This window comes from uncultured Acinetobacter sp. (assembly GCF_947626835.1).
Classification (GTDB): Bacteria; Pseudomonadota; Gammaproteobacteria; order Pseudomonadales; family Moraxellaceae; genus Acinetobacter.
In genome coordinates, this window is sequence record NZ_CANQTS010000003.1 from 1 (window position 1) to 182,091 (window position 182,091).

At 40.8% G+C, this 182,091-nt stretch carries 170 protein-coding genes, 7 tRNA genes, 2 pseudogenes and 1 riboswitch; of the genes and pseudogenes, 108 read left to right on the top strand and 71 right to left on the bottom strand.

The annotated features are described in order from the left end of the window. Window positions 1–111 precede the first annotated feature (111 nt). Complete coding sequence (locus Q0Z55_RS02505; protein ID WP_297423795.1) at window positions 112–603, top strand: CHAP domain-containing protein; 492 nt, start codon at window positions 112–114, stop codon at window positions 601–603. On the opposite strand, the gene Q0Z55_RS02510 is transcribed toward Q0Z55_RS02505, so the two are convergent. From Q0Z55_RS02510 to lgt, 3 genes are all read right to left on the bottom strand, one after another. Continuing rightward, the gene (locus Q0Z55_RS02510; protein WP_297423797.1) at window positions 600–971 is read right to left on the bottom strand and encodes a hypothetical protein; all 372 of its coding nucleotides are present in this window, start codon (window positions 969–971) and stop codon (window positions 600–602) included. The genes Q0Z55_RS02505 and Q0Z55_RS02510 overlap by 4 nt on opposite strands. Further along, window positions 971–1,336, bottom strand: a complete 366-nt coding sequence (locus Q0Z55_RS02515) for a hypothetical protein (protein ID WP_297423799.1) — start codon at window positions 1,334–1,336, stop codon at window positions 971–973. Before Q0Z55_RS02515 ends, Q0Z55_RS02510 begins: the two co-directional genes overlap by 1 nt. Before the next feature lie 84 nt (window positions 1,337–1,420). Beyond that, entirely contained in the window at window positions 1,421–2,233 is an 813-nt protein-coding gene (lgt, locus tag Q0Z55_RS02520) for a prolipoprotein diacylglyceryl transferase (protein WP_297423800.1), read from the bottom strand. A gap of 90 nt (window positions 2,234–2,323) precedes the next feature. Between lgt and Q0Z55_RS02525 the strand changes: the two genes are divergently transcribed. Continuing rightward, window positions 2,324–3,085 (top strand): NRDE family protein, encoded by a 762-nt coding sequence (locus tag Q0Z55_RS02525; RefSeq protein WP_297423802.1) that lies wholly within the window; start codon window positions 2,324–2,326, stop codon window positions 3,083–3,085. A gap of 46 nt (window positions 3,086–3,131) precedes the next feature. On the opposite strand, the gene Q0Z55_RS02530 is transcribed toward Q0Z55_RS02525, so the two are convergent. From Q0Z55_RS02530 to Q0Z55_RS02575, 10 genes and pseudogenes are all read right to left on the bottom strand, one after another. After that, window positions 3,132–5,330, bottom strand: a complete 2,199-nt coding sequence (locus Q0Z55_RS02530) for a PhoX family phosphatase (RefSeq protein WP_297423804.1) — start codon at window positions 5,328–5,330, stop codon at window positions 3,132–3,134. A gap of 152 nt (window positions 5,331–5,482) precedes the next feature. After that, a complete protein-coding gene (gene tatC, locus Q0Z55_RS02535) occupies window positions 5,483–6,235 on the bottom strand; it encodes a twin-arginine translocase subunit TatC (protein ID WP_297423807.1) in 753 nt (250 codons plus the stop codon). 137 nt (window positions 6,236–6,372) lie between these two features. Beyond that, window positions 6,373–6,636, bottom strand: a pseudogene (tatB, locus tag Q0Z55_RS02540) (Sec-independent protein translocase protein TatB); the annotation flags it as partial. A gap of 15 nt (window positions 6,637–6,651) precedes the next feature. Further along, window positions 6,652–6,870 (bottom strand): Sec-independent protein translocase subunit TatA, encoded by a 219-nt coding sequence (locus Q0Z55_RS02545; protein ID WP_297423811.1) that lies wholly within the window; start codon window positions 6,868–6,870, stop codon window positions 6,652–6,654. Between the two features lie 178 nt (window positions 6,871–7,048). Next, window positions 7,049–7,672, bottom strand: coding sequence for an RdgB/HAM1 family non-canonical purine NTP pyrophosphatase (rdgB, locus tag Q0Z55_RS02550; protein WP_297423813.1), 624 nt, complete (start codon window positions 7,670–7,672; stop codon window positions 7,049–7,051). 84 nt (window positions 7,673–7,756) lie between these two features. Then, window positions 7,757–8,344, bottom strand: coding sequence for a tetratricopeptide repeat protein (locus Q0Z55_RS02555; protein ID WP_297423815.1), 588 nt, complete (start codon window positions 8,342–8,344; stop codon window positions 7,757–7,759). Next, window positions 8,341–8,934 carry a methionine biosynthesis protein MetW gene (metW, locus tag Q0Z55_RS02560; RefSeq protein ID WP_122899985.1) on the bottom strand — a complete coding sequence of 198 codons (594 nt, stop codon included), beginning with the start codon at window positions 8,932–8,934 and terminating at the stop codon, window positions 8,341–8,343. Before metW ends, Q0Z55_RS02555 begins: the two co-directional genes overlap by 4 nt. Next, the gene (locus tag Q0Z55_RS02565; RefSeq protein WP_297423817.1) at window positions 8,934–10,091 is read right to left on the bottom strand and encodes a homoserine O-acetyltransferase; all 1,158 of its coding nucleotides are present in this window, start codon (window positions 10,089–10,091) and stop codon (window positions 8,934–8,936) included. The genes metW and Q0Z55_RS02565 overlap by 1 nt, the downstream gene beginning before the upstream one ends. Window positions 10,092–10,180: 89 nt before the next feature. After that, the gene (gene leuA, locus Q0Z55_RS02570; protein ID WP_297423819.1) at window positions 10,181–11,878 is read right to left on the bottom strand and encodes a 2-isopropylmalate synthase; all 1,698 of its coding nucleotides are present in this window, start codon (window positions 11,876–11,878) and stop codon (window positions 10,181–10,183) included. A gap of 499 nt (window positions 11,879–12,377) precedes the next feature. Beyond that, a complete protein-coding gene (locus tag Q0Z55_RS02575; protein ID WP_297423821.1) occupies window positions 12,378–14,582 on the bottom strand; it encodes a TonB-dependent receptor in 2,205 nt (734 codons plus the stop codon). Window positions 14,583–15,103: 521 nt separating this feature from the next. On the opposite strand from Q0Z55_RS02575, the gene tig reads away from it, so the two are divergent. From tig to clpX, 3 genes are all read left to right on the top strand, one after another. Further along, on the top strand, window positions 15,104–16,435 hold the full coding sequence (gene tig / locus Q0Z55_RS02580) for a trigger factor (protein WP_297423822.1): 1,332 nt from the start codon (window positions 15,104–15,106) through the stop codon (window positions 16,433–16,435). 186 nt (window positions 16,436–16,621) lie between these two features. Next, window positions 16,622–17,227 (top strand): ATP-dependent Clp endopeptidase proteolytic subunit ClpP, encoded by a 606-nt coding sequence (gene clpP / locus Q0Z55_RS02585; protein ID WP_297423824.1) that lies wholly within the window; start codon window positions 16,622–16,624, stop codon window positions 17,225–17,227. A 29-nt stretch (window positions 17,228–17,256) separates the two neighbouring features. After that, window positions 17,257–18,564 carry an ATP-dependent protease ATP-binding subunit ClpX gene (gene clpX, locus Q0Z55_RS02590; RefSeq protein ID WP_297423827.1) on the top strand — a complete coding sequence of 436 codons (1,308 nt, stop codon included), beginning with the start codon at window positions 17,257–17,259 and terminating at the stop codon, window positions 18,562–18,564. Window positions 18,565–18,608: 44 nt separating this feature from the next. Here clpX and Q0Z55_RS02595 read toward each other — a convergent pair whose 3' ends face one another. Together Q0Z55_RS02595 and Q0Z55_RS02600 are read right to left on the bottom strand one after the other, a co-directional pair. Next, window positions 18,609–19,124: a DUF2059 domain-containing protein gene (locus Q0Z55_RS02595; protein WP_297423829.1), complete on the bottom strand. Its 516-nt coding sequence runs from the start codon at window positions 19,122–19,124 to the stop codon at window positions 18,609–18,611. Between the two features lie 62 nt (window positions 19,125–19,186). Further along, window positions 19,187–20,713 carry a fumarate hydratase gene (locus Q0Z55_RS02600; RefSeq protein WP_297423831.1) on the bottom strand — a complete coding sequence of 509 codons (1,527 nt, stop codon included), beginning with the start codon at window positions 20,711–20,713 and terminating at the stop codon, window positions 19,187–19,189. A gap of 529 nt (window positions 20,714–21,242) precedes the next feature. On the opposite strand from Q0Z55_RS02600, the gene Q0Z55_RS02605 reads away from it, so the two are divergent. Beyond that, on the top strand, window positions 21,243–21,422 hold the full coding sequence (locus Q0Z55_RS02605; protein WP_297423833.1) for a hypothetical protein: 180 nt from the start codon (window positions 21,243–21,245) through the stop codon (window positions 21,420–21,422). A 58-nt stretch (window positions 21,423–21,480) separates the two neighbouring features. Here Q0Z55_RS02605 and pta read toward each other — a convergent pair whose 3' ends face one another. The 5 genes from pta to nagZ all read right to left on the bottom strand — a co-directional run bounded on the left by pta (window position 21,481) and on the right by nagZ (window position 28,041). After that, window positions 21,481–23,622, bottom strand: a complete 2,142-nt coding sequence (pta, locus tag Q0Z55_RS02610; RefSeq protein ID WP_297423835.1) for a phosphate acetyltransferase — start codon at window positions 23,620–23,622, stop codon at window positions 21,481–21,483. A 45-nt stretch (window positions 23,623–23,667) separates the two neighbouring features. Next, window positions 23,668–24,876: an acetate kinase gene (locus Q0Z55_RS02615; RefSeq protein ID WP_297423837.1), complete on the bottom strand. Its 1,209-nt coding sequence runs from the start codon at window positions 24,874–24,876 to the stop codon at window positions 23,668–23,670. 277 nt (window positions 24,877–25,153) lie between these two features. Next, window positions 25,154–25,555 carry a hypothetical protein gene (locus Q0Z55_RS02620; RefSeq protein ID WP_297423839.1) on the bottom strand — a complete coding sequence of 134 codons (402 nt, stop codon included), beginning with the start codon at window positions 25,553–25,555 and terminating at the stop codon, window positions 25,154–25,156. A 60-nt stretch (window positions 25,556–25,615) separates the two neighbouring features. After that, on the bottom strand, window positions 25,616–26,881 hold the full coding sequence (locus tag Q0Z55_RS02625; protein WP_297423841.1) for a glutamate-5-semialdehyde dehydrogenase: 1,266 nt from the start codon (window positions 26,879–26,881) through the stop codon (window positions 25,616–25,618). 143 nt (window positions 26,882–27,024) lie between these two features. Next, the gene (gene nagZ, locus Q0Z55_RS02630) at window positions 27,025–28,041 is read right to left on the bottom strand and encodes a beta-N-acetylhexosaminidase (protein WP_297423843.1); all 1,017 of its coding nucleotides are present in this window, start codon (window positions 28,039–28,041) and stop codon (window positions 27,025–27,027) included. A gap of 177 nt (window positions 28,042–28,218) precedes the next feature. Between nagZ and Q0Z55_RS02635 the strand changes: the two genes are divergently transcribed. The 14 genes from Q0Z55_RS02635 (at window position 28,219) to Q0Z55_RS02700 (ending at window position 46,838) form a co-directional block, all read left to right on the top strand. Then, window positions 28,219–30,411 carry a carboxy terminal-processing peptidase gene (locus Q0Z55_RS02635; RefSeq protein WP_297423845.1) on the top strand — a complete coding sequence of 731 codons (2,193 nt, stop codon included), beginning with the start codon at window positions 28,219–28,221 and terminating at the stop codon, window positions 30,409–30,411. Between the two features lie 291 nt (window positions 30,412–30,702). Further along, window positions 30,703–32,775, top strand: coding sequence for an EAL domain-containing protein (locus Q0Z55_RS02640; protein WP_297424136.1), 2,073 nt, complete (start codon window positions 30,703–30,705; stop codon window positions 32,773–32,775). Window positions 32,776–33,193: 418 nt separating this feature from the next. Continuing rightward, entirely contained in the window at window positions 33,194–33,688 is a 495-nt protein-coding gene (locus Q0Z55_RS02645) for a GspH/FimT family pseudopilin (RefSeq protein WP_297423847.1), read from the top strand. Continuing rightward, entirely contained in the window at window positions 33,685–34,209 is a 525-nt protein-coding gene (gene pilV / locus Q0Z55_RS02650; RefSeq protein ID WP_297423849.1) for a type IV pilus modification protein PilV, read from the top strand. The genes Q0Z55_RS02645 and pilV overlap by 4 nt, the downstream gene beginning before the upstream one ends. Then, entirely contained in the window at window positions 34,209–35,198 is a 990-nt protein-coding gene (locus Q0Z55_RS02655; protein WP_297423851.1) for a PilW family protein, read from the top strand. Before pilV ends, Q0Z55_RS02655 begins: the two co-directional genes overlap by 1 nt. Then, window positions 35,195–35,998 (top strand): PilX N-terminal domain-containing pilus assembly protein, encoded by an 804-nt coding sequence (locus tag Q0Z55_RS02660; RefSeq protein ID WP_297423853.1) that lies wholly within the window; start codon window positions 35,195–35,197, stop codon window positions 35,996–35,998. The genes Q0Z55_RS02655 and Q0Z55_RS02660 overlap by 4 nt, the downstream gene beginning before the upstream one ends. A gap of 20 nt (window positions 35,999–36,018) precedes the next feature. Beyond that, the gene (locus Q0Z55_RS02665) at window positions 36,019–40,203 is read left to right on the top strand and encodes a PilC/PilY family type IV pilus protein (protein WP_297423855.1); all 4,185 of its coding nucleotides are present in this window, start codon (window positions 36,019–36,021) and stop codon (window positions 40,201–40,203) included. 4 nt (window positions 40,204–40,207) lie between these two features. After that, window positions 40,208–40,693: a type IV pilin protein gene (locus Q0Z55_RS02670; protein ID WP_297423857.1), complete on the top strand. Its 486-nt coding sequence runs from the start codon at window positions 40,208–40,210 to the stop codon at window positions 40,691–40,693. A 2-nt stretch (window positions 40,694–40,695) separates the two neighbouring features. Continuing rightward, window positions 40,696–41,184: a type IV pilin protein gene (locus Q0Z55_RS02675; protein ID WP_297423859.1), complete on the top strand. Its 489-nt coding sequence runs from the start codon at window positions 40,696–40,698 to the stop codon at window positions 41,182–41,184. 145 nt (window positions 41,185–41,329) lie between these two features. Continuing rightward, window positions 41,330–42,922: a peptide chain release factor 3 gene (locus tag Q0Z55_RS02680; protein WP_297423860.1), complete on the top strand. Its 1,593-nt coding sequence runs from the start codon at window positions 41,330–41,332 to the stop codon at window positions 42,920–42,922. 207 nt (window positions 42,923–43,129) lie between these two features. Then, window positions 43,130–44,038 carry an RsiV family protein gene (locus Q0Z55_RS02685; protein ID WP_297423862.1) on the top strand — a complete coding sequence of 303 codons (909 nt, stop codon included), beginning with the start codon at window positions 43,130–43,132 and terminating at the stop codon, window positions 44,036–44,038. 7 nt (window positions 44,039–44,045) lie between these two features. Beyond that, window positions 44,046–44,864: a TatD family hydrolase gene (locus tag Q0Z55_RS02690; RefSeq protein WP_297424139.1), complete on the top strand. Its 819-nt coding sequence runs from the start codon at window positions 44,046–44,048 to the stop codon at window positions 44,862–44,864. Between the two features lie 56 nt (window positions 44,865–44,920). Continuing rightward, window positions 44,921–45,691, top strand: coding sequence for a tRNA threonylcarbamoyladenosine dehydratase (locus Q0Z55_RS02695; RefSeq protein ID WP_297423864.1), 771 nt, complete (start codon window positions 44,921–44,923; stop codon window positions 45,689–45,691). A gap of 394 nt (window positions 45,692–46,085) precedes the next feature. Then, a complete protein-coding gene (locus tag Q0Z55_RS02700; RefSeq protein ID WP_297423867.1) occupies window positions 46,086–46,838 on the top strand; it encodes a GNAT family N-acetyltransferase in 753 nt (250 codons plus the stop codon). 27 nt (window positions 46,839–46,865) lie between these two features. Here Q0Z55_RS02700 and dusA read toward each other — a convergent pair whose 3' ends face one another. Further along, on the bottom strand, window positions 46,866–47,891 hold the full coding sequence (gene dusA / locus Q0Z55_RS02705) for a tRNA dihydrouridine(20/20a) synthase DusA (RefSeq protein WP_297423869.1): 1,026 nt from the start codon (window positions 47,889–47,891) through the stop codon (window positions 46,866–46,868). Window positions 47,892–48,010: 119 nt separating this feature from the next. On the opposite strand from dusA, the gene Q0Z55_RS02710 reads away from it, so the two are divergent. From Q0Z55_RS02710 to Q0Z55_RS02720, 3 genes are all read left to right on the top strand, one after another. Next, the gene (locus Q0Z55_RS02710; protein WP_297423871.1) at window positions 48,011–49,195 is read left to right on the top strand and encodes a site-specific integrase; all 1,185 of its coding nucleotides are present in this window, start codon (window positions 48,011–48,013) and stop codon (window positions 49,193–49,195) included. Between the two features lie 256 nt (window positions 49,196–49,451). Beyond that, a complete protein-coding gene (locus tag Q0Z55_RS02715; protein WP_297423873.1) occupies window positions 49,452–49,775 on the top strand; it encodes a hypothetical protein in 324 nt (107 codons plus the stop codon). Window positions 49,776–49,801: 26 nt separating this feature from the next. Beyond that, window positions 49,802–49,951, top strand: coding sequence for a hypothetical protein (locus Q0Z55_RS02720; protein ID WP_297423875.1), 150 nt, complete (start codon window positions 49,802–49,804; stop codon window positions 49,949–49,951). A 106-nt stretch (window positions 49,952–50,057) separates the two neighbouring features. Here Q0Z55_RS02720 and Q0Z55_RS02725 read toward each other — a convergent pair whose 3' ends face one another. From Q0Z55_RS02725 to Q0Z55_RS02765, 9 genes are all read right to left on the bottom strand, one after another. Further along, the gene (locus Q0Z55_RS02725; protein ID WP_297423877.1) at window positions 50,058–50,375 is read right to left on the bottom strand and encodes a hypothetical protein; all 318 of its coding nucleotides are present in this window, start codon (window positions 50,373–50,375) and stop codon (window positions 50,058–50,060) included. Between the two features lie 57 nt (window positions 50,376–50,432). Beyond that, the gene (locus tag Q0Z55_RS02730; RefSeq protein ID WP_297423879.1) at window positions 50,433–50,861 is read right to left on the bottom strand and encodes a hypothetical protein; all 429 of its coding nucleotides are present in this window, start codon (window positions 50,859–50,861) and stop codon (window positions 50,433–50,435) included. Continuing rightward, on the bottom strand, window positions 50,858–51,301 hold the full coding sequence (locus tag Q0Z55_RS02735; protein ID WP_297423881.1) for a hypothetical protein: 444 nt from the start codon (window positions 51,299–51,301) through the stop codon (window positions 50,858–50,860). Before Q0Z55_RS02735 ends, Q0Z55_RS02730 begins: the two co-directional genes overlap by 4 nt. Continuing rightward, window positions 51,291–51,548 carry a pyocin activator PrtN family protein gene (locus Q0Z55_RS02740; protein WP_120375892.1) on the bottom strand — a complete coding sequence of 86 codons (258 nt, stop codon included), beginning with the start codon at window positions 51,546–51,548 and terminating at the stop codon, window positions 51,291–51,293. The genes Q0Z55_RS02735 and Q0Z55_RS02740 overlap by 11 nt, the downstream gene beginning before the upstream one ends. A gap of 35 nt (window positions 51,549–51,583) precedes the next feature. Further along, window positions 51,584–51,775: a hypothetical protein gene (locus Q0Z55_RS02745; RefSeq protein ID WP_297423883.1), complete on the bottom strand. Its 192-nt coding sequence runs from the start codon at window positions 51,773–51,775 to the stop codon at window positions 51,584–51,586. Then, window positions 51,759–51,911 carry a hypothetical protein gene (locus tag Q0Z55_RS02750; RefSeq protein ID WP_171406525.1) on the bottom strand — a complete coding sequence of 51 codons (153 nt, stop codon included), beginning with the start codon at window positions 51,909–51,911 and terminating at the stop codon, window positions 51,759–51,761. Before Q0Z55_RS02750 ends, Q0Z55_RS02745 begins: the two co-directional genes overlap by 17 nt. Beyond that, on the bottom strand, window positions 51,908–52,135 hold the full coding sequence (locus tag Q0Z55_RS02755; RefSeq protein WP_297423885.1) for a hypothetical protein: 228 nt from the start codon (window positions 52,133–52,135) through the stop codon (window positions 51,908–51,910). Before Q0Z55_RS02755 ends, Q0Z55_RS02750 begins: the two co-directional genes overlap by 4 nt. Further along, window positions 52,132–52,347 (bottom strand): hypothetical protein, encoded by a 216-nt coding sequence (locus tag Q0Z55_RS02760; protein ID WP_297423887.1) that lies wholly within the window; start codon window positions 52,345–52,347, stop codon window positions 52,132–52,134. Before Q0Z55_RS02760 ends, Q0Z55_RS02755 begins: the two co-directional genes overlap by 4 nt. A gap of 320 nt (window positions 52,348–52,667) precedes the next feature. Beyond that, window positions 52,668–53,396 (bottom strand): hypothetical protein, encoded by a 729-nt coding sequence (locus tag Q0Z55_RS02765; RefSeq protein WP_297423889.1) that lies wholly within the window; start codon window positions 53,394–53,396, stop codon window positions 52,668–52,670. A 212-nt stretch (window positions 53,397–53,608) separates the two neighbouring features. On the opposite strand from Q0Z55_RS02765, the gene Q0Z55_RS02770 reads away from it, so the two are divergent. The 33 genes from Q0Z55_RS02770 (at window position 53,609) to Q0Z55_RS02930 (ending at window position 81,738) form a co-directional block, all read left to right on the top strand. Further along, window positions 53,609–53,833 (top strand): hypothetical protein, encoded by a 225-nt coding sequence (locus Q0Z55_RS02770; protein ID WP_180031473.1) that lies wholly within the window; start codon window positions 53,609–53,611, stop codon window positions 53,831–53,833. Between the two features lie 46 nt (window positions 53,834–53,879). After that, a complete protein-coding gene (locus tag Q0Z55_RS02775) occupies window positions 53,880–54,365 on the top strand; it encodes a phage regulatory CII family protein (protein WP_075167508.1) in 486 nt (161 codons plus the stop codon). Continuing rightward, window positions 54,365–55,294 carry a primase-helicase zinc-binding domain-containing protein gene (locus Q0Z55_RS02780; protein WP_297423896.1) on the top strand — a complete coding sequence of 310 codons (930 nt, stop codon included), beginning with the start codon at window positions 54,365–54,367 and terminating at the stop codon, window positions 55,292–55,294. The genes Q0Z55_RS02775 and Q0Z55_RS02780 overlap by 1 nt, the downstream gene beginning before the upstream one ends. Next, complete coding sequence (locus tag Q0Z55_RS02785) at window positions 55,291–57,039, top strand: primase-helicase family protein (RefSeq protein ID WP_297423898.1); 1,749 nt, start codon at window positions 55,291–55,293, stop codon at window positions 57,037–57,039. The genes Q0Z55_RS02780 and Q0Z55_RS02785 overlap by 4 nt, the downstream gene beginning before the upstream one ends. 353 nt (window positions 57,040–57,392) lie before the next feature. Beyond that, the gene (locus tag Q0Z55_RS02790) at window positions 57,393–57,851 is read left to right on the top strand and encodes a hypothetical protein (protein ID WP_297423900.1); all 459 of its coding nucleotides are present in this window, start codon (window positions 57,393–57,395) and stop codon (window positions 57,849–57,851) included. Window positions 57,852–58,048: 197 nt separating this feature from the next. Then, entirely contained in the window at window positions 58,049–58,225 is a 177-nt protein-coding gene (locus Q0Z55_RS02795; protein WP_297423902.1) for a hypothetical protein, read from the top strand. Further along, a complete protein-coding gene (locus Q0Z55_RS02800) occupies window positions 58,200–58,802 on the top strand; it encodes an HNH endonuclease signature motif containing protein (RefSeq protein WP_297423904.1) in 603 nt (200 codons plus the stop codon). The genes Q0Z55_RS02795 and Q0Z55_RS02800 overlap by 26 nt, the downstream gene beginning before the upstream one ends. A 210-nt stretch (window positions 58,803–59,012) precedes the next feature. Beyond that, on the top strand, window positions 59,013–59,171 hold the full coding sequence (locus tag Q0Z55_RS02805; RefSeq protein ID WP_297423906.1) for a hypothetical protein: 159 nt from the start codon (window positions 59,013–59,015) through the stop codon (window positions 59,169–59,171). Between the two features lie 115 nt (window positions 59,172–59,286). Then, complete coding sequence (locus Q0Z55_RS02810; protein ID WP_075167502.1) at window positions 59,287–59,766, top strand: P27 family phage terminase small subunit; 480 nt, start codon at window positions 59,287–59,289, stop codon at window positions 59,764–59,766. Next, window positions 59,763–61,523: a terminase TerL endonuclease subunit gene (locus Q0Z55_RS02815; protein ID WP_297423909.1), complete on the top strand. Its 1,761-nt coding sequence runs from the start codon at window positions 59,763–59,765 to the stop codon at window positions 61,521–61,523. The genes Q0Z55_RS02810 and Q0Z55_RS02815 overlap by 4 nt, the downstream gene beginning before the upstream one ends. Continuing rightward, a complete protein-coding gene (locus Q0Z55_RS02820) occupies window positions 61,520–62,773 on the top strand; it encodes a phage portal protein (protein WP_297423911.1) in 1,254 nt (417 codons plus the stop codon). Before Q0Z55_RS02815 ends, Q0Z55_RS02820 begins: the two co-directional genes overlap by 4 nt. Then, a complete protein-coding gene (locus Q0Z55_RS02825) occupies window positions 62,763–63,512 on the top strand; it encodes an HK97 family phage prohead protease (protein ID WP_297423914.1) in 750 nt (249 codons plus the stop codon). The genes Q0Z55_RS02820 and Q0Z55_RS02825 overlap by 11 nt, the downstream gene beginning before the upstream one ends. Window positions 63,513–63,575: 63 nt before the next feature. Then, complete coding sequence (locus Q0Z55_RS02830; RefSeq protein WP_297423916.1) at window positions 63,576–64,895, top strand: phage major capsid protein; 1,320 nt, start codon at window positions 63,576–63,578, stop codon at window positions 64,893–64,895. A 70-nt stretch (window positions 64,896–64,965) separates the two neighbouring features. Continuing rightward, window positions 64,966–65,262: a head-tail connector protein gene (locus tag Q0Z55_RS02835; protein WP_297423918.1), complete on the top strand. Its 297-nt coding sequence runs from the start codon at window positions 64,966–64,968 to the stop codon at window positions 65,260–65,262. Between the two features lies 1 nt (window position 65,263). Further along, window positions 65,264–65,494: a hypothetical protein gene (locus tag Q0Z55_RS02840; RefSeq protein ID WP_297423920.1), complete on the top strand. Its 231-nt coding sequence runs from the start codon at window positions 65,264–65,266 to the stop codon at window positions 65,492–65,494. Window positions 65,495–65,496: 2 nt separating this feature from the next. After that, window positions 65,497–65,823 carry a head-tail adaptor protein gene (locus Q0Z55_RS02845; RefSeq protein ID WP_297423921.1) on the top strand — a complete coding sequence of 109 codons (327 nt, stop codon included), beginning with the start codon at window positions 65,497–65,499 and terminating at the stop codon, window positions 65,821–65,823. Then, complete coding sequence (locus Q0Z55_RS02850; protein ID WP_297423922.1) at window positions 65,820–66,323, top strand: HK97-gp10 family putative phage morphogenesis protein; 504 nt, start codon at window positions 65,820–65,822, stop codon at window positions 66,321–66,323. Before Q0Z55_RS02845 ends, Q0Z55_RS02850 begins: the two co-directional genes overlap by 4 nt. Continuing rightward, on the top strand, window positions 66,310–66,675 hold the full coding sequence (locus Q0Z55_RS02855) for a hypothetical protein (protein ID WP_297423924.1): 366 nt from the start codon (window positions 66,310–66,312) through the stop codon (window positions 66,673–66,675). Before Q0Z55_RS02850 ends, Q0Z55_RS02855 begins: the two co-directional genes overlap by 14 nt. Before the next feature lie 8 nt (window positions 66,676–66,683). Next, on the top strand, window positions 66,684–67,163 hold the full coding sequence (locus Q0Z55_RS02860; protein WP_297423926.1) for a hypothetical protein: 480 nt from the start codon (window positions 66,684–66,686) through the stop codon (window positions 67,161–67,163). A 76-nt stretch (window positions 67,164–67,239) separates the two neighbouring features. Next, complete coding sequence (locus Q0Z55_RS02865) at window positions 67,240–67,623, top strand: hypothetical protein (RefSeq protein WP_212387323.1); 384 nt, start codon at window positions 67,240–67,242, stop codon at window positions 67,621–67,623. A gap of 50 nt (window positions 67,624–67,673) precedes the next feature. Beyond that, complete coding sequence (locus Q0Z55_RS02870) at window positions 67,674–67,934, top strand: hypothetical protein (RefSeq protein ID WP_297423930.1); 261 nt, start codon at window positions 67,674–67,676, stop codon at window positions 67,932–67,934. Then, window positions 67,915–68,109 carry a hypothetical protein gene (locus Q0Z55_RS02875; protein WP_297423932.1) on the top strand — a complete coding sequence of 65 codons (195 nt, stop codon included), beginning with the start codon at window positions 67,915–67,917 and terminating at the stop codon, window positions 68,107–68,109. The genes Q0Z55_RS02870 and Q0Z55_RS02875 overlap by 20 nt, the downstream gene beginning before the upstream one ends. Window positions 68,110–68,150: 41 nt before the next feature. Further along, the gene (locus Q0Z55_RS02880) at window positions 68,151–68,804 is read left to right on the top strand and encodes a type VI secretion system-associated protein TagO (protein ID WP_297423934.1); all 654 of its coding nucleotides are present in this window, start codon (window positions 68,151–68,153) and stop codon (window positions 68,802–68,804) included. Window positions 68,805–68,859: 55 nt separating this feature from the next. Further along, entirely contained in the window at window positions 68,860–71,286 is a 2,427-nt protein-coding gene (locus Q0Z55_RS02885; RefSeq protein WP_297423936.1) for a phage tail tape measure protein, read from the top strand. Window positions 71,287–71,289: 3 nt separating this feature from the next. Continuing rightward, the gene (locus Q0Z55_RS02890) at window positions 71,290–71,919 is read left to right on the top strand and encodes a DUF2460 domain-containing protein (protein WP_297423937.1); all 630 of its coding nucleotides are present in this window, start codon (window positions 71,290–71,292) and stop codon (window positions 71,917–71,919) included. Beyond that, window positions 71,916–72,773 (top strand): DUF2163 domain-containing protein, encoded by an 858-nt coding sequence (locus tag Q0Z55_RS02895; RefSeq protein ID WP_297423938.1) that lies wholly within the window; start codon window positions 71,916–71,918, stop codon window positions 72,771–72,773. Before Q0Z55_RS02890 ends, Q0Z55_RS02895 begins: the two co-directional genes overlap by 4 nt. Before the next feature lie 58 nt (window positions 72,774–72,831). Further along, window positions 72,832–75,651 (top strand): hypothetical protein, encoded by a 2,820-nt coding sequence (locus Q0Z55_RS02900; protein ID WP_297423940.1) that lies wholly within the window; start codon window positions 72,832–72,834, stop codon window positions 75,649–75,651. A 261-nt stretch (window positions 75,652–75,912) separates the two neighbouring features. Further along, window positions 75,913–76,335 (top strand): NlpC/P60 family protein, encoded by a 423-nt coding sequence (locus tag Q0Z55_RS02905; protein ID WP_297423942.1) that lies wholly within the window; start codon window positions 75,913–75,915, stop codon window positions 76,333–76,335. Next, entirely contained in the window at window positions 76,335–78,863 is a 2,529-nt protein-coding gene (locus Q0Z55_RS02910; RefSeq protein ID WP_297423943.1) for a phage tail protein, read from the top strand. Before Q0Z55_RS02905 ends, Q0Z55_RS02910 begins: the two co-directional genes overlap by 1 nt. Window positions 78,864–78,926: 63 nt before the next feature. Then, entirely contained in the window at window positions 78,927–79,241 is a 315-nt protein-coding gene (locus tag Q0Z55_RS02915) for a hypothetical protein (protein ID WP_120367390.1), read from the top strand. Continuing rightward, a complete protein-coding gene (locus tag Q0Z55_RS02920) occupies window positions 79,238–79,984 on the top strand; it encodes an N-acetylmuramoyl-L-alanine amidase (RefSeq protein WP_297423949.1) in 747 nt (248 codons plus the stop codon). The genes Q0Z55_RS02915 and Q0Z55_RS02920 overlap by 4 nt, the downstream gene beginning before the upstream one ends. Window positions 79,985–79,987: 3 nt before the next feature. Next, a complete protein-coding gene (locus Q0Z55_RS02925; protein ID WP_297423951.1) occupies window positions 79,988–80,251 on the top strand; it encodes a hypothetical protein in 264 nt (87 codons plus the stop codon). A 338-nt stretch (window positions 80,252–80,589) separates the two neighbouring features. Then, complete coding sequence (locus Q0Z55_RS02930; protein ID WP_297423953.1) at window positions 80,590–81,738, top strand: tyrosine-type recombinase/integrase; 1,149 nt, start codon at window positions 80,590–80,592, stop codon at window positions 81,736–81,738. On the opposite strand, the gene Q0Z55_RS02935 is transcribed toward Q0Z55_RS02930, so the two are convergent. Continuing rightward, on the bottom strand, window positions 81,722–81,997 hold the full coding sequence (locus Q0Z55_RS02935) for a pyocin activator PrtN family protein (RefSeq protein WP_297423955.1): 276 nt from the start codon (window positions 81,995–81,997) through the stop codon (window positions 81,722–81,724). The genes Q0Z55_RS02930 and Q0Z55_RS02935 overlap by 17 nt on opposite strands. 127 nt (window positions 81,998–82,124) lie before the next feature. Here Q0Z55_RS02935 and Q0Z55_RS02940 point away from each other — a divergent pair, with 127 nt between their 5' ends. Then, window positions 82,125–83,006: a hypothetical protein gene (locus Q0Z55_RS02940; RefSeq protein ID WP_297423957.1), complete on the top strand. Its 882-nt coding sequence runs from the start codon at window positions 82,125–82,127 to the stop codon at window positions 83,004–83,006. On the opposite strand, the gene Q0Z55_RS02945 is transcribed toward Q0Z55_RS02940, so the two are convergent. Then, window positions 83,007–83,972, bottom strand: a complete 966-nt coding sequence (locus Q0Z55_RS02945) for an amino acid ABC transporter substrate-binding protein (RefSeq protein WP_297423959.1) — start codon at window positions 83,970–83,972, stop codon at window positions 83,007–83,009. Window positions 83,973–84,137: 165 nt separating this feature from the next. On the opposite strand from Q0Z55_RS02945, the gene Q0Z55_RS02950 reads away from it, so the two are divergent. Both Q0Z55_RS02950 and Q0Z55_RS02955 read left to right on the top strand, forming a co-directional pair. Next, window positions 84,138–85,829 (top strand): hypothetical protein, encoded by a 1,692-nt coding sequence (locus tag Q0Z55_RS02950; protein ID WP_297423961.1) that lies wholly within the window; start codon window positions 84,138–84,140, stop codon window positions 85,827–85,829. A 385-nt stretch (window positions 85,830–86,214) separates the two neighbouring features. Further along, window positions 86,215–87,174, top strand: coding sequence for an inovirus-type Gp2 protein (locus Q0Z55_RS02955; protein WP_297423963.1), 960 nt, complete (start codon window positions 86,215–86,217; stop codon window positions 87,172–87,174). 175 nt (window positions 87,175–87,349) lie between these two features. Here Q0Z55_RS02955 and Q0Z55_RS02960 read toward each other — a convergent pair whose 3' ends face one another. After that, window positions 87,350–88,273, bottom strand: coding sequence for a hypothetical protein (locus Q0Z55_RS02960; RefSeq protein ID WP_297423965.1), 924 nt, complete (start codon window positions 88,271–88,273; stop codon window positions 87,350–87,352). A 9-nt stretch (window positions 88,274–88,282) separates the two neighbouring features. Beyond that, window positions 88,283–89,002 (bottom strand): DUF3944 domain-containing protein, encoded by a 720-nt coding sequence (locus tag Q0Z55_RS02965; RefSeq protein WP_297423967.1) that lies wholly within the window; start codon window positions 89,000–89,002, stop codon window positions 88,283–88,285. A gap of 208 nt (window positions 89,003–89,210) precedes the next feature. Between Q0Z55_RS02965 and Q0Z55_RS02970 the strand changes: the two genes are divergently transcribed. The 6 genes from Q0Z55_RS02970 to Q0Z55_RS02995 all read left to right on the top strand — a co-directional run bounded on the left by Q0Z55_RS02970 (window position 89,211) and on the right by Q0Z55_RS02995 (window position 94,207). Beyond that, a complete protein-coding gene (locus tag Q0Z55_RS02970; RefSeq protein WP_297423968.1) occupies window positions 89,211–89,852 on the top strand; it encodes a tetratricopeptide repeat protein in 642 nt (213 codons plus the stop codon). 72 nt (window positions 89,853–89,924) lie between these two features. Then, on the top strand, window positions 89,925–90,413 hold the full coding sequence (locus Q0Z55_RS02975; protein ID WP_000508160.1) for a hypothetical protein: 489 nt from the start codon (window positions 89,925–89,927) through the stop codon (window positions 90,411–90,413). 133 nt (window positions 90,414–90,546) lie between these two features. Further along, window positions 90,547–90,834, top strand: coding sequence for a hypothetical protein (locus tag Q0Z55_RS02980; protein WP_297423972.1), 288 nt, complete (start codon window positions 90,547–90,549; stop codon window positions 90,832–90,834). 44 nt (window positions 90,835–90,878) lie between these two features. Further along, the gene (locus Q0Z55_RS02985) at window positions 90,879–91,922 is read left to right on the top strand and encodes a DUF932 domain-containing protein (protein ID WP_297423973.1); all 1,044 of its coding nucleotides are present in this window, start codon (window positions 90,879–90,881) and stop codon (window positions 91,920–91,922) included. A gap of 165 nt (window positions 91,923–92,087) precedes the next feature. Continuing rightward, window positions 92,088–93,128 (top strand): lambda-exonuclease family protein, encoded by a 1,041-nt coding sequence (locus tag Q0Z55_RS02990; RefSeq protein WP_297423975.1) that lies wholly within the window; start codon window positions 92,088–92,090, stop codon window positions 93,126–93,128. 182 nt (window positions 93,129–93,310) lie between these two features. Beyond that, the gene (locus Q0Z55_RS02995; RefSeq protein WP_297423977.1) at window positions 93,311–94,207 is read left to right on the top strand and encodes a hydrolase or metal-binding protein; all 897 of its coding nucleotides are present in this window, start codon (window positions 93,311–93,313) and stop codon (window positions 94,205–94,207) included. A gap of 98 nt (window positions 94,208–94,305) precedes the next feature. On the opposite strand, the gene Q0Z55_RS03000 is transcribed toward Q0Z55_RS02995, so the two are convergent. Together Q0Z55_RS03000 and Q0Z55_RS03005 are read right to left on the bottom strand one after the other, a co-directional pair. Beyond that, a complete protein-coding gene (locus Q0Z55_RS03000) occupies window positions 94,306–94,902 on the bottom strand; it encodes a putative adenosine monophosphate-protein transferase Fic (RefSeq protein ID WP_297423978.1) in 597 nt (198 codons plus the stop codon). A 12-nt stretch (window positions 94,903–94,914) separates the two neighbouring features. After that, window positions 94,915–95,082 carry a YhfG family protein gene (locus Q0Z55_RS03005; protein WP_297423981.1) on the bottom strand — a complete coding sequence of 56 codons (168 nt, stop codon included), beginning with the start codon at window positions 95,080–95,082 and terminating at the stop codon, window positions 94,915–94,917. 574 nt (window positions 95,083–95,656) lie between these two features. Between Q0Z55_RS03005 and Q0Z55_RS03010 the strand changes: the two genes are divergently transcribed. Both Q0Z55_RS03010 and Q0Z55_RS03015 read left to right on the top strand, forming a co-directional pair. Then, window positions 95,657–98,275, top strand: coding sequence for a hypothetical protein (locus Q0Z55_RS03010; RefSeq protein ID WP_297423983.1), 2,619 nt, complete (start codon window positions 95,657–95,659; stop codon window positions 98,273–98,275). A 25-nt stretch (window positions 98,276–98,300) separates the two neighbouring features. Next, a complete protein-coding gene (locus Q0Z55_RS03015) occupies window positions 98,301–100,508 on the top strand; it encodes a hypothetical protein (protein ID WP_297423985.1) in 2,208 nt (735 codons plus the stop codon). A 102-nt stretch (window positions 100,509–100,610) separates the two neighbouring features. Here Q0Z55_RS03015 and Q0Z55_RS03020 read toward each other — a convergent pair whose 3' ends face one another. The 6 genes and pseudogenes from Q0Z55_RS03020 to Q0Z55_RS03045 form a co-directional block, all read right to left on the bottom strand. Further along, window positions 100,611–101,360 (bottom strand): hypothetical protein, encoded by a 750-nt coding sequence (locus Q0Z55_RS03020; RefSeq protein ID WP_297423987.1) that lies wholly within the window; start codon window positions 101,358–101,360, stop codon window positions 100,611–100,613. A gap of 10 nt (window positions 101,361–101,370) precedes the next feature. Then, window positions 101,371–103,521, bottom strand: coding sequence for a hypothetical protein (locus Q0Z55_RS03025; protein ID WP_297423989.1), 2,151 nt, complete (start codon window positions 103,519–103,521; stop codon window positions 101,371–101,373). Between the two features lie 81 nt (window positions 103,522–103,602). Next, entirely contained in the window at window positions 103,603–103,875 is a 273-nt protein-coding gene (locus Q0Z55_RS03030; protein ID WP_297424146.1) for a zinc-finger-containing protein, read from the bottom strand. A gap of 4 nt (window positions 103,876–103,879) precedes the next feature. Continuing rightward, window positions 103,880–104,053 (bottom strand): annotated as a pseudogene (locus Q0Z55_RS03035) (transposase); the annotation flags it as partial. Between the two features lie 382 nt (window positions 104,054–104,435). Beyond that, entirely contained in the window at window positions 104,436–105,623 is a 1,188-nt protein-coding gene (locus Q0Z55_RS03040; RefSeq protein ID WP_297423991.1) for an MFS transporter, read from the bottom strand. Beyond that, window positions 105,620–106,543, bottom strand: a complete 924-nt coding sequence (locus Q0Z55_RS03045) for a DMT family transporter (RefSeq protein ID WP_297423993.1) — start codon at window positions 106,541–106,543, stop codon at window positions 105,620–105,622. Before Q0Z55_RS03045 ends, Q0Z55_RS03040 begins: the two co-directional genes overlap by 4 nt. A 761-nt stretch (window positions 106,544–107,304) precedes the next feature. Between Q0Z55_RS03045 and Q0Z55_RS03050 the strand changes: the two genes are divergently transcribed. The 3 genes from Q0Z55_RS03050 to Q0Z55_RS03060 are packed head-to-tail and all read left to right on the top strand — an operon-like array spanning window position 107,305 to window position 110,214. After that, window positions 107,305–108,432, top strand: a complete 1,128-nt coding sequence (locus Q0Z55_RS03050; RefSeq protein ID WP_297423995.1) for a Re/Si-specific NAD(P)(+) transhydrogenase subunit alpha — start codon at window positions 107,305–107,307, stop codon at window positions 108,430–108,432. A gap of 12 nt (window positions 108,433–108,444) precedes the next feature. Beyond that, complete coding sequence (locus Q0Z55_RS03055) at window positions 108,445–108,768, top strand: proton-translocating transhydrogenase family protein (RefSeq protein WP_297423998.1); 324 nt, start codon at window positions 108,445–108,447, stop codon at window positions 108,766–108,768. 3 nt (window positions 108,769–108,771) lie between these two features. Continuing rightward, window positions 108,772–110,214, top strand: a complete 1,443-nt coding sequence (locus Q0Z55_RS03060) for an NAD(P)(+) transhydrogenase (Re/Si-specific) subunit beta (protein WP_297424000.1) — start codon at window positions 108,772–108,774, stop codon at window positions 110,212–110,214. An 81-nt stretch (window positions 110,215–110,295) separates the two neighbouring features. On the opposite strand, the gene rsfS is transcribed toward Q0Z55_RS03060, so the two are convergent. The 5 genes from rsfS to Q0Z55_RS03085 form a co-directional block, all read right to left on the bottom strand. Further along, window positions 110,296–110,709, bottom strand: a complete 414-nt coding sequence (rsfS, locus tag Q0Z55_RS03065; RefSeq protein WP_297424002.1) for a ribosome silencing factor — start codon at window positions 110,707–110,709, stop codon at window positions 110,296–110,298. 85 nt (window positions 110,710–110,794) lie between these two features. Then, a complete protein-coding gene (locus Q0Z55_RS03070; protein ID WP_297424004.1) occupies window positions 110,795–111,577 on the bottom strand; it encodes a TIM barrel protein in 783 nt (260 codons plus the stop codon). Continuing rightward, entirely contained in the window at window positions 111,578–112,453 is an 876-nt protein-coding gene (locus tag Q0Z55_RS03075; RefSeq protein WP_297424007.1) for an NAD(P)-dependent oxidoreductase, read from the bottom strand. It abuts the gene before it with no gap. Window positions 112,454–112,461: 8 nt separating this feature from the next. After that, the gene (locus Q0Z55_RS03080) at window positions 112,462–113,250 is read right to left on the bottom strand and encodes a crotonase/enoyl-CoA hydratase family protein (protein ID WP_297424009.1); all 789 of its coding nucleotides are present in this window, start codon (window positions 113,248–113,250) and stop codon (window positions 112,462–112,464) included. A gap of 53 nt (window positions 113,251–113,303) precedes the next feature. After that, window positions 113,304–116,114 (bottom strand): ATP-binding protein, encoded by a 2,811-nt coding sequence (locus Q0Z55_RS03085; protein WP_297424011.1) that lies wholly within the window; start codon window positions 116,112–116,114, stop codon window positions 113,304–113,306. 151 nt (window positions 116,115–116,265) lie between these two features. Here Q0Z55_RS03085 and cysM point away from each other — a divergent pair, with 151 nt between their 5' ends. Genes cysM through Q0Z55_RS03110 form a run of 5 tightly spaced genes read left to right on the top strand, consistent with a single transcriptional unit; the run spans window position 116,266 to window position 122,431 of the window. Continuing rightward, window positions 116,266–117,180 carry a cysteine synthase CysM gene (cysM, locus tag Q0Z55_RS03090; RefSeq protein ID WP_297424013.1) on the top strand — a complete coding sequence of 305 codons (915 nt, stop codon included), beginning with the start codon at window positions 116,266–116,268 and terminating at the stop codon, window positions 117,178–117,180. A 22-nt stretch (window positions 117,181–117,202) separates the two neighbouring features. Next, window positions 117,203–118,024: a 3'-5' exonuclease gene (locus Q0Z55_RS03095; protein WP_297424015.1), complete on the top strand. Its 822-nt coding sequence runs from the start codon at window positions 117,203–117,205 to the stop codon at window positions 118,022–118,024. A 6-nt stretch (window positions 118,025–118,030) separates the two neighbouring features. Next, window positions 118,031–119,416: a 23S rRNA (uracil(1939)-C(5))-methyltransferase RlmD gene (gene rlmD / locus Q0Z55_RS03100; protein WP_297424018.1), complete on the top strand. Its 1,386-nt coding sequence runs from the start codon at window positions 118,031–118,033 to the stop codon at window positions 119,414–119,416. Window positions 119,417–119,461: 45 nt separating this feature from the next. Further along, window positions 119,462–121,768, top strand: a complete 2,307-nt coding sequence (locus tag Q0Z55_RS03105) for a bifunctional (p)ppGpp synthetase/guanosine-3',5'-bis(diphosphate) 3'-pyrophosphohydrolase (protein WP_297424020.1) — start codon at window positions 119,462–119,464, stop codon at window positions 121,766–121,768. Window positions 121,769–121,822: 54 nt separating this feature from the next. Continuing rightward, window positions 121,823–122,431, top strand: coding sequence for a 4'-phosphopantetheinyl transferase superfamily protein (locus Q0Z55_RS03110; protein ID WP_297424024.1), 609 nt, complete (start codon window positions 121,823–121,825; stop codon window positions 122,429–122,431). A 38-nt stretch (window positions 122,432–122,469) separates the two neighbouring features. Here the strand turns inward: Q0Z55_RS03110 and secF are convergent, their stop codons facing one another. The 8 genes from secF to queA all read right to left on the bottom strand — a co-directional run bounded on the left by secF (window position 122,470) and on the right by queA (window position 130,599). Continuing rightward, a complete protein-coding gene (gene secF / locus Q0Z55_RS03115; protein ID WP_297424026.1) occupies window positions 122,470–123,444 on the bottom strand; it encodes a protein translocase subunit SecF in 975 nt (324 codons plus the stop codon). An 11-nt stretch (window positions 123,445–123,455) separates the two neighbouring features. Next, a complete protein-coding gene (gene secD, locus Q0Z55_RS03120) occupies window positions 123,456–125,357 on the bottom strand; it encodes a protein translocase subunit SecD (RefSeq protein ID WP_297424028.1) in 1,902 nt (633 codons plus the stop codon). 53 nt (window positions 125,358–125,410) lie between these two features. Beyond that, the gene (yajC, locus tag Q0Z55_RS03125; RefSeq protein WP_297424030.1) at window positions 125,411–125,740 is read right to left on the bottom strand and encodes a preprotein translocase subunit YajC; all 330 of its coding nucleotides are present in this window, start codon (window positions 125,738–125,740) and stop codon (window positions 125,411–125,413) included. An 83-nt stretch (window positions 125,741–125,823) separates the two neighbouring features. Next, window positions 125,824–126,954 carry a tRNA guanosine(34) transglycosylase Tgt gene (tgt, locus tag Q0Z55_RS03130; protein ID WP_297424032.1) on the bottom strand — a complete coding sequence of 377 codons (1,131 nt, stop codon included), beginning with the start codon at window positions 126,952–126,954 and terminating at the stop codon, window positions 125,824–125,826. 120 nt (window positions 126,955–127,074) lie between these two features. Beyond that, on the bottom strand, window positions 127,075–127,896 hold the full coding sequence (locus Q0Z55_RS03135; RefSeq protein WP_297424034.1) for a DUF4303 domain-containing protein: 822 nt from the start codon (window positions 127,894–127,896) through the stop codon (window positions 127,075–127,077). A 45-nt stretch (window positions 127,897–127,941) separates the two neighbouring features. Continuing rightward, on the bottom strand, window positions 127,942–128,508 hold the full coding sequence (locus tag Q0Z55_RS03140; protein WP_297424036.1) for a LemA family protein: 567 nt from the start codon (window positions 128,506–128,508) through the stop codon (window positions 127,942–127,944). A gap of 9 nt (window positions 128,509–128,517) precedes the next feature. Further along, complete coding sequence (locus Q0Z55_RS03145) at window positions 128,518–129,552, bottom strand: hypothetical protein (protein WP_297424038.1); 1,035 nt, start codon at window positions 129,550–129,552, stop codon at window positions 128,518–128,520. Window positions 129,553–129,561: 9 nt separating this feature from the next. Beyond that, window positions 129,562–130,599 carry a tRNA preQ1(34) S-adenosylmethionine ribosyltransferase-isomerase QueA gene (gene queA, locus Q0Z55_RS03150; RefSeq protein WP_297424040.1) on the bottom strand — a complete coding sequence of 346 codons (1,038 nt, stop codon included), beginning with the start codon at window positions 130,597–130,599 and terminating at the stop codon, window positions 129,562–129,564. Between the two features lie 172 nt (window positions 130,600–130,771). Here queA and Q0Z55_RS03155 point away from each other — a divergent pair. The 9 genes from Q0Z55_RS03155 (at window position 130,772) to Q0Z55_RS03195 (ending at window position 141,121) form a co-directional block, all read left to right on the top strand. After that, window positions 130,772–130,858, top strand: a tRNA-Leu gene (locus Q0Z55_RS03155). Window positions 130,859–131,114: 256 nt separating this feature from the next. Then, on the top strand, window positions 131,115–132,374 hold the full coding sequence (locus Q0Z55_RS03160; protein ID WP_297424042.1) for a HAMP domain-containing sensor histidine kinase: 1,260 nt from the start codon (window positions 131,115–131,117) through the stop codon (window positions 132,372–132,374). Window positions 132,375–132,446: 72 nt separating this feature from the next. Further along, window positions 132,447–135,209 (top strand): bifunctional [glutamate--ammonia ligase]-adenylyl-L-tyrosine phosphorylase/[glutamate--ammonia-ligase] adenylyltransferase, encoded by a 2,763-nt coding sequence (gene glnE / locus Q0Z55_RS03165; protein WP_297424044.1) that lies wholly within the window; start codon window positions 132,447–132,449, stop codon window positions 135,207–135,209. A gap of 18 nt (window positions 135,210–135,227) precedes the next feature. Continuing rightward, on the top strand, window positions 135,228–136,154 hold the full coding sequence (locus Q0Z55_RS03170) for a branched-chain amino acid transaminase (RefSeq protein ID WP_297424046.1): 927 nt from the start codon (window positions 135,228–135,230) through the stop codon (window positions 136,152–136,154). A gap of 70 nt (window positions 136,155–136,224) precedes the next feature. After that, window positions 136,225–137,115: an ELM1/GtrOC1 family putative glycosyltransferase gene (locus Q0Z55_RS03175; protein WP_297424047.1), complete on the top strand. Its 891-nt coding sequence runs from the start codon at window positions 136,225–136,227 to the stop codon at window positions 137,113–137,115. 15 nt (window positions 137,116–137,130) lie between these two features. After that, window positions 137,131–137,940, top strand: coding sequence for a polysaccharide deacetylase family protein (locus Q0Z55_RS03180; protein ID WP_297424050.1), 810 nt, complete (start codon window positions 137,131–137,133; stop codon window positions 137,938–137,940). A gap of 3 nt (window positions 137,941–137,943) precedes the next feature. Beyond that, a complete protein-coding gene (locus tag Q0Z55_RS03185; protein ID WP_297424052.1) occupies window positions 137,944–138,939 on the top strand; it encodes a glycosyltransferase in 996 nt (331 codons plus the stop codon). Next, window positions 138,939–139,964, top strand: coding sequence for an ELM1/GtrOC1 family putative glycosyltransferase (locus Q0Z55_RS03190; RefSeq protein ID WP_297424054.1), 1,026 nt, complete (start codon window positions 138,939–138,941; stop codon window positions 139,962–139,964). Before Q0Z55_RS03185 ends, Q0Z55_RS03190 begins: the two co-directional genes overlap by 1 nt. 92 nt (window positions 139,965–140,056) lie before the next feature. Continuing rightward, a complete protein-coding gene (locus tag Q0Z55_RS03195; RefSeq protein ID WP_297424056.1) occupies window positions 140,057–141,121 on the top strand; it encodes a glycosyltransferase family 4 protein in 1,065 nt (354 codons plus the stop codon). Here Q0Z55_RS03195 and Q0Z55_RS03200 read toward each other — a convergent pair. From Q0Z55_RS03200 to Q0Z55_RS03220, 5 genes are all read right to left on the bottom strand, one after another. Then, window positions 141,107–142,198 (bottom strand): glycosyltransferase, encoded by a 1,092-nt coding sequence (locus Q0Z55_RS03200; RefSeq protein ID WP_297424059.1) that lies wholly within the window; start codon window positions 142,196–142,198, stop codon window positions 141,107–141,109. The genes Q0Z55_RS03195 and Q0Z55_RS03200 overlap by 15 nt on opposite strands. 77 nt (window positions 142,199–142,275) lie before the next feature. Then, window positions 142,276–143,139 carry a lysophospholipid acyltransferase family protein gene (locus tag Q0Z55_RS03205; RefSeq protein WP_297424061.1) on the bottom strand — a complete coding sequence of 288 codons (864 nt, stop codon included), beginning with the start codon at window positions 143,137–143,139 and terminating at the stop codon, window positions 142,276–142,278. A gap of 63 nt (window positions 143,140–143,202) precedes the next feature. Beyond that, on the bottom strand, window positions 143,203–143,427 hold the full coding sequence (locus Q0Z55_RS03210) for a hypothetical protein (protein WP_297424064.1): 225 nt from the start codon (window positions 143,425–143,427) through the stop codon (window positions 143,203–143,205). A gap of 115 nt (window positions 143,428–143,542) precedes the next feature. Next, window positions 143,543–145,324 carry an aspartate--tRNA ligase gene (gene aspS, locus Q0Z55_RS03215; RefSeq protein ID WP_297424066.1) on the bottom strand — a complete coding sequence of 594 codons (1,782 nt, stop codon included), beginning with the start codon at window positions 145,322–145,324 and terminating at the stop codon, window positions 143,543–143,545. Window positions 145,325–145,479: 155 nt separating this feature from the next. After that, on the bottom strand, window positions 145,480–146,244 hold the full coding sequence (locus Q0Z55_RS03220) for a DUF4184 family protein (RefSeq protein WP_297424069.1): 765 nt from the start codon (window positions 146,242–146,244) through the stop codon (window positions 145,480–145,482). Window positions 146,245–146,382: 138 nt separating this feature from the next. On the opposite strand from Q0Z55_RS03220, the gene znuD reads away from it, so the two are divergent. Further along, window positions 146,383–148,503, top strand: coding sequence for a zinc piracy TonB-dependent receptor ZnuD (gene znuD / locus Q0Z55_RS03225; protein ID WP_297424071.1), 2,121 nt, complete (start codon window positions 146,383–146,385; stop codon window positions 148,501–148,503). A 76-nt stretch (window positions 148,504–148,579) separates the two neighbouring features. Beyond that, window positions 148,580–150,046 (top strand): phospholipase D family protein, encoded by a 1,467-nt coding sequence (locus Q0Z55_RS03230; protein WP_297424073.1) that lies wholly within the window; start codon window positions 148,580–148,582, stop codon window positions 150,044–150,046. Window positions 150,047–150,085: 39 nt separating this feature from the next. Here the strand turns inward: Q0Z55_RS03230 and Q0Z55_RS03235 are convergent, their stop codons facing one another. After that, window positions 150,086–150,541, bottom strand: coding sequence for a hypothetical protein (locus Q0Z55_RS03235; protein ID WP_297424075.1), 456 nt, complete (start codon window positions 150,539–150,541; stop codon window positions 150,086–150,088). A gap of 102 nt (window positions 150,542–150,643) precedes the next feature. On the opposite strand from Q0Z55_RS03235, the gene Q0Z55_RS03240 reads away from it, so the two are divergent. Beyond that, on the top strand, window positions 150,644–151,018 hold the full coding sequence (locus Q0Z55_RS03240; protein ID WP_297424077.1) for an RcnB family protein: 375 nt from the start codon (window positions 150,644–150,646) through the stop codon (window positions 151,016–151,018). Here the strand turns inward: Q0Z55_RS03240 and Q0Z55_RS03245 are convergent. The 4 genes from Q0Z55_RS03245 to Q0Z55_RS03260 form a co-directional block, all read right to left on the bottom strand. Further along, the gene (locus tag Q0Z55_RS03245; RefSeq protein ID WP_297424078.1) at window positions 151,015–151,500 is read right to left on the bottom strand and encodes a phosphate-starvation-inducible PsiE family protein; all 486 of its coding nucleotides are present in this window, start codon (window positions 151,498–151,500) and stop codon (window positions 151,015–151,017) included. The genes Q0Z55_RS03240 and Q0Z55_RS03245 overlap by 4 nt on opposite strands. A 93-nt stretch (window positions 151,501–151,593) precedes the next feature. Next, window positions 151,594–153,375, bottom strand: a complete 1,782-nt coding sequence (locus Q0Z55_RS03250) for an acyl-CoA dehydrogenase C-terminal domain-containing protein (RefSeq protein WP_297424080.1) — start codon at window positions 153,373–153,375, stop codon at window positions 151,594–151,596. A gap of 102 nt (window positions 153,376–153,477) precedes the next feature. Continuing rightward, window positions 153,478–155,262 (bottom strand): acyl-CoA dehydrogenase C-terminal domain-containing protein, encoded by a 1,785-nt coding sequence (locus Q0Z55_RS03255; RefSeq protein ID WP_297424082.1) that lies wholly within the window; start codon window positions 155,260–155,262, stop codon window positions 153,478–153,480. Window positions 155,263–155,529: 267 nt separating this feature from the next. Then, entirely contained in the window at window positions 155,530–156,036 is a 507-nt protein-coding gene (locus Q0Z55_RS03260; protein WP_297424084.1) for a hypothetical protein, read from the bottom strand. A 129-nt stretch (window positions 156,037–156,165) separates the two neighbouring features. Between Q0Z55_RS03260 and baeS the strand changes: the two genes are divergently transcribed. Both baeS and Q0Z55_RS03270 read left to right on the top strand, forming a co-directional pair. After that, window positions 156,166–157,797, top strand: a complete 1,632-nt coding sequence (gene baeS, locus Q0Z55_RS03265; protein WP_297424086.1) for a sensor histidine kinase efflux regulator BaeS — start codon at window positions 156,166–156,168, stop codon at window positions 157,795–157,797. Between the two features lie 5 nt (window positions 157,798–157,802). Next, window positions 157,803–158,489 carry a response regulator gene (locus Q0Z55_RS03270; protein ID WP_297424088.1) on the top strand — a complete coding sequence of 229 codons (687 nt, stop codon included), beginning with the start codon at window positions 157,803–157,805 and terminating at the stop codon, window positions 158,487–158,489. A 57-nt stretch (window positions 158,490–158,546) separates the two neighbouring features. Here Q0Z55_RS03270 and Q0Z55_RS03275 read toward each other — a convergent pair whose 3' ends face one another. Together Q0Z55_RS03275 and Q0Z55_RS03280 are read right to left on the bottom strand one after the other, a co-directional pair. Continuing rightward, window positions 158,547–159,992, bottom strand: coding sequence for a protein adenylyltransferase SelO family protein (locus tag Q0Z55_RS03275; protein ID WP_297424090.1), 1,446 nt, complete (start codon window positions 159,990–159,992; stop codon window positions 158,547–158,549). 69 nt (window positions 159,993–160,061) lie between these two features. After that, on the bottom strand, window positions 160,062–161,225 hold the full coding sequence (locus tag Q0Z55_RS03280) for an acyl-CoA desaturase (protein WP_297424092.1): 1,164 nt from the start codon (window positions 161,223–161,225) through the stop codon (window positions 160,062–160,064). A 176-nt stretch (window positions 161,226–161,401) separates the two neighbouring features. Here Q0Z55_RS03280 and Q0Z55_RS03285 point away from each other — a divergent pair, with 176 nt between their 5' ends. Then, the gene (locus tag Q0Z55_RS03285) at window positions 161,402–161,899 is read left to right on the top strand and encodes an META domain-containing protein (protein ID WP_297424094.1); all 498 of its coding nucleotides are present in this window, start codon (window positions 161,402–161,404) and stop codon (window positions 161,897–161,899) included. A 29-nt stretch (window positions 161,900–161,928) separates the two neighbouring features. Here Q0Z55_RS03285 and Q0Z55_RS03290 read toward each other — a convergent pair whose 3' ends face one another. The 3 genes from Q0Z55_RS03290 to Q0Z55_RS03300 form a co-directional block, all read right to left on the bottom strand. Then, entirely contained in the window at window positions 161,929–162,642 is a 714-nt protein-coding gene (locus Q0Z55_RS03290) for a glycerophosphodiester phosphodiesterase (protein ID WP_297424096.1), read from the bottom strand. Window positions 162,643–162,769: 127 nt separating this feature from the next. Continuing rightward, window positions 162,770–163,354, bottom strand: a complete 585-nt coding sequence (locus tag Q0Z55_RS03295) for a cob(I)yrinic acid a,c-diamide adenosyltransferase (RefSeq protein ID WP_297424099.1) — start codon at window positions 163,352–163,354, stop codon at window positions 162,770–162,772. A gap of 95 nt (window positions 163,355–163,449) precedes the next feature. Next, window positions 163,450–165,270, bottom strand: coding sequence for a TonB-dependent receptor (locus Q0Z55_RS03300; protein ID WP_297424102.1), 1,821 nt, complete (start codon window positions 165,268–165,270; stop codon window positions 163,450–163,452). Between the two features lie 38 nt (window positions 165,271–165,308). Next, window positions 165,309–165,518, bottom strand: a riboswitch (cobalamin riboswitch). A 145-nt stretch (window positions 165,519–165,663) separates the two neighbouring features. Here Q0Z55_RS03300 and Q0Z55_RS03305 point away from each other — a divergent pair. The 4 genes from Q0Z55_RS03305 (at window position 165,664) to Q0Z55_RS03320 (ending at window position 169,329) form a co-directional block, all read left to right on the top strand. Then, complete coding sequence (locus Q0Z55_RS03305) at window positions 165,664–166,305, top strand: phosphoribosylanthranilate isomerase (RefSeq protein ID WP_297424104.1); 642 nt, start codon at window positions 165,664–165,666, stop codon at window positions 166,303–166,305. Further along, window positions 166,289–167,518, top strand: a complete 1,230-nt coding sequence (trpB, locus tag Q0Z55_RS03310; protein ID WP_297424107.1) for a tryptophan synthase subunit beta — start codon at window positions 166,289–166,291, stop codon at window positions 167,516–167,518. Before Q0Z55_RS03305 ends, trpB begins: the two co-directional genes overlap by 17 nt. 178 nt (window positions 167,519–167,696) lie before the next feature. Then, on the top strand, window positions 167,697–168,209 hold the full coding sequence (locus Q0Z55_RS03315; protein WP_297424110.1) for a DUF1543 domain-containing protein: 513 nt from the start codon (window positions 167,697–167,699) through the stop codon (window positions 168,207–168,209). Between the two features lie 133 nt (window positions 168,210–168,342). Continuing rightward, window positions 168,343–169,329: a DUF2804 domain-containing protein gene (locus Q0Z55_RS03320; protein ID WP_297424113.1), complete on the top strand. Its 987-nt coding sequence runs from the start codon at window positions 168,343–168,345 to the stop codon at window positions 169,327–169,329. A 31-nt stretch (window positions 169,330–169,360) separates the two neighbouring features. Here the strand turns inward: Q0Z55_RS03320 and Q0Z55_RS03325 are convergent, their stop codons facing one another. Continuing rightward, window positions 169,361–170,692 carry a Na+/H+ antiporter NhaC family protein gene (locus tag Q0Z55_RS03325; protein WP_297424116.1) on the bottom strand — a complete coding sequence of 444 codons (1,332 nt, stop codon included), beginning with the start codon at window positions 170,690–170,692 and terminating at the stop codon, window positions 169,361–169,363. A 365-nt stretch (window positions 170,693–171,057) separates the two neighbouring features. On the opposite strand from Q0Z55_RS03325, the gene trpA reads away from it, so the two are divergent. From trpA to Q0Z55_RS03395, 14 genes are all read left to right on the top strand, one after another. Then, on the top strand, window positions 171,058–171,861 hold the full coding sequence (gene trpA, locus Q0Z55_RS03330) for a tryptophan synthase subunit alpha (RefSeq protein WP_297424119.1): 804 nt from the start codon (window positions 171,058–171,060) through the stop codon (window positions 171,859–171,861). Next, a complete protein-coding gene (gene accD, locus Q0Z55_RS03335) occupies window positions 171,858–172,754 on the top strand; it encodes an acetyl-CoA carboxylase, carboxyltransferase subunit beta (protein ID WP_297424122.1) in 897 nt (298 codons plus the stop codon). The genes trpA and accD overlap by 4 nt, the downstream gene beginning before the upstream one ends. After that, window positions 172,751–174,037 (top strand): bifunctional tetrahydrofolate synthase/dihydrofolate synthase, encoded by a 1,287-nt coding sequence (folC, locus tag Q0Z55_RS03340; RefSeq protein WP_297424124.1) that lies wholly within the window; start codon window positions 172,751–172,753, stop codon window positions 174,035–174,037. Before accD ends, folC begins: the two co-directional genes overlap by 4 nt. After that, the gene (locus tag Q0Z55_RS03345; protein WP_297424148.1) at window positions 174,034–174,996 is read left to right on the top strand and encodes an SPOR domain-containing protein; all 963 of its coding nucleotides are present in this window, start codon (window positions 174,034–174,036) and stop codon (window positions 174,994–174,996) included. Before folC ends, Q0Z55_RS03345 begins: the two co-directional genes overlap by 4 nt. 199 nt (window positions 174,997–175,195) lie before the next feature. Continuing rightward, window positions 175,196–177,904 (top strand): preprotein translocase subunit SecA, encoded by a 2,709-nt coding sequence (gene secA / locus Q0Z55_RS03350; RefSeq protein ID WP_297424127.1) that lies wholly within the window; start codon window positions 175,196–175,198, stop codon window positions 177,902–177,904. Between the two features lie 119 nt (window positions 177,905–178,023). After that, window positions 178,024–178,359 carry a hypothetical protein gene (locus tag Q0Z55_RS03355; RefSeq protein WP_297424129.1) on the top strand — a complete coding sequence of 112 codons (336 nt, stop codon included), beginning with the start codon at window positions 178,024–178,026 and terminating at the stop codon, window positions 178,357–178,359. Window positions 178,360–178,503: 144 nt separating this feature from the next. Next, window positions 178,504–179,724, top strand: a complete 1,221-nt coding sequence (gene argJ / locus Q0Z55_RS03360) for a bifunctional glutamate N-acetyltransferase/amino-acid acetyltransferase ArgJ (protein ID WP_297424132.1) — start codon at window positions 178,504–178,506, stop codon at window positions 179,722–179,724. Between the two features lie 142 nt (window positions 179,725–179,866). Continuing rightward, on the top strand, window positions 179,867–180,934 hold the full coding sequence (gene nadA, locus Q0Z55_RS03365; protein WP_297424135.1) for a quinolinate synthase NadA: 1,068 nt from the start codon (window positions 179,867–179,869) through the stop codon (window positions 180,932–180,934). Window positions 180,935–181,098: 164 nt separating this feature from the next. Beyond that, a tRNA-Pro gene (locus tag Q0Z55_RS03370) sits at window positions 181,099–181,175 on the top strand. Between the two features lie 35 nt (window positions 181,176–181,210). Next, window positions 181,211–181,287: transfer RNA gene (locus tag Q0Z55_RS03375), tRNA-Arg, on the top strand. 41 nt (window positions 181,288–181,328) lie between these two features. After that, window positions 181,329–181,404 (top strand) — tRNA-His (locus Q0Z55_RS03380). A 9-nt stretch (window positions 181,405–181,413) separates the two neighbouring features. Next, window positions 181,414–181,490 (top strand) — tRNA-Pro (locus Q0Z55_RS03385). Between the two features lie 77 nt (window positions 181,491–181,567). Further along, window positions 181,568–181,643, top strand: a tRNA-His gene (locus Q0Z55_RS03390). A 19-nt stretch (window positions 181,644–181,662) separates the two neighbouring features. Then, window positions 181,663–181,739, top strand: a tRNA-Pro gene (locus Q0Z55_RS03395). The last annotated feature ends 352 nt before the right edge of the window (window positions 181,740–182,091 follow it).

Below are 182,091 nucleotides of genomic sequence, written 5' to 3' on the forward strand. Positions count from 1 at the left end.
TAATTATTAACCTTTTCTTACATTTTAAACAGTGAAAAAAACGATTAATATGTTTAGTATGCCGTCTTCTTGAAATATGCAGTTGGGTCTGCTGAGGATGGTGTAAAAATTATGCTTGATGTTCAAAGCGTGAATGTGAGTGCTGTGACTGCCCCCGTTCAAGCCAATGTGTTAGGTCGTGCGCAAGCGACGCAAAAGCCGCCTAAACCTGAAAAAAACAGCATGAAATTTAATGCACAGCGCATTGATGTCAATAAAATGACCCAATATTTGCAAGGTATTACCCGTCAAACCACCATGCGTAAGTGTGCGCGTAGCGTCCGTTTAGCACTGCAAGCGGCTGGGGCTCGTTTTCAAAGTCATCCTGTTGCAGCGGCAGATTGGGGTTCAACCTTAACCCAAATTGGTTATCGCAAAATTAATTTAGCCTTTGATCGACCACAGAAAGGCGATATTTATATTATTGATCGGACTGCAAGCAATCGTTATGGGCATATTGCGGCATATTCAGGTCAAGCATGGGTATCGGATTTTAAACAGCGTAGTCATGCAGTATATAAAAATCAAAATGTTAAATATGAATACTATCGCTTGGCGTTTTAATTAAAACGTGGTGCGCGGTTACTGTAAATTGACACAATAAATAAACCGAGCACACTAAAGCCAATCGCTTGTAACATCAAAGCCCATACATGCTGCGCAGGTAGTAACAACATTAAGCCCAACCAATAGATGATGGGCAGCAGAAAAAACAGCACATCAAAGATGCTGTTATAATGCTGTTGGCTTTGTAATTTGAGCTTAATGACGCGTAATACATGCACAAGTGCACCTAAGCCTAAACTCAGCAGACTCAATGCCAAACTCAGCTCTGCCACTTTGGCACACGCATAAATCATTAAACAAACCGCTACACATAGGGCGAGTTTAACTTGTCGATTACAGCGTGCTGAATACCAAAAATCTAACATTATTGATCCTGAGCTTTGAGCAAAGAAAAAGGTGAAAATAAGCAAATGGCCAATGCCATAAAACCAATGCCTTGAGCGCCTAAGATTAAGATATCGCCATGTTTAAGCTGCATAAAAATAATCGCGATGATTAAAGCAATAGGAATCCAATGTAACACGCGCGTAAATATACTTTGAGTTGGAGCAAAATGTAGTTTGCAGTAACGACATATTAAAAAAATAATGCCTGTCCCTAAACACATCAAAATGGCCATTAAACTTAAAGGATTCAGCCAATACAAAACCGCTGTCACGAATACCAATATTCCAAACAAGCTAAATTTACGAGAAACAGGCACATTCGGGTCAAACCAAAACTCAAGCATCGGCACAAAGCTAAATAAAACAGGAGGCTTAATGTAGCAAATTGGCATAAAAAAAGGTGAAGCGATTGCTCCACCTTGCAGGCTTTAATTGAGTTTTTTAGGACCCCAATCATAAACACTTTTCTTGTAGGCGTACCACAGCATCCATGCGCCCACCAAAATCATTGGTAGACTTAAGAACTGTCCTTTACTCATCCATGCAATGAACAATTGGCTGTTGTCGGGTTCACGGAAGAATTCCATCACAAAGCGCGCCACACCATAACCCATTAAGAACACCGCCGACACCGCCATGCGTGGACGAGGCTTAGCGCTAAACCACCACAGCAGAATAAATAACAATAAACCTTCAGCAAATGCTTGATACAGTTGCGATGGATGGCGCACCAATTGTAAAGGATCGGTTGGGAAAACCATCCCTAGCGCAAAATCAGGATTGGTGACGGCACGACCATATAATTCGCCACCAATAAAGTTACCTATACGCCCAAACATCAGACCTGTGGGTACGCAAGGGGCAATAAAATCTAAAGTTTGGAACCATGACATGTGGTATTTCCTACACCACAGCAGCATGGCCAATACAACACCTAAGAAACCACCGTGGAAGCTCATACCACCGGTCCACACTTGGAATAACCATAATGGATCTGCCAAGAATTGTTCAAAGCCGTAAAAGAACACGTATCCAACACGACCGCCAATCACCACACCTAAAGCGCCATAGAAAATCAGGTCAGAAACCATATCTGCCGTCCAACCTTGACGTTGTTTAGCACGATAGGTGGCCAAACCCCACGCAAATAAAAACGCCAATAAATACATTAGTCCATACCAATGCACTTGCAGTGGCCCAATTGCAATCGCAACGGGGTCAATATTTGGATAGGTCAGCATGCAAATTCCTTGATCTTGTTTTGCATAGATTCTAGCTGAAAGTCATGAAAAATGTTGTACATTCAATGTGTAAAGATCGGGGAGTACAACATGTGTATTGTGGCTTTGGCATGGCAGGTGATTGATGGCATGCCCTTATGCTTAATTTCCAATCGGGATGAATATTATCAGCGCCCAACTCAAGCACTCAAAGCTTGGGAAAATAGCAATATCATTGCTGGACAAGATCTTGAACAGGGTGGCACATGGATGGGTGTGACCAAAACCGGACGTTGGGCGGTGATTACCAATTATCGTGATGGACAAGATCAACAAATCTATCCAACTTCACGCGGGCATTTGGTCAGTGATTTTTTACAGTCAGATTTAACCCCAATTCGCTTTGCAAAATTCTTAGAAACCAAGCAACGTAATTATGCTGGTTTTAATATCTTTATGGGTGATCAAACGCAAGCAGTCTATATGAGTAATCGCGGTGAAGCTCCACAAGTACTGGCACATGGGGTATATGTAGTGTCCAATGCTTTAATGCATGAGCCTTGGGAAAAAACTCGGCATTTACGCAAACGCTTCACCCAAGAACTATTGCCTTTATTGCAGCAAGACCTGCAAGTTGATATTGAAGATGCGGTATGGAATATTTTGCAAGATCAACGTCAAGTAGCTGTGGATTTACTGCCCAATACCGGAATTTCTCAAGAAATGGAACAACTACTGTCTTCAACTTTTATTGAAAGTGCACACTATGGCACGCGTTGTTGTAATTTTTTAAGCTTAAAGAAGCACACTTGGCATTGGCTTGAGAAAGATCAAACTGGAAAAATTGTACGTATACAGCAAGCGTTGGCATAAAAAAATCCCTCAAGTTGAGGGATTTTTTTAGGTGTATTTAAGCAGTTTACTTGGTGGTTTGCTCAAGTCCTTCACCTGCAATGACACCGCCATCTTTACGGGTAATCACTACAGTGGCTGAGCGTGGACGTGTACCACGACCGCCACTTAAATTAAGCGCTGCTGGGTGGTTGCTTGGCCACGTACCACCTGGGTGTTGTACGTTAACAAAAATTGCTTTGTAATCTGGAGTCATGGTTACACCAGTAATCTCGCAACCGCTTGGACCCGTTAAGAAACGGCGCAATTTTGAGTCATCCAGACTTGCGCCAGTAGGGGTAAGCTGTGAGCGATCACCTGATTTTGCTTGTTTAGTTTGACCATCACCCACCTGACCAGGCAGTGCGGCTAACATCATACAATTGGTTTCGTTGGTATAAGCGCCGTCATCGGTTTGAATCCAAAGCACACCACGTGGATCAAACCACATACCATCTGGGCTTGAGAAGTCATTTGCATCGGTTAAACCTGATAAGTTTACGTTCTCAAGCGAGTCGGCTTCAGCACCAAATAAGAAAATGTCCCAGACAAAGTTTAATGCGGTGGTGGTGTCACCATTTTCACGTAAACGAATAATATGACCGTTGATATTGCCGCTGAGTGAGGTTGAACTACTGTCATTGTCGAAGTAGTTACGTGGATTAGCTGCGTCAGTGTCATAGCTACGACCACGGCTACCATTGTTGGTTAAGGTTACATACACTTCACCATTTTTTGGATTGACTGCGACCCATTCAGGGCGATCCATTTTGGTTGCACCAACAGCATCACCTGCTAAACGTGTATTAACCAGTACATCTGCTTGATCAGCAAAGCGATATTTATCGTAATTGGCAATTAATGGGTTGTTGATTGAAAGTTCAATCCATTCACCAGTTGCACTTTGTGTTGCTTCATTGAAATCAAATTTTGCCACATACAACTTACCGTTGTTCATGTATTTGTCGCCAGCCGCATAGCCGCCGTTGACATCTTTAGGATTCCATTTGCTGTCTGAAACAAATTTGTAGATGTATTCGCCTGTTGAGTCATCACCCATATAGAACGCAAGGTTTTGACCGCTAATAGCACGGCTTGCACGGCAGTCTTCATGGGCAAAACGACCAAGCGCGGTACGTTTTACAGGACGTTCAGAGCTTGCAAATGGATCAATTTCAACGATCCAACCAAAAGTATTGGTTGAGTTACGGAAATCTTCTTCTGCAGTTAAATCAATTTCTTTACGGGTTAACCAACGGTCATATTGGTATTCTGAGTCTGCAACGCGATTTTCCACTGTATGCCATGCATAGCCGCTCTTAGCAGGAATTTTATAACGACTTAAAGACAGCAATTCTTGTTCATTACGTCCCGTGTCTTCACGTGAGAAGTATTGGTTAAAGTTTTCTTCTGTGGTGAGGTAAGTGCCCCAAGGAGTATAACCATTACCGCAGTTATTAATAGTTCCTAAAGAGAAGCTGCCATCTGGACTTGTGGCTGTTTTAACTAAATCGCTACCCTTAACTGGACCGGCAAAATTAATAGGGGTTGCAGCAGTAATACGGCGGTTAAATGGTGAATTGCGATTAATTTCTACCACTTGGGTGGTTGGATTTTTCACAATATGTACAATCGATACGCCGTGTGCATTGATCTCACGGATAACATCGTCTTCGCCACGGATTGCCTGACCGACGGTGTTATTTTGTGGGTGTATTAAACGTGCGTTATTAATATATTCATGGTTCATGACCAATAAACCTTCAGTCGATTCATTGGCATCATAACGGCTATTTTTCATGCCAAAGAAGGTCATGCCATCATGACATTCACCTGAACGTTTGGTAAATGATGCACCCGATGGAACATTGTTGTCATCCCATTCTGATAAGTTAGGTGCAATTGGGTCGCCCATGGCATACAGTACCCGTGCTTCATAACCTTCAGGTACGCTAAATGCATTTAAAGTATTCTTATCGACAGCTTTAAACTGTAATGATGATGGCAGTTTGCTTTCATCAAACACAGAATCATCAACAATTGATGCTGAATCATTGTCATCACTACAGCCTGTTAATGTGGTTGCTAAAGTAATGGCAACAGCACCGCCTGCAGTTTTGGTAATGAGTTCGCGGCGACTGATGGTTTTATTAAACAGATCTAAAAATTCAGCATTTCCTGAAGTGTTGCTGTCATAATCATCATTAAAAGGCATTTGTTCAGACATATTATTTTCCTAGCGATTTAGTGCGTCGGTATTTGAATGGTTGAGCAACACCTTAAAGCGACAATATGACAAAATCTTGAAGGCTTTGTTGCAATCTGATGAAATAAAAAAAGAGCAGATGAAACTGCTCTTGATTTTGATAAAATTTTGTTTTAATTATGTTTTTCTAGTAATTTTCCTGCGAATAATCCCAGCTCAAATAACATCCACATGGGGATCGCAAGCATAATCATTGAAAGCGCATCAGGTGGGGTAACAAACATGGCCACAAAGAAACAGCCCACGATAATAAAACGTCGTTTTTCCACCAATTGTTCGGTGGTCACGACACCAATTAAAATAAGTACCAACGTAATAATAGGAATTTCAAAGGTTAAACCAAACACTAAAAACAGCTTTAAACAGAAACTCAAATAGCTATTGATATCGGTCATGGGTGCAACTGTTTCAGGCGCTACACTCATAAAAAAATGCAATATTGATGGCAGTGCTACAAAGTAGGCAAAGGCAATACCGCTATAAAACAGCACAATACTGCCAATCAGTAAAGGCAGCGCTAAGCGTTTCTCTTTGGCATAGAGTGCTGGGCGCACAAAATCCCATAGCTGGTAAATGATAAATGGCATAGCAAGCATCAGTGCTACAAAGAAATTGAGCTTAAATGGCGCCATAAAAGTCGCCGTCACATCGGTGGCAATCATGGATGATGTGGTGGGCATTTGCGCACGTAATGGCTCAGACATGAGCTGATAGGTTTCATTGGCAAAGGGCAATAAGCAAAAAAACAATACCAACAACAGACCCACAATTTTAAATAAATGCCGGCGTAGCACAATTAAGTGCTTGGTAATCGGCATCTCTTGCAGTTGTTCGGCATCATCAAGCGGCTGTGAGTGTGTGTTCATATGGCCACCTTATAGACACGATGATCTGGCTTTTTACTTTTTAGCGGTGCACTAAGCATAGGTTTTTCACAAGGTACATAAGCTGTAGCCTGTGACTGTTGTGCTAGCATGGGTACTTCAGGCTCAATCAGAGTGATCTTTTGTTGTTCAAGCGTTTGCATTTGGAGCTGCATTTTCGCTTCAAGTTCCTGAATTTTTTTCATCTCTTGTTGCATTTGTTCACGCAACTCAGATAAACGTAACTCACGATCAATATCGTTTTGTACATTACTGATTAAACGTTTAACTTTGGCGTAACTCTTAGCGGCAAAGCGAGCTGCTTGAGGTAACTTTTCTGGCCCAAGCACCAATAATGCAATGATGCCGAATAGCAGCAACTCCGCCATTCCAATATTGAGCATGACAAGACATCCAAATTAATTTTTATGAGTAGAATTTAAATTTTGGGCGCTATGTTCTAAGGTGCGTGGTTCGCTGAGTTGAGCTTGGGTGCTCTCATCGTCACGAATTGATTTTTTAAAATCTTTGACTGCACCACCAACATCTTTACCTAAGTTTTTAAGTTTTGATGTGCCAAACAATAACAACACCACAATCGCAAAAATGAGGACATGCCAAATTGATAAACCAGCCATCTTTTTTCTCTTCGTTTGTAATGCTGCTTATATCAACAGTTCTATATGACAAGGCAGTGACGTTTATATTGCAATTTTAAGACAGGTTATGGGTAGGTAACTTTTTATCTATGCCAAATGCTGAAAAAAAACAAGCTTAAAAAAAATTAGGCCACACCTAATAGCGCAGCCTAAAGGATTAGCCTAGTGAAGCACGTAATAGTTGCATGGCTTGACCACGATGGCTGATCTTATTTTTGTCTATTTTAGACAATTCAGCACTTGAGCAGCCAAGCTCAGGCAACCAAAAGAGCGGATCATAACCAAAGCCATTTTCACCACGAGCCTGTTCTAAAATTTCGCCGTGCCAAATGCCTTGGAAAATTTTAGGCAATGGATCATCAGCATGTTCAACCAAAGCCAAGACACACACAAACATGCCTTTAATGGGCTGATGGTGTTGGCGCAGGGGTACAAGATCGGCTAAAAGCTTAGCATTATTAGCTGCATCATCGCCGTGTTCGCCGGCATAACGTGCTGAGTAAATCCCCGGTGCACCGCCTAAGATTGGCACACATAGTCCTGAGTCATCAGCAATAGCTGGTTTGCCTGAAATACGTGCGGCATGACGTGCTTTAATAATGGCATTTTCAACAAAACTTAAACCATCTTCAATGGCATCTTCAATATTAAGCTGACCTTGTGGTAGTACCTCTACAGGCAAGTTGAGTTCATTGAACATATTTTTAAACTCAGCAATTTTGCCTTTATTGTTACTGGCTAAAACTAAACTGCCTTGTGACAGCCATGCATTGTTAGACATAAAGTTACTCGTAGAATTTAGATTTTCTCCTAGTGTAACTGATTTTATCTCAGCAATAAAAAAGCACCCGAAGGTGCTTGTGTTTTATAAACCCTGAATCCATTGATCAGCACGATCACGTGCTTGACGAATTTGCTCTTGGGTTAAATTGGCAGCAAGTGCTGTCTTTTTACCTTCAGAGAGGCTAATCACTTTGTTATCAAGCATGCCATCACGGGTAGAGAGTTCATACCACTGATAAGCCCCAACAAAGTTACGTTTTTTCTCATCTAACAAGGCCAAATTAAAACTGGCGCGGTTATCGCCACGACTTGCTGCTTTTTCTAAATATTGACGACCTAAAGCTTCATTTTTTGAAGTGCCTTGACCATCAATCAACATACGTCCAACATTGAGCTGTGCTGATGCCAAACCTTGATCAGCAGCAAGTTTATACCAGCTAAAAGCTTGTTTAACGTCCTGCTTTACATCTTTGCCATATTCGTACTTCGTGCCCAAATAAAACTGTGCACCGGCTTGGCCTGCTTTAGCAGCTTGGCTTAAGCTTTGAATATCCATGACAGAATAACGTGCAGCTTGATTGGAAATTGAGTTGCTTGGTGATACATAATCGGCATGCGTATGCAGACTAAATAATCCGAAAAACAAACCACTAATTAATATTTTTTTCATAGAGCGCTCACCCGATAAATTGCGACTTCACCAAACAAGTTCGGGATATGTTTACTCAGTAAACTGCCTTGTTGATCCCCATTTACGGCGAGTCGATTGATAATTCGAATATTATTTTCTTCACATAATGCTTCAAAGTCACGGAAGGTGCATAAGTGAATGTTAGGTGTGTTATACCACATGTATGGCAGTGCATCAGAAACCGGCATTTTCCCTTTTAACGCCAAGAAAGAACGGGTCTTCCAATGGGCAAAGTTAGGAAAGGTAATAATTGCCTGTTTACCTACACGTACCATGTCACGTAATAAAACATCTGGTGCATCAACTGCTTGCAAAGCCTGTGCCATGACCACGTAATCAAAAGATTGATCTGCAAAACGACTTAAACCAAGGTTTAAATCCTGCTGAATAATATTTAACCCACGACTAATGGCAATTGCAATCTTTTCTTGATCAATTTCGAGACCATAAGCGCGAATATTATGTTTTTTGCTCATATGTTCGAGCAATTCACCTTCACCACAGCCTAAATCTAAAACGCGTGAGCCTGGTTTAATCCACTTTTCGGCAAGTTGTTGATCAATACGCATTACACGCTCTCCTTGGTTGCTTGAAGATGTTCTTTGCCACCTAAAAACGCCCGTAATGATTTAACGTACAAAGGAATTGGGAACAAGAATGAATCATGACCTTGTTCGGCATCAATATCTAAATAGCTCACCGGTTTGTTGTTACAAATTAACGCATCAACAATTTCTTGCGAACGGGCAGGGGTAAAACGCCAATCGGTGGTAAACGAGACCAACAAAAACTGACATTTTGGTTCAGCCATGGCTTTGACTAAAGATTGCTCATATTCACGCGCAGGATCAAAGTAATCTAAGGCTTTGGTCATAATTAAATAGGTGTTGGCATCAAAATTACGGCTAAATTGCTCGCCTTGATAGCGTAAATAACTTTCGACTTGAAATTCCACATCAAAACCATACATAAATTTGCCCGACTTTAAGTCACGACCAAATTTTTGTTTCATGGCTTCTTCAGACAAATAGGTAATATGACCGACCATACGTGCTAAAATTAAGCCGCGTTTTGGGTAACTATCATTTTCTAAATAGCGCCCATCATAAAAGTCAGGGTCAGACAAAATCGACTGACGTGCCACTTCGTTAAAGGCAATATTTTGTGCCGATAGTTTTGGCGCACTGGCAATAATCACGCATTTTTGCAGACGATCTGGGTAATCCACGCTCCATTGTAGCGCCTGCATGCCACCTAAAGAGCCGCCAATAATCGCGTACCACTGAGCAATACCTAAGCGGTCAGAAAGCATGGCTTGAGTTTTCACCCAATCACGTACTGTGACCAATGGAAAATCAGGGCCATAAGGGCGATTGTCATTTTCAGGGTTAGGTGAAATAGGCCCAGTTGAGCCATGACAGCCACCAATATTATTAAGCGCCACCACAAAGAATTTATTGGTATCAATGGCTTTATTGGGCCCAATACAAGCATCCCACCAGCCCGGCTTTTTGTCATCTTCGTGATGATAACCCGCTGCATGGTGATGCCCAGATAAGGCATGACAGATCAAAATAGCATTCGATTGATCGGCATTGAGTGTGCCATAGGTTTCGACCATTAAATCAAAACGCGGCAATACTCGACCACATTCAAGCTCTAACGGCTCGTCAAAAGAGAACTTTTGTGGAATCACAAGACCCACGGAGTCAGCTGGGAAAGACACGGGAATAATTCGCCTTAAATCTTTGGAGTAAACATAGAAAAGGATACCACTGAGGGTATCCTTATACAAAGTGCTTTGTTGTTGCGCTTTTAAACAGCAGCTGCAATCACTTGGTCAGTGCTTAACACACCTTGTTCAATCAAGCGATTGGTACAAGCAATGATCGCTTCAATTGAAGAGGTTACAATGTTGTCATGTACACCTGCACCAAAGGCAGATTTACCTGTACCTTGTACTTGTAATTCCACCAATGCTAAAGCTTTGGCATCTGCACCAGCACTAATACTGCGCTCTTCGTAGTTTAAAACATCAATTGGCAATTGAAGAGCATTTAAAATCGCAGAGATTGGACCATTGCCTTCGCCGCGAATTTGCTGGGCTTGACCATTGACCTCAATATCAAGCTCAATCACTTGTTTGCCATTTTCATCATGCAAACGGTAGTTTTTAGCTGAATAATGCGCATCTTTAGTCGCCACATACGTCTTTTGAAACAAGTTCCAAATCTGCTGCGCGCTGACTTCAATGCCTTCGTCATCAGCAACTTGTTGCACCACTTGTGAAAATTCAATTTGCAAACGACGTGGCAAGGTTACGTTGTAATTGGCTTCTAACAAGTATGCAATACCGCCTTTACCCGATTGAGAGTTGACACGAATCACCGCATCATAGTCACGCCCTAAATCTTTTGGGTCGATTGGCAAATAAGGCATATCCCAAATTTCTTCATTCTTTTGTAACTCAAAGCCTTTTTTAATAGCATCTTGGTGTGAGCCAGAAAATGCAGTAAAGACCAAATCACCGGCATACGGATGACGAGGGTGTACAGGTAAACCAGTACATTCCTCAACGGTGGCAATAATTTCATTGATGTTTGAGAAATCAAGATTTGGTGCAACACCTTGGGTGTACATGTTCAAGGCAATCGCAGCAACATCCACGTTACCGGTACGCTCACCATTACCAAACACACAACCTTCAACACGGTCAGCACCTGCCATAATGGCAAGTTCAGACGCTGCAATACCACAGCCACGGTCATTATGACAATGGACCGAAATAATCACGCCGTCACGACGTTGTAAATTACGGTGCATCCATTCAACTTGGTCGGCATATACGTTTGGTGTTGAAACTTCAACTGTTGCAGGTAAGTTCAAAATTACTTTATTGGTTGGAGAAGCTTCCCAAATTTCAGTCACCGCATCACACACGTCTTTCGCCACTTCTAATTCAGTTGCAGAGAAACATTCAGGTGAATATTGGAATACAAACTCAGTTTCAGGTTGTTTTGCTGCATATTCTTTGACTTTGGTGGCAGCATTAATGGCTAAATTTTTTGCACCAGCAATATCTACATTCAATACTTTTTGACGGAAGGTCGGTGAGTTTGAGTTATAAATATGCACAATGGCACGTTTAGCACCTTGTAATGCTTCAAAAGTGCGTTGGATCAAATGATCACGCGCTTGTACCAACACTTCAATATACACATCATCTGGAATATGACCTTCTTCAATTAATTTACGGGTGAAGTCAAAGTCAATTTGTGAAGCAGATGGAAAACCAATCTCAATATGTTTAAAGCCGATTTTCACCAACATTTGGAACATTTTAAATTTCTTTTCAATGTCCATTGGCTCAAAGATCGCTTGGTTACCGTCGCGTAGGTCGGTGCTCATCCAAATTGGCGCTTTTGTAATTTCGTTATTTGGCCATTGACGGTCAGGTAGATCAACACGTTGATACATGCGACGGTATTTTTTACTTGGATCAGCCAACATCATGAGATAACTCCTCGTACAAGTGCCATTACGTTGCTTAAAATGTAATGAGCTTTAGTATATAGATTGTGTCTATTGGTGTTTTTACAAGCGCAAGGCTTAAAGTGCAAAATAAAATACTGAGTTGATTTTACTGGGTCACTTGCCTCTTTTATGCCTTATAAATCTATAACTTAAAGTTTAATCGAGTTAAACCGAAAAGTTTTTGCTTTTTCTATGGATTTTAGTCTTATCTTAAAAAAGATTTTCTTATATAGCATTTAAAATGGAAAATATTTTCAATATTGGGTTTAAATGATCATATATTTTCTTAAAAATCACTAAGTTTTATCTATATTTTTTACTACGATGTTTGTATAGCGAAAATTAAAACTCATAGTCTAACAGCAACACTTAAGCTTGATATCTGCAAACAGTAGGGCAAATCAATAAAACCTTGCAGAAATTCATCTGCAAGGTTTTAACTAAAAGACGTCTTTGTCCGGTTAAGTCAAACGTTTATTTAAAAATTAAACGTGGTACTTAATTGAACACGACGACCTTCTTGTGTGTTGCTATAGTTGTTAAAGTATTTGTTACGTGCAGATACTGGTAGGTAGTTGTACTTATTAAAGTCTTTATCAAAGACATTATATAAAGCTAGACCAAACTCCCATTGATCATTTAGTGAATAATTAGAGCCGATATGGAATAAACCATAGGCTTTGTAATCACCTAAAGCATCTTGAATGATTTTTTTGTCGCCTGTTAATGGGGATTCACCTAAATAACGGCTTTTTTCAGAACGATATTCACCACGTGCCCATAAGCTTGCATTGTCTGCAACTTTCCAGTTGATCGATGCATTGGCCATATGTTCAGGCGTATCATTGAGTTGTAAACCGCGACTGGTGCCTTTGGTAATTTCAGATTGAGTCCATGTATAGTTGGCAGCAAGTTTAACAGCATCTGTGACTTGCCATTGGGTGCCAAATTCAACGCCATACAATTCCACTTCTTCAGCATTGATATTGCGGCTGACTGTCCAAGCATCACCAGATTGAATCGCCCAGTTGGTGCCACGATCAATAATGTAATTATTACACTGGGTATCGCTTAAACTTGGTGCATTACTGGTTGAAGCGCCACAAGAAAATTCATCTGGACCACCAATAATTTTGTCATCAATTGTGCTGTAGAAGCCAGTTAAGTTGGCTTTAAAACCATTAAGAGCATCAAAATAAAATCCAAGCTCTAGGTTTTCGCTGGTTTCAGGTTTTAAGTTTGGATTACCAAAACTTGGGCTTGCACCTTGACCACCCACGTTATACAAGCCATCTACAAGCTGTTCTAGACGCGGTGCTTTATAACCTTCTGCATAACCACCTTTTACAGTCCATTGGTCATTGGCATTCCAAACAAGGTAGGCACGTGGTGTGAAGAAATCACCAAAAGTACTATGGTCGTCATAACGCGCACCTAAAGTCAGGGCTAAATTTGGCAAGATCGACCAAGTGTCTTCCACAAAAAGACCATATTGTTCAAACGAAACATCTTTGTTGGTGCGTAGACCATCTGTAATGGTTGCATCCCAATATTGACCACCGACTACCAGTTTATGGTCATCAATGGCTTGAGTGGTAAATTTGCTGTCTACAACCAGATCTTCGCTCTCTAATAGACGAGGTACATAATCTTTTGTGAGGCTACCATTTTCCAAAGGAAGCATACGTGCTGGCAGTAAACGGCCTATGGTTTCGGTGGTATTGTGGGTGACACTTGAATCGACTTGACCATAAGTATTTTTCCACTCATGTACTAAAGCCCATTTTTCACGTGTGTATTCTTGTGACTCATCATAGCCACCTGCGGCGCCTAAAGTACCAAGTTGACTTTTACTGTTGTCATACCATTGTTCTGTTTGTTCATATTCTACCGAAAGTGCATGTGCATCTGTTGGGGTATAGGTTAAGCGTGCACCCACTGTATTTAAATCTGATTTAGTTGGATTATTACCTTGTGTTAGTTCAACTTCCGCACCAGCGTTATTTTGGTAGCTGATACTGGATTGATCACGCTCGTTATAACGACCACGTAATTGAATGCCTAAGGTATCTTGAATCAAAGGTCCTGAAACATACGCATCTACTGTGCGTTGATTGCCAAAGTCTGATGACTTAGGAAGAATGCTGGCATCTAATGTGACAGAGCCAGTCCATTCATTTGAGACTTTTTTGGTAATAATGTTGACCACACCACCCATGGCATCTGAACCATATAAGGTAGAAGCAGGTCCTTTAATCACTTCAATACGCTCAATGGCAGAAATAGGCGGAATAAAGTTATTGTTCGATTCGCCAAAGCCATTTGGGGTGATACTACCCACAGAATTTTGGCGACGTCCGTCAATTAGCACCAAGGTATAGTCTGAATCCATACCGCGCATACGAATATTTAAGCCACCTGTTTTACCTGCTGTAGGACTGATATCAATCCCTTCAACATCAACTAAGGCATCCGCCACTGAGTTAATGCGTTTATTTTTTAAATCTTCTTGTGTAATGACTGTGATTGAAGCAGGGGCATTTTTAATATCTTGTTCAAAACCTGCCGCCGAGACCACAATCGTAGACAGTTGATGTGGGGTGTCTGTGGTATTGGCAAAAGCAGTACCTGAAGCAATTGCTAACACGGCAAAACTAAGTGGTTTTAATGTAAATTGACGCATAGTGAAATTCCAAATATGGACAGCCTAACAGCAGTGCTTGGAATAATAATGATTAAAGTTCTCAATTACAATCTGTGCATGCAGCTAAAAAGAAATACGTCTAGGTAAATGGAGTTTATTTAATTGATTTACATATTTTTTTCGAGTAAGAAAACCTTGCTATGATTGCCAAGCGTTGAGCTTAATACACAAGTATAGTGACTGGAATGTGCTTGTTGAGTACGTATCTTGCACTGGCATAAACAGCACAAGCTGTGTACAGCTTACTGAACTGACCTACATAGCATCATGGTATGCGTGTGAATTAGTAAAAATATAAATAGCAGTTGTAAGCTTAACTAGGTGTTCAATGCACTTGATAAAAATCTCAAGATTAAGTAACAGTCTTGACTTGAAGATAGATAAATCACCCCAATTAAAAAGAAAAATTGCCCCTGAACAATGCGGTTTTGTATATATTGAATTGTTGTCATATAATATGGCACTTTTTTAAAACCTTTCACTAAAATATCGAGGAAGCCATGCAAGTAACTTCTGAAGCGGTTTCGGGCGTTGCCCGTCGTTTAAATGTATCTGTACCGACGAGCCGTATTAACGAGCAATTTGAAGCTCGCTTGAAACGCACTGCCAAAACTGTAAAGATCAACGGCTTCCGTCAAGGTAAAGTGCCTGTAAACGTTGTACGTCGTGAATATGGCGCGGGTATCTACCAAGAAGTCGTAAATGACATTATCCGTGACACCGTGTTTGAAGCAATTCAGCAAGAAAAAATCAATGCTGTAGGTATGCCAAACATTGAAAAAACTGAAATGAAAGACGACGCGCTTGTATACGAAGCAACAGTTGAAGTTTACCCAGAAGTTGAGGTGAAGTTCGAAGGTTTAGCAGTTGAGCGTAAAGCTGCGACTGTAAACGACAAAGACGTTGATCAAATGATCGAAAACCTACAAAAGCAACGCGCAGGTTGGGCAGACACTAAAGGCATGGCGAAAAAAGACATGCAAGTGACGTTTGACTTTGAAGGTTCAATCGACGGCGAAAAATTTGAAGGCGGTTCTGCCGAAGACTTCAAACTTGTTTTAGGTTCAGGTCGTATGATCCCTGGCTTCGAAGACGGCATCGTTGGTATGAAGAAAGGCGAAGAGAAAGTGATTGACGTTACTTTCCCTGAAGACTACCAAGCTGCAAACCTTGCAGGCAAAACTGCACAGTTTAAAATTACTGTGAAACAAGTTGAAAAACAAAAGCTTCCAGAAATTGATGCAGAATTCTTAAAAGTATTTGGCGTATCTGAAGAAGAAGGCGTTGAAAAACTTAAAGCTGACGTGCGTAAAAACATGGAGCGCGAAGTAACAAACGGTCTTCGTAACCAAGTGAAAGGTGCAACTTTTGATGCACTTGTTGCGGCTAACGAAATCGAAGTTCCAGAAGCAATGTTAACGCAAGAAATTGAGCGTCAACGTCAACAAATGATCCAACAGTTCACACAACAGTTTGGTGCTCAAGGCGCGAAAGCATTTGATTCAAGCATGCTTCCTGATGACCTTTTCAAAGAGCAAGCTGAAAAATCAGTGAAACTTGGCGTATTAGTCAGCAAAGTATTGGCTGATGCGAAAATTGAAGTTGATCCTGCTCGTGTAGAAGCTTACATCGCTGACATGGCATCTTCTTACGAAGATCCAACTGAAGTGATTGAATACTTCAACAACGACAAACAACAACGCGCGCAAATCGAAGCTGTTGTTTTAGAAGATCAAGTTGTAGATTACATTTTAGCTGCGGCTCAAGTGACTGAAACAACTGTAAGCTATGAAGACTTGTTAAAAGAGCAGCAAGCTCGTCAACAAGGCTAATAGCCAGATCAAGAAAAAAGGCGCTGATAGCGCCTTTTTTTTTATATTTCGAGGCTTTGTGTTCTTCACAAAACTTATGCAAAAAACCGCAATGATTTATTTGTGAATCTTTTGCAATTTAATGAATTATCCCTCATATTGTGACTATGAGTGCAGTCACAAAAAATTTTAGGAATAATTAAACTTATGTACGTTCCAACTATTGATAACGCCTTAGTCCCAATGGTGGTAGAACAGTCATCGCGTGGTGAACGTTCTTTTGATATTTATTCACGTTTATTGCGTGAGCGTGTCATTTTTATGACCGGTGAAGTTGAAGACAATATGGCGAACTTAATTGTGGCGCAAATGTTGTTTTTAGAAGCTGAAAACCCAGACAAAGATATTCATTTATATATCAACTCTCCGGGCGGTTCAGTGACCGCAGGTATGGCGATTTACGATACCATGCAATTTATCAAGCCTGATGTGGTGACCTATTGTATGGGTCAAGCTGCATCTATGGGTGCATTTTTACTCAATGCTGGTGCCAAGGGTAAGCGTTATTGCTTAGAAAATGCCCGTGTCATGATCCATCAACCATTGGGTGGTTTCCGTGGTCAGGCATCTGATATTGAAATTCATGCCCGTGAAATTTTATTTATTAAAGAACGCTTAAACCGTCTAATGGCGGAACACAGCGGTCAAGATTATGAAAAAGTTGCACGCGACACCGATCGTGATAACTTTATGACAGCTGAGCAAGCCAAAGAATACGGCTTAGTGGACGCAGTATTATCTAAACGTCCTTAAGTTTTTCCCTTTTAGATATTGGAGTGAATATGTCCGAACATCCTCAAGGACAAAAGCATTGTTCATTTTGCGGTAAAACGCAGTCTGAAGTCGGGAAACTGATTGCAGGCGAGGACGCATACATCTGTAATGAATGTGTCGACGTATGCCTAGACCTCGTACAAACCAGCCAACAAGTGGATGCTGGGGATTGGGCGGCAAAACCGTTACCAAAACCACATGAAATTCGTGCGGCGCTTGATCAATATGTGATTGGGCAAGATGTAGCCAAGAAAACTTTATCTGTTGCGGTATACAACCATTACAAGCGTTTAAAAGTGACCCATAATGGTCAAAAACGTCAAGATGGGGTAGAAATTGCCAAAAGTAATATCTTGCTTGTGGGACCTACCGGTTCAGGTAAAACCTTACTTGCACAAACTTTAGCACGTTTGCTTGATGTACCCTTTGCCATGGCAGATGCGACCACTTTAACCGAAGCCGGTTATGTGGGTGAAGATGTTGAAAACATTGTACAAAAGCTGTTGCAAAAAGCCGATTATGATGTAGAAAAAGCTGAAAAAGGCATTATCTACATTGATGAAATCGACAAAATTACCCGTAAATCAGAAAATCCATCGATTACTCGCGATGTCTCTGGTGAGGGCGTACAGCAAGCCTTGTTAAAAATGATTGAAGGCACAGTGGCTTCAATTCCACCACAAGGTGGGCGTAAACATCCACAACAAGAGTTTATTCAGGTGGATACCTCAAACATCTTGTTTATTTGTGGTGGTGCGTTCTCAGGTCTTGAGAAAATTGTACAGCAGCGTCAAGAAAAAGGTGGCATTGGCTTTACTGCAGAAGTGCGTAAAAAAGATGAAACCAAAAAGCTATCTGATTTGTTCCGTCAAGTTGAAGCAACTGACTTGGTGAAATTTGGTCTTATTCCAGAGTTCATTGGTCGTTTGCCAGTCATTGCAACCTTAGATGAATTAGATTTAGATGCTTTATTGCAAATTTTGACTGAGCCTAAAAATGCGTTGACCCGTCAATACGAATATTTATTCGAGATGGAAGATGTCGATTTAGTCTTTGATGAAGATGCGTTACGTGCAGTGGCGAAAAAAGCCTTAGAGCGTAATACAGGTGCTCGTGGTTTACGTTCTATTTTAGAAAACGTACTGCTTGAAACCATGTATGACTTACCAAGCCAAGAAGGTGTAGGTACAGTGGTGGTGACGGCGGCTGTCATTAATGAAGGTGCGAAACCTGAGTTTAAAGCAGAGCGTCAAGCCAAAGCAGATGTTGTTGAAGAAGCAAAAACTGATCTTAAATTGGTCAATAAAACAGCTTAATTCAACAATTAAAAAAACGTGCCATTTGGCACGTTTTTTTTGGGCTATTTTTTCTCAAGTTGCTTTAGCTGTTGTTCAATTGGTGCAAAGTCTTGTCCAGCTTGCTTGAGTAATTCAGCTAAACGCTGATTAGTGATTTGACTCATACGTAGTGCCAATGCAGGACTTTTCTTTAAAATAGATTGTCCAACTTCACTTTCATAAAACTTAATTTGGGCTTGAATTTCTTGAGCGCTAAAGGTGTCTTGATAAGCTTGAATATACAATGGTTTTAAAGTTGACCATGACATACTGTGAAGACTGGTTTGATACATTTGTTCGGCAAGTTGGCGAGCTACAGCTTGTTCTTGTGAGTTAAGCTGTGATTTTTGCAAACGATATTGAATGGCAATCTCTGCTTGTTGTTGTAACTGAGGTTTAAGCTGTAGCAAGGTTTGTGCCGCTAATGATTCTACTTGTGTCACGGTAAATAGTTTTTCAACTTGTTGTGGCGTTGCAGATGCAGCAAAAGTGACATGGCTGCTCAACAGCAGGGCAAAGGTTAGAATAATTTTCTTCATATGCATCATATTTAAATAAAAAAGCACCCTCACTATAGGGTACTTTTTATTATTTTGGCAAATTATTGCGCAGCAGCATCAACTACCGGAATTTTCCCAATTTTAGCTTGCCAAATTTTTGGTGCAGTTGCGTGTACAGAGGTACCGTTTACATCAACTGCAACCGATACAGGCATGTCTTTTACAACAAACTTGTAGATTGCTTCCATACCTAAGTCTTCAAATGCAACCACTTCAGCTTCACGGATGGCTTTAGAAACAAGGTAAGCAGCACCACCAACAGCCATTAAATAGGTTGTTTTGGTGTCTTTGATTGCTTCGATTGCAGTAGGACCACGTTCAGCTTTACCAATCATGCCGTAAAGACCAGTCGCTTCTAATACTTGACGAGTGAATTTGTCCATACGTGTTGCAGTGGTAGGACCAGCAGGACCTACAACTTCATCACCAACTGGATCAACAGGGCCTACGTAGTAGATGAACTTACCTTTAAGATCTACAGGAAGCTCTTCACCGTTATTTAACATGTCAACCATACGTTTGTGAGCCGCGTCACGACCTGTATAGATGGTACCGTTAAGTAGTAATGTGTCGCCTGGTTGCCAAGAGTTCATTTCTTCTTGCGTGATGTTGTCTAAGTCAACACGTTTAGAAGATGATGAATCCCAAGTCACTTCAGGATAGTCTTCAAGTTTAGGTGCCATGATGTTAGCAACACCTGAACCATCAAGCGTGAAATGTGCATGACGCGTTGCCGCACAGTTTGGAATCATACCCACTGGTTTGCCCGCAGCGTGACATGGATAGTCTTTGATTTTAATATCAAGAACTGTGGTTAAACCGCCAAGACCTTGAGCACCAATCCCTAAAGCATTTACTTTTTCGAAGATTTCGATACGAAGCTCTTCCATTTTGCTTTGTGGACCACGACGAAGTAACTCGTCCATGTTGATCTCTTCCATCAATGCTTCTTTGGCAAGCATCATGGCTTTTTCAGCAGTACCACCAATACCAATACCCAACATACCCGGTGGACACCAGCCTGCACCCATAGTAGGAACAGTTTTTAATACCCAATCCACGATTGAGTCAGATGGGTTAAGCATTGCAAGTTTAGATTTGTTTTCTGAACCGCCACCTTTGGCTGCTACAGTGATATCTACTTTGTTACCCGGAACAAGTTTGTGGTAGATCACAGCAGGGGTGTTATCTTTGGTGTTTTTACGACCAAATGCAGGGTCAGCAAGTACAGAGGCACGTAATACGTTTGAGTTCTCTAAGTAACCTTGACGTACACCTTCGTTAATCGCATCGTCTAGGCTCATGGTTAAATCAAATTTAACATCCATACCCACTTCAACGAATACGTTGACGATACCAGTATCTTGGCAGATTGGGCGGTGGCCTTCTGCACACATACGAGAGTTAATTAAGATTTGTGCAATTGCATCTTTAGCAGCTTTGTTTTCTTCGCGGTCATACGCACGGCTCATCGCTTGGATGAAGTCTTGTGGATGGTAGTAAGAAATAAACTGAAGCGCATCTTTAACCGATGTGATCAAGTCATCTTGCTTGATAATAGTTGTCATATCAAATATCTCTTGAGCGGGCTGTTAGCTAGCGGACTAAATTATAAGACAAAAACTTCAAGCTGTGGGTATTTTGGCAAGGCTTTGGGCGAAAGTTTAATGACAGGATTAAAAAACTTAAATTTGATGAAAATTTAAACCAAAAAGCACGCTCTTTTGTCATATTTAAGTCACTTTTTTGTCATAAAACTTCAAAAAAATAATCATATTTTTAATAAGTTTTTGTTTTTAATCATGAATTTTTTTTAAGTGTTAATTTTTGATTGTCATATAACTGTCATAAAACTTTCAGATAATAGCGCCATCAAATCAATGGTTGAATTCTCGATGATTACTAGTGCGCTTATGGTTGTTGGTTTTAGTGTTTATATCGCTGCAACTTGGATGTACGGTCAAAAAGAAGATTAAGCCCCCGCTTTATCTTCTTTTTTTATAATAAAAATTATTTTGTTTTATCGCCTTTCTTTTTATATTGCTTACATTTTACGCTATGCTGATCTTAAGCAAACTCGCTTGATTGGGTGATGTGATGCGTAAATATCTCGCTTTGACCTTAGTGCTTTTTGCATGGGCTGTGCATGCTCAACAAAAACCACCGCCTCATGAATCTGAACCACAAATTCCTGTTGAAACGATACGACAACCGCAGCCACCTGTGCCGCTTGAGCCTTGTGCGCCTTTAGAACACTGTATGCCGCCCAGCCATTAAAAAAACCACCCTATACGTATATAGGATGGTTGCGCGGAGAACAGGGGGAAGGTGTTGATTAAACCGCAGCGACTGCTTCTATCGGCGCTGCTTGTTGCTCAGCTTGAATTGCAGTTAAGGCAATGGTAAACACAATGTCATCGACCAAAGCACCACGTGATAAGTCATTCACAGGTTTATTTAAACCTTGTAGCATTGGACCCACACTCACTACATTCGCTGAGCGCTGTACTGCTTTATAAGTGGTGTTACCGGTATTTAAATCTGGGAAGATAAATACATTGGCACGACCTGCAACGTCTGAATTTGGTGCTTTAGAACGACCTACGCTTTCAACTGATGCGGCATCATATTGCAGTGGACCATCAATCAATAAATCAGGACGACGTTCTTGGGCAATACGCGTGGCTTCTGCCACTTTTTCAACATCTGCACCTGTACCTGAAGTACCGGTTGAATACGAAATCATGGCAATACGTGGCTCAATACCAAAAGCTTTGGCAGAGTCAGCCGATTGAATGGCAATTTCAGCCAATTGTTCAGCATTTGGTGCAGGGTTAATCGCACAGTCACCATACACATACACTTCATCAGGCAACAGCATAAAGAACACTGACGACACAAGTGAATACTCAGGCGCAGTTTTAATCAGCTGGAACGCAGGGCGTACGGTATTGGCCGTGGTATGCACTGCACCTGACACCAAACCATCGACATGATCAAGTGCAAGCATCATGGTGCCTAACACTACGGTATCTTGTAACTGTTCATTGGCTTGAATAGCATCTAATTTGCCTTTACGTAATGCCACCATTGGCTCAACGTAATCTGCACGGATGCTATCTGGGTCAATGATTTCTAAGCCTGCAGGTAATTCGACCCCACGCGCTTTGGCCACTTCAGCAACATGTTCAGGTTTTGCCAATAACACACATTGGGCAATGCCGCGTGATTGACAAATAGCAGCCGCTTCAATGGTACGTGGCTCATCACCTTCAGGCAGTACAATACGTTTTTTGGCATGAATTGATTTTTGTACCAATTCGTGACGGAACGCAGAAGGGGACAAACGTGGCTTATGCGTATTGCTGACCAATTGATTGATCCACTCTGGATCTAAATGGCTGCCGACAAAATGCGTGACTTGTTCAGCGCGCGTGGTGTCATCTTGTGGAATTTCGTTGCAGAAATTCTGAATCTTTTGCAGCGTGTCATAGGCCGTTAAGCCAGTGTGCAAAATAGGTAAACCTGATTTATGGCTTTGACAGAAGTTTAAGACATCATTGCTTGGTGCTTGTTGTTCTGTTAACACAATACCTGCAAGCGCTGTACCATTTTGATTGCTCAATTGGCTTGCCAGTAACACATCGACACGGTCAGCAGCAGTGATGATCAATTCACCTGCCACGAATTTATTAAGTTCATTGCCAACGTTGCCAGCCACTAAACTGCTATGTAAAACGCGACGTTGGTTTTCACCTGAGTTAAGCCAAGTGGCTTGAATATGTTGAGCAAGGTCAGATAAACGTGGCACGCTTAGGGTGCTGCTAAATGGCACTAAGCCAATAATCGGTAGATTTTTGCCACCCAAGTGCGCATGGCTCTTTTGTAAAGCTTGAGTAAATTGCGCAGTTTCATTGACCAAACGTAGGCTTGCATCTAAGGTCACAGGAATTTGTGCATCACTTAACCCTTTAGTACGCATAAACAACACGCCTGCAGCACGCTCTAGCGCGTAGTGACGTAATTGACTTTGTACTTGCTCAGCTGCCGTTTTAGCATGATTGAGGTCAGCATTAGACACAATCACCACTTTAGCATCTAAGGCTTGTGCCAGTTGCGCATTAAGCTGTGCGGCAAAAGCATCACGGCCATTAGGGACTAAACCTTCAGCAATAATGATGTCGTGTTTTTTAGAAATTTCACGATGCAGGCTCACCGCATCTTCAAGCAATTCATCGGTTTGACCTAAAGCCAAACGTGAAGTGAGCGTCGAATAAGCAATTGGCTCTACCGTTTGGCTTTGGCTAATATGGCGATAAAGCGCTGTGCTACTGTCATTTTGCGCAGTTGCATCTTGAGAAAAGGCTTTTAAAAAACCTGCTTTAATGCCTTGGCATTCTAAAGCATAAACTAAACCTAAGCAGGCTGAGGTGAGACCTACACCTTCGGCAGTTGGAACAAGAAGAATTGTTTTCATGGTTATATCATCAATCTTTGCAGTTGTGATGAGATACAGTAGGGCTTAAGCCACTACTGCATCTTGTTCAGTCTTTTTTGTTGTGTAGATTCCATTCACAACATTTTCAGTTTCTTGGGCAATGCGACCTTCTTCATCGGTTGGAACGACCCAAATTTGTGGGCCTGTACCTGCATCAATGCGACCTTCGGTACCGCGTTTTAAGTTGTTGTTGGCATCAACGCTTAAGTTAAAGCCAAAGTGTGGTAAGTAACCTAAAGTTTTTTCACGGATGTACGCCGAGTTTTCGCCAATACCACCTGTGAAGAATAAACCGTCTAAACGTGGTAAACCACAGCTTAAAGCAGCTAAAGATTTTGCTAAACGGTAACAGAATACTTCAATGGCGAGTGTTGCATCTTCATTGCCTTGTTCTGAAGCTTCAATCAAGGTACGCATGTCGTTGGATAAGTTTGACAAACCAAGTAAACCTGATTGGCTGTTGAGCATTTTGTCAATTTTGTAGATGTCCCAACCTAAGTTAGCTTCTAAGAAACGATGTAAGCTAGGATCTACATCACCACTACGGGTACCCATCACTAAACCTTCAAGCGGGGTTAAGCCCATTGAAGTATCTACAGATTCACCATTCCAAATGGCACAGGTTGAGCTACCGTTACCTAAATGCGCTGTTAACCAACCACCTTGCTTAAAGCTGCCTGCAAGCTCTGAACCACGCTCAGAAACATACGCATGGCTGGTACCGTGGAAACCATAACGACGTACGTTATGTTCGGTGTATAAGAATTTTGGCACAGCATAGCGATAGGCATGGGCAGGCATGGTTTGGTGGAATGCGGTATCAAATACAGCCACTTGTGGTAAATCTGGGAACAAACGTTTCGTTGCTTCAATCCCCACTAAGTGCGCAGGGTTATGTAAAGGTGCAAGCGGTGTTGCTTGACGGATTACATCAACGATTTCATCAGTAATGAGTTCTGCTTGAGTGAGAGTGCCACCGTGTACAATACGGTGACCGATCGCATCTGGCTTGTGATTAGCAAGACGCGATAAACCCACTTCTAATGCTTCTTTGTGATCTGCATTTGGGATTTTAATGTCAACAGGTTGGTTGCCTAAGGTCACGCCTTTAATACGTGCTTCAGGTGTACCTAAATTTTCAGCAAGGCCATGGATTCGGAAATTTTGCTCTTTTAATAATAAAGCAAATTTAATTGAAGAAGATCCGCAATTGATAATAAGAACGTTGGACATGGCGTATTCCTTGACTGGCGATTTTAGTATTAGCTTGTTGTCATCCCAATGATCAAAAAATGCTGATTTCTTGATCGTGTGAGTATTTGTATCACGGCTGTTTTTATACTCATAGATAGACTTTAGGTGATTAGACTTAAGGATGATCGACGCATGGCTCAATCATAATTATTATTTATTGGTTAAAAGTTTTCATTTTTTGAAAAAATGTAAAGCGATGCTATTCATATTAATTGGTTTTGTTTTTAAGCAAAATTATAAAAAATAAGCTTAGTATTTAATGTTTAGACGCTTCATTGCGTTTAATCAGTACATAAGCCAACAGTGCCACCATAAAAAATACCAACATCATCCATGCTAAACCTTGCAAGGTTTCTACCATGGTACGATAAATTTCCAGTACCCAGCGCTGTTGAGTCAGTTGAATAATTATGGGTTGATCGCTTTGGCTATCGTAATGAATTGGGCTGATGTACTTTTCTATATCATAAATCCGAATGCCTGAAGATGTCCCCACCACTAAGCCTGCAAAAAAGGTGTATTTGCCCCAAGCGGTATGAATGGGCTCTTGAATAATGCGTGCCAAAATCGCGTAAATGGATGATGAAAACAAATGCATCACCACATAAGAGATGCCCAGCGCCAAAGCAAAAGTGACCAAGATTAAACTGTAAAACATAAGCATCTCCTACATATAAGTCATAAAAAAAGCCTGCATAGCGCAGGCTTTTTTAAAGTCTTATTGGCGAATTTGACCGTCACCAAAGACTACCCACTTTTGTGAGGTTAATCCCTCTAAACCGACAGGACCACGGGCATGGATTTTATCGGTTGAAATGCCAATTTCAGCACCTAAGCCATATTCAAAACCATCGGCAAAGCGTGTTGAGGCATTAATCATCACCGAGCTTGAATCGACACGGGCTAAGAATTGACGTGCAGTGCTAAAGTTTTCCGTGATAATTGAATCAGTGTGATGTGAGCCATATTTATTGATGTGATCAATCGCTTCATCAACACCTGAAACCACTTTAACGGCCAAAATTGGACCAAGGTATTCTTCGTACCAATCTTCTTCTGTCGCAGCAACAATGCTGTCACCTAAAATGCGACGTGTTTCGGCACAGCCACGGAGTTCAACTTGCTTTTGGGTATACAGTTCAGCCACGCTTGGTAAAAAAACGTCAGCCACTTTGGCATCGACCAACAAAGTTTCCATAGCATTACACACACCATAACGATGTGTTTTGGCATTTAAGGCAATAGGTAGTGCTTTTTGTAGGTCGGCTTGTGCTTCAACAAAAACATGGCAGTTGCCATCTAAATGTTTAATGACTGGAATACGGGCATCGTTGGTGATACGTTCAATTAAGCCTTTACCACCACGCGGTACAATCACGTCCACATATTCATTCATGGTGATTAATTGACCCACCGCAGCACGGTCTGTAGTGTTAATCACTTGCACAGCATGTTCAGGTAAACCGGCGGCTTTTAAACCATGTTGCACAGCTTTGGCAATCGCTTGATTGGATTCAAGTGCTTCTGAACCACCACGTAAAATAATCGCGTTACTTGATTTTAACGCCAATGAAGCTGCTTCTAAAGTCACGTTAGGACGCGATTCATAAATCATGCCCACAACTCCTAAAGGTACGCGCATTTTACCGAGCTGAATGCCTGATGGACGATAGGCTAAATCGGTGATTTCACCAATCGGGTCTTTTAAACCAATGACATCTTTTAAACCCTGCAACATGCCATCAAAGCGTGCGGGGGTAAGTTCTAAACGATCAAGTAAAGCACTATCTAAGTTATTGTTATGCGCTTTGGTCATGTCAATTTGGTTGGCTGCTAAAATGGCAGCTTGGTCATTTTGAAGCGCCGTGTAAATTGCGGATAACGCAGCGTTTTTGCTTTGGGTAGACGCACTCGCTAACATGCGTGATGCTTGGCGTGCTTGTTGTCCTACCGTTTGCATATAATGTTCAATAGAATCTTGCATAGCGGTTTGATCAGTTAAAAAATACGCTTTGATAGTAGCAGGTCTAGGGATTGAGATTGAAGTATTTGTTAAAAAATTATTGCAACACATCCAGTTAAAATCACCCCAAGCATAGCCATGCTATGCTGGGATTAAAGCTTGGCTTAGGATTGTTTAAATGCACTGATACGATCGCGCACTTCACGCCAAGTTTGACCTAAATCAAGTTCCTCACCAATCTCAAGGCTTGGAATCTGGCCACGCATACGTTCTAAACGTGTTTGATTAGACAGTGGTACATCTTGAATGGCAGCTAAAGCCAGCAATTGCGCTGCACGATCATTACAGACCAAGCCCATATCACAGCCGGCTTTTAAAGCCGCTAGAATACGGGCATCGGCACCACCTGCCACGCATGCCGCTTGCATGCTTAAATCATCTGAGAACAATACACCATCAAACTTCAGTTGTTCACGTAATATGCGTTGTAACCAAAACTCAGAAAAACCCGCCGGATTTGGATCAACTTGTGGGTAAATCACATGCGCTGGCATTAAAGCATCAAGTTGGTCTTTTAATTGCACAAAGGTCTGCATATCGTGTGCTTCAATCTCGGCTAAACTACGCAGATCAATCGCTGCTGCCACATGCGAGTCGGCTTTAACTGAGCCATGACCGGGAAAATGTTTGCCTGTGCTTGCCATGCCGGCACGCTGCATGCCACTTAAAAATGCACGTGCTAGGGCAATAATGTCTTGTGGATTTTTGGCAAAACCACGATCCCCAATCACATCACTGATGTCGTTAATATCCAAAACTGGGGCAAAACTAAAATCAATCCCAACGGCTAAAACTTCAGTGGCCATGAGCCATCCACATTCTTCGCACAGGCTCAAGGCACGTTCAGGCTCAGTTTGGTACAGTTCACCAAAACGTCCCATAGCAGGCAACAAAGTAAAGCCTTGTCTTAGACGTTGGACACGACCGCCTTCTTGATCGACCGCAATTAAAATATCGGCACGAATTTGACGCATATGATCGGTTAAGGCACGAACTTGGGCGGGCGATTGAATATTACGACCAAACAAAATCACGCCACCCACCTGTGGATGTTGTAACAGTTGAATATCTTCTGGATTTAAAGTGGTGCCTGCAATATCAAGCATCAAAGCGCCGATCATAGCGATGTCCGTGTTAGAATTTTCAAGGAAAGAGAGCTGCATTGTGCAATGATTTGCTACAGTTTGTCAGCAGACATTATGATAAAACTACACGATAAACTCAGATTGAACAAAGTAGCATGAGTTGCAGCCAACTGCGATCTTGCCGGATTCAAAAGAAGGAAAAATTTAGACATTATGAAACTTCAAACCATCGCGTGTGCCGTTGCTGTTGCAACGGGTGGATTCTTCTTTACTCATGTGGTGAGTGAAGCAATTGCAGCCAATGATGCAACCACGGTCGCTCAGGCTGCAGGTCAACTTCAGCCGACTCAAGAACAAGCCTTAGTGACGCGTCAATTGGCAACCTTGGTGGATCGTCAACATTATTTAAATCAGCGTTTAGACAGCCAAATGTCAAAACGTATCTTAGATTTTTATATTGATAGTTTAGATGCTGACCATTCTTTATTCTTAAGTTCAGAAGTTGAAAAATACCAAAAACAATATGGCGCAACTTTAGGTATGGCGTTAAAAGCAGGTGATTTAAGCGCAGCTTATGCTATTCATGCGCTGTATCGTGAGCGCTTAACTGAGTTTTATCAGTTTATGCTCGCTGAGCTGAAAAAACCGCAAAACTTAAAGCAGAAAAACGTCTTTATTGATACCGACCGTGAAAAAGCACCGTTCTTTGAAACCAAAGCACAGCAACAAGATTACTGGCGCAAAATGTTGGTGTCACAGTTAATTAATCTCACCTTAAGCCGTGAAGAAGAACAGGCCAAACAAAAAGCCTTAAAAGAAAATCCAAGTTTAGCCAATGGGCAAGATTTATCAGGCCCTGAAGATTTAACGCCTGAGCAGACCTTAACCAAGCGTTATACCCGTCAGTTAGAGCGGATGAGCCGTCTAAAAAGCGATGATGTGCTAGACAAAGCCTTAAATGCCATGACTTTGAGCTATGATCCCCATAGTAGCTATTTCCCACCACTGGATGCGATTGAACTCAATCGTCAAAGCTCATTGCAATTAGAGGGCATTGGTGTATCCATTCGCCCGGATCGTAGCAACGAAGATTACACCAAGATTGAAACCATTGTTGAGGGTGGCCCTGCCAGTAAATCAGGTCAGGTCAAATCGGGTGATCGTATCATTGGTGTTGGTCAAGATGGCGAGAAAATCGTGGATGTGATTGGCTGGCCAAGTAAAGAAGTGGTGGGTTTAATTCGTGGTAAACGTGGCACCAAAGTCCATTTACGCTTACTTGGGCCCGGCGCATCTTTAAGTCAAGCGCGTGTGGTGACTTTAACCCGTGATGTGATTCAAGAAGAAGATGCCGGTGTACGTAGTCGTACCGTGAACATCAGTCGTGATGGCAAGCAACACACTTTAGGGGTGATTGAGATTCCATCGTTTTATTTAAACTATCGTGCGCGCCGTGCCGGTGATCAATATCGTTCAGTTTCAGAAGACACCAACAATGCCTTAAAAGCCTTAGCTGCACAAAAGGTTGACGGTATTATTGTGGATTTACGTAATAATCCGGGTGGTTCATTGGAAGAAGTGGCACGTATGTTGGGTCAGGTGATTCAATCAGGACCTGTGGTGCAAATTCGTGATGGTAACGGCAATGTCAGTGTGTTTGAGGACAATGACGGTGGTGCCCAAACCTATGCCGGTCCATTGGCAGTGATGATTAACTTAGCATCGGCATCCGCCAGTGAGATTTATTCAGCAGCCATTCAAGATTACGAGCGTGGGATTGTGATTGGTAGCCCAACCACGGGTAAAGGCACAGCACAAGTGCAACTTGATAGCTTAGCTTATGGTCAAGCGACCTTAACCCAACGTAAGTTCTATCGCATTACCGGTGGCAGTACCCAAAATAAAGGTGTGATTCCTGATATTCAATTGGTGGATATTTACAGTGAAGAATTTGGCGAACGTAAAGCGAAAAACGCCCTTGAATGGGACACCATTAGCACAGCACCATTTAAACGTGAAGGTTCGGTTCGTCCTTATGTGGCACAGTTGGCCAAGAGTTCACAAGTACGCGTTAGCCTAGATCCACAATTTAAGTATTTAGAACAACGTAAAGCCTTGGTGAAAAAAGCGGAAGAGAAAAAACGTGTCGTGCTTGATGTGGACCAACGCCGTGCTGAATTACTAGAGCTTGAGCAAAAAACCTTGGCGGCTGAAAATGCCCGCCGTGTAGCCACAGGTCAAACCCCGTATGCCAACTGGGAAACTTATCAAGCGTCAATAGATGCCTTAGCCGAACAGCGTGCCAAAATGAAAGCTGCCCAACGTCCGCCATTGCCTGAAGAAGAAGCTTTTGTGCTTGAAGCAGCACAGGTGTTGTTAGATTACACCAAGTTGCAGAAAAAATAGGCAATCAATTGCTGCTTTGTGTTATTTATGTAGCTTAAAAAAGTCGACTTTGGTCGGCTTTTTTATAAAATATGCTAAAGAGTTTGGATAAATTAAGTAAATATGTCTTTAAAAAGTACAAATAGTTTAAACTAACAAGCTGGTTGCTACTTGACCTCACTGTTGAAGTGTTAGATTCTTGACACACTTATTTGTCTAACAAAAAATTTGTAGTATGGACTACATCTGGGGAAAATTTTTTGTGCAGAATTTCACTGCAGACTAGACGAATCAAGCTTATGGAAGTCAATGATGGTACATCTCCATTATGAGCTAAGTCTGGTTGCAGGATCAGTGGCTGTGGCACTATTTGTGTGCTATCTCGCCATCTCGATCGAACAGCTATTATTTAAAGGCTTACGCAAAGAGTTAGAAAAAATTGTTTTGCTTGGAAGTGGGGCAACATTAGGTGCTGCAATTTGGTGTATGCACTTCATGGGGATGCTTGCCTGCGATTTTCCTGCGCCTTATTCTTTTGATTATCCGCTCACCATACTGTCTTATTTTATTGCTTTTGTCGCATCGACTTTTGCCATCTGGTTAAATAACCGCCCAAGTTTATCTTTTGTACGTCTAGTCTTGGGCTCATTCCTGATGGGCTTGGCCATTACCGGTATGCACTATACGGGTATGATGGGCTTAATCGTTGAAGGCTATAAGCCGCGTTATAATGTTCTTTTGGTGTTGTGCTCCATTTTTATTGCAGTGAGTGGAACAGGGCTGACCTTTTGGTTGTCATTTAAATATAAAAACAATATTAAGCGTAAATTGCTCTTTAAAGCTGCAATTGCACTGATGATGGCACTATCGATTATTGGTATGCATTATACCGGTATGGCAGCAGTGCGTTGGGATATAGGGGATCATGCTTTATTTGAAGGATTAATTGCCTCAGAGCAGGGTATCTTGATCTTTAGCGTAATCTTTGTAACCAGTTTAATTTTAATGGCTGCTTTTGTGGTGGCAATTATGGATCAACGTTTAGAAGAGCGTAGCCGCCAACTGTTTAAACTCAACCAGGAGTTAGCCAATCAAGCCTTACAAGATAGTTTGACTAAATTACCAAATCGTTCTTTTTTAACGGAATATGCTGATACGCTGTTTAGTCATCATGAATATCATCACGATAAGTTGGCCTTTATTTACATTGATCTTGATCAGTTTAAGACTGTGAATGATGGTTTTGGCCATCATGTCGGAGATCAGCTTTTAGTTCAGCTCACTGCAAGAATCTACCGTAAACTCTCAAACAATGAAAAGCTACTGCGGATTGGTGGCGATGAGTTTTTATTGATTATTGAGCGTGCCAGCTTAGAACACACAGTGGATTTGGCTGAGCAGATTTTATTAACCATTCAAGAGCGTTTCTTGATTGCTTGGAAAGAGATTCATATTTCTGCCAGTATGGGAATTGCCATGTATCCTGAGCATGGGCAAAACTTACAAGACTTACTGATGAACGCCGATGCTGCCATGCTGACCTCCAAGTTTCAGGGGCGTAACACCTATTCCATTTACAATTACTGTGTACACCAAGAAGAAATCAAAAGTCAAAGTCGCTTGGTCAATGAATTGTATAAAGCGGTTGAAGAGCAACAATTTGTACTGTTTTATCAGCCCAAGTTCACCTGTAGTGATTATCAAGTGTGTGGGGTTGAAGCGTTAATTCGTTGGCAGCATCCACAATTAGGCTTACTTGGTCCTAACTTATTTATCCGTGGTGCTGAACAAACGGGTTTAATCATTCAAATGGGGTATTGGGTCATTGAAGAAGCACTCAAGCAGATTCAAATATGGGAACAATCAGGACGACACTATTTCCCTATTGCAGTGAATTTATCAGCCATTCAATTTGAGCATAAAAACTTATTTAGTACTTTAGAACAGCTTTTTGAAAAGTATCCAATCAATCCTGCACATTTAATGTTAGAAGTCACTGAATCCACAGCCATGCATCATATTGATACGACCATTGAAACCTTCTGCAGGCTGCGTAGTATGGGCATTCAATTGTCTATTGATGATTTTGGTACAGGTCATTCCAGCTTTTTGTATTTAAAAAACTTGCCTGTGAATGAGCTTAAAATTGATCGTGCCTTTATTTTAGATCTAAAAGCCAATTCTAAAGAAGAAATGATTTTAGAAAGTATTATTCGCTTAGCGGTCCAACTTGGCTTGATTGTGACTGTAGAAGGGGTTGAGCACCAAGAGCAAGCTGATATTTTAAGACGTTTAGGTTCACAGCAGTTACAAGGTTATCTGTTGGGTATGCCAATGCCAATTGAAGAATTAGAACATATGTCATTGCCGAAATTACACGTTTAAAGCAGCGCAGATGATGTTGACAATATTTTTTTAAGGATAAATTGGCAAATTATGCCAGTCTCATTCTCACTGTGATTAAACATTTTTACTCTAATTGATTAAGATTTATACGCATTGGTTAAAGCTATATCTTTAGATATTTTTTCTATTAAAGTCGACTAAAATACTTTGGATTATCATAAATAAAAACAAACATTTAAAATAAATCAAACTAGATTTATCGGGTTTTTTCATCTGCCTCCTTATACCATTTATCGGCAAAATAGGGTGATTTTATTTTGTGCAGATAGCAATATCTTTTAAATATGTGAAGCAGTGCGTCAATCTGTTAAAAATGGCGAGTATTGCCACTGTAAGAGTTGTGATAATCTTGCGCTGAAAACTCACTCCCAGCAGCAGTACTTTGAGGTAGGCACCATTGAGCAAAGCGATTTTTACAACACAGAACATGCGTGGTTTTACACTGATTGAATTAATGGTAACGCTAAGTATTTTAGCAATCATTACCTTAATTGCGACACCATCGTTAGCAAGTGCTTTAGAAAATCAAAAACTCAAACAAGCGGCTATTGATGTAAAGGTGGCATTGCAAGATTTACGTAGTCAATCGGTATTAACCAACAGTGAACGTGCTTTATGTATTGCAACACCTGCTGAATCGGTTGATGAGTGTGGTAAAAGCCTCAAGAATTATGCACAACTCAATGACAATCAAAAACAACAACGCATTGATGCTTTGCAACTTGATAAAAAAGTTTATGTAAAGCAGGGAAGTTCTACCGAATTTGTATTTACTTCACAAGGGTATACCACGCAACAAACCTTGACCTTATGTGCAGGGGAGCGCTCTTATGCAATTACGGTTTATATGCCAGGTCATGTTGATGTAAGCCAAGCTGGAGCATGTACATGAGTTTACATACACAACGTGGGGTTGGTTTAATTGAAGTATTGGTTGCCATGTTGATTTTATCGGTGGCCATTTTGGGTTTTGTTGCGTTACAAGTGCGTGCCACCGTGGCTACAGAAGAAGCCTTAAAGCGCTCTGATGCGTTAATTTTACTCAATGGTTTGGCTGAAAAAATTCGTTTAAATAGTAGCGGTAACTACCGTGTAAGCATTCCTAGCGCATTACCAGCTTGTGCCACCACACAAGATTGTAATGTCGATCAACAAGCACAATTAGATTTATATCAACAGCAGCAAGTGGCAAATAGTAAGAGCATTCAAATAGGGGTGGATTTTTGCCCCAATACCTCAGCGCAGCAACAGCGTTTATGTTTAATGGCCGCTTGGAATGAAACGAAGCCTGTGATTGCTGGGCGTAGTGTTGAGCATCGTTGCTTAAATGATAATGGTTCAGACAATACGGTGGCAGCAGATGCAGGTCGTTATGCCAATGATCCAGACTGTTTAGTATTGGAGGCATACTAATGATCAAGCAACAAGGTTTCACGCTGATTGAACTCATGGTGTCTTTGACCATTGGTCTAGTGTTGGTTGCAGTTGCGGTGCAATTGTTTATGAGTGGTCAGGTGAATTATCAGATTCAACAGGCTGCTTCTACTGTGCAAGACAGTGGAGTATTTGGTTTAAATAATGTCACCAAAAATATTCGTTTGGCCAATCATGGTAATGGGGGGGCCATGAATGATCAAAGTCTATATGGTGGGATTGTTCTGTCAGATCAATATATTGATGTAGAGAAAACCCTACAAGGCAATTTACATGGCTTAAAGGTACAAGATACCGCTATTGAAGGGCAAAACTACATTTCCGGTAGTGCAATTACGCCAAGTGCCTTTGGATCGCTCAAGAGTGATCAATTGGTGGTGATGTATCAAGCGCCAATGGACATGCGTACCTGCACAGGTCGGCAAGTACGTGGTCCTAATCGTAGCTTAACTGAGCTTAAAAAAGGTTGGTATGTCATTGAAAAATACTATGTAAAGAAAAATGCCGATCAAAGCGCTGATTTGTACTGTTCTGATAGTGTTTTCATTGCTCAAGGTGAAAGCACACCACAACGTTTGCTTGATGACGATGAAGATTCTTTCACCATTGATGATGCTGAAACCTTAATGGGCGATTACGGCTCAAATGAAGGACATTTGATTGCCAGACATGTTGAATATATGCGTGTGCAACTCAGGGTTCGTCATCAAAATCAACGTACAGGTACCTTAGATGTAGCAGCATATAAAGCTTTAGATTTGAATGCTGATCAAACTGCACGACCAGCGATTATTGGGGTGAATTTAGCATGGTTGGTACGCTCATCTGAAAAATTACCAAGTTCTACACAAAGCCATTATCAAGTTTTAGATAAAAACATTGCTGTACCTGATGATAAGTTTATGCGCAAGATTTATAGCACGACCATTGCACTGCGTAATGGTGGTTTGGGGGATGTCATTCAATGAATAAACAACATGGTGCCACCCTTGTTATGGTTCTGATTTTATTGCTATTAATTAGTGTGATTGGGGTCTATGCCATTCAACAAAGCATTTTTAGCTTAAAGCTTGCCACCAATGCGCAGGTACAAACCTTATTAATGCAAACTTCAGATGTCGCTTTGGATCACTTTGAAAAAAACTTTAAATCGAATGAGGCAAATAATTTAGCCAGTACCCCTGTTGGGCAGGTTTTATTGGCTGGTAACCAAGGACGAGAATTACAGTTTTGCTTTAAACCCACACAAGTGGGCAATAATGCAGGTAAAGGCTCATTCTTTGATTTATCTGAATTTCGTATCGTTGAACGTCTAAATATTTCGCAAGCTGAAGGTGTAAGTAGTGCCTTATCAGGCGATATTACTGCAGTCTGTGACCCAGAAACCATGTTCTCGATTAGTCGCAAAGCTGTCGTTACACAGGTGGCTGTGGTCAGTCCAGATGATCCAACCGTTGAAATGGGGCGCTTTGATTTAGCCACCAAAAATAGTGATCTTAAAGAAGTCAATGTGGAAACCAAACGTGTACGTGTCATTGTGACTTCATTTGCACCTGCTTTAGCATCAGGGGTCAGTATTGCTGATATCAACACCTGTCTACAACATCGTATGATGGATGATACTTTACTTAAAAATCGTGCTGATCCTGCGATTAATCCGTCACAAGTAAAGGTGGAAACAGTGCATGAATGTTTAAATCAATTGGGTGTACCGCTCAATACGCAATTAGCAGAATATGTCGTGCGTTTGTCTGAGACAAAACGTTAATGGGGTTGGGGAAGAAAATCATGAAATTAAAACCGCTTGTCAAATTCATGGCATTACTGCCCGTGGCGATTATGCCAAGTTATGCCAGCGATTTAACCATTTATAAAGGTAATCAGCTGGGCAAAACCTCAATTTTCTTAATGCTCGATACTTCCGGCAGTATGGGGATCAGTTCTTTGGTGATGCCAAAAAATAATATGTTTGGTAGTCCAGGCGACGTTGACAATCCTTTATGCGATCGTACTTCGGTGGCGGAGTATTATTCTGATCGTAAGAGCACCACCAACTTTAAAGAGTGGACCTATAACTTAAAAGACAGCAATAAAAATAGTCCGACTTATAACAAAACTGCGATTTATAAAACAGTGGTTATTGATGGTGAAACCATTCCGTATTATCTACGTGGCTGTAGCAAAAATGGCGTCACGCAGTATGACCGTTTATCACGTTTAAAAGATGCTATTTTACCTTTATTGGCCAGCCAAAAACTCAATGATCAAATTGTCATGGGTTTAGGGCATTTCTCATCTAAAACAGAAATTAGTGTCTCAGAAGCAAAAAATAAATTAGTCGATGGTCACTCAGGTACAGTGCTCGTTCCCAATGCAGCTTTAACAGGTAAACACCGTAAGCGTCTTGCTAAGGCCATTGCACAGTTTAAGTCACTCGATACGATTAGTAACGAAGATGGTAGTGCCAATAGTGATTTAAAACTCTCGAGTAGTAATTATCCAAACGTCTATAAATCATCAAGTGGTACGCCAACTGCACATGCTTATGCAGAATCGGGTGCTTATATGATGGGTACAGGCACAGGGGTTGATAGCGCACACAACAATTTAACCAAAGTAAAATATATTTACGATGGTTATATGGTGATGCAAAAAGGTGAAGAACAGGTTTACTTTATTTGTGTTGCTTTAGGTAGTAGTTTGACCAGTGCTTTAGGTGGTTCACAAAACGTCAAGCAATGTGTCAACAATTGGCCGGGGCATGACTCAAGCAAAAAAACTGTGGCTAAAAGTACCATTGATAATGGCGTTTACCGTCCAGATAACACGCAAGCATCTGGGTGGAGTCGTGTGCCAAGTCAAGAGGTCTTTATGCAATGGACCGATGATTTTAACGAAGCATGGGATGTCTTTAAAAAATTACCTGTGGGCTGGCGTTATGGCGGTTGGATGAAAGTTGATAACGAGCCACTCGATATTGAGCCAATTGTGGGTACAGTATGGAGTGGTTATGCAGGCGGTGCCAATGGCTTGGTGTCTTATCGTACTAACCCTTTTGCCTTGATTGAACAGAGCACAGCAACTTCATACACCGACAATATGGTGGGTGGTTTTCGTTATTCAGTGGCAACCGCTAAAAAAAATGACGGTAGCAATACCTATATTTCAGGTGCATCTAAAAATAGTTGTGATGGCAACGGGATTTATTTCTTAACCGATGGTGCACCAAACTCAACCAAAGATGCCATGGCCCAAGCAATTATGAATCATTCGCTGACCTCAGCTTATGCATTTACAGGCAAGCCAACGGTTAATATTTTAAAATCGCCAAAATTGCAGTCAAATCTGTTTACAGGTGAGACTGGCGGTTGGGAATATATTGGTGAATATGCTAAAAAACTCAATAACAAAGCCTTAAATCCGGCCGGTGTAAGCATTAAAACAGCCGTAGTTGGTTTTGGTTCAACCTTTGAAGGTTTAGCCAAAAAACCAGATGGGACTTATGATTGTGATTCAACCAACAACGAAGATGTGAAAAATGCCTGTAAATGGGGCAGTAAAGGTTATGGCTATGGCGAGGGTGGCTTCTATCAAGCGACCAACTCAGATGATATTGCCAATAGTATTGTTGAATTTGTAGAAACACTTAAAGTTGAGTTTACGCCATCTAGCTTAGGTTCAATTTCAGTGCCGCGTGACCCGCTCGATCAAACTCAGTTGATGACCACAGGTTTCTTCCCGATGGTCATGCCACAAGAAGACAGCAGTCTGCGCACGTGGGCGGGTAACCTTAAAAAATACAATATTGTGGATGGTACTTTAAAAGATACCAATAAAAACCCAATCTATAATATTGTGAATAATCAGCAAATCATTAACCCAGCTGCTAAAGATTTATGGTCACAGCAGACTGGTGTTGATCATTCATTGGTCAACAGTGGTGGCGCATGGCAAAAAATCCCTGTGCCATCTATGCAAACCCAAGATACCGATCCAAGTCAACCAAGTGCTGAGCGCCGTGTGTTTATTATGGATGAGGGGAAAATTAAGCAGGTTACAAAAGACAATTTAACCAAAGGAATCTTTACCGAAGAAATTGAAGATTTAAGCATCCGTCAACGTTATGCCTTGCTCAACTATTTGGGTTATCCAGTTGCTTTGCCTGATGGCATTAAATTAACGCTATCAAAGAGCGATATTGAGCAAGTGACCCAAACCAGCCCACAGATTCCTTATCGCTATTTAGGTGGTGTGGTTCATTCAACGCCGTTATTGGTGACCCAAGAAGCCAAACTTGATCCAAATGGCAAAGCTGTGCTGAATGGGCGTAATGAATATGTGGTTTATGGCTCAATGGAAGGTGGCTTGCATATTGTGGATGCAAAAACCGGAGAGGAAAAATCAGTTTTTGTGCCTAAAGAGATTATAGAAAATCAATATGACACATTGGCTCAAGAATACTCGAAAGGGGTGGCTGCTGAAAACAAAATTGGTCTGGCCTACGGGGTAGATGCACCATGGACTGCAGATAATACATTTAAGGTCAAAGTGGCACGCGCCAATAGTCAAACCACCGTACAGTATCAAGCCGACCGTTTAAATATCTATGGCGGTTTGCGTATGGGGGGTGAGGCACTGTATGGTTTGAATATTATGGATCCGAGCAATCCAGAACTTTTATTCCATTTGCATCCGGGCTTATCCGAATTTTCACGTATGGCACAAATTTGGTCTAAACCGACAGTGACCGAATTACGTGTACGTGGTGAACGTCGTAAAGTGCTCATCTTTGGTGGTGGTTATGATGCAAGCATCTACGAAAAAGAACCAGGAAAATTTGTAGAGCCAACCACAACAGCCACCAAAGGTAATGCCTTATATGTGGTAGATGCCGAAACAGGCGAACTGATTTGGATGACCAGTGCCAATACCGATGGTATTCGCGAGGCACATCAAAAAACTCAGCAATCACAAGTGTTGTACAGCGTTGTAGGTCAACCGGTAGTGCGTGATTACGATGCTGATGGTCTAGCAGATATGATTTATTTTGCAGATCTGGGTGGTCAAATTTTCCGTGTTGATTTAAATAATGTTAATCAAATTAGTTTAACCGAGAAAAACAATTTAGCCATTCGTGTGCAACGTATTGCTAACTTGCGTGAAGCAAGTATCGACAGTGAGAACGAGCGTCTTAATAATCCAAGTTTTGTACCACGTTTTTATGATCGTCTGACCACTGCTGTATTTGATGCAGGACAATCACGCTTTGTCTTGCTCACCGCAGGTTCAGGTAACCGTAGCTTCCCACTTGAAACCACTAAAGCGCGTAATAAGTTGTATGGTGTGTTTGATTACGATGCAGCCATGAATGGTCTTGAAAAACCAAGCTTTGCACAAGATGTAGGTTTAAGTGTTGAAGCTACCCAAAATAACATGGCAGCACGTGGTTTATTGGGTCGTGGTGTAACCAGTCTAAAGTGGGGTGGTGGCAACATCAACAATGACCAAATTCGTGCCAATATGGGGCGTGTATCAGGTAAATATCGTGGTTGGGCATTTGAACTCAACTCGGTTGCTGATACAACCCAAGAAAAATTTGCTAAATCTTTTGAAGAATCGCAACTGATTGCAAGTGACTTATATATCAACTTATACGATCCAAAAGCCACTTTAAACAACGTGGCCAATACTTGTGGTGGTGGGGTACAAGGCTTATCGACCATCCACCGCGTCTGTGCGCCATTTGGTGATTGTGCCGCTTATGTGAAGCAAGATTACCAAGGTATTACAGGACCGACTTTAGGTGCAACAGGTGACAGTAACCGTACTTCGAGCTTAATTGGACCGATTAGCGCAATTGAAGAAGCTTGTGTTGGTAAATGTGATGAAGATAATCCTGATTTAACAGAACAACGTTTAAAACAATATTCTCAAGCCCGTGTAATTAAGCCAACCCGTTGGTTTGAATGGTGATTGAATGAAAGCCAAGCAAGGATTTACATTGGTTGAACTGATGGCAGTGGTGGTAATTGTGGCAATCTTTGCTGCAATTGCCATCCCAAGCTATGAACGTTATATCGCACGTAGTTATCAAGCCAAAGCACAAGCTGAGCTGTTAATGCTCTCAGAGCGCTTAGAAAGTTACCGTGGGCGCCAACTTAATTATGCCGGCTTTATGGCAGAACATGAGTCTGAAGCGGGAGTGGTGTATTTGCCTAAAGACGCTACGGCTGAAAAATACCGTTATAAAGTGCAAATTTTAGATAGCAATACCCATAAAGATTTACAGCAATCTGTGATTGGTCAAGGCTATAAACTCATTGCAACACCGTATCAAGCGGGGCAGCGCTATTTGCGTGAATCACCGAGTTATTTACTCACCTCGGGGAGTCAAAAGTGTGCAAGTCCAGATTTACTTGTGGCCACAGCCACACATTGTGGTGAAAACACACAGGAATGGTAAGCATGAAAGTACGTGGTTTTACAGTAGTAGAATTGATGTTGGCTGTTGCAGTGATTGCTATTTTGGCGGCAGTTGCGATTCCTAATTATCAAAAATATGTGCAAAAGTCGAAACGTGTAGAAGTACAAGCGCACCTAATGATGTTATCGCATCAATTGGCCAGTTATAAATTGGTCAATCAAAGCTTTAAAGACGTGAGTATCAATAAATTAGGTGGTGCAGATTTTCCTGCTGCCAATCCTAATTACAGCTTAAGTTTAACCGATGCTTATGGTGTGGCTTTAGATCAAGATAACAGCAGCGTAACAACTTGGCTGTTAGTGGCAACGCCAACTGCCAACTCTACACAAGTGGGTACCGGTAAAATTACCCTCATGCATAACAATGAAAAATGTTGGTATGAAGATCAAGACGATGCTGTAACGCATATTCGTAAAGAAGATTCAGGGAGTTTAGTGCTGCCCGATTGTCCAACGCCTTGGCAAGATTAAATTGATATAGGTGAGTCGGCTGTTGTTTTAAGTGCAAGAAAAGACGATAGAACAAGCAGACCGATTCGGCTACAATATCGCTAATTTTTATCTATTTGATCAACTCTGATCTTTGCACTGCACATCTTGCAGTAGGTGTATTTCCATGAGCTTTACAGATGAATTAGCGGCACAAGTCGCTCAGCGTCGTACTTTCGCGATTATTTCCCACCCCGATGCCGGTAAAACCACCATGACAGAAAAACTGTTGTTATGGGGTCAGGCCATTCAGGTGGCAGGGATGGTCAAAAGCCGTAAATCTGACCGTGCAGCAACCTCAGATTGGATGGAAATGGAAAAAGAGCGTGGTATCTCAATCACCACCTCAGTGATGCAATTCCCATTCAAAGACAAAATGATTAACTTACTTGACACCCCGGGACATGAAGATTTCTCGGAAGATACCTATCGTACTTTAACCGCAGTAGACTCTGCATTAATGGTGATTGATGGTGCCAAAGGTGTCGAGGATCGTACCATTAAATTGATGGATGTGTGTCGTATGCGTGATACACCCATTATCTCTTTTGTCAACAAAATGGACCGTGAAATCCGTGAGCCATTAGAATTGCTTGATGAAATTGAAAACGTATTAAAAATTAAATGTGTACCACTGACTTGGCCTTTAGGTACGGGTCGTGACTTTGCTGGTGTGTATAACTTAATTGAAGAAAAATTTTATGTCTATAAAGCCGGCTTTGGTTCAGTGATTACTGATATTGAAGTCCGTGATGGCTATGACCATGCAGATTTACGTGAAAAAGTCGGTGAGTTGGCATGGGCTGCATTTGAAGAATCTTTAGAATTGGTACAAATGGCCAATGAGCCGTTAGATCGTGAAGAATTCTTAGCGGGTCGTCAAACCCCTGTGTTGTTTGGTACAGCTTTGGGTAACTTTGGTGTGGATCATGTCTTAGATGCATTTAGCCAATATGCACCTGAACCTAAAGCACATCCAACTAAAGATCGCGTTGTAGATGCTAAAGAACAAGGTTTCACAGGTTTCGTGTTTAAAATCCAAGCCAATATGGATCCAAAACACCGTGACCGTATTGCCTTTATGCGTATTTGCTCAGGTAAATATGAAAAAGGTTTGAAAATGAAACATGTACGTTTAGGTAAAGACGTGCGTATTTCTGATGCTTTAACCTTCTTAGCCGGTGACCGTCAGCATTTAGAAGAAGCATGGCCGGGTGATATTATTGGTTTACATAACCACGGTACTATTCAAATTGGCGATACCTTTACCTCAGGTGAAGATTTACAATTTACCGGTATTCCGCACTTTGCTCCAGAAATGTTCCGCCGTGTACGTTTAAAAGATCCACTAAAATCAAAACAGCTACAAAAAGGCTTAAAAGAGCTCTCTGAAGAGGGTGCAACGCAAGTCTTTATGCCACAGCACAATAACGATTTAATTGTGGGTGCTGTCGGTGTGTTACAGTTTGAAGTGGTCGCGTATCGTCTAAAAGAAGAGTACAAAGTAGATTGCGTGTACGAGCCGGTGAGCATCAACACAGTACGTTGGGTGACCTGTGACGATGAAAAGAAATTCAACGAATTTAAGAAAAAAGCCCATGACCAATTGTCTGTTGATGGTGGTGGTCATTTAACTTATCTGGCACCAAGTCGTGTTAATTTACAACTGATGCAAGAGCGTTATCCAGACATCGTGTTCCGTAATACGCGCGAACACTAAGTTAAGCCTTTAAAAAAAGCTCAATCATGGATTGGGCTTTTTTTTATGCTGAGTCTTTTAGCTCGCGCCCAGTTGGGATGTGAAATTTTTTGTGTCATGTGCCTTGTGCATGCTTACAGCTAGGTTTTACTCAAAGCTAAATTGCAATAAGATGAGATCAAATAGCTTTGCTTTTGTTTTTGCCACAATAGCCATGAGAGAAAAAACATGAACTATCCTATTGCATTGTTGAGTATCTGCATCATTGCTGTTTGCGCAGCATGTCAGCCTAAACCTGAGCAAACCAGTCAAAGCCAAGCAAGTTCTGAGGCCTTAACTACAGTTGAACAACCTCGCTTAATGGCAGAAAATCAGCGCCTTGATTTAAATCTGCCGGAGTGCCAAGGCAATAACTGTGCTGAGATGAGCATTGAGCGTTTAAGTAGTAATCATCCCAATATTGATGCATGGGTAGATCAACAAATCATAAAACAACTACAACAAATTTTATCCATTGCACCCAAAAATAGTCTTGTAGCACAAGCCTCTAGCAGTGAAGCCACCGCAAGTTCACAGGCCAATGTTTCGCTTAATGCAGCACAAGTTTTGCTTGAGCAGGTGAATCCTTTTATTCAATCATTTTTATTTTTAGATCAAGAGCTGAAACAGTTAAATGCCAATCATCAAATTAACTTAATGATTAAGCCACGCATTTTAAATGATCAAGCACCGCTTGCCACGGTAGTACTCAATAGCAGCAGCTATTTAGGTGGGGCACATGGTTCTTCGGCACAGCAATATGGCAATTTTGATTTAAGTACAGCTCAGCAAATTTTGCTTGATGATATTGTCTTAGCTAAGCAAAAAGCTGCACTTGAAAGAGCTGCCTATGCGGTGTTTAAAGAGTGGGTTATAGAGGCAAAATTGGCAGAGAACGTCAGTGATTATGAACAAGCATGGAAATTTTACTTATCGGATAATTTTTACTTAAGCCAACAGGGGTTAATTTTGCAATATGCCGAGTATGAAATTGGACCTTATGTGGTTGGTTTACCGAAACTGGTCATTGCTTATGAAGATTTAGACGGCATTTTAAAACCTGAGTATTTACCAAAATCTAAGCAAGTTGTGAACTAACATGACGATTCAGTTGTTTGATACGCATACGCATTTTGATGTGCCAGATTTTGAACATGACCGTTTACAATTAGCACGTGTGGCTTATCAAAATGGCGTCGCGCATTTGGTGTTAATTGGTTTTGTAGCCGAACGCTTTCATGATTTAGTTCAATGTCATCATAATTTATTGCAAGAAAAAGACATACCACAAAGCCATTTAGCACCGGGCTTGCATCCATTTTATATTGAACAGCATCAGCCACAAGATTTAAGCCAACTTGAAGATCTACTGCGTAGCCAAGATTGTGTAGCGATCGGAGAAATTGGTTTAGATACTTTTTTAAAGCAGCATAAACAGCCTGAGCTATTTGCAAAGCAACAGCAGTATTTTCAGCTACAGCTCGAACTTGCCAAAGACTACCAAAAACCAGTGTTATTGCATGTTCGTAAAGCCCATGCCGAGGTGCTCAAAATACTCAAACAGCACCAGTTTAAACAAGGTGGTATTGCACATGCCTTTAGTGGTGGTGTTGAAGAAGCCAAAGCTTTAATTGGCTTGGGTTTTAAAATCGGGATTACCGGACAGGTCAGTCAACCCAATGCCAAAAAATTGCATCGGGTGATTCAAGCCATTGGCGCCGAGCATTTGGTGATAGAAACCGATTGCCCCGATATGACACCGTTGTGTTGTCAACGCGAACATCAACATAGCCGAAATACACCGGGAAATTTAATTTATGTACTGGAGGCTTTGGCGCAAACTTTACAATACGATCAAGCCAAGCTTGCCCCGATTTTATGGCAAAACAGTTTTACGGCATTGGCACTGGCTAAACCGCTCTAGCCCCATACTCTGAAACACAGTAAAATAGCGCCTCTTGTAACCATGTTGATTGCACCATGACTGATGTATTAGATGACGAATATGAACGCCGTTTTGCTGGCGTGGCTAAAATCTATGGCGATGATGAATTTACCCATTATGCCAACAGTCATGTGATGGTCATAGGCATTGGTGGGGTCGGCTCATGGGCGGTTGAGGCCTTAGCACGTACAGGTTTGGGTGAATTAACATTGGTAGACATGGATGTGGTGGCTGCTTCCAATATCAATCGTCAATTGCCTGCCATGAGCAGCACTTTAGGACATGAAAAAATTGAAGTGATGGCACAGCGTTGCCGTGCCATTAATCCACGTATCAAGATTAATTTAGTGGATGATTATTTAACGCCTGAAAATGTCAAAGATTTGTTACAAAACCCACCAGATTTAATCTTAGATTGCATTGATGATGTTAAAGCCAAATTGGCGCTCATGTTGTATTGTCGTTTTAATAAGATTCCCTTAATTGTGTCAGGCGGTGCAGGTGGCAAGATTGACCCACTTAAAATTCGCGTTGCTGATTTATCCAAAACCGAACAAGACCCAATGTTAGCCAAACTCCGTGCACAGTTACGCAGTAAAGGCATTTGCAAAAAGCCCAAAGATAAATTTGGTATTACCTGTGTGTATTCTATAGATAATCCATTTTCAAGCACAGATGTTTGCCCAAGTGCAGGTTTGCGTTGTGGTGGCTATGGTTCTGCTGTGGTGGTCACATCCAGTTTTGCAATGGTGGCTGTGGCTGAGGTTTTGAAAAAGCTAGATCAGATTAAATTGCGTGCAGGATAGTTTTTGCCAACACATTGGTTAAAGTTTAGACAAAAAATCCTGAGTTTTATACTTGGGATTTTATTTTGATTGAATGTGATCTTTAAAGATGGCGGATAGGCTATACAACTAAATCTAATTTATATTTAAATAATGTTAAATATATCTAATAAAAAAATAATTTTGCGTCTTGGTTAATTGTTTATTTTCATAAGCTTGTCATATCTAACATTTTTCCTAAAATCCTTAATTTTCGTAAGCATTTTGCAATATTAAGTATAGAATTTGTTATATATGGTCAATTGGTATGCAATGCGAATTGTCTAACATAACGCGTGAAAAATGCCTGTATTTTCAGGTGTTTTTTCGCTGTTGATTTTAAACTCTCTCCAAATCACGCTTTAGTGGGTTACAAATGAAAGACAATTTAGTGGAAAACCGCCTGTTCCGCATAAAAAGTAATTTTGACCAGCTTGTTATTGGTCAAGTGACTCAAATAGATGATCTGTTACAAAGCAGTCAATTGCTCTATACCAACTACCATAAGTGTGGTTATTTAAAACAAGGCACGCCATTTTTATATTTGCCACAATATTGCCATCGTTCTAATTTTCTGTTTACTGCCAAAGAAAACGACAGCATTGTGGGCACAATTGGCATTATTCAAGATGATGAATTACCAGCCTATGCAGCCTATAAAGCCGACATCGATGCGCTTAATATTACTGAAGGCAAGCGTATTGAATTAGGCTCATTGGCGATTCGCGAAGATTATCAGCATCAAAACTTATTTTATGATTTGTATTCAAGTGCTGTGTTATTCGCCATTTTTAAAGTGCGTGCCAAGCATATCTTTATTCAAGTAGACAGTAAAAAAGCCTCATTTTACGAGCGTTTATTCTTTAAAAAAGTCGGTGATAATCGCATTTTAGATGAATATAACGGTGTGACGTCATCTTTATTGTATATGGATGTAGAACGAGCGTGGAAGTTGGTACGTCGTCGTTGCCAAGGGCAGAGCAATACGGCGGTGGTGATGAATATGCTCAAAATGTTTGGCGTGTATGATCGTTATAAAGTACTAAGTCCGGTACAGCTACGCGATATGTCCAAATATTGGAGTGCCAATGACCTCAGCCATTATGAAAAAGCCTGCGGTCATCACTAAAAAAAAGCCCCCATATGGGGGCCTTTTTTATTGCTGTACTTGATGCTCACGCAAATAATCTTCAGTGCGTTTAATGGCATCTTGCATATTTAAGATTGCCGTTTCCACGTCTTTTAAAGTTTTGGCATTGCCACCACTTAAGGACTGACGCCATTTACGTGCGCCAGGTAAATTTTGGAATAAGCCTAAAATATGACGGGTAATAATAGAAAGCGGTGCACCTTCTGCTAAACGCTTGGCAATATACGGCATCATCTCAGACATTATGTCAAAACGATCGGGTGCTGGTAAGTCCCAAAGTTGGCCTAATTCTGCCAACAGATAAGGATTGTGATAGGCCTCACGACCAATCATCACCCCATCGACATGCTTTAAATGTTCTTGAGTTTCGGCAAAAGTTTTAATGCCGCCGTTAATTTCAATGATTAAATCAGGGCGATCTTGTTTTAAACGATACACATCTTCATAACGTAAAGGCGGAACTTCACGGTTTTCTTTCGGCGATAGACCTTGTAATAAAGCAATACGCGCATGCACAATAAAATTATTACAACCGGTTTTTGCGACAGTATCGACAAAATGTAGCATCTCTTCATACGAGTGCATATCGTCAATGCCAATACGATGCTTCACGCTGACAGGAATATCTACCGCATGACGCATCTCGCTGATGCATTCAGCAACAAGGTCAGGTTCTGCCATGAGGCAGGCGCCAATTTTATTATTTTGTACACGGTCACTTGGACAACCCACATTAAGGTTGACTTCGTTATAGCCCCAATCTTGCGCCATTTTGCTACATAACGCTAAATCTTTAGGATTTGAGCCACCGAGTTGTAACACAATCGGCTGTTCTTCTTGGTTAAAGTCTAAATGGCGTTTGGCATCACCGTGAATAATTGCGCCCGTGGTCACCATTTCGGTATATAAAATCACATTGGGATTAAATAAACGCGCAAAATAACGGTAATCTTTGGTGGTCCAATCCATCATAGGTGCCACTGATATTCTTGGAAGCCTTGATATACCTGTGTTTTGTTTTAAATCAGTCATTTAAGCACCTGTGAGCATTCGTATCATTTACGATAAATTTGTATCTTTTCCTATCTTTTTGCAACTCTTGCAACTATATTTGCAACCATTCCCCGTTCATTTAAGAAATAGTTGCAAGCATGGGCTATATCACAGAGTTAAAATCCAAAACTAAAGGTACCAGATACAAGGCTGTGATCAATATTCGCAAGCCAAGTGAGGGTATCGAGTACTTTGATACTGAAACATTTAGTACCAGAGCTTTGGCAAAAGCGTGGCTAAAAAGAGAAGAGGACAGATTAGAAAAGAATCCTCACTTGTTGTCAACCGACAAAGATGCTCTGGCATCTGCTGCCATGTCTTTAGCATCCGCAATTACCAGGTATAAATCTGAAATTTCAGACTATGGCAGGACTAAGGCATTTACCCTTGAGATGCTGAAAAAGTTCGATATATCTCAAAAGTCCTTGGCAGGTCTGAAGCGTACTGACTATGCACAACATGCTTTGCGTAGACGTGACGGCTACAAAAATGAAAATTATGATTTAGCTCCTGTTGAGCCGAGTACTATTCTTTTCGAGTTCCAGTGCATCAAATCAGTATTGGACCATGCTGAATTGCTTTGGGGTGTAGAGATCAACTTCAATGAGTATGAAAAGGCAGTCAAAGGGCTAAGAAAATCCCGTGTGATTTCAGAATCTGAAGAGCGTAACCGGTTGCCAACGTCCAAGGAATTGCAAGATCTGACCACGTATGCGTACATGGATTTTCATTTAAAGAATTATTCAAATACGCCACTATATTTAATCATGTGGTTAGACATTTACACGGGTCGTCGTTTAGGTGAATTGCCACGGCTTGAAATACAGCACTATGATCGTGAGCACAAAAAATGGTATCTGGAGGCAGTGAAGCATCCCACCAAGAAAAACAATGACAAATGGTTTGTGGTCTCAGATGAAGCAGCTGAAATTATTGATGAATTACTCAAGCCTGAAATCCGTAAAAAGATGCTTTTACGTGGCGGTGATGATCGGTACTTGATCCCAACACATGAGGAAAATATTGCACGTCATTGGCAGAAAATTAAGAAACAAGTGGGTATCGATGATTTGCGTTTTCATGACCTGCGCCATGAAGCAGCAACACGATTGGCAGAGCAGGGCTTAACGGTACCACAGATCCAGCAGTACACTTTGCACGATGACTGGAATAGTCTGAAACGGTATGTCAATTTAGATATTATTCGAAAGGATTTGCTTACATATAAGCTAGCGATTGAAGTTGCCAAAAAGACATCTATAGATGATATTCTGAATGAATAATTTCATAGAACATATTGATACCAAAAAATAACTTTAATAATGACAATTTAGTATGCTATATATGAATGCATAAATAATAAACACTATGGAGCTAAGCATGAGTTATAAGATTAATCTGAAACTATAAATTTTTTAACTATTCTTTATACAATAATGTATAATCATCGACCAAATTTAACTTAATTGATTTATTTGTAAAGGTTCATTGAATTTTCACAATTAAATGCCATCTTATACTTATATATGAGGCTTACCTTTGGACGATGCAATTAAAGATATCTACTTGCGTGTATTACACATAGCAAATCAATTTTTAAGAGAAAGTAAAATTGTTTCATTGAATATCGACTATTTGAGTAAGATTGATCCTAGTGCCGCTGAGGTTGCAAAGATCATGCATCAATTAGCCAATATTCTTGAAGATCTTGAATGTGATGATCAAAATATTACTTTAAACGTTAAGCAATGCATCTGGGTGATAGAAGGTATTGCTAATGCCATAGTGGCAGGTGACTCGACAGAAGAGATGGAGCAGCTCTACTCTAAACTTGAGAGACATGTAAATGTACCTGTGCTATAGACCCCTAAATATACTGAGGAATGACTATGAAAGACTTTAAACAAATCCGTCGTGAAATATTGATTAGCAAAGCTAATAAATTATTAGATCGTGCTGATTTATTAGTTGCTCGTATTATTGCTAATGCCCATATAGCTGAAGAAGCAAAGACTCAATCAGCTAAAAAAGCTGCTTAAGCTTTAGTTTCTACAGAAAAAAGCCTCGTTATGAGGCTTTTTTATGCTAAATACTAATCATTTTTTCAGACTTTTCTTTAATTTTATTAAATGTCTTTGAATCCAATTACTTTTCAGCAACCTTGAAAAAACGCATCGCCAGCTCCTGCGCTGAGTGATTATTTTTCTTCATGATCTTGGCATCTTGATCAAGCAAAGTGACTGTTTGGTTGATGCGTGTCAGCATAGAATTGACCTGTGACAATTCAATATTCAGCAAAGCAATCGAATTACCGTTTTTGCATTTGTCCTTGGCTTCAATCAAGCCTGCACGTTTGGCTTTGAGTTGGTCACGTAGATCTAAAAGATCATCACGGCTAAATTGTTGGCTGAGTTTCAAAGGGCTAAGTTCTAACAATTGTTCTTGTGCATTTTCGAGTTTCATTACCATTCCCACAGTTTGTATTTAATAAATAAAGTGCCATTTGCTAAGAGCATCAGCTCAAGCATCAACAAGAAAAACTCTGCCATTGCTGAACTCATCCTGAATACGTTGAAATTCTGAAACAGCAATTTGTTGTGCCATTCCATTAATCAGTGATTGAAAATGAGCAAAAATATAAAGTCCGAACTCAGCCATATTCAGCAGCTGCGGATCTTCTAAACTTTTTGTTTTGATCAGTCCAATTTCGGCATGACTGGCAAGCTTGAGTTCAAGCAATAACTGGTAGTATTTATCCAGGTTATGAATATCTACATTTACTGATACATCGGTTGGATCACACATGAATGGTTGGCCACTGTATAAATGGCCAAACACTCGATTATCTTCAAGACGGTCAATAATGCCGTTCCCTGCAAAATGAATTCCTGAAAATTTAGTGCGATTTTCAGAGATAAAACTCACTGCTACATGGTCGCCTGTATTCATGCTGCTAATTCCTTTCTGCGTTGAATAATTTCTGCTTTGCATGCAATGCAGTGATGCTTTTTATTTGATTTGTAGACTTTGAAAAGTGTTTCACCGTGCTTTAAGCATTTACCAGTGAAAGTATCCAGATCAGCATCCAATGCTTTGTGCTTTTCGTCAAAGTTATATTTTTGACGTTGTTGTTCAGTTGTTAGAGGTTTTTCAATAGTTTTTAAAACAGGACGTTTTTTACTGACTGAGCTTGTCATGGTCTGACGCATGGCATGCTGTGAGCTTGTCCATTCGTTCTGTTTTGACTTGTCATTCAGACCTGAATAACCTGCAGGTAATTGATTTGGACACTGTTTTTTTTGCTTGCGTAGGAACCAGCGAACCTGAATATCAAGTCGTCTTGATTCACCTTTTTTTCGTAAAATGTCATGGCTTGAGTTAATGTGCATACTGTTCACCATTCATGGCTTTATGATCGTGCTGAGCCAATGCAGTTTGCTGATCGATATACACAGCAAGATCATGCAAATTGACCATCCAAGATGCTTTTTGTTTTTCACCTAAACGGATCACAGGAAACGGCAATTCTTGTTTCACTGCTTTACGTTTGGCAATTTCGAGTGACATGTGGCTCAAGTAGTCTTCAACCACATTTTCAAGCGGTACCACTGGAGACATGTAGCGCAACACTAGCATCGTGTATGTGTTGATGACTGGAGCAAATTTACTTTTCACTTCAATTCCCCTAGTTCCTTGAAGATACGTTCAGCCGTTTTTACATCAACGGTTGCAGGTACCACATGCTGACCAGGCATGTGAAAAGTAATCACATGCGCACCATTGTTATTACGGATCACCACGTTGTTCACATTGCTGATATTGATAATGTGCTTAGTGTGGTTTAAATCAGTGAATTGCAGCATCGTCGTTCTCCAGCAGCTGCTTCAATGCAGCTTGTTTTTGCTTGAGTTTGAGTTGATGTTCATACGCTTTTAGGACAATAAAAACAGAGAAAATGAACATAAAAACAATGATGTAAAACGGTGAGTATTCATTCATGTCACATACTCCACAGCTTTTAGTGCTGCATTTAAATGTTTTTCTTCATCAGACAAATAGCTCAAAAACTCTTCATCAAGTTCTTTAAGCATGCATTCGCAGCATTTTAATGGATGATGTTCACAGCCTTCAGGTTCAGGCTGCTCAACTTCAGCAATTAGGCAATGGCAGCACTGTTCATCCGTGAAATTTGGACATTTATCCTGGCATGGGTGCTGATTCATGCTGATTCCTCAATAAGTTTGTTTCGGTAAATACGACGTACTTTTTTTTCCAAAGTCTGTTTTTCAATTTGACTTAGTTCTTCGGCTTCAAAAGCTGCTTGAATGAACGCTAAGGCTTGAGATTGGGCATCCAGTAATGCAGCGCTTGAAAGTGCATTAAGTAAATTTTCGATAGCTGCGTTAATCTGCTTCATGCTGTTTTCACGACACATAACTTTCTCCAGATTCGAGCAAAAAGATTGATCTTTGCTGGCTGAGCGAAATCTTCAGCGTGAAGACGTTTGATGATGATTGATTCAAAATTACTTTTTTTCACTAAAAAATACCTTTTAGGTACGATGACAACCAAAAGGATATTTTTTAATAGGTATTTTTGTCAATACTAAAAAGTAATTAAAATGCCTAAAAAGGTATTTTTATGCAGAAAATATACAAAATAATTGTACAAAAGAATATTTTAAGTATGTTTTAAGGTTGTTTAGACAACAAAAAACCACTCCGTGGAGTGGTTTCTGGTATTTATTGGGCTAAATTAATCTTTGATAGGTTGTTTTTGGCTAGCTGGGTAAAACGCTACGATTGGCAAAATATTTTTAATGTTATTTCTATCTAAACTCAAACGTTCACCATCAAGTGTTTCGATGTCCATGATCCCGTCACGTTCAAATAAAAATTCCCCTAAAACGATCTCTCCTTGAATCGTAATAAGAACAGCATCATCCCCAGATTCAATGATTTTTTTAGCATCACACAGAAAAACGAAACCGACTTTATAAGGTTTAGGATAGCCACTTCCTGTCACTTCAAAAGCAATTGGTGATTCAACTGTGGGTGAAACAAAAATAGAACTTTTAGCCGTAGGCAGTTCTGAAATTTCCAAGTCCTCTCCTTTTTGAATTTTGATTGAATTCTTAATGTTCAAAATTCTATAACCATTTTCGGTTGTAACGGAAGAGGGTTCAGCAACTAAATTGGTATTTTTTAGGTTATCTGCGACATTCTTTGTCGCTCTACCCGAATTATATGCAACTCTGAACACTTCAGCTTTGGTATGTTCGTGGTCAAGCCATCCTTCAGGGACATTGAAAGCATCAGTAATTTTCTTAGCATTGTTGTTGCCAATATTTTTGGGAGCATTTGCAGAAAGATATTGATTTAAAAGGGTATATTCGATTCCAACAAAAGTAGCAAACTCTTTACGTTCAAAAAAATCGAGCAACTCTAATGTATTTCTTTTTCTAATTTCTTTAACCGATAACATCAGGTTTATCTCCAGGTGGAAATTTCAGTCAGTGGTGACTTACTTACTTACGTACTTACTTGGCAGGTATTATCAGCTAAAACATTGACCGAAAAAATACCCTACAAAACAACTAAAACAGCTTTTAAGGTAATTTATTTTTAATCTGGGGCTTGATTAAAAAATACCGAAAAGGTATTTTACTCAAAACGAATACCAAAAAGGTTGTTAAAATGTGTACTCCATTCAATGAGTTCATCGAGCAATTACATAAAGATGGTGGTCTTGAAGACTACGCCTTACGTGTTGGTACTTCTCCACAGTATTTGTTCACGCATCTGAAGCATCGTCGCAAGATCCCCAACAAGCAGTTTATGCAAATACTCGCTCAGGAAAGCAATGGGGCATTCACTTTCAAAGACCTTGTGCTTTGGTTCTACGGTTTGAAGACAGCTTAGACAGCTTTTTCTCAAATAAATACGATTATTAGACAGGATTAAAATCATGGTTAAGAAAAATCGGAAAGTATTACCGCTGTCAATGGCTCTTCGTGCTGCTGTTTACAGTGAAACAGATCATTCATTAATGGCCCATATTGCTGAAAAGAACTGCTGGAATATCACAACATTTCGCAATTCATTGTGTCCGACCACGACAACACATAAAGCCAATATTTATCACCTTGAAGCCGTGCTCGCTGAAACTCGTGATCCAGGCATCATGGACAGTCTTTGTGCTATTCATGGCAATGCGGGTTGGTTTGAATTTCCTGAAATTACTGAAGACTTGGATCAATCAAATTACATCAGCAAGGTTGGTGAACTAGCACAAGAACAGGGTGAATTAGCCCAATCGATTGCCAATGCTGTTGCAGATGGTCGGATCACTAAGGTTGAAGAGGATGAGATTTACCAGGAAGTACTGGATCTTGTTCGAGTAGCTACATCTTTGCTGGCTATGGTCAAAAAACAACGTGAGCAGGTGGCGTAATGGTAAAGCCTAGATTCCAATTGGATGATGTAAAAGCCAAAGCGCAAGGCCTTTGGGCTGATACGATTTTTCCAAGATTCAATATCGATGTGCGATTTAAGAAAAAAACGCCATGTCCAGCATGTGGTGGTCGTGATCGTTTTCGTTATGACGATAAAAATGGCAATGGTGATTATATATGCCAGCACTGTGGCGCTGGTGACGGCTTCAGTCTTATCCAAAAATGCACACATTTATCGTTTCCAGACACGATTGCAGAAGTTGCAGCCATTGTCGGACTTGATGCAACGTCAAATATCACAGATGCAGACCGTGAAAAATGGCGTAAAGAAAAAGAGTTACGTGATAAAGAACAGCGTGAACTTGAGCGCAAGCTTCAGGAGAACATTGCACGTAAAGCAGAAAGCATTTTCCGCAATGCTTATTTGGGTGATTTCAGCCTTTATTTGAAAAATAAGCAAATAGACAAGGAACCAAAAATCAAGATTACGCATGACGGTAACTTACTGATCCCTGCATACGATGAGCACGGCAAAATGTGGAATGTGCAAACAATCACACCAGATGGCCAAAAATTTTTTATCACTGATGCTGGAGGTCGTACTGGTGGGTGCTTCTTTATGATCGGTGAAGTACAGCCTGATTTGTATGACGCTCACATCATCTGCATCGCTGAAGGTTATGCAACTGGTATGTCTATCCACATGGCAACAGGTCATCCTGTGGCACTGTCCTTTGTGGCAAATAATTTACCGAAAGTTGGTGCAGCATTACGCAGAAAATACCCGAAAGCCGTGTTTGTCTACTGCGCTGATGATGACAGTGCTAAAGAAGATACAGGTATCAAATATGCTCAAGAAGCACAATCAATTACAGGTGGCATAGTGATTCTGCCTGATTTTACGCAAGTTCAGGAGTCTATCGCATGAATTCTAAAGCTTATACAGACTTCAATGATTTGCATGTTGTTTGCGGGTTAGAAGAGGTAAGCAAACAGATTAATTCTGCTATTTCTTCTTTGCAGTTTTCCCCCGAACCCCCAATAAATGAAGCCCACAATTTTCAGGGTCAAACATTGGATGAAATGGAAAGTAATGCTGTTTTTGAAGGGGGGCAGGGGAGTATTTCGCAGGAAAATGATGCACCTGTTGAAAGTAAGCAGAAACCTGAAATCAATGAGGTTTTGCTGCAAGGTTATCTGAATCGTTATTTTTTAGTTGAAGGTAAAACTGAAATTTGGGATAGCGAGCAAAAAACAGTTATGAAAAAAACTGCTTTTATCGCACTGATTAGCCAAAAGTACTTCAAGCTATGGTCGGCTAAACGTCAAGTGATTTCACAGGATGTATTCCGCAATCACATGGATGAAGCTAATGCAGCCACTATTCAGGAATTATTGGATAACTTTGTCATTTTGGCGGGTACACAAGAATCTTGGAATATTAATCGTCGTGAACGTTGGCTTAACAAAGCAATCAAAGAGGCATATCCAAATATCTATGATTTATGGTTTAAGTCTCCAGTGCGTAAACAAATCTATCACCGTAATTTGATCTTTGATCCGACTTGCTCTCATGACTTAGATGAAAATTATATCAATATGTTTAATGGTTTACCTTTAGATGTATTGCGTGATGCAAATGGTGCTCAAATCTCTGTACAGGATGCTGCAAAAATGTGTCCTGGTATTATTAGTTTGATTCATCATTTATGCAGTCATGAAAAAGAGGCGGTCATGTTCCTGCTTAAATGGTTAGCTTATCCGCTTCAGAATATGGGTGGGAAAATGGCGACTTGTGTACTCATGCATGGTGATACTCAAGGTGCGGGTAAATCATTATTGTTCGGTAAAATCTTTAAAAAGATTTATGGTGACTATCACACAACTGTTGGCCAACAGCAGCTGGATTCTAACTATAACGAATGGATTGAAAATAAACTTTTCGGTTTGTTTGAGGAAATTGTAGATAACAAGAAAAAGCATAACGTGATGGGGATGATTAAACATTTGATCACTGGTGAGACTTTGTATGTCAGTAAAAAGTTTGTCAGTGGTTGGGAAATGGATAACCACTTAAATACGGTATTTTTATCTAACAATACGCAACCATTGCCGATTGAAGAAAAAGACAGACGTTTCCTTGTCCTTAATCCGACTAAAGCTTTGGAAGGGAAATTATATGAAGCAGTGATGCAAGAAATCAATTCTGAAGGTATTCGTGCTTTCTTCACTGTACTCATGGGAATGGATCTAGGGGACTTCAATGGTCATACCAAGCCACCAATGACCAAGGCTAAAAAAGCCTTGATTGACTATTCACGTCCAGGCTTCGATACGTTCTATACGGATTGGAAAAATGGCGAGACAAAGTATCCGTTTATCTCGTGCAAATCCGAACAACTATATCAAGCCTTCATTCAATGGACCAAAAAGACTGGTGAGCATCCAATCAGTATGAAGCGATTCATAGGAGAAGGACGTAAGCACGGCTTTATACCGAGTGAAAAAGCCAAGCATTGGAAAGGTTTGAAGAAGAGTGGCCAGAATAAAATTATTATTATTGGAGTCAAACCAGATGAGAAGAAAGAGCAGGATTGGTTGGGGTTGCAAGTTGAAGAATTTCAAGATAGTCTCGATGGTACTCCAGAGGTTATGGGCTATGGCAATATCTAAAACAAGCATGCCATGTGAACCATGTGAACCTTTGTGTGAATCATTTTACCACAATGGTTCACACGCCAACATACTGAAATCATTAAGTAATTATGCCCATGTGAATGATGTGAACCATTTGCATGCGTGCGCGCGCGTAAAGATAATTTCACTTTTATGTTTTTCCGTCCTTAAAAACATGAAAAAACGAATTTCTCTCACACGTATAAAATCATTAAAACCATTCACATCATTCACATTTTTTAAAAATGCTTATAAAGCATTAATAATTAATAAGAATTTATGTGAACCTTTTTTGATTAATCATTCACACATCATTCACATCATTCACAAAATTTAAAAAGGACAACAAAATGGAAAAATATTTACGTTTGTTAAATCCTAAAACGACAAATTTCGATGCAATCGGTGGCGGTAGCCATGGCTCTATGACTGCACAGGATGTTTGTGTTGCATTGAGTTATGCAAATTTGACCAGCATCCAGCAGTCTCTATTGAATATATGTTCAATGAACCAAAACTCTATTGAGCAAATCAAGGTAACTACAAAACATATTCAAGCTGAATTGAATGCGATGAAGCGTGCAGATCTCTCTGAAGACACAGAAATTTCGATTTTTATTGCCCTTGTTGAATTAAGTAAAGTACCTGGTAGTTATAAACCTTCTGTTCGTAACAGAGCTGTCATCGGTGGTGTGAGTAAAGATCGAGTACAGCGTAAGCTCAATCAAGTAGTCAATGAGTACAAAGGTCTTTTCGAAGATGAAATCAAAGTGATTTCAAGTAAAATAAAATACCAATTTAAAGATTAAATTACTAAAAAGGTATTTTTGGTATTGACAGGTGCGACAGTTTTAATCTACATTTCTCCACAATGCAAAACTGTATTTAAAGCGCTGTAAGTTCTTAAGAGTCTCTCCCCAGAGGCTCTTTTTTTATGGCTGTATGTCAGGCGCGGGGCAGGGCATACAGTCTTTTTTTTAAGGATGACCGCATGGCAAACAATCAGATGATCGTTCGCATCTCAGTTCAGATGCCTAAACGTCGAATGGTATTGCTCACAGCGTTTCATGCAGTGGACAAGATCATTCAACTGAAAGCAACACAGAAACTGCGTGAATTAATTATTAAACGTTCCATCAAAGTTACTCCGGTGAAACATGAACAAAGCACCACAGAAAGCTAAGCGTCCATGTCTATCATCTGGATGTAAAGACTTTGCATCGAACAAAGGATATTGTGACAAACATCAGAGCCGAGTGAAGCAACGTGATCGTGATCGCGGGACTGCACATCAACGTGGCTATGATGCCGAGTGGAAAAAACATCGTGACCAATTCTTGTTGAAACATCCGCTGTGTGTTGAGTGTCGTCGTAAAGGTTACGTGATGCCGGCAACGGTGGTCGATCACATCATTCCACACAAGGGCGATAAGGATCTGTTCTGGAACAAATCAAATTGGCAACCGTTATGTGAAACACACCATAACATCAAGACTGCATCAGAAGATCGCGGTGCTTGGATGCCAGTGACAACCAAAGCAGTGAATGATCCTGAACGTAAAAGTCCATTCAAAGTTGGTGATCTATTGACGATTACAAACGATGTGATCCTTAGCCGACTTGGTTGTACTGATCAGGATCAATGGGAAGTGCTCGATGTGCTCAATGAAAAGATCCTTGAGGTATCCAACGGCATGAAGATACAGCAGCTGCACTTCATTCATTTCAAAAGACATACTGGGACTGCACACGTTAGCTAGTCTCAATGTTGACAGCTCGGAAAGACGGCACGCTCATGTGTAAGCAAAACTCATGAACGTTATAGGCTCGACAGGGTGTTGAGATAAGGCGGGTACAAGATGGATTTGACTTTGGTGACGGCAAGCCATTAACGCATAAGTTGGCCATAGCAAACGACACTACTAATCCCTGTCAGAAATGGCAGGGATTTCTTATTGTGAGATAACAACATGAAACTTTGGTTAAAGAGTTTTACGCATAACTGTATTGTGCATCCATTGATGATGTTTATACCTAAGAAGTGGGCACATGAACTTCATGATCGAAATGCAGATTGGGCTTTTGATTTGAATCGTTATGACGAACTTAAGTTAGAAAAACAAAAATAGTTAAGGGGATATGGGGTCAAAAGTCTAAACCGACCTCCCGCTAAAGACCGACCCCCCATGAAATTTTCTCTCCGTGAGAAAAAATCAAAAGGGAGGGGGGTATCAGAGGTGATTTATGACTGATAAAGATTTCACATTCCAAGCTGGATCTGAACTACTGCAACCGAAGGTAGCAGTAAAGGCAAAAATTCCACCTAAACCTGCAGGCTTGACCAAAGTTGCCAATGCCGTTTGGGAAGAGTTGGGACCAAAACTTGTTGAAGTTGGTCTGCTCAGTGAAGTGGATGGAGCAGCGTTTACATTGCTGTGCCGAAATATTTCTGACTATGAAGCTGTCTTGGCCAAGTTACAGACCGTCGATGACTTCGTGGATGAGACACCGAATAAATTTAAGGTTCAATCAGTGTGGTTCACGTTACGGAACCGACTGCATGATGACATTTTGCGACTGTCTAAAGAATTTGGTCTGACTCCAGCTTCTCGAAGTGGTATGCGTGGTGCGCAGACGGATAAGAGTCAGCAATTGGGTCTTGGTTTTGAAACGCCTGAACCAACGAAACCAGAGAGTGCATTTACAGTGCGTAGACGATCATGAGCGAAAGAAATTATTTAGAAATCATGCACCAGTACTGCAAAGACGTGCAAACAGGTGTGCGAATTGCGGGAAAGTTTGAAAAATTAGCAGTAAAACGTTTTCTAAATGATTTAAAACGCCAAGAAAACGACCACGATTTTCCATATTCACTCAGTGAAGAGCGCATGAATCATGTGTGCTCATTCATTGAAAATTTGCATCACTGGAAAGGTGCTTTAGCACGTAAGCATTTCATCTTAGATCCTTGGCAAGTTTTCGTTGTTGGCAACATTTTCGGCTGGGAAGATGAGGACGGTATCAGACGTTTTACCGATGCTTATGTCGAAATTTCCAAGAAAAACGGAAAATCGACCCTTGCTGCTGCCATTGGTTTGTACATGTTATGCGGTGATGGTGAAGCGGGTGCTGAAGTTTATGCAGCAGCTGCCAATTATGACCAAGCAAAAATTGTGTGGCAGGATGCCAAACAGATGGTGCTGCTGAATGCTGAATTAAGAGCAACATTTGGTATTGAAACGACTCAGTATGAGATCCGTTCGACCACTGGCAACGATAACAGTATTTTCCGTCCGATTGCGACAGACAAAGAAGGCAGTAAGGACGGTAAAAACGTCCATTGTGCCATTCTTGACGAAATTCATGCACATAAAGATTCTGAAACTTACGACATCATGGCAGATGGTGTCATTGCTCGTCGTGAGCCTTTAGTTTTGGGCATTACCACAGCAGGCAGTAATAAAATTGGGGTCTGTTGGCGTGAGCGCTGCAAAGTTGTCGATATTTTGTATGGTAAAGATCATTTAGAGCGTTATTTCGGCATCATTTTCACCATCGATAAAGGTGACGATTGGCGCAATCCTGATGTTTGGCCAAAAGCGAATCCGAGTATGGGCGTTGCTTTTGATACCAATTACTTGCAAGGCAAATACAAGAAGATCAAAACCGCTGCTGAAGAAAGCCGATTCAGACAGAAAAGTTTGAATGAATGGGTACAAGGTGCAGACAGTTGGATTGCTTCGAGTGAATGGGAGATGCTGGCAGATCCGAGCGTCACTGAAGATCAATTCAAAGGCTGCATTTCTTTTGGTGGTTTGGACTTGGCAAGCAAAATGGACTTGGCAGGTTATGTGAAGTGGTATCCAAAACTGATTGATGGTCGTGTGCATTGGTATCTTTTTGCGCGTCAATACATCAATGAGCATGTTGTCAATCAAAGACGGCAAACAGACGGTCAAAAACGTCCTGATGAGTATTTGGATTGGGTCGAAGATGAGTACTTAATCGAGACACCAGGGAACGTCACCAACTTTGGACGGATCTTCACAGATATTGTAGAAAGCCATGCGCAATCGCCATTTTATGAAATTGGCTTTGACCCGTGGAATGCTTCGCAGTTTGCTCAAGATCTGATTTCGCGTGATATTGAAGCCATTGAAGTTCGGCAGCAGGTAAATCCGCTAAGTTTTGGTATGCGTTGGATAGAAGAACTGATTCGGGATGGTCGAATTCATCATGATGGCAACCCTGTATTGCAGTGGTGTATGTGTAACATCGTGGTCAAAGAAGATGCCAACACTCATATTTTCCCACGTAAGCCTGATAAAGCACGAAAAATTGACGCAGCTGTGGCAGCGATTATTGGTGCTACACGGGCAATGCTTTGGGATAAGTTAGACGTTTTCGACTTGGTACCAGGTGCAGAAGATGGAAACATTGATGACTGGTTGAATGACATGATTAAGGTAGCTAAGCGATGAGTAAAAAACGCGATAAACCAAAAATTCGTGATAAAACAAATCGCGATAAGCTGAAGGTTCGCGGAACGGGACCAAAGCAAGATAAAAAGGGGACGATATTACATGATCGTCCCCTTTCTACTTTGAGAACTGCAAAGCCTGTCAGTTTTGATAGTGCGATGACGCTCAGTGCTGTTTTTGCCTGCGTTAAGATTCTTGTTGAGTCAGTGGCCACCTTGCCTTTGCAAATGTTCAAGATCAATAAGGATGGAACGCGAACACAAGTTAAAGATCATGACCTGATTCGATTGTTAAACAATAAGCCGAACCGTTATCAGACTCGTGTCGAGTTTTTTGAACAGCTGATGCTGAACCTTGTCGCAGGCAATAGCTTTGGCAAGCGTGATTACATCGGAAAAAAGCTCACCAGTATTCAAATTATTAACTCTGGATCAGTAGATCTGAAGTTAGACGATAAAGGGAATCCGGTTTATCAGTGTCAAATCAATGGTCAGAAAGTCGAATATTCTGAAAAGGATATTTGGCATGTCAAACTTTTTGGCACGGGATTGATGGGAATGTCACCCATTGCTTATGGTGCTCAATCCATCGGCATTGGTCTTGCTGGGAATGATAAAACATCTCGATTGATGTCCAATGGTGCCAAGCCAACAGGAGCATTGAAAACGGATAAATATCTAAAAAAAGAACAGCGTGATGTTTTGCGTGGTGAGTTGGATATTTTGATCAATGGTGATGATGGTGATTTGGCGGTACTTGAAGGTGGGATGCAGTTTGAACCGATTAGTTTGACCCCTGAAGACCTTGAGTTGATTGCCATTCGTAAAATGTCAGTCGAAGAAGCTTGTCGATACTTTGGTGTGCCACCAATTCTGGTGTATTTGACTGAAGGTGCAACCGCATGGGGCAGTGGTATTGAGCAAATTATCGATGGATTTTACAAATTTGGTTTACGCCCATATTTGGAACGTATCGAAGAAAGTATCCGTATTCATTTGCTTCCGCGTGAAGATTGGGATGATTACGAATTTGAGTTCAAGACCAAAGATTTGTTGAGAGCGTCTTATCTGCAACGAATTGCCTCGAATAAAGATCGAATTCTTAGCGGTCAGGCATCGCCTAACGAGATCCGTCGTGAAGAGGGTGATGCACCTGATGCAAATGGTGATTTCTTATTGGTTCCAGTGAATATGACCACTGCTGAACGTATGAAAAAAGGTACTTATGGAGCGAAAGCTGATGAAAAATAAACTGCATGTGCGGAATAAGTTTTCGCCAAACATGCCAAAAGTGCAATGTCGTCGAATGCCTGTCGTTGCGGATAACTTACGATTTATCAACAAGGATGAAAAAACCGGCATCGTGAAGATCAGCGGTTATGCGGTGAAATGGGATTCAATCAATTATCACGGTGAAAAATTCATTCGTGGTGCATTTGCTGAAGTTTGTGCTGCATTTGCTGCTGGAACCAAAAAAATTCATGCGTATTACAATCATGGTTGGCGACTTTGGTATGTCGATGCACAGCTAGCTATGCGTATTGGTAAATATACAGTTCTGAAAGAAGATGATGTCGGTCTTTATGTTGAACTTGAATTTACACCAGGCTTGGCCATTGCCCGTGATGTCGCTGCAATGGTCCAACATGGCACAGTGGATGGATTCTCAATTGCATTCTATCCGGTTAGTGACTTGGACTATGATGATAAAGGCACGCATGTTGAAATTCGTCGAGCTGATATGTATGAAATTAGTGTCGTAGATGAACCATCCGATGATGCAGCGCGTGTGATTAATGATCAGACAATTGAAGCGATTGAATCAGAAGATGATGCTGAAGAACTTTTACGTTCGCTTGGCTTGGCTGGGGATTACTCGAAAAAATTGATTGCACGCTTAACTGATGTGCATAAGCCAAAAGAAAATCCACCGCCAAAAACTGACCCGAAAAAAGATCCTTTGGCATTCTTGGATCAAATACCCGTTTAATTTTCTTTTTAAATCCTGACCCGCTTCAAGCGGGTTTTTCATTTTCTATGCATGGAAAAAAATATGAAAGCACTTTCAAAAACTTCAGTTGCTTTAGCAATGGGCGCAATCGCAACTCAATCAGCTCAGCCACTTTCTCCATTTATGGGTTTGAATGCCCGTGATCATCAGACGGCTGAAGACTATAACCAGGCATGTGCTGATCTTAAAACACGCATGGCCAATTTGGATGGATTGATCACACGTTACAATGAGGCTTTAGGCCGTCTTGAAGGTGTGCCTAAGGATCTTAAAACTGAATTAGAAACACGAGCCAACGAAAATAAAAAATTGGCAAGTGAAATCGAAGACCTGCAACAAAAATTGATTGATGGTGTTCAACAGCGTGGTGCAGACCCTGACACTGTTGCATCTTTACTGATTCGAAATAAAGAAGTCGCAGATCAAGCTAATGCCATTTGTCGTGCTCGCGGTAAATTTGGTTTAGATGGTGTTCAAGCGCGTAACATTGTTACCTTGGCAGGTATGGGCAAGACAGCATCACTTGCTCAAAATGATTTAAGTCGTACAGTAGAACGTCCATTGACCATTTTGGACTGGATTAGCTTTACGCCAATTACAGCGGAATTGGTGCCGTTACTGCAAGAATCTGCGTATGACATCATGGCTGAAATCGTGCCTGAAGGTGAAGAAAAGCCTGAATCAGATTTAACCTTTGAAGTTGTCGATCTAAAAGCGGGTACCGTGGCGCACTGGATCAATATTTCATTGCAAACAATGGCAGACATGCCGACATTGGCAGCTTATATCGAAGGTCGTTTGGCATACGGTGTGCGCCTTAAACTTGAAGCCTACATCGTTGCAGGAGATGGTGTTTCAGGCGGTACTGCTAAATCATTCAGTGGTTTGCTTGAAGCAGGAAACCATGAAACTGTGACAGCTGAAGCAGATGACACAGCAGTTGATGTGATCAGCCGTGCAAAATATAAAGCTGGTTCAACTGGCTTACTGCCTGAAGCGGTGATTTTAAATCCTGAAGATTGGGGATCTATTGAACGTATTAAAGGTACAGACGGTCACTATATCTTTGGTGCGCCTGGTGCAGCAGTTCAGCCTGTGCTTTGGGGTTTGCCAGTAGTACTTTCAGCAGCCATGACTGTTGGTAAATATTGGGTTGGTAATATTTCACTGGGTATTGCTGGCTTCATTCGTGAAGATGTTGCAGTTGAGCTTTCAACTGAAGACAAAGACAACTTCCGTAAAAACCTGGGTACCTTACGTGCAGAAATGCGTGCATGTTGTGGCGTTCAAATCCCTGATGCATGTGTCGCTGGTGATTTACCTGAAATCCCTGCAGTTACGCCTCCAGTCGGTGAAGGCTAATTTCTGAAATAAAAAGCACCTTTCGGGGTGCTTTTTTTAACTCTTTTCGTGTCGCAAAAAGGCTATTTTTATGAGTGATTTAATTGACCCCAACATTGTCAAAAAACAGTTACGTGTTCTACATGACCGTGATGATGATTACATCGGATTACTCACAAAAGCAGCTCTCAAGCATATTCAAAATTTCTTAGATCGACCACTCGAAGAAGTACTGGTCGAAGGCAAGTTACATGAAGATTTGACCATTGCAGCCTTGTTGATCATCACGGATATGTACGAGAACCGAGCAGCTCAAACAGAAGTCAATTTATACGTCAACCAAGCAGTTGAAATGTACCTGCTGCCATATCGAAGAATGGGGGTGTGATATGCGTCTAACTGTGGATGATGTGAATCGAGATCCAAAGCGCTACTTTGGCAAAGTGTCTATTTTTTTAAATGATCACAAAGTCAGAAATGTATTTGTTGCGGATGAAGAACAGGGCTATATCGAGCGTGCCAAAATGGAAAATGGAAAATGCGTCATAGATAAAGGTCGTGGTGAAGTTGTCCGCGAAAAGCTTTATGGCAAAGTTCGCGTTGTGATTGAGGGAGTATAACCATGCAATCAGGCGATTTAGACCATTTATACGAAGTACTGCAACGTACTGAAGAAAAAGACAGTGCAGGTCAAAAAAAATGGGTGTGGAACAAGATCGGTGAATTCTACGGTGGTGAAGTACCTGTCAGTACTTCTGCATTTTCATCATCTGGTGCAATGGGATCGGCATTAGTCGTTCAGATCAATTACCGACCTGAGGATTTTCCAGACTTGTTGCCTGAACATCAGTTGCGTGATGCAGACAGCAAAAATATTTATGCAATTACCGGCATCTTGCCTGTAAGTCGTGCTAAGCATCGCATCATGTGTGCTGTGGGAAAAATATGATTAATTCGTCTGTGGAAGTTGAAGGCTTAGACGATCTGACAGAAAAGTTGGAAGGCCTAGTCAATCTAGCGAAGCAGACGAGTGTGACGCAATCCGTTTGCCGATTCGCTTTAAAAGAATTGCATGCCGATGTGGTCGCAGATGCGCCACGGGCAGAAGAAGCATATTACCGATATTCGCGTGGATCTGCTCGAGCACGTAGGCGTGGCAATCCGCAAAATTCAAGAAGATTGGTTCAACCAGGTACGCTTCAGGAATCAATCAAATTTAAGCGTATTAAATTGCCTAAAAGTGTAGGTGTTGGCATCTATGTGACCAATAAAGCGTTTTATTGGCGATTTATTGAAAACGGGACACCACACATGGCAGCAGAGCCATTCTTGCGTAATAACTTTGATCATCAAAAAGAACGTGTGGTCGAACGATTTAAAACCAGTTATGCAAGACGTATTAAAGCCATTATTAAAAAACAGCAGGTGAATGCAGATGCTGGCGATTGAAATTTGTAATGCACTGCTGAGTGGTGCTGGATTTAAGTGTGGACCTGCGCCCATTGCTCAAGGTGAAGACCTGACAGATGGCTATGTTACTTTTCAGGACATCAGCACGGTACCGCAAAACGATGTAACAGGTTGGATGGGCATTGATTATGTCCGCATGCAAGTGAATGTCTATCACCATGAAAAATTGAAAGCATCACAGCGTGCCAGTCAAATTAAAAAATTATTTTCAAAACAGAATCCGTACTGTGAATGCACGCCAGCTGGTGAGCGTGGATCACATGACACTGAAACCTTGCTGCACTGTCAGCAAATCGATTTTTACATGACTCAATCTGATAACAGTTGTTAGGAGACACTATGACTGATTGCGCAGCGGGAACAGTTGATTCCCAGGGGATCGAACTCCATGTGACTGGAGCACCGCTTTTTCCTACTCAAACATTAATTGCAGATGTATTGGATTTGCCTTTACCTGCAGGTGAACGTCCAACAGATGATGTGACTTCTGTGACATCAAAATTTGCTGAAAAATTGGCAGCCGGTGTCATTGATTACGGCAATATCGAATTAGGCTTACTTCAACGGACTAATGATGATCAGCAGGTGAGACTGGAGCATGCCTTCATTGCCGGTGATTGTTTTGATTGGGAAATTAAATTGCCTGATGAAGCAAAAACTTCATATAAGTTTTGCGGATCGATCACCAAATTTGCACCATCTCGTGAAGCTTCAAAGAAAAACCGTGTTGCTTTAACCATTGCGATTTCTGGTGCAGTGGATCATCTTGAAGATGGAAAATCTGTACTGATTGATGAGCCTGTAGTTCCAGCAGGTTAATAAGTAAAACTATTCAAAAGACCCCGTTTCGATGGGGTTTTTTCATTCTATCTATTTAAAAAAATGAGAGGCAATCATGTCTAATTTAGTAAATGCGTTCTTAGGTACCGTTGGTAAAAAAACATCAGAAATTGTTGAAGTTCCAGATGTTGGTCGTGTTGGTGTTTTAACTTCATTAACTTTGCAGTCCCGTGCAGAATACTTTTTAGAACGAAAAGATAAAGATCATATTGCGAATGCGTTATTGCTTCAAAAAACCGTTTTTGATCCTGAAACTAACGAATTTATTTTGCAGAAATTAAGTCTTGAAGACATCAATAACTTGCCAACATACGTTACAGATCCAATGGTCAAAGTGGCATTACAAGCCATTGGGATTACTCAAGAAGCGATTAAAAAACAGCTTGAAAAAGAAGCGGAGTCTGAAGAGCTAAAAAACTCCGAGAACGACCAGAACTAATGTTTATGTTTCAGCTCGCAATGCGGTTGGGTCGGACCGTAGGCGAGTTGATGAGCTGTATGAGCGCTGAAGAACTTGAGTACTGGAAAGCTTTCTCAGTACTTGAGCCTATCGGCATCCTTCGTGAAGATGCACTGTTTGCCAATGTTTGTAAAACGCTTGCAGATTTAAAAGTGAAAAATGAGTTAGTACTTCGTGATTTCACTGTGTTTAATCGCAATAAATATGTAGAGCCTGAACCTGATATTGAGCAAACGATGCGTAACATCAAAGCAGTGTTTGGAGCATTAAGTGCCAAGTCAAAAGCATAATTTCAAGGTCGGTGATGAAGTTTATATTCCTGACTTGTTTGCCCGTCACAAATTTCGGGTACCAGATGACGAACAATATGTCGTTGATAAGTTGATTGATGATGAACGTCTGCAAGTCAGTACCGAAGACCGTTCATTTGTGGGTCATTATTCGCATTTTGCATTAGTTACTTGAAATGTTTATATTCTAACCTCTTATAAGTATAGGGGGTTAGAATGGCGATTAAACCTTGTAAAGAATGCGGTTCACCAGTTAGTGATAAAGCACCAACTTGCCCACAGTGCGGTGCCAAGCAACCAAAGAAAACATCTAAGTTGGCTTTGATACTTGCAGGGTTAGTTCTGCTCGTTATATTTGGTTCGTTGCTATCAGGCGGTGATGAAAAAGCTTCAGACGAAAATGAGAATAGCAATGTTAGGCAAAAATGGTTTGTTGAAACTGAAACAGACCCAATGACAGATAAGAAGCGAGTTTATGTTTCAGTTGTTGCTAATAACGTTTTAATGAAAGGAAACGATTGGTCTACTTTGCAAGAACCAATAATGACATTTAGGTGTCAGGATGATTCAACCGAAGTTTTGGTTGATTTTAAGCAACCGTTGAGTCCTGAATACGGTAATGCTTTAAGAAGAACTACAAAATTTAGATTAGATGATGAAAAGCCATTTAATGTCACTTTAGACACAGCTCAAGGTAATTTGAGAGTTTATTTTGTTTCAGATCCCGTCCGAAATTTAAAGAAAATGATTGGTCATCAGAAATTATTAATTTCGTACCAAGCACATAGAACTGGTGAACAAGTTTTAGAATTTGACATAACTGAACTCGAAACTAGGCTAAAACCTATAAGAGAGTTATGTAACTGGTAATTTTTTAATTAAAGAAAACCTCGCTTCTAGCGGGGTTTTTTTATGGGTGAAATTTATGTCAGGTGATATTTTAAGTCGGATTCAAATTCTGCTGGATGCAAATACAGCGAATTTTGAGCAAAAAATGAAAGATGCTCAGGATACCTCTGTATCAACCTTTGACAAAATTAAATCCAGTGCAAAAGTCATGGGTACCGCAGTTGCTGCGGGTGCAGCTTCAGCAGCAATTGCATTATCAGCGATGGCTTGGGAAACAGCGAATCAAGCCGTTGAACTCGAAAAATTTGCGCTACGTGCCAATACAACAACTCAAGATTTCCAAAAAATGGCGGTGGGTGCTCAAGCTTATGGCATTGAGCAAGAAAAACTTAGCGACATGATGAAGGACTTCAACGAAAAGTTGGGTGAGCTCACAACGATTGGTGCCGGTGGTGGTGTCGATTTCTTTGAACAAATCGCAGTGAAGACTGAAGGATCTGCAGCAGCAGCTGAAAAGCTGATTCTGAAAATGCAGAAGCTTTCAGGTCCTGAAGCACTGCAGCTCTATGGCGATAAACTCGAAGAAGCAGGGGTAACGCAACAGCAAATGTCATTCTATCTGGAGTCGATGGCTTCAGATATGACCGACCTCATTCCATTGTTGATCAATGGTGGTGAAGGGATGCAACTCTATTCAGATGCTGCAGAACGTGCAGGTCTGGTCATGAGTGATGAAACGATTGCCCAAGCCAAGATTTTAAAAGAGCAAATGTATTTGCTTGATTTGCAAATGCAAGGTGCAAAAAATCAGCTAATGCAAGCTGTAATTCCTGCTTTTGTGGATATTGCACAGGCATTCTTCAGCGGATCTGAGCAAGGCTTACAGTTTACTGATGTTGCCAATGGCATTGCCGATGGTCTGCGATTTGTCGCCAAAGTTGCGATTGGTGCTGCTACAGCCGTTCAATTGGTTGGTAAAGTTGTTGGTGGTTTACTAGCGACTGGTCAAGCGATTCTGACGGGTAATATTAGCCAAACGCAATCTATTCAAGATGCGATGGTTGCTGATTTAGATGCAACCATGCAATCAGCAGCTACCAAACTTGATCAGATTAGTAATAACACCGCATCAACGACAGCCAAGCAAATGGCAGCCTTGCGTAGTGTTGAGAAAACAACGGGCGGTGTAAATGCAGGTTTAGGCACATTAGTTGAGAAGCAGGACAAGGCAGCAAAAGCATCCAGTGGTCATTCTAAAGCGCTTCGTGAACAAAGCAGAATTTTAGAAGAGCAAAAACGTATTCTTTATGAATATTCAACAGCAGATGATCAAAAGAGTTTAAAGCTTGCAGAGGAAATCGAGCGATTAAAATCAAATGGTATGTCGCAATATGTGCCACTTGCTCAAGCTCGATATGATGAAGAGAAAAAGCTTGCAGAAATGCAATTTGCTTGGGAAGTAGCTGAGCACAGGTTCAGTGAAAATGAAAAGCTAGCTTATTCATATAACATCAAAGAGCAAGAAATTAAGACTGATGCGTTGCTTACAAAGGAACAACGAGCAGCCAAGCTTCAATCTTTGCGTGAACAATTTGAAATTGAGAACCGTGAATTAAGAATATCGCAACAGAAGCAACTGCTCGAAATTCGAAAGACTTGGATGGATGCTTCAGATTACGCTGAGCAATATTACGCATTAGTACGTGAAGAAATTTTCAACACGACAAGTTATTCACCTGAAATGAAAGATGCCTTGATTAAGCAGGCAAATATTCAGCAGGGTGTTGAACAAAACGCAGAGCGTGAAAGCGTTTGGTCTGATTATCAAAGTCGATTTGGTGAGCAAAATTACTATCAACAAGATGTCGATTTGCTTCAAAGTGCATTAGATCAAAAGTTGATTAGTGAAAAGGAATATCACAAGCAACGTCAAACATTACAGTTGCAATATGGAATGAGCTATATCCAAGGTGCAGCTGGTGTCATGGCTCAAGTTTTTGGTGAGCAATCGGCAGCTTATCAAGCCATGTTTGCTGTGCAAAAAGCTTTTGCTATTGCAGAAGTGATGATGAATGCACCTAAGTCATATTCGAAAGCATACGATGCAATGGTCGGTATTCCTTATGTCGGTCCAGTGATTGCACCAGCAGCAGGTGTGGCAGCAGTAGCCATTCAAATGGCACAGGCAGCAATGATCGGATCTGTTTCATTCCAGCCTGTCGGTATGGCGCATGACGGTATTGATCGTGTACCTGAAGAGGGTAGTTGGTGGCTCGATAAAGGTGAACGTGTCCTTAAAGAGCAAACATCATCAAAACTTGATAGTACGCTTGATGAGATTCGTCGAACTAATCGTGAACCTGCATACGATATGCCACCAGTACAACAGCCTATATATAACATTCAAGCTTTAGATGGTAAGAGCGTCGAACGTGTCTTGAGAAAGCACAGCCGTCACGTTGCTGGAAGTATGAAAGGCTATGCACGTAATTTTGGGAGATAAATGATGTCTGATGTTTTATTTCCAGACTTAACAATTGGTTATGACCTGACGCGAAAGCCGATGTTCAATACTAAGATCATGACTTCTGTGAATGGTCGTGAACTGCGTGCAAGTTATCAAGCTGTGCCGAAATATGAGTTTTCACTCACTTTGCCAGGGCTTCAAGAACGAAAGGGCGAACTGCAGGCAATTGAAGATTTCTTCGTTGCTCGTCGCGGTGCCTTTGATTCGTTCTTGTTCAAAATGCCTTGGGACAATGAATATGAATGCACCTTTAATGGTGACGGCACAACGACTTCATTTCAACTATATAAAGGTCAGTTGCCACTTGGAAATACACAATCTCAAGTAGCAATGGATCTTGATCCGACATTTTGGAATGAAGATGACAATGCTCAATTTTGGAGTGAAGACGATAACGAGTTGTTTTGGGATGACACGAAAATCACAGTGAGCAAAAGTGGCATTGTTCAAGCAACAAAGCCATTGAAAGCAGGGCATAAGTTTTCAGTGAAAGGCACGTTTTATTATCGTTGCCGTTTTGCTGATGATGGCCAAGCTTTTACGCTGTTTAGTTATCGCTTATGGAAAGGTGAAGTTACCTTGATCGGATCTTTGGGAAATAAAGTATGAGAGCAGCTTCTGCAAAACTAATTGCGTTACTTGATGCTGATCAGTTTGTGATGGCAGATCTCTACACCATCACCACGGTGCAGGGCGATGTTTTTCGATATACCAATTATGATTTCGACCTGGTGGTTGCAGGTCAGGTCTATAACTCGGAAGGTCCTATCATCAGCCGTGACGGGATCAGCCTTTCACTCGGCATTGAAGTCGATAATTTATCGATTAATATTGATTGTATTGACGATAACAAATGGAACGGCATTAATGTTGTTCAAGCATTTCACAATGGCCAATTAGATGGTGCTCGCTTTAAGTTAGAGCGCATTTTTATGGATATGAATACGCCAACGGACACCAGTGCCGGTGCTATTAAACTTTTTGAAGGTCGGATCATTGAGCCTGACTTAGATCGTAATTCAATTCAAGCCAGTGTCGCGTCAGATCTGGATGAATTGAACGTGCAAATGCCACGAAATCTTTATCAGCCAAGCTGTACCAACACGTTATTTGACAGTGCATGCGGTCTATTGCGTCAAAACTTTATGGTGCAGACAACCATTGAAACGGGCAGTACTTCAGCACGGATTTTATGCCAGGTGAATCAGCCTCAAGGTTGGTTTACTCAGGGTGTAATTGAATTCTTAGACGGAGGTAATTCCGGCTTGAAACGGACAATTCGTATGCATGAATCAGGTGCTTTGTTATTGACTTTGCCATTGTTGGAAGCACCGCAGGCGGGGCAACGAATCAAAGTTTATCCAGGATGTGATAAACGTTTGGAAACTTGCCAAAACCGTTTCAATAATTTCAGCCGTTTCCGTGGTGCGCCATTTATACCAGTGCCTGAAACCGCAGTTTAACTAAATTTGTATTAATCCATACCCAGCCATTGAGCTGGGTTTTTTATGGGGTAAAGATATGCCTATTCCATCACCAGCGGACTTCCGTAATAAGTCTAAAAAACACTCTGAAGTGCGTGAAATGCTTGCGCAAATGGCTGAGAGTGTTGAATCAAAAACTGAAGTTGAAAATAAGTTTAATAGTGTTAAAAATTATGTTGATGACAACAAACTAGACCTATCAAAAATCATATATGAATATGTAGATGGGAATAAAATTGGACCTAAAACTCCACGTTATACAAATTTGGGTATTTCGGGGGGTATTCTTGTTGGAACTCCTTCAGATTCTTTGGTTCTACATGTAAAAGAGAATGATGTGCTTTATATGCACAATGACACTCAAAAGTACACAAGCGCACTCGGCTCACGTTTCATGTTTTTTGCTGAAGACCCAAACTTAAATCGCACACAAACGAATATTGCACATACAGCCACTAAACTGACTGATGCTGCATCTAGTATTATCTATCAAAAAGTTACAGTGCCAACAGGTGCTAAATACTTGATGATTAACACTAGAACGGTTTCAGCAGGTGTTACTTATAATTTAAATTGGGCAGTCCATAAGGATTCTTTCAGTTCTTCATTTGTACCGGGCACAGAACTAGTTAGCGCAATCCAAGGTGTGCCAGTAGGTGCTTCAGGCGATGACCTTAAAAAAGCAAAAGAGTACACAGACGCTCAATTAGTTGATATTGAAAAACTAAAAACCTCAACTAAGAATTTATTCACAGGCGAAGTAATCACAAAGCGCAGAATAAACTCGCTTGGCGCTCAACGAACATCAAGTGATAATGACGTTGTTTCAAACTTTGTTCCTGTTGTGTCAGGTAGTTATTACACTATAAGCGGATTAGATCTTAGTTTAATTCCTAGTGCTTACCAACGAATTTCAGGATATTCAGAAGCTGATTTAGCTTCAAACAAGCACGTCAAACAAATCACAAATGCTGTTTGGACAGGCAATACATGCACATTTTTAGTTGATGATCCTGCGATCAAATTCGTTTTATTCCCTTTGTCGAATGAGGGCTTTGGGACTTTAGCAAAAGCTCTTGAACTTGCTGTGCAGGCAGAGTTGGGACAAGTAGCTACAAGCTATGAGCCTTATAAATTTACTTCCAGTGAATTGAAGTTGTACAAAGCAGGGCTGGTAAAGTCTGCTGAAAATACTGCAAAGCTGGCGGTAAATATAAAGCCAAAATTTGTGAACAACTTTATTGAAGTAAATAAAGTTAGAAATAGCATTTCTACGCTTACGTCACTTGAGAAAAATATCTCGCCATTGGGCATAGGTTATTCATTGAATGGTAGTGATGGTATCAAAAATAAGTCCAATGTTTTGTATGCGCAGATTCCAATTTTAGAGTCTGGTAGCAAGTCCATCTATGCGCACATGGCAACATACATTCAGTCGACCATGGCTAATACGAAACTAAAGTCGCAGCCGTTCACTGTGCCTTCTGGGCAGGTTGATAATCCTGATTCAATTGTGGACACAAAGATCTACAACAACGCAGAGTATTGTCACCCAAGCATTGCTTACGACTCTGTTGGTGTTGCAGGATTTAAGTATTGGATGATCGCGTCAATTTTGCCTGTTGGTGGTTCAGAGGGGGTGACTTGGGAAGATGAGGATTTATTTGTCAGCAATGATGCTAAAAATTGGCAGCGTGTACGTTCTCTTTATGAATCTGATAAGTCTTATACGACTACACAACTGCGACTACCACCCCACTCATTAACTACTGCAAGCGCAAGAAAACATGCATTCTTACCGTGTCCGGCTGCGGGGGATGTGATTGAGATATCAGTGCTAGCAGATAATGGTGCGCCTGCTTTAGACCGTGTAGATATAACCATCATTCCAACTGCCTGGAAGCATGATCCTGTGATCTTGATTGATGGAGGGTATGTCTATACGTACCATTCATTCCACTTGCCGTACAGTGATCGCACGGGTGGTTCAAACCGTTTCATTGTGTGTGTTCGTACAAATAACGGTATTGACTGGGATGTTGTACGTACAGATGGTAGTACCATGCGTCTAACTGAAGAAACGAGTCGTCAAATCTTTACTAAAGATGCTCAAGGTCGCTATAACTATATGTATTACGCATATAGTCGAGGGTATAGCAATCCAGAGGTAATCAAATGGGGAGCTAATGACTATGAGTTTTATTATGGTGGAAACTTTAGTTTTAAAGTGAAAGGTGCAACACCATATAACTTTGATTTCTCAACACACTATCCAGTTCAGGAAAAAGGTGCAGGAAATCACCCAGGACTCTTGAGAAGCGGAAATGATCTTTATTTAGCCACTAATGATGGGTTTTATAAGAGCATAGATCGTGGAGCCACTTTTACCGCTTTGGATGATTACCCGTTTTGGTTGGGTGGTTTCACTGGTCTTGCTTATAAGAAAGCGTTGTGTATCGGAGAAGGAGGAAAAGTTATATTGGTTGAGGCGCAGCGATTTGTTCTTAATGGTTTTTCTGCACCGGTAGATGATAACTTTTCAACGACCAATAACTCCAATCTGATGTTTGTATACGAATACGCTTCGGTAGCAGAGCTGATTTCTATGGCGAATAAACTGAATGATGCTTATGTTGATATTCAATTATACAAGGTGAATTATGCAGATTCGACTCGTCAGTATTATATAAAACCCGCTTTAAGTATGACACGGGGTTCTGGTTCAGTTCACAATCCATTACAGCGAGTAAAGATTACGGATATTGAATGCAAGTCTGGTGATATCCTTCACGTATATTTAACACTTAATGCTCGTAATGCTGCTTCTGTCAATTTTGGTGGTATCGAAATAGTGTAAAAAAAGCCCTCTTACGGGAGGGCCTTTTTGGTTTGAGCGGGTTTGCTAGTAGCTTTTTCTATTCTATTAGCAACCTTAATAGATAGTTGGTCAACGTATTTGCTATAAAAATGTGAGAAAAATAAGGTGATTGCAATCAAGATGATTTATGAGTTATTGGAATTATAAATCGTTTTGCTAAAAAACACTTAGCAAAATAACCCAACAAACCACTACGAACCCTGATCTTTAATTAGATCAGGGTTTTTTACTGGATCAAACATGAAAAATCACGAAGCCGTTACAGAAGCCATGACCTGGCTTGGCACACCATACCATCACCAAGGGCGTGTAAAAGGTGTCGGTGTGGATTGCGGAACATTGATCTGTGAAGTCTATGAAAAAGTTGGCTTGATGGATCACTTAGATCCACGTCCATACCCTCCCGATTGGCACATGCACCAGCTTGGCCAACGATATTTAGAGCACGTTTTATCAGTGTGCTATGAAGTCGATGAGCCACAGCCTGGTGACATTGTTTTATACCACTTTGGCAAATGCATCAGTCATGGTGCAATTGTCGTCGAATGGCCAACGATCATTCATTCGTACATCCATCAAGGGGTAATACTCCAAGATGGCACAAAAGGAAGTTTAGCCCGGCGTATTGCCGGGTTTTTTCGTATGAAGAGGCTAAAAGAATAATGGGCGGAATATTTGGAAGCACAACAGTCAGTACAACTGATAAGCGCATCAATTCGATGCGCATTCAGCAATCTGCATACGGTCTGACACAGCCGTTGGTCTATGGCAAAAACCGTGTGGCAGCCAATATGTTTTGGTATGGTGATTTTAAATCCACTGCCCATACAACGACTACTAAATCAGGCGGTAAAGGCGGTAAAACTAAGACCAAAAACACTACATATACATATTCAGCATCTTTAATGCTTGGTCTCTGTGAAAACAAAATTAGAGATATCGGCATTATATGGCGTGATAAAGAACAAATTGTGACTAAGCAAGAGAAAATAAAAGTCGGTGGAAATGTTTTTAATCCTATTTATGAGTTTAGAAGTGTTACACCAATTGACCAGCTTGGATTTGAGCTGTTTGATGGTGATCACAATTCAGCTTGGGGGTATTTAACATCGAAATATCCACAAGAAGCGGTGCATTATCCATTCCTTGGATATGTGGCATGTGCCAATTATGATCTAGGCGGTAGTGCAGCATTATCGAATCATAATTTTGAAGTGATCAGCGATATTACATTTTCAGAAACGATTCATGATGCAAATCCAGCTGACGTGATTGAAGACTTCATCACAAATCCACGGTACGGTGCAGCACCCAGCCTGAATATGGCTGATTTATCTGAATTTCGAACCTATTGTGCAGCCACTAATTTGTTGATCAGTCCTGCTTTGACTGAACAGCGTGAAGCATTTGAAATCATCAATGAAATTGTGGAAGCAGTGAATTGTGCTGTGGTACCAAGTCCAGATGGGTTAAAAATCCGTTCTTATGGTGATAGTGCAGTGACTGGAAATGGTGTGACATTTACGCCAAATCTTGAACCGGTTTATCACTTAACGGATGACGATTTTTTGGGTGAAGATCAGCCAGTGCGTGTACGTCGGAGCCGTGATACCGATGCATACAATCATTGCCAAATCGAGTACGTGAATCGCTTCAATCAGTACAATACAGAAACCGTCGAAGCCAAGGATCAAGCCAACATTGAAATGTTTGGGCTGCGTACACAAGATCCCGTTAAGTTTGACTTTTTCTGTGAGCCAAAAATCGCCCGTCATGCGGTGCAATTGCTGTTACAGCGAAAACTGTATGTTCGAAATGAGTATGAGTTCGAATTGGGTTGGAAGTACTGCCGACTTGAGCCAATGGACATTGTGACGATTACAGATGAATCTTTGGGTCTTGATCGATTCCCTGTGCGAATCACTCGTGTTGAAGAAGATGAAGAGGGTGTGCTTTCGATTACCGCTGAAGAGCTTGCAGTCGGATCACGTTCAGCGGTTGAATATGACCTGCAATCCTCAAACGGGTACCAAGGTGGCAATGAGGAACCTGGCAACGTCAATGCACCGGCAATTTTTGAGCCTCCTTTAGAATTGACGGGTGGTAAAAATCAAATTTGGGTAGCAGCATCAGGTGGTATCAATTGGGGTGGCTGTAACGTCTGGGTGAGTCTCGACAATACGACTTATGAAATGATTGGTACTATTTACGGCTCTGCGCGATATGGTGAGTTGGTGACTGCAATCAATTCAAGTGCAACATCGATGCAAGTGCAATTGAACACCTCAAGTCAAATTTTTGGCGGTACTTTGCAGGATGCTGAAGTTGATGCAACTTTGTGTAAAGTCGGTGATGAATATATCAACTATGTTGATGCAACATTGGATGGATCAGGGCGATACACATTAAGTGGCATGCTGCGTGGTCGTTTTAATGATGCAAGTTCACACAATGCAGGTGAACCGTTTGTTCGTATTGACCGTGCTATTTTTGAATATGAGTTCAATGCAAATCTTGTTGGAAAAGAGGTTTATCTCAAATTCACAAGTTTCAATGGACTTGAGCAAAAAGAAGAAACCTTGGATGAAGTGACTGCATACAGTTACACCGTCAATGGTGGCCGTCCTGCAGGTGTAAGAGGTTTATCGCTGCAATCGGCATTCGTCGGTACGAGTTTTAAAGTACAGTGGCAACCGGCTGCAGGTGCATCTGGCTACGTTGTTCAGATTCGTTCAGGCGGTGTATTGCTTCGAACAGTTGAAACAACAAATACTGATTATTCTTACAGCATGGAGGAGGCGAAAATTGACGGTATTCAGCGTGCTTATACAGTACGTGTTGCAAGTAAAAACGGTTCGATTATCAGCACTTTTGCAGAGTTGAATATCAGTAATCCAGTGCCACCGCAATTATTGAATGTGTACACATCTGCCACTAGCAATTCGATCACAGTGACTTGGATTCCAAGTGAAGCACCTGACTTAAAAGACTATCAAGTTTGGATCAGTACAGATGCGAACTTTGATCCTGAAGCCACGGCTGCGAAGTGGACAGGCACCGAAAATGCTTGCGCGATTACTGGCTTGCAAGCAACGACCACTTATTATGTGCGTGTTGCTGCGCGCGATGTGTGGAAGCCGACGGCTTGGAATTATTCATCACGGATTACACAAGCGACTGCTGATAGTTAAAATTTTCAACCATAAAGCACTTTTCGGGGTGCTTTTTTATTGCATGTCGAAAAGGGGGTAGTTGTGAATGAGCCAAGCGCACAGCTTTGGAAAAAGTTAAATGAAGTCTCTGACAAACTGCAGCAAGTCACTGAGCAGCTTGTCGAAGCAAATGCGATCAACAGAGGGTATCACACTGCTTTAGAGCAAATGCGGGTCAAGGTTGAAGCACTTGAACAGCAAAAATTTAAAGATCAGGGTGCGATTTCAATGCTCAAGTGGGGATTGGGTTTTGTGCTAGGTGTGGCGATTTCAGGTGGTACATGGACCATCAATTCAATTAATCAACTCAAACAAGATATGGCGATTATGCAAAGCCATCGTGAGGACAGTAAATGAAATTTATAGAACAAAATGCATGGCAATTCTTGTCAGTTAAGCTCCCTGTGTTGGGGGCTTTTTTATTGCTCGTGCTTATTCCAGGCTTGCAATGGGCGGTGGATTTTAAATTGATTCCAGTCGAATACCATGCTTACGTGACAGGCGGTGTGATGGTCTTTTTATCGTGGCTTGGTAAAAAGTGGTATCAACCAACTTTGCATCATCCTTTGGGTTTTGTGGCTGTGACGGCTGGACATAGTAACTCTGATCCTGGTGCGGTAAATGGCAAGATCAAAGAATCTGAGCTTGTGACAAATTTCCGTAATGCGGTGGCCTTTTATTTGCGTGAAGCAGGACTTGCAACAAAAACAGATGGTACGAATAGCCGAAATGACCCGTTATCGTCAGCCTTAAAACTGATTAAAGGCTCATCTATTGCTGTTGAATTTCACATGAATGCAGCAGCTTCAAAGCAAGCAAACGGAATTGAAACGATTGCACTGCCTCGCGATAAAAAACTGGCTCAAGATTTGTCGGCAGCTGTGGCCACAGCTTTGGGTAGTCGTTTACGTGGGGATAATGGATGGATTGATCAGAGTAAATCGGCTCGTGGTAGTTTGGCATATATCAATGCTGGCGGTTTGATTGTCGAATTGGGTTTCATTTCAAATGAAGCTGAATTGGCAGCGTTCCAGGCACGCTATTGGATTGCAGCAAAAGCTGTGGCCAAAGTTCTAATTGAATATGAAAAAGGGGCATAACAAATGGCAGCAATAACTATTGCAAGCGCACTTTCTCCAATTGTGGATGCTTATGGTGTTGGTCGTGAAATCGTTCAAACGACTGTCAATGCTATGGATGCAGCAGAAAAGGAACGTGATTCAGGTGCTGATAAAAAAGCGTGGGTATTGGCTTTTGTTAAATCATTCGTGACTGATTTAGGACAAAATTGGGAACGTTGGGCGAAGGTGATTATCACGTTTATTGACTTCGCAAAGTCCGTATTTAACAGCAAGCGTTATAAGTAAGTGGTCCAATTTTATACATGCCCTTAGTCTTCGGACTGAGGGCATCTTTTTTGTTTGTCTTGCAACTATTTTGCAACTATTGATTTTTATATTATTTATAAATTATTGAATAAATTGAAATTATTATATATTTACTACCAATCCATCATCGGCGCCACACTGATTCGCGGAGATTGAGTGTTTTCAATGTTTTTTGGATTAGTCATTAAAAATCATGCCTTTAATCTGTATTCGCAATCTGAGCGAGTCTGTGTGAACCTATGTTTAGGTGGGTTAATCTATTTGCATTTACACCAAATTTTACACCATAATCAAAAAAACAATTTGTGGTGTAAATTATGGGATCAATTACAACAAGGAAAGGTGCAGATGGTAAAGTTAACTATCGTGCTGCGATCCGAATCAATCGCAAGGGCTTTCCTACTTTTTCTGAAAGTAAAACATTTCACTCAAAGAAATTAGCTGAAAACTGGGTTAAGAAACGAGAAGTCGAAATTCAAGAAAATCCTGATATTTTGCTTGGCAAAGAAAAGCTGATTGATCTGACCTTATCTGATGCCATAGATAAATATTTGGATGAAGTCGGGAGCGAGTACGGAAGGACGAAACGCTATTCTCTGCTCTTAATCAAGAAGCTGCCAATCGCGCGCAATATTATCACAAAAATAAAATCAGTACATTTAGCCGAGCATGTTGCTTTAAGGAAAGGGGGAGTCCCTCATCTCGAACTTGAGCCTATTGCGACTAGTACGCAGCAACATGAGCTTTTACATATTCGTGGTGTACTTTCCCATGCTGCTGTTATGTGGGAAATGGATATTGATTTAAATGGTTTTGATAAGGCTACGGCACAGTTAAGAAAAACACGTCAAATATCCTCCAGTCAGAAAAGAGACCGACTCCCTTCAACGGATGAACTGATTGCATTAACGAAATATTTTACAGAACGATGGAAGCTAAACCGTTATGGTACTAAGTATCCAATGCATTTGATTATGTGGTTTGCAATTTTCTCATGCAGACGTGAAGCCGAATTAACACGGCTTTATCTGCGAGACTATGATTCACATCATTCTACGTGGAAAGTACATGATCTAAAGAATCCTAATGGCTCTAAAGGCAATCATAAGTCTTTTGATGTACTTGATCCTTGTAAGGAAATGATTAAAAGACTAAAGCATTCAGAAGTTCGCGAACGGATGCTAAAGCTTGGACATGATGAAAATTTACTATTACCCTTAAATCCTAAAAGTTTAGGCAAAGAGTTTAGAGAGGCTTGCAAGATACTAGGGATTGAGGACTTGCGGTTTCATGATTTAAGACATGAAGGTTGTACCCGATTAGCTGAACAGAGTCTTACAATTCCTGAAATTCAAAAAGTGAGCCTACATGATTCTTGGAGTAGCTTACAGCGCTATGTATCGGTAAAGGCGAGAAGAAATATTATTCAGTTGGAGGAAGTGCTACATCTCATTGATGAAACGTAGCATAGTCTTTAGATGCTTCTGAGTATTTTCTGTCTAAAATATCTGCTAGATCTTTTACGTGTACTAAAAATGGTGCACGTTTGCTCTGATCTATTTTAAATACAGAGAAAGGAAATTCTTGATTATTCGCCTTTCTCAATGCTTCAGCTTTACTAAGATGAGGATAATAGTCAGAAACTATAGTCATCAGTTCTACAGTCATAGAGCGATATTTCATAAATAAGTAATCGGATGTAGAAATTTTTAAAGATATATTCATGATTAAAATCTAACAGTTATCTCGATGAATTCAGTTTAGTATCCCGAAAATAGTAAAGGTAGAGTATTACTTCTGTTTAAAAATATATTAGTATTATGCTAATTAAATATTTGTATTATAATGATTTATGAGTGATAAAAAATTATCAGACCTTGGCCTGCTTGAACAGGATATATGGTTCAACTTTTGCTACTACTATGAGTGTGATCTGGATGATGTGTCAATAGTAAGCGAGAATCAAACATATATTGATAAAAAAGAAAAAATCATAAAAAGAATGCAGCAGAATGATTTTTCAGTTAATGAGGAGAGAATTTCTTTTGCTGAAATGATGGGGAGTGATTTGAATATTCCCTTCAAACCATCTCAGCTCGCTGAGCTTTTAACACAGCTTAATACATTAAGGGTTAAGGTAAATAACTTGCCTGCCAAAATTTTCCATAGGCAATATTCAGATATTTTAATTGCTTATGTGCAAATGCTTGGTGGATTGGAGTTTATTCAGAACCGTACACTTGCCAAAAGTGCAAAGGCAATCATTGCAGTCAAAGCTCGTTACGACAAGCATTTATACCCAAGACGTGAAATTATATATCGTATTTTACGGGAACAAGTGGCACGTCATGGTAAATGGAAGACTCTAAATCAAGCAGTTAATTTTGTGCTTGATGATCTGGTCAAAGCTTTTGAGGTTTACGATATTGAATGGCTTCAGTCTGAACTTGTGCTTAAGCAAAAAATGCTCAGTGAATTAGAGCAGGAGAGTAAGCAGTTGTATGCTAAAGCTCAGTCAGATGGCGTGCGAAGAAAGCCAGCATCAATTGTGAAGAAAATAGAAAAATTACAGCTGGAACTTAACAATCTTAATCAGATACTGAAGGCAAAATATCCCTCTAAAGAGATAGAAAAGTTTGGGTATAAGATGCCTTACAGTGGTGGATACATTGCTGAAACCATCATTCATGAGCTCCGAACCCAGCCTATGATCCTGTCGGAAATAATACTTTAATTAATTCTTAGTATTTCTTTTTAATGGATTCCATTGCTCTTCACGTAAATGTAAATATTCAGCATTAGTTTTTATGGTGGGGTATTCAGTATCAGAGTGCTCTTCAGGTGGATTCTCAGAGACAGGGCATTCATGGGGAGTTGACAAACCTTTTGTATAACCTGAAGGTTTAATCGGTGTAATGGTATTTTCATGAAAGATTGGACTAGTACTTACATTAAGTGGGATTACTTCATCAGAGGATGGTTTTAAAGAAGCTTTAATGTTGAGTATTTCATCTTCAAGTCTATATTTTAGTTCAGTAATGATTTCAGCTTGTGCTGCTTCTTTTTCAATTTTATCAAAAGACTCGTAGATGCGATCAATATCATCTTGAGTGGAAATATGTTGATCAAGAATTTTTAATTTTAGTGTAGTAAAAATCCATTGATTGAATAAATATTCTTGAATTTTCTTGTCATAAGCTTGTTGCATTTTTAACTTCTCTTCTGATTTTTTGTTAAGTAATGCTTCATCATTTTTTGCCTTTTTAAGTTGTTCTTGTAAGTCTTCAACCTTCAATTTTAGCTTAAATGTGTCTTCATCAAAATTTTTAATCACATGCTCAAGCGTTATGGAAGTGTTTCCACGTTCTAGCTTTCTTTTGATGTTTTCTAATTTTGATCTGGTATCAGTACTTATTCTTGCTTGTAAATGATCCTTTGATTTGTGATTTTTTTGGTACTTAAACTCTCTAAATTTTTTACGAATGAGCTCATAGACCTGTTTTGAAACGGTCAGTATTTCTTTTGATTTTAACGTAGCGACTTCAGCAGATGGACCTAGATTATTTTGTTGTGCAGTTGAGATATAAAATTCGTAGGGATATTTTAATTTCCATTTTTCTGCATTGTTTCTGATGAATTTTTCTTTAAGCTCGCGATCATCTTGAATCCAGATAGAAAGTTGTTCGTAGGGTCTTGCCATATTTTTATCTTTATGGAATTAATAACTTGCTAAATATTAACTTAGTATTATATAAATGTTAACTAAAATATTAAGTTAATATTAATCCGAATATTAATAGTAGTGCCTTTTGCTTTCTAGTCGCCTTTAGTGCCTATAGCTGTGGATAAAAATGGGGGAAATAGAGTGAATTCATCTAAATCTAAGGTCTCACTATTTTTGCTGATTCATGACTATTCACCGATCACTTTAAGTCCTCAAGCAAGGTGGCTACTGCTTAAACTCACAGCTGAGTTCAGAATAGGAGACGCCATTGCATCCATAAAAAATATGGCGAAGATATTTCATATCAATGAAAAAAAAATTAAGGAATGTATTGCTGAGTTGGTAGACCATGGAATTTTAATCCAAGGAATAGATGGGCTAACTTCTGACAAAAAGAGTTATATCGATTACGACCTATTCTTAGGCTGTATGAATGCAAAAAAAATTAAACCACTAACACTGGATAGATGGTTTCATCAAACAGCAAGAGCAGATAATTTTCCTCTTATAGGGCTTTTTCAACATCTCGTTGAAAACAGACTAGATGATTTTTATATGCATCATTTGCAACATACGTCATCTAGATTGTCAGGGATCTTGGATTTTAAGTCTGCTTTAGTGCTCATGGTATTGGTTAGAAATAGTAATCAATTTGGAGTTATCAATCAGTGCGGAATCCACAAAATAAAGCACAAAACAGGTATGTCTAAAGACACCATTTTTAGATGCATCAAAACGCTAGAAATTCATGGTGTGATTAGAATACGAGTTGATGGTGTGCTTTCCAGTAAAATTATAAGAGTGTCTAATCCATTTTATATGCTGAATTTATCACATGAAATCTGGCAGGAAAAAGCAACTTATGGACGGTATTTCATAATTCAATATCCAGAACCACACTCCTTTGAGGTGCAGCAGGTTGCAAGTTTACTGCAATTTTTAGAGAGCAAAAAAGCTACGTTAACAAGGATTTTAACGATTAACGATGCTTATCAGGTTTTTGTAAATCTTTTCACAAGAATGCCAGACTTGATCGCTGCTACAAAGGGATTGACGATTGAGATGGTTAAGGAGGATTCTTCAATACCTGAACATGAACGGTTTGAATATCGATTTATAATACATCTGTTGTCACTTTTTCTTGAGATGCCAAATGATCATGATAGCAGTCAATGGCTTAGAGATTTAATTGAGTTTTTCCCACAAAAAAATTCAAAGACACATTTGAAGGGGGGAATTTCTTTATTAGGATTTCTTCAGTGCCATTTAGAACAATGGTGTGCCCAGATTTACAATGATCTGTCTAGAGCTCAGGCATTATCTAGAGGTGGAGATTCTGTAGATTTACATGATTTGAAAAAGATGGCAGATCGATTGCGATTGAATACTTTGTTGAAATTTGCTGAAGATGATCCATTTGAAACATCTGATCGTATTGCTCGGAGTAACAGTAATCTTTTATCAATGTTAGGTCTGATGATGACCTTGATCGCGAAGAATCAGCTTTATCCATTTTTAACGTATTTAGGCTTAAAAGAACAATTCAGTCAATTTTGTATTGTTCCACGTCATGCGAAGCAAACACAATATATTTGTATTTTTATGCCATTTCCAAGTCAAATCTTGAATCAATTTACCAAAATTACTTTAGATAAAAACCTTGCATTTGTATCTAAGCAAGCACTTTTTCAGGATGAAAGGCGTAATCATTTTTTTAGTGAATCCATTCAACCGAGCCTCAAAGAACTACAGGATTTTGGCTTGCTGCCTGAGAACTGCCTAGCTTTAGATCATTTTGCTATTTCTAGAAATAAGATCAAAACTAAGGCGTAACTTTAGCTTCTGCAACATTCCCATATTTTCGTTGTTCTCGCTGTATGGGGCTGCGGTGTAATGGTTAGATCAGATAACAGGTAATATATATTATTAACTACAAGAGTAATATATAAATAATATATTAAACATAAACAATATCTTATCTAGTCATGTGAGTACTGTGATTCACTTAGCACAGTATAGACCATACTCAAATGGGCTATAGACAACGTATCAATATCATATTCCTAAAACATGCAGGACTAACCCTATAGTATGTTCCAAAGTCTTCAAGCATATTCAGCTAAGCAGGATGACCATAACATCCTGCTTTAGAATCATGATCAATAAAATTTTACATCTCTCACTTAGATATGAACCTTATGTTTCAGTGAGAACCTAAATGTACCAAAATGTTCAATTTCAATATAATCCATATGATCAGCTTTATCATGAAGCAGAAGTGCTGGCAGGAGTAGACCATTTCATTCAAGAGGTTTGCTTAGGTGGTTATGATCTATATCATCAAAACCTGATGATAGACCTACAAAAATTAGTTCAGTCGTTTAAGCCAATCTACAATGCAGATTTTTCCTATTGCAATTCAGTACTGATATTCATTGATGTTGTGAAGATCATTGATTACACACTCAGCCTAATGCCACAGGCAAATTATGAATCTATAGTCTGTTTTGATGAAATGACAGTCTGGCATATTCTGACATACATCCAGTCATTATCAGGCTGTATCCAACAGCAACTAATTGAACATCAACAACGTGAGTTAAAGAATCAACAGAGCCTTTTTGATTATGCATCTGCATTGATTCACCATTATGCGAGAACATTGGTTGTTCGAGTAGATTTATCTATCAAGAAAGAATATCAAGCCTTATACAATATTCAAGCATTTAACCAAGCCTTAGAAGTATTGCATCGGCGTATCGCAGATCAGGATACTTGCTTTAGTGGTTTACATGGTTATGCATGGGCATTAGAGCATGGCATAAGCAAAGGCTACCATTGTCATCTCTTGCTTATGTACGATGGGAATATACATCAACAAGGTTTTAAGATGGGGCAGTGGGTTGGTGAGTGCTGGGAGCAGATTACACATGGATGTGGTTATATTTTTAACTGTAACCATCCCGACTATATGGATACATATGAAGCGATGGGGACATTAGGAATAGGCATGATTCATCGTCATGATGAAAATAAACTTAATAATTTTCTTAATTACGTTGTTCCTTATCTGGTGAATGCTGAAAAAGAACAGCAGCATCCAAGGGTTAAGGATGAACCAAATATGCGTAGTTTTGGCAAGGGGCAGATCAATGCGAAAAACCGAAGAGGTTTATAAGTATTGAATTTTCAATAGAGAACACGAACATGAAGTGTTCTCTATCTTGTACAGTATGACATCAGAATGATAGATTTACATTGCCTTGATCAGTAATGATTTCAGCTTCAAGTACTTGATCACCACGACATTTCAGTAGATAAGAAACAGTCGAGCTACTATATTCAAAATTCTTTTAAGTCTTAATCAAGCTAGTTTGTGAATTCATATAGGTGATTCTTTCTTTCGCAGGCTTTTCAAGTAACTCTACATGTATTGAATATTGGATCAAGTTTTTTGCAGGTAGTCTGATTTTCTCAAAAAATGGAACTTGTTCTTGCTTTATCCGAAACTCTTTCAAACCATTGTTAATCTCATTGAGATAATTACGATACTGACTCATCAAGCCTAAATATTGGCGATGGCTATCTTCAATCAAGACTTGAGAAAACTCATTTTGATTTAGGCGATGTGAAAGAATAAATTCTAGATGCATTCCGATAGGTAATATTTCCATCATTTGTTGGATAAATTGCATAATTAGCTCAACATGTTGCGGTGAACTAATTTTTTGGGATTGTACTAGACTTAGTAGGTTTCCAATAAAGGAGATTAAATGGTTTTTAAGCTGTATAGAGGATGATAAAGTATTATTGGCTAACTGATTAATATCTGTAAGCGGGGTTCTGCTGTCTAGTAACAGTTTAAAAGTCTGTAATAAAGCTAAATACTCGCTCGTTTTGTCTGTATAAAATAAAATGTTTTGTTCTCTGATATCCTGAGAAACCTTCAAGACGCACTGTTGTACAGCCTCAATTTTTTTACTTAAAATTTGAGTTTGGATTACCATCGCTACCATTAACGTCGCAGTAGAAATAGCTTGAGCTGCAACAATCGTGGTTTGCAATGCAGATTGCAAAGAACCTAATCCTTGAACAAAAGTTTCAACACCTACAGAGCTGACCTCTTTTAAAGGAATATGTTGAATAATACCTACATGTTCGAGACCCTTTTTCCAGTAGGCAACTCCATCTCTAAAAATCACCTGATCATTTGCTATAGCTTCTAAAAGTTCTTTTGAAAATTTTTCAATGTCGTAACTAAATACTTTATCTAACATGCTGATACCTTAGAACTCATTGTAGTCATTTTTATTTTCTTCATGCTTAATCCTCATCATCGCAACAATACAAGCAGCAGGTATCGTAACGCGATAAGCGGGAGCTGTAATATCTTTTGCAGTTAAAGGTAATGTGGCGGCTGCCACGAATGGATTTACCTTGATGAAATTCTTAGCCATATTTAATCCAGCTAAAAGTCCACCAGCTGTACTTGAAGCAGTTCCACCACCAAGACTATTTTTAATCGTTTTGAGAGGGCTTTCTTTAATTGAGGTTAGTCCTAAGTACCCTTTTTCTTTCAATTTCTTATTGATGAAATCCAGATCATTAAGTTGAGTGATTCGACCAAAAAGGGTTCTTAGTATTTTTTCTTCAAGAAGATTGATATCAGAAGTATCTTTATGGAAATCTACACCTGTTTTTTTTGCAACATCTTCTAGTAGTTCGCGATACACAACCCCTTTTCCTCTGACAAGGTTGACTACTGTATCTCCGCCAAATAGTTGAATTTCAGCAGCAATCGCTTTCCAGCTATTTTTATATAAATCGTCTTCAGTTGAGTACATGCTCATGTTTTTAACAAGTGTGCTTTTAAGCCTCCCTGTCCATTGTTCTGTACCTTCACTATCAGCGATTAAAGTGTTTGACAATAATTTAAGATCTTGAACATCACAATGTTGTAGAAATGCTAGATCAGGATCTTCGCGAAATTTTGCTTCTGTTGCCATATGAAGTGTTCTCTTTATTACAAAATTTAAGTAAAGCTATTAAGATGCGCAATTTTTTGATTTAGGCAATAAAGTTTAGCCACTATACTAATAATATTTTAAATTTCATTAAGTGTATCATTTAAAAATTATCCTATTAAATTAAAAAAAAGTAATAAAATTAATATAATATTTAAAAGGATTAAATTAGAAAAGTATAGTGGGGAAGATGGATAGAGATGATTTAATGAGCTTATTTAATAAAGCTCAAAATGGTGATATAGAAGCACAGTTTACATTGGGGCAATGCTTCCTAGTGGGAGATGGTGTAGAAGAAGATAGTGAAATAGCTACTTCAATGTTTGCCGAAGCTGCTAATGCAGGACATACTGAAGCACAATATATGTATGGTTTAATGAATCGTTACGGGCAAGGTTTAGATCAAGATTTTGAAGAGGCTGGATATTATTTTAAGCAGGCCGCACAGCAAGGACATATAGAATCTAACATTGAGTTAGCAAAGTTATTTCTATATGGATTGGGTGTAGATGAGGATTATGAAATAGCAGCAGCTTTGTTGATAGAAGCAGCTGATCATGGTTATAGCGAAGCTAAAGTTGAATTAGGACTTATGTACGCTAAGGGATTGTTTTTTGATAAAGATCCTAAGCAGGCAGCGAAGTTTTTTGGAGAAGCGGCCGAAGATGGGGATGCTAAAGGGCAGCTGCATTTAGGTATGATTTTTAAGTTTGGTGTTGGTGTGCCCAAAAACTATGAAATCGCAGCATCAATGTTTAAAAAAGCAGCAGATCAGGGTGAAGAGCAAGCTAATGTTGAATTAGGTTTGTTGTATGCTGAAGGCAATTTATAGATTTTTAATAAGTTTACTTAAAGAATAAGTTGTTAAAAATTAATATTTATTAAACTATCGAGGGGAAGTCAAATGGGGTTTTGGGATAAAGTAAAAGAATCAGCTAATAAAATTGCTGAATCAGACAGTTGGGCAGCTATCAAAGAAACTGCTTCAAATGTTGGATGTAAGGTTGGTGCTCATTCAGGCAAACCTCAGAATGTTGAAGGACAGCCTCAATGTTATATGGAATATACTTGTAATAAATGTAATCAATTAATTATTAAACAAAAGCATAAGTTTCCAAACAAAGCAGATGCCAAATATCATAGCAATCGTTCATGTGAAAAGCGTTTAAAGTGTGAGTATTGTGATGCTGTTGAAACAGTTACAGTGCATGAGCATTGGAATTCTAAAGGGGTGGATGGTTATTGTAATAATGTTGAAAAATGTGCTCGTTGTCATACAGAGCGTAAAAATGGCAAGCACCACAGCTTTATAAGAAGAGGCACGCAAGGGTCTAAGATTGTAGTGGAATGTATTAATTGTAGACATACTGAATTAAAAGATACTTGGAATTAAATGATTCCAAATTATTTCAAGTACATAACATCCTAATGAGAATCATGAAGCTCTTTCGAGTACACATGAAAATATGAAATTAAAGCCTGCCATCGTGCAGGTTTTTTTATGCCCTGAATTTAGGAGTCGAGTCATGAGCTTGAATTGTCCCTTTTGTCGTTCAACCGACATCATGGTTGTTGGAGCAAGCATACAACAAACAAATTCAACATTATCAAATCTTGCATCACCCGCAGCATTGGGTGCTTTAGGCACAACCGTTGCGAAGTCTTTGAATCTGCCTCCCATCGTTGGAGGAATTGCAGGAACTGTACTCGGTGGTTTGTTTAATTCATTTACAGAGCAAAGCACACCTCCGCAGCAAAGCTTGTGCTTCTGTCATAACTGCTACCAAAAGTTCCCCATCCAATATCTGAATTAAGAACAGATCCAATTTTTAACATTATTTTAAAAAGGAATAAAACTATGGCACATCAACTTGAACAAATGGCTTATGTCGGTGAAACCCCTTGGCATGGACTAGGGAATCAACTGAGTCAAAACCAACCAATTGAAATCTGGGCACAACAGGCAGGTATGGACTGGCGTATCGAGTCATCCAATGTCAGTTATATGGCACAGAATGAACGTGGGCAAAGCATCATCATGCCGTATGAAGAACAGCGTGTACTTTACCGTTCTGATACCCATGCACCGTTGTCAGTCGTTAGCCAACGTTTTCAGGAAGTCCAACCTCGTGAGATCTTAGAGTTCTATCGTGATTTAACTGAACAATCAGGCTTTGAGCTGGAAACCGCAGGTGTGCTTAAAGGCGGCAAGAAATTTTGGGCATTGGCACGGACAGGGCAAAGTTCAGCACTCAAAGGAAAGGATGTCAGTAATGGCTATATTCTTCTTGCAACTGCATGTGACGGTACGCTTGCGACAACCGCACAATTCACTTCCATCCGTGTCGTCTGTAACAATACTTTAGCGATTGCTTTACGTGGACAGAACAGTAGTGCAGGTGTAGTGAAAGTTCCGCATAGCACCAAGTTTGATGCAGATAAGATCAAACAGCAATTGGGTATTTCAGTTCGTGCATGGGATGAACACATGTATGAGATGAAGCAGCTCAGTCAGCGTAAAGTCACCCAGTCTGAAGCCGCAGCCTATTTTGATGCGGTATTTAATAACACCACAATGAGTATTGCAGATCAGGAAGAAAATATTATTCAGTTCTACCGTGATGTTGCAACTCAGGCAGCACAGGCAAATGCCAAGGAGAAAGCTGAGCCAAATGCCAAGGCGATGACTAAAGCAATGGACATGTTTAATGGTCAGGGACGAGGTGCAACACTTTCATCATCTAAGGACACGGCTTACGGATTACTCTGTTCAATTACGGAATTTATTGACCACGAGCGTCGTGCCATGAGTACAGATCATCGACTCGATTCAGCTTGGTTTGGTGCAGGAGCAGCGATCAAGCAACGTGGACTAGAACAGGCTTTACGCATGGTGTCATAGTGTGGAAAGTTAAGTTTTTGCAATGGAAAGTTAGACCTATCCTTTAGATTCTAATAGATTCTAAAGATAAATTTACATTTTAAAAATAATTAAACCACATCTTCGGGTGTGGTTTTTTTATGCCCTTTATTTGCCACCACCCATATAAAAATGAGGAAGCAAGGTATGAATACAGCAATATTAAACCCATCCATTCAACAAGGGAGTACACCCTTTGTTGCTCCAAAATTGTTTACAGCGAAACGCTTGGTCAATACCAAAAATATGACTCAATCTGACTGGCTTGAAGTCAGACGACAAGGCATTGGCAGTAGTGATTGTGCAGCAGCCTGTGGATTGAATCCCTATATGTCGATGCTCGAACTTTGGATGATCAAGACAGGGCGAGTCAAACAATCGATTGAGGATGAAAGTTCAGGTATCGCTCCACTCTATTGGGGCAAGCAGCTAGAGCCATTGGTGGCTGAGTACTACAGCATGCATACCAATAACAAGGTACGCAGAATCAATGCAGTGCTTCAGCATCCAGATCCTGATAAACATTTTATGCTTGCCAATCTAGACTACTCCGTTGTGGGTAGCGATGAAGTCCAAATTCTGGAATGCAAAACAGCAGGTGAGTACGGCGCAAAACTTTGGCGAGATGGCGTGCCTTTATATGTCTTGTGTCAGGTACAACATCAATTGGCAGTAACAGGAAAACGAGCAGCACATGTTTGTGTGCTGATCTGTGGGCATGAAACCAAAATCTTCGAAGTGACGCGCTCTGAATCCGTGATCCAGCATATCATCAATGCAGAACGTTACTTCTGGGAGTGTGTGGAAAAAGACACACCGCCTGATGTGGATGCCAGTGAATCGGCAGCTAAAGCTATCCAGCAACTCTATCCACAACATATTCCGTTGACTGTTGAAGACTTGAGTTATAACGAACAAGCCAATCAATTGTTTGCTCAACTGATTCAAGAAAAGCATCACATTGAACAGCATCAAAACAACTTTGATGAAACTAAGCATCAAATCCAGATGTTGATGAGGGATGCTGAACGAGCGACCTTTGCCAATGGTTCGGTGACGTGGAAGAAATCCAAAGATTCAATCAGTTTAGACAGTAAAGCCTTACTCAAACTTCATCCTGAAATGCTTGAACAGTTTCCACAAAGTAAAGCAGGGACGCGACGTTTTCAGATCTATACCGATGACTGAATTCATCACATCGATATTTCTAATCATCCAAAAGCGCAAAAAACCACCCCGATCCACCGACTCCCGAAGGAGCGGTGGACTAATAATGGCGGTCTTTGCATTTCATCTGATCTTTAAACGGTTTTGTATTTGCTTACATAACAAAGGGTCAACAGTAAAATTTTATTTAGAGGAAAACTAACATGATTAAAGGCTTAGCGATTACACCACCGATCCTTGGACGTATCAGTATCGGTAAAGTTGTTGAAAAGAACGGTAAACGTCTACCTGAAAAAGATGATCAATTTACCATTACTAGTCAAATTCAAAGTAAGGAGGGATGGGTTAAACATCCGCTTGATGAACAACTCCGAGCCAAAGCACCGAATCAAAAACTCCGTACCATTCCAGTACGGATGATCTTCAATGATCCAGAACTGAATCTAAGGGCAGAGTACACCTTATTTGATCGACAAACAGGAAGGCCTGTTTGTGTAGGCAATGGTGAAACCTGCCAGCGCCTCACCAATCAAGGCGTAGAACAACATTCCTGCCCATCCCCTGATTTATGTCCTTTAGCTCAAGGAGGCAATTGCAAGCCCTATGGTCGACTGCATGTTAATTTAGATGAGTCGGATGAATTTGGCACATTCATTTTTAGAACCACAGGCTTTAATAGCATACGCACGTTAGCAGCTCGACTGAGTTACTACCATGCAGCATCGAATGGTCTGCTGTCATGCCTACCACTCCAACTGATATTGCGAGGTAAAAGTACAACACAGAGTTTTCGTCAACCTGTGTACTATGTGGATTTAACATTAAGGGATGGAGTCAGTTTGCAAGAAGCTATTCAAACTGCGAAAGAGCTGGATGAACAGATGCGGCAGACTGGATTTAGCCAGAAAGATTTAGATCAAGTGGCAAGAGAGGGTTTTGCAAATGGACAGTTTGAAATCGATGTAGAGGAGGGGCCTGAGGTGGTGGAAGAGTTTTATGTAGAGGATAGTCAACAGCAAGATCAGCAACAAGTCCATTACCTCAGTAATGTACAGGATATTCATCAGGGCTTGAAGCAGAGTGTCAGGGCTGTGAATTAAGCGCAGTTGAATGAGCTAGTCAGCTCTGCAAGTCACTCAGTAAATTAAGGAGACGTTGGTTAGTCATTCATTGATGGGAGCTTCGGCTCCCTTATTCTTTAGTCTAGCAGGGTAATACACGATTCAAATATTTGAATTAACGGCTGCAAATTAAGATGAAAGCCTTCAATATTTGCTTGTACCCATTGCTCTTTGGAGTTTATTTTTGACCAATCAATACCATAGCCACAGTAGGCAATTAGATGTTCAAAGAAAATACGTTGGGCGCGCCCATTACCCTCACGAAATGGATGGATGACATTGAGTTCGCAGTACAAATTAGCAAGTTCACCTATAAGATCTTGCAGTTCTAGACCTTGAAAGTAATTCTGCTGCTGAAGTGGGTTAAGTAATTTATTTGTTTCAATTTCGATACGGGAAAATGTACAAAATCGAGTATCACCTTTAGAGATATCAATTTGCCGAAGTTGTCCTGCCCATTCGTACAAGTCACCAAAAAGCTGTGCATGGATAGATTGTAAGTACTGCAAATCGTAAGGCGGTTCTGCATATTCAATTAAGCTACTCGATAAGCCTGATAGTTCAAGTTCCGCTTGTTCTAAAACCTTCCCATCACGGATATTCAGCTTGTTTTTTAAAATATTTGTCCCTGAATAGCAATATAGGCTATCCCCTAGTTCCCCATACTTATCCATAGCAGTACTCAGTTAGCTTTCTGGTTGTGAATACTTTTTATATTTTTGCAAAATTTGCGCTTTGCTTAGCTGGGTTAGATTACCTGATGTGGTAATCCCTTCGAGCTTGAGGCTGGCTTGGTAGTTTTGCAAGCGGGTTGCCTGAATATATTTTTTTTTCTGTTCGTTGGATTTAAGCATTTTTAGACTCCATCAATTTAACACTATAATGAGTATAACAAAGAATAACGACTCAGAGCTGAACATGCACTCTATGGTACATCATTGTCTTTCTGCAATCGTATCCCTTTGATCAGCATTTTCCTTATTATGGTAAAACGCTTTCGATTGATTTGGATGAACCAACCGATAGCGTCACTGTCTTGGTACGGATTATCTTATCTTTGATAAAGAAAGTAAAAATGATATGTCGGAAAGAGATGGATCTACAAACAAATATTAATTGATAGGGAAGAAGTTGAAGCGAGATACCTATGCAGTTTGAATTATGATTTTTTGAATAAAATCTGATCATTTGTGAAGTTCCAACTATTTCAAACACTTGTGCATAAATTAGGGAAGAAGCCTATTAGGAAGGTTTTAAATTAAAAAGTTACATGTCTAGATCCAGAGAGGAGTCCAAATTATGTTATTTCGTGGCTAGGATAGTTGGAACTGTCAATATATAGTAATTGAGACTGTTCATATATGTGATCATGTTAAATATAATGTAAGTATATTTATGTAATTTAAATTATTTTTGAGGGGCGTAGTGATGCGATTAATAGTACATGGACTGAAAACATCTAATACAAATAATGATACAAATAATGATCGAGTTAGTGGCTATGTTGTTCCTATCGCCTATGAAAATGATGATATGACAATTACTTATACTAACCCCAGTGATTTTCCTAATAATAATCGTATCTGGATAAGTAGTGGATTTCCATACATTGAGAATAGCTTTCCTAGTGATAAAATTTTTTATTTGAATTCACATTATGATGGGTATGAGAATGATAATAGTTCTAATGAAATATTAAATGATCCAACCAAGTGCAGATATTTTTCTTTAGGTAAACATGCATCCACAATTTCATCTGATTATAGACAAATTTATAAATTACCAGCATTGCCAGATGTTCAAACAGGACGTTTAGACTCTTATGAAGTATCTTTCTTATCCAGTGTTGTTCATCCATTTTTTGCTTTGGTTGGGGATTATGTTTATGGACCATTTCAAATCAAAAAAAATAAAATAAATGAAGATGAGCATATTATTTTTGAAACTGTAGATACTAAAACTCCTCTTGATCTTAAAAGTAATCATATTGCTAAATTCGCTTTAAATGATTTAAATGAACAAAAAATTTTACTTAAAGTTGAATCGCATGGTTTAAATGCTATGTATATTACGAGTTTGCATATCTTAAAATCATCTGTTCCATTTGAAACCATAGACTACATCTCTGATAGTAAATTAATTCAATATTATCAAAACTTGGACTTTGCGAAAGATGATTCGATATCTAAAAGTCAAGCAAAGAACTTGAGCGCATCTATACAGCGTTACCTTTATAACAACGCAGTAGAACATCCAGAGCGTATATCACGTTTACAAATGGTATTAGATCAATTCCTTAATAAGGAAGATCAAGAGTTTGCCCTTATAAAACAATATTTTGATTCAGAACAAGGACATACATTTCTTAATGAGTTTTTAAGCAAGCATAAAGACAATATTTTAAAAGATCATATAAAGGTTTTAAAAAAAGAAAATGATTATATAGTAGAAGAACTTAGAGCTAAATATCAAAATCAAATTGAAGATTTAAAGAAAAAATATACTGATGAAAAACTGGATATTGATAATAATATTGCCCAACTTAGACAGGATTTTGAAAAACAGAAAGAGTCTATTAAAGAGCAAAGTGAAGAAATACATAATTCAAAATTGAATGAGGAGTTGGAGTACTTACAGACTCAGATTGCTTTAAAAACTAAAGAGTTAAACAATATCTCTAGTCTTGTAGATTTAGAACAAAAAATTACTCAGAAACAGGGGGTTTTAGATCATGTTCAAGGTCAAATAAATTCAAAGCAAGGTGAGTTAAATAAATTTGAACAAATGGTTAATCAGCAGAGAACTTTACTTCAAAATCCACACCAATTAAGTGATAAAGCGGTAGAGTTTGCTACTTTACGCTCTATCATGACTGGGGCAAATAATATAAAAGAAGAAATTTATGAGCCTGTAAAACTAACTCCAGCCGCCTATCAAGTCACAGGTGAAACAAGAATATCCTATATTAATTATTTACAAAGACATATTAATCAAAGAGATGGTAGAAAATTGTCGTATAACGAAACTGCTAACTTTATGACCACCGTTATGCAGACTTACTTGACGATCTTTAGTGGACTACCTGGTGTCGGTAAAACTTCTACTGTTCATCATTTTGCTGATGCTCTTGGAATTAAGGGACCTATAGAGAATAAAGCTAACTTTTTGAATGTTGCAGTAGCGCGTGGGTGGACATCAAGCAAGGATTTGCTAGGTAATAAAAATGCACTTCGGATGAGTTATGAAGAGGGGCGCACAGGCATCTACAGTATGCTGAAAGCATTAGAATATGCTAAGAGTAGTGGCAAGGACGATATTATTAATCATCAAATGCTGAGTATCATTCTCTTAGATGAAGCAAATCTCTCCCCAATAGAACATTACTGGTCAGATTTTCTTTCTATATGTGATACTTTCCATGAAGGTAAAAAGTTAAATCTTGGAGGAAAGAGTAATACATTTACCCTCGATTTACCGCCAAGTTTAAGATTCATTGCTACCATCAATACGGATGCTACGGTAGAACCATTATCAGATCGTTTACTTGATCGTGCTAGTGTCATTACGCTAACAAATGAGAATAATAACTTGGATAATTTATCTCTAGATGATTTAGGGTTTAACGGTACCGTTCCTTATCAGGAATTAGCCGAAGCATTTATGATAAGTCGCGAACAAACGCTTAAATTACAGAATTCTGGCAAGCTGGAATTAGAGAGGAATGCATTAGCAAAGATTAGACATGCTTTAGAATCTGATGCAAGAAGTGCACATCCAGTTTATATCTCTAATCGTAAAATGAATGCGATTTATAATTATTGTGCCGTAGCAAACCAATTAGCTTTTGAAAATGATGTTCCCCCTTTAGATTTTGCTATAGCTCAACATGTTATTCCTAAAATCAGAGGATATGGTAAAGACTTTAAAGAACGTTTAATAGACCTAGATAAAGTTTGTCGAGAGTATAGGCTGTCACGATCAAATCAGTTAGTTAAACAAATTCTCGATAATGGTTCAGAGTTCGCTGACACTTTTTCTTTGCTCTAATGTTTTTAAGGGAATAAATGATTGTATGAAAGTATCCGTTGAGGTTATTGCTGGACGTAATAAAGGTCAAGTACTCGACCTGATGCAATCTCCATCCAATAATATGCCATACATATTATGTGAAGATGATGTTTTAGTCTTCAGGGTGCAGACTAGTGAGGAGCGTCCTAACCTACATCTCAATTTACATGAAACGTTTATTCCCTTTTTTCAAAAATCAGAGCTATGCAAAGATCAACCATATTACGAATATATTTGCGAACCAAAAAAGATTAAGAATAGTTGGAGGTATCAAGCACTTTTTCATAATTTTTGCGGTATAGCAGAGCTGATCATTGCAGATTACATAGACCTTGGTTTTGATAATTTTGAAATTAAAAATGCTCAATATTTGCACCCGATTGAAATATTAGCACGTAAAATTAATGCTGATCGTATCAGTGCAATGCTAGATTTCTTAGGTCGAAATGATGGCAGTGATCTCGCAGCTCTCGCACGTATGACACGAAAATATTCGGGCTTTCAAGAAGGCGATAAAACAATCACTTATACCTTAGATAGTGTAGAGCGATATATTTTGTCACTTGAAGATTTATTGCCAAAGATTACCCAGCATCCTATTGTTAAACTAGTACAAGTTAATCGTCTGAATTCTTATAAAGATTCTTCTCAGCTCACTGAAGATTCAATCAACTATTTGATCAATACAACTGAAGACATATATGAGGTTTTAGATGAAGAAGATAGTCTATTTTCTATAGATGATCGCTATTTCGCTGTTGATAAAGTATTGGAAGCGGAAATCGTTGAAGAGTGTGATCTTTATGAAAACGAAGTTCTACATGGTTTTATACATATATTAATTCAATCATTAGAACAGATTATAAAGGGTTTAAAACAAAAGTGCACGAAAGATGAAAGAAGAGATATCTCAGGTTATGAATCTCTTTTTAATAAAATTGATAAGTTTAAAGAAAAGTTAAATCGACCAGTGATTGAACGTTGCAATCATTTTATTTCTCGACTTTTTTTCTTTAAAAGGCTTCTCATTAATAGAATTAATGTAAAAAAACCTTATTTGCGAGAGCCTATTTTTACTCATAAAGCAAAGCATAATCTTTATTATCGTCAGGTCTTTTTGATGATGATTGAATGGGTGAGATTTGGTAAACCAGACTGGAGCTTACAAAATCAACTAAATTCAATTGAAAATTTACCTAAGTTATTTGAATATTACCTGTTCTGTCTTGTTAAGGAGCATGTCCTGAATTATAGCTTACAATTCAGAGATGCTCTCACAGAAACACTTCTAGATGGATCGAGTTATGATCGGTTCGTTTTTAAACTTAGTGAAGAGGTAAAAGCAGAACTGTTATATGAACCAAATATCTATACTTCTGATCGTAATTCACTTAATGCTAAGGATAGGGTTTTAGCTTCTTATAGAAATACAGAGGCGTGGAATAGAAAGAACAATTCTAACAACGCACATGTGGATAAAAATACACCTAACCATAGTTTTCAACTGCGCCAAAATTCAGAAAATACTAAAAAAAGGTTGTATCGGAGATCCCCTGATATTGTCTTGCGTATGTATACATCAAATCATGAGTCACTACTTATGTTGGATGCCAAATACATGACCTCAGAAAAAGCTTTCCATGAGGCAATGCGTGACTGCATGATTAAATATTTGCATGGCATCCATTTTGCTGCAACTGGAGAAAACAAGACTATTGGCTTAATGATAGTTAATCCTGATGAACAAGATGTTACACACCATTTTCATCATGATGAATATACAATCTTTGGTTCTATGCCAGTGACGCCATGTGTCATGACTGCATCGATCGATATTTCTAAAGCACATCATCTCGGTTCAACTATTCAACGTAATATATTTCGTATTATGGAAATGATGGTAGAAAAGGTCAGTAATGTGGGGTTAGGTGAGATGAAAACAGATGTGCACGAATTATATAAAACAAAAGAAAACTTTATATCTCAATCACAAGATGAAGTGTTGAGTGAAAATAAAGAAATAAAATATCATGAGATTGAACTTAAAAAGCCAAAAACCAATGAGAAGAAAGTGAAGAAATCGACTCCGATTGTAAAGCAATCGTTAGCAGTTGGTCCACTTTTCAAGAATAATCCTACATCGATCAAGAATGAACAACCAAGTCATATTGATTTACTGAAAAAGCTGAAACATCGTGGTCGGAATAATTAACCCCAATCCAGTCTAAGCCAATAACTGCACTATTAAGCATAAATCAAGAGCCGTTAATCTTGGATTGAGGAAGTAAAATGCATTCATTGGAACAAAAAATTCTTAATGAAGTTTAAGTTGATTTACGCTATTAAGATCATGCTTATCACTTATTTTTGATTCAATCATATTCACTTGGTTTTGAATATTTTGCTTAATCCCTAAAGACAGGTTATTAGCATGTTCACTCATTGCAAGTTTACTTTGCAAATTGGCATCAACTACTGCTTTTTGACGAACGCCTAAATTACTTAATTGTTCACTCTTAAAGTCGATGGATCGCTTTATCTCCAGAGCAATTGCATCCATGTAAATTTTTTTACTATCAGAACTCTCAGGAAATTTGTTGGCCGTTTCCAAAAGCTGCGGAAGTTTGATCATGAAGAATTCATCATCTTCATTTATCGACTTGGCTAATTCCCCATAAAAAGCTTCGATTTCCTTAACTTGTTCTAGACTGCTACGTTCTATAAATTCGACCCTCGAATTCGCCAATTGATCTAGCTCTTTTTGCATTCTTGTCAAGGAATCAGCTATAGCCTGAAAACCCCTGAATTTAGCCTCAAGCATTACAGCTTCAACTTTAGCATTTGCTTCAATTATTTCGAGTTGAGCCTCTTTAACTAGATGAACTCTCTCGTTCTCTAATTCAGCCACCCTAATCTTGTCTGGATCATAATTGGTAACTGTAGAGCTTACTGAACTTGAATACGAACTACCGCCAAAATCACGGTTACTACCTGTTGATGAACCCAGAAAACTACCTACTGCACCAACAACCTTAGAAGCAATAGACCCAAGATTCCACCCCATAATACAATCCTTATTTAATTAACTCTTTACTTATTGCTTTACGCATCTTAAACATCAATGTAGCAAATTCTTTTTCCCTTTGATCCAAAGCATTACTATAACTTTGTGCATCATGTAGAAATTCTGCTAGGTTCTGTTGCTGAATCTTTCTAAATTCTTCATTCATGCTCAAGAAAATTTCATTTCGATTTATAAATTGTTCATCATTTAATAGATCCACAATGTGGTTCACTGATGTTTGTTGCCAAGCATTAGCAAACTTAGCTAAACAAATCTTTTGCGCCGTCGTTCGGCAACTGAAAATAATACTTTCTAATTGCTTAATAAAGTTATGAGTAAGAATAGTTAATTGCTGCTCTTTCTCTAACTTTTCTAAACTGTCGCCATTGATCTTGCTTTCATTCGTTATATAAATTCCGAAACGCTTTTCGCAATAGAATTCATCCAGATCATTTTGATATTGCTCAATAGACAGGAATATATCTATTACTGTTTTTTCACCTATAACCTGATTTAATCCTGCATCAAATAAAGAGTGAAGTTGTTTCAGAACCACTAATCGCTCAATGCGCCATTCATTAAAGCATGCATCAATCTTATCTAGTTCAATACTGCTATCTAAGCCAATTTGGACCAATTTTTGTTTAGAGTTATCAACGAATATCAGATGATTCTGTAGCATCTGATTCATGTAGCTTGAGATCTTTTTGATAACATCAATTGATTCATCCAGTAATTCAGCTTTTCTTAATGTACTGGTACATAGAGTTGCCGTGTATTCTGCAAGCAATGTGAAATTTGGAATAGGTTGTTGTCCAAGGGCATGTAGACCAATAAGCGTATCAACATTGGTATTTGACAGAAGCTGCTTTGATTCTGTCAAAAGATTCGTCAACTTTGAGCGTAAAGATATTAGATCAATATCAAGATGTTCTTGTAATAGTTGTTTTTGAGATCCAAATAATTCCTGTTCTTCAACCGTCAAATTATTCATTAATGGTTGTCGTTCAAGTTGAGTTTTCAGTCTGATAATCTCATTAACCAAATTAAGATTATGACTTTCCCAATCATCAAGTTGGCTTAATAGGTTTGTAATCCATTTATCACTTGCCATGCTATATCGCCAAGTGGATTTTTGAATTCCATCTAAATCATAATTTTCGAGCTCTATAAGATAGTCAAAATGGGACGAAAGCAACTTAGTCGCATTGATTTCTTTCACGTAGTCTATTGCTATCTCTACATTGACCAACTCTGTTTGTAATGTTTTATATCTAGAGTAAATATCATAAAGACGGTTATATTCATCATATTCTTCTTTAATTTCTTCAGCAGTCATAGAGTATCTTTCCACATACTCTGCTGATGGCTCGAAAATGGGAATCCAATCGTTTTCAATAAAGTAATCTAGGATAGCTACAGCTTGCTTCTCTTTGGCATCATGGAGGGATAATATATTGAATGTGTCACTTTCAAATTGTTGAAGATTAATGACAGGGCATCTTGGAAGTGCTACAACCGATGAATCCAAATTACCATTGAGGCCATGATCTACGTTTTTTGGATCAGTATGGTTACTGTATTCGGCAGCACATTTAAAAGATGGGTAATTGTAAACACTCCCCTTTTTATAACTATATACGATCGTAACCTCTTTCTCAGGTCTAAACTTTGCATCAGGGATACTTAAAGGGATCAGATCATTTTCTGCATGAACAGCCCATTTACCTTTCCCTATGCCGTGTAAATCATATTCTCGCCTTGAGCTATTCCATAGGTTGTAAGACATCGGACGTACGACCCTAAGGTTTTGGAATATGCAGCCAGTATTCTTATCAAATATGATTTGATCTAAATTTTTAAAAGCAAAAAAATCTTGTTTATTTAGAGCAGTAATTAAATCTTTTATGGTATCCAAATACCTCCAAGATTTTTCTTTAATTATTAGATCCCTCAACTTTACTGTCGCTCGATCACACTGGGCTAATAGTGTGATCCTTTCTAATTCACCGAAGTATGTATCTTCAACATCACTCTTTGGAAAGTATTCATCTGTACAAATTATTTCGCTTTGGAGTTCTTTAAGACTTCTTCGCAATATTTCTCTTTTTTCTAAATATTGTTTTGCGTCATAACAAGCATTATTTTCGATTGATTTCACAGCACCCTCTTAACAGGAGTAATTAACCAAATTCACAACGCTTTACAGCATATCAATTCGATACTCAAAATGCTGTAAAAATTAAACTTTTTTCATTTTTGACATAGCTAAATTAATGTACGGAGCACAGTGCTGAATGACTTGTTGGCACTGTTCAGTATCAAACTGACCTACATGACAATCATCAACGTGTATTTCTATTTTCTTAGCCAACCACTCATAAGCAGCTTTACGAGTTTTTATTTTGGCTAGGATCAGGTGCAACATTTCTGCAGTAGATGGATTGAATGTTGTAGAGCAAGGCAATAAATGCGGGCTTGGATAATGCCGGGTTGTGCAGAGTTTGTCTGCCATCGAGAAGGCGAATCCATTTAGATACGAGATTTGCATTCAGGCCATACTGTAAAGCGACTGAGGCGATTGAAGTGTTGGGTTCTTTACAGGCTTGAACAATACTATTTTTAAATTCAGCACTGTATGTTCTTCGCTTTTTGGAAGCAGATCCGGTTGATACATGAATATTTGTGGTCATAAATTAAGTCCCCACTTAAAAGTAAGTGGTGAATAGCCATCAAAATTCTAGACACACATAACCATCTGTTTGATCAGTTAGCTATAGAAGAGACGGCTCACAGGACTTTTTTATCATTTTCTACCCGCCTTATAATTTAAATTGAATATTTTATAACCGATCATCAAGCCACTAACTTAATTTTACTCCAAATTTACACCCTATATATTAGTAAGCTATTTAAGTATTTGAAATATAAATATTATTATTTTTATGATGTCCAATCCATCATGGGGGCGACCGAAATACGAGGCTGTAAAGCTTGCAGATGAGACATAACGACCTAAGACTTCAAACAACGAGAGCGCGGCATTATACGGCTTTTGACTCAAAATCGACAGCCCTATGCCGCTTTGTGTTTTATATAACGCGCATCCATCATGGCAAATACGCCAGCCAAGATAATTAACAGCACGCCTACCAAGCAGCTCATAGACCAGCTGCCATACTGCCACGCCACCACACCAAGCGCTGAACCACAGGCCCCGCCAATAAAATAAGTGGTCATATAGATGGAATTAATGCGGGATTTGGCATCTGGACGTAAGCGAAACACAATCCCTTGATTGCCAGTGTGTACCATCGCCAGTCCTAAATGAATGCATGCATAACCTGCAATATAACTAAGTAAAGAAACTGCGCCGCCATAGAGCAAAGCCCAACTCAACAGCAAAGTGATTAAGCCCAAAACCGTTAAGGTTTGGGTATGTCCACGGTCGGCAAAGCGACCTAAATAACTACTCGATAGTGCGCCAAACACCCCAACCAACGTCACTAAACCAATCCATAAGTCAGTCAATGCAAAGGGTGGACGGGTCAGTAATAAGGCAATAGTGGAAAATAAAATACTCATTGCCGCAAAGCAACAACCACCGATCAGCGAGCGCAGCACCAAGCGCGGTTCTTGATGTAATAAGCTGCCCATAGAATGAAAAATATCAAAATAACTGATGTTTAAACGCAATACATAAGGCAAACGTGCTTTAAGTAACACAGCAATGATCAGCATGAGTGCACCACTTAAAGCATAAATCGCTTTCCAATGCCAAAGCTCAGACAATACCCCAGCCAAACTGGTCGAGAGTAAAATCCCGACCAATAAACCACTCATTAAAAAGCCAATGACTTGTCCGGTTTTTTCAGGCTTAACTGCCATCGTGGCAAATGGAATCAAGACTTGTGCGGCCACTGAAAATAAACTGGCAAGAATCGTACCTGCCCAGAGCATATAAATATGGCTGGAAAATGCGGAGATAAATAAGCCTACTGCAGCAATCAGCATTAATAAGGGAATAAATTTAGTTTTATTGACAATATCGCCAAGCGGTACAATCAGCAATAAACCCAGTGCATAGGCCACTTGTGCAAAAGTAACCGTGAGAGCCACTTGAGCTTCAGGCACTTGAAAATACTGTTGGATTGAACCAATTAAAGGCTGAGCATAATAATTGGTGCCGGCACATAAGCCACAAGCAATTGCCATAAGCCATAACAAAGCACGATCTTGACTAATATCTAAACTGGCTGTCATGTTGTACTCTTTTTACCCAAGGTAATCATCAACACGCCCATAATATTTAAAGCACAGCCCAACCATTGCATGGCGTTCATATATTCACCTAAAAAAAGTGTTGCTAAAATAATGGTGAGAATTGGACCAATAGAGGCAATCATGGCAGATTGAGCAGGGCCTAAGCGTTGAATACTAAGAGCCATAAAAATAGTGGGCAATACAGTTACAAAAAAACCCAGCATCAAACCATAATAAAAGGTCTGTGTTGGCAATTGAGCAAGCAATTGTAGCGGTTGTGCGGTGGCAACAAAAAAATGTAGCAAGGTCCCTAAGCAAGCAATCGTCAAGGCCAACGCATTAAAATGCCATGAACCAAATTGCCGAATCAGACGTGGCGTCATCAAAAGATAAGCTGCAAAGCAGACTGCACTGGCAAAGACTAAACTCGCGCCCAACCAAAAGTTTTCATTGTGTGGACTGTTGGCTTGCTCTTGTAGCATCACAATCACGGTACCGCCATAGCTTAAAAGTAAAGCGATCAGCATTTTGGGGGTAAGGCGCTGCTTAAACAATACACTGGATGCCAATACCGTTAAGGTCGGATATAAAAATAAAATGATGCGTTCAAGTGAGGCACTAATAAACATTAGCCCCATAAAATCAAGCCAACTGGAAAAATAGTAGCCCAATAAACCCGTTGCCCACAAAATTAACCAATCAAGCGGCTGCAATTGTTTCTTTTGATGCCGACTCAACCATGCAATCACCAAGAAAAATGGCAAGGCACTGGCCATGCGCAGCGCCACCAAAACTGTACCATCGACCAAAGGTGACAAGGCATAAGCTTGCTTAATAAAAATGGCTTTAGTGCTAAATAAAAAGGCTGCACCAATGGCAAACAGCGCACCGATTTGGCTCGAGCTTGGGTAAGTTTTCATAACAAAATTCAGGAGTGAAAAGAAGATTGCAGCATGAAACACATCAGATGATGTGATGCTTGATGCTGTATTTGAGGCTACTTTATCATGGCTTGAGAAAATTGCCGTGTCTGTTTGTCGCCATATCCATGATCGGTTTCAGAAAAATATGCGCTATTTTAGTGCAATATTGCAATTTTTAGGGCTTTAATGACCTTGTACATATCATAAGCAGAAATGACTAGAGAATTTTTTGTAATAGATTTAGATATTAACGCTTTGATTTGAGTATCCCTGATCTGTACTTAAAAGCGATTTGCAATTCAACAGGCTTGATTTTTTAAAGCATTTGATCTTTCTATCAATATCCAAATGTGATAAGCAATCAGTATTCACTGAAACTGATTGCAGAATAGTTAAATACTACAATAAAAAAGCATCTAAAAATAATGATTTTGCTGAAATTTTAGTCTCTAAAACTTACTAATTTTTATTTCAAGAGTTGTTGTTTATGTAATGGCTCTAGCTTTAACATGGGCATTATTTTTAGCTTCCAAATCACATAATATTTAATAAAAACCAGCCAAACTGCTATGAAAATAGACGCATGCGTACACATTTTTTAATGAATCATCAGTTCATGTTTTAACTATTTATTAAATAAATACTAGGTAGAAATAGAAAAAATTTTAATTAGAATCAAAAAAACCAACAAAAAATAACCACAGGGCATGATCTAAATAGATGTGCTTGCTTGACAAAAACTAGCTTGAGGGACGCTCATGCAAATTGGAATTCCAACCGAAAGCATACACGGTGAACATCGTGTGGCTGCCACCCCAGAAACAGTAAAAAAATTAATTCATGCGGGTCATCAAGTGGTACTTGAACATGGGGCAGGCACCAAAGCCGCCTACCCGGATGAAAGTTATTTACAGGTTGGGGCAAAAATCACCGAAGATGCTTATTCAGGCAGTGACATCATTTTAAAGGTACGTGCCCCTCAAGGTACAGAAATTCAAAAATTGCCTCAAGGTAGCTGTGTCATTGCCCTGTTTGACCCATACCGTAACCCTGAACTTGAGCAATTTGCGACCCAACAAGTCAATGCCTTTGCTCTTGAGTTGTTACCACGTACTTTGTCGCGTGCTCAAAATATGGATGTCTTGTCATCGCAAGCCAATCTTGCCGGTTATAAGGCAGTGTTGTTAGCCGCCAATGCGTATCAACGTATGTTTCCTATGTTGATGACCGCAGCAGGCACGGTTAAACCTGCACGGGTGGTGGTGATGGGCGTTGGTGTGGCTGGCTTACAAGCCATTGCCACAGCCAAGCGTTTAGGTGCAGTGGTGGAAGCTACGGATTTACGCCCCACCGCTAAAGACCAAGTGGAATCTTTAGGCGGTAAATGGCTTGATGTGCCCATGTCTGCTGAAGAGCAAGCCCGTGCCGATGAAGCTGCTAAAAATGGTTACGGTTGGATGCCGGGTGAACAATATATTCAAGACCAAGCTTTAATTGTCGATAAAGCAGTGGCCAATGCCGATATTGTGATTACCACAGCGTTGTTACCGGGACGTGATGCACCGCGTTTAATTCAAGCGGACACAGTTGCCAAAATGAAACCGGGTTCTGTGATTGTGGATATGGCTGTTGAAACAGGCGGCAATGTGGCAGGCTCTGAGTGTGGCAAAACGGTCACCACAGCCAATGGCGTGCATATTTTAGGTGTACCCAATATTCCTGCCACTGTGGCGACAGAAGCCTCAGCCTTATATGCACGAAACGTCTATAACTTTTTAGAGACCTTATTTGATGCAGACCAGAAATTCACTTTGAATCAAGATGATGAGATTCAAAAAGCCCTTTTGATCACCCATGCTGGTCAAGTCTTACTAAAACGTGGCTAAGGAGTAGCACACATGGTTGAAACAATTACAATTTTTGTCCTTGCCATTTTTGTTGGCTACTACGTGGTTTGGGGGGTGACCCCAGCATTACATACGCCTCTTATGGCGGTCACCAATGCTTTATCTTCGATCATTATTGTAGGTGCCATGATTCAAACCGTTGGCATGCCTGTATTGGGGCTTGAGGGCAATCTTGATTTTCAAAGTATTAATATCGTCAGCGTATTGGGTGCAATGGCGGTGTTCTTAGCCAGTATTAATATTTTTGGTGGCTTTGCGGTCACGGCACGTATGCTGGACATGTTTAAACCAAAACAAAAAAACAAAGAGGGTTGAAACATGGAATTTATTCGAGCCTATGCAGATTGGTTCTACCTGATTGGGGCAGTTTTATTTATTTTAACCTTACGTGGTTTATCTGGGCCAAAAACTGCCATTGTGGGCAACCGCTACGGCATGATCGCCATGGCAATTGCAGTATTGACCACATTCTTTGTGGCACAAGGCCCTGTGGTGTGGATGATTATTGCTGCAATGATTGCAGGAGCTGTGGTGGGGATTGCACGAGCGCGCACTGTGCCCATGACCCAAATGCCCGAAACAGTCGCTTTAATGCACTCCTTAGTAGGTCTAGCGGCGGTGTTAATTGCGGTAGCAGCGATTATTCATAACAATAGCTTACAAGTCATTGGTGCAGAGCGCCTCGCTGCGCAAGGCCTGAACTTTCATGCCATGAGTAAAGTGCATTTATTTGAATTGTTTGTGGGCTGTTTTGTTGGTGCAATTACTTTTACTGCATCTGTGTTTGCTTATGGTAAATTGGCTGCTAAAAAATGGGCAAAAACCATTTCAGGTGCATGGGTTAAACCTGTGCAGGCTTTAATTTTTATTGCCATGCTGATATGTGGATTTACTTTCTTTAGCACAGGCAGTATGTCTGCATTTTGGGCCATGACAGGATTGGCTCTTGTTTTTGGTTGGGTTTGGATTGCACCTGTAGGTGGTGGTGATATGCCGGTAGTGGTCTCTTTACTTAACTCATTTTCAGGATGGGCAGCAGCAGGTATTGGCTTTACTTTAGAAAACAATATGTTAATTGTGGCAGGTTCATTGGTGGGTTCATCAGGCGCCATTTTGTCTTACATTATGTGTAAAGCCATGAATCGTTCAATCATCAATGTGTTGTTTGGTGGTGCAATGGGCGCTGTAGCAGCACCTACAGCAGTAGGTTCGCAAGTGCAGCGTAACTATCGTTCAGGTTCTGCCGATGATGCTGGATTCTTAATGTCCAATGCCGACAGTGTGGTGATTGTGCCGGGGTATGGTATGGCACAAGGCCGTGCGCAAAATGCCGTCAAAGAATTGGCCAATTTACTCAAAGAACAAGGTGTGACGGTACGTTTTGCGATTCATCCTGTTGCAGGACGTATGCCAGGGCATATGAACGTCTTGTTGGCTGAAGCCGATGTACCTTATGATGATATTTTGGAAATGGATGAAATTAACGCTGACTTTCCTGCCACAGATGTGGTATTGGTGATTGGCGCCAATGATGTGGTCAACCCTGCTGCAAAAGATGACCCAAGCTCACCGATTTATGGCATGCCAATTTTAGAAGCACATAAAGCACGTACCATTATGGTCATTAAACGCTCTATGGCAACCGGCTATGCAGGTCTAGATAACGACTTATTTTACAACGACAAAACCATGATGATTTTTGGGGATGCCAAAAAAGTCGTGGAAGAGATGACCAAAGCGATTAATGGTACAGGTCACTAAATCACGGTTATAAAAAAACCGCTGTAAGCAGCGGTTTTTTTAAATAAAACAGCAACTACAAGAATCGCTGTTTTAAATGGCTTATGCCACAGTTTCTGACGGTGCTTCTGGCTGTGCACGCCATAAACTTTCAAGATCATAAAATTTACGTGCTGTAGGAAGCATCGCGTGCACCACTACAAAACCTAAATCAATCAAGATCCATTCAGCATCTTGTTCGCCTTCAATACCAATTGGGCGAAAGCCTGCTTTACGTGCTTCTTCAGCCACGTTATGCGCAAGCGCTTTTAAATGACGGGTTGATGTGCCGCTAGCAATGACAATAGCATCTGCAACGTTACTGATCGTGCTGACATCTAATGTCACGATATCTTTAGCTTTTACATCTTCTAAAGCTTCGCGTACCACATTTAAGCATGCTTGTACGTCTTTAGTTTGAGAATTCATTGCGAGATCGTGAGAATTAGAAGCGCTGGGCGATGGTTCTAAATTCATAAAGGTTAATATTTCCAGACAATAACTCACCTTCTAATATAGCGAATTTAGCGCCAAATTTCAAACCGAAGCCCGATAAACTGCACTATGCCTGTGGAAAAAATGCCGATTTCCATGCCAATGAGCCATTAGAGTCAGGCGTGGGACGATATTCAGCAGCCACGTAGCCTGTATAAAGGCTTGATTTTAAATAATCGAAAATTGCAGCATAGTCAATTTCTCCGGTATTGGGCTGATGTCGACCCGGACAGTCGGCAAATTGAATATGTCCAATCGCATCTATGTTTTCTTTTAAAGCCTGCAAGACATCTTCGCCCATCATGGCCATGTGGTAGCAGTCATATTGCATTTTTAAAGCAGGGTGCTGTACGGCTTCTAGCATTTCTTGTGCTTGCGCGATATTTTGCAGCAAAAAACGTGGCATGTCGGTGCCATTAATCATCTCAAATACAGGTTGAATGCCTGCATCGCTTAAAAGCTGTGTTGCAATTTTAAGATTACTTGCTAATGTACGTAAGCAATGTAGTAAGTCAGCATCCAATGGTTGTTTACCAGCTAAAATATTTACACTCGGTACATCAAGGGCGCGTGCATAGTCAATGGCTTGTGTGACAGCATCACGAAACGCAATTTCACGTCCTGGTACACCGGCTAAGCCATCACCGCCTTGCATTAAATCACCGGCAGGTACGTTAATCAGGCACAGGCTTAACTGGTGCGCTGTCAGTTGTGCTTGAATTTGAGCAATACTGAGTTCATACGGAAATTGAATTTCAACATGATCAAAGCCGTGTTGACGTGCTAAGGCAAAGCGCTCAATTAAAGGCACTTCGGTAAAAATCATCGAAAGATTAACGGCCAATTTCATTTAGTTAACCTCAGTTTTTTGTACAGCATGAATCACCGTGGCTAAGTCCGCTTGGCTATAGCCTTGATGTTGATGCTGCTGTAATTGATCGAGGGCTTGGCTGGCCACAGGAATGGCTAAACCTAAATTGGCAGCTAAACTCATGGCGTTGTTTAAATCTTTAGCTAAAGTTTGTACTTTCCATTGCACCGGCTCAAAAACCTCACTTGCCATTCGTGGGGCTAAGATTTGAAAAGGTTTCGAGTCAGCAAAACCGCCAGCAAGTGCTGGAGCAAGTAATTGAGCATCTACGCCTGCATGTGCAGCCAAGGCAACCGCTTCTGCAATTAAAGTGCTATTGGCAGCCACAATCAGTTGGTTACAAATTTTGGTGGCTTGACCGGTACCACTGTCGCCCATACGCGTCACCCGTTGTGCTAAAGGTGCATAAACTGGTGCTAATTGCTTAATGGTTGTAGCATCACCACCAGCAAAAATAACCAACGTACCTTGTTCAGCACCTGCTGTACCGCCTGACACAGGGGAGTCAATCCAAGTCACGCCTTTATTTTGTGCTGCTTGATGTAGTTTTTGCGTTGCAGCGACTGAAAGACTGGAAAAATCAACAATGATTTGCCCGCTTTGCAAATAAGGCTCGATCTGGGCAAAAACCTGCTGTGCAGCAACGTCATCTGCTAGGCAAAGCATCAATACTTGATACTGAGGCAGTTGTTCAAGTACTAAAGCTTGAGCGCCGTGTGCAATTAAAGGCTCACAAGCACTGGCTGTACGATTCCAAACTGCAACTTCAAAATTGGCATCCAGTAGGCGTATGCTCATACGGCTACCCATGAGTCCCATACCTAAAAAAGCGATCTTGGCTTGATCTAATTGCATCGTTCCCTCTATTTATATTGTCGTGGTAAAAATTCAGTCTGTGGTTGTTTATCTTTTTGACGGGCAAGGCGACTATTTTTGCCCAACAACAATTTAAGTTGCCATATTTTTTCTAAACGTAAAGCTTTATATGGTTGATGCTGCATGGCATCAAGCACTTGTTTTGCTGCATAGAGTGCATCGGGTGAACGCTCAATCAACTCATTTGCCAGTTGTTGAGCCGATCTAAGCGGATCATCAGACAGATGCGTAACCAAGCCAATCTGTTTGGCATATTGGGCGTCAAAAATACGCGCGCTTAAGGTCAGCTCTTTGGCAATATCCAGTGGCATTAAGCCAGCAAGTGAACGGCTAAGCCCCATATCAGGCACTAAGCCCCAGCGACTTTCCATAATTGACATTTGGGTATCAGGATGTGCAATGCGAATATCGGCTGCCAAGGCCAATTGCATCCCCGCGCCAAAACAATAACCTTCAACTGCAGCAATCACTGGTACCGGTAATTGTTGCCACATCAAGCAGGCTTTTTGAAACAGACTTTGCCCCGGTTTTATTAACTGCCATGCTGCAAACAGGCGATGTTTAGGATGATTTAAGTCTTTTAAATCAATGCCTGCACTAAATACATGTGCTTCACCGGTTAAAATGATTGCGCGCACTTGTCTATTATTTTTGAGTTTTTCTGCGCTATGCACTAAGTCTTTAAGCATACTAAAACTCATGGCATTACGTTTATCGGGGCGATTTAAACGTACAATCGCAATGCCATTTTGATATTCAATTTGAATGTCTGCCATATTGTTCTCTTATTGTTAGATTTTGCTTGAGCATAGCATGTTGTGGGCATAGATCACTCAAGTGCGGCTTGATTTAACATTTGCTGTGCGGCATGCCGTACATCTTCAATCGCGGCTTTTAATGCCTCAAAATGTACTAAAGCATCATCAATAAAGGCTTGATCCGCAATTCTTTGTTCTTTGCGTAAAATCGAAACAAATTGCTCAAAATCACCACTGACCTGTTGCAAGGTCGGCGTACCCACATAACGGGTGGCGCCATATAAACGATGTAGCACATGTTCAAGTTGAGGAAAGTCTTCTACTTCAATCAACTCTTGCATTTCGTTTAAGTCTTTATCAAAACTCTCCAACAACATTTTAAGCAAATCTAACGCTAAATCGGGCTTATTGGCCGCCAATTGCAGACTTTGTTGCCAATTTAAAATCTGAGGGTCAAGACTGCCCAAAGGCTTATTCTCGATTTTAAGCTGATTATGCTCAAAACTTTGTTTGGTCCATTGGGTTAAAATTTGAATAATTTGCTCAATTTGAATCGGCTTGGTCACATAATCATCCATACCGCCTTGTAATAAGCGTTGTTTTTCATCGGCTAACGCATGTGCGGTCAGTGCCACAACAGGTAAGCGTTGTGCATGATCAAACGTGGATTCAAGCGAACGAATAGCACGTGTGGTATCTAAACCTGACATCACCGGCATTTGAATATCCATAAACACCAAATCAAAACGTGGCTGACCTTGTTGCATTTGTTGCTCTAAAATACTTAACGCTTCTTGCCCACTTAAGGCGCGGGTCATTTTGACATTCAGCTCAGCCAATAAGGCTTCTAACACAATTAAATTAGGTAAATGATCATCTACAGCTAAGACATGCAGACCTTGACCGTTAAATTGCTCAAATTCTTCTACCACCACAGGCTCTTGTTGGCTGAGTAAAGCGATTAAGGCACTACGACTTAAAGGTTGATACAAAGCACGGGCTTGATAGTCACTCAACACATTCGGTTCAAGCTGCATTTGATAGCCATACACCGCTAAATTGCCACGATAACGATGACGAATTTCACGCAATAAAGCGGCACTGTCACCACTATGGTCAACAATCAGCCATGTGTTTTCATTGGCATCTAAATGATTTAAGTCGCTAAACAGCTCCAAAATTGAGCTAGATTCACGGTGCTGTACATGATAGTTTTCTAAATAATGACGCAGCACATTGGCAGTGGCAGGGTGCGATAAATACGACAGCACTTGAATCTGGCTAAAGTCTGGATGCGGCGTGTAATCTTCCTCATTGACGCTAAACATGGCCGTAAACCAAAAGGTTGAGCCTTTTTCTGTTGGTGCGCGTTCTTGGTTATCTTCAAAGCCAATATGACCTTGCATTAAATGCACCAATTGTTTGGAAATAGCCAAGCCTAAACCGGTACCACCAAATTGACGCGTGACCGATGCATCACCTTGTGAGAACGATTCAAACAGCTTTTTACGGTCTGTACCACTTAAGCCAATACCGCTGTCTTGGACGCTAAAATGTAATAAACATTGACCAATGTCGTCATCTTCCATGCGCACACGCACAATAATTTCACCATCAGGGGTGAATTTAATCGCATTAGAAATCAGATTGGTTAAAATCTGTTTAAAGCGTAGCGCATCGCCAATCACATGCTGTGGAATATTGTCGGCATAATAAAAGGCCATCGCAATTTGCTTTTGCGCTGCAAGTGGCGATAGCATATCCATCACATCAAAAATGGCTTCTTCTAAATCAAAAGGCGCGGTTTCTAGCTCAAGTTTGCCGGCATCAATTTTAGAAAAATCTAATACATCGTTAATTAACGCCAATAAATGCGCGGATGATTTACGAATGGTTTGTAAATATAAATTTTGCTCAGTGGATAAATTACCTTGGCGCAGCAACAGGTGAATAAAGCCATCAATGCTGTTTAAGGGCGTGCGTAACTCATGGCTAATGTTGGCTAAAAACACCGACTTAGATTGGTTGGCTTGAATGGCCTGATCGCGTGCTTGACGGTAGGTAATGTTTTGCACTTCTAAAGTATCTAAAGTACGGCGTAAATCGTCTTCGGTTTGTTCGGTATGTTCTTTAAGTTCTAAAAAGCTATAATGTAAGCGTTTGACCACATTGGCAATATCACGTTGTAACAGGCGTAATTCACCGGTGCTATTAATCACCATATGCTGATCTAAGGTGTCGGCATTAAGGCGCTGCAACTGCATACGAATTTCGTACATCGGTGCAATCCAACGCCGTGAATAAAAGTTTAAACACAGCAATAAGAGTAATAAAGTTAGTAAGCCTGTGGCCACTAAAACAATCAGTACCCGATAGCGCGCAATTTGTAAGGGTTGGTTGTCCAATTCAACCATCAGCCATGCGGTTTTATTAGGAGATTGATGAATCGCCATGCCATAAATATGACTATTTTGATGTTCAATCGGCCCTAAAAAGCTGGTATTGGGGCTAGGTTTTGGCCACGGCGCTTGGGCTTGATCACCCAAACTTAACCGATTGACACCTTTATCATCAAGAATTGCAGTCCGAATTACATGCTTATTGTTCATCATGGTTTGCATAAAGGTGCGACCATGATCGTAATGCAAAGGATAATAATTGAGTAGGGTGATGGCTTGTTCGGCTTGAGTTTGAAAACGCGTTAAAATAGCAATCGCCATTTGCCGTTGCTGCGCTTTGGCGGCATCTGAGGTTTCAGTTAAAACTAAAGCTGCACCCACACAGGCCAAGACCATAATCGGCACAAAAATCAAGGCAATCAGTTGCCCATAAGCGTGATTTAAGTGTAAGCGCTTAAATAATTTTTTATTGATATTGGACATAATCAGTCAGGCAGCTTTTGTTTGGGCAAGAGTTTAACATGCTTTTTTCCTGTGATGCGCCTTTACATACCGATAAGAAAAAGCCTGTTAAATGGGTGCAGAATCAAGCATTTTTTCATACAATAGCCGCACCTCGATACAGGTACGGACCATGCGTAACACAACCCCTGATTTTCAAGCAGACGAATTTTTACTGGATCACTATGTAGGTAACACACCACTGGTGCGTTTACAGCGTCTGGCAAATCATACTCAAGCAACAGTATTGGCGAAATTAGAAGGCAATAATCCTGCCGGTTCAGTCAAAGATCGTCCTGCTTATAATATGATTATGCAAGCCGAAAAGCGTGGTCAGATTCAGCCGGGTGATACGTTAATTGAAGCGACCAGCGGAAATACAGGCATTGCTTTAGCGATGGTCGCAGCCATGCGCGGCTACCACATGAAACTGATTATGCCGGCCAATTCCAGCCAAGAGCGTAAAGATGCTATGGCAGCGTATGGGGCTGAGTTAATTGAAGCCAATAACATGGAAGAAGCACGTGATTTAGCACTCAAAATGCAAGCCGATGGCGTAGGTTTAGTGCTGAATCAATTTGGTAATCCCGACAATGTTGAGGCACATTACTTGACCACAGGTCCTGAAATTTGGCGTCAAACAGGGGGCAAAATCACCCATTTTGTCAGTTCTATGGGTACCACAGGCACCATCATGGGCATTTCTAAATATTTAAAAGAACAAAATCCAGACATTCAAATTGTAGGCTTACAACCGGCCGAAGGCTCCAATATTCCCGGTATTCGTCGTTGGCCAACAGAATATCTACCGACGATTTTTGATGCCTCACGCGTGGATCAGATTATGGATATTCCGCAAATTGAAGCGGAAAAAACTGCACGTCAATTGGCACGTCGTGAAGGGATTAGCGCAGGTGTATCATCGGGTGGTGCAGTATGGGCTGCGGTAAAAATTGCTGAACAACAGCCAGATGCTGTTATTGTATGTATTGTATGCGACCGTGGCGATCGTTATTTATCGACAGGTTTGTTCTCAGTTCAAGACTAAGCAATCAAAAAAGGGTCATTGTATGCGTTTACCGGTATTAGTTTTTGATATTGAAACCTTAACCGACAAAAAATCAGGTGCGCATTTATATGACCTTGATTTGCCAGCAGATGATTTAGATGCCGCTTTGGCAAAACTACGCCGCCAAGAGGCAGGTACTGATTTTCAGCGTTTGCCTTTACATGAAATTGTGTGTATTTCTGGGCTGTGGATTAATGAACAAGAACAGATCAAACTGTTTTCATTTAGCCAAGAGCACTATAGCGAATATGAAATTTTAGAAAAGTTTTTGTCAATCTTTGATAAGCGTTATCCAACTTTAGTCAGTTGGAATGGTTCACAATTTGATTTGCCGGTAATTTTATATCGTGCCATGTATCATGGTTTATCTGCGCCAAGTTTGTTTGATCAAGGCGAAATTGATAACCAAAAGCGCTATAATAACTATCAAAACCGTTATCATCAGCGTCATGTTGATTTAATGGACGTGATGGCCATGTTTAATGGTCGTAATTTCCAAAAGCTCGATGATATTGCCCATTTACTTGGTTTTCCGGGTAAACGTGGCTTGGCAGGTTATCATGTACCCAAGTACGTGGCCGATGCAAACTGGCAAGCACTGACCAGCTATTGTGAGGGTGATGTGCTTAATACATGGTTGGTATTTTTGCGTTGGGCATTACTCAAAGGTTTAATCAGCAAAGACATCCATCACATGTGGATTCAACGCAGCATTGACTATTTACATACGCAACCGCAACAGAGCGAGTTTTTGCAGCTCTGGCGCAACAATTCGCAACACACCGCATTTACTGCATTAGATTTCTCCCCAGATAAAAATTAGGTATCCATGAAACACAGAGCTAAACCTCGTCCTACGGCCCAACCCAAGTACATTTTTCAGGTTGAATCGCTATCACATGAAGGACGAGGGATAGCGCATTATGGCAGCCATCCGGAGCATCCAAGTGATAAGCACGGTAAAAAAGTCTTTATTGAAGGGGCTTTACCGGGCGAAACTGTGCTTGCCAAAATCACCAATGTGGTGAAACGCTTAGAAGAAGCCGATTGCCTTGAAGTGCTGAGTGAGCCGTCTGATCTACGTGTGCAACCGCCGTGTGTGCATATTGAGCATTGTGGCGGTTGTAATATGCAGCATATTGCCAAAGATGAACAAATTCGTCTAAAACAGCAAGTATTACAATCTCATTTGACCCATTTTGCCGGTTTAAGCCCAGAAAAATGGTTAGAGCCTATGCGATCAGCGCGTGAAGATTACCGTCGTAAAGCACGTATTGGTGTGCGCTATATTGCCAGTCAAGATAAGTTGGTAGTGGGCTTTCGTGAAAAGCAAAGCAACAAACTCACCTCGATTGATCGTTGTTTAATTTTAGATGAGCAGTTTGGTTCACTGACGCGTTTAAAACAATTGCTGCAAGGGCTAGAGGGCAAAGCCCACATCGGTCATTTAGAATTGGCCATGGGGGACCAAGAAATTGCCTTGGTGTTACGTCATTTACAGCCTTTAAGCGAGCAGGATGTCAACCAATTGCGCGAATTTGCGTTACATAAAGGTTGGCAGTTGTATTTGGCCGGTGACGACAAAAACTTAGTGCGTATTGATCAAGCCAATGCTGCTTCACGCCTACATTACAGTTTGCCTGAGTTTGCATTGCGTTTTGCTTTTCATCCACATGACTTTACTCAAGTTAACTCAACGGTAAATCCTAAAATGGTACAGTTGGCATGCCAATTGCTAGACTTGCAGCCCGGTGAACGTGTTTTAGATCTATTTTGTGGTTTAGGTAACTTCTCCTTGCCATTGGCACGTTGTGTGGGTGAAGATGGGCAAGTGATTGGGGTGGAAGGTAGCGATGAGATGGTGAAGCGTGGCACAGAAAATGCCAAACTCAACCAAATCAAACAGGTGCAATTTTATTCACAAGATTTAACACAAGATTTTTCGCACCAAGCTTGGGCAAAACAAGGCTTTGATGCATTATTAATTGACCCACCACGTAGCGGTGCAGAACAGGTCATGCAGTATGTGCCCAAATTTGGTGCAAAACGTTTGGTTTATGTGTCATGTAATCCGGCCACTTTGGCGCGTGATGCCAAAATCTTGGCAGAACATGGCTATGACTTAATCCAAGCGGGTGTCATGGATATGTTTACCCATACCGGACATGTTGAATCGATTGCTTTATTTAAAAAACACGAAATAGACGACTTATAAATTTATAATATATGATGCAGCTTAGAAGAGAAGTAGGAGACGGCTATGGTCACAGTACGTGAACAACTTCCGGGACGATTAAATGAATTGTCTGAGGAAACGACTGTTGAGCATGCTGAACAAGCTCAGCACGATTTAGCGGAATGGCTTGATCGTGTTCGTGCTATTTTTGATGGTGCAGAACTTAAACAACTCGAAGAAGTTGCCCAACTTGCCTTGCAGCGCGAGTTAGAAAGTACAGTCAAGCATCCATCCAATACTTTTTACACCGGTTTAGAGATGGCCAATATCTTGGCACATCTGTATGTCGATGAAGACACCTTGTCGGCGGCAATGCTGTATCGTGGTGTACGTGAAGGGGTGATTTCGCTTGAAGAAGTGCTCAATGACTTTGGTGCCAATGTGCATGGCTTAGTCAAAGGCACTTTGGCTATGGGTAAGCTGTCGGAGCTAATTGAAAAAAATAAACGCTTAGAAGATCACTTTAACAATAACCAACGTGAACATCTGACCGGTATTTATAAAATGCTGATTTCGGTCACTGAAGATGTACGTGTGGTATTGATTAAATTGGCAGAGCGTACCTATGCCTTACGTGAATTGGCCAAGTCATCCAAAGACCGTCAAGAACGTGTGGCACGTGAAATTTTAACCATTTACTCGCCTCTTGCCCACCGTTTGGGGATTGCACAGTTAAAGTGGGAACTTGAAGATTTAGCTTTCCGTTATTTGGCTCCAGAGCGTTATAAAGAAATTGCATCACTCCTCAATGAAAAGCGTTTGGAGCGTGAGCAATATATCCAATTTGTGATTGATAAGCTGCGTAATGCTTTACTTGAATATGGCATTGAAGCTGAAATTAGTGGACGGGTGAAACATATTTACTCGATCTATCGCAAAATGAAGAGTAAAGACTTAAGTTTTGATCAGCTTTACGATATTCGTGCAGTGCGTGTGTTGGTCAAAGCAGTGCCTGAGTGTTATCACACGTTAGGGATTGTGCATCAAATGTGGCGGCATATTCCGCATCAATTTGATGACTATATTACCAATCCTAAAGCCAATGGTTATCGCTCATTACATACTGCAGTGATTGCCGAGAACAAATCTTTAGAAGTGCAGATTCGTACCCATGCCATGCATAACGAAGCTGAACTTGGGGTGTGTTCGCACTTTAATTATAAAGAAGGCTCTAAAAACACCGATCATTCGTTTAACCATCGTTTACATTCTTTACGTGCCGTGCTTGAGCATTATCAAGAACGTAATGATGCCAGCGCCCACAAAGACGAAGATGCTGAAGAAAATTTTGATAAAATTCAAGAATTTGAAGATTTTGAAAAGATTTATGTGTTTAGTCGTGATGGTGACATTAAAGAATTACCGCGTGGTTCGACGGTGCTGGATTTTGCCTATCATGTGCACACCGAAGTGGGCAACAAGTGCTATGCAGCACGTGTCAATCAGCGCTATGTGCCGTTAACCTACACCTTAAAAACTGGTGAGCAGGTTGAAATTTTAACCAAAAAAGACCGTGAGCCTAATCGTGATTGGTTGGTCAATTCACTCGGTTATATTAAAACCGGACGTGCGCGTGACAAACTACGTCATTGGTTCCGTCAGCAAGATCGCAGTAAAAACTTAGAGGTTGGACGTGAGATTCTGCATAAGGAATTATTGCGTTTAGCACTGCATCCTAAAAGTATTGATTTGGCAGATTACTGCAACCATTTTAATGTTAAATCAGGCGAAGATATTTTAATTGGCTTGGTCAATGGCGACATTAGCCTGCATGCTTTGATTAACCAAGTTAATCGTCATATGCACCTTGATCAGGATGAACCTGAATTGGTGCTTAAGCCGACTTTAAATCCGCGTGCCAGTCATACTTTGTCTGCACATGGTATTTTAATTGATGGTTTAGACAATGTAGAGTTGCATATTGCGCAGTGCTGTCAGCCAGTACATGGTGAATCCATTGCCGGTTACATTACCTTAAATCGTGGAGTCAGTATTCACAAAGTGGCGTGTCCAGATTATCTACGCATGATTCACAATGAACCTGAACGTGCAGTAGAAGCTGATTGGGAAATGCAACCTACACGTGGTCAAAGTGTGCAAATTGTGGTGGAAGCTTATGATCGCCGTGGTTTGCTCAAAGACTTAACCCAAGTAATTTTTTCAGATCAAATTAATATTCGTCAGGTCAATACCATCTCAGAAGCCGATGGGATTGCCAATATGAAATTATTAATTGAAGTTAAAGGTTTGGCACAATTATCACGTTTGTTGGCACGTTTAGAGCAGCAACCGGGCATTATCAGCGCGCGCCGTTTAGTTCAAGGTAACTAAAGCTGCGACCAAGACCAGCAGGCTCGCTTGCTGGTTTTTTTATGGAATATCATCATGCACATCGTTTTTGATTGTCAGCCTATTCATCATTTGGTGACACTAGATAAAGATCTCACCCGTCCGCAATATGTGGCTGCACAAAAGCAAGCCTTACATGCTTACCGCTTAGTCAAGCTGAGTCAATATTTAGGTCGTAACATCCAAGCTTCTGAGTTGTTAAAAACTGAACACGGCAAACCTTATTTACCCGATTTAGCCTTTAACCATAGCCACAGTCAGCAGCATTATGCTTTGGTGATGAGCCGTACCCAGCCAGATATTGGCGTTGATATTGAAGACTTAAACCGCAAGGTACGCTTTGGAGCATTGGCTCAACATGCGTTTAGCCAACATGAATTACAAGCGTGGTATGCCAGTGGACAAGACACATGCTATTGGTTTCAGATTTGGACCGCTAAAGAAGCGATTGTTAAAGCAGCAGGGCTTGGGATTCGTTTAAGTCTTAATACTTTAGAAACTAATGTACGATTTGGATATATGCAAGGCGAGATGCAGCATCCATCATTAGGCGCCTTTGAATATGAGCATAGAGTATTAGACGCTGCACTTGTGACGATAGCATGGCGTAAAAGCCAGAGCCGCCCACATATCACATGGGCATAAAAAAGCCCATCCGAAGATAGGCTGTTTAAAATTATGCATTAACGCGGTGGCAATTGCTCATCAGCTTGTTCTTCAAATTCAGGTTTAACCGTGACAATAAAGTCTTGACGGTTCAGACCACGCCATAGTGAGAAGGCAGTACCAATATAAATAGAAGAATAAGTACCCACAAACACACCAATAAACATGGCAATCGAGAACCATTTGAGGCCATCACCGCCCATGAACATCATTGCCACAACCACCAATAATAAGGTCATAGAGGTATGAATGGTACGACGTAAGGTTTCCGTTAAGGCAAGGTTGACCACTTCTAAAGGCGTTGCACCACGAATCTTACGGAAGTTTTCACGAATACGATCCGACACCACAATGTTATCGTTAAGTGAAAAACCAATAATTGCTAATAATGCTGCAAGTACAGTTAAGTCAAATGGCCATTGCATAAAAGCAAAGAAACCTAGTGTCACCACAATGTCGTGGAACAAAGACAAAACTGCACCCATTGCCAACTTAAACTCAAAGCGAATGGTGACATAGACTAGCATCAGCAACAACGCTAAGCCCACAGCACCGGCTGAGCGCACATACAGCTCATTACCGACTTGACCACCGACTACATCAACTTTAGGCACTTCAGCTGCGTTATTAGGCAACTGAACGGCTTGTGTGATGGTTTTGGTTAAGTCTTCAGCTTCAATGTCTTCTTGAACCGGCATACGTACCATCAGGTCACGTTCTGAACCTAAGGTTTGTACCACAGCATCATTAAAGCCAGCTTGGCTTAAAGCATTGCTGACTTGCTCAGGTTTAACTGGATTGGTGTAATTAAGCTCCGCAGCAATACCACCAGTGAAGTCTAAACCTAGGTTTAAACCTTTGGTGGCAATAAAGAAAATACTTGCAAGCGTTAAGAAAATCGATAGCAATGCCGCAGGCAAAGCAATCTTCATAAACGGAATCACGCGTTCTTCTTCAGGGCGACCATATTGCGGTTGAGAATTTTCAGTCATCATCGATCTCCTTAAATGCTCAACTTTTTCAAGTCGCGTTTTTTGCCATAAATCAGCTGTACAATGGCACGCGTGACCGTAATGGCGGTAAACATTGAGCAGACAATACCGATCATCAAGGTGACAGCAAAGCCTTTAATTGGGCCTGTACCAATGGCAAATAGAATAAATGCCACCAAGAATGTGGTTAAGTTGGAGTCAAAAATGGTGTTATAAGCACGCTCATAACCGGCAACAATCGCTTGTTTTGGCGATGCTCCCCATTTGATTTCCTCACGTATTCGCTCACAAATTAGTACGTTGGCATCGACAGCCATACCAATGGTAATCACAATACCTGCAATACCCGGTAGTGTTAATGATGCACCTAACCAAGACATTACAGTTAAGATCATGGCTAAGTTAAACACTAAGGCAAAGTTGGCAATCACCCCAAATAAACGGAAGAATACCACCATCCAAATTGCCACCAATAAGAAGCCAATTTGAGTCGATAGCACGCCTTTATCAATGTTTTCTTGACCTAAACTTGGACCAATGACACGTTCTTCAACAAAGTACATTGGTGCAGCTAAAGCACCGGCACGTAGCATCAACGCGAGTTCTGCTGCTTCTTGTGGTGAATCTAAACCTGTGATACGGAACTGTGAACCTAACACCGCTTGAATGGTTGCGGCGTTAATTACCACAGATTCGGTGTATGGGGTACGTACTTCGGTTTGTGTACCGGTTTCAGGGTCGGTGACAAAGCTAATCTTTTGTTTATTTTCAATAAACAACACCGCCATACGTTTGCCTACGGCATTACGTGTGGCATCTGCCATTAATTTACCACCCGCAGAGTCGAGGGTAATATTTACCTCAGCACCGCCAGTATCTTGGCTAAAACCGCTTGAGGCATTTTGCACACGCTCACCAGTTAAGATACGGCTACGATTAAGCAGTAATTCACGACCACTGTCGAGTGATTCAAAGGCAAAGACTTCAGTGCCCGGTGGAATCGGTTGACCATTTGATTTACCCAAATATGGGTCAATGTATTGGTCATTTAAATCCGACACCAAACGGAATTCTAAGTTGGCAGTACGACCCAAAACACGTTTTGCTTCGGCTGTGTCTTGTACACCGGGTAATTCAACCACAATACGGTTGCTACCTTGGGTTTGAACCAAAGCTTCAGCCACACCTAATTCGTTAATACGATTACGTAAGGTCGTTAAGTTTTGATTGACCGCATAGCTTTGAATTTCTTGACGACGTGCATCTGTGTATTCTAAACGTAAGGTTGCACCAGCTTCGGTGGCAAGCGCTTGTTGATTAAACTCATTACCATTACGACGTAAAAAGTCCATCGCAGCACTACGGTCATCGTTATTGGCAAATTGAACCGTAAGCGTATTGTTGTTTAAGCTTAAGCTATTAAATTTGATGTTGTTATCACGAAGCTGACGACGTAGATCGGTCGCGGATGTTTCCATACGCTGACTAATCGCTTTGTCCATATCCACTTCAAGTAAGAAATGCACACCACCGCGTAAATCCAGACCGAGCTTCATTGGTTTAGCACCAATTTTTTGTAGCCACTCTGGGGTAGTTGGCGCTAAGTTTAACGCAACAACATAGTCATCGCCTAAACCTTGACGTAAGGCTTCTTTGGCTTTGAGCTGAGCTTCTGATGAATCTAGACGTAACAAGGCAGCATTATTGCTAAAGCTGTTGTCATGACTTGAAATATTTTCGCTTTTGAGGATTTGCTCTGCTTTTTGTACGATGCTCTGGTCAATTTGAGTACCGGCTTTGGCACCCGAAATTTGCACAGCAGGTTCATCAGGATACAAACTTGGCAGGGCATATAAAGTACTGATCGCCAAAACCACGAGGATCAGTAGATATTTCCATGCAGGGTAACGCATTTATTTTCTTCTTAAAATAAAAAGTCGTGCAATGTGCACGACTGAAACAGTGATTAAAGGTTATTTAAAGTGCCTTCAGGTAAAACCGAAATCACGCTTGCACGTTGAATTTTAACTTCTACGCCACGGCTGAGTTCGACCACAGCAAAATCACCTTCAATTTTGATGATACGACCCATCAAGCCACCAGCAAACACCACTTCGCTGCCGACACCTAAGCTTTCAACTAGGCTACGGTGTTCTTTGGCACGTTTTGCTTGAGGGCGCCAAATCAAGAAGTAGAAAATTGCCACAAATACAGCAATCATTAAAATGTTGGCCATGAGGCTTGGTTGTTGTGCGGCTTCACCGGCTGCATGAGCAGTCGAAATAAAAAGGCTCATCTATAATTTCCTAAATACTAAGTCAATAAGGTCTTGAACAGCAATTTACCTTGTCTTTTTCTTTAGCGCAAATGGCAAAAAGATTAATCGACTGGGCAAGGTGGTACTTCTAGACCACGACGTGCATAAAAGTCTGCCACAAACTCATCAAATGTGCCGTTATCTAAGGCATCACGCATCATTTCCGTTAAACGCAGGTAATAACGTAAATTGTGAATGGTACCGAGCATTGAAGCGAGCATTTCACCGCATTTTTCTAAATGGAATAAATATGAACGAGTGAAGTTGGTACAAGTATAGCAATCGCAATGTGGGTCAAGTGGGCCTTGGTCATGACGATATTGACTGTTACGAATACGCACTAAACCATCAGTGACAAAATAATGACCATTACGTGCATTACGCGTTGGCATCACGCAGTCAAACATATCCACGCCACGACGCACCGCCTCAACAATATCTTCAGGTTTACCCACACCCATTAAATAACGCGGTTTATCGGCTGGCATTTGCTCAGGCAGATAATCTAAAACTTTGATCATCTCTTCTTTAGGTTCACCCACTGATAAACCACCAATCGCATAACCATCAAAGTCAATCTCAAGTAAACCTTTTAATGACTCTTCACGTAAATCTTCGTACATGCCGCCTTGGATAATTCCAAACAATGCATTACGGTTTTTTAACACTTCATGGTGTTGGGTTTTACAACGCTTGGCCCAACGCAGTGACAACTGCAACGATTTTTGCGCTTCTTCACGCGTTGCAGGATAAGGTGTACATTCATCAAAAATCATCACAATGTCAGAATTCAAGGTATGTTGAATGTCCATTGAGATTTCAGGCGATAAAAAGACTTTTGAACCATCAATTGGTGAGCGGAAGGTCACACCTTCTTCTTTAATTTTACGCATAGCGCCAAGACTAAACACTTGGAAGCCACCTGAGTCGGTTAAAATTGGGTTATTCCATTTCATAAACTGGTGTAAGCCGCCGTGTTCACGAATCACATCTAAACCAGGACGTAGGTATAAATGGAAGGTATTGCCCAAAATCACTTGAGATTTAATCTCTTTGATATCGCGTGGCAACACACCTTTGACTGTGCCGTAGGTACCTACAGGCATAAACATAGGTGTTTCAACCACACCATGTTCTAAAGTCAAGCGACCACGACGAGCACGGCCCGACTGGGTTAATTTTTCAAACTTCATAAACGTTCCAACTCAAGGCGAAAAAACAGTTCGCTGATGGCTAAAAATAAAGGGGGCTATTTTCCTTGATTCTTAACCGAAACGCTAGCTTTTGCTGAGTGGGTGTGTATTTTTGTGTAATTAGCGTTGGCGTATTAAATGACTATAGAACTGATCAATGCGTTCTAAAATTTCTTCGCGGCTCATGGCAAAGGTGGCATCTTCCATTGCAGCAATGGTATATACCAATTTTTGAATATAAGGATTGATATCGGCAAAGGTTGAATCAAGGGTCAAAATATAGGCTTGATTGGCAATTTGCAGATAATCAAATGGGTCAATTTTAACCAGTTGAGCAATGTCCACCAACATGTCTTTGTCCGCTTGAGACAGCTTTTTTAAACGAGCAGGATCATGGGCAATTTGCCGATGTTGCTTGACCTGTAAAAATTCTTGTAACAATTGGCTTGAGCCGTTTAAGGCTTGGGCAGAATTGGTTTCTATATTGGGTTGGGCTGGCAGGCTGATAAAAAACAAAATTTGATCGACATCTAAACCATAGGAATCCACCAAAGCTTCTTTGGCTTGTTTAAATGCGCTGAGTAATATATCTAGATTATTGAGTGTGTCTAAATTTTGTTGTTGTAACGGCGTACCAAATACATGGCGTTGTTGTAAGTATTCGTTAAGTAAATGATTAAACTGCTGTAAGCGACTGTCGCTGCTACTAGAGCGAAAACGCCATTTACTGACATTCCATTTGTCGTCTTGACTTAAAAACTGCGCGTAGTCTTCATGTTCAGCAAATAAGCTGCGTTGGGTGGCAATACTTAAATGATCAAGTAACATGTATTCATTAAATACCAAGGCACAGCCATAAATTTCATCTTCATAATAACGATCATAAAGTTGATAAAATTCATGGATTAACGCATCTTTTAACACAGAGAGATGTTGTAACATGATGTCCTTGGTGTAGTGAATGCCCGATACTGAGGCTCATTATATTTAAAAATTTGGTCGATAATCAAAGTTTTGCGTAACAGATGCATCACGAAAAGCACGAATCGGTTTTTTAGAGGTAGTGGCGGTATTAATAATATTGTTGGGGAAAATCTGAATATAGTTATTAAACACTTCAACATTACGGTTATAAATGGTGATGGCTGCACCGACATTTTGGTTTTGTTGTTCAATTTCATGCATCATTTTTAAGTAAATTTCATTGGTCTTGAGCTCAGGGTAGTTCTCGACCACCACATTTAAGCTTTGCATTAGTTGTTTACTTAAACTTTCAACCTGCTGTAAACGTCCAATATCGGTGTCATTGATATTAAGTTTCATAATGTTTTGACGCAGCTCAGTGACTTGGGTCAATGTACCTTGCTCAAAATTGGCATATTGCTCAACCAGAGGCTGTAAACCATCTAAAATTTTGACCTTTTGGCGCTCAAAGCTTGCCACATCTGCCCAAGCGCGAATGCTGGCATTATGATGACGAATAATATTGTTGCGAATCATAATAATAATGACCACTAACACTACAATCAGTCCAAGAAAAATCAGTAAATACATGCCGCATCCTTATGCTAAAAGTACTAACAGTTGTTGTTTTAAACGCTCAAGCTTGGGTAGTCTAAACGTTCTTAAATGGCCACGTAGTGCCGAAATATCATCTATTTTTTTATGGCGTTGTTGTTGAATTTGCATCAAGTCATCACGACCCAAATAGCACAGCATATTTTGATTAGCATTAATATACACCTCGCCACGGCGCTGCGCAAAAAACTCACCTAATTTTAGAGTAAAACTTGGCGTGATTTTTTTGGCCATCTCGAGTGGATTTTCCCCGGCCATATAGACACGTTGACGCAATTGAATATCGCTACTTTGCCATTCTAAATGATACGGATAAGCCAATTTTTTGTGTTCAGTGCTCACCGCAAAGGTAGGTAAATCATGGTCTAAATCAAAAATAAACACTCCCCATAAATCTTGATGAATTTCTTTGCTTTGGGTTTGGCCATCTTTGCTGGGAAGGCGCAATTCATTGACATAATGATATTGAAAAATCAGTACCTGATGGGTTTTACCATCTGCTTCTTGCCAGACAGAACTGGCAAAAAATGGAATGTCGTTACTCACACTGCCGCGGCTAAAAATGGGAAATTGCTGTTTAAGCTGTGACATTAATAAGCTTGTGCTTAAAGGTCGGCCTAATGCAGATGGAAGGCTGTGGTAGTTTAAGGCATATCTTTTTTGAATGATGCTGTGTTCTAAAGCTTCAATTGCTTCGTTAATCGGGCGTTTGGGGGCATAAAGTAAATAGCTTAAAAACAACAAAGCAGCAGCGCCTAAAGCTAACAACTGTGCCCATATTGCGGTAGGTTGTAACAGCAAGGGCAGTAATAACAAACCCGCCACAAGTGCTATAAAAATCGCTAAGCCATTATCAAAGCGCAGACAAGGTGATTCACCCCAAGGATGTAATTGTGCTAACAGCTGTTCATCAGAGTCGCTATTTTTTGCAATATCCCAAAGCCGAGCGAGATTGTGAGCCACCTGTGCATTTTTTTTACTACGCAAGGCTAACAGATGTTGACTGGTCTCGATCGGCATAGGAGCAGCTTACTTTTTGGCTTGATCAATCAGCATAGCATCGCCATAACTAAAGAAGCGGTAACGATTTGCAACGGCATGCTCATACGCTGCTAAAATATTTTCACGATTAGACAATGCCGACACCAACATTAAAAGCGTAGATTCAGGTAAATGGAAATTGGTAATTAAACGATCTACCACTTTGAACTCATAGCCCGGATAGATAAAGATTTGGGTATCTCCCGTCCAAGCCTTTAGCTCACCAGCATTGGCTTGTGCTGCACTTTCTGTAGCACGGGTTGCAGTAGTACCCACCGCAATCACTTGGTTGCCGCGCGCTTTAGTGTCACGAATCATCTGCATGGCTTGCTCAGACACTTGGCACCATTCACTGTGCATGATGTGATTTTTAATATCATGAGTGCGTACAGGCAAGAAAGTGCCTGCGCCTACATGCAGCGTCACAAATGTGGTTTGAATGCCTTTGTCGGCTAATTTTTTTAATAAGGCTTCATCAAAATGTAAACTTGCGGTAGGAGCTGCCACACTGGCAATTTTGGTTGGATCATGAAATACCGTTTGATAGCGCTCGGTATCAACTGCTTCTGCCTCACGGTTAAAATAAGGCGGAATTGGCAAAGCGCCATATAAATCCAAGACCTCTAAAATCGGCTGCGAAAACTCAACAATAAAGAGATTTTCATGGCGACCTTGTACCGTGACTTTCACTTGATCAGGTCCAATGAACAATTCAGCCCCTGCTTTAGGTGAGTTGCTGGCTTTAATATGGCAATGCGCCACAAATTGGTCTTGCAGACGCTCAACCAATACTTCAACTGCGCCACCTGAGGCACGTTTACCTTTTAAACGTGCTTTCATGACTTTAGTGTCATTTAACACCAATAAGTCACCTGGACTCAGCAAATCTAAAATGTCGGTAAATTGATGGTCATGATGCTCACCATGGGCATCCACATGTAGTAAACGCGAAGCACTGCGGCTTTGCAGTGGATAGCGGGCAATCAATTCATCAGGGAGATCGAAATTAAAGTCAGACAGTTGCATGTGTAACACAGAGAATAAAAAAACTGCGCTTAGTATATGCTTTTTTGTTTTAAATGGCAGAAATTGGCAGTTTGCAGCTAAAAAAAGCTAACTGCTTTAATTTTAAGCAAATAGCGAGATAAAGCATTGACAGTTTTTAAAATAAGTTTATTATAGCCCTCACAACATCTCTCCCGAGGTGGTGAAATTGGTAGACGCGGCGGACTCAAAATCCGCTGTCAGAGATGACGTGTCGGTTCGAGTCCGACCCTCGGGACCAAAATTCTAGAAAACCCCAAACTGGTATTAAAGGTTTGGGGTTTTTTTATATCTCATGTTTTATATTAAATTAAATTTACAAATTTCTGCATTTTTTAATCTTTTATTTTCAATTTGTTGCAAGTCAAGCCAATCAGCAAGAATTATGTTAAATATTATATGGTTTTTGTTGTTGTAATTTTACGCAATAGCGTGCTAAATATAAGAAAATTTAGTCAATTTTTCTTATAAAAAGAAAAACTGCTGAGGCTGAGAACATGGAACTCAAATTATTAGAAATTGGCTCGCAAACTGAGCAGCTCAGTGCCTGTAAACTTTCATTGCTGATGGGTGTATTTACCCAAGAAAATCGTATTGCAGATTTTTTAAAGTTTGCGCGTAGTATGTTGCAAACCGATTACGCTATTTTGGCTTTTAAAGGCGAACCGTATATTTGGTTTTCATCTGATGAAGGCTGTAAACCATTTTTGGCTGAAGCAGACGCACGAGTGAATCGCTTTTTTGATGAGCATGATTTGATTACGCCACAGAGCGAAATTTATGCTGAAGTTTCAGCCTATATGCAAAGTTTAGGGATGTATCATCAGCGTATGTTGGCAGTAGATTTATGTGACAGTGGCGACTCTGTTGGACATGTATATTTGTTTGATCAACATAGCGCAGCATTTGACCCCAAAAGCATCGTCATTGTGCGTGAGTTTATTCAAAGCTTAATGGGCATTATTCGTCTGCGTTTAGAAAATGCCGAGTTAAAAGAAGAATTTGAACAACAAGCGGCTCTTAATTTTAGTAAAACCAAGTTTTTCCAAATTATTGCCCATGACTTACGTGCCCCTTTTCATGGCTTATTGGGTTTTTCTGAAATTTTAGCCAAAGAGCGCGACACTTTGGATGAAAAAGGCATTCAAGACATCAGTGAATATGTGTTTGATACAGCACAATCAACCTATAACTTACTGGAAAATTTGCTCAATTGGGCCATGGCTGAAGGTGGGCGTTTTGTCTATCACCCCATTAATTTTGAACTGCAACAGTCAGTTAAAATTGTTAGCAATGTCTTAGCCAGTTTGGCTTTACAAAAAAATATTCAACTTATTAATACATTAGAAACAGATATTAAAGTCTATGCTGACATTAATATGATTACCTCAGTGATTCAAAATCTGGTTTCCAATGCCTTAAAATTTACCCATACCGATGGCACAGGCAAAGTGATTATACGCGCTGAGCAGGACAAAGATCAGGTGCATATTTATATTCAAGATACCGGTTTGGGGATGACCAAGGATCAAATTGATAATTTATTTGAGCCTAAAATTACCATTAGTCGCCAAGGTACATTAGGTGAAAAGGGCACAGGCTTAGGTTTGGTGTTGTGTAAGCGTTTTATTGATCTGAATCAAGGACAGATTTGCGTGACCTCTAAAGAGGGTGAGGGTACCTTATTTAAAGTCAGTTTACCCGCGGCAAGTCAAGCTCATAAAGCCTTAGAGAAGCAAGCATATTCAAGTGTATAAATAAAAAGGTTTTCTATTGGTCAAGCTTGCTGTTATAACAGAGAAAAACCAAAGGCTTGAGAACACCTAAGAATGAATCACGCACAGTTAACCAAGACTTTACGCGCCAGTCAGTATGCTGAACAAGTCCTGAGTATGCATGCCGAGCTGCTGCATCAAGATTATGCACTTGACCAATTTTTAGGTGGCCTAAGCACAGCCAATATTTACGCTTCTGTTGCACATGCCTTGGCCGATGTAATTGATGAAAACACATGGATGCGCCGTCTACGTCATTTACGTGCGCGTTTAATGTTTCGTTGGATTTGGCAAGATGCCAATCAACTCACCGATGTCGTCACCCTCACCCGAGAACTGTCTGATTTTGCTGATGCGGCCATTTGTGCTGCCAAAGATTTTGCCTTAGCACCGTTGGTGGCCAAATATGGTCAACCGATGGGCTATAACGGCAAAGTCCAAGATTTAATTGTTATTGCCATGGGTAAACTTGGCGCACAAGAACTCAATTTATCCAGTGATATTGATCTGATTTTTGCCTTTGATGAACAAGGCGAAACCCAAGGTGGACGTAAGTCTATTGATGTGCAGCAATTTTGTATCTTGTGGGGTCAAAAGCTGATTTATCTACTCGACCATATCACCGCAGATGGTTTTGTATTTCGAGTTGATATGCGTTTGCGTCCATGGGGCGATGGTTCGGCATTGGCAATTAGCCACGTTGCGCTTGAAAAATACTTAATTCAGCATGGGCGCGAATGGGAGCGTTATGCATGGATCAAAGCCCGTATTGTCAATCCAAGCCCTGAGGGCGATGAGTTAATGGAGATGACACGGCCTTTTGTATTTCGTAAATACGTCGATTACACTGCTTTTGAAGCCATGCGTGAAATGAAAAGCATGATTGAGCGCGAAGTAGCACGACGTAATATTGAAGATGATATTAAGCTGGGTGCTGGTGGGATTCGCGAAGTTGAATTTATTGTCCAAGTCTTTCAATTAATCTACGGTGGTTATCGCTTAGAACTACAAGATCGCCAATGTTTGGTCAGTTTAAGTCATTTAGATGATGCCGAATTGCTAGACGAACAAGCGGTGATTGACTTAGAAGATGCTTATTTATTCTTGCGCCGTGTTGAACATGCCATTCAAGCTTTAAATGATCAACAAACACAATCTTTGCCGACAGAGCCTGATTTACGTGCGCGTATGTTTGAAACCTTGGGCTTTGACAGTTGGGCCGCATTTTTAGAGTGCTTAAATGCCAAACGTGCCAAAGTGGTCTATCAATTTGAGCATTTAATTAAAGAAAAAGAAACAGAGAGCGCAGTTGAAAGCTTAAGCCAACTTGAACAGCGCTTGTATCCGGTTTTAGATGACAATGCCAAAAACTTAGTACATGAATTTTGGAATGGGCATGCTTTAAAAAAACTACCTGCCAAAGCCATTCAGCGTTTAAAAACCTTTTGGCCACATTTAATTGAAGCAGTGTTACAAGCCAATAATCCGCAAGTGGCTTTGGTCCGGTTAATGCCATTATTAGAATCGGTGATGCGCCGTACAGTGTATTTAGTCATGTTGATTGAAAGCAAAGGTGCACTACATCGTTTAGTGAAAATGGCCAGTGTCAGTCCATGGATTTGTGAAGAATTGACCCATTATCCAGTGTTGTTAGACGAATTTTTATCTATGGATTTTGAGTTGCCAAAACGTCAAGATTTAGAAGATTCATTGCGCCAACAATTACTGCGTATTGAAATTGATCAAGTTGAAGATCAGATGCGCGTGATGCGTTTATTTAAAAAATCCAATGTATTGACGGTTGCTGCAAGTGATGTCTTGGCTGAAAGTCCACTGATGAAAGTGTCTGACGCTTTAACGGATATTGCTGAAGTATCGGTGAAAGCCACCTTGCACTTGGCCTATCAAATGGTGGCACAAAAACATGGCTATCCAATTGATTTAGAAGGCAGACGTTGCTCGCTCGATTATATTGCTTTTATTGTGATTGGCTATGGCAAAGTCGGTGGCATTGAACTCGGTTATGGTTCAGATTTAGATTTAGTGTTTATTCATGCCATGGACGAACAAGCCGATACCGATGGTAAAAAACCAATTAGCGGTTTTGAATTTGCCATGCGCGTGGCACAAAAATTTATGTCACTGATGACCACGCAAACTTTAGATGGTCGGGTGTATGAAATTGACACCCGGTTACGTCCATCCGGTGAAGCCGGTTTATTGGTCACCAGTTTTAAAGCCTTTGAACAATATCAGTTTAAAAGTGCATGGGTGTGGGAACACCAAGCTTTGGTACGTGCCCGCTCAATTGCAGGTGAAAACAGCCTCTGCCAAGACTTTGAGCAATTGCGTTGTCGGATTTTAACCCAAGTGCGCGATGAAGGTATGGTACGCGATGAAGTCATAAAAATGCGTCAAAAAATGAAAGCCCATTTAGGTTCTTCAAAAGAGCAACAAAAAGATGGAATTTTTCATTTAAAACAGGATGCAGGTGGTATCGTAGATATAGAATTTATGGCACAGTATGCGGTATTAGCATGGAGTGGGTCGAATCCCGATCTCGCCCATTACTCCGACAACGTACGAATCCTTGAGGATGCCGCAAAAACAGGTTGCTTATCCAGCAGCGATGCGACAGCATTGATTCAAGCTTATCTTCGTGAACGCGCCGAGAGCCATCGTCTAGCACTTGCAAATCAATCCATGCAAGTTAATGCAGACGATTGGCATGATACCCGAGAGGTCGTTTGCAAGTTATGGCAAAGATTAATTGATCCAAATGCAGTGTGTGCGTTGGATAAAAATGACTGTGTATAACAATTTGGAGTGTGTGTCATGAATTTGGCTGATCGTGATGGTTTTATTTGGCAAGATGGACAATTAGTTGATTGGCGTGAGGCAAAAACTCACGTACTCACACATACCTTGCATTACAGTATGGGTGTGTTTGAAGGTGTCCGTGCCTATGAAACCCCAAATGGAACGGCTATTTTCCGTTTAAAGGAACACACCAAGCGTTTATTAAATTCTGCAAAAATCTATCAAATGAAAGTGCCATTTGATCAAGCAGCGTTAGAACAAGCACAAATTGATGTGGTTCGTGAAAATAAATTAGCCTCTTGCTATTTACGTCCAATTATCTTCATTGGTTCTGAAAAATTAGGTATTGCAGCAACAGATAACACCATTCATGCTGTAGTTGCAGCGTGGAGCTGGGGTGCTTACCTTGGCGAAGAAGCGATGGCAAAAGGCATTCGTGTAAAAACGTCATCATTTACCCATCACCATCCAAACGTGACCATGTGTAAAGCTAAAGCATCAGGTAACTACACGCTATCTATTCTTGCACATCAAGAAGTTGCGCACTCAGGTTACGACGAAGCCATGTTACTTGATCCACAAGGCTATGTATGCCAAGGTTCAGGCGAAAACGTATTCTTAGTACGTGATGGCGTGATTCATACACCGGACGTAGCAGGTGGTGCATTAGACGGTATTACCCGTCAAACCATTATGACTATTGCCAAAGACTTAGGTTATGAGGTGATTGAGCGCCGTATTACCCGTGATGAATTCTACATCGCTGATGAAGCATTCTTTACAGGTACAGCCGCAGAAGTGACCCCAATCCGTGAATACGATGACCGTCAAATTGGTGAAGGTGTGCGTGGTCCGATCACAACACAAATCCAAAAAGCCTACTTTGACGCTGTACAAGGTAAAGATCCAAAATATGCACACTGGTTAACTTACGTAAAATAAGTCAATCAGGTAGTATGCAAGGCGAAACGAAAGTTTCGCCTTTTTTATTGTGTTTGAAGTGGGTTAAAACATGCATATTGTTTATGTGACGGATGGAAAAGCTGGGCATCGTTCTCAAGCCCTCGGTTTATATCAGGCGCTACAACGCTTGAGTCAACAGGCGGTGAGCTTTGAAGAAATTGCTGCCGAATCACTGTCGCGTTTTAACTTGTTTTTAGCACGTGGCAATAATCAGCATCCTTTAATTCAACAACAACCCGATTATATTTTCAGTGTGGGCAGCCATACCCAATTAAAAGCCTTATTGCTTGGGCAAGTGTTTCCTCAAGCCAAAACTGTCGTGCTGATGAAGCCTAAATTTCCACTACAGTGGTTCGATTACGTAATTGTGCCTCAACATGATGGTCTCGCCGAGCAAGACAATGTGATTGTGACACAAGGTGCGTTAAACCCAATTACCAATGAAAAGCGACATCAAAAAAAACGTATTTTAATTGCTTTAGGTGGCGCATCTAAACGCCATCAATGGAACGAGGCTAAGGTTTTACAAGCGATTGAGAAAATTGTACAGGACAATAAGAAATCTGAAATTATCTTAACGACTTCGCGTCGTACGCCAAAAGACTTTTTATCAAACTTACATGAAAAAACTTTTGCCAAAAATCTGCAAATTTTTCCTGTAGAAGACACACCACAAGGTTGGATTTTTGAACAAATGCAATTGGCTGAAGCGGTTTGGGTCACCGAAGATAGTGTCTCAATGCTGTATGAAGCATTAACCGCAGGCTGTAAAGTAGGTGTAATTGAAATTGATCGTTTAAAACAAGATCGTATTACCCAGTCGGTTGACCAGCTTTTAAAAAAAGGCTGGGTGAGTCATGCTAGCCAATTAAATCTATTGGGTTTAGCTAAGCCTTTAAAAGAAGCAGATCGTGTGGCAACATACCTACTTGCATCGTAAGCGGATTATTCTCAAGTGATTTATATTGTTGTTATTGCACTTATTTTATTTATTGCTTTTAGCTATAAATATGCATGGTGGAAGCCCACAGTAGATTGGAAGAGGCCGCGAGTATTGATGTATCACATGGTACGTGACCATATTGATGGGGCAAAATTTAATAAATTACGCGTCAAACCTACAGAATTTGAACAGCAAATTGCATGGATGAAAGCACAAGATTTTCACTTTGTGACTATGCAAGAACTTCAAGCTGATTGGGGCAAGCATCCACAAAAAACCGTGGCGATTACGTTTGACGATGGCTATTTAGATAACCTCGAAAATGCTTTACCGATTTTAGAAAAATACCAAGCCAAAGCCACGATTTATGTCGTGGTAGATCGCCATGATCGTGATTGGTCGACCTATAAAAAAGCCCATCACAATAGCGGTGAGTTGGCCCAAGAGCCAAAGCTCAGTGATGCGCAAGTGAAACAACTCGTGGCATCAGGTCTCATTGAAATTGGTTCACATACCATGACACATGCCAATTTAAATAAATTAGATGATGCAATGTGTTTAGAAGAATTAACGCAATCTAAGCAACAACTTGAAGCCTTAATTGAGCAACCTGTGACCAGTTTTGCCTATCCGTTTGGGATTTATTCAGCCCGTGATGTCATGGTGGCAAAGCAAGTTGGTTACACCAATGCGGTGACTACAGTTGAGGGAATTGATCACACTGCGCCTGATTTTATGCAGCTCAAACGCATTAAAATCAGTGGTAAAGATTCATTATTTGCGGTGAAGCTGCGCTTAAAGCTGGGTAAACGAGAGGGATAATTGATGCGTATTACCTTAGTAATGGCGAGTTGTGAAGATGGTGGCTTAGAAAAGCATGTCATAGAGTTGGCCAATGGCCTAGCGCTTGAGCATCATGTCAGTTTGATTGCCCATCCACGTTTTAAAACATGGTTGAGTGATCGAGTAGCTTTGATTAACTTTGATATGAGCGGTAGTCGTCATAATCCTTGGACTAAGTATCAGCTTAAGAAAAAAATTCAGATGACTGCACCTGATATTGTGCACGCACATGCTTCTAAGACAGCACAATTAATGAGTGGTCTGATTAAAAAAATCAAAGTGCCTTGTATTGTGACCGTTCATGGTGCCAAATCCAAATTAAAACCTTATGCAGCCTTTGATACGATTATTGCTGTGAGTCAAAAATTAGCTGAACATATCAATTTACCCTCTAAAACAGAGGTGATTTACAACGGTGTAATCTTGTCACAAGCTGCTCAACCATGGGAAAAAAATAGAAAATTTCTTGCAATTGGGCGCCTCAATGAGGTGAAGGGATTTGATGTTTTAATTCAGGCATGGGTAGGTATTGAAGCACAACTGAATATATATGGTGAGGGTGAGCAGCTCCAGAGACTGCAAGTACTCATTGAGCAACTCGGTTTACACAATCAGGTTAAATTGTGTGGGTTTAGTCATGAAATCCAACAAAAAATTAGTCAGCATGAAGCTTTGATTGTCTCTTCACAGCGTGAAGGGGGACCTTATACGCTTAGTGAGGCGTTATTATTAAATAGACCTGTGATCGGAACTGATGTGGGGATGATGGCTGAATTTGTGCCCGACGAATTTTTATGTGTACCCAACGAGATTAATGAACTCAGAAGAATTATTCTTGCCTATCTGTGTACCCAAGATCCTCTTTCTCTTTATCAGCCTGCTTTTGAAAAAGCGAAAAAGAATTTAACTTATACAGCCATGCTTGAGCAAACGCTCCTTACTTACGGGCGTAGTTTAGCAAAGCATAAGAGATCCTAATGTCAAAAAACACCTTAATTTTACTTACAGATGCTAAGCCTGGGCATGAGACTCAAGCAATAGGGATCAGTAAAATCCTAAATCAAGAAGATCATTTAGACATCTTAAAAATTCAGATTCAGCGACCTTCAAAATTTATTGGGGTATTGTTTAAAAAATTTTATTCCCTTTTTCCAAAACGATGGATGCTGAAGTTTTTTCTCAGTGTGAATGATTTAAATCGATTACAACATATACCGCATGTTGACTATATTGTCTCTGCAGGTGGCGATACTTTACTTCCCAATGCTTTACTCAAAGCTTATTTAGTCAAGCAGTATCCTCAAGTAAAAAATTTGATTGCAACCTCTTTACGTGGTATGCCTGAAGCTGCCTATGATGTGGTGTTTACCATTGATGCCACTAAAGATCAGCAAAAACCCTACGTTTTTTATCCAATTGCGCCAAATAAAATGGTCAGTTTTGACTTAAAACAAGCGCAGCAACACGCGCAAGAAAAATTGGCGCTTCAGCCTAATCAACATGCTGTGACGGTGTTATTGGGGGCAGATACCGCAGAGGTGAGCATTGGTTTAGCAGATGAATGGCTGCACTTGATTAAAACGATAGCCACACAATATCCCGATCAGCAATTTTTTGTGTGTAGTTCAAGACGGACACCGCAAGCATTAGTCGAGTGTCTTAAACAGCTTGCCGATTTGCCTAATGTGAAATTGGTCTTATTTGGGCAGCAACAAGGCATTGTGGTTGAAGATTTAATTTTTGCGGCTACGCATATTATCTGTTCGCCAGATTCTACTTCAATGCTATGTGAGGCAATGATTGCCAATAAACATGTGATTGTGCCGAGGTTTGAGCACACTCAACTCAGTCAAAACTTCCAAAGCTATTATCAAAAGATGAGTCCTTACGTGGCCTATGTAGAAGCTCAAGAGGTGAATGCGCTATTGGCTTGCCCTCAGTTGCAACAACATCATCACGTTGCCATATTGCAAACTAAATTTATGCAAGCTTTGCATCATTGAACTTAAATCATCTTAAAGCACAAAGTTGCTGTATTTAAAGTGAAGTCAGTCCATAAACGTTAGGCTGAAGATAATTAAATTTTGAGTAAATCATGAAAGTTGTACAAACCGTGTATGGGGATGCCTCAGGTGGGCGTTGGCAAGCAATGCTTAATACCTATGAGGCTTTAGAAAGTCAGGGGCATGAGGGGATCATTGTTTATGGCAGTGACAATCAAAAGCAAAAAATTGACGGCTATCGCTCTTGGTGCCTAAATAACTCAGGCTTTTACGATCCTATCGCTGCGGTTAAATTGGCTTTATGGTTAAGGCACTATAAACCTGATGTAGTGATTGCACATAGTGGCCGTGCGGTACATCTATTTAAAAATGCGATATTGTTGGCACGTATCAAATGTCCTGTGATTGCCATGAATCATAGCCATAATGTCAAACGTACCGTACGTGCCGATGGTTTTATTCATATTACACCGCATGTAGCACAACGTGTGGCTGAGGCATCTGTGCAAAAAAATATCAATAGCACCGCTAAACCTCAAGCTGTGATTTCAAATTTAATTCATTTGCCTACGCAGCCAAGTGTTACAAAAGCAGAATCCAAGATCACCACCTTAGGCATTATGACACGGTTAGTTGAGTATAAAGGCACCCATTTAGCCATTGATGCTGTGGCACAACTTAAGCAACTCGGTTATCAGGTTAAATTGCAGATTGCAGGTGAGGGTGAGCAAGAGCAAAGCTTAATCGAACAGACTCAACGTTTAGGCTTAGAAGATGATGTGGTATTTTTAGGTTGGATTAGTGGTCAGCAAAAAACTGAATTTTACCAAAGCATTGATATAGCGTTAGTTCCAACCATGAACGACACCCAACCTTTAGCAATTTTGGATGCTTTTGCATGGGCCAAGCCTGTGGTGGCCAGTGACCATATTAGTGTGCAACAAATCATTCGACACAATGAAAATGGCTTAATGGCAAAATGCGCTGATGTCGAAGATTTAGTTAAGCAACTGCAATTTTGTTTAGATCATCCTAAAAACTTAGCGCGTTATGCAGAGCAAGGTTATCGAGATGCCCTGCAAGATTATCAATTTTCTGTGATTGCCGAAAAGCTTTCTCGCTTTGTTTTAGAGTGTAAAACGCTATATCAGCGCTAAAAATTGTTGCGCTGTATGTTGAATAGATAATTGATTTTTGGTCTCTTCTAAAATGGCATACGGGTGATTAACGCAACGGTAAAGTTGCGTACTCAGTTGCTCACAATTATTGGCGTCAATCAGAAATGATTTCATATCTTCTTGATAAGAAAGAATATCTTTGACGCCTTGTGAGCAATGATAAGCAATCACTGGTGTGCCTAAGCATAAGCTTTCTGCTAACACTAAACCGAATGATTCATAATATGAGGTGAGGATGAGTGCTTTAGATTGTTGGATATATGGATATGGATCATCGGCCCAACCTAAAAAATCAACCCGATCCTCAATGTTAAGCTTTTGGACCAATGCCATGAGTTCTTGCTTTTGTGGGCCCTCGCCAACAATCGCCATGCGTCCTTTGAGCCCACTTTGCGCAAAAGCAGTGATGGCATGATCAATCTGTTTAATCGCCACTAAGCGTCCTACAAAAATCACATCCCAGATTTTATCTAATGAAGATGTCATATTTTTTTGTGTAATCGATACACCGTTTGCAATATGTCGAATCTGACTATTGGGCAGTAAAGATTGGTATTTAAGTTTGAGGTCTTGATTAACGGTGATCAAATTTTTTTGATGAAAAAGTCGTTTAAACTTTGCTTGATGCTTAATTTGTCGGATATTTTCTTTGATGCGTTTAAAAATATTGGCTGACGGGCGATATTCTAACAGTTCACCATGTATCCAATACCATACATTTTGAGTTTGTTTAAGATAATGACCTAAGTAATAACCATTATGAAAACCTAAAATGATCAAATCATAGCGCTGTTGATTGATCAACTGCTCAATACGATTTTCTTCAATTGGCGAGAGTTTTTTGGCTTTCCACAATTTGCCAAAAGCAAATGAGGGGCTGATGTTTAAATCAATATACTGCACATGAGATTTAATAGCCTGAGTATCTTTACTGCCATTGAGCACAGCAAGCGTTACGCTGTGGCCTAGATCTGCTAGGGTATTGGCTAAGTCGGCTGTTACTTTTTCAGCCCCACCTTTGCCCAGATCATCCACAATAAATAAGATACTGCTCATGGGTATACCTTAACCTCTTTGTTTATCTTGTTGTAACGCTGTATTAATACTCGTCGTTAAGTCGTGCTGATCTTCTATCAGAGCTGGTAGGGATTATAGTTGCCTTCACAATTTCTAAAACGTTTATAGGACCAAATATATTGTTCAGGTGCTTGGTTAATCATTTGCTCCATATTTTGGTTGAGAACTGTTACAGAGCGATGTAAATCGGTGCTGGCAATATCGGTATGCATTTTCTGGCAAACAATTTTAAAACCATCTTTTTGGCGAATACAGCTTAAACCCAAGACATGCGATTGGGTTTTTTGCGCCAATTTAGACACTAAAGTGGTACACAAAATTTCTTGTCCAAAAAATTGTGCGTTGATTCCACCTGAAGGCTTAGGTAAATGATCGGGTAAAATCATGGTTAAACCGCCTTGCTTTAAGTGCTTAAATATTGCACCAACACCCGTTTTATCTGTGGCGACTAAGCTGGCCTTAAAGTTTTGTCGTGCTTTAAAAATAAAGCGATCTACTGCTTTATTTTTGTTAGGCTTATACATAATCATGGGTTCGGTATATTCATTCACCCATACATTGAGTAATTCCCAACAGCCAAAATGGGTAAGTACCATAATGACACCTTTGTCATCTGCTAAGGCTTGTTTGAGTAATTCCTCACCTTCAACGGCTTGAATTAGACGTAAACTATACGCTTTAGGCATACCCCAGAATTTGACGGACTCTACATAGGTATAACATTGGTGGGTTAAACTATGTTTTAATAAGCGTTTTTGCTCATCATTGGAGAGCTTTGGATAAACCAGTTTAAGATTGGTACGAGTAATCTTTTTAAAAGAAGAGGGGAAAATATATAAAACTACCGCTAAACAATTAGCAAGCATATACAGCCAAGCTAATGGCAATTTAGCCATGACTGTTAAAAAAATATAGAGCATAAAGATAAAATATAAACAAAGAGGAGAAAAATAAAGCCTTTAAAGTAAAGGCTTTATCAGAGATTAGTTTTTATATTTGTCTGGGTTGCCCTTCAGAACCATATAAATGATAGCAACAAAAATTACAAATGCACCTGCGATACTACTTACGCAAAAATACAAAATACGCTCATTGGTGTCTAAACTAAATAAGTTGTTGGCTAAGATATAGCGCATAAATAACCATTGTACGACTGAAAAAACAATCAGCATAATGCTTTTATTACGAACAGCAGGACGCATAGCCATTGCTTGCTTACCCTAAAATTAAACACAAGCTATTATGCCACCGTTAAGCCTGACTCTCAATCATACAAAAAAAGCCCTGCATGAGCAGGGCTTTTTAGGTTGAATCTAGAATAGATTATTCTTGAGATTCAGCTTTTGGTTTTTCACGTAAGCGAATACCCAAATCACGCAGTTGGTTTGATTCAACTGGTGCAGGTGCTTGCGTTAATGGGCATTCAGCAGTTTTGGTTTTCGGGAACGCAATCACGTCACGAATCGAAGAACCGCCAGTCATGAGCATCACTAAACGGTCAAGACCAAATGCTAAACCACCGTGCGGAGGCGCACCGTAACGTAAAGCATTTAACAAGAAGCTGAATTTCTCTTCTGCTTCTTCTTCGCCAATACCTAAAGCTTCAAAAATGGCTTTTTGCATTTCTAGGTTATGAATACGCAGTGAACCACCACCGATTTCAGTACCGTTGAGTACCATATCGTAAGCAACTGAAAGTGCTTCACCTGGGTTGTTCTTCACTTCTTCTACGCTAGATTTTGGTAGCGTGAATGGGTGATGCACAGATGTCCAGCCGTTATCAGTTTCTTCAAACATTGGGAAGTCAACTACCCAAAGTGGTGCCCACTCACAAGTTGCAAGTTTTAAGTCATGACCGATTTTCACACGCAGTGCGCCCATCGCATCATTTACAACTTTCGCTTTGTCTGCACCAAAGAATACGATGTCACCGTTCTCTGCACCCACGCGTTTTAATAGATCAAGCACGATTGGCTCGATAAATTTCACGATTGGAGATTGTAAGCCTTCGATACCTTTTTCAAGTTCGTTAACTTTGATGTAAGCCAAACCGCGTGCACCATAGATGCCAACAAATTTGGTGTATTCATCAATTGCAGAACGTGGTAATGAACCTGCACCCGGAACGCGTAAAGCAACAATACGACCTTTAGGATCTTTAGCAGGACCTGCGAATACCTTAAACTCAACGTCTTGCATCAAATCTGCAACGTCAACAAGTTTTAAAGGAATACGCATGTCTGGTTTGTCAGATGCATAGTCACGCATTGCGTCGTTGTAGGTCATACGTGGGAATTTATCAAACTCAACATCAAGAAGTTCTTTAAACATCTTAACCGTTAAAGTTTCCATTAAATCCATGATGTCATCGTCACTCATGAACGATGTTTCAACGTCGATTTGCGTGAATTCTGGCTGACGATCCGCACGTAAGTCTTCATCACGGAAACATTTCGCGATTTGGTAGTAACGATCAATACCGCCCACCATCAACAACTGTTTAAACAATTGTGGTGATTGTGGCAGGGCATAGAAGCTACCGTTAGATACACGACTTGGCACTAAATAGTCACGCGCGCCTTCAGGAGTAGCACGGGTTAAAATTGGTGTTTCTACATCCAAGAAACCATTGTCTTCGAAGTAGTTACGAATAAGGTTAGTTAATTTAGAACGGAAACGTAAACGCTCTAACATTTCTGGACGACGAATGTCCAAGAAACGATATTTCAAACGAATTTCTTCTGAAATATTGGTATTTTCATCATTGAGTGGGAATGGTGGTGTTTCTGATTGAGCAAGAACTTCGATTTCTTTACCCAATACTTCGATTTGACCACTCACCATATTGGCATTTTCTGTGCCTTCGTAACGGCGACGTACACGACCTGTGATTTTTAATACGAATTCTGAACGTACTTTATCTGCAGTTTCGAATGCTTCTGGTGTATCAGGATCGATCACCACTTGCACTAGACCATCACGGTCACGCATGTCTAGGAAAATTACACCACCGTGGTCACGGCGACGGTGTACCCAACCGCATAAAGTTACTGTTTGGTCGATTTGTGCTTCGGTTAAAGAACCGCAGTAATGAGTTCGCATCATGGCGTATAAAATCCAACTATATGGGTTACAAAAAAGCTACTACGTAAACAGCGTATGCTTTTATTCAAAGTCTAGGATTATGCCTATTTGCAACTGCCCTCACAAGAACTACAAGCAAAAACAGCAGCAAATTCACAAAAAGCCAAGCAATTGCTTTATTTTGCCGAAGAAAATTGCTGCCAAAGCGCAATGCAAGTCAAAGCGAGTGTTTCACTCAACAAAAACGCTTGGCTAAATTCATTAAAGCCACGTCCTAGAAAATAATACGGTTCACGCACTACAGTTGACCATTCAAAGGATGCAAAATAGCCCCATGTCCAAGCACTTGCAGTCAATAAAGACACAATAATACTCAGCCAAATGCTGCTTTTTATGCGCGTTGTGGCAACCGCTTCAGTGCGATGTTTTTGGCAATATGTGTAAATCCAATACACTAAAAAGGGTAAGGCAACAGCCGAGCTGGTGATTTGTAATATAAAATGCAAAGGGTAGTGCATGCCAAAAGCGTGAATAGGCTGACTTAAAAAGTCATGCAATACCAAAGTACGAAAGTCGACGTGGGTTAAGCCATCCCAAAGAATATGTGTGGCATTACCTAAGATTAAAGCCAATATGACCAAAACAGTAAAACGTAGCCATTGTTTAATATTTTTAATGGGTAATGGATGCGCAAGGTCTAAAAGTTGGTACAGCATCGGACGATACAACACATACCACAGGCTACAAAAAGTTAAACCAATGATTAAATTAGGGTAAAGTTGACCTGACCACAGATGTGAAATTTTGCCCGATTCGGTTGTAAACATCCGATACATATCTGGCAGCATACAGCCAATGGCTAGTGCAGCAAGTGGCAAGTGACCGCGACTTAAGCATGATATAACCGGTGCAAGAACGGCATGCGATAAAGTAAAAGGCATGAATGGCTTAAAAAGACGATTTTGATAAATGCATTGAGCTTAGCTGATGTGGCGAGTTGTTGCTGTTTTTTATTGCAAAAAGAATGAAATGTTATATTATAACATTATTCCGAATTTGCCGACTTTGAGCCCTAAGTCATGTCTTTACATAAGAATTTGATTACCCTTGCGATTTTTGCAGCAGTTGCACCGCATACTTTTGCTGATACAGCAGCAACCACTTTAGATACCATTCAATTGACCGCTCACCCGTTGGTACAAACCGCAGCTGATTTTGCGGTGGCTGATCATGTAGTTGATCAAAAGCAATTAAGCCTGCGTGCTGCCACCATTGGCGATGCTTTAGCTGATGAGCTTGGGGTATATTCAAATCAATATGGTTCAGGTTCAAGCCGTCCGGTGATTCGTGGGCAAGATGGTCCGCGAGTTAAAGTTTTACAACATGCCTCGGAAACTGCTGATGTGGCAACCTTATCGCCAGACCATGCGATTACCGTTGATCCATTGCTTGCAAAACAGGTTGAAGTGATTCGTGGCCCGTCGACCTTACTTTATGCAGCAGGTACTGTGGGTGGTTTAGTCAATGTCACTGATCAAAAAATCCCAACCCAGATGCCGCAAAAAGCTATTGAGGGCAGTGCCGCTTTACGTTACAACTCAGGCAGTGATGAAAAATTGGCTAGTGCAGGCATTACTGCTGCAATAGGTGAGCAATTTGCCTTACGTGTAGAGGGTTTAAAGCGTAAAGCCAATGACTATATTGCCCCCGATTACGTTGTCGCTGAGCCACATGGCGATCATTTCCATAACGAACAAAAACGCCGTGTTGACAATACCTTTGCTGAAGGACAAACCATTAATGTCGGTGGTTCATGGATTCACGAGCGTGGTTTTGTAGGCTTGTCTTATAGTAATCGCCAAGATCAATATGGTTTACCGGGGCATAGCCATGAGTATCATGGTTGTGAATTACATGCTGATCATTTTCATTGTCCAAAATCGGATGATGACCATGACCACGAGCATGCAGCTGGTCCTTGGGTTGATTTAAAATCCGAGCGTTATGATTTACGTACAGAGTTGTCGCAGCCGTTTCAAGGCTTTGAAAAATTACGTGCTCATGCCAGTTTCACCGACTATGAGCATGATGAATTAGAAGATCAGGCAGTGATTAGCAACTTTAAAAGCCGTGGTTATGATGCACGTTTAGAGTTGGTGCATGTACCTGTTGCTGGTTGGGAAGGCGTGATCGGCACGCAGTTCTCACAGCAAACTATTGATTTAGCCGCAGGTCAAGGGCATGCACATGAAGAGCATGACCATGAAGGTCACGATCACGACCATAGTGATCACGAAGGGCATAATCATGATGTGTTAATGGCCGACACCAAGACCAAAAAATACAGTCTATTTGCATTAGAACATAAGCAAGTAGGGGAAGTGCATGTTGAGCTTGGTGCACGTTTAGATCATCAAACCATTGATGTGCAATCTGAGCAAAAAAATTACTCAGGCACAGCCTATTCAGCCTCTGCCGCTGCTAATTGGGAATTTGCACCTAATTACAAACTGTCTATAGTTGGCTCGCATCAACAGCGTTTGCCATTGGCTCAAGAGTTATATGCCGATGGTTTACACTTCGCTACCAATACCTATGAGCTAGGCAACCCGAATATTGATAAAGAAACTTCAAATAACTTAGAGCTTGGCTTGCACTATGAAGGTGATCAGTTTGACTATCACGCGCATGTGTATCACAACTGGTTTGATGACTATATTTATGGCAAGACCATTGCCCAAACAGGTAATTTGCGTGGGGTTGAATATAGCCAAGACAAAGCACGCTTTTACGGTGTAGAAGCGCAAGCGGGTTATAATGTTAACGACACCTATCGCTTAAGTGTGTTTGGTGATTATGTACGTGGCAAAATTGAAGGTGAAAATGCACCGCGTGTACCTGCTGGTCGTTTAGGTACCAAGGTCAATGCCAATTTTGATGACCAATGGTCAGGCAGTGCCGAGTACTATCATGTGTTTAAACAAGATCAGTTTGCTGATTTTGAAGAGCAAACACAAGGCTACAACATGGTCAATGTGGGCTTAAATTACAATGGCCGTTATGGCAATGATCAAGACTACCGTGTGTTCTTAAATGCCAATAATTTATTGGACGATCAAGTCTATTCACATGCATCATTTTTATCCAATATTCCACAAGTGGGGCGTAACTTTACGGTGGGTCTAGAATTTAACTTCTAAGCCAAATACACAGAAAAGCCCTTGAAAATTCATACAATAAAACCTAGTCTGAGCCGATTGGACTAGGTTTTTTGTTATGCGTATCTTCCAGAGAATTCACACCAAGTTAAATTGGTCATTGCGTCGTTATGCTGCGGTTTGTATGGCTGTGCTGCTGCTGAGTCTGGTGGGATCAGGCTTGTACCATATGTATAAGCCTTTGCCACAAGGTTTAAATTACGCGGGTAGTTTGCGTCATGCCCAAGTGGAATTTTTAAGTGATCAAAGCTATGTCGACCCACAAGGTCAATTGCAAGTGCAGCAGATGATCTTTGATCGTATGCTTGGCATGATTGAACAAGCGCAAAGTTTGATTGTGCTGGATATGTTTTTATTTAATCAAGAAATTGGCATATCGACGCTTAAACATCGTGCCTTAACCGATGAACTCACTCAAGCTCTAATCAAAAAACGTTATTTAGATCCAAACATTGAAATTAAAGTCGTAACTGATCCAATTAACTCAGTTTACGGTGGGGTATTGCCTGAACATTATCGTCAATTGCGTCAAGCTGGTATTGAAGTGATTGAAACTGACTTGACCCCGTTACGTGCTTCAAATCCATTGTGGTCAAGTTTTTGGTATTTATGTTGTCAGGGAATTGCCAACAATCCGCAAGCCGGTTGGTTGCCTAATCCTTTTGGCAGTGAAAAAGTGACCTTACGTAGTTATGTTAATCTTGCCAATTTTAAAGCCAATCATCGTAAAACTTTAGTGGTTGATACCCCACAAGGTTGGCAGACCTTAGTGACTTCTATGAATCCACATGATGGTAGCTCATTGCATTCCAATGTGGCTTTGGTGGTCACAGGTCCCACAGCCATAGATGTGTTAAAGACTGAGCAAAGCGTGGCGCAAATGTCTAAAGGCAATATGCCTATGGTGATTATAGGAGAATTTGAAGCAGCAAAAACCGAACCCCAAGTCCAAGTGCTGACTGAAAAAGCCATCTATGATCAAGTATTAGCAGCCATTGAAAGCAGCCAAAAGGCAGGGGTTGAGCTTGATTTGTCGATGTTTTATTTATCAGAGCGTCGCATCATTCAAGCATTGATGGCAGCGCATGAGCGTGGGGTTAAAGTACGTGTGTTATTAGACCCGACTAAAGATGCTTTTGGACGCACTAAAAACGGCATTCCTAACCGTCCTGTTGCAGCTGAGTTACACCATGCAGGAATTGATGTGCGTTGGTGTAATACCCAAGGCGAGCAGTGCCATAGCAAAATGTTGCTTAAACGCAGTATGTATAACAGCGAAATTATTTTAGGTTCAGCCAATTTCACGGCACGCAATTTAAAAAATTATAATTTAGAAACCAATTTACGTGTGGTGGGGCATGCCAATGCCAAAGTGTTTACAGATGCAACGCAGTATTTTGAACGTGCTTGGCATAATCAAGATGGACAGCAGCACAGTGTGGACTATGCACAGTATGCCGATGAATCGACCTTGAAATATGTGCTGTATCGCGTGATGGAATGGACTGGGCTGTCGACCTTTTAAACAAAAAACCCTCTGCAAAACAGAGGGTTTATTTTTGGCCTAATTGCTTGGGTTAGGCGGAATAATTTGATCAAGTTCTTTATCGGTTAAATGATCGAGTTCTTCAATTTTGGTTTTGATTTTCCATTTGTCTAGATCATCTACTGAGTTAGGAAGGCGCGCTTCAAGCCAATCACAGACCACATCAGGTGGAAAATCGGCATGGTTGCACTGAATCACCCATGCTAAAAAGTCTTTGGCTTCACCATTCATATAAGGTGGTGGCGACACAGGTAAAAATTGGGTCGGTAGACGTTCATTTTTAGAAATATAATTTAAGACATGCCCAAGTTCTTGTACAGTTTGCCAAGCCAATGGGTGTTCCACATTAATTTGGAACTTAAACCACCATGCATGTTTGCCATCTGTGCCATAGCTTTCGATTAAACCTTTACGCACACTTGGTACTTTACAGAAATAAGCATAGAGACGGTCGAAACTTAATTGTTCAGCCACAATAGTTCACTCAGCCATAAAAAACGCTATCTTAACATAAACTTGGTTTTGCTTTAAAAGCCAACTTGCTATGCTAAGCATGAATCAATGTGAGGCTAGGATATGCGCAAATTCACTCGTTGTATGGGGCTTAGTTTACTTATGCTGAGTCCACAGCTTTGGGCAGACAATCCTTGGGCGGGTTATCGTGGGGTGGAGAAAAAACCACAGCGCCCCATGCGACCTCAAGCACTGCATCGTCCACAATGGCCACGTCCGCAACCTCAACCTAATGTGTCTATTCAATATCAAGGGCCAACCACGGTCATACAAAACAGCCAAAGCTATAGTTTTGTCAATGGAAAGCCAAGCGGTAGCATCTCAAGCAGTCGTTACGTATTTATTTCCGATTGGCAGCGCGTAGGCTTGCCAGCACCACCTTCGGGTATGTATTGGATTTATGAAAATGGTCGTTATGCTTTAGTCCCTAATCATTAAGCCAATTCATCATCTTGAGGGCGTGGGGTTTGACCTTGCGCCAAAGGTAAATCCGCTTCTTTATTGCGAATCACAGAGGGATAATGCCAAGAGGCAAAACGTACCACTAAAATCGCGCCTGCTAAGATTAAGATTGAACCTGTAATAATCACCAAATCAAGATCGGCTTTATGGTCATGTTGGATATCGGAAATAAGCAGACGTGTTAAAGCTGTAATCGCAATATAAATTAAAAAACGCACAGGCATATGGTTAGTTTTAAAGTAAATCCCCACCATAGCGCCCAATTCTAAATAGATAAAAAGCAATAAAATATCGTCGATGGTGGCATATTGTTTAATGGTTAAAATATCCCAAACGGTGTGAGCTGCCGACCAAATCACCATACAGCCAATAATAAACAGGGCAATATAATGAAAGCCCTCGACAATGGCATTACCAAAGCGGTCTAAATAATATTCAAGGTTGCGCGCGTTTGGCATAAAGTGTCCTTTTCATTGCGAATGAAAAACACATGCAATTTTTACGCACAAATGGCTAAGAAAATACCTGCATAAAGCAGGTATTTTTAAGGTTTAGGCTTGTTGGGTAAAGTATTCAGGACTAAAGCGCATAATCACGTCAGCACCTGCTTTAATTTTACTGATCCGCATAGGCAGCTCAGGTAACACGCGTTGCACAAAATAAATGGCCAAATTAATTTTAGCTTGATAAAACGGTGTCGATTTGTCTTGTGCAGCTTCGGCAATACGGGCAAACATATAGCTAAAGCTGAGTAAGCCAAGCGCATGTAAATAATCTACTGCAACTGCATTGGCAAAGTTTGGATTTTCCTGTGCTGCTTCTAAAATAAATTGAGTGACCGATTCAAGTTCTGTGGCTGCATCTAAAGTGGCATCTTTAATGAAATTGAGTTCGGCATCCATTTGGTTGGCAAAGTCACGAATTTCATCAATATAGGCTTTTAAATAAGCGCCTTCACATTTAATGGTTTTACGACCAATTAAGTCCTGCGACTGAATGCCATTGGTGCCTTCATAAATTTGTGCAATACGTAAATCACGTACACATTGCTCCATTCCCCATTCACGAATGTAGCCATGTCCTCCAAAACACATTTGTGCATCCAGCACCGCTTGAAATGCGGTGTCGGTTAAATAGGCCTTGGCAATTGGGGTGAGTAGGGCAACCCGATCATTGGCAGCGCGTACTGCTTCTGGGTCATTGGAAAACTTCGTGATATCTAATTGCTGTGCCACATACACTGCAAAAGCACGTGAGGCTTCGTTATTGACGCGAGTATTCAGCAGCATACGGCGTACGTCAGCATGCACTAAAATTGAATCGGCAGGCTGATCAGGGGATTTGACCCCTTCAGCACTACGTCCTTGTAAGCGGTCTGTGGCGTATTGTGCGGCATTTTGATAAGCAAATTCAGATGCGCCTAAACCTTGAATTCCCATGGACAAACGTTCGTAATTCATCATCACAAACATCGCGGCTAAGCCTTCATTTTCTTGACCCACCAAAAAGCCTTTGGCAGCATCAAAATTCATGACGCATGTGGCTGAAGCTTTAATTCCCATTTTATGTTCAATTGAACCTGCGTGTACGCCATTTCGCTGGCCTAAAGAACCGTCCTCATTGACCATGATTTTCGGCACAATAAATAAGGAAATTCCGCGTGAACCGGCAGGTGCATCGGGAGTTTTGGCTAAAACAAGATGAATAATATTTTCGGTCAGATCATGTTCACCACCGGTAATAAAAATTTTAGTACCTGTGATGTTATAAGAACCATCGCTATTTTTTTCAGCTTTGGTCTTAATGATGCCTAAATCGGTGCCGGCATGCGGTTCGGTTAAACACATGGTGCCTGCCCATTCACCGCTATACATTTTAGGCAAATAAGTTTGTTTTTGCTGTTGTGACGCATAACTAGCCAAAGCCAAACCTGCTCCAACCGAGAGTAAAGAATACAGGGTAAAAGATGGATTGGTGGCAAACAGCATCTCATCGCTCAGTACAGTGAGCATTTTAGGCATGCCTTGACCGCCCCATTCTTCATCGGCACCTAAACCTAACCAACCGCCTTGTGCGTATTGTTCAAAGGCTGCTTTAAAACCTTCAGGTGTCGTTACAGTACCAGCATTAAATTGTGCGCCGTGTTCATCACCACTACGGTTAAGCGGCAGCGTAACATTTTGACTAAATTTCGCCATTTCTTCTAAGATGGCATTGGCGGTAGCGCTATCTAGGTGTGCAAGTTTAGGATGTTGTTGCCAAAACGCAGAGGCGTTAAAAACATCATTGAGAATAAACTGCATATCGGCAAGGGGGGCATTATAGATTGGCATGATCGACTCACTTGATTGTTATATTCATAATCTTTTGTACTTTTTATAAACAAAAGGGACACCCATTGCAATGCGTGTCCCCTCAACATCAACAAATATCAATTAAAAAGCAAAAGCATCAGCGTCCAATTGCATTAAAGATTCAGCACCAGTATCAATTATGGCAATGTGCGCATTTACACGCGGCAACAATTTATCAAAGTAAAATTGCGCTGTGCAGATTTTGGCCTGATAAAAAGCTGTGTCATTGCTACCGTGATTTAAGGCATGTTGTGCAGTGGCGGCCATACGTGCCCAATAATAGGCCAAGGTCACATAGCCTGCAAAATACAGATAGTCGAACGCAGCTGCACCAACTTCATCTGGATTTTGTTCAGCACGTTGTGCAATGCTTTTTGTCACTTGGCCTAATTTTTTCATCCAATCGCTTAAAGGCCGAATAAATTCTTGCATGTTGGCTTGATCTTGCTGTGTATCGATAAAGCTTTGCATAACTTCGGCAAAATCTTGCAGCAATTTACCTTTTGAACCTAAGACTTTACGACCAAGTAAATCAATGGCTTGAATTTCGGTAGTGCCTTCATATAAGCAAGCAATACGGGTATCACGTACAATTTGTTCCATGCCATGCTCGGCAATAAAACCGTGTCCACCAAAGACTTGTACGCCTTTATTGGCAGCTTCATAACCAGTTTCGGTTAAGAAAGCTTTGGCAATTGGCGTAAGGAGCGACAAAATATGATCGGCTTTTTCACGTGTGGCGGCATCTGGTGATTTTTCCACTAAATCAGCATATTGCGCTAAGTCATAAATTAAAGCACGCCCACCTTCAGCAAAGGCTTTTTGAGTGAGCAGCATTTGACGCACAGCAGGATGTACAATAATCGGGTCAGCGTCTTGATCTGGTGCTTTAATGCCTGAAAGTGAGCGCATGGCTAAACGCTCTTTGGCATAACGTAGCGCACCTTGGAAAGAACCTTCGGCTGCGGCTAAGCCTTGCACAGCAGTGCCAATACGTGCGGTGTTCATAAAGGTAAACATACAGTTTAAACCACGATGCTCAGGACCAATTAAATAGCCTTTTGCTGCATCAAAATTGATCACACAAGTGGCATTACCATGAATCCCCATTTTATGTTCAATTGAGCCACAACGCACGCCATTCGCTTGACCTTCTATGAGTTTCGGCACAATGAATAAGGATATACCTTTGGTGCCTTGAGGTGCATTAGGTAAGCGTGCTAATACAATATGAATGATGTTGTCAGACATATCGTGTTCACCGGCTGAAATAAATATTTTCTCACCACTGATGGCATAGCTGCCATCTGCATTGGGTTCAGCCTTAGTACGAATAATGCCTAAATCTGAGCCTGCATGTGATTCAGTCAGACACATGGTACCTGTCCATTCACCAGAAACGAGTTTGGGTAAGTAGGTGGCTTTTTGTTGCTCAGAACCGTGGTGTTCTAAAGTGCGTACTGCGCCGTGAGAGAGTCCCGGATACATGCTCCACGCCCAATTGGCAGTACCGACCATCTCTGAAATGGTAATGCCTAATGAATTGGGTAAGCCTTGACCGCCATATTCAGGATCAGCCGCTAAAGAGGGAAAACCAAGCTCGATATATTTTTGATAAGCAGCTTTAAAGCCAGTTGGGGTGCTTACCACACCATCGCTCCATGTGCACCCTTCACGATCACCCACTGAGTTTAAAGGTGACAACTCATGCTCACAAAAGTCTGCGGCAGCTTGTAAATACTGATCAATCAGTTCTTTTGTGACCATATCTTCAAAGGCAGGTAACGCAGCATAATGCTGCTCGGCATTTAAGACCTCATGCAGGACAAATTGCATATCACGTAATGGTGCTTGATAGTGTGGCATGTGCTGCTCTCCCTCGTGTAGGTACAAAAAATGTCCCACTTTTTTATGTTGGATGAATAATTTTATGTTGTTGGTTTTATATACTAAGACGCAAAAAATCAGCTAGTCGAATTCATGACTGAAAAGTCAAAGAAAAATATTGGCGCGCAATGTGTGCTTGATTCATCAAAATTCTAAGTCAATTTAAATCGATATATAGGCCATTTTAGTGACAGTTGTGTTAAATCAAAAAAGACGCCATTAAGGCGTCTTTCAAGCAATCAAAATTTAAGCGGCTTGTTGTGGCTTAAACTTTAATACACATTGACCGCTGATACTTTTTTCAGCAAATTTAAGTTCAACATTTTGCCCCACAGTTTTGCCTTGACATGCCGTTTGAATGGCTTGCTGTTGGGCTAAACGTAAATCAAATTGCTTGACCATTTCAGCACGTTTGGTATCTGTGAGTACACCTGTCACTGGTGCAGCAGGTCGCGTCATTTTATAGTTTGATTTTAAGTTTTGGTCACGTTTTGGCATAAACACCATTTCACATTGACCTTGTAAGGTACGTTTGCCCAAAGCAACTTCTACCTTATCGCCAGCGGCTTTGCCTTGACAGGCTTTTGCCATCGCATGTTGCATCCCACGTTGGGCATGATGTTTACCCATACGCTCGTGTTGATGTTTCATCATACGTTCAGGTTTTGGTTTTTGTACAGTGCTTTGTGATTGACAAGCAGTTAATACGAGTGCACTAACCACGACACCGCTGGCAATTAAGATTTTTTTCATGCTGATTTCCCCTAAAAATACAGTTTTATCTTGTGATAAAGATTAAATAATAAAGATGAAGAAACAATGGAGAGTTTTTTGTGATGCTGTTGGTTACAATAACTTTGCCCCGATTTTTGAGAGCATGCTGTGAACATTCTTCGCGTTCCCATCGCCTTACGCCTATTTTTAACTGTTTTATTGGCTTCATTGTTAATTACCACAGTGAGCCTTGGCGTATTGCATTGGACCATGCAAAAAAACTTTGCCAAATATGTCGCCGACGTTGAAATGCAAAAGCTGGATTTATTGGTCAGCAATCTAAGTGATGTCTATAGTATGCATCACGATTGGGGCAATGCCATCCAAGCCCAAATTTTGCAAATTGAAGGTGAAGCAGGACCCGATGATTATGACCGTCTGTCGCGTTGGTGGTTACGTCGTCAATATGATATTGCCCAACAGCAACGCTATTTTGAAGAACACACTTTAATGAATGTGGCATCGAGTTTAAAAGAGGATGCTGCCAATCAAGTGATCGATCCTGAGGAATTACGTCGTATTGAACTGAATTTACCTTCCGCGTATGTGCCATTTGAGGGTCTAACTTTTCCGTTAAATATCGGCAGTTTTCGTGCTGAACAACAGCAAAACAATCAGGGCAAAAAACAGTTTATTTCGATGCCTGATCGTCTAGGGTTAGGTACACGTTTAGGGCTGTATGATGCCAAAAAGCAATTTATTGTTGGTGAACCATCACCTGCGCAAACTTCATGGCGTCCAATTTTAGTCAATCAAAAAGTCGTGGGTTACTTGGCCTTAAAACCAGTCCTTGAGCAAGATGATGCTTTAAGTATTAATTTCTTTAGCAATCAAAAACGCTATTTATTTTTAGTGTATGCCTTAGGGTTTTTAGCCAGTTTAATCGTGGCATTGTTATTAGCCACTTATTTTAAAACCCCTATTCAACGCTTGGTGAAGGGTACACGTGAGCTGACTAAAGGCAATTATCAGCATCAAGTGGTGGTCAATCGGAATGATGAATTGGGTGATTTATCAACTCAGCTCAATCAATTGGCGCTGATTTTAGATCAACATGAAACCTCAAGACGTCAATGGGTGGCCGATACATCTCATGAGCTGAAAACACCACTTGCGGTTTTACAGGCACAAATTGAAGCCATGCAAGATGGCATTCGTAAAGCCACACCTGAGCATTTAGATGCGATGTTGCGTCAGGTCAGTAGTTTGAAAAAACTTACCCAAGATTTAGCGGATTTGGCTCAAGCCGATGCACAGCAGCTAAGCGTTTATATGAGTTCGGTCAATCCTTGGCAAGTGATAGAGCAAGAAGTTGAAAACTTTAAACCGAGTTTTGATCAAGCCTATTTAAAGATCACTGCTACAGGCCACGATATTCAACTACAGTTAGATGTGGATCGTTTTAAACAAATTATGGTCAATTTAATTGGCAACAGTTTACGTTATACCGAAGCAGGCGGTGAAGTGCAGATTCATTGCCACGAAAGTGCACAGGATTGGACAGTGTATGTGGACGATACGCCATTTGGCTTAACCGATGCGCAGTTAGTGCGTTTAGGCGAGCGTTTTTATCGTGTTGATGATTCACGTACCCGCTCTACCGGTGGCACGGGCTTAGGTTTGGCACTCTCCAAACAAATTGCACATGCCTTAGGCGGGCAATTAACTTTTGAACATTCACCTTTAGGTGGTTTGCGTTGCAAGCTCACTTTTCCAAAAACATCCCACACACAAGGATAAGCAACATGAAACATATTATGCTGGTAGAAGATGAAGTAGAGTTAGCGCAATTGGTGCGTGACTATTTAGAAGCAGCAGGCTTTGAAGTCAGTATGTTTCATGATGGACAACAAGCCTATGACAGCTTTTTACAACGTAAGCCGCATTTGCTGATTTTAGATTTAATGGTGCCACGTATGGATGGTTTAACCATTTGCCGTAAGGTGCGTGAGCAATCTGATTTACCCATTATTATGACCACAGCCCGCACCGAAGAAATTGACCGTGTTTTGGGTTTAAATATGGGTGCAGATGATTATGTCTGTAAACCATTTAGTCCTAAAGAACTGGTGGCTCGCGTGCAAGCAGTATTACGTCGTTTAGAGCGTAAAGCAGAGCCTGAACAAAATAGCCTATTTCGTATGGACAAAGGCCAACAACGCATTTGGTATCAACAAAAACCGCTGAACTTAACTCCAACTGAGTTTCGTTTATTAGAATTATTTTTAGAGCATGTGGGGCAAGTCTATTCACGTGCGCAGCTACTTGATCATATTAATCCTGACAGTTTTGATGTGGCAGATCGCGTGATTGATAGCCATATTAAAAATCTACGTCGTAAGATTTCTGATGCTGCTGAAACAGGCAACCGTCATGAATGGATTCAGGCAGTCTATGGCGTCGGTTACCGTTTTGAGTATCCCGACAATTAATTAAAGACAAGCGAATCGAGAGATTCGCTTTTTTATTCTTGTGTTATCGGTTTTGATTTAAGATGAACAGCTCACCATGACCTCAGGCACATCACTGGATAATGGAGCTAAGTCTTCAGCACGCTCTAATTCCGGCTGTTTGCGAAATGGTGTACTGAGTAGGTTAAATAGACGATCGACTTCAGAAAAATCATTACCCTCAGCCATCTCAATCGCTTTTTGCGCCATATGGTTACGCAAAATATATTGCGGATTCACTTCGCTCATGCGTTGATCTAAGGCCTCGGTATCTTGATGTTCACGAATATGCTGATAATGGCTTAAGAAACTTTCAAATTGACGACGATCTAAGCAATCATCAATCAGCGCCGTGTAGTCTTGGTTTTGTAAGCGAACAAAACTTTGCGTGTAGTCGAGTTGTTCGCTTTGTAAAATGCGTAAAAATGCCATGGCACAATCAAAGCTGTCTTTATGGAAACTAGGTAAGCCCATTTTTTCACATAGACCTGTTTTGTAATGCGCTAAAAAGCAGGGTTCAAAGTGTTCTAAGCAGGCAACTAAATCATTTTTCCATTGTTCTTTATCGTAGTGGCTAGGGCAAAGTGGCACAAGATTATTGAGCCATGTCCATAAATTCCAATGTCCCATACTCGGTTGATTTTGATAGGTATAACGGCCATGATGGTCTGAATGGTTATTAATCCAATTAGGGCGGAAACGTTCCATAAAACCATATGGGCCAAAATCGAGCGTTGAACCTGTAATATTTAAGTTATCGGTATTCATCACCCCATGCGCAAAGCCCACCAACTGCCACCCGCTAATCATCAAGGCAGTACGTTCAATCACCGCTTTGGCAAAGGCTAAAATTGGCTCTGCCTCATTTAAACATTCAGGATAATGCCATTTGATACATTGTTGCGTAAATTCACCCAATAACTCAGGTTGATACTGATTGATCCACTCAAAATGTCCTAAACGAATATGACAATCTGAAGTACGCAGTAGCATTGCACCACGTTCTAATTTTTCACGTTGTACACCTTGATCGGATGAGGTAAAACCTACTGCATTGCTTGCAGCAATCCCTAAAGCATTTAAGGCATGTCCGGCTAAATATTCACGAATGGTTGAACGCAACACGGCACGGCCATCGCCCATGCGTGAGTAGGGGGTTAAACCTGCACCTTTTAAGTGTAAATCTATGGTTTTTCCATCTCGATCAATAATTTGAGCAATCAATAAGCCACGTCCATCGCCCAATTGACCTGCCCATTGTCCAAATTGATGACCCGCATACACCATCGCCAATGGGTTAAATTCGCTAAAGGTTTTTTGCCCACTACAAATTGCCACCCAATCGTTTTTATCTTGTGCTGACCAATTGAGCTGTTCGGCTAAAGCGGCATTAAAATGACCTGCTTTAGCGCCATGTAAAGGCACAGGCTGTTGATGATGATAAAGCTTAGGATTTAATGTCGGGTAGCGAACTTGAAACTGCATAGACCAAAGACTCAAATATTTTAAGCTTCACTATAGCAAACAAAAGCCCCGATTTTGGGGCTTTATGGTTTAAGCAGCGCTATTCTTTTTTAAGCTACGCATCAGGCGATTGAGCGCCTCACGATGCTGTACTAAGCGTTGTTCCACCTGATGAAACTCGGCTTTGAGTTTGTCATCCATTTGATGGATTTTTTCAGCAACCGCAAGCTTTTTATGTTGGATTTCTTGCTCTTTAAGCTTGGTCCAATCATTTAAGGTTTGACTAAACGCATCATATTCTTGAGCAAGACGTTGTTTGGCTTGAGCAATATCTTCAGTCATATTATGACCATAGACTGCTAAATCTTGTTCTGCATATTTAAACTTCATGGCCAATTCAGCTTTTTTAATATTAAAGCTTGGAATACGACGTAAATTTTTAGCTAAACCTAACTTAGAACAGCTCCAAATCAGCCATTTGGTTGGGTCGTATTGCCACCATTTCACTCCATTACGGTAGTCGTACTGGAAAATATGGTGATAGTTATGATAACCCTCACCCCATGTCGCAATCGCCAACCAAAAGTTATCACGTGCAGTGTTTTCGTCGGTATAAGGACGTGAACCCCACATATGACACAATGAGTTAATAAAAAATGTCACATGATGGCTTAAAATTAAGCGCACTAAACCACCCAATAATACTACGCCCCACACATCACCGACTGCCCAACCCAGTGGCAATAAAATGGCAGCATGCACTGCAATCACTAAAGGCACATAGTATTTATGCTGAAACATCACGATTTTATCGTTTTGTAAATCAGGTGCATTTTTATAGTTGGGTTCTGCGGCAGGATAATCGCGTAGCATCCAACCTAAATGGGCATACCAAAAACCATTGTTAATGGAATATGGGTCTTTTTCGACGTCATCGACGTGACGGTGATGGGTACGGTGACCTGAACCCCAATATAAAATACTATTTTGTACCGCAAAGGTTCCCATCAGCATTAAAATAATTTTTAATGGTGTAGTCGCTTCATAAGCACGATGTGCCCATAAACGGTGATAACCTGCTGTAATGCCTAAACTGCTGACCCCTAACAACACAAACATACTGATCCAAGCGGCAAGGCTAAAATCATGGTTCATGGCGTATAAAGGAATGGCAATAACAGCAACAATCGGTAAAAAAACTAAAGCAAAAACGGCAACCCAGTTAATCGGGGCTTGGGGTAGGGGAGGATTCATCTCCAACAACGCTCCTAGGACCAGCGGTTCACCCAAATAGGTGTATATATCAGGCATATTAACATGAGCAAATACGCCGACTCTAGTATTATTATACGATCGTATTGTAGGAAACAGTAACAGAAAATCAATCTAATTTTTTTGAATAAAAACAATAGTATAAAAGGGAAGCGTATATGATTTATCTATCACTTCAAGCGTATGTGAAACTATTTAAAATCAGTTTGTTAGGTGCATGCATAGTGCCACTGGTGGCTTGTCAAACGACGTCTCAACGCAGTGTAAGCTCTCAAGATTTAAGCCGCCAAGAGCGACCATTAAAGCTCAGTGTAAGTCAAGATGGGCTGCAAGATATGACTTGGCAGATTACCCATATTGCAGGACAAGCAGCGCGTAGTTACCGCCAAATGCCAACTTTAAAATTAAACTCACAAGGACAACGTCTGGAAGGTCATACAGGCTGTAATGTCATGCAAGGGCGCTATAGCTTAAATCACAGCCAAAAGAGCTTAACTTTAGATGCCAAAGCGGGTCATCAAAGTTGTGATCAGGCCTTGGCACAAGAAGCAGAACTTGCCCAAGCCTTAGCACGCGTGGCACGTTATCAACTGAGCAATCGGCAATTAATTTTGCTTGATCAAGCTGGACGTTCGCTAGTTGTAGCTAAAAAGTAAGCCACTTCAGCCCTGCACTCAGGGCTTTTTTATAGATGCTGTAACATGCGTGCAGGATAGTCGGTAATTAAGCCTTGTACGCCTAAATCACGTAAATATTTGGCACGCTCAATCTCATTGACTGTCCATACACTAATGCTTAATTGTGCCTGTTGCGTGGCGTGAATTAGGTCATCGGTTGCCAATTCATCCATCCAACCAATCTGACAACAACCCAACTCAAGCGCATCTTGAATGGCTTGTTCGCCGCGCGCGTCTTCAATTAATAAACCACGTTTAAAGGTTGAATGTTGTTGCTGTAAAGCTTGATGAATTTTGTGATCAAAACTGGTGATCATGGCGCAGTGTTCAAAGCCTTGTAATTGCTGTTGCAGAGTTTGGGTGATTTGCCATGCTGTGTCGGCACACTCCACCGCTTTGACTTCAACCTCAATATGCTCAAAGTTATCAATCACATCTAAGGTTTGTTGAAGTAAGGGCGTAGGTTCAAACTGATTCCATGAGGACCATGTCACAGCATGATTATAAGGCGCTAAATCTTGGCGACTACACTCATACAGGTATTTGTGTTGTCCTGTGGTACGGAGCATTTGATCATCATGCATGACAATTAGAGCTTGATCTTTAAGTTGGCGCACGTCAAATTCGACCGCACGTAAACCTAAGTCTTGAATATATTGAAAACCACCAAGGGTATTTTCAGGCGCTTCGCCACGCGCACCGCGATGACCAATTATGCGCATAACAAGTCTCTTACACAAAAGCACAACATCATTGTCAGAAAATAAGGTGACAAAAAGATGACGCCATTTTGCACCGATCATCCTCAATTGCAAGAATGATCGGATAAGCTGTTTTGCAGTTGAATGCTTAGATGGTGTCGTTAATATTTTTTTGCCATAATACTTCATTGCCACCGCTTTGTAGTTGCAGGGTACGAGATGCCACAAATAACCAATCGGATAAACGATTGAGCAATTGTAAGGATGGTGCTTGAATATTTTGATCGCGGTTATGTACGGCCATTAAGCGACGCTCGGCACGGCGGCAGACACTACGGGCTTGATGTGCAAAACTACAGGCTAAACTGCCCGCAGGTAAAATGAAATCTTTAAGCATCGGTAATGCTTCGTTCATTTCATCAATGTCATTTTCTAAATATTCAATTGCTACAGGCTGTACTAAATTGAAGTTTGGAATACAGACTTCACCGCCTAAATCAAATAACCAGTGTTGAATTAAGCTTAACGATTTATCCCACTTGGTTTTGTGTTCCGCGCTTAAATCACTCAGGGTAATTTGGGCACGTAACAAGCCAATACTCGAGTTGAGCTCATCTACATCACCCAGTGCTTCAATGCGTAAATCATCTTTGGCAACGCGTGAGCCATCACCTAAACCTGTGGTACCTGCATCGCCGGTACGGGTATAAATTTTACTTAAACGGTGTCCCATCACAATTCCTTGGTGTGTAAATCTTGAATATAAAAAAGAATCATGCCATAGCCATGACATGATTCTCAAAAGTATTTATTTAAAATGTGCTTGGCTTAGTATTTTACAGTCATACCAATAGAAGCTAAGCGACCGCTGGCAATATAATAAGACGTGGCATCATTCACTGCAGTTTTGTAGTGGGTGTCACCGACATTACGAATATTCACAAAGGTTTTTAAATGAGGATTGACTTGCCAATAGGCATTCATGTCAATCGCTGCATAGCCCGGAACATCGAGACTATCTTGAGCTTTGCCTTTGGCCACTAAAGATGTAGATGCACCATAGTGACCATTATCCCAACCCAAGCTTAGATTGAAATTTTGGCGTGGGCGATTTGGCAAATCTTTATCTTCATCATCATTTTTGGCTTGAATATAGGCATATTCAGCGTTGGCATAGAAGTCATTTTGTGTCCATTTTAAACCCAGTTCGGCACCATTAAAGGTTGCACTGCCCATGTTTTCAAATACCCAATTGGTTAATGCACCTGAAACCATGACATTGTCGACTTGGGTGTGAAAAGCAGAACCGTATAAGCTTACTGATGGATTGATCAAATGATCAAAACCAATCTCATAAGATACACTTTCTTCTGGTTTTAGGTCAGGATTACCACCCCACCAAACGGGTTCGCTAATAATCTGTCCCACAACAGGGGCGCGAAATGCTGTACCAACATTGGCATAAATACTCGATGCAGGACTCAACTGATAGCGAGCAGCAACTTGTCCCACAGTATGGGTGCCAAATTGCTGATTATCTTCAACGCGAACACCTGCTTGAGTGCTGATGACATCATTTTGATATTGGTGCTGTACATAATAGCCCGTGCTGTCGTTGTCATCTTTAAAGGTATTGACACTTTCAGCTTTGGTTTTGTTGTAATGCACGCCTGCAAGTAGTTTATGTGCAGAATTGATTTGCCATTGAATATTAGAATCAAGTTCTTCTTGTTCAGTGATCACAGTAGATGGGTAATCACTTTGTACAACTGCGTATTCATCTTCAAATTTGGATAGACGTGTTTCCCAGACTAAATTTGGATTGAGCTTGAGATTGCCTTTGAGGTTGTAAAGGCGATTGGTAAAATCATAAGCCTGTGCTGCACCATAAGAGAAATAGTCGCCGTGACCTTCATTTTCTTTAAATTCAGCGGACAATCCAAAGTTGTCTTGATCAACGCCTAGCTTCGCTGAGTAGCCTTTTTGATCGAAACCTGCTTTTTTTGCTTGGTTACTAATAATTTGCTCACCATCTGTTTCTAGGCGTTGTCCACGAATTTGGGCGTAATAGCCATTTTCAGCAGCATCAACTCCCACAATTGATTTATAGGTGCTATTTTCACCCAGCTCGATACTGGTAAATGCACCATGTGTTGTGGGTGTCTGTGAAATCAGTTGAATGACACCACCAATCGCATCAGTACCATACTGTACCGATGCAGGACCTTTTAGAATTTCAATTTGCTTAATGTCTGCACTATCAATTAAATGTAAATTGGTACCTGCAACAGTTGCTGTATTAGAGCGCATACCATCTTGTAAAATTAAGGTGTGCGCGGCATTGCTACCACGTAAAAAAACTGAAGCTTGTTGACCGTAGCCACCAAGTTGCTTAACTGATAGTCCGGCTTGTTGGGTTAAAAGTGAAGGTAAATCAGCAATAGGTGATTGTTGAATGGTTTTTTCATCAATCACATTTAAACGTGCAGGTACATCTTTAAGATTTTGTTCACTACGTGAGGCAGTGACCACAATAGTATCTAAAGCAGTTGTTGCAGTCGTGGGTTGATTGGCATAAGCAGTGGATGTACTACCCAACGCAAGCGCGATTGCACCTACTAAGGCAGTAGGTTGAAAAGAAATTGACATGATAAATGCTCCATACATTCACTTCCCCGTGAATGATTGAGTGATAGAACGCAGTAAGCAGGTATCCGGACTTAAATGTAGTAGATCAATCTACTTGCCTATTCACCTTCCCACATAAAATATGCAGTGGCGTAAATCAATTGGATTTAAATAGATAGGCGTTTCATTTTTTACCGTTGCGGGGGCAGTGCTGGATTTACACCAGCTTCCCTAAAGCTTAAGCTTGGACTTACTGCAAGTTGTGCGCAGTATAAAGTTAGCCTATCAATTAAACAATCAACCCACAGAATAATCGGTATGAACTTTACGCAACATCAAAAAATTGCTTTACAATGCCATTCTTTAGAATTTATAGATTGGCTATAAATCAGGATGAGTTAGCCAGAACAATATATGCGAACGCGTGCCAAAATCTGTGGAATTACCCGATGCCAAGACATCCAAGCTGTGGTTGACAGCGGTGCCGATGCGATTGGTTTGGTGTTTTATCCACCCAGTCCTCGAAGCGTCACGATTGCCCAAGCGGTTGAATTGGCTCAAGCCACGCCCGCTTATGTGCAATTGGTGGGTTTGTTTGTAAATAGCTCGCTTGAAGAAATTCAAGCCACTTTACAAGCAGTGCCTTTAGATGTTTTACAGTTTCATGGTGATGAAAGCCCAGAACATTGCCAAGCCATAGCCAAAGCCACAGGGCGACGTTGGTATAAAGCCATTCAAGTTAAAGCTGATATGGATCTTGCCGCTGTGGTGCAGCGTTACCAAGCTTGTGGTGCCAGTGCCATGTTACTTGATGCATGGCATCCGACCTTAAAAGGTGGTACAGGCCATGCATTTGACTGGACAAAATTCCCAAAACTCGATATTCCTTTAATCTTGGCAGGAGGTCTAACTCCTGACAATGTTACACACGCTATTGAAATCACCCGCGCTTATGCGGTGGATGTCAGCGGAGGCGTAGAGTCCGCAAAAGGTATTAAAGACCGACAACTCATTGAACACTTTATGCAAGGAGTCCATCGTGGATCAGCAAAATAATGTGATTGACTATACCCAATTCCCCGATGCGCGTGGGCATTTCGGTATCCATGGCGGACGTTTTGTGTCAGAAACTTTAATGGCAGCATTACAGGATTTAGAGCAACTCTATTTCCGTATGAAAGATGATGCACAGTTTTTGGCAGAATTCGACCGTGATCTCGCCTACTATGTAGGTCGTCCTAGTCCTTTATATTATGCTGAGCGATGGTCGAAGCACCTTGGTGGTGCGCAGATTTACCTCAAACGTGAAGACTTAAACCATACCGGTTCACATAAAGTGAATAACACCATTGGTCAGGCTTTATTGGCAAAATTGTCGGGTAAAAAGCGTATTATTGCTGAAACCGGTGCAGGTCAGCATGGTGTAGCAACGGCAACCATTGCAGCACGTTTAGGCTTAGAATGTGTGGTGTATATGGGCGCAGATGACGTGAAACGTCAAGCCATGAACGTATATCGTATGCGTTTATTGGGTGCGACAGTTGTACCGGTAGAAAGTGGCTCAAAAACCTTAAAAGATGCCATGAACGAAGCGATGCGCGATTGGGTGACCAATGTTGATAGCACCTATTATGTGATTGGTACGGTGGCAGGTCCACATCCATATCCGCAATTGGTACGTGATTTCCAATCCATTATTGGTCGTGAAGCACGTCGTCAAATTCAAGAACAAGCTGGTCGTTTACCTGATGCACTGGTGGCTTGTGTGGGCGGTGGTTCAAATGCCATGGGCTTATTCTATCCATTCTTAAATGACCAAGATGTCAAAATGTATGGGGTAGAAGCGGCAGGTCATGGTATTGAAACTGGTAAACACTCAGCACCTTTAAATGCAGGTCACGTGGGTGTACTACACGGTAACCGTACGTATTTAATGTCAGATGCTCAAGGTCAGATCATTGAAACGCATTCAATTTCAGCTGGTTTGGATTATCCGGGTGTAGGTCCTGAGCATAGCTTCTTAAAGGATATGCAACGTGTTGAATATATGCCAATTACTGACACGGAAGCATTACAAGGCTTCCGTGATTTAACCCAAATTGAAGGCATTATTCCGGCACTTGAAAGCTCACATGCCATGGCCTATGTCACTAAACTTGCGCCAACCATGTCTAAAGATCAAATTATCATTGCCAACGTATCAGGTCGTGGTGATAAAGATTTAATGACTGTGGCACGCATTGATGGCGTAGAAATGGTGGAGATGTAGCATCCTCAACGCCTTCTTATGATTGAGGGGTTAGGATTGTAATAGAAAGTCGCATTCAAGATATTGGGTGCGATTTTTTATTTATAAAAATAAAGTCTTAAAAAAGAGACGTGTTTGGGCGACAGTTGCCTTTTGGCTCGGTATGATAAGAAGTCTTTGATTGCCATGGATGGAATCTATGCCCAGTTTATTTATTGTGATGCTCGGTGGTCGGCATGCACGTGCCAATACCGAAGTACATGATGTGGTGTTGGCGTTGGGTGAAAATCTACAAGAGACTTACCCACAGTTAAAACAAGCATGGTTTGGTGAACAAAAAGGTTTACATATTGATGCATGGGCGCAAATTCATGGTGTGGTGTTTGACGATAAACACTATCAAATACAATTCACCGATGCAGCACCTAAGCAAAGCGACGCTAAACTGTATTTAATTAATTTAGGCGGTTATAGCGCTCAAGAATTTGGTGAATTACATCGTTATATATTGGTGGTGGCACAAAATGCCATGGTGGCCAAGCAACGTGGCAAACAATATTTTGCACAACATTGGCAAAAACAACATACCGATCGGGTCTTAGATGTCGATGATTGCTTAGCCATCGATCACGTATATGGACGTTATGTGCAACTTGTTGAAGGTGAATTTAGCAGAAATCACTGGGAAAACACCTATTTAAGCTTGGATTAAGCTGTAATGTTGGTATTTGTGGCAAAAGGCAATCGGTTATTTGGGTCGTAAAATTGACATCAAACGCTATGCAGTTGAAATTTTATAGGCATAATACAGACCAAGATCAGCGGTCTTTAAGTGAGTGGGGAAAATGGATCTAATTCAGTCCAATGGACAGCCGCAGTATGGCCGTTTTAACGCGATTCCCACTCGGATCGACTATCAAGCAGTGCAATATAAAACAGAGCAAGGCGTTGAATTACTCGGTTGGCGTAAGCGTTTAAAATATAAAAAATTTAAATTTTGTAGTATTCAGCATCAGCATTATAGTATTGGCATTGCCATTGCCGATTTGGCATGGGCAGGTTATGGACTGATTTATGTCTATGATCATCAAAGCGGTGAAGTACTTGAATGGCAAGGCTCTACCTTGTTGGCACGCAACACGCAACTTGATGAACAACCCTTATTTAATCAAAGCCATTTTCATAAATCACCATTTGAGTTGACTATTGATCATGCCAATGGCGTGCGTTATATCCGTGTTAGCAAATATGGTGAAATTAAACTAAGCGCACGTATTTTTTGCGCAGGGACTGATCCCTTGAGTACTTGTCATGCTGTGGGGCAACATGGCTGGTTATATACCCAAAAGCTGACGACTTTAGGCTGTGAAGGTTATTTTTTGGATAAACAGTCCAAAGCGATTCAATTTAATGCCAAAACCTTTGCCAGTTTAGATGACACCTGTGGCTTTTTTAAAGCTGAAACCACATGGTTTTGGTTAAGCTGTAATTTTTGGTGGCAAGGCCAGCATCGGGTCGGTTTAAGCTTAAGCCAAGGCGAGCATGCCAGTACTGACAACAGTCTATGGTTAGATGGTGTGCTCTATCCTTTGGGCGAGGTGATATTTCAGCAGCTAGATGATGGTGCTTGGCAAGTACGTAGTCAAGATACAGGTATAGAGCTACGCATTGAAAATACATGGTCACGCTCAGAAAAAGTTAATTTCCGTTTTAGCAGTAGTCAATTTAAACAATGGCAAAGCAAAATCAGTGGGCAAATTACAATCAATCAGCGCATGATTACTTTAAATGTCGAATATGGCATTTTTGAGCAACATGCGCGTAAACTTTAAAGCCAAAAAAGCGACCCGAAGGTCGCTTTTTTTAAGCTGTTTTTAAACGTGGATAACGTAGCACAATGGCGATGCTTGCAAAAATCGCCAACACCCAGCAATAATACACACTACTAATCAATTCCACCGGGGACATCTTGGCAATTGAGCAGGCCAATAAAAGTTGTGCACCATAAGGAATTAAACCTTGAATCACACATGAAAAAATGTCCATTAAGGCTGCGGCACGTTTTGGGTCAACCCCATATTCTTTAGCCACTTCACGTGCCATATCGCCAGATAAAATAATCGCAACAGTATTGTTGGCGACAAATAAATTGGCAAACACCACCAACAAACTAATCCCAATTTCACCGGCACGTTGACGTCCGACTTTAAAAGCACTAGTCAGTTGATAAATGCGTTCAATCAGCCATTGTAAGCCACCTTCACGTTGCATCAGCGCTGATAAGCCGCCTAAAAACATCGATAACAAGGCCACTTCAAACATCCCGACAAAACCGTCGTAGGCAGCATTGTTAATTTTAAAGATATCTAAATCAGGTTGGATCAACAAACCCATCAACGCAGACAGCAATACACCAATCGTGAGTACAGCCAACACATGCAAACGGCTAAAAGCTAAAGCAAATACTGCCACATAAGGCACAATTAACCATGCATTAAAGTCTTTATATTCAAGTGCATTAGACGATTGACTTAAGAAAAAGTAAATCAGCATAGTCGCCAAGGCTGCAGGCACAGCAATCCATACATTGACCCGAAACTTATCGCGAAGTTGCACTTTTTGGCTGGTGGTGGCCGCAATGGTGGTGTCTGAAATCATGGATAAATTATCCCCAAACATCGCTCCGCCAACCACAGCACCAATGGCATAAACTGCCGCAATGTCGATGGCTTGTGAAAAACCAAAAGCAATTGGCGCACAAGCGGCAATGGTTCCCATTGAGGTGCCCATCGCGGTGGCAATAAATGCAGCAATTAAAAATAGCATAGGTAACACAAAGCTGGGCGGAATCATCGACAAGCCCAATTGTACTGTGGCGTCTACGCTACCAATGGCACTACTGACGCTGGCAAAGGCTCCTGCCAACATAAACACCATAAACATTAAAATTAAATTGGGATGGCTGGCGCCTTTGAGTAAGGTTTCAATCCCTTCATTAATGGGACCGCGATATAACAACACAGCCAAAATTAACGCAGGAATAGCAGCAACGGGTGCTTTCATTTGGTAGAAGGCAAATTCAGAGCCAATGAGGCTGTGATAAATGCCACTACCTAAAAAAATGGCTAAAAAAACAATAAGTGGTAACAGTGCCAACATACGTGCTGGCACTGCCGAGATGGTTTGGGAGGTCATAGGGAGATAAAAAAATATACAAGAATATGCCTAGTATAAAACAGCTTTTGCTATTTGCTGCAAATTTAAATGTAAATGCTAACTTGGCTTTTTATATGAGATTTTTATAAATTCGGCCCAGTTGATTGAAATCAAGGCAATTTTTTAAAAGCTAAAATTAGGCATCTTTGATCATTGAGAAAAAAAAGCAAATATTAGTAAATGTAGCACATAGGTTTGTTCTGATGAAAAACCCCAAAAACACCTCGTGTATGTGTACCTTAAGTACGCTACCCAAGCAGTAAAAAATAGCGTTACAATGCTTGTGTCTTGTATTCATACAAAACCTAAGCCTCCGTTTAAATACTCAAGGAAAGTACAACCCTATGTCACGTTTAGCCAGCCGATTTGCCAAGCTGAAATCACAACAGCAAAAAGCTTTAGTTTCTTATGTGATGGCCGGAGATCCGCATCCCGAAGTCACTGTTGATTTATTACATCAGATGGTGGACGCAGGCGTAGATGTGATTGAATTGGGTTTACCATTTTCCGATCCAATGGCCGATGGTCCCGTGATTGCTTTGGCCGCTGAGCGTGCTTTAGCAGGCGGGACCAATACCTTGGATGCGTTGAATATGGTCAAAGCATTTCGTGAAAAAGACAGCAGCACACCTGTGGTGTTAATGGGTTATTTAAATCCTGTAGAAGTGATTGGCTATGAACAGTTTGTCGCAACAGCGCATGAGTGTGGTGTAGACGGCGTATTGTTGGTGGATTTACCACCAGAAGAAGCGGATGATTTTAATGCTGTATTAAAAAAATACGACATGGATCAAATTTTCTTACTTGCACCGACTTCAACGGATGAACGTATTGCTTATGTAGCGCAACATGCACGTGGTTTTATTTACTATGTGTCATTAAAAGGGGTGACAGGGGCGGCTACTTTAGATGTCTCGGAAGCTGCAAATCGTATTGAAAAAATTAAAGCCATCACTGATGTTCCTGTAGGTGTAGGTTTTGGTATCAGCGATGCTGCCTCAGCCAAAGCTATGGGCGTTGCCGCAGATGCGGTGATTGTGGGCAGTGCTTTTGTGAAACAATTTGCCACTTTAGCGCCAGAACAAGCCGTGATTGAAACGGTTAATAAAGTCAAGGAGCTTCGAGCTGCGCTCGATGAGTTAGTATGAATCAACAAGTGAAAGCAGGGAAAGTTCTTAGCCCATCGACGCCGTGGACTGAGCGCGGTGTACCAGGTATCCATCTTCCCGATGAACAACAAACCTTTAAAGCAACATCGACTGAACCTACGGTTGAGTGTACTGAATGTCATGCTTTAGTGACCCGTACTGCCATGGCATTTAATGCCTATGTGTGCCCACAATGTGATGAACATTTGCGTATGAAAGCGCGTGAGCGTTTAACTTGGTTCTTTGATCAAGTGCAAACTGAACTCGGTCAAGAATTCCAAGCCAAAGACCCACTCAATTTTGTTGATAGCAAAGCCTATCCAGATCGTATGGCTGAAGCGCAAAAGAAAACTGGTGAAACTGAAGCTTTAGTGGTGATGCAAGGCTTAGTAAAAAACTTGCCAATGATCGCTTGTGCCTTTGAGTTTGACTTTATGGGTGGTTCAATGGGAACTGTCGTAGGTGACCGTTTTGTTCAAGCTGCTGAAAAAGCCATTCAAGATCGTCAAGCCTTGGTGTGCTTTGCAGCTTCTGGTGGCGCACGTATGCAAGAAGGCATGTTGTCTTTAATGCAAATGGCACGTACCTCAGCCGCCATTCAACGCCTTAAAGATGCAGGTTTACCGTATATCGTGGTGTTAACGCATCCAGTTTATGGTGGTGTAACGGCATCTTTAGCCATGCTTGGTGATGTGCATATTGCTGAACCTAAAGCCATGATTGGTTTTGCAGGTAAACGTGTAATTGAGCAAACGGTACGTGAGACCTTACAAGAACCATTCCAACGTGCTGAGTATTTACTTGAGCATGGTGTAGTCGATCAAATTGTTCATCGTCATGCATTACGTGATACTGTATATCGCATCGTTACGAAATTAATGAACTTACCTTGAACACACAAGCTCCACTTGCAACAGATTCTTTAGCAACATGGCTCGATTATTGGGGCCATGTTCACGTCACCGGTATAGATTTAGGCTTAGAACGCGTGATTCCCGTGGCTGAAAAGCTCGGCGTGGTTAATCCACAGGCCACAGTGTTTACCGTGGCGGGCACCAATGGTAAAGGCTCCACCACCACCACTTTAGCTGCAATTTTAAAAGCAGCTGGCTATGATGTGGGTCTTTATCAATCACCGCATATTTACCGTTTTAATGAGCGGGTTAAATTAGGTGGTGTAGAAGTTGATGATCAAAGTTTGGTGCAAGCATTTGTACAAGTGGATCAAGCACGCCGTGAATGTGGTTTAAGCCTTTCTTTTTTTGAGGCCACCACACTTGCGGCGTTTGTGATTTTTAAGCATAAAAATTGCGATGTTTGGGTGTTAGAAGTCGGCTTAGGTGGACGTCTAGATGTGGTCAATGTGGTCAATCCTAATGTAGCAGTGCTTACCAATATTGGTTTAGATCACACCGATTGGTTAGGCGATACGATTGAAAAAATTGCCTTTGAAAAAGCCGGTATTATACGTGCCAATATTCCTGTCGTTTTTGGCGGTCAGCAAGAATTACCTCAAGCGATTGCCGATAAAGCAAAAGAATGTCATGCAGAGCTTTATGCACTCAATCGTGATTATTTTTATTCTATGGATGACAACGCGCAAACATGGAATTTTGCCTCAAGTGCCACCACTTTAAAATTACCTACAGGTGCTTTAGCACTTGATAATATTTCAACAGCGGTTGCGGCTGTATTGGCCAGCAATTTGAACATCACTCATGCAGCTTTAAGTGAAGGCATTCAAAACGCTAAATTGCAAGGTCGTTTTGAAGTACGTCAAATTCAAGGTAAAACCGTGATTTTTGATGCCGGTCACAATCCACATGGCGTTGAATTTTTACTTAAACAATTAAAACAATACCGCGTGCATCACCCGCAATACGCTGAAGTGGTCAGTGTTTTTTCAATGTTGACCGATAAAGACATTCAATCTGTCACAGAACTGTTGAAAGATCATATCGCTTTGTGGAAAATTGCAGCACTTGATGTGCCACGTGCCGCGCCTTTAGCGCAATTAGATACGGCACTTAGGTTTAACAACGTGCAGCATTTTGACAGTGTAAAATTAGCTTTTAAATCAGCGCTCGATGAAACAAACAATAATCAGCTGATTTTGGTATGTGGTTCATTTCATACCTTAGAAGCGGTATGGGAGTATTTGCAAGAATGTCAATGAATAACAAACAACGCTTAATGGGTGGTGTTGTTTTACTTGGTGGGGGTGTGCTGTTAGCGGCACTGTTGCTTAAAGGCAAAGAAGAAATCCACCAAAACAATATTCGTAGCTCAGATTTAGTGGAACAAGTGCAACAAAAGCCAAGCATGCCAAATGATGCCGAGCCGGTGGTGCAACTGCAACCTTTAACCGTTGATGTAGCCACAGAACAGCGCTTGTTGGCAGAACAACGCCGTGCCCGTGAGCAAGCTGTAGCAGAGCAAGAAGCGCGTGCAGCTGAGTTTTTGGCCATGCAACAACAGGCTGAAGCTGAAGCTGCACGTAAAGCAGCTGAAGAATATGCCGCTTTAAATGCACATCGTGCCAGTCAGCAAAGTTCAGACAATATTCCACCTGAATTGGTGGAAGATGATAAAGCCAAGCAAAAACGTTTAGCCGAAGAGGCTAAAAAAGCCCAAGCAGAGAAAAAAACTGCTGAGCAGACAGCCGAAGAAAAACGCAAGCTAGAAGCTGATAAAAAAGCCGAAGAAAAGCGTAAGGCCGAAGAAGCCAAAAAAGCCGAAGAAAAACGTAAAGCTGATGATGCCAAAAAAGCGGAAGAGAAGCGTAAAGCCGAAGAGGCTAAAAAAGCTGAGGAAAAACGTAAGGCAGAAGAAAAGCGCAAAGCCGAAGAAGCGAAAAAAGCTGAGAGTAAAAAAGAAGGTAAACCAAATGGCAAATGGATGGTACAAGTTGCATTAGCGGCCAACCAAGCCAATGCAGATGCCATAGCAGCCAAATTAAGTGCGCAAGGCTATAAAGTCACCAAAAGTCCAACCTCAAAAGGGGTAAGGATTATGGTCGGTCCTGCTAAAGACCGTGAAGCTGCTGATGATTTGCGTAAAAAGGTCAACTCGGATCCTAGCTTAAATACTAAATCTGCTTGGGTGATTGATTGGGTACCATTAGATCAGCGCTAAATAAGCATGGTCTTTCAGTTAAGGATTCATCCATCATGGATGAGTCCTTTTTCATTTTAAATACAGCCATTTTAAATGTTAGGCGCATATTTTTTTGTCAAGCACGGTGGAAAAGCCTTGTACTTGAAATTTCTAGCACCATAATAACGCTTAACAACAATTTTTTTCTTTTGACAAGCAAGATTTAGAGAGTCTATTCATGTTGGCAAGTCTGATCGGAGGAATCTTCGGTACCAAAAATGAGCGTGAACTCAAACGCATGCGTAAAATCGTAGATAAGATTAATGCGCTCGAGCCGACGATATCTGCCTTAAACGATGCAGACTTATCTGCAAAAACCCAAGAATTCAAACAACGTTATAACAAGGGTGAAAGCCTCGACCAACTCTTGCCTGAAGCTTTTGCGGTATGTCGTGAAGCCGGTAAACGTGTCATGGGCATGCGCCACTATGATGTACAGCTCATTGGTGGTATTACCTTGCACGAAGGTAAAATTGCAGAAATGCGTACCGGTGAAGGTAAAACCTTAATGGGTACCTTGGCATCGTATTTAAATGCCTTAAGTGGTCAAGGTGTGCACGTGATTACCGTCAACGACTACTTGGCGCAACGTGATGCTGAATTAAACCGTCCTTTATTTGAGTTTTTAGGTTTAAGTATTGGCGTGATTTACTCCATGCAAGACCCAACCGAAAAAGCGCAAGCCTATCGTGCCGATATTACTTATGGTACCAATAACGAATTTGGCTTTGACTACTTACGTGACAACATGGTGTTTGCACTTGAGGAGAAAAAGCAGCGTGGTTTAACTTATGCCATTATTGATGAGGTCGATTCGATCTTAATTGATGAGGCGCGTACACCTTTGATTATTTCAGGTCAAAGTGATGACTCATCGCAGCTTTATGCGGCAATTAACAGCATTCCACCTAAACTTAGCCCACAAAAAGAAGAAAAAGTAGCCGATGGCGGCCATTTTTGGATTGATGAAAAGCAACGTTCTGTTGAAATGACTGAAATTGGTTATGAAACGGTTGAACAAGAACTGATTGCTATGGGCTTATTGGCAGAAGGCGAAAGCTTATATTCAGCTGCCAACTTAAACCTTGTGCATCATGTAACAGCGGCAATTCGTGCCCATTTCCTGTATCAACGTAATGTGCAATATATTATCCATGATGGCGAAGTGATCATTGTGGATGAAAACACCGGTCGTACTATGCCGGGTCGTCGTTGGTCGGAAGGTTTACACCAAGCGGTAGAAGCCAAAGAAGGTTTAGAAATTCAACCTGAAAACCAAACGCTTGCCACCACGACTTTCCAAAACTATTTCCGTTTATATAAAAAGCTCTCAGGGATGACCGGTACTGCCGATACTGAAGCTGCGGAAATGAAGGAAATTTATGGCTTAGATGTTGTATTAATTCCAACGCATCGCCCAATGGTACGTAAAGACCATGACGATTTAATTTACCTCAATCGTGAAGGTAAATATAACGCGATTATTCAAGAAATTCAGCGTATTCATGAAGCAGGCGTTGCGCCAATTTTGATTGGTACAGCCACCATTGATGCCTCAGAAATTTTATCTGACAAGCTCAAAGAAGCGGGTATTCATCACGAAGTACTCAATGCCAAACAGCATGAGCGTGAAGCCGATATTATTGCGCAAGCCGGTGCGCCGCGTGCTGTGACCATTGCCACCAATATGGCCGGTCGTGGTACCGATATTTTACTTGGTGGTAACTGGAAAGCGTTACTTGCTAAAATTGAAAACCCAACCAGCGACGATGAAGCACGGTTACGTGCAGAGTGGGAGAAAAACCACGAAGCGGTGTTGGCATCGGGTGGTTTACACATTATTGGTTCAGAACGTCACGAATCACGTCGTATTGACAACCAATTACGTGGTCGTGCTGGTCGTCAAGGTGACCCGGGTGTGTCGCGTTTCTATTTATCACTTGAAGATGATTTGATGCGTATTTTCGCAGGCGATCGTGTGGTGAATATGATGAAGGCCATGGGGCTTTCAGAAGATGAAGCGATTGAGCACAAAATGGTGTCACGCTCGATTGAAAACGCACAGCGTAAAGTAGAAGCGCGTAACTTTGACATTCGTAAAAACCTGCTCAAATACGATGACGTGAATAACGAACAACGTAAGATCATTTATTCTCAACGTGATGATATTTTGGCAGAAAGCTCACTGCATGCCTATTTAGAAGAAATGCATCGTGAAGTGATGAAAGGTGTAATTGAAACCTATATTCCACCTGAGTCAATTCATGATCAATGGGATGTGCCAGGTTTAGAAGCGGCTTTACGTGAAGAATTCTCGATTGACTTACCAATTCAGCAATGGCTTGAGCAAGATCGCCGTTTAGATGAAGAAGGGCTGGCGCGCCGCGTCACCAATGAAGTGGTTGCCCGTTATAATACACGTCGTGAACAAATGGGTGCCGATTCAGCAGCTATGCTTGAGCGTCACTTTACTTTAAGTTCACTGGATCGTCATTGGAAAGAGCATTTGGCAGCCATGGATTACTTGCGCCAAGGGATTCATTTACGTGGTTATGCACAGAAAAATCCTGAGCAAGAATACAAAAAAGAAGCCTTCAACTTGTTTGTCAGCATGCTGGCGGTGATTAAATCTGATGTGGTGACAGATTTATCGCGTATTCATGTACCAACACCTGAAGAAATTGCTGAGATGGAAGCGCAACAACAGGCGCAAGCAGAGGCACAAGCAGCCGCGTTACAACTGAACTTAGTCAATGAATCACAACCTGTGGTTGATGCGCAGTTTGAGCAAACGCAAGTTGAAACTTTTGCAGCCCCTGCAAGCCGTAATGCGCCATGTCCATGTGGTTCAGGCTTAAAGTATAAGCAATGCCACGGTAAAATTTAATTTTATGCTTTAAAAAGCCACTCTATTTGAGTGGCTTTTTTATGGTCTGGTGAATAGTATTTGCAGTCGGTGCAATTCAATGTTATTTAATGACTGATTTAAAATCTATGGACAATACAATGAAAAAAGCATTAAAAATTGGTTTAGTTATTTTAGCAAGCCTGCCAACCTTGGCTTTGGCTGAGCAACTGACCACTACACCTGAAAAAGTGAAAGCAGCGATTGGCCCACAAACTGCGCAAGCAATTGTCAAAGATCATCAAGTGACGGTCATTAGCCCACGTACTGGCATTAGCTATACCTTTAACAATGACAACAATCCGATTGTGTTGCAAACTCAAGCGATTGTCGCAGCCAATAGCGCTAATGCTGAACGCATTGTGGCAGCTAATCCGGCTTTATCTGTAGAGAGTCAGCAAAAAGCCAAGCAAGCACTCTTAGATGCTGCTAAATAACGCGTTTAATATATACAAGGCCAGTCAATCGACTGGCTTTTTTATTGGTTCATAAAAAACTGCATTTCGCGTTAAAGACTCGATTTTTTTATCAATATCTAATAAGCTGTGTTTTTCATATAAAACCAAATTGGAAGTTTAAAAATGGCAGTCGGTGACGTAGCAATGCCACAGATGCATGTGGTGCAAGGGGTAAAAATTGGTTCGGCTGAAGCGTATGTGCGTTATCAGAATCGACGTGACCTTGTCATTTTTGAATTTAGCCAAGGGACCAATGTAGCCGGTGTATTTACCCAAAATGCGTTTTGTGCTGCACCTGTACATGTGTCTAAAGCACACTTACAAGAAACTAATCCGCGTTATTTAGTGATTAATACGGGTAATGCCAATGCGGGCACAGGCAAAATTGGTATGGCTAATGCTCAAGCGACTTGCGAAAAATTGGCTGAATTAGCCGGTGTCAGTAAAGCAGAAATTTTACCGTTTTCAACTGGTGTGATTGGTGAGCAGTTACCTGTGCCGCGTGTGTTGACAGGTCTACAAACCGCATTAGATAGCTTAAAAAATGACGCATGGCTTGATGCAGCAACCGGTATTATGACCACAGATACCACGCCCAAAGGTGCATCTGAGCAGTTTGAGCTGGATGGCATCACCTACACTATGACCGGTATTTCTAAAGGTGCGGGCATGATTCGTCCAAATATGGCGACCATGCTTGGCTTTGTGGCAACTGATGCCCCAATTGCGCGTGACTTAGTGCAACAGCTGCTATCAACAGCCGTGAATCAATCCTTTAACCGGATTACCATTGATGGTGATACCTCAACCAATGATTCATGTGTTTTTGCAGCAACAGGGCAAGCTGGTGGCGTAGAAATTAGTTCAAGCACTGACCCACGTTATGCGCAAGTGGCTGAAGTTTTAACCCGTATTATGAAACGTCTTGCCCAGCTGATTGTACGTGACGGTGAGGGTGCAACCAAGTTTATTACTGTTGCGGTTGAAGGCGGTCACAATACCCAAGAATGTTGTGATATTGCCTATAGCATTGCGCATTCGCCATTGGTAAAAACCGCACTGTTTGCTTCAGATCCAAACTGGGGGCGTATTTTAGCGGCCATTGGTTATGCTGGCGTTAAGGATTTAGACGTTGAAAAAATCCAAGTGTGGTTAGATGACGTACAAATCTGTAAAGATGGTGGTGCTGCAGAAGACTATACCGAAGAAGCAGGTTCACGCGTGATGGCGCAATCTGAAATCACCATTCGTGTGGCTTTGGGTCGTGGCGATGCCAAAGATACCGTCTATACCTGTGATTTATCTTACGACTACGTCAAAATCAACGCCGACTATCGTTCGTAATAGTATTTTGTATGATCAGCCTCACTCGTGAGGCTTTTTTATCACTGTTATTTTTTACTCACTGGTCAAAAAAGCATGATGCCATTTTGATCAGGTTTGACCAATCAGGCTTAGCAACAAGCCTTTATGTAGGGAACACACTATGAACAATGCGACCAATCTAATTGCCAATGAAGCAAAAAGTATTGTGCAAGCGCATTTGGATCGCCTAGGTGAGCCAAAGACAGCTCAAATGTCTGAAGCAGTCAAGCAAGAAAAATTTGCCCAAATTCTTGCCGAGTTAAAAAAACGCGATGCAGTTTTAGTGGCGCATTACTATTGTGATCCTGAAGTGCAAGAGTTAGCAGAGCTCAGCGGTGGTTGTGTGTCTGATTCATTGGAAATGGCACGTTTTGGTCGTGATCATAGTGCGCAAACTTTGGTGGTGGCTGGCGTTAAATTTATGGGTGAAACCTCAAAAATTTTATCGCCTGAAAAAACTATTCTCATGCCAACCTTAGAAGCGACGTGTTCACTTGATCTCGGTTGTCCTGAAAAAGAATTCGCAGAATTTTGTGATCAGCATCCTGATCATACAGTCGTGGTATATGCCAATACCTCAGCTGCGGTTAAAGCCCGTGCTGATTGGGTGGTAACGTCAAGCTGTGCGGTAGAAATTATTGAACACTTAGATAGCTTAGGTGAAAAAATCATTTGGGCACCCGATCAGCATTTAGGACGTTATATTCAGCAAAAAACGGGTGCTGAGATGTTGCTTTGGGATGGTGCTTGTATTGTGCATGAAGAATTTCGTGCTCGCGGCATTGAAAACATGAAAGCCATCTATCCAGATGCAGCAGTGTTGGTACATCCAGAATCACCACTGTCTGTGGTAGAGGTGGCCGATGCAGTGGGAAGTACCTCACAACTGATTAAAGCGGCACAAACTTTACCGCATGAGCGCTTAATTGTGGCTACTGACCGCGGCATTTTCTACAAAATGCAACAAGCTGTACCACATAAGATCCTAATTGAAGCCCCAACAGCAGGTGAAGGTGCAACGTGTCGTTCATGTGCACATTGTCCATGGATGGCCATGAATGAATTAGATGGTATTTTGCAAGTTTTACAACGTGGCGACCAAGAAATCCATGTTGATCCGGCTTTAGCGCAGCGTGCCAAAGTGCCACTTGATCGAATGTTGGCCTTTAGTGCACAGTTAAAACGTTGAAAACTAGTAAAAAATCCCAGACAAAGCCCATAATCGTTGGTTATTTAGACGTTTGATGTATTTTTTTGAGTTTTTTTAAATATAGGTGTTGACGTGTCCGCACGTCACGCCTAAAATGCACACCGTACCGAATGAGATGTTCGATACGAAAAGCTGAGATGAATCGGAGCATAGCACAGCCTGGTAGTGCACCTGGTTTGGGACCAGGGGGTCGTAGGTTCGAATCCTACTGCTCCGACCAATTCTTCAAGGCCAAATGATGGTAACATCAGTTAAGCGCTTGTAGCTCAGTTGGATAGAGCATCCGCCTTCTAAGCGGATGGTCACAGGTTCGAATCCTGTCAGGCGCGCCATTTGGTTGCTTGGTATTTAGAATCTAAAAAGCTTTATTGTGGTGGATGTAGCTCAGTTGGTAGAGCCCTGGATTGTGATTCCAGTTGTCGCGGGTTCGAATCCCGTCATTCACCCCACACCTAAAGCGGAGCATAGCACAGCCTGGTAGTGCACCTGGTTTGGGACCAGGGGGTCGTAGGTTCGAATCCTACTGCTCCGACCATTTATTCAGATGGTCGAGATAAAGATACCGCATTAAGCGGTTTTTTTATATCTTTGGTTAGAGCGCATCATATGATGGTGGATGTAGCTCAGTTGGTAGAGCCCCGGATTGTGATTCCGGTTGTCGTGGGTTCGAGTCCCATCATTCACCCCAACTTTTAAAAGTTGAAAGACGGAGCATAGCACAGCCTGGTAGTGCACCTGGTTTGGGACCAGGGGGTCGTAGGTTCGAATCCTACTGCTCCGACCATTTATTTAAATGGTCAGAATAGAAGATACCGCGTTAAGCGGTTTTTTTATGCCTAAAATTTGCTAAATTGAGTTATTGAGCCTCGAAAAGATGTCTTTTATAACCAATTGGATTAAAAATTGCACAATTAATCGCTTTTAGTTATATTTTTTTGTTTTAGGGCTTGTTTAACTCAAAAAACTATCTATAATCGCCCTCCATCAGCAGCGCTTGCTTAAATTCATTTAAAAAAGTGTTTGACTCTTTTGAGATAAAGAGTATTATTGCTGACCTAGCTTGCTAATGACGAATTAGCGAGTAAATCATTAAGAGATTATGAAGAACAACTTGTGTGGATTTTTACTGGTTGATC

Coding starts and splice junctions, on each gene's coding strand:
- clpX (WP_297423827.1), top strand. CDS start 17,257: ATGTCCGAACATCCTCAAGGACAAAAGCATTGTTCATTTTGCGGTAAA.
- Q0Z55_RS02825 (WP_297423914.1), top strand. CDS start 62,763: ATGAAAAATAAACTGCATGTGCGGAATAAGTTTTCGCCAAACATGCCA.
- Q0Z55_RS02990 (WP_297423975.1), top strand. CDS start 92,088: ATGAATACAGCAATATTAAACCCATCCATTCAACAAGGGAGTACACCC.
- accD (WP_297424122.1), top strand. CDS start 171,858: ATGAATCAACAAGTGAAAGCAGGGAAAGTTCTTAGCCCATCGACGCCG.
- Q0Z55_RS03205 (WP_297424061.1), bottom strand. CDS start 143,139: ATGCTCTATATTTTTTTAACAGTCATGGCTAAATTGCCATTAGCTTGG.
- Q0Z55_RS03005 (WP_297423981.1), bottom strand. CDS start 95,082: ATGCTTAAATCCAACGAACAGAAAAAAAAATATATTCAGGCAACCCGC.
- Q0Z55_RS03145 (WP_297424038.1), bottom strand. CDS start 129,552: ATGCCGATCGAGACCAGTCAACATCTGTTAGCCTTGCGTAGTAAAAAA.
- Q0Z55_RS02780 (WP_297423896.1), top strand. CDS start 54,365: ATGGTAAAGCCTAGATTCCAATTGGATGATGTAAAAGCCAAAGCGCAA.
- Q0Z55_RS03295 (WP_297424099.1), bottom strand. CDS start 163,354: ATGGGACACCGTTTAAGTAAAATTTATACCCGTACCGGCGATGCAGGT.
- Q0Z55_RS02960 (WP_297423965.1), bottom strand. CDS start 88,273: ATGTTAGATAAAGTATTTAGTTACGACATTGAAAAATTTTCAAAAGAA.
- glnE (WP_297424044.1), top strand. CDS start 132,447: ATGAATCACGCACAGTTAACCAAGACTTTACGCGCCAGTCAGTATGCT.
- Q0Z55_RS03240 (WP_297424077.1), top strand. CDS start 150,644: ATGCGCAAATTCACTCGTTGTATGGGGCTTAGTTTACTTATGCTGAGT.
- Q0Z55_RS03245 (WP_297424078.1), bottom strand. CDS start 151,500: ATGCCAAACGCGCGCAACCTTGAATATTATTTAGACCGCTTTGGTAAT.
- Q0Z55_RS02840 (WP_297423920.1), top strand. CDS start 65,264: ATGCGTCTAACTGTGGATGATGTGAATCGAGATCCAAAGCGCTACTTT.
- Q0Z55_RS03280 (WP_297424092.1), bottom strand. CDS start 161,225: ATGAATCCTCCCCTACCCCAAGCCCCGATTAACTGGGTTGCCGTTTTT.
- tig (WP_297423822.1), top strand. CDS start 15,104: ATGCAAGTAACTTCTGAAGCGGTTTCGGGCGTTGCCCGTCGTTTAAAT.
- cysM (WP_297424013.1), top strand. CDS start 116,266: ATGCGTAACACAACCCCTGATTTTCAAGCAGACGAATTTTTACTGGAT.
- aspS (WP_297424066.1), bottom strand. CDS start 145,324: ATGATGCGAACTCATTACTGCGGTTCTTTAACCGAAGCACAAATCGAC.
- Q0Z55_RS03320 (WP_297424113.1), top strand. CDS start 168,343: ATGGATCTAATTCAGTCCAATGGACAGCCGCAGTATGGCCGTTTTAAC.
- Q0Z55_RS03140 (WP_297424036.1), bottom strand. CDS start 128,508: ATGTATTTACTGATTTTTCTTGGACTGATTGTAGTGTTAGTGGTCATT.
- Q0Z55_RS02855 (WP_297423924.1), top strand. CDS start 66,310: ATGCTGGCGATTGAAATTTGTAATGCACTGCTGAGTGGTGCTGGATTT.
- Q0Z55_RS02910 (WP_297423943.1), top strand. CDS start 76,335: ATGGGCGGAATATTTGGAAGCACAACAGTCAGTACAACTGATAAGCGC.
- Q0Z55_RS02995 (WP_297423977.1), top strand. CDS start 93,311: ATGATTAAAGGCTTAGCGATTACACCACCGATCCTTGGACGTATCAGT.
- Q0Z55_RS02810 (WP_075167502.1), top strand. CDS start 59,287: ATGACTGATAAAGATTTCACATTCCAAGCTGGATCTGAACTACTGCAA.
- Q0Z55_RS02545 (WP_297423811.1), bottom strand. CDS start 6,870: ATGGCTGGTTTATCAATTTGGCATGTCCTCATTTTTGCGATTGTGGTG.
- Q0Z55_RS02945 (WP_297423959.1), bottom strand. CDS start 83,972: ATGGCAAGACCCTACGAACAACTTTCTATCTGGATTCAAGATGATCGC.
- Q0Z55_RS03080 (WP_297424009.1), bottom strand. CDS start 113,250: ATGGCAGACATTCAAATTGAATATCAAAATGGCATTGCGATTGTACGT.
- znuD (WP_297424071.1), top strand. CDS start 146,383: ATGTCTTTACATAAGAATTTGATTACCCTTGCGATTTTTGCAGCAGTT.
- Q0Z55_RS03000 (WP_297423978.1), bottom strand. CDS start 94,902: ATGGATAAGTATGGGGAACTAGGGGATAGCCTATATTGCTATTCAGGG.
- Q0Z55_RS02635 (WP_297423845.1), top strand. CDS start 28,219: ATGAAACTTCAAACCATCGCGTGTGCCGTTGCTGTTGCAACGGGTGGA.
- Q0Z55_RS03275 (WP_297424090.1), bottom strand. CDS start 159,992: ATGCAGTTTCAAGTTCGCTACCCGACATTAAATCCTAAGCTTTATCAT.
- pilV (WP_297423849.1), top strand. CDS start 33,685: ATGAGTTTACATACACAACGTGGGGTTGGTTTAATTGAAGTATTGGTT.
- Q0Z55_RS02530 (WP_297423804.1), bottom strand. CDS start 5,330: ATGTCTGAACAAATGCCTTTTAATGATGATTATGACAGCAACACTTCA.
- Q0Z55_RS02665 (WP_297423855.1), top strand. CDS start 36,019: ATGAAATTAAAACCGCTTGTCAAATTCATGGCATTACTGCCCGTGGCG.
- leuA (WP_297423819.1), bottom strand. CDS start 11,878: ATGATGTTGGCTGATCCAAGTAAAAAATACCGTCGCATGTATCAACGT.
- Q0Z55_RS02625 (WP_297423841.1), bottom strand. CDS start 26,881: ATGCAAGATTCTATTGAACATTATATGCAAACGGTAGGACAACAAGCA.
- dusA (WP_297423869.1), bottom strand. CDS start 47,891: ATGACTGATTTAAAACAAAACACAGGTATATCAAGGCTTCCAAGAATA.
- secD (WP_297424028.1), bottom strand. CDS start 125,357: ATGCGTTACCCTGCATGGAAATATCTACTGATCCTCGTGGTTTTGGCG.
- Q0Z55_RS02745 (WP_297423883.1), bottom strand. CDS start 51,775: ATGCTGCAATTCACTGATTTAAACCACACTAAGCACATTATCAATATC.
- Q0Z55_RS02935 (WP_297423955.1), bottom strand. CDS start 81,997: ATGAATATATCTTTAAAAATTTCTACATCCGATTACTTATTTATGAAA.
- Q0Z55_RS02765 (WP_297423889.1), bottom strand. CDS start 53,396: ATGTTATCGGTTAAAGAAATTAGAAAAAGAAATACATTAGAGTTGCTC.
- Q0Z55_RS02735 (WP_297423881.1), bottom strand. CDS start 51,301: ATGCACATTAACTCAAGCCATGACATTTTACGAAAAAAAGGTGAATCA.
- Q0Z55_RS03300 (WP_297424102.1), bottom strand. CDS start 165,270: ATGTCAATTTCTTTTCAACCTACTGCCTTAGTAGGTGCAATCGCGCTT.
- Q0Z55_RS02920 (WP_297423949.1), top strand. CDS start 79,238: ATGAAATTTATAGAACAAAATGCATGGCAATTCTTGTCAGTTAAGCTC.
- trpA (WP_297424119.1), top strand. CDS start 171,058: ATGTCACGTTTAGCCAGCCGATTTGCCAAGCTGAAATCACAACAGCAA.
- Q0Z55_RS02755 (WP_297423885.1), bottom strand. CDS start 52,135: ATGAATCAGCACCCATGCCAGGATAAATGTCCAAATTTCACGGATGAA.
- Q0Z55_RS02575 (WP_297423821.1), bottom strand. CDS start 14,582: ATGCGTCAATTTACATTAAAACCACTTAGTTTTGCCGTGTTAGCAATT.
- Q0Z55_RS03055 (WP_297423998.1), top strand. CDS start 108,445: ATGGTTGAAACAATTACAATTTTTGTCCTTGCCATTTTTGTTGGCTAC.
- Q0Z55_RS02870 (WP_297423930.1), top strand. CDS start 67,674: ATGAGCTGTATGAGCGCTGAAGAACTTGAGTACTGGAAAGCTTTCTCA.
- Q0Z55_RS02895 (WP_297423938.1), top strand. CDS start 71,916: ATGAGAGCAGCTTCTGCAAAACTAATTGCGTTACTTGATGCTGATCAG.
- Q0Z55_RS02620 (WP_297423839.1), bottom strand. CDS start 25,555: ATGTTTTACAGTTTAATCTTGGTCACTTTTGCTTTGGCGCTGGGCATC.
- Q0Z55_RS03190 (WP_297424054.1), top strand. CDS start 138,939: ATGTCAAAAAACACCTTAATTTTACTTACAGATGCTAAGCCTGGGCAT.
- Q0Z55_RS02860 (WP_297423926.1), top strand. CDS start 66,684: ATGACTGATTGCGCAGCGGGAACAGTTGATTCCCAGGGGATCGAACTC.
- Q0Z55_RS03075 (WP_297424007.1), bottom strand. CDS start 112,453: ATGCAATTAGATCAAGCCAAGATCGCTTTTTTAGGTATGGGACTCATG.
- Q0Z55_RS02685 (WP_297423862.1), top strand. CDS start 43,130: ATGAACTATCCTATTGCATTGTTGAGTATCTGCATCATTGCTGTTTGC.
- Q0Z55_RS02905 (WP_297423942.1), top strand. CDS start 75,913: ATGAAAAATCACGAAGCCGTTACAGAAGCCATGACCTGGCTTGGCACA.
- Q0Z55_RS02775 (WP_075167508.1), top strand. CDS start 53,880: ATGGTTAAGAAAAATCGGAAAGTATTACCGCTGTCAATGGCTCTTCGT.
- Q0Z55_RS02835 (WP_297423918.1), top strand. CDS start 64,966: ATGAGTGATTTAATTGACCCCAACATTGTCAAAAAACAGTTACGTGTT.
- Q0Z55_RS03255 (WP_297424082.1), bottom strand. CDS start 155,262: ATGCCACACTATCAAGCACCATTACGTGATATGCAATTTGTCCTGCAT.
- Q0Z55_RS03230 (WP_297424073.1), top strand. CDS start 148,580: ATGCGTATCTTCCAGAGAATTCACACCAAGTTAAATTGGTCATTGCGT.
- Q0Z55_RS03285 (WP_297424094.1), top strand. CDS start 161,402: ATGATTTATCTATCACTTCAAGCGTATGTGAAACTATTTAAAATCAGT.
- Q0Z55_RS03085 (WP_297424011.1), bottom strand. CDS start 116,114: ATGTCCAATATCAATAAAAAATTATTTAAGCGCTTACACTTAAATCAC.
- Q0Z55_RS03110 (WP_297424024.1), top strand. CDS start 121,823: ATGCACATCGTTTTTGATTGTCAGCCTATTCATCATTTGGTGACACTA.
- rlmD (WP_297424018.1), top strand. CDS start 118,031: ATGAAACACAGAGCTAAACCTCGTCCTACGGCCCAACCCAAGTACATT.
- Q0Z55_RS02655 (WP_297423851.1), top strand. CDS start 34,209: ATGATCAAGCAACAAGGTTTCACGCTGATTGAACTCATGGTGTCTTTG.
- Q0Z55_RS02925 (WP_297423951.1), top strand. CDS start 79,988: ATGGCAGCAATAACTATTGCAAGCGCACTTTCTCCAATTGTGGATGCT.
- Q0Z55_RS03270 (WP_297424088.1), top strand. CDS start 157,803: ATGAAACATATTATGCTGGTAGAAGATGAAGTAGAGTTAGCGCAATTG.
- Q0Z55_RS02900 (WP_297423940.1), top strand. CDS start 72,832: ATGCCTATTCCATCACCAGCGGACTTCCGTAATAAGTCTAAAAAACAC.
- Q0Z55_RS02930 (WP_297423953.1), top strand. CDS start 80,590: ATGGGATCAATTACAACAAGGAAAGGTGCAGATGGTAAAGTTAACTAT.
- Q0Z55_RS02670 (WP_297423857.1), top strand. CDS start 40,208: ATGAAAGCCAAGCAAGGATTTACATTGGTTGAACTGATGGCAGTGGTG.
- Q0Z55_RS02845 (WP_297423921.1), top strand. CDS start 65,497: ATGCAATCAGGCGATTTAGACCATTTATACGAAGTACTGCAACGTACT.
- Q0Z55_RS02820 (WP_297423911.1), top strand. CDS start 61,520: ATGAGTAAAAAACGCGATAAACCAAAAATTCGTGATAAAACAAATCGC.
- Q0Z55_RS03010 (WP_297423983.1), top strand. CDS start 95,657: ATGCGATTAATAGTACATGGACTGAAAACATCTAATACAAATAATGAT.
- rdgB (WP_297423813.1), bottom strand. CDS start 7,672: ATGTCTAACAATGCATGGCTGTCACAAGGCAGTTTAGTTTTAGCCAGT.
- Q0Z55_RS02800 (WP_297423904.1), top strand. CDS start 58,200: ATGAACAAAGCACCACAGAAAGCTAAGCGTCCATGTCTATCATCTGGA.
- Q0Z55_RS02505 (WP_297423795.1), top strand. CDS start 112: ATGCTTGATGTTCAAAGCGTGAATGTGAGTGCTGTGACTGCCCCCGTT.
- secF (WP_297424026.1), bottom strand. CDS start 123,444: ATGACTGAAAATTCTCAACCGCAATATGGTCGCCCTGAAGAAGAACGC.
- secA (WP_297424127.1), top strand. CDS start 175,196: ATGTTGGCAAGTCTGATCGGAGGAATCTTCGGTACCAAAAATGAGCGT.
- Q0Z55_RS03345 (WP_297424148.1), top strand. CDS start 174,034: ATGAATAACAAACAACGCTTAATGGGTGGTGTTGTTTTACTTGGTGGG.
- lgt (WP_297423800.1), bottom strand. CDS start 2,233: ATGCTGACCTATCCAAATATTGACCCCGTTGCGATTGCAATTGGGCCA.
- Q0Z55_RS02695 (WP_297423864.1), top strand. CDS start 44,921: ATGACTGATGTATTAGATGACGAATATGAACGCCGTTTTGCTGGCGTG.
- Q0Z55_RS02880 (WP_297423934.1), top strand. CDS start 68,151: ATGGCGATTAAACCTTGTAAAGAATGCGGTTCACCAGTTAGTGATAAA.
- Q0Z55_RS02970 (WP_297423968.1), top strand. CDS start 89,211: ATGGATAGAGATGATTTAATGAGCTTATTTAATAAAGCTCAAAATGGT.
- Q0Z55_RS02940 (WP_297423957.1), top strand. CDS start 82,125: ATGAGTGATAAAAAATTATCAGACCTTGGCCTGCTTGAACAGGATATA.
- Q0Z55_RS03220 (WP_297424069.1), bottom strand. CDS start 146,244: ATGCCTTTTACTTTATCGCATGCCGTTCTTGCACCGGTTATATCATGC.
- Q0Z55_RS02770 (WP_180031473.1), top strand. CDS start 53,609: ATGTGTACTCCATTCAATGAGTTCATCGAGCAATTACATAAAGATGGT.
- Q0Z55_RS02605 (WP_297423833.1), top strand. CDS start 21,243: ATGCGTAAATATCTCGCTTTGACCTTAGTGCTTTTTGCATGGGCTGTG.
- Q0Z55_RS03170 (WP_297424046.1), top strand. CDS start 135,228: ATGAATTTGGCTGATCGTGATGGTTTTATTTGGCAAGATGGACAATTA.
- Q0Z55_RS02975 (WP_000508160.1), top strand. CDS start 89,925: ATGGGGTTTTGGGATAAAGTAAAAGAATCAGCTAATAAAATTGCTGAA.
- Q0Z55_RS02790 (WP_297423900.1), top strand. CDS start 57,393: ATGGAAAAATATTTACGTTTGTTAAATCCTAAAACGACAAATTTCGAT.
- argJ (WP_297424132.1), top strand. CDS start 178,504: ATGGCAGTCGGTGACGTAGCAATGCCACAGATGCATGTGGTGCAAGGG.
- Q0Z55_RS02600 (WP_297423831.1), bottom strand. CDS start 20,713: ATGACAACTATTATCAAGCAAGATGACTTGATCACATCGGTTAAAGAT.
- Q0Z55_RS03020 (WP_297423987.1), bottom strand. CDS start 101,360: ATGGGGTGGAATCTTGGGTCTATTGCTTCTAAGGTTGTTGGTGCAGTA.
- Q0Z55_RS02700 (WP_297423867.1), top strand. CDS start 46,086: ATGAAAGACAATTTAGTGGAAAACCGCCTGTTCCGCATAAAAAGTAAT.
- rsfS (WP_297424002.1), bottom strand. CDS start 110,709: ATGAATTTAGAACCATCGCCCAGCGCTTCTAATTCTCACGATCTCGCA.
- Q0Z55_RS03200 (WP_297424059.1), bottom strand. CDS start 142,198: ATGAGCAGTATCTTATTTATTGTGGATGATCTGGGCAAAGGTGGGGCT.
- tgt (WP_297424032.1), bottom strand. CDS start 126,954: ATGAAGTTTGAAAAATTAACCCAGTCGGGCCGTGCTCGTCGTGGTCGC.
- metW (WP_122899985.1), bottom strand. CDS start 8,934: ATGCGTATTGATCAACAACTTGCCGAAAAGTGGATTAAACCAGGCTCA.
- Q0Z55_RS02760 (WP_297423887.1), bottom strand. CDS start 52,347: ATGTGTCGTGAAAACAGCATGAAGCAGATTAACGCAGCTATCGAAAAT.
- Q0Z55_RS03305 (WP_297424104.1), top strand. CDS start 165,664: ATGCGAACGCGTGCCAAAATCTGTGGAATTACCCGATGCCAAGACATC.
- Q0Z55_RS02525 (WP_297423802.1), top strand. CDS start 2,324: ATGTGTATTGTGGCTTTGGCATGGCAGGTGATTGATGGCATGCCCTTA.
- Q0Z55_RS02850 (WP_297423922.1), top strand. CDS start 65,820: ATGATTAATTCGTCTGTGGAAGTTGAAGGCTTAGACGATCTGACAGAA.
- Q0Z55_RS03030 (WP_297424146.1), bottom strand. CDS start 103,875: ATGGCAGACAAACTCTGCACAACCCGGCATTATCCAAGCCCGCATTTA.
- Q0Z55_RS03185 (WP_297424052.1), top strand. CDS start 137,944: ATGCGTATTACCTTAGTAATGGCGAGTTGTGAAGATGGTGGCTTAGAA.
- Q0Z55_RS02805 (WP_297423906.1), top strand. CDS start 59,013: ATGAAACTTTGGTTAAAGAGTTTTACGCATAACTGTATTGTGCATCCA.
- Q0Z55_RS03290 (WP_297424096.1), bottom strand. CDS start 162,642: ATGCGCATAATTGGTCATCGCGGTGCGCGTGGCGAAGCGCCTGAAAAT.
- Q0Z55_RS03325 (WP_297424116.1), bottom strand. CDS start 170,692: ATGACCTCCCAAACCATCTCGGCAGTGCCAGCACGTATGTTGGCACTG.
- Q0Z55_RS02795 (WP_297423902.1), top strand. CDS start 58,049: ATGATCGTTCGCATCTCAGTTCAGATGCCTAAACGTCGAATGGTATTG.
- Q0Z55_RS02675 (WP_297423859.1), top strand. CDS start 40,696: ATGAAAGTACGTGGTTTTACAGTAGTAGAATTGATGTTGGCTGTTGCA.
- pta (WP_297423835.1), bottom strand. CDS start 23,622: ATGAAAACAATTCTTCTTGTTCCAACTGCCGAAGGTGTAGGTCTCACC.
- tatC (WP_297423807.1), bottom strand. CDS start 6,235: ATGAACACACACTCACAGCCGCTTGATGATGCCGAACAACTGCAAGAG.
- Q0Z55_RS03095 (WP_297424015.1), top strand. CDS start 117,203: ATGCGTTTACCGGTATTAGTTTTTGATATTGAAACCTTAACCGACAAA.
- Q0Z55_RS02740 (WP_120375892.1), bottom strand. CDS start 51,548: ATGCTAGTGTTGCGCTACATGTCTCCAGTGGTACCGCTTGAAAATGTG.
- Q0Z55_RS03050 (WP_297423995.1), top strand. CDS start 107,305: ATGCAAATTGGAATTCCAACCGAAAGCATACACGGTGAACATCGTGTG.
- clpP (WP_297423824.1), top strand. CDS start 16,622: ATGTACGTTCCAACTATTGATAACGCCTTAGTCCCAATGGTGGTAGAA.
- Q0Z55_RS02595 (WP_297423829.1), bottom strand. CDS start 19,124: ATGAAGAAAATTATTCTAACCTTTGCCCTGCTGTTGAGCAGCCATGTC.
- Q0Z55_RS03175 (WP_297424047.1), top strand. CDS start 136,225: ATGCATATTGTTTATGTGACGGATGGAAAAGCTGGGCATCGTTCTCAA.
- Q0Z55_RS02980 (WP_297423972.1), top strand. CDS start 90,547: ATGAGCTTGAATTGTCCCTTTTGTCGTTCAACCGACATCATGGTTGTT.
- Q0Z55_RS02615 (WP_297423837.1), bottom strand. CDS start 24,876: ATGTCCAACGTTCTTATTATCAATTGCGGATCTTCTTCAATTAAATTT.
- Q0Z55_RS03355 (WP_297424129.1), top strand. CDS start 178,024: ATGAAAAAAGCATTAAAAATTGGTTTAGTTATTTTAGCAAGCCTGCCA.
- Q0Z55_RS03040 (WP_297423991.1), bottom strand. CDS start 105,623: ATGACAGCCAGTTTAGATATTAGTCAAGATCGTGCTTTGTTATGGCTT.
- Q0Z55_RS02515 (WP_297423799.1), bottom strand. CDS start 1,336: ATGCTTGAGTTTTGGTTTGACCCGAATGTGCCTGTTTCTCGTAAATTT.
- Q0Z55_RS02815 (WP_297423909.1), top strand. CDS start 59,763: ATGAGCGAAAGAAATTATTTAGAAATCATGCACCAGTACTGCAAAGAC.
- Q0Z55_RS02965 (WP_297423967.1), bottom strand. CDS start 89,002: ATGGCAACAGAAGCAAAATTTCGCGAAGATCCTGATCTAGCATTTCTA.
- Q0Z55_RS02750 (WP_171406525.1), bottom strand. CDS start 51,911: ATGAATGAATACTCACCGTTTTACATCATTGTTTTTATGTTCATTTTC.
- Q0Z55_RS02555 (WP_297423815.1), bottom strand. CDS start 8,344: ATGAAAAAAATATTAATTAGTGGTTTGTTTTTCGGATTATTTAGTCTG.
- Q0Z55_RS02985 (WP_297423973.1), top strand. CDS start 90,879: ATGGCACATCAACTTGAACAAATGGCTTATGTCGGTGAAACCCCTTGG.
- Q0Z55_RS02660 (WP_297423853.1), top strand. CDS start 35,195: ATGAATAAACAACATGGTGCCACCCTTGTTATGGTTCTGATTTTATTG.
- nadA (WP_297424135.1), top strand. CDS start 179,867: ATGAACAATGCGACCAATCTAATTGCCAATGAAGCAAAAAGTATTGTG.
- Q0Z55_RS02680 (WP_297423860.1), top strand. CDS start 41,330: ATGAGCTTTACAGATGAATTAGCGGCACAAGTCGCTCAGCGTCGTACT.
- Q0Z55_RS02710 (WP_297423871.1), top strand. CDS start 48,011: ATGGGCTATATCACAGAGTTAAAATCCAAAACTAAAGGTACCAGATAC.
- Q0Z55_RS02510 (WP_297423797.1), bottom strand. CDS start 971: ATGTTAGATTTTTGGTATTCAGCACGCTGTAATCGACAAGTTAAACTC.
- Q0Z55_RS02885 (WP_297423936.1), top strand. CDS start 68,860: ATGTCAGGTGATATTTTAAGTCGGATTCAAATTCTGCTGGATGCAAAT.
- Q0Z55_RS03195 (WP_297424056.1), top strand. CDS start 140,057: ATGAAAGTTGTACAAACCGTGTATGGGGATGCCTCAGGTGGGCGTTGG.
- Q0Z55_RS02865 (WP_212387323.1), top strand. CDS start 67,240: ATGTCTAATTTAGTAAATGCGTTCTTAGGTACCGTTGGTAAAAAAACA.
- Q0Z55_RS03070 (WP_297424004.1), bottom strand. CDS start 111,577: ATGAAATTGGCCGTTAATCTTTCGATGATTTTTACCGAAGTGCCTTTA.
- Q0Z55_RS03160 (WP_297424042.1), top strand. CDS start 131,115: ATGGAACTCAAATTATTAGAAATTGGCTCGCAAACTGAGCAGCTCAGT.
- Q0Z55_RS03260 (WP_297424084.1), bottom strand. CDS start 156,036: ATGAAAAAAATCTTAATTGCCAGCGGTGTCGTGGTTAGTGCACTCGTA.
- Q0Z55_RS02955 (WP_297423963.1), top strand. CDS start 86,215: ATGTACCAAAATGTTCAATTTCAATATAATCCATATGATCAGCTTTAT.
- Q0Z55_RS03210 (WP_297424064.1), bottom strand. CDS start 143,427: ATGGCTATGCGTCCTGCTGTTCGTAATAAAAGCATTATGCTGATTGTT.
- Q0Z55_RS03015 (WP_297423985.1), top strand. CDS start 98,301: ATGAAAGTATCCGTTGAGGTTATTGCTGGACGTAATAAAGGTCAAGTA.
- queA (WP_297424040.1), bottom strand. CDS start 130,599: ATGCAACTGTCTGACTTTAATTTCGATCTCCCTGATGAATTGATTGCC.
- Q0Z55_RS02890 (WP_297423937.1), top strand. CDS start 71,290: ATGTCTGATGTTTTATTTCCAGACTTAACAATTGGTTATGACCTGACG.
- Q0Z55_RS03315 (WP_297424110.1), top strand. CDS start 167,697: ATGCCCAGTTTATTTATTGTGATGCTCGGTGGTCGGCATGCACGTGCC.
- Q0Z55_RS02785 (WP_297423898.1), top strand. CDS start 55,291: ATGAATTCTAAAGCTTATACAGACTTCAATGATTTGCATGTTGTTTGC.
- Q0Z55_RS02725 (WP_297423877.1), bottom strand. CDS start 50,375: ATGAAACTCGAAAATGCACAAGAACAATTGTTAGAACTTAGCCCTTTG.
- Q0Z55_RS02720 (WP_297423875.1), top strand. CDS start 49,802: ATGAAAGACTTTAAACAAATCCGTCGTGAAATATTGATTAGCAAAGCT.
- Q0Z55_RS02640 (WP_297424136.1), top strand. CDS start 30,703: ATGGTACATCTCCATTATGAGCTAAGTCTGGTTGCAGGATCAGTGGCT.
- Q0Z55_RS02730 (WP_297423879.1), bottom strand. CDS start 50,861: ATGAATACAGGCGACCATGTAGCAGTGAGTTTTATCTCTGAAAATCGC.
- Q0Z55_RS03135 (WP_297424034.1), bottom strand. CDS start 127,896: ATGTTACAACATCTCTCTGTGTTAAAAGATGCGTTAATCCATGAATTT.
- Q0Z55_RS03105 (WP_297424020.1), top strand. CDS start 119,462: ATGGTCACAGTACGTGAACAACTTCCGGGACGATTAAATGAATTGTCT.
- Q0Z55_RS03250 (WP_297424080.1), bottom strand. CDS start 153,375: ATGCCAATCTATAATGCCCCCCTTGCCGATATGCAGTTTATTCTCAAT.
- Q0Z55_RS03060 (WP_297424000.1), top strand. CDS start 108,772: ATGGAATTTATTCGAGCCTATGCAGATTGGTTCTACCTGATTGGGGCA.
- yajC (WP_297424030.1), bottom strand. CDS start 125,740: ATGAGCCTTTTTATTTCGACTGCTCATGCAGCCGGTGAAGCCGCACAA.
- nagZ (WP_297423843.1), bottom strand. CDS start 28,041: ATGATCGGCGCTTTGATGCTTGATATTGCAGGCACCACTTTAAATCCA.
- Q0Z55_RS02830 (WP_297423916.1), top strand. CDS start 63,576: ATGAAAGCACTTTCAAAAACTTCAGTTGCTTTAGCAATGGGCGCAATC.
- Q0Z55_RS03045 (WP_297423993.1), bottom strand. CDS start 106,543: ATGAAAACTTACCCAAGCTCGAGCCAAATCGGTGCGCTGTTTGCCATT.